This is a genomic window from Rhizobium sp. NZLR1 (assembly GCF_017357385.1).
Lineage (GTDB): Bacteria > Pseudomonadota > Alphaproteobacteria > Rhizobiales > Rhizobiaceae > Rhizobium.
The window spans coordinates 1-227376 of sequence record NZ_CP071633.1 but is presented as its reverse complement, the minus strand read 5'-3'; the positions used below and the strand labels follow the sequence as shown (position 1 = coordinate 227376).

Annotated in this window: 210 protein-coding genes and 11 pseudogenes (1 of these 221 only partly in view); 92 read left to right on the top strand and 129 right to left on the bottom strand. The window is 61.1% G+C overall.

Annotated features, from left to right (window positions below):
- On the top strand, window positions 1–872 hold the 3' portion of the coding sequence (locus J3O30_RS23465) for a GlxA family transcriptional regulator (RefSeq protein WP_207584971.1). The gene continues 121 nt to the left of window position 1, outside the view; the window shows 872 of its 993 coding nt (coding positions 122–993); the start codon falls outside the window, past its left edge; the stop codon is at window positions 870–872.
- Here the strand turns inward: J3O30_RS23465 and J3O30_RS23460 are convergent.
- Window positions 847–1722, bottom strand: coding sequence for a LysR substrate-binding domain-containing protein (locus tag J3O30_RS23460; protein ID WP_207584970.1), 876 nt, complete (start codon window positions 1720–1722; stop codon window positions 847–849). The genes J3O30_RS23465 and J3O30_RS23460 overlap by 26 nt on opposite strands.
- A gap of 111 nt (window positions 1723–1833) precedes the next feature.
- On the opposite strand from J3O30_RS23460, the gene J3O30_RS23455 reads away from it, so the two are divergent.
- The gene (locus J3O30_RS23455) at window positions 1834–2736 is read left to right on the top strand and encodes an EamA family transporter (RefSeq protein ID WP_207584969.1); all 903 of its coding nucleotides are present in this window, start codon (window positions 1834–1836) and stop codon (window positions 2734–2736) included.
- Between the two features lie 100 nt (window positions 2737–2836).
- On the opposite strand, the gene J3O30_RS23450 is transcribed toward J3O30_RS23455, so the two are convergent.
- Entirely contained in the window at window positions 2837–3271 is a 435-nt protein-coding gene (locus J3O30_RS23450; protein ID WP_207584968.1) for a hypothetical protein, read from the bottom strand.
- Window positions 3272–4034: 763 nt separating this feature from the next.
- On the opposite strand from J3O30_RS23450, the gene fdhA reads away from it, so the two are divergent.
- Window positions 4035–5225: a formaldehyde dehydrogenase, glutathione-independent gene (gene fdhA, locus J3O30_RS23445; protein ID WP_207584967.1), complete on the top strand. Its 1191-nt coding sequence runs from the start codon at window positions 4035–4037 to the stop codon at window positions 5223–5225.
- Between the two features lie 80 nt (window positions 5226–5305).
- On the opposite strand, the gene J3O30_RS23440 is transcribed toward fdhA, so the two are convergent.
- Window positions 5306–6112 (bottom strand): transporter substrate-binding domain-containing protein, encoded by an 807-nt coding sequence (locus tag J3O30_RS23440; RefSeq protein ID WP_207584966.1) that lies wholly within the window; start codon window positions 6110–6112, stop codon window positions 5306–5308.
- Between the two features lie 101 nt (window positions 6113–6213).
- Here J3O30_RS23440 and J3O30_RS23435 point away from each other — a divergent pair, with 101 nt between their 5' ends.
- Window positions 6214–8604, top strand: coding sequence for an EAL domain-containing protein (locus J3O30_RS23435; RefSeq protein WP_207584965.1), 2391 nt, complete (start codon window positions 6214–6216; stop codon window positions 8602–8604).
- 80 nt (window positions 8605–8684) lie between these two features.
- A complete protein-coding gene (locus tag J3O30_RS23430; protein ID WP_207584964.1) occupies window positions 8685–9269 on the top strand; it encodes a cysteine hydrolase in 585 nt (194 codons plus the stop codon).
- Window positions 9270–9384: 115 nt separating this feature from the next.
- On the opposite strand, the gene J3O30_RS23425 is transcribed toward J3O30_RS23430, so the two are convergent.
- The 7 genes from J3O30_RS23425 to J3O30_RS23395 all read right to left on the bottom strand — a co-directional run bounded on the left by J3O30_RS23425 (window position 9385) and on the right by J3O30_RS23395 (window position 15911).
- Entirely contained in the window at window positions 9385–9738 is a 354-nt protein-coding gene (locus J3O30_RS23425) for a cupin domain-containing protein (protein WP_207584963.1), read from the bottom strand.
- Window positions 9731–10399 (bottom strand): cysteine hydrolase, encoded by a 669-nt coding sequence (locus J3O30_RS23420; RefSeq protein WP_207584962.1) that lies wholly within the window; start codon window positions 10397–10399, stop codon window positions 9731–9733. The genes J3O30_RS23425 and J3O30_RS23420 overlap by 8 nt, the downstream gene beginning before the upstream one ends.
- Entirely contained in the window at window positions 10399–11949 is a 1551-nt protein-coding gene (locus tag J3O30_RS23415) for an ABC transporter ATP-binding protein (protein ID WP_207584961.1), read from the bottom strand. The genes J3O30_RS23420 and J3O30_RS23415 overlap by 1 nt, the downstream gene beginning before the upstream one ends.
- The gene (locus tag J3O30_RS23410) at window positions 11946–12647 is read right to left on the bottom strand and encodes an isochorismatase family cysteine hydrolase (protein WP_207585174.1); all 702 of its coding nucleotides are present in this window, start codon (window positions 12645–12647) and stop codon (window positions 11946–11948) included. Before J3O30_RS23410 ends, J3O30_RS23415 begins: the two co-directional genes overlap by 4 nt.
- Before the next feature lie 65 nt (window positions 12648–12712).
- A complete protein-coding gene (locus J3O30_RS23405) occupies window positions 12713–13639 on the bottom strand; it encodes an ABC transporter permease (RefSeq protein WP_207584960.1) in 927 nt (308 codons plus the stop codon).
- Window positions 13639–14763, bottom strand: a complete 1125-nt coding sequence (locus J3O30_RS23400; protein ID WP_207584959.1) for an ABC transporter permease — start codon at window positions 14761–14763, stop codon at window positions 13639–13641. The genes J3O30_RS23405 and J3O30_RS23400 overlap by 1 nt, the downstream gene beginning before the upstream one ends.
- Before the next feature lie 20 nt (window positions 14764–14783).
- Window positions 14784–15911, bottom strand: a complete 1128-nt coding sequence (locus J3O30_RS23395; protein ID WP_207584958.1) for a BMP family ABC transporter substrate-binding protein — start codon at window positions 15909–15911, stop codon at window positions 14784–14786.
- A 341-nt stretch (window positions 15912–16252) separates the two neighbouring features.
- Here J3O30_RS23395 and J3O30_RS23390 point away from each other — a divergent pair, with 341 nt between their 5' ends.
- A complete protein-coding gene (locus J3O30_RS23390) occupies window positions 16253–16927 on the top strand; it encodes a GntR family transcriptional regulator (protein WP_207584957.1) in 675 nt (224 codons plus the stop codon).
- A gap of 40 nt (window positions 16928–16967) precedes the next feature.
- Here the strand turns inward: J3O30_RS23390 and J3O30_RS23385 are convergent, their stop codons facing one another.
- From J3O30_RS23385 to J3O30_RS23365, 5 genes are all read right to left on the bottom strand, one after another.
- Window positions 16968–17765 (bottom strand): ABC transporter ATP-binding protein, encoded by a 798-nt coding sequence (locus J3O30_RS23385; protein ID WP_207584956.1) that lies wholly within the window; start codon window positions 17763–17765, stop codon window positions 16968–16970.
- A gap of 11 nt (window positions 17766–17776) precedes the next feature.
- On the bottom strand, window positions 17777–18670 hold the full coding sequence (gene ntrB, locus J3O30_RS23380; RefSeq protein ID WP_207584955.1) for a nitrate ABC transporter permease: 894 nt from the start codon (window positions 18668–18670) through the stop codon (window positions 17777–17779).
- 58 nt (window positions 18671–18728) lie between these two features.
- Window positions 18729–20042, bottom strand: a complete 1314-nt coding sequence (locus J3O30_RS23375) for a CmpA/NrtA family ABC transporter substrate-binding protein (RefSeq protein WP_207584954.1) — start codon at window positions 20040–20042, stop codon at window positions 18729–18731.
- A 470-nt stretch (window positions 20043–20512) separates the two neighbouring features.
- Window positions 20513–21517, bottom strand: a complete 1005-nt coding sequence (locus J3O30_RS23370) for an inorganic phosphate transporter (protein ID WP_207584953.1) — start codon at window positions 21515–21517, stop codon at window positions 20513–20515.
- Window positions 21517–22161, bottom strand: coding sequence for a DUF47 domain-containing protein (locus J3O30_RS23365; protein ID WP_207584952.1), 645 nt, complete (start codon window positions 22159–22161; stop codon window positions 21517–21519). The genes J3O30_RS23370 and J3O30_RS23365 overlap by 1 nt, the downstream gene beginning before the upstream one ends.
- Before the next feature lie 95 nt (window positions 22162–22256).
- On the opposite strand from J3O30_RS23365, the gene J3O30_RS23360 reads away from it, so the two are divergent.
- On the top strand, window positions 22257–22790 hold the full coding sequence (locus tag J3O30_RS23360) for an NUDIX hydrolase (protein ID WP_207584951.1): 534 nt from the start codon (window positions 22257–22259) through the stop codon (window positions 22788–22790).
- Between the two features lie 26 nt (window positions 22791–22816).
- Here the strand turns inward: J3O30_RS23360 and J3O30_RS23355 are convergent, their stop codons facing one another.
- The 11 genes from J3O30_RS23355 to J3O30_RS23305 all read right to left on the bottom strand — a co-directional run bounded on the left by J3O30_RS23355 (window position 22817) and on the right by J3O30_RS23305 (window position 34328).
- Window positions 22817–23728: an ABC transporter permease gene (locus J3O30_RS23355; RefSeq protein ID WP_207584950.1), complete on the bottom strand. Its 912-nt coding sequence runs from the start codon at window positions 23726–23728 to the stop codon at window positions 22817–22819.
- Window positions 23725–24825, bottom strand: a complete 1101-nt coding sequence (locus tag J3O30_RS23350; protein ID WP_207584949.1) for an ABC transporter permease — start codon at window positions 24823–24825, stop codon at window positions 23725–23727. The genes J3O30_RS23355 and J3O30_RS23350 overlap by 4 nt, the downstream gene beginning before the upstream one ends.
- Window positions 24825–26345: an ABC transporter ATP-binding protein gene (locus tag J3O30_RS23345; RefSeq protein WP_207584948.1), complete on the bottom strand. Its 1521-nt coding sequence runs from the start codon at window positions 26343–26345 to the stop codon at window positions 24825–24827. Before J3O30_RS23345 ends, J3O30_RS23350 begins: the two co-directional genes overlap by 1 nt.
- Window positions 26346–26348: 3 nt before the next feature.
- Window positions 26349–27446: a BMP family ABC transporter substrate-binding protein gene (locus J3O30_RS23340; RefSeq protein WP_207584947.1), complete on the bottom strand. Its 1098-nt coding sequence runs from the start codon at window positions 27444–27446 to the stop codon at window positions 26349–26351.
- Between the two features lie 25 nt (window positions 27447–27471).
- Window positions 27472–28851, bottom strand: a complete 1380-nt coding sequence (locus J3O30_RS23335) for an amidohydrolase (protein ID WP_207584946.1) — start codon at window positions 28849–28851, stop codon at window positions 27472–27474.
- Between the two features lies 1 nt (window position 28852).
- Window positions 28853–29515: a glutathione S-transferase family protein gene (locus J3O30_RS23330; protein ID WP_207584945.1), complete on the bottom strand. Its 663-nt coding sequence runs from the start codon at window positions 29513–29515 to the stop codon at window positions 28853–28855.
- Window positions 29512–30357 (bottom strand): aromatic ring-hydroxylating dioxygenase subunit alpha, encoded by an 846-nt coding sequence (locus J3O30_RS23325; RefSeq protein ID WP_207584944.1) that lies wholly within the window; start codon window positions 30355–30357, stop codon window positions 29512–29514. Before J3O30_RS23325 ends, J3O30_RS23330 begins: the two co-directional genes overlap by 4 nt.
- Window positions 30354–31007: a Rieske 2Fe-2S domain-containing protein gene (locus J3O30_RS23320; RefSeq protein WP_207584943.1), complete on the bottom strand. Its 654-nt coding sequence runs from the start codon at window positions 31005–31007 to the stop codon at window positions 30354–30356. Before J3O30_RS23320 ends, J3O30_RS23325 begins: the two co-directional genes overlap by 4 nt.
- A gap of 151 nt (window positions 31008–31158) precedes the next feature.
- Window positions 31159–31425, bottom strand: coding sequence for an acylphosphatase (locus J3O30_RS23315; RefSeq protein WP_207584942.1), 267 nt, complete (start codon window positions 31423–31425; stop codon window positions 31159–31161).
- A 251-nt stretch (window positions 31426–31676) separates the two neighbouring features.
- On the bottom strand, window positions 31677–33128 hold the full coding sequence (gene gabD, locus J3O30_RS23310; RefSeq protein WP_207584941.1) for an NADP-dependent succinate-semialdehyde dehydrogenase: 1452 nt from the start codon (window positions 33126–33128) through the stop codon (window positions 31677–31679).
- Between the two features lie 324 nt (window positions 33129–33452).
- Entirely contained in the window at window positions 33453–34328 is an 876-nt protein-coding gene (locus J3O30_RS23305) for a GNAT family N-acetyltransferase (protein ID WP_207584940.1), read from the bottom strand.
- A gap of 242 nt (window positions 34329–34570) precedes the next feature.
- Between J3O30_RS23305 and argE the strand changes: the two genes are divergently transcribed.
- The 3 genes from argE to J3O30_RS23290 are packed head-to-tail and all read left to right on the top strand — an operon-like array spanning window position 34571 to window position 37008.
- A complete protein-coding gene (gene argE, locus J3O30_RS23300) occupies window positions 34571–35698 on the top strand; it encodes an acetylornithine deacetylase (RefSeq protein ID WP_207584939.1) in 1128 nt (375 codons plus the stop codon).
- A 15-nt stretch (window positions 35699–35713) separates the two neighbouring features.
- Window positions 35714–36637: a glyoxylate/hydroxypyruvate reductase A gene (locus tag J3O30_RS23295; RefSeq protein WP_207584938.1), complete on the top strand. Its 924-nt coding sequence runs from the start codon at window positions 35714–35716 to the stop codon at window positions 36635–36637.
- A 14-nt stretch (window positions 36638–36651) separates the two neighbouring features.
- Window positions 36652–37008, top strand: coding sequence for a cupin domain-containing protein (locus J3O30_RS23290; RefSeq protein ID WP_207584937.1), 357 nt, complete (start codon window positions 36652–36654; stop codon window positions 37006–37008).
- A gap of 122 nt (window positions 37009–37130) precedes the next feature.
- Here the strand turns inward: J3O30_RS23290 and J3O30_RS23285 are convergent, their stop codons facing one another.
- Window positions 37131–37850 carry a cupin domain-containing protein gene (locus J3O30_RS23285; protein ID WP_207584936.1) on the bottom strand — a complete coding sequence of 240 codons (720 nt, stop codon included), beginning with the start codon at window positions 37848–37850 and terminating at the stop codon, window positions 37131–37133.
- A 378-nt stretch (window positions 37851–38228) separates the two neighbouring features.
- On the opposite strand from J3O30_RS23285, the gene J3O30_RS23280 reads away from it, so the two are divergent.
- From J3O30_RS23280 to J3O30_RS23270, 3 genes are all read left to right on the top strand, one after another.
- A complete protein-coding gene (locus tag J3O30_RS23280; protein ID WP_207584935.1) occupies window positions 38229–39506 on the top strand; it encodes an FAD-binding oxidoreductase in 1278 nt (425 codons plus the stop codon).
- A 126-nt stretch (window positions 39507–39632) separates the two neighbouring features.
- Window positions 39633–41087 carry an aldehyde dehydrogenase family protein gene (locus J3O30_RS23275; RefSeq protein ID WP_207584934.1) on the top strand — a complete coding sequence of 485 codons (1455 nt, stop codon included), beginning with the start codon at window positions 39633–39635 and terminating at the stop codon, window positions 41085–41087.
- A gap of 278 nt (window positions 41088–41365) precedes the next feature.
- Window positions 41366–42823, top strand: a complete 1458-nt coding sequence (locus J3O30_RS23270; RefSeq protein WP_207584933.1) for an NAD-dependent succinate-semialdehyde dehydrogenase — start codon at window positions 41366–41368, stop codon at window positions 42821–42823.
- A gap of 249 nt (window positions 42824–43072) precedes the next feature.
- Here the strand turns inward: J3O30_RS23270 and J3O30_RS23265 are convergent, their stop codons facing one another.
- Window positions 43073–43741, bottom strand: coding sequence for a haloacid dehalogenase type II (locus tag J3O30_RS23265; protein ID WP_207584932.1), 669 nt, complete (start codon window positions 43739–43741; stop codon window positions 43073–43075).
- A gap of 394 nt (window positions 43742–44135) precedes the next feature.
- Between J3O30_RS23265 and J3O30_RS23260 the strand changes: the two genes are divergently transcribed.
- Complete coding sequence (locus tag J3O30_RS23260; RefSeq protein ID WP_207584931.1) at window positions 44136–44972, top strand: GNAT family N-acetyltransferase; 837 nt, start codon at window positions 44136–44138, stop codon at window positions 44970–44972.
- A 13-nt stretch (window positions 44973–44985) separates the two neighbouring features.
- Window positions 44986–46362: an aspartate aminotransferase family protein gene (locus J3O30_RS23255; protein WP_207584930.1), complete on the top strand. Its 1377-nt coding sequence runs from the start codon at window positions 44986–44988 to the stop codon at window positions 46360–46362.
- A 398-nt stretch (window positions 46363–46760) separates the two neighbouring features.
- On the opposite strand, the gene J3O30_RS23250 is transcribed toward J3O30_RS23255, so the two are convergent.
- Both J3O30_RS23250 and J3O30_RS23245 read right to left on the bottom strand, forming a co-directional pair.
- Entirely contained in the window at window positions 46761–47237 is a 477-nt protein-coding gene (locus J3O30_RS23250; protein WP_007634620.1) for an Lrp/AsnC family transcriptional regulator, read from the bottom strand.
- A 201-nt stretch (window positions 47238–47438) separates the two neighbouring features.
- Window positions 47439–48512: a tartrate dehydrogenase gene (locus tag J3O30_RS23245; protein ID WP_207584929.1), complete on the bottom strand. Its 1074-nt coding sequence runs from the start codon at window positions 48510–48512 to the stop codon at window positions 47439–47441.
- Window positions 48513–48567: 55 nt separating this feature from the next.
- Here J3O30_RS23245 and J3O30_RS23240 point away from each other — a divergent pair, with 55 nt between their 5' ends.
- On the top strand, window positions 48568–48855 hold the full coding sequence (locus J3O30_RS23240; RefSeq protein WP_259673765.1) for a LysR substrate-binding domain-containing protein: 288 nt from the start codon (window positions 48568–48570) through the stop codon (window positions 48853–48855).
- Between the two features lie 66 nt (window positions 48856–48921).
- Here J3O30_RS23240 and J3O30_RS23235 read toward each other — a convergent pair whose 3' ends face one another.
- The gene (locus J3O30_RS23235; RefSeq protein WP_207585173.1) at window positions 48922–49917 is read right to left on the bottom strand and encodes a LacI family DNA-binding transcriptional regulator; all 996 of its coding nucleotides are present in this window, start codon (window positions 49915–49917) and stop codon (window positions 48922–48924) included.
- Between the two features lie 171 nt (window positions 49918–50088).
- Between J3O30_RS23235 and J3O30_RS23230 the strand changes: the two genes are divergently transcribed.
- From J3O30_RS23230 to J3O30_RS23200, 7 genes are all read left to right on the top strand, one after another.
- Window positions 50089–51036, top strand: a complete 948-nt coding sequence (locus tag J3O30_RS23230) for a sugar ABC transporter substrate-binding protein (protein ID WP_207584928.1) — start codon at window positions 50089–50091, stop codon at window positions 51034–51036.
- A gap of 124 nt (window positions 51037–51160) precedes the next feature.
- Entirely contained in the window at window positions 51161–52282 is a 1122-nt protein-coding gene (locus J3O30_RS23225; protein ID WP_207584927.1) for an ABC transporter permease, read from the top strand.
- 2 nt (window positions 52283–52284) lie between these two features.
- Window positions 52285–53079 carry an ATP-binding cassette domain-containing protein gene (locus J3O30_RS23220; protein WP_207584926.1) on the top strand — a complete coding sequence of 265 codons (795 nt, stop codon included), beginning with the start codon at window positions 52285–52287 and terminating at the stop codon, window positions 53077–53079.
- Window positions 53080–53160: 81 nt separating this feature from the next.
- A complete protein-coding gene (locus J3O30_RS23215) occupies window positions 53161–53964 on the top strand; it encodes a TIM barrel protein (protein ID WP_207584925.1) in 804 nt (267 codons plus the stop codon).
- Between the two features lie 42 nt (window positions 53965–54006).
- Window positions 54007–54999 carry an inositol 2-dehydrogenase gene (iolG, locus tag J3O30_RS23210; RefSeq protein WP_207584924.1) on the top strand — a complete coding sequence of 331 codons (993 nt, stop codon included), beginning with the start codon at window positions 54007–54009 and terminating at the stop codon, window positions 54997–54999.
- Window positions 55000–55138: 139 nt separating this feature from the next.
- Window positions 55139–55423 carry a MurR/RpiR family transcriptional regulator gene (locus J3O30_RS23205; protein WP_207584923.1) on the top strand — a complete coding sequence of 95 codons (285 nt, stop codon included), beginning with the start codon at window positions 55139–55141 and terminating at the stop codon, window positions 55421–55423.
- 512 nt (window positions 55424–55935) lie between these two features.
- Window positions 55936–56757, top strand: a complete 822-nt coding sequence (locus J3O30_RS23200; protein WP_207584922.1) for an Ig-like domain-containing protein — start codon at window positions 55936–55938, stop codon at window positions 56755–56757.
- 88 nt (window positions 56758–56845) lie between these two features.
- On the opposite strand, the pseudogene J3O30_RS23195 reads toward J3O30_RS23200, so the two are convergent.
- Together J3O30_RS23195 and J3O30_RS23190 are read right to left on the bottom strand one after the other, a co-directional pair.
- A pseudogene (locus tag J3O30_RS23195) lies at window positions 56846–57238 on the bottom strand (dihydrolipoyl dehydrogenase); the annotation flags it as partial.
- 50 nt (window positions 57239–57288) lie between these two features.
- On the bottom strand, window positions 57289–57825 hold the full coding sequence (locus tag J3O30_RS23190) for a prepilin peptidase (protein WP_207584921.1): 537 nt from the start codon (window positions 57823–57825) through the stop codon (window positions 57289–57291).
- 256 nt (window positions 57826–58081) lie between these two features.
- Between J3O30_RS23190 and J3O30_RS23185 the strand changes: the two genes are divergently transcribed.
- The 14 genes from J3O30_RS23185 to J3O30_RS23120 all read left to right on the top strand — a co-directional run bounded on the left by J3O30_RS23185 (window position 58082) and on the right by J3O30_RS23120 (window position 70979).
- Complete coding sequence (locus J3O30_RS23185) at window positions 58082–58279, top strand: hypothetical protein (protein WP_207584920.1); 198 nt, start codon at window positions 58082–58084, stop codon at window positions 58277–58279.
- Window positions 58280–58376: 97 nt separating this feature from the next.
- Window positions 58377–59294, top strand: a complete 918-nt coding sequence (gene cpaB, locus J3O30_RS23180) for a Flp pilus assembly protein CpaB (protein ID WP_207584919.1) — start codon at window positions 58377–58379, stop codon at window positions 59292–59294.
- 55 nt (window positions 59295–59349) lie between these two features.
- Complete coding sequence (locus J3O30_RS23175; protein ID WP_207584918.1) at window positions 59350–60837, top strand: type II and III secretion system protein family protein; 1488 nt, start codon at window positions 59350–59352, stop codon at window positions 60835–60837.
- The gene (locus J3O30_RS23170) at window positions 60818–61126 is read left to right on the top strand and encodes a hypothetical protein (RefSeq protein WP_207584917.1); all 309 of its coding nucleotides are present in this window, start codon (window positions 60818–60820) and stop codon (window positions 61124–61126) included. Before J3O30_RS23175 ends, J3O30_RS23170 begins: the two co-directional genes overlap by 20 nt.
- 92 nt (window positions 61127–61218) lie before the next feature.
- A complete protein-coding gene (locus J3O30_RS23165) occupies window positions 61219–62823 on the top strand; it encodes a TadE/TadG family type IV pilus assembly protein (protein WP_207584916.1) in 1605 nt (534 codons plus the stop codon).
- Window positions 62820–63299: a TadE/TadG family type IV pilus assembly protein gene (locus J3O30_RS23160; protein ID WP_207584915.1), complete on the top strand. Its 480-nt coding sequence runs from the start codon at window positions 62820–62822 to the stop codon at window positions 63297–63299. Before J3O30_RS23165 ends, J3O30_RS23160 begins: the two co-directional genes overlap by 4 nt.
- The gene (locus J3O30_RS23155; RefSeq protein ID WP_207584914.1) at window positions 63293–63916 is read left to right on the top strand and encodes a TadE/TadG family type IV pilus assembly protein; all 624 of its coding nucleotides are present in this window, start codon (window positions 63293–63295) and stop codon (window positions 63914–63916) included. Before J3O30_RS23160 ends, J3O30_RS23155 begins: the two co-directional genes overlap by 7 nt.
- Window positions 63917–63942: 26 nt before the next feature.
- On the top strand, window positions 63943–65085 hold the full coding sequence (locus J3O30_RS23150; protein ID WP_207584913.1) for a pilus assembly protein: 1143 nt from the start codon (window positions 63943–63945) through the stop codon (window positions 65083–65085).
- Window positions 65082–65654 (top strand): L,D-transpeptidase, encoded by a 573-nt coding sequence (locus tag J3O30_RS23145; RefSeq protein WP_207584912.1) that lies wholly within the window; start codon window positions 65082–65084, stop codon window positions 65652–65654. Before J3O30_RS23150 ends, J3O30_RS23145 begins: the two co-directional genes overlap by 4 nt.
- Before the next feature lie 16 nt (window positions 65655–65670).
- Window positions 65671–67119: a CpaF family protein gene (locus J3O30_RS23140; protein WP_207584911.1), complete on the top strand. Its 1449-nt coding sequence runs from the start codon at window positions 65671–65673 to the stop codon at window positions 67117–67119.
- Window positions 67116–68069, top strand: coding sequence for a type II secretion system F family protein (locus J3O30_RS23135; RefSeq protein WP_207584910.1), 954 nt, complete (start codon window positions 67116–67118; stop codon window positions 68067–68069). Before J3O30_RS23140 ends, J3O30_RS23135 begins: the two co-directional genes overlap by 4 nt.
- A gap of 7 nt (window positions 68070–68076) precedes the next feature.
- Window positions 68077–69021, top strand: a complete 945-nt coding sequence (locus J3O30_RS23130; RefSeq protein WP_207584909.1) for a type II secretion system F family protein — start codon at window positions 68077–68079, stop codon at window positions 69019–69021.
- Between the two features lie 15 nt (window positions 69022–69036).
- Complete coding sequence (locus tag J3O30_RS23125; protein ID WP_207584908.1) at window positions 69037–70341, top strand: AAA family ATPase; 1305 nt, start codon at window positions 69037–69039, stop codon at window positions 70339–70341.
- Between the two features lie 68 nt (window positions 70342–70409).
- Window positions 70410–70979, top strand: a complete 570-nt coding sequence (locus J3O30_RS23120; RefSeq protein ID WP_207584907.1) for a hypothetical protein — start codon at window positions 70410–70412, stop codon at window positions 70977–70979.
- Window positions 70980–71092: 113 nt separating this feature from the next.
- Here J3O30_RS23120 and J3O30_RS23115 read toward each other — a convergent pair whose 3' ends face one another.
- Window positions 71093–71617, bottom strand: coding sequence for a tetratricopeptide repeat protein (locus J3O30_RS23115; protein WP_207584906.1), 525 nt, complete (start codon window positions 71615–71617; stop codon window positions 71093–71095).
- A gap of 171 nt (window positions 71618–71788) precedes the next feature.
- On the opposite strand from J3O30_RS23115, the pseudogene J3O30_RS33300 reads away from it, so the two are divergent.
- The 3 genes and pseudogenes from J3O30_RS33300 to J3O30_RS23105 all read left to right on the top strand — a co-directional run.
- Window positions 71789–72026: pseudogene (locus J3O30_RS33300) on the top strand (nucleotidyltransferase); the annotation flags it as partial.
- Window positions 72027–72171: 145 nt separating this feature from the next.
- On the top strand, window positions 72172–73575 hold the full coding sequence (locus tag J3O30_RS23110) for a nodulation protein NfeD (RefSeq protein WP_207585172.1): 1404 nt from the start codon (window positions 72172–72174) through the stop codon (window positions 73573–73575).
- A 28-nt stretch (window positions 73576–73603) separates the two neighbouring features.
- On the top strand, window positions 73604–74365 hold the full coding sequence (locus J3O30_RS23105; protein WP_207584905.1) for a slipin family protein: 762 nt from the start codon (window positions 73604–73606) through the stop codon (window positions 74363–74365).
- On the opposite strand, the pseudogene J3O30_RS23100 reads toward J3O30_RS23105, so the two are convergent.
- The 8 genes and pseudogenes from J3O30_RS23100 to J3O30_RS23065 form a co-directional block, all read right to left on the bottom strand.
- Window positions 74312–74515, bottom strand: a pseudogene (locus J3O30_RS23100) (hypothetical protein); the annotation flags it as partial. The gene J3O30_RS23105 and the pseudogene J3O30_RS23100 sit on opposite strands and share 54 nt — an antisense overlap.
- 44 nt (window positions 74516–74559) lie before the next feature.
- Window positions 74560–75957 carry a dihydrolipoyl dehydrogenase gene (lpdA, locus tag J3O30_RS23095; RefSeq protein WP_207584904.1) on the bottom strand — a complete coding sequence of 466 codons (1398 nt, stop codon included), beginning with the start codon at window positions 75955–75957 and terminating at the stop codon, window positions 74560–74562.
- A 3-nt stretch (window positions 75958–75960) separates the two neighbouring features.
- Window positions 75961–77190 (bottom strand): dihydrolipoamide acetyltransferase family protein, encoded by a 1230-nt coding sequence (locus J3O30_RS23090; RefSeq protein ID WP_207584903.1) that lies wholly within the window; start codon window positions 77188–77190, stop codon window positions 75961–75963.
- A gap of 3 nt (window positions 77191–77193) precedes the next feature.
- Window positions 77194–78207: an alpha-ketoacid dehydrogenase subunit beta gene (locus J3O30_RS23085; RefSeq protein WP_207584902.1), complete on the bottom strand. Its 1014-nt coding sequence runs from the start codon at window positions 78205–78207 to the stop codon at window positions 77194–77196.
- Between the two features lies 1 nt (window position 78208).
- Window positions 78209–79441, bottom strand: coding sequence for a 3-methyl-2-oxobutanoate dehydrogenase (2-methylpropanoyl-transferring) subunit alpha (locus J3O30_RS23080; protein ID WP_207584901.1), 1233 nt, complete (start codon window positions 79439–79441; stop codon window positions 78209–78211).
- A 64-nt stretch (window positions 79442–79505) separates the two neighbouring features.
- On the bottom strand, window positions 79506–80633 hold the full coding sequence (locus J3O30_RS23075; protein ID WP_207584900.1) for an acyl-CoA dehydrogenase family protein: 1128 nt from the start codon (window positions 80631–80633) through the stop codon (window positions 79506–79508).
- A gap of 4 nt (window positions 80634–80637) precedes the next feature.
- A complete protein-coding gene (locus J3O30_RS23070; RefSeq protein WP_207584899.1) occupies window positions 80638–81837 on the bottom strand; it encodes an acetyl-CoA C-acyltransferase in 1200 nt (399 codons plus the stop codon).
- Between the two features lie 20 nt (window positions 81838–81857).
- Window positions 81858–82625, bottom strand: a complete 768-nt coding sequence (locus tag J3O30_RS23065; RefSeq protein WP_207584898.1) for an SDR family NAD(P)-dependent oxidoreductase — start codon at window positions 82623–82625, stop codon at window positions 81858–81860.
- 133 nt (window positions 82626–82758) lie between these two features.
- Here J3O30_RS23065 and J3O30_RS23060 point away from each other — a divergent pair, with 133 nt between their 5' ends.
- The gene (locus J3O30_RS23060) at window positions 82759–83766 is read left to right on the top strand and encodes an AraC family transcriptional regulator (RefSeq protein WP_207584897.1); all 1008 of its coding nucleotides are present in this window, start codon (window positions 82759–82761) and stop codon (window positions 83764–83766) included.
- Between the two features lies 1 nt (window position 83767).
- On the opposite strand, the gene J3O30_RS23055 is transcribed toward J3O30_RS23060, so the two are convergent.
- Together J3O30_RS23055 and J3O30_RS23050 are read right to left on the bottom strand one after the other, a co-directional pair.
- Complete coding sequence (locus J3O30_RS23055) at window positions 83768–84187, bottom strand: hypothetical protein (protein ID WP_207584896.1); 420 nt, start codon at window positions 84185–84187, stop codon at window positions 83768–83770.
- Window positions 84177–84437 carry a type II toxin-antitoxin system prevent-host-death family antitoxin gene (locus J3O30_RS23050; protein WP_207584895.1) on the bottom strand — a complete coding sequence of 87 codons (261 nt, stop codon included), beginning with the start codon at window positions 84435–84437 and terminating at the stop codon, window positions 84177–84179. Before J3O30_RS23050 ends, J3O30_RS23055 begins: the two co-directional genes overlap by 11 nt.
- A gap of 153 nt (window positions 84438–84590) precedes the next feature.
- On the opposite strand from J3O30_RS23050, the gene J3O30_RS23045 reads away from it, so the two are divergent.
- From J3O30_RS23045 to J3O30_RS23025, 5 genes are read left to right on the top strand one after another with little or no spacing between them, the layout of a single operon-like run.
- Window positions 84591–85736 carry an isovaleryl-CoA dehydrogenase gene (locus J3O30_RS23045; protein WP_207584894.1) on the top strand — a complete coding sequence of 382 codons (1146 nt, stop codon included), beginning with the start codon at window positions 84591–84593 and terminating at the stop codon, window positions 85734–85736.
- The gene (locus J3O30_RS23040; protein ID WP_207584893.1) at window positions 85733–87343 is read left to right on the top strand and encodes a carboxyl transferase domain-containing protein; all 1611 of its coding nucleotides are present in this window, start codon (window positions 85733–85735) and stop codon (window positions 87341–87343) included. Before J3O30_RS23045 ends, J3O30_RS23040 begins: the two co-directional genes overlap by 4 nt.
- Before the next feature lie 8 nt (window positions 87344–87351).
- A complete protein-coding gene (locus J3O30_RS23035; RefSeq protein WP_207584892.1) occupies window positions 87352–89217 on the top strand; it encodes an acetyl/propionyl/methylcrotonyl-CoA carboxylase subunit alpha in 1866 nt (621 codons plus the stop codon).
- A complete protein-coding gene (locus tag J3O30_RS23030) occupies window positions 89217–89669 on the top strand; it encodes a MaoC family dehydratase (RefSeq protein ID WP_207584891.1) in 453 nt (150 codons plus the stop codon). Before J3O30_RS23035 ends, J3O30_RS23030 begins: the two co-directional genes overlap by 1 nt.
- The gene (locus tag J3O30_RS23025; RefSeq protein WP_207584890.1) at window positions 89666–90502 is read left to right on the top strand and encodes a CoA ester lyase; all 837 of its coding nucleotides are present in this window, start codon (window positions 89666–89668) and stop codon (window positions 90500–90502) included. The genes J3O30_RS23030 and J3O30_RS23025 overlap by 4 nt, the downstream gene beginning before the upstream one ends.
- Before the next feature lie 36 nt (window positions 90503–90538).
- Here J3O30_RS23025 and J3O30_RS33295 read toward each other — a convergent pair.
- The 6 genes and pseudogenes from J3O30_RS33295 to J3O30_RS22995 all read right to left on the bottom strand — a co-directional run.
- A pseudogene (locus J3O30_RS33295) lies at window positions 90539–90634 on the bottom strand (BA14K family protein); the annotation flags it as partial.
- 283 nt (window positions 90635–90917) lie between these two features.
- Window positions 90918–91274, bottom strand: a complete 357-nt coding sequence (locus J3O30_RS23015; RefSeq protein WP_207584889.1) for a hypothetical protein — start codon at window positions 91272–91274, stop codon at window positions 90918–90920.
- A 75-nt stretch (window positions 91275–91349) separates the two neighbouring features.
- Window positions 91350–92192 carry a DUF3313 domain-containing protein gene (locus tag J3O30_RS23010; RefSeq protein WP_207584888.1) on the bottom strand — a complete coding sequence of 281 codons (843 nt, stop codon included), beginning with the start codon at window positions 92190–92192 and terminating at the stop codon, window positions 91350–91352.
- A 119-nt stretch (window positions 92193–92311) separates the two neighbouring features.
- Window positions 92312–93763, bottom strand: coding sequence for an efflux transporter outer membrane subunit (locus tag J3O30_RS23005; RefSeq protein WP_207584887.1), 1452 nt, complete (start codon window positions 93761–93763; stop codon window positions 92312–92314).
- Between the two features lie 101 nt (window positions 93764–93864).
- Window positions 93865–95163 (bottom strand): ATP-binding protein, encoded by a 1299-nt coding sequence (locus tag J3O30_RS23000; RefSeq protein WP_207584886.1) that lies wholly within the window; start codon window positions 95161–95163, stop codon window positions 93865–93867.
- A gap of 2 nt (window positions 95164–95165) precedes the next feature.
- The gene (locus J3O30_RS22995) at window positions 95166–95852 is read right to left on the bottom strand and encodes a response regulator (RefSeq protein WP_207584885.1); all 687 of its coding nucleotides are present in this window, start codon (window positions 95850–95852) and stop codon (window positions 95166–95168) included.
- A gap of 211 nt (window positions 95853–96063) precedes the next feature.
- Here J3O30_RS22995 and J3O30_RS22990 point away from each other — a divergent pair, with 211 nt between their 5' ends.
- The 3 genes from J3O30_RS22990 to J3O30_RS22980 all read left to right on the top strand — a co-directional run bounded on the left by J3O30_RS22990 (window position 96064) and on the right by J3O30_RS22980 (window position 101643).
- Window positions 96064–97161, top strand: coding sequence for an efflux RND transporter periplasmic adaptor subunit (locus tag J3O30_RS22990; RefSeq protein ID WP_207584884.1), 1098 nt, complete (start codon window positions 96064–96066; stop codon window positions 97159–97161).
- A complete protein-coding gene (locus J3O30_RS22985; protein ID WP_207584883.1) occupies window positions 97161–100310 on the top strand; it encodes an efflux RND transporter permease subunit in 3150 nt (1049 codons plus the stop codon). Before J3O30_RS22990 ends, J3O30_RS22985 begins: the two co-directional genes overlap by 1 nt.
- 133 nt (window positions 100311–100443) lie before the next feature.
- Complete coding sequence (locus J3O30_RS22980) at window positions 100444–101643, top strand: patatin-like phospholipase family protein (RefSeq protein WP_246762863.1); 1200 nt, start codon at window positions 100444–100446, stop codon at window positions 101641–101643.
- Between the two features lie 144 nt (window positions 101644–101787).
- Here the strand turns inward: J3O30_RS22980 and J3O30_RS22970 are convergent, their stop codons facing one another.
- From J3O30_RS22970 to J3O30_RS22925, 10 genes and pseudogenes are all read right to left on the bottom strand, one after another.
- Complete coding sequence (locus tag J3O30_RS22970; protein WP_207584882.1) at window positions 101788–103209, bottom strand: mandelate racemase; 1422 nt, start codon at window positions 103207–103209, stop codon at window positions 101788–101790.
- Window positions 103206–104222: a hydroxyacid dehydrogenase gene (locus J3O30_RS22965; protein WP_207584881.1), complete on the bottom strand. Its 1017-nt coding sequence runs from the start codon at window positions 104220–104222 to the stop codon at window positions 103206–103208. Before J3O30_RS22965 ends, J3O30_RS22970 begins: the two co-directional genes overlap by 4 nt.
- A 4-nt stretch (window positions 104223–104226) precedes the next feature.
- Window positions 104227–105046: pseudogene (locus J3O30_RS22960) on the bottom strand (TIM barrel protein).
- A gap of 8 nt (window positions 105047–105054) precedes the next feature.
- Window positions 105055–106914, bottom strand: coding sequence for a glycosyl hydrolase (locus J3O30_RS22955; protein WP_207584880.1), 1860 nt, complete (start codon window positions 106912–106914; stop codon window positions 105055–105057).
- Window positions 106915–106983: 69 nt separating this feature from the next.
- Window positions 106984–107817: a 5-deoxy-glucuronate isomerase gene (locus tag J3O30_RS22950; protein WP_207584879.1), complete on the bottom strand. Its 834-nt coding sequence runs from the start codon at window positions 107815–107817 to the stop codon at window positions 106984–106986.
- A complete protein-coding gene (locus J3O30_RS22945) occupies window positions 107817–108875 on the bottom strand; it encodes an oligopeptide/dipeptide ABC transporter ATP-binding protein (RefSeq protein ID WP_207584878.1) in 1059 nt (352 codons plus the stop codon). The genes J3O30_RS22950 and J3O30_RS22945 overlap by 1 nt, the downstream gene beginning before the upstream one ends.
- Window positions 108875–109924, bottom strand: coding sequence for an ABC transporter ATP-binding protein (locus J3O30_RS22940; protein ID WP_246762846.1), 1050 nt, complete (start codon window positions 109922–109924; stop codon window positions 108875–108877). Before J3O30_RS22940 ends, J3O30_RS22945 begins: the two co-directional genes overlap by 1 nt.
- Window positions 109914–111047 (bottom strand): ABC transporter permease, encoded by a 1134-nt coding sequence (locus tag J3O30_RS22935; protein ID WP_207584876.1) that lies wholly within the window; start codon window positions 111045–111047, stop codon window positions 109914–109916. The genes J3O30_RS22940 and J3O30_RS22935 overlap by 11 nt, the downstream gene beginning before the upstream one ends.
- A 12-nt stretch (window positions 111048–111059) precedes the next feature.
- The gene (locus J3O30_RS22930) at window positions 111060–112046 is read right to left on the bottom strand and encodes an ABC transporter permease (RefSeq protein ID WP_207584875.1); all 987 of its coding nucleotides are present in this window, start codon (window positions 112044–112046) and stop codon (window positions 111060–111062) included.
- 103 nt (window positions 112047–112149) lie between these two features.
- Window positions 112150–114075: an ABC transporter substrate-binding protein gene (locus tag J3O30_RS22925; RefSeq protein ID WP_207584874.1), complete on the bottom strand. Its 1926-nt coding sequence runs from the start codon at window positions 114073–114075 to the stop codon at window positions 112150–112152.
- A gap of 260 nt (window positions 114076–114335) precedes the next feature.
- Between J3O30_RS22925 and J3O30_RS22920 the strand changes: the two genes are divergently transcribed.
- Together J3O30_RS22920 and J3O30_RS22915 are read left to right on the top strand one after the other, a co-directional pair.
- The gene (locus J3O30_RS22920) at window positions 114336–115271 is read left to right on the top strand and encodes a LacI family DNA-binding transcriptional regulator (RefSeq protein ID WP_246762861.1); all 936 of its coding nucleotides are present in this window, start codon (window positions 114336–114338) and stop codon (window positions 115269–115271) included.
- Between the two features lie 29 nt (window positions 115272–115300).
- Complete coding sequence (locus tag J3O30_RS22915; RefSeq protein ID WP_207584872.1) at window positions 115301–116632, top strand: alpha-L-fucosidase; 1332 nt, start codon at window positions 115301–115303, stop codon at window positions 116630–116632.
- A 267-nt stretch (window positions 116633–116899) separates the two neighbouring features.
- Here J3O30_RS22915 and J3O30_RS22910 read toward each other — a convergent pair whose 3' ends face one another.
- The 3 genes and pseudogenes from J3O30_RS22910 to J3O30_RS22900 all read right to left on the bottom strand — a co-directional run bounded on the left by J3O30_RS22910 (window position 116900) and on the right by J3O30_RS22900 (window position 119063).
- Window positions 116900–117793, bottom strand: a complete 894-nt coding sequence (locus J3O30_RS22910) for a class I SAM-dependent methyltransferase (RefSeq protein WP_207584871.1) — start codon at window positions 117791–117793, stop codon at window positions 116900–116902.
- 133 nt (window positions 117794–117926) lie between these two features.
- Window positions 117927–118304 (bottom strand): annotated as a pseudogene (locus J3O30_RS22905) (aminopeptidase P family N-terminal domain-containing protein); the annotation flags it as partial.
- 54 nt (window positions 118305–118358) lie between these two features.
- Window positions 118359–119063: a GntR family transcriptional regulator gene (locus J3O30_RS22900; RefSeq protein ID WP_207584870.1), complete on the bottom strand. Its 705-nt coding sequence runs from the start codon at window positions 119061–119063 to the stop codon at window positions 118359–118361.
- A 149-nt stretch (window positions 119064–119212) separates the two neighbouring features.
- On the opposite strand from J3O30_RS22900, the gene J3O30_RS22895 reads away from it, so the two are divergent.
- On the top strand, window positions 119213–120124 hold the full coding sequence (locus tag J3O30_RS22895; RefSeq protein WP_207584869.1) for a dihydrodipicolinate synthase family protein: 912 nt from the start codon (window positions 119213–119215) through the stop codon (window positions 120122–120124).
- 46 nt (window positions 120125–120170) lie between these two features.
- On the opposite strand, the gene J3O30_RS22890 is transcribed toward J3O30_RS22895, so the two are convergent.
- Window positions 120171–121229 carry a LacI family DNA-binding transcriptional regulator gene (locus tag J3O30_RS22890; RefSeq protein WP_207584868.1) on the bottom strand — a complete coding sequence of 353 codons (1059 nt, stop codon included), beginning with the start codon at window positions 121227–121229 and terminating at the stop codon, window positions 120171–120173.
- Between the two features lie 141 nt (window positions 121230–121370).
- Here J3O30_RS22890 and J3O30_RS22885 point away from each other — a divergent pair, with 141 nt between their 5' ends.
- The 5 genes from J3O30_RS22885 (at window position 121371) to ugpC (J3O30_RS22865) (ending at window position 127760) form a co-directional block, all read left to right on the top strand.
- Window positions 121371–123692: an alpha-L-rhamnosidase gene (locus J3O30_RS22885; protein ID WP_207584867.1), complete on the top strand. Its 2322-nt coding sequence runs from the start codon at window positions 121371–121373 to the stop codon at window positions 123690–123692.
- Window positions 123693–123729: 37 nt separating this feature from the next.
- Complete coding sequence (locus tag J3O30_RS22880) at window positions 123730–125013, top strand: extracellular solute-binding protein (protein ID WP_207584866.1); 1284 nt, start codon at window positions 123730–123732, stop codon at window positions 125011–125013.
- A gap of 62 nt (window positions 125014–125075) precedes the next feature.
- Window positions 125076–125954, top strand: coding sequence for a sugar ABC transporter permease (locus J3O30_RS22875; protein ID WP_207584865.1), 879 nt, complete (start codon window positions 125076–125078; stop codon window positions 125952–125954).
- Window positions 125951–126778 (top strand): carbohydrate ABC transporter permease, encoded by an 828-nt coding sequence (locus J3O30_RS22870; protein ID WP_207584864.1) that lies wholly within the window; start codon window positions 125951–125953, stop codon window positions 126776–126778. The genes J3O30_RS22875 and J3O30_RS22870 overlap by 4 nt, the downstream gene beginning before the upstream one ends.
- A 4-nt stretch (window positions 126779–126782) precedes the next feature.
- Window positions 126783–127760 carry a sn-glycerol-3-phosphate ABC transporter ATP-binding protein UgpC gene (ugpC, locus tag J3O30_RS22865; RefSeq protein ID WP_207584863.1) on the top strand — a complete coding sequence of 326 codons (978 nt, stop codon included), beginning with the start codon at window positions 126783–126785 and terminating at the stop codon, window positions 127758–127760.
- A 23-nt stretch (window positions 127761–127783) separates the two neighbouring features.
- On the opposite strand, the gene J3O30_RS22860 is transcribed toward ugpC (J3O30_RS22865), so the two are convergent.
- The 4 genes from J3O30_RS22860 to J3O30_RS22845 form a co-directional block, all read right to left on the bottom strand.
- Complete coding sequence (locus tag J3O30_RS22860) at window positions 127784–128134, bottom strand: type II toxin-antitoxin system RelE/ParE family toxin (RefSeq protein WP_207584862.1); 351 nt, start codon at window positions 128132–128134, stop codon at window positions 127784–127786.
- 2 nt (window positions 128135–128136) lie between these two features.
- A complete protein-coding gene (locus tag J3O30_RS22855; RefSeq protein WP_097621406.1) occupies window positions 128137–128388 on the bottom strand; it encodes a transcriptional regulator in 252 nt (83 codons plus the stop codon).
- A gap of 96 nt (window positions 128389–128484) precedes the next feature.
- On the bottom strand, window positions 128485–129777 hold the full coding sequence (locus J3O30_RS22850; protein ID WP_207584861.1) for an FAD-binding oxidoreductase: 1293 nt from the start codon (window positions 129775–129777) through the stop codon (window positions 128485–128487).
- A 3-nt stretch (window positions 129778–129780) separates the two neighbouring features.
- On the bottom strand, window positions 129781–131178 hold the full coding sequence (locus J3O30_RS22845) for a PLP-dependent aminotransferase family protein (protein WP_207584860.1): 1398 nt from the start codon (window positions 131176–131178) through the stop codon (window positions 129781–129783).
- Between the two features lie 239 nt (window positions 131179–131417).
- Between J3O30_RS22845 and J3O30_RS22840 the strand changes: the two genes are divergently transcribed.
- From J3O30_RS22840 to J3O30_RS22790, 12 genes and pseudogenes are all read left to right on the top strand, one after another.
- Window positions 131418–132500, top strand: coding sequence for an ABC transporter ATP-binding protein (locus tag J3O30_RS22840; protein ID WP_207584859.1), 1083 nt, complete (start codon window positions 131418–131420; stop codon window positions 132498–132500).
- A 45-nt stretch (window positions 132501–132545) separates the two neighbouring features.
- Entirely contained in the window at window positions 132546–133595 is a 1050-nt protein-coding gene (locus J3O30_RS22835; RefSeq protein ID WP_207584858.1) for an ABC transporter substrate-binding protein, read from the top strand.
- Between the two features lie 69 nt (window positions 133596–133664).
- Window positions 133665–134921, top strand: coding sequence for an ABC transporter permease (locus J3O30_RS22830; protein ID WP_207584857.1), 1257 nt, complete (start codon window positions 133665–133667; stop codon window positions 134919–134921).
- Window positions 134921–135742: an ABC transporter permease gene (locus J3O30_RS22825; RefSeq protein ID WP_207584856.1), complete on the top strand. Its 822-nt coding sequence runs from the start codon at window positions 134921–134923 to the stop codon at window positions 135740–135742. The genes J3O30_RS22830 and J3O30_RS22825 overlap by 1 nt, the downstream gene beginning before the upstream one ends.
- A gap of 16 nt (window positions 135743–135758) precedes the next feature.
- A complete protein-coding gene (locus tag J3O30_RS22820) occupies window positions 135759–136115 on the top strand; it encodes a RidA family protein (protein ID WP_207584855.1) in 357 nt (118 codons plus the stop codon).
- Between the two features lie 276 nt (window positions 136116–136391).
- Window positions 136392–136646, top strand: a pseudogene (locus J3O30_RS22815) (phosphoheptose isomerase); the annotation flags it as partial.
- A gap of 706 nt (window positions 136647–137352) precedes the next feature.
- A complete protein-coding gene (gene ltrA / locus J3O30_RS22810; RefSeq protein ID WP_207584854.1) occupies window positions 137353–138741 on the top strand; it encodes a group II intron reverse transcriptase/maturase in 1389 nt (462 codons plus the stop codon).
- A gap of 86 nt (window positions 138742–138827) precedes the next feature.
- Window positions 138828–139199, top strand: a pseudogene (locus J3O30_RS22805) (SIS domain-containing protein); the annotation flags it as partial.
- A gap of 17 nt (window positions 139200–139216) precedes the next feature.
- The gene (locus tag J3O30_RS22800) at window positions 139217–140455 is read left to right on the top strand and encodes a glycosyltransferase family 2 protein (RefSeq protein WP_207584853.1); all 1239 of its coding nucleotides are present in this window, start codon (window positions 139217–139219) and stop codon (window positions 140453–140455) included.
- 20 nt (window positions 140456–140475) lie between these two features.
- Window positions 140476–140667, top strand: a pseudogene (locus J3O30_RS33775) (hypothetical protein); the annotation flags it as partial.
- A 43-nt stretch (window positions 140668–140710) separates the two neighbouring features.
- Window positions 140711–141091 carry a hypothetical protein gene (locus J3O30_RS22795; RefSeq protein ID WP_246762844.1) on the top strand — a complete coding sequence of 127 codons (381 nt, stop codon included), beginning with the start codon at window positions 140711–140713 and terminating at the stop codon, window positions 141089–141091.
- Window positions 141088–142617, top strand: a complete 1530-nt coding sequence (locus J3O30_RS22790; RefSeq protein WP_207584852.1) for an FAD-dependent oxidoreductase — start codon at window positions 141088–141090, stop codon at window positions 142615–142617. Before J3O30_RS22795 ends, J3O30_RS22790 begins: the two co-directional genes overlap by 4 nt.
- A gap of 14 nt (window positions 142618–142631) precedes the next feature.
- Here J3O30_RS22790 and J3O30_RS22785 read toward each other — a convergent pair whose 3' ends face one another.
- From J3O30_RS22785 to J3O30_RS22720, 14 genes and pseudogenes are all read right to left on the bottom strand, one after another.
- Entirely contained in the window at window positions 142632–143432 is an 801-nt protein-coding gene (locus tag J3O30_RS22785; protein ID WP_207584851.1) for a PhnD/SsuA/transferrin family substrate-binding protein, read from the bottom strand.
- 42 nt (window positions 143433–143474) lie between these two features.
- Window positions 143475–144928 (bottom strand): annotated as a pseudogene (locus J3O30_RS22780) (NAD-dependent succinate-semialdehyde dehydrogenase).
- A 10-nt stretch (window positions 144929–144938) separates the two neighbouring features.
- Window positions 144939–146015 (bottom strand): ABC transporter ATP-binding protein, encoded by a 1077-nt coding sequence (locus J3O30_RS22775; protein ID WP_207584850.1) that lies wholly within the window; start codon window positions 146013–146015, stop codon window positions 144939–144941.
- Complete coding sequence (locus J3O30_RS22770) at window positions 146012–146812, bottom strand: ABC transporter permease (protein WP_164006719.1); 801 nt, start codon at window positions 146810–146812, stop codon at window positions 146012–146014. Before J3O30_RS22770 ends, J3O30_RS22775 begins: the two co-directional genes overlap by 4 nt.
- Window position 146813: 1 nt before the next feature.
- Window positions 146814–147686: an ABC transporter permease gene (locus tag J3O30_RS22765; protein ID WP_207584849.1), complete on the bottom strand. Its 873-nt coding sequence runs from the start codon at window positions 147684–147686 to the stop codon at window positions 146814–146816.
- 114 nt (window positions 147687–147800) lie between these two features.
- Window positions 147801–148811: an ABC transporter substrate-binding protein gene (locus tag J3O30_RS22760; protein WP_207584848.1), complete on the bottom strand. Its 1011-nt coding sequence runs from the start codon at window positions 148809–148811 to the stop codon at window positions 147801–147803.
- Between the two features lie 48 nt (window positions 148812–148859).
- Window positions 148860–149183: an NIPSNAP family protein gene (locus J3O30_RS22755; protein WP_207584847.1), complete on the bottom strand. Its 324-nt coding sequence runs from the start codon at window positions 149181–149183 to the stop codon at window positions 148860–148862.
- A 5-nt stretch (window positions 149184–149188) separates the two neighbouring features.
- Window positions 149189–150652, bottom strand: a complete 1464-nt coding sequence (locus J3O30_RS22750) for an aldehyde dehydrogenase (protein WP_207584846.1) — start codon at window positions 150650–150652, stop codon at window positions 149189–149191.
- A 4-nt stretch (window positions 150653–150656) separates the two neighbouring features.
- Complete coding sequence (locus J3O30_RS22745) at window positions 150657–151697, bottom strand: LLM class flavin-dependent oxidoreductase (protein WP_207584845.1); 1041 nt, start codon at window positions 151695–151697, stop codon at window positions 150657–150659.
- Complete coding sequence (locus J3O30_RS22740) at window positions 151694–152629, bottom strand: flavin reductase family protein (RefSeq protein WP_207584844.1); 936 nt, start codon at window positions 152627–152629, stop codon at window positions 151694–151696. The genes J3O30_RS22745 and J3O30_RS22740 overlap by 4 nt, the downstream gene beginning before the upstream one ends.
- The gene (locus J3O30_RS22735; protein ID WP_207584843.1) at window positions 152626–153471 is read right to left on the bottom strand and encodes an alpha/beta fold hydrolase; all 846 of its coding nucleotides are present in this window, start codon (window positions 153469–153471) and stop codon (window positions 152626–152628) included. Before J3O30_RS22735 ends, J3O30_RS22740 begins: the two co-directional genes overlap by 4 nt.
- A gap of 16 nt (window positions 153472–153487) precedes the next feature.
- Window positions 153488–154090: an amino acid synthesis family protein gene (locus tag J3O30_RS22730; RefSeq protein WP_207584842.1), complete on the bottom strand. Its 603-nt coding sequence runs from the start codon at window positions 154088–154090 to the stop codon at window positions 153488–153490.
- A gap of 472 nt (window positions 154091–154562) precedes the next feature.
- Window positions 154563–155255, bottom strand: a complete 693-nt coding sequence (locus tag J3O30_RS22725) for a GntR family transcriptional regulator (protein WP_207584841.1) — start codon at window positions 155253–155255, stop codon at window positions 154563–154565.
- Between the two features lie 247 nt (window positions 155256–155502).
- Window positions 155503–156873, bottom strand: a complete 1371-nt coding sequence (locus J3O30_RS22720) for an FAD/NAD(P)-binding protein (protein ID WP_207584840.1) — start codon at window positions 156871–156873, stop codon at window positions 155503–155505.
- Between the two features lie 213 nt (window positions 156874–157086).
- Between J3O30_RS22720 and tauA the strand changes: the two genes are divergently transcribed.
- From tauA to J3O30_RS22705, 3 genes are read left to right on the top strand one after another with little or no spacing between them, the layout of a single operon-like run.
- Complete coding sequence (gene tauA / locus J3O30_RS22715; RefSeq protein WP_207584839.1) at window positions 157087–158100, top strand: taurine ABC transporter substrate-binding protein; 1014 nt, start codon at window positions 157087–157089, stop codon at window positions 158098–158100.
- 57 nt (window positions 158101–158157) lie between these two features.
- On the top strand, window positions 158158–158946 hold the full coding sequence (locus J3O30_RS22710; protein ID WP_207584838.1) for an ABC transporter ATP-binding protein: 789 nt from the start codon (window positions 158158–158160) through the stop codon (window positions 158944–158946).
- Entirely contained in the window at window positions 158943–159797 is an 855-nt protein-coding gene (locus J3O30_RS22705) for an ABC transporter permease subunit (protein WP_207584837.1), read from the top strand. Before J3O30_RS22710 ends, J3O30_RS22705 begins: the two co-directional genes overlap by 4 nt.
- A gap of 6 nt (window positions 159798–159803) precedes the next feature.
- Here J3O30_RS22705 and J3O30_RS22700 read toward each other — a convergent pair whose 3' ends face one another.
- From J3O30_RS22700 to J3O30_RS22620, 17 genes and pseudogenes are all read right to left on the bottom strand, one after another.
- On the bottom strand, window positions 159804–160112 hold the full coding sequence (locus tag J3O30_RS22700) for a hypothetical protein (RefSeq protein ID WP_207584836.1): 309 nt from the start codon (window positions 160110–160112) through the stop codon (window positions 159804–159806).
- 11 nt (window positions 160113–160123) lie between these two features.
- Window positions 160124–160687 (bottom strand): alpha/beta fold hydrolase, encoded by a 564-nt coding sequence (locus J3O30_RS22695; protein ID WP_207584835.1) that lies wholly within the window; start codon window positions 160685–160687, stop codon window positions 160124–160126.
- Window positions 160687–160836, bottom strand: a complete 150-nt coding sequence (locus J3O30_RS22690; protein ID WP_207584834.1) for a hypothetical protein — start codon at window positions 160834–160836, stop codon at window positions 160687–160689. The genes J3O30_RS22695 and J3O30_RS22690 overlap by 1 nt, the downstream gene beginning before the upstream one ends.
- 13 nt (window positions 160837–160849) lie before the next feature.
- Window positions 160850–161014 carry a hypothetical protein gene (locus J3O30_RS22685; protein WP_207584833.1) on the bottom strand — a complete coding sequence of 55 codons (165 nt, stop codon included), beginning with the start codon at window positions 161012–161014 and terminating at the stop codon, window positions 160850–160852.
- A 32-nt stretch (window positions 161015–161046) separates the two neighbouring features.
- A complete protein-coding gene (locus J3O30_RS22680) occupies window positions 161047–161244 on the bottom strand; it encodes a hypothetical protein (protein ID WP_207584832.1) in 198 nt (65 codons plus the stop codon).
- Between the two features lie 11 nt (window positions 161245–161255).
- On the bottom strand, window positions 161256–161816 hold the full coding sequence (msuE, locus tag J3O30_RS22675; protein WP_207584831.1) for an FMN reductase: 561 nt from the start codon (window positions 161814–161816) through the stop codon (window positions 161256–161258).
- Between the two features lie 114 nt (window positions 161817–161930).
- The gene (locus tag J3O30_RS22670; RefSeq protein WP_207584830.1) at window positions 161931–162527 is read right to left on the bottom strand and encodes a DsbA family protein; all 597 of its coding nucleotides are present in this window, start codon (window positions 162525–162527) and stop codon (window positions 161931–161933) included.
- A gap of 60 nt (window positions 162528–162587) precedes the next feature.
- Window positions 162588–163618: pseudogene (locus tag J3O30_RS22665) on the bottom strand (LLM class flavin-dependent oxidoreductase).
- A gap of 29 nt (window positions 163619–163647) precedes the next feature.
- Window positions 163648–164586: an ABC transporter substrate-binding protein gene (locus J3O30_RS22660; RefSeq protein WP_207584829.1), complete on the bottom strand. Its 939-nt coding sequence runs from the start codon at window positions 164584–164586 to the stop codon at window positions 163648–163650.
- Window positions 164587–164658: 72 nt separating this feature from the next.
- Window positions 164659–165603: an ABC transporter substrate-binding protein gene (locus J3O30_RS22655; protein ID WP_207584828.1), complete on the bottom strand. Its 945-nt coding sequence runs from the start codon at window positions 165601–165603 to the stop codon at window positions 164659–164661.
- A 93-nt stretch (window positions 165604–165696) separates the two neighbouring features.
- Window positions 165697–167475: an amino acid ABC transporter permease/ATP-binding protein gene (locus J3O30_RS33635; protein WP_207584827.1), complete on the bottom strand. Its 1779-nt coding sequence runs from the start codon at window positions 167473–167475 to the stop codon at window positions 165697–165699.
- Window positions 167476–167512: 37 nt separating this feature from the next.
- Window positions 167513–168064, bottom strand: a complete 552-nt coding sequence (locus tag J3O30_RS22645; protein WP_207584826.1) for a GNAT family N-acetyltransferase — start codon at window positions 168062–168064, stop codon at window positions 167513–167515.
- A gap of 8 nt (window positions 168065–168072) precedes the next feature.
- Window positions 168073–169272: a M20 aminoacylase family protein gene (locus J3O30_RS22640; protein WP_207584825.1), complete on the bottom strand. Its 1200-nt coding sequence runs from the start codon at window positions 169270–169272 to the stop codon at window positions 168073–168075.
- 17 nt (window positions 169273–169289) lie between these two features.
- A complete protein-coding gene (locus J3O30_RS22635) occupies window positions 169290–170639 on the bottom strand; it encodes an LLM class flavin-dependent oxidoreductase (protein WP_207584824.1) in 1350 nt (449 codons plus the stop codon).
- Window positions 170640–170662: 23 nt separating this feature from the next.
- Window positions 170663–171655, bottom strand: a complete 993-nt coding sequence (locus J3O30_RS22630; protein WP_207584823.1) for an LLM class flavin-dependent oxidoreductase — start codon at window positions 171653–171655, stop codon at window positions 170663–170665.
- A 474-nt stretch (window positions 171656–172129) separates the two neighbouring features.
- The gene (locus J3O30_RS22625) at window positions 172130–174313 is read right to left on the bottom strand and encodes a DUF1217 domain-containing protein (protein WP_207584822.1); all 2184 of its coding nucleotides are present in this window, start codon (window positions 174311–174313) and stop codon (window positions 172130–172132) included.
- 365 nt (window positions 174314–174678) lie between these two features.
- The gene (locus tag J3O30_RS22620; RefSeq protein ID WP_207584821.1) at window positions 174679–175326 is read right to left on the bottom strand and encodes a TetR/AcrR family transcriptional regulator; all 648 of its coding nucleotides are present in this window, start codon (window positions 175324–175326) and stop codon (window positions 174679–174681) included.
- Between the two features lie 163 nt (window positions 175327–175489).
- Between J3O30_RS22620 and J3O30_RS22615 the strand changes: the two genes are divergently transcribed.
- From J3O30_RS22615 to J3O30_RS22580, 8 genes are all read left to right on the top strand, one after another.
- The gene (locus J3O30_RS22615) at window positions 175490–176365 is read left to right on the top strand and encodes an EF-hand domain-containing protein (RefSeq protein WP_207584820.1); all 876 of its coding nucleotides are present in this window, start codon (window positions 175490–175492) and stop codon (window positions 176363–176365) included.
- Window positions 176366–176727: 362 nt separating this feature from the next.
- The gene (locus tag J3O30_RS22610) at window positions 176728–178020 is read left to right on the top strand and encodes a flagellar hook protein FlgE (RefSeq protein WP_207584819.1); all 1293 of its coding nucleotides are present in this window, start codon (window positions 176728–176730) and stop codon (window positions 178018–178020) included.
- Between the two features lie 13 nt (window positions 178021–178033).
- Window positions 178034–179494, top strand: coding sequence for a flagellar hook-associated protein FlgK (flgK, locus tag J3O30_RS22605; RefSeq protein ID WP_207584818.1), 1461 nt, complete (start codon window positions 178034–178036; stop codon window positions 179492–179494).
- A gap of 2 nt (window positions 179495–179496) precedes the next feature.
- Window positions 179497–180543: a flagellar hook-associated family protein gene (locus tag J3O30_RS22600; protein WP_207584817.1), complete on the top strand. Its 1047-nt coding sequence runs from the start codon at window positions 179497–179499 to the stop codon at window positions 180541–180543.
- 10 nt (window positions 180544–180553) lie between these two features.
- The gene (locus tag J3O30_RS22595) at window positions 180554–180928 is read left to right on the top strand and encodes a hypothetical protein (RefSeq protein WP_207584816.1); all 375 of its coding nucleotides are present in this window, start codon (window positions 180554–180556) and stop codon (window positions 180926–180928) included.
- Window positions 180929–181111: 183 nt separating this feature from the next.
- On the top strand, window positions 181112–181975 hold the full coding sequence (locus J3O30_RS22590) for a DUF6502 family protein (protein WP_207584815.1): 864 nt from the start codon (window positions 181112–181114) through the stop codon (window positions 181973–181975).
- The gene (locus J3O30_RS22585) at window positions 181972–183060 is read left to right on the top strand and encodes a DUF5666 domain-containing protein (RefSeq protein WP_207584814.1); all 1089 of its coding nucleotides are present in this window, start codon (window positions 181972–181974) and stop codon (window positions 183058–183060) included. The genes J3O30_RS22590 and J3O30_RS22585 overlap by 4 nt, the downstream gene beginning before the upstream one ends.
- A gap of 244 nt (window positions 183061–183304) precedes the next feature.
- Window positions 183305–183553 carry a hypothetical protein gene (locus J3O30_RS22580; protein WP_207584813.1) on the top strand — a complete coding sequence of 83 codons (249 nt, stop codon included), beginning with the start codon at window positions 183305–183307 and terminating at the stop codon, window positions 183551–183553.
- A 29-nt stretch (window positions 183554–183582) separates the two neighbouring features.
- Here the strand turns inward: J3O30_RS22580 and J3O30_RS22575 are convergent, their stop codons facing one another.
- On the bottom strand, window positions 183583–183831 hold the full coding sequence (locus tag J3O30_RS22575; RefSeq protein ID WP_207584812.1) for a plasmid stabilization protein: 249 nt from the start codon (window positions 183829–183831) through the stop codon (window positions 183583–183585).
- 248 nt (window positions 183832–184079) lie between these two features.
- On the opposite strand from J3O30_RS22575, the gene J3O30_RS22570 reads away from it, so the two are divergent.
- Entirely contained in the window at window positions 184080–185897 is a 1818-nt protein-coding gene (locus J3O30_RS22570) for a methyl-accepting chemotaxis protein (protein WP_207584811.1), read from the top strand.
- Window positions 185898–185928: 31 nt separating this feature from the next.
- Here J3O30_RS22570 and doeB read toward each other — a convergent pair whose 3' ends face one another.
- The 10 genes from doeB to J3O30_RS22520 form a co-directional block, all read right to left on the bottom strand.
- A complete protein-coding gene (gene doeB, locus J3O30_RS22565) occupies window positions 185929–186936 on the bottom strand; it encodes a N(2)-acetyl-L-2,4-diaminobutanoate deacetylase DoeB (protein WP_207584810.1) in 1008 nt (335 codons plus the stop codon).
- Window positions 186937–186943: 7 nt separating this feature from the next.
- Window positions 186944–188125 carry an ectoine hydrolase DoeA gene (gene doeA / locus J3O30_RS22560; protein WP_207584809.1) on the bottom strand — a complete coding sequence of 394 codons (1182 nt, stop codon included), beginning with the start codon at window positions 188123–188125 and terminating at the stop codon, window positions 186944–186946.
- A gap of 28 nt (window positions 188126–188153) precedes the next feature.
- A complete protein-coding gene (gene eutC, locus J3O30_RS22555; protein WP_207584808.1) occupies window positions 188154–189146 on the bottom strand; it encodes an ectoine utilization protein EutC in 993 nt (330 codons plus the stop codon).
- On the bottom strand, window positions 189143–190144 hold the full coding sequence (eutB, locus tag J3O30_RS22550; RefSeq protein ID WP_207584807.1) for a hydroxyectoine utilization dehydratase EutB: 1002 nt from the start codon (window positions 190142–190144) through the stop codon (window positions 189143–189145). Before eutB ends, eutC begins: the two co-directional genes overlap by 4 nt.
- A gap of 4 nt (window positions 190145–190148) precedes the next feature.
- Window positions 190149–190928: an ectoine utilization protein EutA gene (eutA, locus tag J3O30_RS22545; protein ID WP_207585169.1), complete on the bottom strand. Its 780-nt coding sequence runs from the start codon at window positions 190926–190928 to the stop codon at window positions 190149–190151.
- Window positions 190929–190930: 2 nt separating this feature from the next.
- Window positions 190931–191590: an ectoine/hydroxyectoine ABC transporter permease subunit EhuD gene (ehuD, locus tag J3O30_RS22540; RefSeq protein WP_207584806.1), complete on the bottom strand. Its 660-nt coding sequence runs from the start codon at window positions 191588–191590 to the stop codon at window positions 190931–190933.
- A gap of 4 nt (window positions 191591–191594) precedes the next feature.
- Window positions 191595–192254: an ectoine/hydroxyectoine ABC transporter permease subunit EhuC gene (ehuC, locus tag J3O30_RS22535; protein WP_207584805.1), complete on the bottom strand. Its 660-nt coding sequence runs from the start codon at window positions 192252–192254 to the stop codon at window positions 191595–191597.
- A 75-nt stretch (window positions 192255–192329) separates the two neighbouring features.
- The gene (gene ehuB / locus J3O30_RS22530) at window positions 192330–193178 is read right to left on the bottom strand and encodes an ectoine/hydroxyectoine ABC transporter substrate-binding protein EhuB (RefSeq protein ID WP_207584804.1); all 849 of its coding nucleotides are present in this window, start codon (window positions 193176–193178) and stop codon (window positions 192330–192332) included.
- 56 nt (window positions 193179–193234) lie between these two features.
- Entirely contained in the window at window positions 193235–194020 is a 786-nt protein-coding gene (ehuA, locus tag J3O30_RS22525; protein WP_207584803.1) for an ectoine/hydroxyectoine ABC transporter ATP-binding protein EhuA, read from the bottom strand.
- 121 nt (window positions 194021–194141) lie between these two features.
- Window positions 194142–195527 carry a PLP-dependent aminotransferase family protein gene (locus J3O30_RS22520; RefSeq protein WP_207584802.1) on the bottom strand — a complete coding sequence of 462 codons (1386 nt, stop codon included), beginning with the start codon at window positions 195525–195527 and terminating at the stop codon, window positions 194142–194144.
- A gap of 101 nt (window positions 195528–195628) precedes the next feature.
- Between J3O30_RS22520 and J3O30_RS22515 the strand changes: the two genes are divergently transcribed.
- The 5 genes from J3O30_RS22515 (at window position 195629) to J3O30_RS22495 (ending at window position 200925) form a co-directional block, all read left to right on the top strand.
- Complete coding sequence (locus tag J3O30_RS22515; protein ID WP_207584801.1) at window positions 195629–196126, top strand: Lrp/AsnC family transcriptional regulator; 498 nt, start codon at window positions 195629–195631, stop codon at window positions 196124–196126.
- Window positions 196127–196341: 215 nt separating this feature from the next.
- Complete coding sequence (locus tag J3O30_RS22510; protein WP_207584800.1) at window positions 196342–197838, top strand: NAD-dependent succinate-semialdehyde dehydrogenase; 1497 nt, start codon at window positions 196342–196344, stop codon at window positions 197836–197838.
- Window positions 197839–197933: 95 nt separating this feature from the next.
- Window positions 197934–199313 carry an aspartate aminotransferase family protein gene (locus J3O30_RS22505; RefSeq protein ID WP_207584799.1) on the top strand — a complete coding sequence of 460 codons (1380 nt, stop codon included), beginning with the start codon at window positions 197934–197936 and terminating at the stop codon, window positions 199311–199313.
- A gap of 14 nt (window positions 199314–199327) precedes the next feature.
- The gene (locus J3O30_RS22500) at window positions 199328–200401 is read left to right on the top strand and encodes an alcohol dehydrogenase family protein (RefSeq protein WP_207584798.1); all 1074 of its coding nucleotides are present in this window, start codon (window positions 199328–199330) and stop codon (window positions 200399–200401) included.
- A 131-nt stretch (window positions 200402–200532) separates the two neighbouring features.
- Entirely contained in the window at window positions 200533–200925 is a 393-nt protein-coding gene (locus J3O30_RS22495) for a DUF4112 domain-containing protein (protein WP_207584797.1), read from the top strand.
- Window positions 200926–200950: 25 nt separating this feature from the next.
- On the opposite strand, the gene J3O30_RS22490 is transcribed toward J3O30_RS22495, so the two are convergent.
- The 8 genes from J3O30_RS22490 to J3O30_RS22455 form a co-directional block, all read right to left on the bottom strand.
- Window positions 200951–201907, bottom strand: coding sequence for an ROK family protein (locus tag J3O30_RS22490; protein WP_207584796.1), 957 nt, complete (start codon window positions 201905–201907; stop codon window positions 200951–200953).
- 14 nt (window positions 201908–201921) lie between these two features.
- A complete protein-coding gene (locus J3O30_RS22485) occupies window positions 201922–202623 on the bottom strand; it encodes a ribulose-phosphate 3-epimerase (RefSeq protein WP_207584795.1) in 702 nt (233 codons plus the stop codon).
- Window positions 202624–202627: 4 nt separating this feature from the next.
- Window positions 202628–203437 carry an alpha/beta hydrolase gene (locus J3O30_RS22480; RefSeq protein WP_207584794.1) on the bottom strand — a complete coding sequence of 270 codons (810 nt, stop codon included), beginning with the start codon at window positions 203435–203437 and terminating at the stop codon, window positions 202628–202630.
- Window positions 203434–204279: a sugar phosphate isomerase/epimerase gene (locus J3O30_RS22475; RefSeq protein WP_207584793.1), complete on the bottom strand. Its 846-nt coding sequence runs from the start codon at window positions 204277–204279 to the stop codon at window positions 203434–203436. The genes J3O30_RS22480 and J3O30_RS22475 overlap by 4 nt, the downstream gene beginning before the upstream one ends.
- Window positions 204279–205355, bottom strand: a complete 1077-nt coding sequence (locus J3O30_RS22470) for a Gfo/Idh/MocA family oxidoreductase (RefSeq protein WP_207584792.1) — start codon at window positions 205353–205355, stop codon at window positions 204279–204281. Before J3O30_RS22470 ends, J3O30_RS22475 begins: the two co-directional genes overlap by 1 nt.
- A 133-nt stretch (window positions 205356–205488) precedes the next feature.
- Window positions 205489–206637: a sn-glycerol-3-phosphate ABC transporter ATP-binding protein UgpC gene (gene ugpC / locus J3O30_RS22465; protein WP_207584791.1), complete on the bottom strand. Its 1149-nt coding sequence runs from the start codon at window positions 206635–206637 to the stop codon at window positions 205489–205491.
- A 328-nt stretch (window positions 206638–206965) separates the two neighbouring features.
- A complete protein-coding gene (locus tag J3O30_RS22460; protein WP_207584790.1) occupies window positions 206966–207907 on the bottom strand; it encodes a PfkB family carbohydrate kinase in 942 nt (313 codons plus the stop codon).
- Window positions 207908–207910: 3 nt separating this feature from the next.
- Window positions 207911–208711 carry a class I fructose-bisphosphate aldolase gene (locus tag J3O30_RS22455; RefSeq protein WP_207584789.1) on the bottom strand — a complete coding sequence of 267 codons (801 nt, stop codon included), beginning with the start codon at window positions 208709–208711 and terminating at the stop codon, window positions 207911–207913.
- A 264-nt stretch (window positions 208712–208975) separates the two neighbouring features.
- On the opposite strand from J3O30_RS22455, the gene J3O30_RS22450 reads away from it, so the two are divergent.
- On the top strand, window positions 208976–209737 hold the full coding sequence (locus J3O30_RS22450; RefSeq protein ID WP_207585168.1) for a DeoR/GlpR family DNA-binding transcription regulator: 762 nt from the start codon (window positions 208976–208978) through the stop codon (window positions 209735–209737).
- A gap of 92 nt (window positions 209738–209829) precedes the next feature.
- Here J3O30_RS22450 and J3O30_RS22445 read toward each other — a convergent pair whose 3' ends face one another.
- Window positions 209830–210648, bottom strand: a complete 819-nt coding sequence (locus tag J3O30_RS22445) for a sugar phosphate isomerase/epimerase (protein WP_207584788.1) — start codon at window positions 210646–210648, stop codon at window positions 209830–209832.
- 271 nt (window positions 210649–210919) lie between these two features.
- Between J3O30_RS22445 and J3O30_RS22440 the strand changes: the two genes are divergently transcribed.
- Together J3O30_RS22440 and J3O30_RS22435 are read left to right on the top strand one after the other, a co-directional pair.
- Window positions 210920–212068 carry a Gfo/Idh/MocA family oxidoreductase gene (locus J3O30_RS22440; RefSeq protein ID WP_207584787.1) on the top strand — a complete coding sequence of 383 codons (1149 nt, stop codon included), beginning with the start codon at window positions 210920–210922 and terminating at the stop codon, window positions 212066–212068.
- The gene (locus J3O30_RS22435) at window positions 212065–213000 is read left to right on the top strand and encodes an alpha/beta hydrolase (RefSeq protein ID WP_207584786.1); all 936 of its coding nucleotides are present in this window, start codon (window positions 212065–212067) and stop codon (window positions 212998–213000) included. Before J3O30_RS22440 ends, J3O30_RS22435 begins: the two co-directional genes overlap by 4 nt.
- Before the next feature lie 7 nt (window positions 213001–213007).
- Here J3O30_RS22435 and J3O30_RS22430 read toward each other — a convergent pair whose 3' ends face one another.
- Complete coding sequence (locus J3O30_RS22430) at window positions 213008–214042, bottom strand: LacI family DNA-binding transcriptional regulator (RefSeq protein ID WP_207584785.1); 1035 nt, start codon at window positions 214040–214042, stop codon at window positions 213008–213010.
- A gap of 526 nt (window positions 214043–214568) precedes the next feature.
- Here J3O30_RS22430 and J3O30_RS22425 point away from each other — a divergent pair.
- From J3O30_RS22425 to J3O30_RS22415, 3 genes are all read left to right on the top strand, one after another.
- Window positions 214569–215816 carry a sugar ABC transporter substrate-binding protein gene (locus J3O30_RS22425; RefSeq protein WP_207584784.1) on the top strand — a complete coding sequence of 416 codons (1248 nt, stop codon included), beginning with the start codon at window positions 214569–214571 and terminating at the stop codon, window positions 215814–215816.
- A 153-nt stretch (window positions 215817–215969) separates the two neighbouring features.
- The gene (locus tag J3O30_RS22420) at window positions 215970–216908 is read left to right on the top strand and encodes a sugar ABC transporter permease (RefSeq protein WP_207584783.1); all 939 of its coding nucleotides are present in this window, start codon (window positions 215970–215972) and stop codon (window positions 216906–216908) included.
- A gap of 5 nt (window positions 216909–216913) precedes the next feature.
- A complete protein-coding gene (locus J3O30_RS22415) occupies window positions 216914–217759 on the top strand; it encodes a carbohydrate ABC transporter permease (protein ID WP_207584782.1) in 846 nt (281 codons plus the stop codon).
- Window positions 217760–217795: 36 nt separating this feature from the next.
- Here the strand turns inward: J3O30_RS22415 and J3O30_RS22410 are convergent, their stop codons facing one another.
- The 9 genes from J3O30_RS22410 to repA form a co-directional block, all read right to left on the bottom strand.
- A complete protein-coding gene (locus tag J3O30_RS22410) occupies window positions 217796–218782 on the bottom strand; it encodes a sugar kinase (protein WP_207585167.1) in 987 nt (328 codons plus the stop codon).
- A 120-nt stretch (window positions 218783–218902) separates the two neighbouring features.
- Window positions 218903–219718 carry a carbohydrate ABC transporter permease gene (locus tag J3O30_RS22405; protein ID WP_207584781.1) on the bottom strand — a complete coding sequence of 272 codons (816 nt, stop codon included), beginning with the start codon at window positions 219716–219718 and terminating at the stop codon, window positions 218903–218905.
- A complete protein-coding gene (locus tag J3O30_RS22400; RefSeq protein WP_207584780.1) occupies window positions 219718–220659 on the bottom strand; it encodes a sugar ABC transporter permease in 942 nt (313 codons plus the stop codon). The genes J3O30_RS22405 and J3O30_RS22400 overlap by 1 nt, the downstream gene beginning before the upstream one ends.
- Window positions 220659–221987 carry a sugar ABC transporter substrate-binding protein gene (locus J3O30_RS22395; protein ID WP_207584779.1) on the bottom strand — a complete coding sequence of 443 codons (1329 nt, stop codon included), beginning with the start codon at window positions 221985–221987 and terminating at the stop codon, window positions 220659–220661. The genes J3O30_RS22400 and J3O30_RS22395 overlap by 1 nt, the downstream gene beginning before the upstream one ends.
- Before the next feature lie 56 nt (window positions 221988–222043).
- On the bottom strand, window positions 222044–222721 hold the full coding sequence (locus tag J3O30_RS22390; protein WP_204330037.1) for a GntR family transcriptional regulator: 678 nt from the start codon (window positions 222719–222721) through the stop codon (window positions 222044–222046).
- A 7-nt stretch (window positions 222722–222728) separates the two neighbouring features.
- Window positions 222729–223613 carry a dihydrodipicolinate synthase family protein gene (locus J3O30_RS22385; protein WP_207584778.1) on the bottom strand — a complete coding sequence of 295 codons (885 nt, stop codon included), beginning with the start codon at window positions 223611–223613 and terminating at the stop codon, window positions 222729–222731.
- A gap of 105 nt (window positions 223614–223718) precedes the next feature.
- Window positions 223719–225023, bottom strand: a complete 1305-nt coding sequence (repC, locus tag J3O30_RS22380) for a plasmid replication protein RepC (RefSeq protein ID WP_207584777.1) — start codon at window positions 225021–225023, stop codon at window positions 223719–223721.
- 154 nt (window positions 225024–225177) lie between these two features.
- Window positions 225178–226179: a plasmid partitioning protein RepB gene (repB, locus tag J3O30_RS22375; protein WP_207584776.1), complete on the bottom strand. Its 1002-nt coding sequence runs from the start codon at window positions 226177–226179 to the stop codon at window positions 225178–225180.
- Window positions 226180–226182: 3 nt separating this feature from the next.
- On the bottom strand, window positions 226183–227376 hold the full coding sequence (gene repA, locus J3O30_RS22370) for a plasmid partitioning protein RepA (protein ID WP_207584775.1): 1194 nt from the start codon (window positions 227374–227376) through the stop codon (window positions 226183–226185).

The following is a 227376-nucleotide window of genomic DNA, read 5'->3' as shown; positions in this document are numbered from 1 at the left end:
AACTCTATCGCTGGCGGCTGCTGACGCCGGATGGAGCGCCGGTCCCGACCACCAGCGATATCGCCATCCCGGCCCAGGGGATATTCCAGGCGACGCGGGACGAGGCGCCGCTGTTCGTGCTTGCGAGTTATAATTGGCGCCGCAGCGCGACGCCGGCGCTGAAGATGCAGCTGTCGCAGGCCGCCCGCTACCGTACGACAATCGCCGGCATCGAGTCCGGTACCTGGCTGCTGGCCGAGGCAAGCCTGCTCGACGGCCTGTCGGCAACCGTTCACTGGGAAGACTATGAGGATTTTGCGCTGGCCTATCCTGAGGTGCGGGCCGTCAAGGATCGTTTCGTCATCGACGGCAAGCGGCTGACGACATCGGGATCGCTTCCGACCGTCGATCTGATGCTGGAGGTGATCAGGCAACGGCAAGGCTATTCGCTGGCGCTCGAAGTCAGCCGGCTGTTCCGCTACGAGCATCCGTCTTTCCATGCGGACGAGCCGCTTGCCGCGGCCTCGGCGGGACTGCGCATGCAGGATTCCCGCGTGACGCAGGCGGTGCGGCTGATGGAGGAGCATATCGAGCAGCCATTGGTGCTCGCGCGGCTTGCCCGCAGGGTGGGCATCAGCGCCCGGCATCTGCAGGATCTTTTCCAGCAGAGCATCGGCGCACCGCCGCATGTGCATTATTTGGCGCTACGCCTGAACACAGCGCGCCGCAAGGTGATCGAGACGACAGCCTCCTTCGCCGACATCGCCGCAGCGACCGGCTTCAATTCGGCTTCGGCCTTTGCGAGAAGCTACCGGGCGAGTTTCTCCGAGAGCCCCTCCGAGACGAGGCGCCGACTGCGCCGCCGCATCACACCATCGCCGGCGCCGCCATAGGCTGGAAGGCTTCGCGCACCATTTCGGCAAGCTCCCGTACGGCTTCGCTGGAACGGAAAGTGCTCCGGCGAAGCACGACCTTCGAGGAATCGACCGGCGGAAAACCGTCTTCGGCGGTCAGCTCCCGGCAGCCGAGCGGGATGCTGCTGCGGGAAAGCGTCGTGACGGCAAGGCCCGCGGTCACGGCATTCTTCAGCCCCGAGCCGGTATCGGCGATGAAGGCGATCCGGTAGTTGCGGCCGATCTGCTCCAGCGACCGGAGCGCAAAATCGCGTGACCACGTGGAGTTGCGATAGGTCGCAACGGGCAGCGGATCGATGTCGTGCAGCCGGTGAACCATCGATGTGACCCAGACTGTCGGATCGACGCAGAGGACTTCGCCTTTGTTCTGGTCGCTCCAGTCGAAAACGACGGCGAGATCGAGTTCGTCCCGTTCCAGGGCGGCAAGGTTGCGGACCGTGTAGTCGCAGGACACCGTGACCTCGACCGCAGGATGGCGCACGGCAAAAGCCGCAAGGGCGGCCGGCAGCACCGTCTGGCTGTATTCCTCGGGAATTCCGATGCGCACCGGCCCGTCGAGAGGCTTACTGCGGATCGTCGCGGCGGCCTCGTTCAGGAGATCGATCACCCTGCGGGCATAAGGCACCAGTTGCATGCCCTGGCGAGTGAGCAGCACGCCGCGGGCGCCGCGTTCGAAAAGACTTTCGCCGATCGCCTCCTCGAGCCTCTTGACCTGGGTGCTGACGGCCGATTGCGTCCGCCCGATGCGCTGGGCAGCAACGGAGAAGTTCGACGTCTCGGCGACGACCAGGAAGGTTCTCAACAGGTCGCTTTCGATCGGCTGGTGCATTGCTAGCCATAGAAAAAATCGATGATTGCCATCTCTACTATTCGTTTGTCGAATGTCAATTCTCGGCGCAGAACAGGATCGCGTTCGACTTCCTTCTTTGAGACCATCTGCGTGACCATTGAAAATCCGACCACACGCCTCGCAGGCAGCGAGCACGAGAAGGGTGTGCTTCTCATCGTTGCCGCGACGCTCGCCTGGAGTGCGAGCGGCGTTTACGCGCGGCTCCTGACCACCGACGTATGGACGGCGATCGCCTGGCGGTCGTTGTTCGGCGGCCTGTTTCTGCTGATCCCCTGCCTTTTCCTCGAAGGGGGCATCTCGCGGCGGCAATGGCGTTCCGTTTTCCATCCCTCGGGACTTGCGATGATCGCGTGCCAGACCTTCAGTCAGGGCTGCTTCATCGGGGCGCTCTATATGACCACCGTCGCCAATGTGACGATGATCTATGCTACGACGCCGTTCATCGCAGCCTTGTTCGGCTGGCTCATCCTCAAGGAGAGGGTCGCCAGGCGGACGCTGATTGCCGGCGGCGTCTCGCTCTTCGGCGTTGCGGTCATCGTCGCCTCGTCGATCGGCGGGGGCACCGGCTGGGGCGACCTGCTGGCGCTCGGCATGACCGCGTCGTTTGCGCTTGTTATCATCATTCCGCGTATCAATCCCGGCGTGCCGAGCCTGCCGCCGACTGTCGTCAGCGCTTTTCTGACCCTCGTCATCTTCGCGCCGTTCGGTTCGGTCGGCTCACTCGACCTGCACAACTGGATCGTCCTTGCCGCCTTCGGCGCGACTAACTTCTCCCTCGCGCTGGTGCTATTCCTTGCCGGCGCGAAGCGGATGCCGCCGGCCGAGGCAGCGCTGATCGGCACGATGGAAATCGTGCTGACGCCCTTCTGGGTCTGGCTGCTGTTTTCGGAGCAGCCGCCCGTCGCCACCTATTTCGGCGGGGCGATCATCCTCGGCGCCGTGTTCTGGCACACGGCGATCGACTTCAACCTGGGCCGGTGGTCACGTGACTAGATGTCAGGTGGCCGCAACACGAGACGCCACGCAACAAGGCGTGCCAAAACAATAGGTTGACCATTCACAACCAGCAGACAGCGCGTAGCGCTACTGGCCGCTAGCCAAAGAACGCACGGAGCTGAGCGAAAAAACCGCCTGGACTGCGATCTGCCATCTTTCGCACGCGACGAGCGACTGTCGCCGCGCTGACGCGTTCACCAAAATGGCAGAAGCAGACAACATCGTGCAACTGCTCGTCGCTGAGTTCGAAGAACCGTCTGGCCTCTCCATAGCTGTCATTTTCCATTCCTGCCGCCCGCAGGATGGGATCAGCGAATGCAACAGAGATCGGGGTGTCGTCATCCCGCAAGGCAAACCGATCTGCGATCGGCTGATATTCGGTTTCGTGAAGCGTTCTAAGATACGGTCTGGGGCTGCGTTCGAGACATTCAGCCCAGCGTTCAATGCGTTCGCGCCGCGTTAGTTCAAGGCGCTTACAGGTCGTGCTGACCTTTGCAACTGCTTTCAGTTGCTCCAGTGCATACTGTTCCATTCCGGCCTCCTATCTTCGCAAAAATAGATGGTCCGCTCCCAACAATAGCGTGGCTCAGGTCGAAGCCGATGTCCAATCACGATTGAAAACGTCATCTGCTGCGGGCCGAGGAGATGTGATCACAGCGCGACAGCCAATTAGCCAAATCAGGCTCCAGAGCACAAACTGAGGCTCGACAGTGGGCGACATCATGCTCAAACTATTTGATCAGAGGCCTACGATCAAATTTCTGAAGCGATCCGGAAAACCGCCCTATTCGAGGGGCCAACTTATCCGCTGGAGCGGCATGCCGCCGCGGCTTCGCCGACGTCGTCTTTGAATTGCACCCATGTCGTTTTTTTGGGCGCTGTTTTCCGCCGGGCGTGGTTTTCTTGTGGTATTCAAGGCGCCGCCTTGCAAGCTGGCGACATGAACCATTGAAAGGCCGGTCCGGCCGCTCGGCAGCTGTTATAAGAACTGAATCCGCAAGGAGATCGCCGGAGAGAGTTCCGGAAGGATATCGAGATGGATCGAAGGAGGTTCTGGAGCCCGAAACTGGCGCTTACGCAGCAGATCGGCGATGACGAGCGGAACGACAGGCAAGACCTATCGTGTTTACTCTCTCCCTCCATCCAATCTGTCCATTCGTGAAATTCGAATATCGCCCGATGCGGCGATATCCGGCGCGTTGTGAATACCGGGCTGCAGAGGAGGCAGGCCGAAGGAAAGGTTGCCATCGACTGCATCGGTTGCAGCTCGAGGCATCAACAAGTGGGAGGAATCCATGAGCAAGAATAGAGGCGTCGTTTATTTGCGGCCGGGCAAGGTCGAGGTTCGCGATCTCGACGATCCGAAACTGGAAGCGCCCGATGGCCGCCGCATCGAACACGGCGTCATTCTGAAGGTAATATCGACCAACATTTGCGGCTCCGACCAGCACATGGTCCGTGGCCGTACCACGGCAATGCCGGGTCTGGTCCTCGGCCACGAGATCACCGGCGAGATCATCGAGAAAGGCATCGACGTCGAGATGCTCGACATCGGCGATATCGTCTCGGTACCCTTCAATGTCGCCTGCGGCCGTTGCCGCTGCTGCAAGTCCCAGGATACCGGTGTCTGCCTCACCGTAAACCCGTCCCGCGCCGGTGGCGCTTATGGTTATGTCGACATGGGCGGCTGGATCGGCGGACAGGCGCGCTACGTCACCATCCCCTATGCGGATTTCAACCTGCTGAAAATCCCCGATCGGGACAAGGCGATGGCGAAGATCCGCGATCTCACCATGCTCTCCGATATTCTGCCCACCGGTTTCCATGGCGCAGTGCGCGCCGGTGTCGGGGTCGGCTCGACCGTCTACGTCGCTGGCGCCGGCCCTGTCGGCCTTGCGGCTGCGGCTTCGGCACGCATCCTCGGCGCCGCGGTCGTCATGATCGGTGACTTCAACAAGGATCGTCTGGCGCATGCGGCGAGGGTCGGTTTCGAACCGATCGATCTCTCCAAGAGCGACCGTCTTGGCGACATGATCGCCCAGGTCGTCGGCAGCAACGAGGTGGATAGCGCCATCGATGCGGTCGGCTTCGAGGCACGCGGCCATTCGGGCGGCGAACAGCCTGCGATCGTGCTCAACCAGATGATGGAGATTACCCGAGCCGCAGGCTCGATCGGTATTCCCGGCCTCTACGTCACCGAGGATCCGGGCGCCGTCGACAATGCCGCCAAACACGGCAATCTTGCGCTCCGCTTCGGTCTCGGCTGGGCCAAGGCGCAATCTTTCCACACCGGCCAGACGCCGGTGCTCAAATACAATCGTCAGCTCATGCAGGCGATCCTCCACGACCGGCTGCCCATTGCCGATATCGTCAATGCCAAGGTCATCCCGCTCGACGATGCCGCCGCTGGATATGAGAGCTTCGACCATGGAGCCGCGATGAAATATGTCCTCGATCCGCATGGAGACGTCGCGAAAGCCGCATAGCGGCACGATCGAAGATAGCCCTGATGGGATGGTCGGCCGCAAACCGGCCATCCTTCATTTATCAAGCATTTACTGCGAAACTACTGGATGCTGAACGGGAAATATTTTGCGTTGATCATGTCATAGGTCCCGTCCGCCTTGATGCTCTTCAACGCTTCGTTCAAGCGCGTAAGACGTTCCTTGTCATCCAGGCGCAACGCGATGCCGGCACCTTCACCGAAGTATGTGACGTCGACCAGATCCGGTCCTTTGAACTCGCAGCAGGTTCCAGCCTTCGTATTGGCGATCCAGTCGTAGATGGCGAGTTTGTCTTCCAGAATGATATCGACACTGCCGTCCGACAGCCCCTTGTACAATTCAGGCGAAGACCGAAAGACCTTCTTTTTCATCTCCGGATAGAGATGGTTGGCGTAGGATTCCTGCGCTGTCGACGACGTCACCCCGAGAATCTTGCCGCTGAGGGCGGCGGGGCTGACATCGCTGATCGGCGAATCTTTCCGAGCGATGAACACGGACGGGCTGTTGTAGTATTTTTCAGTGAAAGCAACCTTTTGACGCCGCTCGAGGCTCATCGACATGGATGAGATGATCGCGTCGTATTTATCGGCAACGAGATCGGGAATTATGTCGTCCCACTTCTCGATGATGAACTGGCATTCGAACTTGCCGACCTCGCAAAGGGCGTTGGCAACATCGATGTCGAAGCCTTGAAGCTTGTTGTTTGCATCGACGTAATTAAAGGGCGGAAATGCCCCTTCGACGGCAATCCTCATCGGCGTACGATCTTGCGCGGTCGCCTGGATTGGCGCGGCCGCGATCAATAACATACCCAAGCCCCCCGCAATCAGTGCTCCGCGCAACATAGTCTGAAGGGATATGCGCAGCATCGGGAGCTCCTTGGGGCGTATTCGATCTCGCCCATAATGCGCCGTAGCTTTTAATTCTACGTGAACGCTTCTTTGTTAGCGTCGGCGAATACGCCCGTGTCGTGGTGTCCAGGGGTCTAGGCTTGCAAATCGTTGTTCCTTCCAGCTCCAATACGTTTCAGCAATCCTGGATCGCCTCGGGAAGAATTCTCTTTCTGATCGCCGTCAGCGGCCTTGGAGCGATTGGACTTGTCGTGCTTTCGGCGCTGTGGGCAGGAACCGAGAGTGACGCTGCCGCCCTTGATCGCCAACGCCAGCTTGTAAATGCGCGCCTGCGCGAACAGGTCGATCAGGTCGCGCATGTTATCGGTCAGTTCGGCAATGGCTACCTCACACGTGTTTATCCTGCCGCCCGATCAACCGGAGGCTCCTCAAGCCTCGAGGCAGTACTGACGGCGGCGGCCGGAAGTGCGATCAGCCAGACCGCAATGTCCGCCTTCGGCTACGACCAGGCTTTCGTCGTCGACGAGAAGGCTCAACTGCTCATGCTGGCGGACGCCCAGACGGAAAAGCGTTATCGCTGGATGAAGCCTCTCTTTTTGCCTCTCCTTCAGGATGCCCGCCTTGGGGTGAGACAAGGGACGGTTTCCGAACGAACGCCGTCCTCGATGGAAAGCCGCCTTGCGAACGCAACCCGCTCCAACCGTGCCTTGGCCAATCTGATGCGGCTGGAAGGCCGGCCGACGATCGTCGGCGTCGTCGCCATCAACGAGGCCGACCAGGGACAGCAGCAGCCGACGCGGCAATTCCTGATCGTCGTTCGGTTTATCGATGGTGCGGCGCTGGACGAATTGAGCCGGCAACAAGGTCTCAACGGCGCGCGCTTCGCGCGCACCGCCGATGCGGACGAAAACGAGGTTGCGTTTCAGATCGACGCCACGGCAAACGGCGAACCGATCGGCTTCATCGTCTGGCGGCCCGATCTTCCGGGTTCAAGAGTGATCGGCCGCTTGATGCCGGCGCTTTCGATTGCCGCCCTGGTGATCGCCATCCTGTTCTCGGTCCTGCTGGTGCGCCTGCGAAGCAGTCTCGGCGAATTGAAGAAAAGCGAGCTGCATGCACGGCAGCTTGCCCTGCATGATGTGCTGACCGACCTTCCCAATCGCGCCTTGTTCGCCATCCGGTTCGACGAGTGCCTGGCCGAGACAAAAAATTCGGCCGAGCGCTCGGCAGTTGCGCTTCTCGACCTCGACCGCTTCAAAGCCGTGAACGACACGTTCGGCCATGCGGCCGGCGATGAACTCATCAGGATGGCTGCGGAGCGGATCCGCTCCATACTGCGTCCAGGCGACACGCTTGCCCGGCTCGGAGGGGACGAATTTGCCCTGCTTCTCCGGGACATCAAAGACCATGATCAAGTTTTGCCGGCAATCTGCGAAGCGATCGTTGCCGAACTTGGCAAGCCCTTCCCGCTTTTGCGAGGCGAGGCGGTCGCCCGCGTCGGCGGCTCGATCGGCGTAACCGTTGTTCCGGATGCCGGCCGGAATGCCGACGACATCATGCGCTACGCCGACGTCGCGCTTTACGAGGCCAAGATGGGCGGGAGAGGTCAATGGCGCGTCTATTCGCCGTCCATGGACGGCGGCAGGAATGCGCGCGACATTCTCAAAAACGAATTGCGCGAAGTTCTGGCTAAAAGCATGGCCTCATCCGGCGACGGTCCACGCTCAGATCCGGCTGCAAACAGGCCGGATTTCGGATCGCTCGAGGTCTATTACCAAACCGTGCATCGTGCCGAGGGCGGATACTCGGCGTCGGGCGCGGAAGCTCTGGTGCGCTGGCGTCACAGTCAGCGTGGACTGTTGACGCCTGCCAGCTTCATCCCTGTCGCCGAGGAGGGTGGTCTCATCGACGCTCTCGGTTTCTGGGTATTGCGCGAAGCCTGCCGAGCCGCCTGCAAATGGCCTGAAGATACGTTCGTTGCCGTCAATGTATCTCCCGCCCAGTTAAGAAGACCGAATTTTGCCGAGGAAGTCTTCGCCGTGCTTCAGGAGAGCGGGCTGCCGCCATCCCGGCTCGAACTCGAGCTCACCGAATCCTCGCTCATCGAGGATAACTCGGACGTCTATTCGGTGCTGAAGTCGCTGCGCAGTCGGGGTATTCAGATTTCGCTCGACGATTTCGGGACCGGATTTTCATGCCTCAGCCACCTGATGCGCTTCGATATCGACCGCATCAAGATCGATCGTTCCTTCGTCTCGCTGCTCGGCACAAAAGCCAACGGGGCAGCTATCATTGGCGCTATCGTCGCGCTCAGCCGCAACCTCGGGATCTCGACGACGGCGGAAGGGGTTGAAACCGAATATCAACGCGACTTTCTGGCCGCCCTCGGCTGCACCGACCTCCAAGGCTACTTCTTCTCCAAACCAGTTCCTCTTCGTGAACTCGATTGTTTCCGGGAACCTGAAAGCACCACTCGATTACTGACGATCGCTCCGGGCGCCGTTGCCTGAAAGGCTTCTGCTCTTCCGCTGGTTAGAGGAACTTTCGCCCAGCGCGGCGGTTGACGCCTGAAAACCGAATGGAGGATGTGATGGGCGAGGTCGGGGAGTGGCGGCATCTTTGTGTCGACATGCAGCGGATGTTTGCCGAGGACACGCCGTGGCACGTTCCCTGGATGGCACGGGTCTCTCCCCAGATCGAAGAGCTGGCCGGGCGGCACCCTTCCCGAACGATCTTTACCCGTTTCGTACCACCCGCACATGCCGACGACATGACGGGAAAATGGAGGGATTATTACCAGAAATGGTGGATGATGACGGGCGAACATCTTCCCCGCAGCTTCATCGATCTCGCCTCATCGCTGGCGTCGCTGGTTCCGCCGGCAAGGCACTTCGACAAACGCACCTATTCCCCTTGGATCGACGGGCGTCTTCATCCGATCCTTCAGTCGGAGCGGGTCGATACCCTCGTCATCACCGGCGGTGAAACGGACGTCTGCGTGCTTGCCACGACACTCGGCGCCATCGATCTCGCCTATCGAGTCATCGTGCTGAAGGATGCCGTCTGCAGTGGCGCCGACGATACGCATGACGCCTCACTGGAACTCCTGCACGATCGGTTTTCCGTGCAGCTTGAACTCATGGAGACCGAGGAGTTTTTGAGAGGCGTTGCTTAAAAGCGCGTCGCACCCAGCGTCACGCCGCTTGCCTGATGGAAATCGCCCCAGTGGGTGAGACCGCTTCAATTAGCTCGACGCTGCTGTCGTTGCCATGCAGCGGCGAAGAACGGAATCATGCGATTTCCTCTTCGAGTATCTTCACCGGCCGGTCCCACTGGATCAGCACGACACAGCCGGTATCGCTCCAGACCGAATGCTCGCTGCCGGGTGCATTGACGATATAACTGCCGCTGATGTAATCGCCCGTCTCGTCGGATTGAACACCATCGAGCACCAGGATGGTCTCGAGCCCCTCGTGGAGATGGCGGGGAACGGAGGCGCCGGGCTCATATTTCAACAGCGCCACGCCCGGCTGGTCGCCCTCGAAGGGGCGGATCCAGTGAATGGTGACATTCTCGCGGAAAGGGCCGAATTCCACTTCCTTCCAGCCGCCCGATGTCAGCAGTTCGCGGGTCGTTTCAGGCATTGGCAATGCTTTCCAGAATGTCGTCGACATGGGCGGTCCAGCCGACGATAGCGCCCTGGGCGCGGATCATGGCGATGGCTGCGGCTTTGAATTCGGGGAAATAGCTTTCCGTCGCCTCCTCGGCGAGCAGGCATTCATAGCCGCGGTCGTTTGCTTCGCGCATGGTCGTCTGCACGCAGACTTCGGTGGTGACGCCGGCAAAGACGAGCTGACTGATGCCCTTCTGCTGCAACATGGCGCCAAGCTCGGTAGCGTAGAAGGCGCCCTTGCCGGGTTTTTCGATGATGATTTCCCCCTTCACAGGAGCAAGTTCCGGAAGAATCGCCGTGCCGGGTTCGCCTGAGATCAGGATGCGGCCCATCAGGCCTTCGTCGCCGATCCTGAGCGAAGGATTGCCGCGGTCGCGTTTCGCCGGCGGCAGGTCGGACAGGTCCGGCCGGTGGCACTCCATCGTATGGATCACAGGCAGGCCGGCATTGCGGAAGCCCTGGATCAGGCGTTTGACATCAGGCACGATGCGGGTGATGCGGCTGACATCGTTACCAAGGCTTGCACCGAAGCCGCCGGCTTCGGCGAAATCGCGCTGCATGTCGATGACGATAAGGGCGAGTTCATCGTGCCTCACCGGAAAGGCGAAAGGTTCGGCTTTAATCCCCACCATCAGTGATGCCCCGCCATGTGGGCGCCGATCACGCCGATATCGGCCGAACGCGCCGGTGTCTCGTAAACCAGCCTGCCTTCCGAAATGACCATGATGCGATCGGACATTTCGAGCAGTTCGTCGAGGTCTTCGGAGAGCAGCAGCACGGCAGCACCCAAATTGCGCGCCTTCATGATGCGGGCGCGGATTTCGGCAACGGCCGAGAAATCGAGGCCGAAACACGGGTTGGAGACGATGAGCAGATCGACGTCGCCGGTCAGCTCGCGGGCGAGCACCGCCCGCTGCACGTTGCCGCCTGAAAGCGCTGCAATCGGCGAGGAGGAAGAGGCGGTCCTGACCTTGAAGTCGGAGATCAGCGCCGACGCACGCTTCTTCATGCTGGCCCTGTTCAACCAGATCGCGTCCTTGCCGTCCGGCTTCAAGTCGAAGGTGCGGAACGCAAGGTTCTCGCTCACCGTCATCTTCGGCGCGCAGGCATTCTGCAACGGCTCCTCGGGGATGAAACGCACCCTGTTCTTGCGGGTCTCGTCGCGGGTTGCGCCGTAAGCCTCGCCATTGACCATGACCTGGCCGCTATCGGTCGGGCGCTGGCCGGCGAGGATTTCCGTCAGTTCCTTCTGGCCATTGCCCGATATGCCGGCGATGCCGACGATCTCGCCGGAGCGCACCGTAAGCTCGTCGATTTCGATCGTTTTCAGGCCGGAACGATCCGGGGCTTTCACCCGGCTTACGGACAGCACCGGCCTTGCCGCTTCCGCCACCGGCAGGCGGCTGTCGAGTTCGGCGAGCTTGACGTCGCCGATCATCATCGCCGCCATATCTGATGTGGAGAGCTCACCGACCTTGCCGGCGCCGACCAGTTTGCCGCGCCGCAGGATCGAGACGGCATCGGCGAATTTCGTCACTTCGTGGAATTTGTGAGAAATCATCAGCACGGTGAGTTCGCCGCGCTCGGTCATCCCGCGCACGATGCCGAGCATCTCGTCTGCCTCCGCCGGCGTCAGCACCGAGGTCGGCTCGTCGAGAACGAGGAAGGAGCGGCCGAGATAAAGCTGCTTGACGATTTCGAGCTTCTGTTTTTCGCCGGCGGCAAGCTGGCTCACCGGCCTGTCCAGCGGAATCTTGAACGGCATGCGCTCCATGAAACCCGCCAGATCCTTGCGTTCCCCCGCCCAGTTGATCACGGCGGGTACTTCGGCACGGCTGATGACCAGGTTTTCCGCGCCGGTCAGAGAGGGAACCAGTGTGAAATGCTGGTAGACCATGCCGAGCCCGTAGGCCGCGGCATCCTTGGGTGAGCCGATCGCTACCTCGCGGCCGTCGACCGACAGCGAGCCTGACGTGGCGTGATAGAAGCCCATGATGCATTTGACAAGCGTCGACTTGCCGGCGCCGTTTTCGCCGAGAAGCGCGTGAAAAGAGCCGGCCGGAACGGCGATCGAGACGTTGTCGAGCGCGGTAAAGCTGCCGAAGCGCATGGTCATGCCGAGCGTATCGATACCGATCGCCTTGCCGGCCTTGGGAAGGGGCGTGTCGCGAACGGTGCTCATGACAGCTGGCTCACAAAGGTTTCGGAATTGGAGACCGAGCCGAAGACGCCGCCCTGCATCTTCACCATCTTGATGGCGGCGAGGTGGTTTCCATAGTCCGTCGCCCCACAGCAGTCCTCCAGCAGCAGGCATTCGTAGCCGCGGTCGTTCGCCTCGCGCATCGTCGTCGAGACGCAGACATCGGTGGTGATTCCCGTGAGGATGATGTTCTCGATGCGCTTCTGGTTGAGGATGAGCTCAAGATCGGTGGCGCAGAACGAACCCTTGCCGGGCTTGTCGATGATTGTCTCGCCTTCGGTCGGGTAGAGTTCGGGGATGATGTCCCAGCCGGGTTCGCCACGCGTCAGGATGCGGCCGCAGGGGCCGGGATCCCCTATGCCGGCGCCGATCCGCCGCGAGCGCCAGCGTTTGTTGGCCGGCAGATCGGCGAGGTCGGGGCGATGGCCCTCGCGCGTATGGATGATGTGGTAGCCCTTGGCCCGCATGGCGGCAAGCACGCGTTTGATGGGTTCGATCGGCGCCTGCACCAGCGACAGGTCGTAGCCCATGTGGTCGACATAGCCGCCTTTGCCACAGAAATCCGTCTGCATGTCGATGATGATGAGGGCGGTGTTATCAGGCCTGAGAGCGCCGTTATAGGGCCACGGATACGGATCGGCGTCGATAAAACGCCCTTTGGTTTCGACCATCGCGTCCATCATTCTCTCTCCTATTCCGCGGCAGATTTGTTGAGACCGCCAAGTCCGTTCATCACAAGGCTCCGTTATTTCGTCAGCGACAGCGCGCCCGGCGCACCGGCGAGCGAGCGGGTGGGCGAGGAGGTGGCAATCAGGATGATGAGGGTGAGGACATAAGGGGCAGCGTAGAAGAGGTAGTAGCCTTGTGTGACGCCGACCGATTGCAGCGCCGGGCCGAGCGCGCCGGCACCGCCGAAAAGCAGGGCGGCGAGGAAGCAGCCGATTGGGTTCCAGCGCGCGAAGATCACTAGGGCCACGGCCATCAGGCCCTGACCCGACGAGATGCCTTCGTTCCACGAGCCCGGATAATAGAGCGAAAGGTAGGCGCCGCCGATCGCCGCCAGCGAGCCGCCCGCGGCCGTCGCCAGCAGGCGAACCCGGTCAGGGTCGATGCCCATGGCCCGGGCCGCGTCGGTGCTATCGCCGACGACGCGCAGGATCAGACCGATGCGGGTGTTCTTGAAGGCCCAGAACAGGAAGAGAGCAAGTGCGGCGCCGATGAAGAACAGCACGTTGATATTGAGCGCCGCCTGTAGCTGCGGCATGCTCGACCAGCCTCCGAGCGCGATCGAGGGCAGTTTCGGCGCCACGGGTTGAATGAAGGATTTGCCGAGGAAGAACGCCATGCCGAGACCGAACTGCATCATCGCAATGCCGATGGCGATGTCATTGACCTTGGGGAATTTGCAGATCCAGCCGTGGATGACGCCGAAGATCGCGCCGGCCATCATCGCGGCCACCACGCCGAGGGTCGGTGAGCCAGTCATGACGGCCACCGCATAAGCCGTCATGGCGCCGAAGACCAGCGTGCCTTCCAGGCCGAGATTGATGCGGCCGGAGCGTTCGGTGATCGTCTCGCCGAGGCTAACGAAGATGAACGGGGTGGAAACGCGGATGGCGCCTGCAAAGATCGCCAGCGGCACGCCCCAGATGCCGATGCCTGTCTCTTCCATCAGAGGCTCCTTTTCCAGAGATCGGGATTGAAGATCTTAAAGCGGCCGTAGAATGTCTCGCAGAAAAGAATAACGATGAAGAGCGTTCCCTGCAGCACCAGAACGGTCGCATCCGGCAGGCCCATGCGCCGCTGGATGAGGCCGCCCGAGGCTTCGATGCCGCCGAGCAGGATCGCCACTGGAATGATCGCCAGCGGATTGTGCCTGGCGAGGAAGGCGACGAGGATGCCGGTATAACCGTAGCCCGCCGCAAGCGAAGCATTGGCACTTCCCTGCACCGCCGCCACTTCGATCATGCCCGCCAGACCGGCAAAGCTGCCGGCAAGTGCGGTAAATCCCGCGATCAGCTTGCCGACCGGCAGCCCCTGGATCTGGGCGGCTCGCACGTTGCCGCCGGCGATGCGGGCGGCAAAACCGTAGCTCGTCGCCTCGATCACGATCCACGAGACCATGCAGGCGAGGATGCCGATGACAAGACCCCAATGCACGTCCATGCCGGGTATATTGCCGAGCATGTATTCCGCCGGCAGCGGCCTGGTCGACGGCTTGTTGAGGCTTGCCGGATCGCGGAGCACCCCTTCGACGAACTGGTTCATCAGGGCAATGGCGATATAGGAGAGCAGCAGCGACGATATGGTTTCGTTGACGCCGCGGTAGTGGCGCAGGAACCCGGCGAGGCCGATCCAGATGCCGCCGACCACCATGGCCGCCATCGCCATCAGAACGAGGGTGAGGAAGACCGGCGCGGTGCCGGCGAGCGGCAGAGCCATGGCTGCGGCAGCAACGCCGCCCAACACAACCGCTCCTTCCCCGCCGATGATGACGAGGCCGAGACGGGCGGGCAGGGCGACGCAGAGTGCCGTCAGGAGAAGGGGTGCGGCACGGCTTAGGCTGTTTTGCACCGAAAACCAGCTGCCGAAGCCGCCGGTGTACATCAGTTGGAAGAGGGTGGCCGGCGACTTGCCGACCGCCAGGATGAAGAGGGAGAAAAGCGCAAGACCGATCAGGATGGCCGCGAGGCCGATGACGATCGGCTCGGCTCGCCGCGCGGTCCATTCGAGGACCGGGCGCAGTGAAGCCGGTTTTCCCGCGATCGATATTGCAGGATTGGCCTCGATGGTCATGGCGCTTCTCCCTTCGCGGTTTACGATGTGGACCCGACGACGCCCTCGACCAGATAATTCATGCTTTCGAGCTCGATCGCGTCTTCAGCGTAGCTCTTGTCTGCAGCCACGGCGGTGTCGCCCTTGTTGTCCTTCAACGGTCCCTTGAAAACCGAGAAGCCGCCCTTCATCATGTCCGCCTGCGTGGCTTCGAAGGCCTTGCGGCCCTCTGCGGACACGCCGGGGCCGAGCGCGCTCATCTTGACGAAGCCGTCCTTCAGGCCGCCGCGCACGAAATTGCCGAGCTTTTCGCCGGCCTGCGCCTTCTTGACGAAGTCGCCATAGACGTTGCCCCAGGCCCATTCGGCGCCCGTGAGGTACTTTTCGGGAGCGAGCGGGCTCTGGTTGGCGTGATAGCCGCAGACGAAGGCGCCGCGGCCCGCGGCCGTCTCGACAACCACTTTCGGGCTATCGACGTGGCAGGTGATGACGTCGGCGCCTTGGTCGACCAAGGCGTTGGTGGCTTCGGCCTCCTTGACGGCGAGCGACCACTCGCCGGTGAAGATTACCTGGCAGGTGATAGCAGGGTCGACTGCGCGCGCGCCGAGCAGGAAGGCGTTGATGTTCTGCAGAACCTGCGGGATCGGCTTGGCGGCGACAAAGCCGATCTTCTTGCTCTTCGTCGCATGGCCGGCGGCGATGCCGTTCAGATACTGGCCCTGGAAGATATAGCCGAAATAGGAGCCCGTATTGGCCGGGTGCTTGCCTTCCTGCCAGAGGCCGCCGCAATGGCGGAACTGAACGTCGGGATGTTTAGCGGCCATGGCCAGCATGTGTGGGTCGAAATAGCCGAAGGAGGTCGGAAACAGCAGGGTCGCACCGTCGAGATTGATCATCGACTCCATGGTCTTCTGAACATCGACGGTCTCCGGAACGTTCTCTTCTTCGACCAGCGTCACGCCCGGCAGCGCCTTGACCACGGCGGCGCCTTCCGCATGCGCCTGGTTGTAGCCGTAGTCGTCCTTGGGGCCGACATAGATGAAGCCGATGGTCAGCGCGGTTTGGGCCGCTGCGGAGGAGCCGATCAGGCCCGGTATGGCGCTGGCCAGCGCTCCGGCAGCGGAAGCCTGCAGGAAATTGCGGCGGTTCATGGAAAGGAGTTTGGTCATTGGAATGCTCCTTGCGGCGCTGGGCCGGTTTGCGAAACAGGACAGTAAAGTGCATGCAATGCTCATGCCAGAACCCAATTTATTGTTTTTTATATATTATTTTTGGAGTAGCAGCCTGTATTGTTTAAAGTGCATGCAGATTGACCGCAGTAACGCATAAAAAATAATCATGAACTGTTTTTTGCTCAATCTAGGTGCGCAGTCAGCGAGTCGACAAGCTGTTGCGGACTGTGCCTTGCATCGGAAAGTGAAAATCTAACAATATCTTCGCCACGTAGTTTGACTTATGGCGTGCTGAGCGGCATCTGTATGCAGAGTGTTGACGTGAGCAGATTCGTATCGTGAAGCAGGCCAAACGCAGAGAAATCATCCGCACCGGAACCACCGTCGAACAGATGGTGAGGGCGATCTCCGACATGATCGTCACAGGCGAAATCCTGCCGGGCGGAAAGCTGGACGAGGTGTCGCTCGCGGTTCGTTTCGACGTTTCGCGCACACCGGTCAGAGAAGCCTTGCGTGAGCTCAGCGCCATGGGATTGGTTGCGCGCGAACCAAACCGCAGTGCCGTCGTTACCAATGTCACCGAGGCTTATCTGCATTCGATGTTCGAGGCGATGGCGGAACTCGAAGCGATCTGTGCCAGGCTCTCGGCCGAGCGTATGACGGTCGATGAGCGGCGGGCGCTGGAACTGGATCATCGGGGATCGGTGAAGCTCGTGCATGCCGGCGCGGAAGAGGAATATTCGGCTCACAACACCGAATTTCACACCCGGCTTTATCGCGGCGCGCATAACGATCATGTCTTCGAGATGGTGACTCAGACGCGGGCGCGGCTCGCGGCTTTTCGGCGGGCGCAGTTCCGTCTGCCCGGACGTCTGGCGAAATCCTATGAAGAGCACGGCCGGATCGTGACCGCAATCATGCGCGCGGACGCAGCCGCCGCGGGGCAGGCGGCATATTCCCACGTGGAAATTGTCAGCGATGCCAGCGCGGTATTTGCAACGGCCGAGGAGTAAGCAGGCTGCGACCGGTCAATCACGCCGTTGTTTCCGGTCTCTACTCCGCGACTTCGATGAAGCGGTGGCGTTCGTAAAGGAACTTCAGCACGGCCTCCCGGCATTTGAGATATGTCCGGTCGGAGGCGAGTTCGATGCGATTGCGGGGACGAGACATGGTCACATCGAGCACTTCGCCGATGCGGGCCGCCGGGCCGTTGGTCATCATCACGATGCGGTCGGAGAGCAGCACCGCCTCATCGACGTCATGGGTGATCATCACCATCGTGTTGCCGAGCCGGGCGTGGATTTCCATCACTGCGTCCTGAAGATGGGCGCGGGTCAGCGCATCCAGCGCACCGAAAGGCTCGTCGAGCAGCAAGATCTTCGGCTCCATCGAAAGCGCGCGGGCAATGCCGACGCGCTGTTTCATGCCACCGGAAATTTCCGAAGGCCGCTTATCCCTCGCATGCGCCATTTGCACAAGGTCGAGGTTGGCCATGACCCAGTCATGCCGCTCGGCCTTGGTCTTCGTTCGGTTGAAGAGCTTGGAGACGGCCAGATTGACGTTCTCGTAAACCGTCAGCCAAGGCAGCAGGGAGTGGTTCTGGAAAACGACGGCGCGTTCGGGACCGGGTCCGTTGACCTCACGATTTTCGAGGAGCACGGCGCCGGCGGAAACCGGGGTCAGGCCGGCAATGAGGTTGAGCAGAGTGGATTTGCCACAGCCCGAATGGCCGATGATCGAGACGAATTCGCCCGCGGAGATCGTCAGGTTGATGTCTTTCAAAACCTCGGCGCGCACGCCGCTGCGATCGAAATGTTTGTCGATATGATCGAGCTTCAGATAGGCATTCATCGGGACGTTCCTTAGTTGGCGGTGGCGCCGCGCGTGATGAGTTTGCCGAGCGCAGCCACCAGCTTGTCGAGTGCGAAGCCGACGATACCGATATAGGCGAGCGCGACGATGATGTCCGGCAGGCGCGACGAATTCCATGCGTCCCAGATGAAGAAACCGATGCCGACGCCGCCGGTCAGCATTTCGGCCGCGACGATGGCGAGCCAGGAGAGGCCGACTCCGATCCTCAGGCCGGTGAAGATGTAGGGGGCCGCCGATGGCAGCATGATCTTCCAGAAAAACTCGAACTGATTGAGCCGCAGCACCTCGGCAACGTTGCGGTAGTCCTGCGGGATATTACGTACGCCGACGGCGGTGTTGATAATCACCGGCCAGATCGAGGTGATGAAGATGACGAAAATCGCGGAAGGGTTGGAATCCTGGAAGGCTGCGAGCGATAGCGGCAACCAGGCGAGCGGCGGAACCGTTCGCAACACCTGGAAGATCGGATCGAGACCGCGCATTGCCCAGACCGATTGGCCGATGATCGCTCCGACGATAACGCCGGTGACGGAGGCCAAGCCAAAACCATAGAGCACGCGTTGCAGCGAAACGAGCACGCGCCAGCCAAGCCCGATATCCTGGGAGCCGTTGTTGAAGAACGGATAGGCGATCAGGTCGTAGCTCTCCTGCCAGACCCGATGCGGCGAGGGCAAGGACGCATCCGGCGATGAACAGAGCGCCTGCCAGAAGAGCAGGATGAGTGCCAGCACCACGGCTGGCGGAACGACGTTGCGAAACGTGGCGGTTGCCGCATGACGAAAATCGATCCGTGATCTTTGCTTGCCGGATAATGGCAGAATTTTTGCCGCCGGCTTGGCAGAGACGGCAGTGGAGGGATTTGCTTTATTTGCCAGGGCGGACATCGACGCGCTCCTCACATGAACGAAAGGCCGGCGCGCCCGTGGCGCGCCGGAGGCGGGGTTAGGAGACAACCTTGATCGAAAGGCTGTCGAGATAGGCGGAAGGATTTTCAGGGTCGAAGATCTTGCCGTCGAAGAAGGTCTCCTTGCCACGGGAAGACGAGGCGGGAATATCGGCCGCCGCGACACCGAGATCCTTGGCGGCCTCGCGCCAGATATCTTCACGGTTCACCTGGTTGACCAGCGCCTTGATGTCGGTACTCGCCGGCAGATTTCCCCAGCGGATGTTTTCCGTCATGAACCAGGTATCGTGGCTCTTGAACGGATAGGAGGCGCCGTCTTTCCAGAACTTCATGTAGAGGTCGGTGGCCTTGACCTCGCGGCCGTTGCCATAATTGATGTCTCCCTTGAGGCGGCCGAGCACGTCCTTCGTCGGAACGTTGAACCATTGGCGCTTGCCGAGAATGTCCGCCATCTCCGCCTTGTTATCCATGCTCTCGCACCACTGCTGGGCCTCCATGACAGCCATCAGCAAGGCCTTGGCCGCATTGGGATTCTTTTCGATCCATTCGGCGCGGAGCCCCAGCGCCTTTTCGGGATGACCCTTCCAGAGCTCGCCGGTGGTAGCCGCGGTGAAGCCGATGCCTTGGTTGACGAGCTGCTCGTTCCACGGTTCGCCCACACAGAAGACGTCCATGTTGCCGACCTTCATATTGGCAACCATCTGCGGCGGCGGCACGACGATGGTCGAAACGTCCTTGTTTGGATCGATGCCGCCGGCGGCGAGCCAATAGCGTATCCAGAGGTCGTGTGTGCCGCCCGGGAAGGTCATGGCGGCCTTGATCTCCTTGCCTTCTGCCTTCTTTTTCTCGAACGCGGCCTTCAGCTTCGAGGCATCGAGCTGCACGCCGGTTTCGGCATATTCCTTGGCGACGGAAATGCCCTGGCTGTCGAGGTTGAGGCGGGCGAGGATCGCCATCGGCACCGGCTTATTGTTCTGCGTCACCTTGCCGGTATGCATGAGATAGGGCAGCGGCGAGAGGATATGGGCACCGTCGATACCGTTTGCTGCGCCGCCCAGCACGAGATTGTCGCGGGTCGCGCCCCAGGATGCCTGTTTGGCCACATCCGTTTCCGGAAGGCCATGCTTGTCGAAAAAGCCCTTCTCTCTAGCGATGATCAGCGGCGCGGAATCCGTGAGAGCGATAAAGCCGAGCTTGACGCCTTTCACTTCAGGGCCTGCTCCGGCTGCGAAGGCGCCGGACGGAAAGGCAGTTTTGACGGCGCCGATGAGGGCAGCCGCTGCGGTCGTCTTGAGCATGCTGCGGCGGGTTATGCCTATTGTCGAAATCCCAGTCTTCAAATTCGTTGTCATGCGCAGGTTCCCTCTGCTGGCTGAATTTGGACACAAAAAAACGCCGCTGGAAATTGCGTCCAGGGGATGGGAGCATCCCGGAGAGCAAAGACCTTGCGACGTCGGTGTCTGATGTAGGCGCTTATGCCGCGCCTATCCGCACCGGTCGCCGTTGACCGGTGCGTCTCAGGACTTGCAAGCAGCGTGCCAATTTCAAGAAGAGTTGGTAACGGCATGAAGCAAAAGGAGAAATGCGAAGAATTGATAAATGCCTATTTTTTGGGCTTTGTTATTTTCTGCTTCCGTTTTGTGCGATTACTGCTGTGGCCGCAGCCATGGGAGCGCTCTATTTGTGCAGTGCACGCAATATGGAAGTCGCGATGACGAGGACGGGGGAATGGATTCTGCCCGCCCTATTCGTCGGTATTGCCACTGGCAAAGCTCAAGAGGGGAGGGTCAATGCGAGGTGATTGCCTCGCCGTCACCTCATTTCATTGCAGCAAAGATACGAGGCCGTAGAACGCTGCGGATATTGCCGCAGCCGCCGGCATCGTTACGATCCAGGCTATCACGATGTTGCCGGCCAATCCCCAGCGCACGGCTGAAACACGACGAGCCGCGCCCACTCCAACGATTGCTCCAGTGATGGTATGCGTCGTCGAAACGGGAATACCGAGCCACGTCGCTCCGAAGAGTGTCAACGCTCCGCCCGTCTCTGCGCAGAAACCTTGCATGGGGTTGAGCCGAGTGATCTTCGACCCCATGGTATGAACGATCCGCCATCCGCCAAAGAGCGTACCGAGAGCCATTGCCGACTGGCAGGAAATGACCACCCAGAAAGGCACGTAGAATGTCGGGCCAAGATATCCTTGGCTGAACAAGAGTACCGCAATGATGCCCATCGTCTTCTGCGCATCGTTCCCGCCGTGGCCAAGCGAGTAGAGCGAAGCGGACACAAATTGCATGACGCGAAATGTCCGATCCACCGCAAACGGCGTTTGCCGGACGAATAACCAGGAGACGGCGAGCACCAGCACGAGGGCGAGCAGGAAGCCGATGGCTGGCGAAAGGAAAATGGCACCGACGGTCTTTAGGAGGCCGTTCCAGACGATCGAACTGAAACCCACCTTTGCCAGGCCGGCCCCCACCAGCCCACCGACAAGCGCATGCGACGAACTGGACGGAATCCCGAAAATCCAGGTGAGAATATTCCAAATGATAGCGCCCATCAGTGCGGCGAAGATCACTTGAGGCGAAACGATCGCAGGATCGATGATGCCGGTTCCCAGCGTTTCGGCCACATGCAGACCGAAGAACAGGAATGCGATGAAATTGAAGAACGCCGCCCAGGCGACCGCATATTGTGGCCGCAGGACGCGGGTCGAGACGATCGTGGCGATCGAATTGGCCGCATCATGCAGACCGTTGAGAAAGTCGAAGAACAGGGCGACAACGACCAGGCCGACGAACAGCGGCAAAGCGAGGGAGGCATCCATCAGACGTTCTCGATGAGAATGCCGCTGATCTCGTTGGCGACATCCTCGAAGCGGTCGACGACTTTCTCCAGCTCTCCGTAGATTTCGCTTCCGATCATGTAGGCCATCGCATTGCCGCTGGCGCCATAACGCACAAACAGCTCCTTCAAGCCCTGGTCGTGGAGCTCATCGGAACGTCCCTCCACTCGGGTGACCTCCTCCGCGATGGCTGCGAGACGTTGCGCATTGGCTCCCAATTTGTCGAGGAGGGGTATCGCTTCGGCGACAAGGTTTGCCGCCTTGACGATTTCACTGCCCATCTGCTGCATGAGCGGATCGAAGCAGGATTGCTCGAACAAGCGGATCGTCTTGACAGTTTTGTGCATCATGTCGATCGCATCATCCATCGACTGAATAAGGTCTTTGATGTCCCCCCGGTCGAAGGGCGTGATGAAGCTTCGCCGAACGGCAAGAAGAACCTCACGCGTGACGTCGTCGGCCTCGTTTTCCAATGTGACGATACGTTCACAGTTTTTCTGAACGTCATTGCCCTTCAGGAGTTGATCGAGGGCGTGCGCCGCGGCAACGACGGTCTTCGAATGCTTGGAAAACATTTCAAAGAATCTGTCTTCCCGTGGCATCAGCTTGCGAAAAATGCTCATCATGCCTGCGAACCTTCCTCGTGCGGCCGACTGTCATAAATGTGTCATAAACACGCTCAGGCAATTGAAGCAACAAGCAAATCGGCTACTCCATCGCTATGACGCCTAGCAAAAAAGGCAGGAAGCCTAGACTGGACAAAACCCAGCCACTACTGCGGCAGCTCGCTGCTGTTCCTGAAACGCTGTTCGCCGGCGCATTCCGCCAACAATATGGCGCTATTTGCTTCCGCCATTGCAATGCCGGATCCGAGGTCGAAATCCTGGTGATCACATCGCGCGAGAGCGCACGCTGGGTCATCCCGAAAGGGTGGCCGATGAAGGGGAAAAAGCCTTTCGAAGCAGCAGCAATCGAAGCATGGGAGGAGGCAGGCGTGCGCGGGCTGGTGAAGAAGAAGCCGGTCGGACGCTATACCTATCTCAAAGAATTCGACAATGGCGATGTGGCCCCCTGTATCGTCGACATGTTTCAGATTGAGGTCACGGAAATCAGCGGCGATTTCAAGGAGCGGGATCAGCGTATTCTCGAATGGGTCAGCCCGGATGAAGCGGCACGACGCGTTCGCGAGATCGAACTCAAGTCGCTGCTCGTCCAATTTGAAGTGCGCAGTCGCAAGAAACGCGATCGCGGCTGACCGCTGACACCTTTCCGCACGATGCTCTATCGCTCGAATGGTTCGCCCAGTGAAGCGACGCCGTTCAGTTTCAGCAGGCGGCGGTCGGCGGAGATGATGCCGAGCACGATGATCGTGACGAGATAAGGCAGGCTCGAGAGCAATTGCGAGGGAACGTCCAGCCCGCTTGCCTGGGCTGCAAGCCCCATCAGCGAGACCGCACCGAAGAGGCAGGCGCCGAGGAAGATGCGACCGGTGAGCCAGGTCCCGAAGACGACCAGAGCGACGGCGATCCAGCCGCGTCCGGCGATCATTCCGTCGGCCCAAAGTGGTGTGTAGACGACCGCCGCGTAGGCGCCGGCGAAGCCGGCCATCGCGCCGCCGAAGGCGATGGCGAGGATACGGACCGATATGACCGAATAGCCGATAGCGTGGGCGGCCTTCGGGTTCTCGCCAACGGCCCGGACGATGAGACCAAGCTTGGTGTAGGCAAGTATGGCCCAGAGAGCGAGGGTCGCGGCGAGCGAAATCCACACGACGATGTCCTGGACGAAAAGACCGCCGATGACCGGGAGTTCCGACAGCCCTGGAAGAGCAAGCTTTGAAAGACCTTTGACCGTCAGGCTTTCATAGGTCTTGCCGAAAAGCGCCGAGAGGCCCTGGCCAAGGATGCCGATGGCAAGGCCGGCGGCCACCTGGTTTGCCCGGAACCCGAGCGTGACGAAGGCAAAAAGCAGGGAAAGGGCAGCGCTGCCGAGCCCTGCGGCGATGAAGCCGAGAAAATGTCCGCCGCCATGATAAACGACGATGAAGGCGAGCACGGCGCCAAGCGCCATCAATCCCTCGACCCCGAGGTTGAGGACACCGGCGCGCTCGGCCACCAGTTCGCCGAGTGCTGCCAGAAGAAACGGTGTCGCGGCAGCAAGCATGCCGGCAAGAATGAACTCGATGGCGTTCATGGCAGGCTCCGCTGGGCGGTGCGGCGCCATTCAAGACGGTAGCGCACGAAGGCGACGGCGATCAGGTAGGCGAGCAGCAGACTGCCCTGGAAGACACGGACGGCGGCGATCGGCAGGCCGGCCGAGACCATGGCATTGTCGCCGCCGATATAGATGACCGCCATGACCAGCGCCGAGACCACGATGCCGATTGGATGCAGGCCGCCGAGATAGGCGACGATGATGGCCGCATAACCATAGCCGCTCGCGACCGAACGCTGCAGCTGGCCGAGCGGACCGGCAACTTCGGCGGCGCCGGCAAGGCCGGCAGCAAAACCGCCGATCAGCAGCGAAAGCCAGATCGCCCAACCTTCCCTGAAGCCGGCGTAGCCGGCAGCCCTCGGCGCCAGGCCGCCGACCTGCAGCTTATAGCCGATGAAGCTCTTCTGCATGAAGACCCAGGCCGCAACCGACAAAACGAGGGTGATGAGGAAGGAGACGTTGACACGAGTACCGGCAATCAGGGTCGGCACCATCGCATCGTACTGGAACATCACCGACTGCGGGAAATTGAAGCCGTTCGGATCCTTCCAGGGGCCGAGCAGCAGATAGTTCAACAGTTGCGCGGCAACGAGGCTCAGCATCAGCGAAACGAGGATCTCGTTGGCGTTGAGGCGTACGCGCCAGAAGGCGGTAAGAGAAGCCCAGAGTGCGCCGCCGATGGCGCCGAGCAGCAGCATCGCCGGCCAGATCCACTGGCCCGTCGCCTGGGGAAACCAGACCGGAATGGCGGAGGCGAAGATCGCCCCAAGGATAAACTGGCCTTCGGCGCCGATATTGAAAACCTTGGCGCGAAAGCCGATTGCCAGCCCCTGGGCGATGAGGAGGAGGGGCCCAGCCTTTAAGAGCACTTCCGAAAATGAAGCCCAGGAGAGGAAGGGCTCGAAAAGCATCGCATAGACGACCGCGACGGGGTCGCGGCCCATCAAGACATAAAGGCAAAGATTAAGTGCGATCGCCCCCCCGAGCGCGATGACGGGTGCGCAGAGGGCCGCAGCCAGCGAGGCACGCTCCCGGCGGACCAGGGTGGGAACGGAAGCGGGTAACCAAGCGCTCATCACTGGACTTTCTCGGGCGAGGTATGTGCCCCGATCATGTATCGGCCGATCTCCTCGGGCTTCGTGTCCCGCGTTGCGAGCGGCGGGCTGAGCCGGCCGTGATGCAGCACCTGGATGGAATCGCAGAGCTCGAACAGTTCTTCCAGTTCCTCGGAAATGACGAGGATCGCCATGCCCTGATTGCGCAATGCGACCAGGCGGCTGCGGATGGCGGATGCAGCGCCGACATCGACGCCCCAGGTCGGCTGCGCCACGAAAAGCAATTTCGGAGACAGCATGATTTCGCGGCCAACGATGAACTTCTGCAGGTTGCCGCCGGACAGGGTGCCGGCTTCCGCATCCGGACCGGGTGTGCGGACATCATACTGACGGATACAATCCTTGGTGAATGTCATCGCTCGTGCCCTTTCGATGAGACCACGCCGTAAAAGCTTGAGTGGATGGGCCGTCAGCAAGCTGTTGAGGACGAGCGACATTTCCGGCACGGCGCCGCGTCCGAGCCGGTCTTCCGGAACGAAGGCAAATCCGAGCTGCCGCCGCGCGGCGGCATCGAGCCTGCCGACATCCATTCCCATCATGTAGATCCGGTCGCGTTGTTCGCGCCCCAGCATGGTCTCGCCCGAAATCAGCGCGGCAAGCTCACTTTGGCCGTTGCCCGAAATACCGGCGATCCCAAGGATTTCGCCGGAACGCACTTCGAGACTGAGGCCGGAGAGCGGCACCGCAAAGGGATCGTCGGGCTGGTGGTCCAAACCGATGATCTCCAGCCGCTTTTCCCCGCCAGACAGCGGCAGCGCCGAGATGGGTGCCGGCATATCGCGGCCGATCATCATCCGGGCAAGGTCATGGGCGTCGTGATCGCGCGGGTCGATATCTCCGGTCACGCGTCCGCTCCGCAGAATCGTCGCGCGGTCACAGATCGCCCGAATTTCTTCGAGCTTGTGGGAAATCAGCAGGATGGAAACGCCGCCGTCGCGCAGCCGACGCAGGGTGTCGAAGAGTTTCTCCACCAGTTGCGGCGGCAGGACGGAGGTGGGCTCGTCAAGGATCAGCAGCTTCGGATTGGTCATCAGGCTTCGGATGATCTCCACCCGTTGCCGCTCGCCGACCGACAGCGCATGCACATGGGCAAGCGGATCGACTTCGAGGCCGAACTCCCGTCCAAGCGTCCGGATACGTTCCTTGAGATCAGCTTTGCGACCCGGCACCACCAGCTGAATATTCTCGATGACCGTCAATGTCTCGAACAGCGAAAAGTGCTGGAAGACCATGCCGATACCCTTGCGCCTCGCCTCCCCGGGGGAGGCGAGGCGCAAGGGTGTTCCTTCCCAGACGACATCTCCGTCGTCCGGCTGCTCGACACCGTAAATCAGCTTCATCAGCGTCGATTTTCCCGCCCCGTTTTCTCCGAGGATCGCATGGATCGATTGCGGAGCCACGTCCAGATCGATTGCCTGATTGGCATGGATCTGGCCGTAGCTTTTCGAAATGCCACGCAGCGACAGGAGCGGGGTGGTCATGAATTATTTCGGCAGCGGCGTCGAGACGCCCTTGACGTGCCAATTCATGGCTATGATCTCAGGGTCGGCCATGGTTGCGCCCGAGGCGGCACCTTCGCTGCCGTCGGCCTTGGTGATCGGCCCGGTGAAGGGCGAGAAGCTGCCGTCGGCGATCTTTGCCTCGACCTCTTTGATCTTGGTCATTACGTCGGCCGGAATATCTGGGTTCCAGTCGACCACTTCGACGACCTTGTCGGCGACGCCGAGGAACGTATTGGCCCCCTTGAACGTACCGGCGAGATGGGCATCGACCGAAGCCTTGAAGAAGGGCGACCAGTCCGTCGAGATGCAGCCGAGATAGGTTTTCGGCGCATACTTCTTCATCGACGAATTGAGGTTGAAGGCGTAGACGCCGGCGTCCTCACAGGCAGAGATGACGGATGGCGTGTCCTGTGCATTGGAGAAGATCACGTCGCACTTCTGCGCGATCAGCGCCTTGGCTGCCTCCTGCTCCTTGGCCGGGTCGAACCAGGAATTGACCCAGACGACGGAGACTTCGATATCCGGCTTCACCGCCTGGGCGCCGAGCGTAAAGGCGTTGATCGAGGTAATGAGCTCGGGAATGGCAAAGGCCGAGACGGAGCCGAGCTTGCCGGTCTTGGAAAGCGCCGCCGCGGCCATGCCGAGCAGATAGGTGCCCTGGAAATATTTGGCGGCGAACGGCGAGAAATTCGGAGCAACCTGGAAGCCGGAGGCATGCAGGACCGTCACGCTCGGATCACGGCGGGCGATCTGCAGGGCGCCGTTCTGATAGCCGAAGGAGCCGGCAATCAGGAACTTATTTCCGTCGGCGACGGTCTTGGTCATGATGCGGTCGGCGTCCGGGCCTTCGGCTATATTCTCAAGCACCGTGACCTTCACCTTGTCGCCGTAAGCGGCCTTGATCGGCTCGAGACCGGCGGCAAGGGCGTGCCCCCAGCCTACGTCGCCGATCGGCGAAGGGACGACGAGGGTGATGCCGAGCGGCTGGTCGGCGGCGAAGGCAAGACGGCGGCCGAGCGCGCCGGCAAGGCCGGTGGCGGCAGCGGCCGTCATCAGGTTTCTGCGGGTCAATTTGGTCATGTTCACGGGTTCCCTTTTTTGGTTTTTAGAATTTCACGGCTGCGAGTGCAGCCTCGGCGTCGGCAGAAAGCTTGGCCTCGTCGAGACCGGGGAATTCCCCCTTCTGCCAGACGATGCGGCCATTGATCATCGTCATGTCGGTCGCCATGCCGATGCCGACGCGGGCAATCAGGCTCAACGGATCGTGCCGCGTACCGACATAATCCATGCGGCGCGTGTCAATCGCAAACAGGTCGGCTGCCATGCCGGGCGCCAGCCGGCCGATGTCGCGCCTGCCGAGCAGGCTCGCACCGCCTGTCGTGCCGTAGCCGAGGAAATCGACGGGCGGCGGCACGGGATGGGCGCGGCTGGAGGAGACCAGGCACTGCAGCATATAGGCGGAGTGCAGGCAGTGCATCAGGTTGGAATTGTCGTTGGAGGCGGCCCCGTCGCAACCAAGGCCGATGCGCAGGCCGAAGGCGGCCATGGCGGGAATGTCGGTGACTTCAGCGCCGACCAGATAGACCGGCTCCGGGCAGTGCGCCACGCCGGTGCGGCTCGCCGCCATCTTCCTGAGTTCGTCGTGGCTCAACTCCCAGCAATGGGCATAGAAGGTGTCCGGCCCGGCAAAGCCGACTTCTTCCAGATAATCGACCGTGCGCATGCCATGGCGAGCATGAATGACCGGGCTTTCGCCCTCGCCGACATGGGTGTGCATCATGACGCCGCGATCACGCGCCAGCGCCACCGATTCCGCAAAGGTCTCGCGATAGCAATTCACCGGCTGGCAGGGCGCCACCACGACCTGGCGCATGCTGAAGGGGTTGGCATCGTGGTAAGTGTCGATCAGCCGGGCGCAGTCGGCGATGAATTCATCGGTCGTTTCCAGCATCTCGTCGGGAATGGTCGAGCCCTCCGACTTCGGCAGGGTATTGCCGCCGCGGCCGGCGTGGAAGCGCATGCCGAACAGTTCGGCTGCTTCGAACTGGCGGTCGATCAGCCGCTTCCCGGCGTGCCGCGGGAAATTGTATTGATGGTCAAAAGCCGTGGTACAGCCATGTTTGATCATCTCGGCCATCGCCGTGACGGAGGAGTGGTAAAAACACTCCTCGTTGAGCTGCGAAAAGATCGGGTAGATCCAGTCCAGCCACTCGATGACCGAAAGCTTCGTCCAGTCGAGATCGGCGCGATTGCGCACGAAGCATTGGAAAAAATGATGATGGGTGTTGACGAGGCCGGGATAGACGAACCAGCCGGCAGCATCCTGAACAGTCGTGCCGGCGAAAAGCGCGTCCGCCGCCAGATTTTCGCCGATCGCCACAATCGCCGAACCGTCGGTCAGGAGATCGACATGGCGACGGACGACCGGCCCCTTGCCCTCGTCGACGATCACGGCCGCGCAGTTCTTCAGGAGATAGCCGGTCATGTCACGCCTCGCCCGGTTCTTCGATATGAGGTTCGGGCTTCAATTCGTGCAGCCGGTGAATACCCGGCATTTCGATAAACTTGTCGAGGGCTCGCAGCGCCCGCGACCAGAGCCGGATGGCGGGATAAGCATCCAGCGTCACGCCCCCATCGGGCGCCAGCGCCACATAGGGAAAGCAGGCGATGTCGGCAATTGTCGGCCGGTCGGCGGCAAGAAAGCGCACGCCGCGAAGACCCTGCTCGACGAGCCCGGCCTCGAGCTCGCGAAGTGCGGCGATACCCTGGGCCTGCAGCGCGCCGATATCGCCCGGCCGCAGCAGCATCTCATGAAGTCGCGCGCCGCCGAGGCTTGCCGTCAGCCGGCCGGAGAACGACAGCCATTGCTGCACCTGGGCCGCTTCCCGCGCCGCGCCATTACCAAGCCATTCGGGTGCTGCCTTGGCGGCGAGATAGACGAGAATCGCCGACGACTCGGTCAGGATCAGATCACCATCCTCCAGGATCGGAATGGAGCCTGCCGGATTGAGGGTGAGAAGCTCGGGGCCGCGATGCTCGGCGCCGGGATGGAAATCCACCGGACGAAGTTCCAGCTTCACGCCGGTCAGCGCCGCCATCAGGCGCACCTTGTAGCAGCTGGGGGAAAGAATGTAGTCGTAGAGCCTCATTGCGCCACCAGCTGTGCGCCGTAAGTATAATTGTGACGCTTGAGCCAACGCCGGTAAGCGATCGATGTCAGATCGGCCCGCGTCGGGATTTCCATACCGGGATCAAGCGGCAGGAGCCGCGGGATCTGGTTTTCGAGGATCGAACGGTCTTGCAGGAAGATCGTCTGCTGGAAGTGGATGAGGTCGGTCATCGCAGTTTCGTCGTCGAAGAGCGCCATCCACGGCCAGACGTCGCACAGGTCCTCGGCCAGCGGCTGCACGAAGAGCGTGATGACATCCCATTCGCTCGGGCGCGGCGGGCAGGTCTTGTAGAGCACGGAACAGGTCGGTGCCGGCACGCGGTACATATACTCCGTGGTGATCCCGCCGCTTGCCGACTTGGAGGCCTGCGGCTGGTAAAACTTCACCTGCGTTGCCCAGACTTCGTCTTCCTCCTCGCGGATCTCGACCTTGTAGTTCTGAACCTCCGTGTGCGGCTCTGCACCGAGAATGTCGGTGTGGACGAAGGGGAAATGGGCAATGTCGAGGAAGTTCTCGACGGCGCGCAGGGGCGAGCAGCGTACCCGCACCACGCCGACGTCGACGAAACGGCGGCCGGGCTGGTCGGCCTCGGGGATCGGGAAAATATCCTTCTTCGGCTCGCCGAGGGAAGACCAAACATGGCCGTAACGTACGCGCACCGGCAGAACACGGCCGTCGCCGGCCGTTACCCGCGCATTGCCATCGGCGTCGCTCGCCACTTCGATCGGCTCGCCCATCAACGCCGTCCTGCGACCGGGGCTCTCAAGCTGACTGAAAAGCCCGACCGGATACCATTCGTCGATCATCGCCTGCATCCTCACCGCGCGATCTCCTTTTTCTGAAGACCTTCAGCCCGGCGGCGCAGGCCTTCGGCGGCCCGCGAAGCGCCGATGGCGACGGCGGGGCCGACGTCACCCTTCAGCAGCACATGGATCAGCGTCTGCCCATCTTCCTGAGCGGATAATAGCAGACAGAAGCTGCCCGTGGATGCGTCGATCTCGATAAGACCGTCAGGGTTCGCCTTCACGCCGGCTGCCGCCTCGATCGCGGCAGTGCCGGCAAACGCCGTCAGCGAGCGCAGGGGCATGAGGCCGTCAAGCCTCGGCGGCTTCGAAGTGGGCGTGCCGACCGCCACCCAGATCACGCTGCCCGCTTCCTCGACGTCATGGGTGGCGACACGGATGGTTTCCGGCGGCGCCAGCCCCGGATGGGCGGGAATGCGCAGACAGTTTCCGGCCTGACCATAGCTCCAGCCGTGATAGATGCAGGAAAGTGCCTCGCCGCGCACGAAGCCATGGGACAAACGCATGCCGCGGTGCGGACAGCGATCCGCCGATGCCGATATACGCCCCAAAGCGCTGCGCCAGAGGGCTATCGATCCAGATGCCGTCCGGGCCGGCATGACGGTTGCGGCCGGCAGATCTCGGGAAAGGGCGACTGGCGTCCAAAAGCCGGTCGTATCGGATGGCATGACTAGACTTCCTGAACCATACTATGTTTTGTAGAGCACGCTCCACCTTGGCCTCAAGGCAGTTGCGCTCAAGGCCTCACGTTTGCATAGTTATTTCGCATTGGCAATATTGATTAAATAATATGCACATCGCAAAAAACCGCATTTGGTGTCAGGCCGTTTCTCCGATGATCGCCGTGCGTTCTATGCTCTCGACCCATACGTCGATTGGCCCCAGCGAGCACCCCACCTCCATCATGTCGATCAAATCCTCCGGTCCTGAAAGCTCGAGTTCAATCCGCATCGAACTTGTATGAGATATGCTGTGCGAGAGCCCGAGCTTGGCGGCATGGCGCCGGATCCAGGGGACAAAGGACGCAGCCTCGAGATCACCGACAATCGTCATCCGCTCCTGAACGTGGCTTGTATCTTGTCCCATGCTCGCCCTTGCTTTTCCTGCACCATAGCGCCTGGATGAACTTGCCAAAGGGTCATCATCGAATCGAGGATACGCCGTCGGAGTTTGCTCTGCAAAAGGCCGGTGACCCTCCACGATGCTCAGCTTGCACCGTGGTGAGCCGACAGGTCGATGACGCCGCCTCGACGGCAAGCCCATAGCCATGACGGCCGTTTCTCGAAAAGAACAGAAATCGTGGATGGGCTATGCTTGTCTTGGGCCTTGTTTTGGCCTCAGGCGATGCCGCCGAGGCAGACATATTTGATTTCGGTGAATTCCTCGATGCCGTATTTCGAGCCTTCGCGGCCGAGGCCGGAGAGCTTGACGCCGCCGAAGGGGGCTTCGGCCGTCGAGATCAGCCCGGTATTGACGCCGACCATGCCGTATTCCAGCGCTTCGGCGACCCGGAAGACCCGGGCGAGATCCTTGGCGTAGAAATAGGAGGCGAGACCGAACTCGGTGTCGTTGGCCTGGGCGATCACATCGCCTTCGTCCTTGAAGCGGAAGAGTGGAGCCACCGGTCCGAACGTCTCTTCCTTCGCCACAGCCATGCCAGCGGCGACGTCGGCCAGCACCGTCGCCTCATAGAAGCGCCCGCCGAGCCGATGGCGATGCCCGCCGGCAATGACCCGGCCGCCCTTGGAAAGCGCATCGGCGACATGCTCTTCGACCTTGGCAAGTGCTGCCTCGTCGATCAGCGGGCCGAGATTGATGCCCTCGTCGAAGCCGTTGCCGGTCTTCAGCGCTCCGACGGCCTTCGACAACTTCTCGGCAAAGGCGTCATAGACACCCTCCTGCACATAGAGGCGGTTGGCGCAGACGCAGGTCTGGCCGTTGTTGCGGAACTTGGCGATCAAAGCACCTTCCACGGCCGCATCGAGATCGGCATCGTCGAAGACGATGAAGGGGGCGTTGCCGCCGAGTTCCAGCCCAAGCTTCTTGATGGTCGCGGCGCTCTGCCTGTAAAGCTCGGTGCCGACTTCGGTCGAGCCGGTGAAGGTCAGCTTGCGTACGACGGGGCTTGCGGTCATCTCGCCACCGATGGCGCGCGCCGAGCCGGTCAAGACGCTGAACAGGCCTTTGGGGAAGCCGGCGCGCTCGGCAAGGATGGCAATGGCAATTGCCGAAAAGGGCGTCTGCGAGGCCGGCTTCAACACCATGGCGCAGCCGGCGGCAAAGGCCGGCCCCGCCTTGCGGGTGATCATCGCATTCGGGAAATTCCACGGGGTGATGGCGGCAACGACGCCGATCGGCTGCTTCATCACCAGAATGCGCTTGTCCTTCTGATGGCCGGGAACGATGTCGCCGTAGACACGCCGCGCCTCCTCGGCAAACCATTCGATGAAACTCGCGCCATAGGCGATCTCGCCCTTGGCTTCAGCAAGCGGCTTGCCCTGTTCTGATGTCAGGATGCGGCCGAGATCGTCCTGATTGTCCATCATCAGCTGGAACCAGCGCCGCAGGATCACCGACCGTTCTTTGGCGGTGCGGGCTGCCCATTCCTTCTGCGCAATCTCGGCTGCGGCAATCGCCGCCTTGGTTTCCGCAGCCCCCAGATTGGGAACGCGGCCGATGATCTCGCCGGTCGCGGGATTATCCACGGCGATCGCATTGTCCCCGGCCTCGATCCAATCGCCGCCGACCAATGCGGCCTGCCGAAACAAAGTTGCGTCCTTCAATTCCATGACTGTCTCCTCAGATAGACCATTTCTGTTTCTTCGAGTCGCGGGGATGCTCTATCTCTTTTCGTGTTTGTGCAATCCACCACACAATTTTGCGGGAATGCGCTCGACACCTCAGGCACGCGATCGCCGACAACTGCCCATCCGGCTGCGGCGACCGACCGGGGTCGAGCCACGGGTCTCGACCCGTCCTTCGAACCCCCGTAAACGGGCGAATGCCGCGGCCTCTCCGTCACCAGGGTCTTGTAGGGCACGTCCCTTCTGCCCGTCAGTACGGGGGAGAAGGTAATCCATCAGCGTAAAATTAGATTTCGCCAGTCCATTACACTAGCTTAGCGCATGGCCGGCCAAACCATAAACCGCCGGTTCGCCGCTCTGCCTATTTAAGAAATTACGCCCCTTGGACATGGTCGTAACGGTATCGGAGACGGCGAGCCGGCTCTGTTGAAGGAACTCGGCGAACAGGCCTTTCTCTCGGGTATCAACACGTGCGAACCCGCCTGCCAAATCCTTGAGATGCACGGCGGCAAGATTGATCGCGTCCTGATCATTGCTTGCCACGATCGGACCAATCACATGGCCACGCCCGAACTCGCGGCACATGGAATAGCCGACGATTTCGTCGCCTCGCCGGAGTGTGCAAATGGACGCCCCCTCAGCAAGCAAAGCGATCAACTTGCCGCGATCGGTGCCGAAGGCTCGCGTATCGAGAGCGTTGATCTCCTCGATTTTGTCGCTGGACAGTTCGCTCAACTGCCCATTCAGCTCCGGCAGGGGAGGAAGCTTCGGCCCAACATCTCCCTGGTATTGATAGACAATCGCTTCCTTGGTGAAATCGAGCGAAACATAAAGTCTGTAAGCTGCATGGGTCGAATTCAAGCTCAGATTGCGGTCGCCGCACTGCTCGAACACTTGGTCCATGAGCCATCGCCCGGTCCCTTGCGCCTGCGTGCGAGGCGAGGTGATCACCAGACCGATCGTGGCGAAATCATCGCCATGCGGAAACCACATCGCACTTCCGAAGACGCGTCCTATGCCATCGACCGCAACGATGCCAAGCCCAGCGCGCCGCAGGAGATCCCAGTCTTTGGGCCGGTGCGGCCAGCCGACGCCGATCGACAGCGCGTGAAGCAGGCTGACATCGACACTGTTTATATCCTGCGCGATCAATTCGAATGATTTCAGGCGCACTGATTTTTGCATTTTCGGATATCCGCTCCGTTCGCCGGATCACCAAGCTCCACTGGAGGTAGACAGTGTCTTTGATCATGCGCCGATTGCAACCAAGTCACAATATTGCACACCAAGGCCGGCAGGATTGGCTTGTTCATCGCAACAATTCGAAATCTTCAGCTGAACCGAAGCCCTACTCAGCAGGTAAAACGCATCCCTGCGCTTAGGCTTAGTAACATCTAGACCACTCTGAAGGCAACTTGGTCACTCCCATGGACGTCAAAGAAATTCTCGCAAGGTTGATCGCATTTCCCTCCGTTGTCGGCACGCCGAATGGCGCGATTGCCGACTGGATACGTAACTATTGCCGGAAGGCGGGAGCCGATGTGACGGTCCATCTCGGCCCGGAAGGTGACCGGTACAACCTTTTCGCGACTGTCGGACCGCGCGAAGGCCAGGGTTACATTCTGTCCGGGCACATGGATGTCGTGCCGGCCGGCGAACGGGAATGGAGTTCGGATCCTTTCGTTCTGCGCGCCGAGGAAGGCAGACTTTACGGACGTGGCACCAGCGACATGAAAGGCTTTCTCGCCTGCGCCTTGGCCGCATTGCCGAAGCTTGCCGCCATGAACCTGCGACGGCCAATTCACCTTGCCTTCTCCTATGACGAGGAGGCAGGCAGCCGCGGCGTACCGCATCTCATCGCCGAGCTGCCAAACCTGTGCAATGCACCGTTGGGGGCGATCATCGGCGAGCCGAGCCGGATGCAGGCCGTTCGGGCGCACAAAGGCAAGGCGGCTGTCCGCCTCGAGGTGATCGGGCGCTCGGGTCATTCCTCACGCCCTAATCTGGGGCTTAACGCCATTCATGCCATGGCCAATCTGATCACCGAGATTGCGGAATACGGCAAGTCCCTGACGAACGGGCCCTTCCACCATGATTTCGCGCCTCCCTACTCGTCATTGCAGGTTGGCGTCATTACTGGCGGCCAGGCGGTCAATATCATTCCGGATCGCTGCACCGCCGATATCGAGGTCCGCGCTGTGCCGGGTATCTCCCCGTCATCTCTGCTGGAGCCGGTAAGGGCCAGGCTTGCGGCTCTCAAAGACCAGGGCTTCGAGGTGGGCTGGCACGAGCTGAGCGCTTACCCGGGACTTGCGCTCCCTGAAGGCAGCGACCTCGCAACGCTGCTGATGAAATTGACGGGGCAGGAGCCGCTTGCCGCCGTAAGCTATGGCACGGAGGCCGGGCTCTACCAGCAGGCTGGCATCGATTCCATCATCTGCGGTCCTGGGGATATTGGTCGCGCACACCGGCCTGACGAATACATCGAAGTTGGCGAGCTCGCGGCATGCCAGACGATGATCGAGGAACTCGGCACCCATCTTGCCGAAGGCTGAAAGAAGGCGATTTTCATGGCGTTTCTCTTCAACTCCGATGCCACACGCGGTGCGGTTTTCCAGGAGATTTTTGCGCGCGAACTGCCGGATCTGGAGTTCGTCGGGCAGGGCCAGCCGGTGGATCCGCAAAGGGTGCGGTATCTTCTGACATGGACGATCCCAGGCGATATCTCGCGTTACCGCAATTTGGAAGTTTTGTTTTGTATCGGCGCCGGCGTCGATCAGCTCAAACAGGGCAGCCTACCGGACCATGTAGCGGTCGTCCGCATGGTCGAGGACGGCATTATCCGGATGATGGAAGAATACGTCACTCTCGGCGTCCTGACGCTCCACCGGGAGATGCTCGCTTACCGGGAGCTGCAGCGACAGTCTGTCTGGCAGACGCTCGCCGCGCCGCAGGCCGCTCGGCGCCGAATAGGCTTTCTGGGCCTCGGCATTCTGGCGCAGGCGGCGATCGAACGCTTGAAGCCCTTCCAATTTCCGCTCGCAGGATGGAGCCGAAGCGAGAAGCAAATCGACGGCGTTACCTGCCACTATGGCACGGATGGACTGGCCGCCTTTTTGGCGAAGACCGACATCCTGGTCTGTCTGCTGCCGCTGACCGACGAGACGCGCGGCATCCTCAATGCCGAGCTCTTCGCACAGCTGCCGGCCGGCGCACGGCTGTTGCATGTGGGCCGCGGGCCGCACCTTGACCACGCGGCTTTGATCGAGGCTCTCGATAGCGGCCGTCTTGCCGCGGCGATGCTCGATGTCACCGATCCCGAGCCGCTGCCGGCAGAACATCCACTCTGGCAACATCCGAAAGTAGCGATTACGCCGCACACCGCCTCCGTCACGCAACCGGAAACGGCGGCGCAATCGGTCACTGAAAATATTCGGCGCCACCGCGCCGGCGAAAAGCTGATCGGCCTGGTCGATCGGACACGCGGTTATTAAACGAGGAAAATGACATGTCGTTTCTGTTGACCATCGATACCGATCCAAACTTCGCCCCAAAACAGGCCGTGCCGGACGCAGAACGGCTGATTTCAGGCAATCCCACCTACAAGACCTGGGCGCAAGATGCCTCAAAAGGCGAGAAGGTGCTGACCGGCATTTGGGAAGCGACGCCCGGCGAGCACCATTCCATCAAGGGCACGGTCTACGAGTTTTGCCACATCATTTCCGGTGTCGTTGAAATCGACGAAAAAGACGGCGAGACGAAGACTTATCGCGCCGGCGACAGCTTTGTGATGAAGCCCGGTTTTGTCGGCGTCTGGCGTACCATCGAGACCGTGCGCAAGATCTACGTCTGCGTTTACGACTGAGCGACTGCCAACGGCGCTCGCCCGAAAGATGGGCGCGCCTGCCGCATAGAAGCACCGAAGGCCGGCAGAAGGGTAAGCCTCAACATTCGGCGTTCTATCCGCAGACGAGGCCGCTGATCCGGTTAAATCTCCAGGCCTTCGACGATGGCGAAGATCTTCTTGAGGTTGCCGTGGATCGATAGGCGGTTGATCGTCCCGCGACCGACGAAGATCGCGTCTCCCGCCTCGACTGACGTTTTCGTACCGTCTCCATCGGTCACATCAGCCTGCCCCTCCAGGATATACATCAATTCATGGACGGGATGAGGGCGCGACAGCCGGACGTGCGGCGTCGTCGCCCAGACACCTGTTCGAAAGCCGACCGCCTCGTCGGAAAATGCCCTGAAGTGACTGCACTGAGGTGTGTCCCCCTCCACGAACTGCGCCGGAGGCGGCGGGGAGGGGGCAAGTGCAACCTGCCTATCGATCGCCACGACGCCTTGCGTGCTCAATGTTGGCGCGATCGTCGCACAGAAGATCCAGCGGGTGCCTTTTTCCGCTTCCGCTGTGACGTCCTTGCCCCGGCCGATGACCACGCTGTCGCCGGATGTGAGATCAAACGTTGAGCCGCCCGAATGCAGGACAAGTCGCCCTGCCACGACAACCAGGGATTCCGTATGGGGAAAACTGGCGATGGAGGCTTTTCCGTTCCAATGCACTGATCCAGCGGAAACCCCGCTGGAAGCGCTCCAGACGATATCGCGGCCGGCTCCGAATATGTCGTCTGGCCCTAAGGTGCGTCGCTGGCCCTCCGGAGCATATCCGCTTTTCGCCTCGAAGAGGAGGATGGTCTTACCGGTCATCGTCTGACTCCCAATTTGGTGCGACATTCATAGGTCTGGTGCTGGTGCCGATTGGGCCGCAAGCCGATTTACCGGGCCAGGCCAGGCTCGTTCCCAGTCCTTTGGAGTCGGCCCGATGCAGCACCACTTCGGCAACAGCTGAGCATCATTGGGCATGATCTACTCCTGGAAGCACCTCGGGACCGAATTCTGCGTAGATCCTAATCTGTGGCTTCAAGGGGTGGGCTGCGGAGTTGGCGCATAAACAGAATATCCTGTGGTTTGCTGCCCCCAACACAGGCAATTGTTGCGAAACAAGGCCGCCTGCGCCGCACCTCTCCAGCGCAAGCAGGCATATACTTCATACTTCGGATCAGACGAGCATAAGGGCATGCGCCAATGAAATTTGCTTCCTACTGGCATGACACCTCAATCCCATTCGCCGGATGCATCGTCGACCCCGTCTCGGGAGATTTCGAGGTTGCAGTGATCGGTGCTGGCTTCACGGGGCTCAACGCCGCGCGCACACTGGCGCAATCCGGTGTGAAGGTCGCTCTGTTGGAAGCCGAGCACGTCGGGTATGGTGCCTCCGGCCGCAATGGCGGGCACCTCAACAGCGGTCATTTCGCAAGCTTCAGCGCCGCCAAGCAGCATCTTGGAGAAGACCGGGCGCGCCGCTTGTGGCGAGCCTATGATGACTCGATCGACATGATCGAACGGATCATCGAGGAAGAAAAGATCGCCTGCGATTTCCGCAGGGGCGGCAAGCTCAAGCTTGCCTCCAAGCCCTCTCATGTCGGCAAGCTGCAGGCGATGTCAGACGAAATCCGTCGCGAGGTCGACCCGTCAGCCGAATGGCTCACGCGTGAGGACCTCCGTAAGGAGGTGCTATCGGATGCCTTCCATGGCGGGATTCTCTATCCGAAATCCGCCATGATGCACATGGGACGCTACGCCAACGGCGTGGCGCAGGCGGCCCGCCGCCATGGTGCCGCGATCTGGGAGCGAAACCCGGTCACCGGCCGCGAACGCGTGCCGAATGGATGGCGGCTAACCACACCGACCGGCTCGCTTACCGCGCGCCAGGTCATCCTGGCGACCGATGCCTATACGCCAAGCGTCTTTAACTATTTCCGCCGGAGGCTCATGCCGATCGCTTCCTTCATCATTGCGACGCGCCCGCTCACGCCGCAGGAGGTCGCCGCGACGGTTCCGGGCAACCGCAACTTCACCAACTCGCTCAACATCGCCAACTATTTCCGCCTGACGCCCGACAACCGCATGCTGTTCGGGGGGAGGGCAAGATTTTCGACTGTGTCGAACCAGAAAACCGACGTCAGCTCTGGCCAGCTTCTGCGCCAGCAGATGCTCGGCATGTTTCCGCAGCTTGCCGACGTCGAGATCGACTATTGCTGGGGCGGCCTCGTCGGTTGCACGCAAGACCGTTATCCCCGCGCGGGCAGCGCCGAGGGTGTGATTTACAGCATGGGCTATTCCGGCCACGGAGCCCAGTTGTCGACCTTCATGGGTAACGCCCTGGCGAATATGGCGATGGGGCGCAAAGACGCCAATCCACTCGACGGCTTCGCCTGGCCCGCCGTTCCGATGCATACCGGGAATCCGTGGTTCCTGCCGATCGTCGGCACCTATTACCGCATGAAGGACCTGCTGCCCTGACCGATCCTGGCGCCGCCCCGGTCGCGGCTAGACGGCCTCACCTGGGGACGGCCGACGACGTCATGGACGGCCACCCCTGGTCCCTGCCGATCCTCCGCGCAATTGCCGCATGAAGGACCTTGTAAGATGATCACGCCTCTCGAACACCTGTCCCGCAACGGTCGTCTGGACAAGTTCTTCATCGACGGTCGATGGCTCGAACCCAAGGGCACCGCCAAGGGCGTCGTGGTCAACCCTGCCACGGAAGAGGTGGTGACCCACTTTGCGCTCGGAAACGCCGAGGATGTCGATGCGGCTGTTTCCGCCGCCCGACGGGCCTTCGCCACCTGGAGCCGCACCAAACCGGAATACCGCGCGGGCCTGCTTGAGCGCCTGCAGGCGCTGCTCGAAGCCCGTAGCGAACTGTTTGCGCAGTGCCTGAGCCTCGAAATGGGCGCGGCGATCGGATATTCGCGCACCGCGCAGGTGCCGCTGGCGGTCGCCCATGTCAAGGTCGCTCGCGAGGTCCTGGAAGCCTTCCCCTTCGTCAAGCAGCGCGGCCACACCGCCATCACCCACGAACCGATCGGTGTCTGCGCACTGATCACGCCATGGAACTGGCCGCTCTACCAGATCACTGCCAAAGTTTCGCCGGCACTCGCCGCAGGCTGTACTGTCGTGCTGAAGCCCAGCGAGCTTTCTCCCCTCAACGCGCTGCTGTTTGCTGAGGCGATCGAGGACGCCGGCTTCCCCTCCGGCGTCTTCAACCTCATCAATGGTGACGGCCCGTCCGTCGGTTCGGTCCTCGCGTCGCATCCCGATGTCGACATGATTTCCATTACCGGCTCAACCCGCGCCGGTATCGCGGTGGCTCAGGCTGCCGCGCCGACTGTCAAGCGCGTCGCGCAGGAGCTTGGCGGCAAGTCACCGAACGTGGTCCTGCCGGACGCCGATCTCGATCGAGCCGTTTCCTTAGGCATAGCGGCTGCTTTCCGCAATCTCGGCCAATCATGCAGCGCGCCGACGCGGATGATCGTACCGTGCACGCGGCTCTCCGAGATCGAGTCGCTTGCCAAGAGGGCCGCAGATGAGATCGTCGTCGGTGATCCCCGTTCAAACGCCACCACGCACGGTGCGATCGCCAACCGCGCCCAGTTCGATCGGATCCAGACCATGATCGGCGTCGGAATTGCGGAAGGCGCTACGCTCGTTGCCGGCGGAGAGGGTCGCCCAGCCGGTCTGAATGCCGGGTTCTACGTTAAACCGACGGTTTTCTCGGACGTGCGCACAGACATGCGCATCGCCCAGGAGGAAATCTTCGGCCCGGTCCTCTGCCTTATTCCCTACGACACGGTGGACGAAGCCATCGCCATCGCCAACCATACCGTCTACGGCCTGGCTGCGCATGTGCAGGGCAAGAATATAGACATCGTCAAGGACGTCGCCTCACAGATCCGCTGCGGACAAGTGCATCTCAACTATCCGGCCTGGGATCCACACGCGCCTTTTGGCGGCTTCAAACAATCTGGAAATGGACGCGAATTCGGCATTGAGGGCATGCTCGAATACCTCGAAGTCAAATCCATCCTCGGATACTTCTAGGGCATCCGTCAACGCTGGCCGATGGCTCCTTCTGCACGTCCTCCCGACCTTTGAAGGCCATCAGCCGAAGCGTCAAGGCAACAACCGAATCTGACTGTCGCCTCGCGCAAAACGTTATTTTCCACCGCTCTGGCACCCGCAGTCGATGCATGCTGCTTGCCCTGTTTCGCTAAGCTCAGCCCGGGAACACGTCGAGGGCTGCGATGGCGGCACGGGACGAAATTCATCCATCACGGTGGCTCTTGCAGCCGACGACCAATGGTCCGAGAGGAAACGATATGCTTGAGTTGAAAGACAAAGACCTTTTTCAGCAGGCCGGCCTGATCGACGGGATCTGGTCGAGGGCAGCGTCGGGCAAAACGGTGAGCGTCGCCAATCCGGCCACCCAGGCAAGCCTTGGCACTGTCCCGGATATGGGAACCGCCGAGACCCGCGCGGCGATCGGCGCAGCCCAGGCCGCTTTCACCCTATGGAAGAAGAGGACGCATGCCGAGCGTGCGGTTCTGCTCGAGCGTTGGTATGCGCTGATGATCGAAAATCTCCAGGATCTTGCGCTGCTCATCACGCTCGAGCAGGGCAAGCCTCTCGATGAATCTCGCGCCGAGGTCCGTTACGGTGCCTCCTTCGTCAAATGGTTTGCCGAAGAAGCCCGCCGCATCGGCGGCCACACCATTCCCTCGCCAACACCGGATCGCCGCATCATCGTCCTCAAGGAAGCGGTCGGCGTCTGCGCGATCGTCACCCCGTGGAATTTTCCGATCGCGATGATCACCCGAAAGGTGGCGCCCGCCTTGGCGGCCGGCTGCACGGTTGTCATCAAGCCTTCGGAATTCACCCCCTATTCGGCGCTCGCCATGGGTATCCTTGCCGAGCGCGCCGGCATTCCGGCAGGGGTGATCAATATCGTCACCGGCATGCCGACTGAGATCGGCAACGAGTTCATGGCAAACGCGACGGTGCGGAAAATCTCCTTCACCGGCTCGACCCGGATCGGCTCGCTTCTGATGCGCGGCGCCGCCGACAGCGTCAAGCGGCTCTCCCTCGAACTCGGCGGCAATGCGCCGTTCATCGTCTTCGATGATGCCGATCTCGATCTCGCGGTCGAAGGCGCAATCCTGTCCAAGTTCCGCAACGGCGGCCAGACCTGCGTCTGCGCCAACCGCATCTTGGTACAGGCCGGCGTGTATGATGCCTTTGCCGAGAAACTCGGCGCCAGCGTCAACGCCATGAAGGTCGGCCCCGGTACGGAGCCGGGCAATGTCATCGGCCCGATGATCAACGCTGCGGCGATCGAGAAGATCAACCGCCATGTCGACGACGCTCTGGCCAAAGGCGCCAAGATCGCCGCACGGGGCAGCACGGTGGCGGAAGGCAGGCAATACGCCGCGCCGATGGTGCTGACGGAGGCGACAACCGACATGCTGCTTGCCAGCGAAGAGACCTTCGGCCCGGTTGCACCGCTCTTCCGCTTCGAGACGGAAGACGAAGCGATCACAATCGCCAACGGCACACCCTTCGGCCTTGCCGCCTACTTCTACACCGAAAACCTGAAGCGCTCCTGGCGCGTCGGCGAGGCGCTCGAATTCGGCATGATCGGGCTCAACACCGGCGCGATCTCGACCGAAGTCGCCCCTTTCGGCGGCGTCAAGCAGTCTGGCCTCGGCCGGGAGGGAGCCCAGGTTGGCATCGAGGAATATCTCGAAATGAAGAGCTTCCACATTGGTGGGCTGAGCTGAGCCCGAAACGATCATGAGGTGAGAACCAGCAGCAATGTGGCGCACGCGGGAGCGCCACATTTTTACTTCACGGCGGGCGAACGGATACGGATTAGGCACCGGCCGGGCGGTCGACAATCGACCTTGCCAGTACCGGCAACACGACTTCATGACGTTACCGCAACGAATTGCCTTGGCGGCCTGCGAGCCCGGCCGATACTTAAAAACAAGCGCGGGCGGAAAAGCCGCCCGCGCTTTCCTTCGTTGGCTTTAGAGACCGAAAACACCGGGGAGGCCGGAGATGTCGGCGATCTCGACGTAACCATAGAACGGGTTGGCGGGCTCGTGGCCGCGGTTCACCCACACCTTGTTCTTGATGCCGATATCGTTAGCCGACATATGATCGTAACGGAACGAGGAGGAGCAATGGACGACATCTTCGGGGTCGCAGCAGAGCATGTCGAACAGGTATTCAAAGGCCTGCAGGCGCGGCTTGTAGGCCTGCGCCTGTTCGGCCGTGTAGACCGCATGGAAGGGCGCACCGAGCTTTTCGACGTTCGACATGATCTGCGAATTCATCGCGTTCGACAGGATCACCAGCGGGATCTCCTTGGCAACCTTCGCAAGACCCGCCGGCACATCCGCATGCGGCCCCCAAGTCGGCACCCGCTCATAGACCGTGCGGGCATCTTCGTCGTTGAACTTGACGCCGTTGCGCTTGCAACTGCGCTCGATCGAATTGTGAACGACCTCGGCATAGGGTTTCCAGTCGCCCAGGACCTCGTCGAGGCGATAGGCGGCGAAATTCCGGATGAACTCGGCCATGCGGGGTTCATCGAGCTGGTCGCGGTAAAGGTCGTGTGCCGCTTCCGCCATCTGGAAGTTGGTCAGCGTACCGTAGCAGTCGAAGGTGATGTATTTCGGACGCGACAGGGTCATGGGCATATCCTTTGGAGAGTGGACCGGGGCATTTGAACCCATGATAGACGCGGCCCGCCCCTCGGCTCGCCTGAATGTGGCGGCTAACGAAGCAGATTATTTCGTATCGAAAGGTGGCTTTGGCAGATGGTTGCGGACCCCCGCCGGCTGGCGGGCGCGGCAGGGCGGCGGACGATTGACTACGTCACCCATGCTATATCCCACTGTTTCACCGGCTCGTTGCGGCGAGTGCAGCGAATTTTGCGCGAGATCCGCCCCGTGGAGCCTACATGCCAGCATAAGATGCGGCGGGCGACAAAGGGAAAACGATAAGATACCGCTCAGAGCGTAGCCTTCAGACGATTAGCCAACCCGCACTCCTTCACACTTCCACCCAGGAAATGAAGGAAGTGTCATGCAGACAAGCCAGATCGATTTCGCCGCTTTCGGCACCGAACACCTGGGTGCCGCTCTCAACCTGTCGCGGCAGGCAGGCTGGCCCCATCGCCCTGAGGATTGGCAGATGGCGCTTGCCTTGAGCGAAGGCGTTGTGGCGATCGAGAACGACCGGGTGGTCGGCACCGTGCTCATGACCCCCTACAAGCAAGAGTGCGCCACGATCAACATGGTCATCGTCGATGAAGCCATGCGCGGCCGCGGGCTTGGCCGCAGGCTGATGGATGCCGCAATAGAGCTTGCCGGCAAACGCCCGCTCCGGCTTGTTGCGACCGCCGACGGCCTTCCGCTCTATGAGAAGCTCGGCTTCCGCCAGACCGGCCGCATTCTGCAGCACCAAGGCATCGCAGCAGAACTCGCCGCGCCGATGGCGACGTCAGCCGCCGCCATTGCCGATTCTCCCGCGATCACCGAACTCGATCGACAGGCCTTCGGCGCCGATCGCGCCGATCTGATCGCATATCTCGCCAAGGTCGGGGAATTTGCCGTCGTCCGCCGTAGCGGAGGCGTCACCGGTTTTGCGGTCATCCGCACCTTCGGCCGGGGCGAGGTCATCGGCCCCGTCGTTGCCGGGAACCTGGAGGACGCCAAAGCGCTCGTCGCTCATTTCATCGCCCGGCGGCCCGGCGTGTTTCTCAGGGTCGATACCACCGACATGGGCGAAGCCCTGTCCGACTGGCTGGTCGAACAGGGCTTCGCCCATGTCGGTGGCGGCATCGCCATGATGAAGCCATCGATTCCAGACGCCGATTCCGTCGCCACCATCTTCGCCCTCGCCAACCAGGCGCTCGGCTGATCCGGAGAGTATGATGTACAGCAATTCCCTTGTCGAACTCGACCGCGCCCATCTCGTGCATCCGGTCGCCTCCTACCGCAATCATGAAAAGCTCGGCGTGCGTGTGCTCGCTTCCGCCAAAGGCGCGACGGTGACCGATGCTTCCGGCAAGCAGCTGGTCGACGGCTTTGCCGGCCTGTGGTGCGTCAATGCCGGTTACGGCCATGAATCGATCGTCGAGGCAGCAACGCGGCAGATGCGCGACCTGCCCTATGCGACAACCTATTTCGGTCTCGGCTCGGAACCGGCGATCCGGCTTGCCGCGGCATTGGCCGAACGGGCTCCAGGCGACCTCAACCATGTCTACTTCACCCTGGGCGGATCCGATGCCGTCGACAGCACGATCCGTTTCATCCGCTATTACTGGATCGCCCGCGGGCAGCCGCAGCGCGACCAGTTCATCTCCCTTGAGCAAGGTTATCACGGTTCTTCGACTGTCGGGGCAGGGCTGACGGCACTTCCACTGTTCCACGCCGGCTTCGGCATTCCCTTCGACTGGCAGCATAAAATTCCCTCCCACTACGCCTATCGCAACCCCGTCGGCCAGGACCCGCAGGCGATCATCAACTCCTCCCTCGCAGCCCTGCGTCGCAAGGTCGAAGAGATCGGTCCCGAACGCGTCGCCGCCTTTTATGCCGAACCCATCCAGGGTTCGGGCGGCGTGCTGGTGCCACCGAAGGGCTGGATCAAGGCGATGCGCGCGCTTTGCAGCGAGCTCGGCATCCTCTTTGTCGCCGACGAAGTGATCACCGCTTTCGGCCGCACCGGCCCACTCTTTGCATGCGAGGAGGACGAGATCGTTCCGGACTTCATCACCACGGCAAAGGGTCTGACCTCCGGCTATGTGCCGATGGGGGCGGTCTTCATGGCCGACCACGTCTACCAAACCATTGCGGATGGCGCTGGTGGCGCGGCCGTCGGTCACGGCTATACCTATTCGGCCCACCCCGTCAGCGCCGCCGTCGGCCTCGAAGTGCTGAACCTTTATGAAACCGGTCTCCTGGCGAACGGCCGGAAGGCCGGCGCAAGGCTGATGCAGGGGCTTGAAGGCCTCAAGGACCATCCGCTCGTCGGCGATGTGCGCGGCCGCGGCATGCTCGCCGCCATCGAACTGGTGATCGACAAGGAGAAGAAGACGCCGTTGCCGGCAGCCGCCGATCCGGCGCGCCGGATCTTCGACCGCGCCTGGGAAAACGGCCTGGTCATCCGTGCCTTTGGCAACGGCGTCCTCGGTTATGCGCCGCCGCTCTGTTGCACCGACGCCGACATCGACGCGATCATCGAGCGCACGCGCAAAACCTTGGACGACACCCTGGCTGACCCCGATGTACGCGCGGCCCTGAAGGGCTGAGCGGGCAGGCAGCCGTTTCCGTGATCCCTGCGATAAAACGAAACATATGGCAAAGGCCGATGCCATGTGAGCATCCGGCCCTTGTCACCCCCGCGGCCGCGCACCCTTGACGGGGTCGACCACCAAACTAGAGCCTTTCCTGGTCAGATTGAATCATTCTGTTGGCTCAAACGGAGTCGGATGCTCGACCGGCCGGCGCGCGTCGTAGCTCAGCTCTACGGCCAAGCCGGCCGGTCGAGCAGGCGGCCCGTTTCAGCCAACCCGAAGGGCCGGGCATCTTTCCGCCAGGATCAGAGGCGATCGGCTCGGACGTACCAAAGGGTATGCCCGTCGCCAATCGCCTCTGCCCTGTCGAAAACCTGCTCCGGCAGAATGCTTCAAGCTGACCAGGAAAGGCTCTAGAGCGGAAATAGGCTCGTCAATGGCATGTGCGCCTTGACGATCGGCGATTTCAGAACGACGAAGCTGAAATACTTGTCGATGCCGATCTCCATGTCGGAGAGCCGCTCCATGATCGTCTGGTACTCGCCGATCCCGGCCGTCACGAATTTCAACAGATAATCGTAGCCGCCGGAGACCAGATGACATTCGATCACCTGGTCGATCTTCTCGACCGTCGTCAAAAACCGGGCGAAATCGATCTGCCGGTGGTTCTTCAGGGTGATCTCGGTGAAAACGGTCAACGTCTGTCCGAGCTTGGCGACATTGATCTGTGCGGAGTAGCCCTCGATATATCCTTCCGACTGCAGCTTCTTCACCCGCATCAGGCAGGGGCTCGGCGACAGGTTGACGAGCTCGGCGAGCTCGACATTGGTGACGCGGCCATTCTTCTGCAATTCATGCAGAATTTTTATATCGATCCGGTCGAGTTTCATCGCTCCACTCCGCCTGTCGAACCTGCTAACGCCGCAGCATATTGTGCCGCCACTTTCCCAACACTAACACATTGGAGGTTCGAGTCGATCGCGTTTCGGGGGCTCGGGGAGGGACGAACGGGATGCGGCTTGGCCTAAGACAGCATTTTATGCTGCCCCTGACCGGAGACGCAACGATGTGTGACACCCCGCGGCCGTGTTCTAGATATTGGAGGAATGGATCGCGTCGCAGACGGCCTCCGTGACCTCTTTGGTCGTGGCGGTGCCGCCGAGGTCGGGGGTGAGGATGCCCGCGCCGGTGACCGCTTCGACGGCGCGCATGAGACGAGCCGCGGCCTCCTGCTCGCCGAGATGGTCGAGCATCTGCGCGGCGGTCCAGAAGCTCGCGATAGGATTGGCGATGCCCTTGCCGGTGATGTCGAAGGCCGAGCCATGGATCGGTTCGAACATCGAGGGAAAACGCCGCTGCGGATCGATATTCGCAGTGGGGGCGACACCGATGCTGCCGGCCAGCGCACCGGCGAGGTCGGAGAGGATGTCGGCATGCAGGTTGGTCGCGACGATCGTGTCGAGGCTCTGCGGCTTCAGCGTCATCCGCACCGTCATGGCGTCGACCAGCATCTTGTCCCAGCTGACGTCAGGAAACTCTGCAGCCACCTCAGCAGCGATCTCGTCCCACATGACCATGCCGTGGCGTTGGGCATTCGACTTGGTCACGACCGTCAGCAACTTGCGCGGCCGCGCCTGCGCCAGTTTGAAGGCGTAGCGCATGATGCGGGTGACGCCGACGCGCGTGAAGATGGCGACCTCGGTCCCGACTTCCTCGGGCAGGCCGCGATGGGCGCGGCCGCCATGGCCGGAGTATTCGCCTTCGGAATTCTCGCGGACAATCACCCAGTCAAGATCGCCCACACCGCAGTTGCGCAGCGGAGGGGTAATGCCCGGAAGGATCCTGGTCGGCCGGACATTGGCATATTGGTCGAAGCCTTGGCAGATCGGCAGTCTGAGCCCCCAGAGGGTGATGTGGTCGGGAACATCCGGCGCGCCGACGGCACCGAAATAGATCGCGTCGAATTTTTTCAGCCGCTCAAGTCCGTCGGACGGCATCATCACGCCGTGCTTCTTGTAGTAGTTGGAACCCCAGTCGAAATTTTCGATGGCGAACCTCACGTCGCCGAGACGTTTTTCCAGACTTGCAAGCACCGTGCACCCGGCAGCAATGACCTCAGGTCCGATCCCGTCGGCGGGGATGGCTGCGATTGAGTATTCACGCATCGATTTTCTCCCGTAACATCTTCCGCAGGTCTTATCCGCTGATGCCTGCGCGCTCCTGTTTGCGGCAGCCGGCCTGCACCGTGATATCACCCAGGTCGCCGATGAAAAGCAAACCATCGTCAGCATGGTTGCGGCCGGCCTCGGCCTCGCCGTCGTCCCACGATGGACATCCTCTCTTGCCTCTGCCGGGGTTCTCTTTCTGCCGGTGCAAGAGGAAGCCGGGCGACCGACGCCGAAACTGCCGCTGGCGGTGGCCTGGATGAAGGCAGCCCGTGATCCGCAGAGAGATGCGCTGCTCGATCTCCTGAGGCCCAACCGCGAAAGATATTCGGCATCGGCCTGAGCATGTTCATTCGCGATCGCGCCATCGCCGAATGCCGTTAAAAAGGCTCGCGGGCTAGCGGGCAATTCACGCCGATGATCTCGGCACAAGACGCCCAGGCAGAATAATCGTTTCGGCTTCGCGCTTGCCCGTGATCATTGCGACCATGGTGTCAATCATCTCATCGGCAGGCTGCTCGTAAGACGTCAGTTGATAAGCGGGAGCGGCGCTGAGCTCGATATTGTCGAAGCCGACGATCGCCAGGTCATGTGGAACGCGAAGCGCGAATTCGCTGCGGACCACATCCATTGCTCCGAGCGCCAGAATGTCGTTCTCGCACATCAGCACATCGATGCGCGAGGAGGGGGAGGTGGCGTTCAGATAGGCGCGCGCCACCTTAGCCCCGGCCTCGGCGCTGTAGCGCTCTGCAGTCAGCTCGACGACGCCTTCGACGCCCTTCCGCTGCCAGAATTTCAAATAGTGATGTCGTCGGCCGAGCGCGGTCGACAGGGTCTGTCCTCCCGTCATGAAGCCCGGACGGCGATACCCCCTCTCGAACAGGTAATTCACAATTTCGCCGAGAGCGAGTTCGGCATTGCAGGCGACGGCGGGAACGCCGGGGATTTGGCTATCGCGCGCAAGGACGAACATCGGCGGAAAACCGGGGCCAAGCCGTTGACTACCCAGCGTTTCCTCACGAAAGGCGGTTCCGAACAGAATGACGGCGTCGAACTGGCGCTGATCGGCGTTGATCAACGCATGAATGTGATCGAAATGGCGATTGATATTGATCAGGACGGTCAGCAGACCCTCCGCCTGCAAACGCTCGGTCAGCATCTCCAGAACGGGGAGCTTATGTGGGTTGGCGAAGTCGTCGACGAAGACGGCGACCTGATGCGTGATGTTCGTCGCAAGGCTGCGGGCAAGCAGGTTGGGTGAGTAATTCAGAGCCTCTGCCGCCCGAAGCACTTTCTGTCGGCTGGCATCTGTAATCGACGCACCGGAAGTGAAGGCGCGGATGACCGTCCATTTCGATACGCCAGCGGCTTCCGCCACCTCTTTTGCTGTCGCCCGCTTGCGCATTTGCCGCCTCCTTGATTGGAATGAATATTCCACAAAAAAATAAAAATGGAATGGATGCTTGATTTTTGTCGAGGATAAAGTAATTTTGCTCCGCTTGCTACCGGGTGCAAATGGAGTTGCAACCGGTAGCATTGGGAAGATCCACCCGGTGGATCGTTTTGGGAGGGTAAAATGAAATTTGGTCTGAAATCACTTTTCGCAGGCGCCGCCTTTGCGGCCGCGATCATCGGGTCTTCGGCACTTGCCACTGCCGCCGACATTCGCATCGTTGCCGTCACTCACGGTCAGGCCAACGACCCATTCTGGTCCGTCGTCAAGAACGGCGTGAGCGCGGGGGCCAAGGACATGGGTGCCAGTGTCGAATATCGTGCTCCGGAAACTTTCGACATGGTGTCGATGGCGCAGCTTATCGATGCTGCCGTCAATCAGAAACCCGATGGGCTGATCGTCTCCATTCCAGACGCCTCGGCGCTCGGTCCTTCCATTAAGAAAGCCGTCGCTGCCGGGATCCCGGTCATCTCAATCAATTCCGGCTCCGATGTTTCGAAAGAGTTGGGAGCGCTTCTGCATGTCGGTCAGGACGAATATACCGCCGGCAAAGCCGCCGGCGCAAAGCTCCACGATCTCGGCGGCAAGGAAGGCCTGTGCGTGAACCAGGAAGTCGGCAATGTTTCGCTCGATCTGCGTTGCAAGGGCTTTGCCGATGGTTTCGGCGGCAAAGTCACGGTGCTTCCTGTCAGCAACGATCCGGCCGATGTTCGGGCGAAGGTCAAGGCAGCGCTGAGTTCCAACTCGACCGTCGATACCGTTATGGCGCTCGGCGCCAGCACAGCTGGTGAGCCGGCCTTGGCAGCCGTCGAAGATGTCGGCATGACCGGCAAGATCAAGGTGGCAACCTTCGACCTTTCGGCTGATTTTCTGAAGGCGGTGGCAGACGGCAAGGCCGCTTTCGCGATCGATCAGCAGCAATTCCTTCAGGGTTATATGCCTGTCGTGTTTCTGGCCAATTACGCCAAATACGGGCTCATCCCAGGTGGCAACGTCCCCTCCGGTCCGAACCTGATCACCAAAGAAAAGGCCGCTCAGGTAGTCGATCTTTCCGCTAAGGGGATCCGCTGACCGAGATTGCCGAAAGGCATCCTCCCGAAGTTCCTCCCCGTTATCGGGGAGGGGCTTTGGTTTGATGGAACGCGCTGCGAGGCAGCGCAGATGAAGCGCTAAATTACATTCACAGGGAGGAATCATGGCTTCGCTTGAGCAGAAAGCGGCGGTCGCGCCGAAAGCCGATGAGCGTATCAAGCAGGTGGGCTTTCTGACGCAACTGATGCGTCGGCCCGAGCTTGGAGCCGTGGCCGGCCTGGTGCTCGTCATCGTATTTTTCTTTCTCACCGCAGACCCCACAATGTTTTCGCTTTCGGGCGTAATGACGATCATGGCGCCGGCTTCCCAATTGGGGATCCTCGCCATCGCGGCCGCACTTCTAATGATCGGCGGCGAGTTCGATCTCTCGATCGGTTCTATGGTCGCGTTCGCTGGACTGGTCTTTGGTGTCATCCTGACCAACTTCGGTCAGCCATTGTCGGTCGCCATCGTGATGACGATGCTTTTCGCCGCCTTCATGGGCGCGATCAACGGACAGATCGTGATCCATACGCGTCTGCCATCATTTATCGTGACGCTGGCGTTCCTCTTTATTCTCCGCGGTCTGACGCTCGTCGGCCTGAAATGGGCAACCGGTGGCTCGACACAGCTCCGCGGCATCAGCGACCATGTCAAAGACAGCCCGCTGCTTGGAATTTTCTCCGGCGAAGCCCTGAAGGGCGCCTTCCTATGGTTCGCGGATCATGATCTGATCGACAAGTTCCCCAATGGCGTGCCGAAGGTCACGGGCGTTCCGGTTTCCGTCTTGTGGTTCGCAGCCCTTGCCCTGCTGGCGACCTGGGTCTTATTGCGTACGCGCACCGGCAACTGGGTCTTTGCGGCCGGCGGCGATCCCAATGCGGCGAGGAACTCGGGTGTCCCGGTCCACAGGGTTAAAACCGGCCTCTTTGCGCTGACGGCATGTGCGGCGGCACTCGTTGCGATCATCACCGTACTCGATGCTGGTTCCACCGACGCCAGGCGCGGATTTCAGAAGGAATTCGAAGCCATCATCGCAGCCGTTATCGGCGGGTGTTTGCTCACCGGCGGCTACGGCTCGGCGATCGGCGCCTTCTTCGGTGCGATTATCTTCGGCTCGGTTTCGATCGGTCTGACCTATACCAAGTTCGACTCCGACTGGTTTCAGGTGTTCCTGGGCTCAATGCTGTTGCTGGCCGTGCTCTTCAACAATTTCATTCGCCGCAAGGTTACTGGGGAGCGCTGATCATGGTTGACGTCAACATCCGAACTCCGGTCATCGAAGTGGCCGATATCGTCAAGCACTACGGTTCGGTGATCGCATTGAACGGCGTGTCAATGCAGGTCTCAGCCGGGGAGGTGCTTTGTCTTCTGGGAGACAATGGCGCGGGCAAATCCACGCTGATCAAGACGCTATCCGGCGTTGTCCGCCCGAGTGGCGGCGAGTTCCGGGTGGAGGGAAAGCCGGTCGATTTCAGAAGCCCCAGGGATGCACTCGATGCCGGGATCGCGACCGTCTACCAGGATCTTGCGATGATCCCCCTGATGTCGATCACCCGCAATTTCTTCATGGGGCGGGAACCTCGTAGAGGCGTCTTCCCATTCCGCCACATCGACTTCGATCACTGCAATGATGTCACGCGCGAGGAAATGCGCAAGATCGGCATCGATATCCGCGATCCCAACCAGGCCGTCGGCACGCTTTCCGGCGGTGAACGCCAGTGCGTGGCCATCGCACGAGCCGTCTATTTCGGCGCCAAGATCCTCATCCTGGACGAACCGACCTCGGCGCTCGGTGTGGCTCAGACCTCAATGGTGTTGAAATACATCCATCAGGTCCGGCAGAAAGGATTGGGCGTTATCTTCATTACCCACAATGTCCGCCACGCCTATGCGGTGGCCGACCGTTTCACCATCCTCAACCGCGGTCAAACGCTTGGCACATACGCAAAGGCGGACATCGCCATGGACGAACTCCAGAACCTGATGGCCGGTGGCAAGGAGCTGCAGCAGTTGTCCGAGGAACTCGGCGGTACGATCTAGACCGCGGTCACACCACAAGCGGTTCGACCGTTGCAAAAAAGCAATCGCCTCTCATTCACGCAATAACGATGGAACACGATCATGAACGATCGATCACGAGATGACTTGCCAACGTTTACACTCGCCGCCTGCGCGGAAATGCTCTGGCGCGACAAGGCGATCGAGTGGCGGGCCTCCCGCCTTAAGGAAATGGGCTTTGGCGTTGGTCTATGGAATTGGCCGGATCACGATCTGAGCAAGTTGGAAGCAACCGGCGCGACTTTCACAATTATGAACGGCTATCTCTCCGGCCGTCTGACCGACGACGAAGGTGCCGCCGAACTTCTCAAGACGGCACGCGAAACGGCGCAGATCGGTAAGCGGCTCGGCGTGCAAAGGCTCAATCTGCACGGCACAGGCCTGGGAGATGGAGGCCTGCCGGTCCAGCCGGTCGAAGTCGTGACCGGCGCCATGTGGTTGAAGGCGCGCGACACCCTCTGCCGTGTCGTCGACATGGCCGAAGAAGAAGGCGTCACCTTCACGCTCGAGAACCTCAACCTGCCGGTCGATCATCCGGGCGTGCCATTCGGGCGCGCCGAAGACACGCTGGCGCTTGTCTCGAGCGTCAATCATCCGCGGCTCCGCCTTAATCTCGATCTCTACCATGCCCAGATTGGCGAGGGAAACCTGATCGAGCTTTGCCGCAAATGCCTGCCTTGGATCGGCGAAATCCAGGTGGCCGATGTGCCCGGCCGCTGCGAGCCAGGGACTGGCGAGGTCAATTATAAGATGATCGCACGCACGCTCAAGGACATGGGCTATCGCGGCGCCATCGGTATGGAGGCCTGGGCGTCCGGCGACGATGAGGCGGCGCTCGACCGCTTCCGCGATGCCTTCACGGTTTGAACGATCCGACAGTTAACGCTTACAGATAACGGAGAAATATCGATGATCAGGTTTGGAGTGATCGGCGCCGGCCGGATAGGCAAGGTACATGCCGCCACCATCGCGGCGAACCCGAAGGCAAAGCTCGTTTATGTGGCCGATGCTTTCAGGGCCACGGCAGAGGCGCTTGCTGCCCAGACGGGCGCCGAGGTCGCTGACGCGGAGGATATCATCAAGTCTCCAGCGATGGATGCGATCCTCATAGCAACGCCGACGCCCAGTCATGCCGATCTCATCGAGGCGGCCTCGAAGGCCGGCAAGGCGATCCTCTGCGAAAAGCCGGTATCCTTGTCGGTCGAACGCATCAATGCCTGCCTCGACGTTGTCGAGAAGAACAATTCCACGCTGATGATCGGCTTCAATCGCCGCTTCGATCCCAATTTTGCCAGTGTGGAGGCGCGGCTGCGTCGCGGCGATGTCGGCGACATCGAAATCGTCACCATCACCAGCCGTGATCCCGCCCCGCCGCCAGCCGAATACGTCAAATCCTCCGGCGGCTTGTTCCGCGACATGATGATCCACGACTTCGATATGGCCCGCTTCCTCATGGGCGAGGAATTCGTCGTGGTAAACGCGCTTGGATCGTCTCTCGTCGACAAGGCGATCGGGGCCGAAGGTGATGTGGATACTGCCGCCGTGCAGATGCAGACGGCGTCGGGTCGTATCGCTGTCATCACCAATTCGCGCCGGGCAACCTATGGCTACGATCAACGCATCGAAGTCCATGGCGCTGCCGGCATGCTTGCGGCGCGGAATATCCAGGCAACCAGTGTGGAGCTTTCCAACGCAAGCGGTGTCAGCGGCGATCCCGTCCAATATTTCTTCCTTGAGCGCTACGCGCAGGCCTACGCCAACGAGATCAATGCCTTCATCGACGCAATCGACAATGGCCATCGGTCGCCGCGGCCGAGCGGGTTTGACGGATTGCAAGCTCAGAAACTCGCGGAAGCCGCAACCAAAAGCTGGCAGACCGGCAAACCGGTGACGGTCGATTGATGGAAGGGAACGGGTGCGAACCAATAGTGCTTCACGCGTTATCGGTTCGCACCCGACGCACCGGCTAACCTTTGCAGATCGTCGGATGCTACGCATGACCGGCAGATCCTAGATAGCGACCTTCAGGAGGCAGAAGCCAATGAAGCAGGCTAACGTTGGTCCTCCTCAGACATTGGAGGAGTTGAAATCGCTGATCGCGAGGCGTCAGATTGTCTTTCCCGATCGACTTGAGCAGGTTGCCAGACAAATCATTGAACGACCGGAGATGGTCGCTTTCGAAAGCGCGGCAGCGATCGCGCGCAGTTGCAAGGTATCTCAGACAACCGTTTTGCGCTTGGCTCAGCACTGCGGACTGCAGACATTCGCCGAATTGCGGTCGATGATGAGAAATCATGTTCGGAAGGCTGCCATCACTCACAGGTGACTCGGAGATCGAAAACTTGCGCGACTATCCCGGGCTGGGTTGATCAATAGAAGCCGCCAATCGCCGTTCGTTGCGAAGTTGAGAGCGATCGGCATGCAGAACGGCAACTTTAAAAGAGTGGGACGTTGAGATGGATGACAATGGTATACCATTGTAATCAAACGGCATATTGTTGTTCCATAATACAGATTACGCCACTTTCTTTGTAGGAAGGTGGGTTCGAGTTTAAAGTGCGACAGTTGGGCCAGCTAGAGATGCGACAGTCTCGCCTCTCGACGTGCTGGTCAATTGGCGGTGTCGCGCCGCTAATCGGCTTTGACAAAGGTTCCCTCCCTCCGGTTGCGCGTCCCTTCTTAATCGCTGCAAGTTTGCAGTCGCAGCGACGGTCCGCGCACCAATTCCCTTGCAGCGTGTAGTTTGTTGCTTGACTCAAAGTGGAGTAGAAAGTTTATTTGGGGCGTTCGGGTCGCTGCCCGACATCCTTTCCACGCTCATCTTCAGGGAGGCGAGCCATGGCAAATCACAAACCAACCGTGCCCAGCATGTCCATCCACGACTACTCCCCAACGGAAGCCGTCGAAGGCAACCTGCTCGAAAGCGCTTCGGACGCAGATGGCGATCTGCTTCAAGTTCAGTTCGTCAACGGCATGAGAATCCCCAGCAAAGCCGGTGAGCCGGGATATCTTACGGTAGCGGGCGAGCACGGAACGCTGACGATTTGGAGCAACGGCAGCTACGCTTACAACGTCAACGACCCGGCAAGCCTCGAGCCTGGTGGCGTATTTTCGGAGAATTTTTCATTCAAGACCTCCGATGGAAAAGGCGGTACTGACGTCAGCAACCTCCACATCGCCGTCAACGTCCCGCCGCAGGGGATGTATTCTATCGATTTTGAAAACGCCCCCAGGGAATATCCCGGGCAGTCCGATATCGCCTCGGGCTATGCAGGCTTCAAGTTTGGCGACAAACTTGACGGCAATCTCTGGGCGGTCGCCGAAGCGAACGGCAACGAGTACGTCGTCAGCAATCCCTACAATCCCTTTTTCAATCACGCTGACGGCAAGCTCTTCACGATAGAGGGCGTCGACGTCGCGACCAATTTCGACCCTGGTTACGAAGGGGTCGACGCCCTTGTAACCTTTGAGGGCTATATCGGTGGCAACAAGGTGAGCGAGATGGCCGTTACGGTTTATGGAGACACGATTGCCGACGGCCAGCATATCTCATTGGAAGCCCTCGGAGCAGTCGACTTCGTCCGCTTTGATATTCATCCTGACGTAGAGCCTACAGGCTTTCCGCAGCTCGCGTTTGACAACTTCACAGTTCTGGTCTGACCATGAACAGAGAGGCGGCTTCGCGCGATCCGCACCAACAGGCGTTCGCTTGGCAATAACCACTCATCATCGCCTGCTCCTCGTCAAATATGCAAAGCGCTTCCAAAGCTTTCAGCGCCGCCTCCATGACTGCTTCACTGCGGGTCGGATGGGCGTGGATGGTGCCGGCAATATCTTCCAGGCGCGCACCCATTTCGATCGCCAGCGCAAAGGCCGCCGAGAGTTCGGAGACCCCTGCTCCCACCGCCTGCAGGCCGAGAACGAGATTGGTGTCGGCGCGGGCGACGACGCGCACGAAGCCCTCCTCCGACAGCATGGTCATCGCCCGTCCGTTGGCGCTGAACGGAAACTGGCCGGTGCGGATTTCATAGCCCTGCGCCTGCGCCTCCGCCGGCGAGAGGCCGGCGCTGACAATCTCCGGATCGGTAAAGCAGATGGCGGGAACGCATCGCTTGTCCCAGGCACGCTTCTTGCCGGCGATGTGATCCCGGCCACCATCTCCGCTTGCGAGGAAGCTATGTCGATGCCAGGTCACCGCAGCTGCAGTTGCTCTCGGATGGGCGGCAAAGCCAAGGTGAGGAGCATGGCGAAAACCATGACGACGCCGTAAGGCACCTTCCGACTTGCCCGGATTTCCTCGATGCGCATGAAAAAGGCGAGATGTGCGACGCGCAGCGGCACAGGCAGCCGCAGAATCAGGAGCGTCACGATGCCGAGGACGAGGAGCAAAAGCGAAAACGGCAGCATTCCGTGCCATCCGACAAAAAGGCCGATCGGCATGAAAAGCTTGGCGTCTCCTGCTCCAAACAGCCGGAACGCCCAGAGCACCACCCCAAGCATAAACATCAGCAGACCGGCCCCTACATCGCCGCCGATTCCGCTCGACGCAAACAGCGTAGCGCCGACATCCTCGGAGCCAAGCATCACGGCCACCGCGCGCAGCGCATAAAGTGTCACGAGTGCAAGCACGAGCGTGTTGGGGATCTTCCATGTGCGGAAATCGGTCCAGGCGGCGTAGAGAAAAATAAATACTGAGAGCGAACTAATAAAGTCGGATGCCTGCAGCATAGTACTTAACCTTTTGGGCTATGATAATCTACAACGTGAGTTTGTGTTTCACTGCATGCTGGAAAATTACTCTCGTTTTACGACCAGCTATTACTTTTTAGTCTTAACTATAAGTATAGTTCCAATTTCGTCAAAGTATAAAACGATTGACTAAATTAGAATTAACAGATTATTAATATTCCCAGTCGCAGGGGCGGTCTCGACGACAAGGCAGCCGGGGGATTACGGCGCACAACTTATCTGGAGGAAATTCTCGATGAAAGCATTTGTAAATAGCGTACGCGCTTTCGCGCGGGAAGAAGATGGCGTCGCACTCACTGAATACCTCATTCTGCTTGCCCTGCTGGTTGGCGGCGTGATCACGGCGGTGACGTTGGCCGGCACCAATCTGGCTGCCGTTTGGACGGGATGGGCCGGGTGGTTCACCACCAATCTGACCGTCCCGGCTGCCTGATTGGCGTTCGAAGAAGCGAGGGGTTTTTGTTAACCCCTCTCTCCTAAATTAGCATCAATGGATGGATGTATTCCGTCCAGTGTAGCGAGTAACCGCGATGCGTTCTTCAACCATTTTTAGTTTGGTTATTGCATTTGTGCTGGCGGCAGTCGCAGTTTTCGGCATGCGCGAGTATCTCTCTGATCAGAAGGCCCGGCTGCTGGCGATGAACGGCACGACGGCCGAGGAAAGGACACTTGTCGTCGCCGCCAAGGCAATGCGCTTCGGCGACCGAATCCGGTCCGAAAATCTCAAGGCCATTCCGTGGCCCTCAAACGAAACACCTACAGGCTCGTTCGTCAGCATCGAGGCGGTCGTTGGCAACGATGCCCAGCCGCATTATGCCATGGCGGCGATTGACCCTGGCGAGCCGGTGCTATCCTCGAAAATCACGGGTACCGGCGAACGCGCCACACTGTCGGCGGTGCTCGACCAGGGCATGAAAGCGGTTTCCATCCGCGTCAACGACGTGCTCGGCGTGGCCGGCTTCGTAAGGCCCTCCGATCGCGTCGACGTGCTTCTGACCCGGGTCGTGCGCGGGCCGGCAGGCAACGATCAGACCTTCGTTGACGTGCTGCTGCAAGGCGTCAAGGTGCTAGCGGTGGACCAGACGGCCGACGAGCGCAAGGACGAGCCATCCGTCGTCAAAACCGTCACCTTCGAGGTCACGACCGATGAGGCGCAGCGTCTTACCCTCGGCTCCAGTATCGGCACGCTCTCGCTGGCGCTTCGCAATGTTGCCTCTTCCTCTATCGAACAAACCCGGCCGATCACCGTTGCCGACCTCGGTGGCGGGCCGATGGCGACGGAGCTAGGTAAGGATTTGGAAAATATCAAGTTGCCAGAACCTGAAAAACAAGTGCAGATTGTGGAGCAAAAGGTCGAGCCGGTGTTGGCGGTCGAGCCGAAGTGGGTGACAGTGGGGGTCTGGAACACGACGAAGCGCGAGGAGCACAGAGTCGGCCTGGTCCAGTGATATTTAGGCGGCATGCCGCAGGTGCGGTTAGCCGAATGAGGGGGCTAAAGCAGGCATGGCGAACGGCAAGAGAAGAATCGCAAGGACGAAAAGCCTTGCGGCACTGGCGGCAGTGTTTTCGGCCTGTGTGTGTTTAGTGCCCGGATTTGTCCGCTGCGCCAGCGCACAGGAAAAGTTTGTCACGCTGGGCAAATCGGTCCAGCATGTGACGTTACCTCCGAATGAGACGCTGACGCTCAATACCGGCCAGCCCTTCGGCGATCTCGTCATCGGCAGCGCCGATATGATCGACGTGGTGCCGCTTTCCGACCGGTCGCTGTTCATCCGCGGCAAGAAGACCGGCGCCACCAATATCTCGGTCTATGGCGACGACAAGTCGCTTCTCGGCGTCATCGACATCCGCGTCGCCAGCGATTTCAGCGAAGTCGCCGCCGCCATTCGCTCTGCCGCGCCTTCGGCCCAGGTCAGGGTGGTCAACTCCAACGACCGCATTCGCCTGACAGGCATGGTCCGTGACGGCATCGAATTGCAGCGGGTGATGGAAATCGCCCAGTCCTATTCCGACCAGCCGGTGCTCAATCAGTTGCGCGTCAGTGACAGCCAGCAGGTGATGCTGGAGGTCCGTATCATTGAAGCCTCACGCCAGACGGGTCGTGACCTCGGGATCGGGTGGTCCGGGCGCGGCAACAACGGCATCGGCAAGGCAACGACCAGCCAGGGTATCGGCGTGAACGATGACGGTAGCCTGGCCCGTACCCTCGTTGACCCCAAGGGTGCGGCAACGGGTATGCTGCCCTTCGGCCAGTTGATCGCCAAAGTGCTGGAAATCTCGGGCGGCCGCATCGACGTGGTCATCAACGCGCTCGAGCAGAAGGGATTGGTGCGTCGCCTGGCTCAGCCGAACCTCATCGCAATGAGCGGCTCGACCGCCAGCTTCCATGCCGGCGGTGAAGTGCCGATCCTAAAGACGACGAACAACGGCACGACGGTGGCCACCGAGACGGACTATCGCCCCTTCGGTGTGCGGCTGACCTTCAAGCCGGTGGTTCTTGACGACGGCGTCATCAATTTGGAGATCGAGCCTGAGGTTTCCGAGCTTGATCCATCGATCAACGTCAACGGCAATCCGGGATTCATCTCGCGCGCTGCCAGCACCACGGTAGCGCTTCGCGACGGCCAGAGCTTTGCCATGGCGGGCCTGCTGCAGTCGATCAATGCCAAGGACATCCAGCAGTTGCCGGGCCTCGGGAAGATACCGATCCTCGGCGCACTGTTCCGTTCGACGAGTTTCCAGAAGAAGGAATCCGACCTCGTTATCGTCGTCACCCCGCACATTGTGCGACCGGCCCGCCCGGGTGAGGACCTCTACAGTCCGCTCGATCAGACGCGTTCGTCTAACGACGTCGAGCTTTTCGCACTCGGCGTCTTGGAAGTCGACAAGGACATGCTCCGACGCTTTCGCAATGGCGTAGGTGTGACCGGGCCTTACGGCCATCGTCTCGACCTGAACCAGGGAGGCCAAGTTGTTCTTACAAAACGCTAAGCGCGTCCTTCTCATCCTTGCCGCCACCGGCCTCGCTTCCGGCTGCGCCGACTACATGAACCATCGCGACACGATCACCTTCGGGGCGGGGAACGCCATGGAAGCAAACAAAGCCATCCACACCGAGGACCCCTTCCCGCCGGAAGCCCAGCGAACCCGGATCGCAAGCGACGGCAAGGTGATCCGCAGGGTGGTCACTCAGTACCAGAACGGCGGCGCGGGCGTTATTCAGCCGTCGCCGGCCATGGGGGCTGATGGGACGTCGAATGGGGCGACCGTCAGCCAGTAGATATTTGAAGGGCATGAACGGCGGCAGCGCCGGAAGGGAAAATGCACAAGACAGGGTGGTCACGGCGATAGCGCCGTGATGGGGGTGTGCCAATGCTGAGTAGGGTTGTCAGACGGTTCTGGAACGATCATCGCGGCTATGTCATCGCCTTGACGCTCATCGCCATGCCAATGCTTCTCGGTTTTTCGCTGCTGGTCATCGATGTCGGCCGCAGCGGTAACCTGCATACCGATCTCCAGAACGCGGTCGATGCGATGGCGTTGGCCGGAGCCCGCGAGCTCGATGGCCGCGATGATGCCATTTCGAGGGCGCAGACCGCGATCGAGAAAATCGCCAATGACGCGGCTTTTTCCGGGGGCGGGACCGGCATGTCGCTTGGCTCGCATATTACTGTGGCCTATGACGCCGGAAACGATGCCGGGAGCACGGTTGAAGTGCTTTTTCTGAAGAGCATCCCGGCCAACGACGATACGCCCATCCCGTCTTCGATGGAAACCACAGCGGCCAGCGAAGCTTCCTATGCCTGGGTCATCGCCAAGCCGCAGGCGATGCAGACGATCTTTCCGATCCCGGTTGGCTTCACCCGCAATACGATCAACATCGCTGCCGACGCCGTGGCGGTCTACCACGCCAGCGCCTGCGACGTCACGCCGATCTTTATCTGCAATCCGTTCGAGCCGGCGGGGAACACGAGCGAAAGCGCCAGCGACGTTGCAGCGGCGGCCTTGCACACCAATTTTGCGGCCGGCAATCTCTACGGGCGACAGATCGAGCTTCACAGCACCTCGGCGTCCAGTCCCGGTCCCGGCAATTTCGGGTTCCTCCGGACCCCCTTGGGCAACGGTGCGTCTGTGCTGGCGGAGGCTCTTGCCACCGGCAATCCCGGTACCTGCTATACACAGGACAGCCTCGATACGGAGACCGGCGCAAAGGCGGGGCCCGTCGAGGACGGCGTGAATACGCGCTTCGGCTATTACTCCTCATCGTTCAACAAGACGAACGGTGACTATCGTTACCGACCTGCCCCAAACATACGCTCGGCTCAGACAATCACCGGTAAGGCAAAGAAGGGTTGCGATACCTACAATCCAGTCATGGTCGGAGCCGTTGTCGGCGATGCGACCAAGGCTCTGCCGCTAGGCTACGGAGCGGCCATGACCTCGCTTTCCGGCGGCAAGATCAGCAGCGGCAACAATTGGAAATACACGACATACTGGAACGTCGCGCAGGGAACGACAGCGCCCTCGGTGGGCACGATCCTCAGCAACTACTCCAGTTATCCCGCGCAGGCGACCGGAACACCAGGCCAACCCTCCGCTTACGATGTTTATCGTTACGAGCTTGCAAGCCCGTCTCTCATCAACCATGCCTCGGCGAATGGTGAGACCGGAACACCGGCAACTGGCGGACAGTGCTATAGCGGCCCGGATCTTTCGAACTATACGGCGGCCGAGTATGGTGATCGCCGCGAGATCTTCTCGGCTATCGTCAATTGTGGCTATGAAGCCTCGGTCGGCCATTTAAACGGTCACAAGGCCACGCGCGCCGTGGCTTTCGCGCGCATGTTCCTGACCAAGCCGGCGATAAAGGATGCCGGCGAACGATACCTTTCCCTGGAGATGATCGATATCACCGGCAAAGGTGGTCGCGGTACGCTGGACGAATTCCTGCGGGAAGAAGCGGAGCTTGTCAGATGATGGCGCTCCGCAATTTTATCTGGCATCGGCTTTGTCTCGGCTTCTGGCGGCGGGAGGAAGGCGCGGTGCTGGCCGAAGCGCTGCTCGCAATCCCCTTTGTGACGCTCTTTGCGGCCGGGGTCCTGGAGTTTGGCAGCATCTTCTGGGAGCGTATGCAGATCGACGCTGGCTTGCGCGATGCGGGGCGCTACCTTTCGCGATGCCGACCGGTGTCGGGAACCTACGTTCCGACATGCAATCAGTCGACTGCGAAGACGATCGCCTTTTACGGAACGCAGACACCCACGGCAGACGCCAAGCCCCGTGTACCCGGCTGGAACGACCCTGCCGACATCACCATCACTGCACCCGATGCGGACGGGAACATCACCGTTTCCACTGCTCATCTCTACCAGACATCGCCCGTGTTCGGCTTTCTGGGAATCGGAGCCATCACTATCAATTCCTTCCATGAGGAAAGATACATCGGATGGTGACCTTTCGGGCAATCAAGTCGTTCTGGCAGGATAGCAGTGGTGTCAGCCTTGTCGAAGCATTGCTTACCTTTCCGATCGTCATGCTGGTATTCGCCGCCTTCATCGAGTTCGGCTATGCCATGTCGCAGTGGAATCAGACGGTCAAGGCACTGCAATATGGTGCCCGTTTGGCGGCGGTATCCGATCCGTTGACAACGAATTTCAATGCCACCTTCCCGATCGAAGCTGCCGATCCACTCAACAACGGCAAAGCGGCGCCGAACAATGCAACGATATCCTCGACCTGCGGACCGGCTCTTGCGAACTGCACGGCTGCATTGAACCGAATTGTCCTGGGAAGCGACGGCGTTTGCCAAGCGGGAACCGATCCTCACCCCGGCATTTGCGACCTCAACTGGCGCATCCAGCCGCAGAATCTGATGGTCACCTACCAGCGATCGGGGCTCGGCTATTGGGGCCGCCCGGACGGGCCCGTGCTGACGATGCGGCTGGAGGTGCGCAACATCACCTTCGATCTGCCGATCCTCGGCGGGTTGTTAGGACTTAACGACATCACCATCCCGGCCCATCCGGTGACGATCACGACGGAAGATCTAAAGACCTGTTCAACCTGCTGACTTCTTATCACGCGTAGGAAAGCGAAATGACAGCTCACATGAACATTGCTGCATCCACCAAGATCCTGGTCCTCTCCGACGACGCGGCTGCAGCGAGCTTCATGCTCGATACGTTCGGGTCGCTTTCGCGTTATGATGTCCGCCATCTGGCACTGAAGGCGCTCGGTGAAAAGGGCCGGTTCGATCCGACGCAATTTAACCTGATCGTTCTCGACGTCGACAACGGTGAATTGCTGCACCATCCGGAGCTCTCCGCGTTTCGCACCAGCTATCGGGACATCCCGCTCGTTGTCGTTTCCGAAGATTTGCCGGACGACATGCTGCGGCTGCTCTTCCGCCTGAACGGCAACGACTGGCTGAAGAAACCACTCGAGCGGCGCGCACTCATCGACATGATTTCGACCCATGCGCCAGGCACTGGGGCGAGCGACAGCCGGGTGCATGCCGTGGTCTCAGCCGTCGGTGGTGCCGGCGCCAGCATGATTGCTTCATCGCTCGCGCATGTGCTGGCCCAGCCGACCAAGAATTCCAATCCCCGGGTTGACTTGTTCGACACGGATTTTTGCGCCGGGACGCTTGGCTATTATCTTAACCTTGTCAACGACTACGACTTGAAACCGGTCATCGCCAATCCTTCCCGGGTCGATCTGGAATTCATCGATTTGGTCAGAAAGCGTCATTCGGGTGGCTTTTCACTGCTGTCCTTCAAGCAGCCATCAGTCCTTCTGGCGCCGAAGGGCGGTGAACTCGTGCTGCGTATGCTCGACGTGGCCGCCTTCGAGAGCGACCACACGATAATCGACATTCCCTATTATGACACGCCGTGGAAATATGATGTGCTCACATCGGTCAACAGCATCTGCATCGTCACCGAAATGACGGTCCCCGCGCTTTCTCAAGCCAAGGATTTGTTTGCCAATCTGGTACGGCTGCGAGGCAGTTCGGCGCAGATATTCATCGTCATCAACAAATACCGCGCCAAGCTTTTCGGCCTCGGCGTGCGCCGACAACAAACGGAGAAGATATTCAAGGATATCCCAACGCATGTCATTGCGGATGACTGGGATACCTTGAGCGAGGCGGCCAACCGCGGCGTGCTGCCATTTCAAGTGAATTCCCGGGCGCGCTTCTGCACCGCGGTCGGCAAACTCGGAGCACTGGTGCGATGAAGGCGATCGACAGTGGGCGCATGAGGTCCTGCGCCGCCCATGTCGGCCTTGTGGTTTTGGCAATTCTGGCCGTTGCCGGGGATGCCGCGGCAGCCGGGCTTGTGCCACGAAGCCTTGGGCCGACGACAAGCGCCGTGGTGGCGATCGAAAAGAACTATGCGGCTGGGACAATCGTCATCGTCACCGCGAACCGTACGCTGGATCTCGTCATCTCCGATGGACGCGCGATCCGTTACAAAATCGGAGTGGGACGAGACGGATTTCGTTGGAGCGGGACCGTCAAGGTTGGACGCAAGGCTGAGTGGCCTGACTGGCGCCCGCCTGCCGAGATGAAGGCGCGCGCAGCCGGACTTCCGGACATGGTGCCTGCCGGGCCGCTTAATCCATTGGGCGCTCGCGGGATCTATCTCTACAAGGACAGGACCGACACGCTCTACCGCATTCATGGAACGAATGAGCAGTCGACGGTCGGCGGTTTCGCATCATCGGGCTGTTTTCGCATGAGCAATGCCGACGTCATCGATCTCTATGAGAGGGTGAAAGTCGGTTCCACGGTCATTGTTAAATAGTTCAGGGGTGGGAAGCATGGCGAACGGCATCATGGGGCGTTTCTACAAGCAGCGGGAGCCGGAAAGCCGGGAACATCTGGAGGCGGCCGAACTGTCTTTAGCCGCCGCAGTTCAGAATACGCCTGCCCAACCGGCCTCTGGCAGCGCCACGGCGAGTGGCGAAGAGGCTTCGCTCGGGCCGGACATGGTTTCCGAGCGGGTCAATCTGCACCGCTACCTGCTCGATCGTATCAACCTCGGGATCCTCGACACGCTCGACAACGAGGAGATCGCCACCGAGATCCGGCCGTTGGTCAAGGACTATATCCGGAGTAACAACTTTCCGCTGAATGCCAAGGAAATCAATGATCTGATCCGCGATATCACCCACGAGATGCTCGGGCTAGGACCGATCGAGCCGTTGCTGGCCGACGACACAATCGCAGATATTCTCATCAACGGCTACAACAGCGTCTATGTCGAGCGGAGCGGCAAGCTCGAGAGCACCGCCGTGCGGTTCAAAGACGAGGACCATCTACTTCGGGTGATCAACAAGATCGTCTCGGCAGTCGGCCGTCGCGTCGACGAGTCAACGCCGATGGTTGACGCCCGCCTCAAGGATGGCTCGCGTGTCAACGTCGCCATCAGGCCGATCTCGGTCGATGGTCCGCTCGTTTCCATTCGCAAATTCACCCGCAAGCCGCTGACAATGGAGCGCCTCGTGCAATATGGTGCCATGGCCGATGCGATGCGCATCCTTCTTAGCGCCGCGGTCAAGGGCAAAGTGTCCATGGTCATTTCAGGCGGCACCGGTTCTGGCAAGACCACTTTGCTCAACGCTCTCTCGTCGCAGATTTCTCCAAAGGAGCGCCTGATCACCATCGAGGATGCGGCCGAGCTTCAACTGCAGCAGCCACATGTCGGGCGTTTGGAAACTCGACCGCCGACGCTCGACGGACGCAACGAGATCCGCCAGCGCGAACTCTTGAAAAATGCCCTACGCATGCGTCCCGACCGCATTATCGTCGGCGAAGTACGCGGCGACGAGGCGTTCGACATGCTGCAGGCGATGAATACCGGTCATGAGGGGTCGATGACGACCATTCACGCCAATACGCCCCGCGACGCTGTCGGTCGGCTTGAGCAGATGGTCGGCATGGCGGGGATGCCGATGTCGCAGTTGAGCATTCGCTCGCAGATCTCGTCCGCCATCACCATCATCGTGCAGGTCCAGCGCCTGAGCGACGGCAGTCGCAAGATTGTCTCGATTTCCGAGATCACCGGCATGGAGGGCGAAGTCCTGCAGATGCAGGAGATTATGAAATTCAAGAAACTCGGCACCGATGAAGGCGGGCGGATCCATGGAGAATTCCGCGCCACCGGCATTCGGCCGCGGTTCGTCGAGGAATTTGCCGAACTCGGGATCGAGATCCCCGGGACGATTTTTGATCCCGGTAAACCGCTGCAAACGGGACCTGTTCAATGAGCCTGACTCTGCTTTACGCGGCCGTTTTCACCGCGGCCCTTGTTGCTGTCGAAGCGATAATGCGCGGCTACTTCAAGACATCCGAACGCCACCGCGCTGTAAACCATCGGCTGAGCTTGCTCGAGGTCAGCGATGATCATCGTAAGACCTATAGCGACATGCTCAAGGAGCGCGGTGTCGGCGGCAGTTGGCGGCAAACCCCCATGATGCAGCGGCTGCTGCAGTTCTACGCCCAGTCGGGAATTAAGTTCGATGCAAGGCGATTTGCTCTCTTCACAATCGCGGGCGCACTCTTGACGTGGCTGGTCGTTCAGTTCCTCGTGCCGAGCACTCTGCTTAGAGTGCCGGTCTTTCTCCTGATTTGCCTCCTCATCCCCGCACTCGTCGTCTGGCGCGCTCGGGCGCGCCGCATGAAGAAATTCGAACTGAAGCTTCCTGAAGCGCTCGATGTCGCCAATCGCAGCTTGGCCGCCGGCCACCCGCTGCCGGCGGCGATTGCTTTGGTGGCACGCGAGATGCCTGATCCGATCGGCACCGAATTCGGCCTCCTCTCGGATGAACTCACCTACGGCGTTACACTGGACGACGCCCTTGTGAACTTGACGGACCGGGTCGGCGTCGAGGATCTGAACCTGCTTGCGATATCGTTGAGCGTACAGGCGGGAACCGGCGGCAATCTGGTGGAGATCTTGCAGAACCTTTCGAAGACGCTGCGAGACCGGACAATGCTCAGGGCAAAGGTCAGGGCGATTTCCTCGGAAGGACGCATCACGGCGATCTTCATGTCGGTCTATCCGTTTCTGCTCTACGCGATGATCAAGGCGTTGTCGCCGACCTACTTCGATCCTGTCTGGGATAGCGGCCACGGAACCACCGTGGTGAGCGTTTTGCTGGCCGTCATGGCCATCGGGAATGTCATTCTCTACAAGATGGTCAACTTCGAGTACTGAGGCGGTCATGTCGAGTGAGTATGGAATCTACCTCATCGTCTTCTTTGCAGTGCTGATCTTCTCTGCAGCAGCATCGGAGTTGTTTTTTCGGCAGCGCGAGGTCTCGGTTCGGGTGTCGAAGAGCTCGGCGGCGGCCGGCGAGGAGGTCCACCTTGGCGATACGACGATTGCCGATCTCGGCGAGGCGGAAAACCGCCTGATCCGTCGCTATTTCGAAATTACGCGACGTGACACCAATGTGAACTCCACCCAGAACCGGCTGATTCGAGCGGGGTATTTCGCTGCCGGCGCCGTAACCACCTTCCAGGTGGTTCGCGCGGTCGTCTGTATCAGCGTGCTCGTCGCGGCGGTCTGGGCCGCAAACCGGGTCGCGCCGGACATGTCGCATATCGCGACCCTGATCATTGCCATGTTTGCTGCGGGTGCGACCTTTATTCTCGTCAACATCTATATCGACCGGCGTGGCGCCGCCAAAGAGAGGGAGTACCGCCGCCTCTTTCCCGATTTTATGGATATGCTGATCGTCTGCCTCGATGCGGGGATGAGCATCGAGGCGGCGGCGAACCGTGTTGCCCGAGAATTCGTTAGCAAGCAGCAGGACTTCGGCCTGCATCTCTCGATCATGATGCTGGAAGTGCGGGGCGGCCGGCGATTGCGCGAGTCGCTCGCCAACCTTGCCACCCGCCTAAGGATTGACGAGGCCCGGTCCCTTTCCGTTCTGTTCCGCCAATCGGAGGAACTCGGGACGAGCGTAACGCAGACGCTCCGGGTCTACAGCAAGGAAATGCGCGACGTCCGCATTGTTCGCGCGGAGGAAAAGGCAAACGCCCTGCCGGTCAAGATGCTGCTGCCGCTCGGCGCGTTCCTTTTTCCGGTAAGCCTCGTCATCGTTCTCGTTCCCATTGTTATCCGTGTCGTCAGTCTTCTCGTCAGCATGAAACCCGGCGGTTGAGCCAAGCGAGGTCGTATGCAGTATTCGCTCGAACAGAATCGTAACGATGCCATCATTTCCCTCGACCCGCGAATGCCGATCGCACCGGCAAGCATAGAACAAGCCGGACTGGATTCGTCGTTCCTGCTTCGGCTGGCGTCAAAATGTGCGGCCGAGCAGGATACAATCACGGCATCTCATCTGGCTGCGCGCATGAAACTGCCGAAGGTGATCGTCAACATCCTTATCAAGGAACTCGTGAAACTTGCATACCTCGAGGCTCGCGGCCTGGCTGGTGAGGATGTGAGATCCGATATTCGATATGCGCTTTCAATGAAGGGGTTCGAATATGCCCACGCGGCCTCGCGTCAATGCCAGTATATCGGGCCCGCGCCGGTGTCGCTGGACGCGTTCTGCCGACAAGTGGGTTTGCAGTCCATCCATCACGAGCGCGTGACACCGGAGCGGCTGACCGAGAGCCTTGATGGGCTGGTGCTCGCAGACGCCTTGGTCGAAAAACTCGGGCCGGCCCTGAACTCCGGTCGCTCTATCCTGCTTTACGGACCCGCCGGAAACGGAAAGACAAGCATCGCCGAGCGGACGTCGCAGCTGTTTCGCCAAACAATATGGGTGCCTTATGCCATCGAGGTCGGCGGCCATGTCATCAGTTTCTATGACGAGGCAGTACATCACCCATTGTCGGAGTCTGACGCAGAATCCTATCCGAAAGGGGATCAACGATGGATCGAATGCCGCCGTCCGGTGATCAAGACGGGCGGGGAATTAACCCTCGATCAGCTCGATCTCACCTTCAACGACGGACCGAATGTCTATGAAGCGCCCATACACTTGAAGGCGTCCGGCGGCGTTTTCATCATCGACGACTTCGGGCGCCAGCAAGTGGCGCCGCAGGCGCTCATCAATCGCTGGATCGTGCCGCTCGAGCGCGGATATGACTTCCTGACGCTGCATACCGGCAAGAAGTTCAGGGTTCCCTTTGACGAGCTGGTCGTATTTTCGACGAATATCGCACCGAGGGACCTTTCCGACGAAGCGGGCTTGCGGCGCCTCAAGTATAAGATCTTTGTGAACACTCCGTCGCGCGACGAATATATCAGAATTTTCAGATCGTATGCCAGCGGCAGTGGATTGGTTGTCTGTGATCCGGACCTGAACCTGTTCTACGATCGCAAGTACAATGGCAATGTACTAGCGTCTTGCTATCATCCGAAATATCTTTTGGATTTCGTCGATTCCTACTGCGAATTCAACGGTGTAGAAAGAATCGCGTCGCTCGATATGCTCGAACGGGCGTGGGAAGGTGTATTCACGTCTGGATGATTGCGGACTTCGCGCTAAGCACGGAGTCCTGAATCTATCCAATTAACGACTTACGGGGAGTGAAACGAATGACCAGCATCCCGAATATCGACGGCGAAGTAGGCGGCGCGAGACCAAGCAATATGCGAGTAATTGAGCAGAGAGGCTCAAAAAGCCCGCTCCTCGTCGGTCTTGTCCTAATGCTCTTGCCTATGAGTGCTGGCGTTCTCATCTATACTGCCAAAAACTCAGCGGATGTTCGCGAGAGCCGCGAGACCATGGCCGCGCTTAAAAGGTCCATCGATGGCCTGAGAGGACAAATGGAAAAGCAGTCGGGCAATATCGCAAGCAATGCCAAGGCCGACGAACTCGCCGTTATCCGCCAGGAGATGGATAGCCTCCAAAAGGCGATTCTTTCGATGAATGAACGGATGGGTAACGTCACAAGCGGTACACGCATGGGTTCAGCTTTGGTCCTGAGCGCGCCCGGCAAGGAACCAGCACAATTTTTCGCACCATCGCGCGGTGCCCTGCCAGCGGAAACTCAAAATAGCAGTCTTGCGTCCATCGAAGCCGGGGGCATTGCTGTCAGTGACCTGCCGCGTTACGAACGAACACTCTCGCCGGAAGGCCAGCTCATACTTCGGAAGGCACGATAACAACGACCTCAGCGAAATCTCCAAGGCAATCGCTGGACGCGGCAAGGGGCGCGGCCCGATGCTCGCAATGCGGCAAGGGCGCTAATCTCGACCCAGACGATCGCTGAAGGAACCTATCCCCGCTGAGCGAAATTCGCGCTATTCTTCATCAATTCGAGATTACGGGCAGTGACTTCGTTTCCGGGATCAAGCTCATAGGCTTTCAGGAAATACCCTCTGGCAACGCGCAAGTCACCGCGTAAAAGGTGAGAATATCCGATATTGTTGTAGTAGACCGGGGTGTTGCCGATCATTCGCGAGAGTTGCTGGTAGGCGCGGTCGGACGTATCAAAGCGGGCAACCATGTCGGCCGAGGCTGCTAAGCCCAGCCAAGCGGCCGGATCTTCCGGAAAAACGTCAACCGCTCGCTTGTAGATGGCGTAAGATTTTCCGTAGTTCTTTTCCTGAAACTGCAGTTTTCCGGTGGTTATCAACTCGTCGTTCTTATAGAAGGCGACGGCTGAATCATCCTCGAGGGTCTTTGCACTATCGCCAAAAGCAGCGAGACCATCAACGCTGGATGACTGGCAACCGGCTAAAATTGCTCCGGTCGCTATCAAAAACGCAATGCATTTAGTCCCAGCTCTGATCTGCAACATTCAACTTGATCCCCCATCAGACATTCTTGCCTAAAATTCGGATGCGTTCACCGGAAATCATCGTAAAAAAAAGCTAACAACTCAAGAATTTGAGCAAATAGTCGCAAAAAAGCGACAAACGCGGTATCCGCCGGAATGCGCCAGAGTGATAAACGCCAACGATCCACACGGCGCGAGCTCGCCGAGGAACAGGACTGACATCTCGCCGATGCCTTTCCCCGCGACCAGCATCGAGAGCGCGTATGGTTCAACACGCTGAACGAGGCATATGTTAAGGCGCGGTATTCCAGGCATTTTGAGATCGGCGAGGAGGCTCTCGCCCGGCTTGGAGAGCAATGCCTCATTGCTTGGACTGGTCGACACGGTGTGCTCCGAGTATCTGGCGATCCTTGCGCGGAATAGCGGGTAGCAGCGTTGTGTGAATGCCTTTTGTACGTACCATTCAGTTAAACTAACCGTGCAAGCGAAGCCTTGAGGTTGGCGTTCTTCGCTTGTTCGGAAATCCTGAGACACCTCTTCTTTTTCTTTGTAATTTCCGACATATATTAAATATTATGTACGTTCCGCAGATTGTCACGCGCGGATTAAGGTGTTGGCGATGGCAACCGCCAATCTTCACTTTGTTGTTTTTGCTGTTCTCAGCCTTGGGCTTCGTCGCACCGTCGGCGTCCAGCCGCGTTGCTGTCGTCCTCAAGGTGAACGGCGCCATTGGGCCTGCGATAGCTGACTACGTGATACGAGGCATTCAGCGTGCTGGCGAACGTGGAGCGGTCTTGGTCATTCTGCAAATGGACACACCAGGTGGTCTTGACACCTCCATGCGGGAAATCATTCGCGCGATCCTTGCCTCACCAGTGCCTGTCGCGGGCTTCGTCGCACCGAGCGGGGCACGGGCTGCCAGCGCCGGCACCTATATTCTCTACGCAAGCCACATTGCGGCAATGGCGCCTGGGACCAATCTAGGTGCGGCGACACCAATCGCGCTCAGCGTAAAGCCTTTCGGCGGTGATGCGGAACCCGAAAAGAAGCCGGGCGAACCTAGTGACAAGCAGGCAGAAGCTCCGGGCAATGCCAGCGAAGCAAAAGCCGTTAACGACGCAGTCGCTTACATTCGCGGGCTTGCGGAATTGCGCAATCGCAACGCCGACTGGGCAGAGCGTGCCGTGCGCGAAGCTGCGAGCCTTTCATCCACTGCGGCAGTGCGCGAACATGCCATCGATTTCACGGCAGTTGATGTCAACGATCTCCTTGCAAAGGCACAAGGGCAGGTGGTGCGGGTCGGTCAAACGGACGCCCGGCTCGATACCTCCGGTTTAGTCGTGCAGGAATTCGAGCCCGACTGGCGCACGCGCCTGCTTTCCGTCATTACCGATCCGAACATCGCAATCATCCTGATGATGGTCGGGATCTATGGCCTGATCTTCGAATTTCTCGCACCTGGGACAATGCTTCCTGGCACGATCGGCGGCATCTGCCTCCTCCTTGGTCTCTATGCCCTGGCATTGCTGCCGGTGAGTTTTGCCGGCCTTGGGCTTATTTTCCTCGGCGTGGGATTGACTGTGGCTGAGGCGCATTCGCCAAGCTTCGGCGCTTTCGGCATTGGCGGCGGGTTGGCCGTGATCCTGGGAGCAACCATTTTGTTTGATACCGATATACCCGGCCTGGAAGTGTCGCGCGCCCTACTGGGCGCAATTGCATTTGCTGCTCTTGCTTTTAGCCTTGTCGTTGCTCGCCTGGCGTTCACCTCGCGCTTGCGCCGGGTTGCCACCGGTGCAGAGCAGATGATTGGCATTTCCGGTAAAGTTGAGAGCTGGATGGGGCTCACGGGGTATGTCATCGCACATGGCGAACGCTGGAAGGCGGTTTCCGCCGAACCACTTGTTGCCGGTGACCCTGTCAGCGTGACCGGCCGCAATGGGCTGGCGCTCGAGGTCGCCAGCCGTCCTAAGGACACTTAACGGCACTCAGCAAGCAGGAGGAGAAGTCATGGATATGTTTGCAGATCTTGCCTTCTATTTGGTGGCCATCGTCATTTTGGTCGCCATCCTCGCATCCGCGGTTAAAATCCTGAGGGAATACGAACGCGGCGTCGTGTTCACACTTGGCCGCTTTACCGGAGTCAAGGGACCCGGCTTGATTCTGCTCATCCCCTATGTCCAGCAGATGATGCGGGTCGACTTGCGCACGCGCGTACTCGATGTCCCTAGCCAGGACGTCATCTCACATGACAATGTCTCGGTTCGTGTCAGCGCGGTGATCTATTTCAGGGTTATTGACCCCGAGAAGTCGACCATCCAGGTCGAGGATTTCATGATGGCAACAAGCCAGCTTGCCCAGACGACGTTGCGCTCCGTGCTCGGCAAGCACGACCTCGATGAGATGCTGGCAGAACGTGACAGGCTCAACTCGGATATTCAGGAAATCCTTGACACTCAGACGGATGCTTGGGGAATTAAAGTAGCCACTGTCGAGATCAAACATGTGGATATCAACGAGTCGATGGTTCGTGCAATTGCTCGCCAAGCGGAAGCCGAACGCGAACGCCGCGCAAAGATCATTAATGCCGAGGGCGAACAGCAAGCTGCAGCGAAGCTACTAGAAGCGGCCGAAATTTTGGCCAGGCAGCCGGAGGCGATGCAACTTCGTTACTTGAGCACTTTGAACGTCATCGCCAGCGAGAAGACTTCGACGATTTTATTCCCCTTCCCGATGGAGTTCGGCAATCTGATGGCCATTAAGCCGAAGTGATCGAACGGCTCTGGCGGTGCTCCGTCGGGCGCGACTTTGCACGAGACGATAGCTGTCGCCATTCATCTCGAGGATGTTGACGTGGTGGGTGAGCGCACCGGTCTTGGAGAGCGGCACGAAGCCCAGCTCATCGATGATGAGAAGCTGGTAGGTCCGGCGGAACACCGCCACCCCGTGGTCTTGGTCAGCTCGGCTCAGATGTGCAAAGCGCTTTCCAAAGCTTTCAGCGCCGCCTCCATGACTGCTTCACTTCGGGTCGGATGGGCGTGGATGGTGCCGGCAATATCTTCCAGGCGCGCACCCATTTCGATCGCCAGCGCAAAGGCCGCCGAGAGTTCGGAGACCCCTGCTCCCACCGCCTGCAGGCCGAGAACGAGATTGGTGTCGGCGCGGGCGACGACGCGCACGAAGCCCTCCTCCGACAGCATGGTCATCGCCCGTCCGTTGGCGCTGAACGGAAACTGGCCGGTGCGGATTTGATAGCCCTGCGCCTGCGCCTCCGCCGGCGAGAGGCCGGCGCTGACAATCTCCGGATCGGTAAAGCAGATGGCGGGAATGCAGCGCTTGTCCCAGGCCCGCTTCTTGCCGGCGATGATCTCGGCTACCATCTCGCCTTGCGCCATCGCCCGATGGGCCAGCATCGGCTCGCCGGTGACGTCGCCGATCGCATAGATGCCGCGCATGGAGGTGCGGCAGCGATCGTCGATCCTGAGATAAGGGCCGGCGCGATCGAGATCGAGCTCTTCGAGACCGGAGCCTGCCGTCCTCGGGCGGCGGCCGACGGTAACGAGGATGCGGTCCGCCGGCAGGCTCTCTCGCCGGCCATCGGATGTTTCGACGATCAATGTCTCGCCATTATCGGCAAGGCCGATCGCCTTCGCACCTGTCAACACCCGGACGCCGCTTTCGGTCAGCTTGCGCATGACGGGCCGCACCAGCTCGGCATCATATAATGGCAGCACCTGTGGCGTTGCCTCGACCACCGTCACCTCCGATCCCATCTTGGAAAAGGCCGTGCCAAGCTCCAGCCCGATATAACCGCCGCCGACGACGACAAGTTTTTTCGGCAGCTCCGTCAGCGACAGCGCCTCCGTCGAGGAGATCACGCGGCCGTCGAACGGCAGGTTGGCAAGCTCCACCGGATCGGAACCGGTGGCAATCACCACGGTCTCGGCGCGGATGATCTGCTGGCCGGTCTCCGTCTCCACCTCCACCGTCTTGCCGTCGCGGAAGTGGGCCCGGCCATGGACGATCTTGACCCGCGCCTTCTGTAATAGCCCCGAGACGCCGCCTGTAAGCCGGCCGACGATGCCGTCCTTCCAGGCGATCGTCCTCAAAAGATCGATCGAGGCGCCTTCGACGCGGATGCCCATCGGGTTCTTGCCGACAAGCATCTTTTGCGTCGCGTCGAATTCCTCGGCCGCATGAATTAACGCCTTGGAGGGAATGCAGCCGACCGTCAGGCAGGTGCCGCCCGGCTTGCCGGCCTCGACGATGACCGTATCGACGCCGAGCTGGCCGGCGCGGATGGCGCAGACATAACCGCCAGGGCCGGCGCCGATGACGAGGAGCTTGCAGACGATTTCTTTCATGGCTCAGCCTTCGATGAAAATGAGCGCGGGCGATTCGAGCAGCGTACGGATGCGCTGCACGAAGGTTGCCGCATCCCAGCCGTCGATAATGCGATGATCGAAGCTGGAGGAGAGGTTCATCATCTTGCGCGGTACGAACTGCGCGCCGTCCCAGACCGGCCGTGTGGCGATCTTGTTGACGCCGATGATCGCCACTTCGGGATGATTGATCACCGGCGTCGAGACGATGCCGCCGAGAGCGCCCAGCGAGCTGATGGTGATGGTCGAGCCCAAAAGCTCATCGCGGGTCGCCGTCCCCGATCGCGCCGCTTCCGCCAGCCGGTTCATTTCCGCCGCGCAATCCCAGATGCCGCGCGCTTCCGCATGCCGCACCACCGGCACGGTCAGACCGGCCGGCGTCTGCGTGGCGATGCCGATATGCACGGCGCTGTAACGCGTGATGATGCCGGCATCGTCGTCGAAGGTGGCGTTGACGTCGGGCTGCCCGGAAATGGCCTTGACCAGCGCCCGCATCAGGAAGGGCAGAACCGTCAGCTTCGGATGATCCGGCCTGCGGTCGCCGTTCATGGTGGCCCGCAACTCCTCGAGCGCGGTCATATCCACTTCCTCCACATAGGTGATGTGGGGGATGCGCGAGGTGGACAGCACCATTTTTTCGGCGATGCGGCGGCGCAGGCCGGTCAGCTTGATCTCCTCGGTCGCCGTCTTCCTGGCAGAACCGTTCCTTGCCGTTGCCGGAGCGGCGCCCAGGGTCAGGAATTGCTCGATATCCTCGCGCAGGATGCGACCGGCCGGTCCGCTTCCCTGCACCTGTCTGAGATCCACCCCCTTTTCCCTGGCAAACAGCCGTACGGAGGGCGCGGCAAGCGGCTTTTCAACCGGCGTTGGCGCAGAGGCCGGCACCGCCGGAGCGGGTTTTGCAAGCTCGACCTTGGTCGCTTCGGCAGGCGGCGTCTGTGAGATCGACACGGGCTCGGCGTCGCCGACATCGCCCGCCGTCTCGATCCGCACCAGCGGCGCCTTGACCGCGATCCGGTCTCCGACCTCGCCGGCGAGCCAGATGACCGTGCCGTTGACGGGAGAAGGAATTTCGACGGTGGCCTTATCGGTCATGACGGCGGCGATCACCATGTCCTCGCGGACGGGATCTCCTGCCTTCACATGCCATTCGACAAGCTCGGCCTCGGCAACGCCTTCCCCAACATCGGGCATCTTGATGATGAATTCGCCCATGGCTCAGGCCTCCATGACTTCGGCAAGCGCCCGCCCGACACGGCCGGGACCGGGGAAATAATCCCATTCCTGCGCGTGCGGGTAGGGCGTATCCCAGCCGGCGACACGCACGACCGGCGCTTCGAGATGATAGAAGCAATGTTCCTGCACCAGCGCTGCGACCTCGGCGCCGAAGCCCGACGTCAGCGTCGCCTCATGCACGACGACGCAGCGTCCCGTCTTGGCGACCGATTTGACGATCGTATCGAGATCGAGCGGCAGCAGGCTTCTGAGATCGATCACCTCGGCATCGATGCCGGCATCCTCGGCGGCTGCAAGCGCCACATGCACCATGGTGCCATAGGCAACCACGGTTACCGCCGCGCCGGCGCGCCGCACTTCGGCCTTGCCGATCGGGATGGTGTAATGGCCCTCCGGCACCTCGCCGAGATCATGTTTCGACCAGGGCGTCACCGGCCGCTCGTGATGGCCGTCGAAGGGGCCGTTATAAAGCCGCTTCGGTTCCAGAAACATGACGGGATCGGGATCCTCGATCGCCGCGATCAACAGGCCTTTGGCGTCATAGGGGTTGGACGGCACGATCACCTTCAGCCCGCAGACATGGGTAAAGAGCGCTTCCGGGCTCTGGCTGTGCGTCTGGCCGCCGAAGATGCCGCCGCCGGTCGGCATGCGCACGACGATCGGGCAGGTGAAATCGCCGTTGGAGCGGTAGCGGATGCGCGCCGCCTCCTGCGTCAGTTGGTCATAGGCCGGATACATGTAGTCGGCGAACTGGATTTCGACACAGGGCTTCAGCCCATAGGCCGCCATGCCGATCGCCGTGCCGACGATGCCGGATTCGCTGATCGGCGTATCGAAGCAGCGTGTCCTGCCGTATTTCGCCTGCAGGCCCTGTGTCGAGCGAAAGACGCCGCCGAAATAGCCGACATCCTCGCCGAAAACCACGACATTGTCGTCGCGTGCCATCGAGACATCCATGGCGCTGCGCACCGCCTCGATCATCGTCATCCTGGCCATGTCAGTACCCCGCCTTCTGCCGCTGGCGGCGGATATGGGCCGGCATCTCGGCATAGACGCCCTCGAAAATATCGCGCACCGAAGGCCTGCCGCCGGCATGCAGCGTGCCATGCGCCTCTGCCTGGCGTTGCGCCTCTATCACCTCGTCCATGATTTCGGCTTCCGCCTGCACATGCCGCTCCTCCGACCATGCGCCCTTGACGATCAGATGTTTCTTCAGCCGCAGCACAGGATCGCCGAGCGGCCAGACCTCCGATTCCGTCTTGGGCCGATAGGCGCTCGGATCGTCGGAGGTCGAATGTGCGCCGACGCGGTAGGTCACATATTCGATCAGCGTCGGGCCGAGATTGCGCCGCGCCCGCTCAGCCGCCCAGCGGGCGACGGCATGGACGGCGAGATAGTCGTTTCCGTCGACCCGCAGCGCCGGAATGCCGAAGCCAAGGCCACGGGCGGCAAAGGTGCCGGAGCCGCCGCGGGCGATGCCCTGAAAAGTGGAAATCGCCCACTGATTGTTGACGATGTTGAGGATGACGGGCGCCTTGTAGGTCGAGGCGAAGACCAGCGCCGAATGGAAATCCGATTCCGCCGTCGAGCCGTCGCCGATCCAGGCCGCGGCAATGCGGCTGTCGTTCTTGATCGCCGAAGCCATCGCCCATCCCACAGCCTGCACATATTGGGTGGCGAGATTGCCGGAGATGGTGAAGAAGCCGTGCTCCTTGGAGGAATACATGATCGGCAGTTGCCGGCCGCGTAAGGGATCGCTCTCGTTCGAGTAGATCTGGTTCATCATCTCGACCATCGGGTAGTCGTCGGCAATCAAGAGGCCCGCCTGGCGATAGGTCGGGAAATTCATGTCTCCCTTCTCCAGCGCCTTGCGGAAGGCGCAGCCGACGGCCTCTTCGCCGAGATGCTGCATGTAGAAGGAGGTCTTGCCCTGGCGCTGCGCCATCAGCATGCGGGCGTCGAAGGCACGCAGCTTCATCATATTGCGAAGCCCGGTCAGCAGTTCCTCATCGGAGAGCGACCCGGCCCAGGGACCGACCGCCTCGCCATCGCGGTTCAGCACGCGGATGATCGAATAGGCAAGATCGCGGATATCCTCGGATGCGACATCCACCTCCGGCCGCGGCACCGAACCGGCCTTGGCAATCTTGACGTTGGAAAAATCGGGCTGGCCACCCGGGCGGACGGCGGGTTCGGGGACGTGCAGGCTCAAACGAGCGGAATCCACCATATTCTTTCTTTCCTCCCTTTGCCGGCCATGCGTCCCTCCCCGGAAGCAGTACCGTATATGGTTCTTATAAATTGCGGGCGATCACCATGCGCTGCACGTCGCTCGTTCCCTCATAGATCTGGCAGATGCGCACATCGCGGTAGATGCGCTCGACCGGATAATCGGCCATGTAGCCATAACCGCCATGGATCTGGATGGCGTCGGAGCAGACGCGCTCGGCCATCTCGGAGGCAAAGAGCTTCGCCATCGAGGCCTCCGACAGGCAGGGCAGTTCCGCCTCCCTGAGGGATGCGGCATGAAAGACGAGCTGGCGCGCCGCCTCGATGCGGACCGCCATATCGGCCAGGCGGAAGGCGACGGCCTGGTGCTCGAAAATCGGCTTACCGAAGGCCGTGCGTTCCTTGGCGTAATCGCGCGCCGCCTCGAAAGCCGCCCGGGCCATGCCGACCGCCTGCGCTGCGATACCGATCCGCCCGCCCTCGAGATTGGCGAGCGCGATGCGGTAGCCTTCGCCTTCCGCACCGAGCCTCAAGTCAACAGGAATGCGCATAGCGTTGAAGGCGATCTGACAGGTATCGGTGGAATGCAGGCCTAGCTTTTCCTCGACGCGGATCACCTCGTAACCCGGCGTGTCCGTCGGCACGATGAAGGCGCTAATGCCCTTCTTGCCGGCGTCGGGATCGGTGACGGCGAAGACGATGATGACATTGCCGTTCTTTCCCGAGGTGATGAATTGCTTGGCGCCGTCGATCACGTAATGGTCGCCGTCTCGCCGCGCCCGGGTCTTGAGATTCGAGGCATCGGAACCGGCTTGCGACTCGGTCAGCGCAAAGCCGCCGATCCATTCGCCGCTGGCAAGTTTCGGCAGGAAGCGCTGCCGCTGCGCCTCGGTGCCGAATTTCAGGATCGGCACGCAGCCGACGGAGCTATGCACGCTCATGATCGTCGAGCAGGGTCCGTCGCCCGCGGCAATCTCCTCCAGTGCTGCGGCATAGGCGACGACACCGGTATCCGAGCCGCCATAGGCCTCCGGCACCAGCATGCCGAGCAGCCCGAGCTCACCCATCTCCTTCAGTTCCTCGCGCGGGAAGAGATGCTCCCGGTCACGCTTGGCCGCCCCCGGCGCCAGCCGGTCGCGGGCAAAATCGCGGGCGAGATCTGAGATCTGCTGCTGAAGATCGGAAAGAATCATCTGTTCAACCTCTCGCCTCGTGCCGCTCGATGGCGACGGCCGTCGCCTCGCCGCCGCCGATGCAGAGCGCGGCCATGCCGCGCTTCAGGTCGTAGCGCTCCAATGCCGAAAGCAGCGTCACCAGAATCCGGGCTCCCGACGCGCCGATCGGATGACCGAGGGCGCAGGCGCCTCCATGCACATTCACTTTTTCATGCGGCAGGTCGAGATCGCGCATCGCCGCCATCGCGACGACGGCGAAAGCCTCGTTGATTTCGAAGAGATCGACGTCCGAGAGCGCCACGCCGGTGCGGTCGGACAGTTTCTGCAGCGCGCCGATCGGCGCAGTGGCGAATAGATTGGGCGCCTGCGAATGCGTGGCATGGCCGAGAATGGTGGCGAGCGGTTGGAGGCCGCGATGCTCCGCCTCGGAGCGGCGCATCAACACGAGGGCCGCGGCGCCATCGGAGATCGAGCTGGAATTGGCGGCGGTCACCGTGCCACCTTCGCGAAAGGCGGGCTTCAGCGTCGGGATCTTGTCGAGCCTGGCCTTGCCGGGCTGTTCGTCGCGGCTCGCCACCTGCTCGGCTTTGCCCGATTTCACCGTGACCGCCACGATCTCGCTTTCGAAACAGCGCTCCGCAATCGCCTTCTGCGCCCGCGTCAGAGAGGCGATGGCGTAGTTGTCCTGCGCCTCGCGCGTAAACTGATAGGCCTCGGCGCAATCCTCCGCGAAGCTGCCCATCAAGCGCCCCTTGTCATAAGCATCCTCCAGCCCGTCGAGGAACATGTGATCCACGACCCGCCCATGGCCAAGCCTGTAGCCGGCACGGGCCCTGTCAAGGAGATAGGGCGCATTCGTCATGCTTTCCATGCCGCCTGCGACCGCCACCGAAGCACTGCCGGCGGCGATCAGGTCATGCGCCATCATCACCGCCTTCATGCCCGAACCGCACATCTTGTTGACGGTGCTGGCCGCTGTCGCAAACGGCAGGCCGGCATGGACGGCCGCCTGGCGGGCGGGCGCCTGCCCCTGCCCGGCCGACAGCACGCAGCCGAAGATGACCTCCTCGATCGCCTCGGCCTCGACGCGGCTGCGCTCAAGCGCTGCGAGGATCGCCACTGCTCCGAGTTCGGGTGCTGTCGCCTCCTTCAGCTCTCCCTGAAAGCTGCCGATCGGGGTGCGCGCCGCCCCGACGATGACGATGGGGTCCTGCAATGCCATCTTTCCTCCTCGGGCGCCGCTCACCGCGCACCCATTCGCAATGCGCCGTCGAGGCGGATGACCTCGCCGTTCAGCATGTTGTTTTCAAAGACATGGCGCACCAGCCCGGCAAATTCCGCCGGCCGGCCGAGCCGCGGCGGAAAGGGCACGCTCTTGCCGAGTGCGGCCTGAACCTCGGCCGGCATATCAGCCATCATCGGCGTCTCGAAAATCCCGGGCGCGATCGAAACGACGCGAATGCCGTAACGGGCAAGCTCGCGGGCGACCGGCAAGGTCATCGCCGCCACGCCGCCCTTGGAGGCGGCATAGGCCGCCTGGCCGATCTGCCCGTCAAAGGCGGCAACCGAGGCCGTATTGACGATGACGCCGCGTTCGCTTTCCGCATCCGGCTCCGCATTCTGGATCGCAGCAGCGGCAAGCCGGATCATGTTGAAGGTGCCGATGAGATTGATGCCGATGGTGCGGGCAAAACTCTCCAGCCGGTGGGGCCCGTCGCGGCCGATCACCTTTTCGGCCGGTGCCACGCCGGCGCAATTCACCAGGCCGCGCAGGCCGCCGAAGGCCTCGACCGCCGCGGCAACCACTGCTTTTCCCGCCTCGCCATCGGTCACATCCGCCTCGACGAAGCGGACATCGCGCCCGAACTCGCGGGTAATTTCCTCGCCCGCCTGCGGATTGAGATCGGCAATCGTCACGCGCCCGCCCGCCTCGACCAGCGCGCGCACCGTTGCCGCGCCGAGCCCCGAGCCGCCGCCGGTCACGATGAAACCTGCACCTGCGATTAGCATGAACCTATTCCTCCCGCCGCCGCGCCGTCCTCCAGGCACAACCGGCAGCCGCGATTCTATTCGCTCCACCTATTGCAAGCGATGACAGAACTGCTCCATTATCTCGGCCAGTTTTGCCATAGTGGGGATTGATATGGCCGAGATCGAGCGACGCATGATCGCGCCGGGTTTCGTGGAGGAAGCGCTCGACAGCCTGCGGCGGTTGGGCAAGCCGACGGCGCCGATCCTTGCCCGCGTCAGCCTGCCGCCTGGCATCGACCAGCCGGTTTCGGCGGAGACCTATGGCGCGCTCTGGCTGGCGATCGCCGCCGAGCTCGACGACGAATTCTTCGGCATGGGCGCTCGCCCGATGCGCAGCGGCAGCTTCACCCTGCTTTGCCATTGCGTGCTGCATGCGCCGACACTCGGTCACGCGCTCCGCCGGGCGCTGCGCTTCCTCGATGTCGTGCTCGACGATCCCCGGGGACGGCTCGTCGTCCGCGACGGCATGGCTGAGGTCGAGCTCAGCGATGCCGGCGCGCCGCGTTCGGCCTTCGCCTACCGCACCTACTGGATCATCCTGCACGGCATCATTTGCTGGCTGGTCGGCCGGCGCATCCCGATCCGCCTTGTCGATTTCCGCTGCGCCGAGCCCCGCCAAGGCGCCGACTACCAGCTCTTCTTCGGAGCACCGGTGCGGTTTTCTCAAGCCATCAGCCGGCTCGGCTTCGACAGCGCCCTGCTCGACCTGCCGATTTCACGCAGCGAGCAGGCGCTGAAACAGTTCCTGCGCGGCGCGCCCGCCAATATTCTGGTGCGTTATCGTTACGATGCCGGCATCGCCGCCGCCGTCCGCCGGCGCTTGAACCTGGCAACGCCCAATGCCTGGTCGAGCTTCGCCAAGCTTGCCGCCGATATGCGCATGCCGCCCTCCACGCTTCGCCACCGCCTGCACGATGAGGGGCAAAGCTATGCCGCCATCAAGGACGACATCCGCCGCGACCTCGCCGTCGACCTTCTGCTGAGCACATCGAACACCATCGGTGAGATTGCCGTGCAGCTTGGTTATTCCGAACCCAGCGCCTTCTTCCGGGCTTTCCGGAAATGGATGGGCAAGAGCCCCGAGGCTTTCCGGCGGGAAGAAGCGGAAAATCGAAGCTAAGTCAGTCGAACCGCTTGACGCGACCCGACTGGGTTCGCGCTTTCGCGAACGTCGCGCCAATCTTCATCACGAAGGATTTGCTGAAGCGACCAAGAATCTCTTGATGCGGCTCGATGTACCAGGAGTGTTCGACGATATCATAGTTATATTCGTCTACGACGATCCAACTCTGTTTGAGATCACCAATGCCGGCACGCCGGCATTCGATATCGGGAATTTCCAGGGCGATCCGCTCCGCCTGCGGCGGCTGCGTTGTGATTGCCAGAAGCACAAGATGCGTATTTCCATCGCCTGCGCTGCGGATTGCGACAACGACACAAACTGGTCGTTGTTTACGCCCTTCGGTCTCGCCCCGCTGCTGCTGCCATGCCCAGAGATAGGGATAGTATATCACTTCCCCGGGGCGAAACTCATGGCTCATCGTCGTAACCGTCACCCTTCGCCAGCCGCTCGATCGCCTCGCCGAATAACTCGGCATGTTCGTCCGGCATCTCCGAGAGGTGATGAGCACGACGTGGGTCCTTGCCGCTGCGCATGCGCTCGTAATGTTCATAGCTCATCAGCACGAAACGCGGCTTGTTATGTCGAGTGAGAACGATCGGCTCCCGGCTTGCAGCATCGGTGACGTCGCCGACCTGCTTGTTGAGATCCCCTGTCGTGAACTGTCGCATGATAATCTCCGGCTTTGTTTCCATATATTCCATATTTCCCATATTTTCAAGAAAACGGCACAACTTCGATACGGAGGCCGTCACCCGCATCCAAATCAGAGACACTTTGAACCTTCCGCAACCCGCGCTACATATTTCAGCGGGAGGACTGCCATGTTTGATTTTTCGCTCGGCGACACCGCGGACGCGATCCGTGAAACGACGGCGCGGTTTGCCGCCGATCATATTGCTCCGATGGCCGCGGAGATCGACGAAAACAATACGTTTCCGCGCCAGCTCTGGCCTCGGATGGGGGCGCTCGGCCTGCATGGGATCACCGTCGAGGAAGAATTCGGCGGGGCCGGTCTCGGTTACCTCGAGCATGTCGTCGCCATGGAGGAGGTTTCCCGCGCCTCCGCTTCCATCGGCTTGAGTTACGGCGCCCATTCCAATCTCTGCGTCAATCAGATCCGCCGCTGGGCCTCGACGGAGCAGAAACGCCGCCATCTGCCGAAGCTGATCTCCGGCGAACATGTCGGCGCGCTTGCCATGTCCGAGGCCGGCGCCGGTTCCGATGTCGTCTCCATGCGGCTGCGGGCCGACCAAAAGGGCGACCGCTACATCCTGAGCGGCACCAAGTTCTGGATCACCAATGCGCCGCATGCCGACGTGCTTGTCGTCTATGCCAAGACCGATCCGGCCGCCGGCCCGAAAGGCATTTCCGCCTTCATCATCGAAAAAGGCCTGCCTGGCTTCAGCGTCTCGAAAAAGCTCTCCAAGCTCGGCATGCGCGGCAGCGACACGGCCGAGCTGGTCTTTCAGGATTGCGAGGTGCCGGCCGAGGCGCTGATGGGGCGGGAGGGGGAAGGCGTGAAGATCCTGATGTCCGGCCTCGATTACGAACGCGCCGTGCTTGCCGGCGGCCCGCTCGGCATCATGCAGGCCTGCCTTGATGTCGTGCTGCCCTATGTGCGCGATCGCAAGCAGTTCGGCAAACCGATCGGCGATTTCCAGCTGATGCAGGCAAAGATCGCCGATATGTATGTCGCGCTGAATTCGGCGCGCGCCTATGTCTACTCCGTCGCCCGCGCCTGCGACGCCGGCCGGGCGACACGCACCGATGCCGCCGCCGCGATCCTCTTTGCCAGCGAGAATGCCGTGAAGGTTTCGCTGGAGGCGATCCAGGCGCTCGGCGGCGCCGGATATACCAAGGAATGGCCGGTCGAACGTTTCCTGCGCGATGCAAAGCTCTACGATATCGGCGCCGGCACCAACGAGATTCGCCGCTACCTGATCGGCCGGGAGCTCATCGCATCATGACGGTGATTTCGACCGCGATCGACCGCGACAGCGAGAGCTTCAAAGCCAATGCCATCAAGAACAGAGCGTTGATCGACGATCTCCACGAGCGCTCGGCCAAAGCCCGCGAGGGCGGTTCGCAAACGGCGCGCGAGCGCCATACCGGCAAGGGTAAGCTATTGCCGCGCAATCGCATCCAGCTTTTGCTCGATGCCGGCAGCCCTTTCCTGGAGATCGGCACGCTGGCGGCCAACGGCATGTATGGCGACGAGGCGCCGGGCGCCGGCATCATAGCAGGCATCGGCCGCGTTTCCGGCCGCGAGGTGATGATCGTCGCCAACGATGCGACGGTGAAGGGCGGCGCCTATTACCCCGTGACGGTGAAGAAACATCTGCGGGCGCAGGAGATCGCCCTGCAGAACCGGCTGCCCTGTCTCTATCTGGTCGATAGCGGCGGCGCCAATCTTCCGCATCAAGCCGAGGTCTTTCCCGACCGCGATCATTTCGGCGCGATCTTCTACAATCAGGCCCAGATGTCGGCCGAAGGCATTCCGCAGATCGCCTGCGTCATGGGAAGCTGCACCGCCGGCGGCGCCTATGTGCCCGCCATGTCCGACGAAACGGTCATCGTGCGCAACCAAGGCACGATCTTCCTTGCCGGTCCGCCGCTGGTCAAAGCCGCGACCGGCGAGATCATCTCGGCCGAAGAGCTCGGCGGCGCCGAGACCCATGGCCGCCGCTCCGGCGTCGTTGATCATGTCGCCGAGAACGATGAACATGCGCTGCTGCTCGTCCGCGACATCGCCGGCACCCTCAACAGTGTGAAAGCGGTCGATATCGACCTCAAGCAGCCGCAGCCTCCAAAACTCGATCCCGAGGACCTCTGCGGTCTCATCCCGGATGACGTGCGCTCGCCCTATGACGTGCGCGAGGTCATCGGCCGGATTGTCGACGGCTCGGAACTGCACGAGTTCAAGCCGCTCTACGGCACGACGCTTATCTGCGGCTTCGCCCGCATCTGGGGCATGCCTGTGGCGATCATCGCCAATAACGGCGTGCTGTTTTCCGAAAGCGCGCTGAAGGGCGCGCATTTCATCGAGCTCGCCTGCCAGCGCCGGGTGCCGCTGCTCTTCCTGCAGAATATCTCCGGCTTCATGGTCGGCGGCCGCTATGAGGCCGGCGGCATTGCCAAGGATGGGGCAAAGCTGGTCACCGCGGTCGCAACCGCGACCGTGCCGAAAGTGACCGTCATCATCGGCGGCAGCTTCGGCGCCGGCAATTACGGCATGTGCGGCCGCGCCTATCGCCCGCGTTTCCTCTTTACCTGGCCGAACAGCCGCATCAGCGTCATGGGCGGCGAACAGGCGGCCTCTGTGCTCGCCACCATCCGCCGGGACTCCATGGAGGCGCGCGGTGCGACTTGGCATGTCGAAGAAGAGGAAGCCTTCAAGGCGCCGATCCGCGCCGGCTACGAGGCGGAGGGCAATCCCTATTATGCCACCGCCCGCCTCTGGGACGACGGCATCATCGATCCACGCCAAACGCGGGATGTGCTGGGCCTTGCCTTTTCCGCCTGCCTGAACGCGCCGATCCCGAAAGGGCCGCGTTTCGGCCTGTTCAGGATGTGAGGTGCGGAATGATGGAAAGCCTTCTCATTGCCAACAGGGGCGAAATCGCCCGCCGCATCATCCGCACGGCAAAGCCGCTCGGCATCCGCACGATCGCCGTCTATTCCGAAGCCGATGCCGGCCTGCCCTTCGTGAGCGAAGCGGACGAGGCGATCGCCATCGGCCCCTCGCCGGCCCGCGAAAGCTATCTCTCGCAGGAACGCATCCTGGATGCCGCGAAAAAAACCGGCGCCGCGGCGATCCACCCCGGCTACGGTTTCCTCTCGGAAAATGCCGACTTTGCCGAAGCGGTGGAGAAGGCCGGCATCCTCTGGGTCGGTGCGCCCCCTGATGCAATCCGTGCGATGGGGCTCAAGGACGCCGCGAAGGAATTGATGCAGGCGGCCGGCGTGCCCGTAACGCCCGGTTATATGGGAGCGGACCAGAGCGACGAAAGACTGGCGGCCGAAACGGAAACGATCGGTTATCCCGTGCTGATCAAGGCGGTGGCCGGCGGCGGCGGCAAGGGCATGCGCCGCGTCGACCGCCCGCAGGATTTCGCCGAACGTCTCGCCTCCTGCCGCCGCGAGGCAGCGGCCTCTTTCGGCGACGACCGCGTGCTGATCGAGCGCTATATCGCCAATCCGCGTCATATCGAGGTGCAGGTCTTTGCCGACAAGCTCGGCAATTGCGTGCATCTCTTCGAACGCGACTGCTCGCTGCAGCGCCGGCATCAGAAGGTCATCGAGGAGGCCCCTGCCCCCGGGCTCGATGCCGCCACCCGGGCGGCGATCTGCGATGCGGCGGTAAAGGCTGCAAGGGCAGTAAATTATGTCGGCGCCGGCACCATCGAATTCATCGCCGATGCCTCCGCCGGCCTGCATCCCGACCGTATCTGGTTCATGGAGATGAACACCCGCCTGCAGGTGGAACACCCCGTCACCGAGGCGATAACAGGCGAGGATCTGGTGCTCTGGCAGTTGAAGGTCGCAGGCGGCGAGCCATTGCCGAAAAGCCAGGATGAGATCGCCGTCAACGGCTGGGCCTTCGAAGCCCGGCTCTATGCCGAAAATCCCGCCGCCGGCTACCTGCCTTCCACCGGCCGGCTCGAACATCTGCGCCTGCCGAAGTCCGTTCGCGTCGACAGCGGCGTCGAACAGGGCGATGAGATCACCGCCTTCTACGATCCGATGATTGCCAAGATCATTGCGCATGGGCCGAACCGCGAGGCAGCGCTTTCGACGCTCGCAGCCGCCTGCGCGGAGATCGAGGTCTGGCCGGTCAGATCCAATGCCGGCCTGCTTGCCCGCATCACCACTGATCCGGATTTTCGCGCCGCACGGATCGATACCGGCTTCCTCGACCGTCACGGCGAAAGCCTTGCGGCGAGCGAGCCGGATGAAACTGTCGTCGACAGGGCAGCCACGGCACTTTCGAAGGGCATGGATGGCGATCCCTGGTCCGCGCTTACCGGCTTTCGTATCGCTGCGACGAGCGACAGCCGCGTGCGCGTGCGCATCGACGGTCACCTCCATTGGGGGCGTGCGCGCCCCGACCTCGAAGCAAATGCCGTCGAGATGGGCGAGGCGACGGTGCTTTTCGATGCGGGCAATGCCTGGTCGATCGGCTTGCCGCTGGCGAGCGAAATCGAGGCAAATCACGGCGTGGGCGACGGCGCCATCCTTTCGCCGATGCCCGGCCTCGTCATTTCGGTGGATGTCGCCGAGGGCGATCATGTCGCCAAGGGGGACCGTCTGCTGACGGTCGAAGCGATGAAGATGGAACATTCGCTGCGCGCGCCCTTCGATGGAATCGTCGGAAAATTGCAGGTTTCCACCGGCGCCCGGGTCTCGGAAAACCAGCTGGTCGTTACCGTTATCAAGGAGCAGGACTGATGGCCGGCCGCTATTTCGACGAATGGACGGTCGGCGACCGCATCGTCCACGAGATCCGCCGCACGGTCACCGAGACCGACAACCTGCTGTTTTCGACGCTCTCCCACAATCCGCAGCCGCTGCATCTCGATGCCGACTATGCCGCCGGCACCGAGTTCGGCCGGATCGTCGTCAACGGCACCTTCACCTTCGCACTCACCGTCGGCCTTTCGGTCGGCGACACCACGCTCGGCTCGCTCGTCGCCAATCTCGGCTATGACAAGGTGACGATGCCGAAGCCGGTCTTCATCGGCGATACGCTGCGGGTGGAAACCGAGGTGATGGAGCTGCGGCGCTCGAATTCCCGCCCCGATGCCGGCATCGTCACCTTCCGGCACATCACGCTTAACCAGCGCGATGAGATCGTCTGCCAGTGCCTGCGGACAGTGATGCTGAAGGTGAAGCCGTCATGAGGCTGCGCTCGCTGATCTTCGTGCCCGGCGACCGGCCGGAGCGTTTCGAGAAGGCGCTCGCCTCCGGTGCCGATGCCGTCATTCTCGATCTGGAGGATTCGGTCGCGCCTGCAAACAAGCCGAAAGCGCGCGACAGCGTGCACGCCTTCACCCTGCACCATGCCGGCGACACCAATCTGCTGGTCCGCATCAATCCCCTGACCTCGCCGGCGTTTGAGGACGACCTTGCCGCTTTGACCGGCCTTCATCCTTTCGCGATCATGCTGCCGAAGGCCGAGGGCGCCGCTTCCGTGCGGAAGCTCGCAAGCTCTCTCGCATCTGCCATCCCTATTCTGCCGATCGCGACCGAAACACCCGCCGCGATCTTCGAGATCGGCAGCTACCGGGAGGTCGCGACCAGCCTCTGCGGCCTGACCTGGGGCGCCGAGGATCTGTCGGCGGCGACGGGTGCCGCGACCGCGCGGCGAACGGATGGCCGTTATACGCCGCCTTACGAGCTTGCCCGGTCGCTGACGCTGTTCGCAGCCCATGCCGCCGCCGTTCCGGCGATCGACACCGTCTATCCCGATTTCCGCGATCTCAGCGGTCTCAGAGCCTATGTCGGCCGCGCCCGGCGCGACGGTTTTTCCGGCATGATGGCCATCCATCCCACCCAGGTGGAAACAATCAATCAGGCCTTCACACCGGATGCGTCAGAGATCGCCTGGGCCGAGAAAGTCACCGCCGCCTTTGCTGCCAGGCCCGGCGCCGGCGTGATTCAGCTTGACGGGCGCATGCTGGATTTGCCGCATCACAAGCTCGCGCTCCGCATTCTGGAGATATCAGGGCGATAGGGCTACCGCTGCAATGGAGCGAGAACCCGTACCAGCTCAATTGTAGGGGGAGTAGCATTGTCTGCGCGGCCCCCCATAGGGTTGAAAACTATTGTCATAGGCCGAATACGACCGATACCGGCGCGCGCACCAGTCATAATGTCTTCCGTCATATCGGATCGAATATTCCTGCGATGGCGGGGGAGCCGGCGGAGCGGGTGGCGGCATGATAAAAGGCGGCGGCCCAGGAGGACCCAAAATCAATGGAATGGGCGGCGGAACCTGTGCCAGGGCAGCCGATTGCACTGCCAGAAGCAGCAAGACCGTGGCGGACGTCCGTAAATATTTCATCAGTGTCCTCATACCCACGCCGTTCGAAGGCGTAATCCTTGTTTGCTGAGCTTCGTTACCGTGCCGTTGAAGGCACACCCTGCCGTCAACGGCTGAACTTCAAGTCCGGTTTGTCACCGTCCCACCCCTGAAGCCCGCCGGGAACCGAGCGGAACCGAAGGCATCGCGTGCCCATCTTGCCGGATATGCACATCGCGTCGTCCTTGACCGTCCAGGTGACGGAGAGCGTAAATGGCAACGGGCCGCGAATGCTTCCGGTGCCGTCTTTGTTCAGGGTGAATTTGAGAGTCTTGCCATCCGGCGCAAGCGCCGACCAGGGCGCTCCATCGGCGAGGATTTGGGCCGCCCTCTCAGACGGCAGGAACTGTTCCTGCGCGGAGAGTGCCGGGCTCGCCGCAAGAGCTGCGATCACTGCCCCTGCAAGCCGTAGATATGTCTTCATGTCGATGTCCTTCTGCTGGTTTCCGAAGTGTCGCAGCCGCCGCGCGCCGTGTGATTGACGACTGCCGGCTGGCTGCTATCGAGAGGCCGCCGCGCCCTTGTCGCTCCAGCCCGGCGGCAGACCGAGTTGGCCGGCGACCGCTCCCTTGATACCGGGCGCGGGTCCGAACGCCCTGCAGGCGGCGTCTTTCGGATCGCTGCCGAATGACGCCCTGATCTTTTGCATCAGCCGGACGGACGACGTTGTCTTGAACGGATCCTGACCCTTGACCAGCATGCGGCTGAAATCGGCGCCGAATGCGGATGACAGGGAATAGGCATCCCCGACCGAGGATATCCGTGCCTTCGTCGTCAGCATGTTCGCGCCGCGCGACCAGATCATCGCTGCCTGCTGCGAACCGTCCTGGCCGACCACTTCGGCTTCCGCCGACAAGCCGCCGAGACCGATCGGGATCCTCGGGAGCGGAACGAATGCCACCGAAGCGCCGAGCGTCGCGACGGTGGAGGTCGCGGCAACCGCGCGGTTCGTCGCGACGATGTCGGTGACGGTCGCATGGACGACGAGATCTGCCGGCTGGTTTTGACCCACGACATTGAAGCGATCGCTGAGGCCCATGCACAGCGCCCGGTCGACGGCGTTGGTCAGGAGTGCCAGGTCCTTGGCATCAAAGGAACCGCCGCCGGCATTCTCCACCGTCGTCGGAACGATGCGCACGGTTTGCGCGGCAAGCACCGCTGGCGAATTCACCCGCAATTTTGCCTTGGTCAGCGAGCCGCCCGACACTGCCATTCCCGCATAGGAACCAAGCGAGGTGCCTTGCTGCAGGGGCACGCTCGCGCAGGAGGGGAGCAAGGCGAAGACGACGGCACAGGCCGCCGCCTGCGCGGGCATTTCGGATAGTCGAAGGCGAAAAGTCATTGGCGAATCTTTTGAACCGGGATCGTGGGTTCACCTTGTAGAGACGTCAGCGTTAACGGCCGTAAAGGGAGTGTAAACTTGGGTAAAACTTACAGTCGGGGCTCCGCGGACCGCCGCTTTCAGCCCGACTTTGCCGTTCGCCCGGATGCGGTTTGCTCTTGTTTGAGGTAACCGGCGCCGACGGCGACGTAGAGATCGACATAATCCTTGGCGACCTGCTGCACGGTGGCCGCAAGACTTTCCTCGGCATCGGAGACCGACCGCTGCGCGTCGAGGACATCGAGCAGCGACGAGGCGCCGTCCTTGTAGCTCGCGGTCGAAAGCGCCAGCGATTCCTGCGCCGTCTGCACCTGCCTGCGCAACGGTTGCAGCGTCTGCGTGTCGCGGCGAACCGCCGACAGTGCGTTTTCGACCTCTTCGACCCCGTTCAGCACCGCCGCCTTCCAGGCGAGATATTGGGTCTTGGCATCGGATTTCTCGATATCGACATTGGCCCGCAATGTGCCGCCGTCGAAGATCGGCAGGTTGAGCGTCGGGCCGAAGGACCAGCTGGTCAGGCTTGCGCCGCTGGCGCCCGATGATTTGACCCAGCTCGGCGAGAGCGAACCGGAGAGCGAGATCGACGGGTAGAGCTGGGCTTCGGCAGCGCCGATATCGGCGACGGCCGCCGCCAGCTCGCGTTCGGCCTTGCGTATATCGGGACGGTTGCGGATGAGATCGACCGGAATGCCGGCGCGAATGTCGCCGCGGAAGACCGGCTGACCCACGCTCTTCTGCAGCTCGTCCGTCAGCGAGGAGGCCGGCATCCCCAGCAGCGTGGCAATGTGATGGGCCGACTCTGTGAAGCTCTGTTCGAGCCCGGGAATTTCCGATTTTGTCGACTGTACCAGGCCCTCAGCCTGAACGACGTCGAGGCGGGAGGCCGCACCTGCCTTGAGCTGCAGCTGCGTGAGTTCAAAGGTCTGCTGACGGGATTTCAAATTCGCCTGTGAAAGCGCGATACGCTGCTGATAGTAGCGCGCGTCGACATAGCTCTCGACCAGGTCTTTCAGGAAGGTGAGTTTTGCATTGTCGGCCGTCGCATAGGCTGCACCGAGCGAGGCGATGGCGCTCTCTTTAGAGCGACGGTACTGGCCGAAGAGGTCGAGCAGCCAGGAAAGGCTGACATCGCCTCCCGTCGTGTTCGCTGCGCCGATCGTCGTGCGCAGCCGGCCCTTCTCGCCGGATACGGTGTGCCATGCGTCGACACTCAAGCTCGGCAGAGCACCGGCTCCGGCGACCGTGACGTTGGCGGACGCCGAGTTGATGTTTTCGAGCGCCTGCAGCACGTCGAGGTTCTCGTCGAGGCCATGCGCCACCAAGCCGTCGAGCTGCCTGTCGCGATAGGCCGTCCACCACTGCGCCGTCACGACATCGCCGTTGCTTTTGGTGCCGCCCTCGTCGAATTTCGCCGGAAGCGGCATCTGTGGGGGCACATGATCCGGTCCACTGACGCAGCCTGAAAGCAGCAGCGTGACGGCGAATGCGGCGTAGCGGAGCGATGATAGTCTTGTGGAGAGCGACGGATACACTGGCGAGCTTTCTGAACCGGGATCGTGGGTTCAGGCTTAGCGAGGCCAGCGTTAACAGCGGTTAAGAAACTGTAAAGTTAGGTAAAATCGCGACAGCCGGATCAGGCTTGATGGTTAGCCGAGCCAGGGGACGTCGGCCGCCTTGGAAGCTCCAGGGTGATTGCCAGGCCTCCGCCGTCGGGCAATGACGCATGCACACGCCCGCCATGGCGCTCGATGGCCTGCCGGGTGATGGCAAGCCCCAAGCCGTATCCGCCGCGCGGCACAGCCTCTTTCCCGCGTGCGAACGGCTGGAAGATGCGCTCGAGTTCGTCGCGCCTGACACCCGGCCCCTGATCGGTGACACAGATTTTGAGGCGCTCGGCCGCCGTCTCGCAAGACACGGATATGCGCGTATTTTCGGCCGTATATTTGACGGCGTTGCGCACGACATTTTCGAGTGCCCGGTAGATCAGCTCGCCTTCGACCTCTGCGCGGAAGACGCCGTCGACACTCCTTGTGATCGAGACATCCCGCGCCTGGGCTTCGAATGCGGCGTCGCCGAGAATTTCATTGAGGAGTTCAATGACATCCACGGTCTGCGTTTTCAGCGGCAGGCCGGATCCGGCTGTCAGCCTGGCAAGCGTCAGAACTTCGCCGACCAGCGCGTCGAGCCGTTCGACCTCCCGGTCCATACGATCCAGCATGAGGCCGAGTTTGGCCGGGCTCTGCCGAAGCACGCCGACAGCGGCCTGCAGGCGGGACAACGGCGAGCGCAGTTCATGAGAGACGTCGTGAAAGAGCCTCTGCTGTGCATTCTGCAGCTCCTGCAGTCGCGCGGCGGTGGAATCGAAGTCATGCGCAAGCGCCGTGACTTCATCCTTTCGGCCGGCCATCTTGTCACCGATGCGGAAGTAGAAGCGACCATGGGCAAGCGCGCTTAACCCATCGCGCAGATGCACGACGGGACGAATGAGGTATCCGGCGAGCGCGGCCGCAGCGACCGTGCTCGAAACGAAGATCGAAAGCCAGGGCACCAGCAGCGCCAGGTTGTCCACAACGTTGAGAAGGAAGTTCGCTTCTGGCGCCACGGAAATCCGGTAGCAAATTCCGTCTTTCAGGATGGACCTCGTCTCTGCCGTGCCCTCGTCTCCGCAGGCAGGCGACTCCATGGTTTTCGAAAGCGTCAGGCCTAGCGGCACCGTATCTTCACTTGTGCGGATGAAGCGCGCCGCGGCGTCCTCTCCATCCCTTGCGAGCACGTTCGCCGTCAGCTTCAGAATGATCGCTCGCTCCTGGTATTCCCGATCACGGCCAGGGGGCGGGATCTGAAAGAGGTTGACGATCACGATGATGACCGTGAGAGTCGTCGCAAGCGTCAGCCAAATCATCGCGAAGAATTTCCAGAAGAGTCGGCGCATGGTCAGTCCACGAGAAGTTGATAGCCTTGACCGCGGACGGACTGGATCCAGGATTGACCGTCCTCCCTCAGTCCGAGCTTCTGGCGAACGCTGCTGATATGGACGTCGATACGGCGGTCGAACGGGGTCAGCGGCTTTCCGAAAGCCCGTTTGGAAATATCCTGTTTCGACACGAGCTGGCCGGCTGAGCGCGCAAGCACCTCGAGCAGGCTGAACTCGGTGCCGGTGAGCTCCAGGGTTTCGCCGCGCCATTCGGCGATCCTGCTGCCCGGATGGATCGCGAGCTGCCCAGCCCTGATCGTGTCGGTCGACGCGCCTGTTGCCGGCTGACCGGCCCGGCGAAGGATGGCGCGCAGCCTTGCCGCCAGCTCGCCCGGCGAGCAGGGCTTCGGCACATAATCGTCGGCGCCGAGATTGAGACCCGATATCCTGTCGACGTCATCGCCTCTTGCGGTCAGCATCAGCACTGGGACCTGGCTGAGCTTCCTGATCCTCTGCAGAACCTCGATCCCGTTCAGCCGGGGCATCATGATGTCGAGCACGATGATATCGACCGTATTGCCGGCCGCCGCCGCAATGGCAGCGCGACCGTCCGTATCCGTTACGACGTCATATCCTTCCTCGACCAGATATTCCTGCAGAAGCGTCGTCAGCTCGGCATCATCGTCGATGAGGAGAACCTTGTTCATTCACTTCGTCCGTCATTGATCCCGGCAAGCCATACAGCACAAACACCGTCGCGTGACCGGGTTTTACCTAACTTAACACGAACTTGACCGCACTTAACGTTCGCCCCGTTACTTATCCTGCCATGACATCGACACGAGCCGAGACCGGCGGGTTGCAGCGGCATGAACCGCGTTCCTTCGTCGCAGCGGCGCGGATCGGGAAAAGGCGCCTATGCCTTTCCCCATAAGGAGTGCATCGTTGAGAAAACCATCCGGATTGTTCGCCGCCGCTGTTGCCGCGGCAGCACTTCTGCTTCCCCTGCGCAGCGTTATGGCGGATCAATCCGCCGCACCCGCCCTGACCGTCTCGCTGGTGACGCCGGCTGAGCGGGACTGGCCGGAAACCGTTCCCGCCAGCGGCTGGCTGAAACCCTGGCAGGAAGCCATCATCGCTTCCGAGACGAGCGGTCTGCGCGTCACCGAAATCCTGGCCGACGTCGGCTCCGTGGTTAAGAAGGGGCAGGTCCTCGCGCTGATGTCGCAGGACAGCGTACAGGCCGACCTTCGCAAGCAGGAGGCAGCCGTCGTCACCGCTCAGGCAAACCTGACAAAGGCGAAGGCCAATGCCGACCGGGCTCGGCAGCTTCGTCCTTCGGGTGCGCTTTCGGACGAGAAGATCGTCGAATATCTCGCCGACGAACAGACGGCGACGGCAAGCCTTACGTCTGAGGAGGCAGCACTCGACAGCCAGAAGATCAAGCTCGGCCAGACGACCGTCACCGCCGTCGATGACGGGCTGATAACCTCGCGCTCGGCCGAGCTCGGCTCGGTCGTCTCCTCCGGCAGCGAATTGTTTCGGCTGGTCCGCCAGCAGCGGGTCGAATGGCAGGCCGAGGTGTCCGCCCGTTACCTCGCGCGCATCTCGGAAGGATTGAGCGTCGATATCGATGGGCCGGACGGACGCATTCAGGGCAAGGTGAGGCTCGTCGGACCTTCGGTCGACACCAATACCAGCCGGGCGATCGTCTATGTCGCGCTTCCCGAGGACATTCACCCGCGCACCGGCCTTTACGTCACCGGCACCATCGAATTGAGGACAACGCCGGCGCTGACGGTTCCGGAGACGGCGATCGTCTTCCGTGACGGGATCAACTACGTCTTCACGAGAAGCGAGGACAAGCGGGTCAGACGGGTGCGGGTGGAGACCGGCCGCCGCAACGGCGGCGAGGTCGAGATCGTCTCGGGGCTAGACACGTCGGCGCGCGTCGTGACCTCGGGCGGAGCCTTTCTGTCGGACAACGATCTCGTCAAGATTGCGGGAGAAGGCTGATGAACTTTTCCGCATTTTCGATCCGCAATCCCGTACCGGCGATACTGCTCTTTGTGATGCTGGCCGTCGGCGGCTTGCTGGCCTTCAAGCATCTGCCGGTGCAAAACTTCCCCGATATGGATCTCCCGACCATCAAGGTCACCGCGACGCTCGACGGCGCCGCGCCGGCGCAGCTCGAAACCGAGGTCGCCCGCACGATCGAGGACAGTCTTGCCTCGCTGAGCTATCTCGACCATGTCACCACGACGATCACCGACGGCACGGTGTCGATCAGCGTCTCCTTCAAACTGGAGAAGGACAGCGAAACCGCCCTGAACGAGGTCCGCAATGCCGTGGACAGCGCCAAGACGGATCTGCCGGCGCAGATGCAAACGCCAAGCGTGACCAAGGTTACCGTGCAGAATTCGGCGCTGGTCACCTATGCCATCCGGTCTGCCGCCCTCAACGAAACCGAGCTCTCCTGGTTCATCGACAACGATCTGACCAAAGCGCTCCTGTCGGTACCGGGCGTCGGGCAGGTCAATCGCATCGGCGGCGTCGACCGAGAGGTTCACGTCGACCTCGATCCCACGACGATGGCCGCCTTCGGCGTCACGGCGCAGACGGTGTCGGCCCAGTTGAAGTCGGTTCAGGCGGATACATCGGGTGGCCTCGGAGAAATCGGCGGCACCCGTCAGACATTACGCACGCTCGGCGCCGTCGCATCCGTCGATGCCCTGAAGGAACTGAGAATTCCCCTGGCAACCGGGCAGCAGGTTCGCCTCGACGACGTCGCGTCCGTCACGGACAGCTTCGCCGAACGCTCCTCGATGGCCTATCTCGACGGCAAACCCGTGGTCGCCGTCGAGATCAAGCGCTCGAACGGGTTTTCGGACAGCGGTGTCGCGGCCGATGTCGACAAGGCGATCAAACAGTTCGCAGCCAAGCATTCCAACGTCGAGATCGACGAAGCCTACAGCACACTCGGGCCGATCATCGACAACTACAACGGCTCGATGGAGATGCTGTACGAAGGGGCGTTTCTGGCGATCGTCGTCGTCTGGCTCTTCCTGCGAGACTGGCGTGCGACGCTCCTGTCGGCCGTGGCCCTGCCCCTGTCGGTCATCCCGACCTTCCTCGTCATGTACCTCGCCGGCTTCAGCCTGAATATCGTCACCTTGCTGGCGCTGTCGCTCGTGGTCGGCATCCTCGTCGACGACGCCATCGTCGAAGTCGAGAACATCGCCCGCCACCTGCAGATGGGCAAGCGGCCGATCGACGCCGCCTTGGAGGCAGCCGACGAGATCGGGCTCGCCGTCATCGCAACCACCTTCACGCTAGTCGCCGTCTTCCTGCCGACGGCCTTCATGAGCGGCATACCGGGACTGATATTCCGCCAGTTCGGCATCACCGCCGCGGTCGCGGTCCTCGCCTCGCTCGTCGTCGCCCGGCTGCTGACGCCGATGATGGCCGCCTATTTCATGAAGGCCCATCCGACGGAGGAGCGGGATGGCCGCATCATGCGCGCCTATCTGGCAATCGTAAAAGCCGCCATGAACCACAGGAAGATCACGGTGGCCGTGACCGCCGTCGTCGTCGCGCTTTCGCTTGCAACGATCCCACTCCTGAAATCCGGCTTCCTGCCTGCTTCCGACGACGCGCGCGCCCAGATCACGCTGACGATGCAACCCGGCGCCGCCATTGAGCAGACGGATGCTGCGACCAGGCAAGCCGCCGATATCGTCGGCAAGCTCCAGGACGTGACGCGTGTCTTTTCCGCGGTCGGTTCCGCATCCCAGGGCGGCGGCCCCGACTCCAGCACCACGAGCAGCGTCGGATCCGCGACGATCGTCGCCGTGCTGTCGCCCATCGGCGAGCGCGATCGTAAACAGTCGGAAATCGAAAACGACATCCGGCAGGCTCTTTCGGTTCTGTCAGGCGTGCGTGTCGCGGTCGGCGGCGGCGGCAACGGTACGAAGTTGGAGATCACCCTTGCCAGCGACGATGCCAACGCGCTGGACAGCGCAAGCACGGCGCTCGAAGAGCAGTTGCGCACCTTGCAGGGTATCGGCGCGGTGACGTCGACCGCAGCGAGGCAGGCGCCGGAGATCCAGATCACGCCCGATTTTGCGCGCGCCGCGGCACTTGGGGTGACCTCAAGTGCCATAGCCGAGGCCGTGCGCGTGGCGACGAATGGGGAATATTCCGCCGATCTGCCGAAGCTCAACCTGCCGCAGCGCCAGGTTCCCATCGTCGTCCGCTTCAGCCCTGAGACACGCACGAAGCTCGATGACATCAAGAACATGCGGGTGGCCGGAACGAACGGCAATGTCGACCTCGGATCGATTGCCGATATCCGGATCGGCGGCAGTCCCTCCGAGATCGATCGCATCGATCGGATGCGCAACGTCACCGTTTCCGTCGAACTCAACGGCCGCATCTTGGGCGACGTCAACCGCGAGGCGCAGGCGCTGCCGGCGCTCCGGCATCTGCCGTCGGGCGTCAATCTTGTCGAACAAGGCGAACTTCAGCGCAGTTCGGAGCTGTTCCAGAGCTTTGGCCTGGCGATGTCGATCGGGGTGTTCTGCATCTATGCGATCCTCGTCCTGCTCTTCCACGACTTCCTTCAGCCGTTCACGCTTCTGATGGCCCTGCCGCTCTCGCTCGGCGGTGCGCTCCTGCCGCTGGTGGCAACCGGAACCAGCTTCTCGATGTCGGCCGTCATCGGGCTGCTCATGCTCATGGGCGTGGTGACGAAGAATTCCATCCTTCTCATCGAATATGCGATCATGTCGCGCCGCCAGGGCATGCCGCGGTTCGAAGCGCTCGTGGATGCCTGCCACAAGCGCGCGCGGCCGATCATCATGACCACCATCGCCATGGCATCCGGCATGCTTCCGGTCGCGCTTAGCCTGACCGGCGGCGATTCCAGCTTCCGGCAGCCGATGGCGATCGTGGTGATCGGCGGCGTGATGATGTCGACGCTGCTCAGCCTCATCGTCATCCCCGTCATCTTCACCTTCGTCGACGATCTGCACGAGGCGCTCAAGCGCCTCGTGCACCGGGCCGGGTTCGGCCAGGAAAACGCCGGCGAAGAAGAGCCGCATGCATCCAACGATCATGCAGCGATCAGCTTCAAGCCCGAACTTTCGAAGCGAGGGCAAGCTTAGAGATGACTCCTCTCGGCGGGCGATGCCCGGTGACCCTCATGGCAACCTCTTCGGTCGAAGTCCCTACGGAACGAGACCGCGGGACGTGTTCCCCCGCAGGCGGCCTCGTGCCGCCTGCGCGTCCTGCCATCTGATGGAGACGGGCGTGGTGGTTACGGACCTCCCCGCAGTCAAGCCTCTTGGGAAGAGCTTGACGCGGGCACTGATCGCCTTCCTCTCTTTCGCCCTTATCCTGTCCGGATGCACCGAGACCATGGACAGGGCGCTCGATGCGAAGGAGGCGGAGACGGCTTCGATTGCCGGTTATGGCGAGATCCGGACATATCTGGATGCCCGGCTCGACGAAGCGCCGAAAGACCTCCTCGATTGGGACCCCGCCACCAGGCGGGATTGCGTCGACGCACTGATGATTTCAGGTGGCGGCGCCGGCGGCGCCTTCAGCGTCGGCGTGCTTTCCGCATGGAGCGTGATGAAAACCCGTCCTGAGTTCGATGTCGTGACCGGCGTCAGCACCGGCGCTCTGATCGCGCCTTTTGCATTCCTCGGACCCTCCTATGACGATACTCTGGTGCACCTCTACACCAGCGGCGTCGCCGAAGAGCTTGCCCGCAGCAAGCGAGCCGGCGGATTGTTTGGCCCGAGTTTGCTCAGGGCCGATCCATTGCGGCGAATGGTCGAGCAATTCATCACGCCGGCGATACTGCGGCAGGTTGCTGCCGAGCATCGCAAAGGCCGCCGTCTCCTCGTTCTGACGACCAATCTCGACACGCAGAGAGCCGTCGTGTGGAACATGGGCGCCATCGCGATCAGCGGCCGACCGGATGCGCTGAGGCTGTTTCAGGACATCATGGTGGCTTCGGCAAGCATACCGGGCGTTTATCCGGCAGTGATGATCAAGGCCCGGTCCGGAGGACGCCACTTCGAGGAAATGCACTCGGATGGAGGTTCCGCCTCTCAGGTCCTCATGCTGCCGCAAGCTCTGCTCACGAGTTCCCATCGCCTCGGGCCGACGAAACGGGCCACCGTCAATTTCTACGTGATCGTCAACAATGCGCTCATGCCGGAATTTGCCAAGACGCCCGACAAGACGCTATCCGTGGTCGCAAGAGCCTTCTCGATTTTCGTCAAATCCCAGACGCAAAGCGCGCTGACGGCCCTCTATAACTATTCGAAACTGACAGGCGCGCGTTTCCATCTCGCGTCGATCGACGTGCAGGTTCCCTATTCCATGCTCGACCCGTTCAACACAAACTACATGCGGGCCGTCTATAATCTCGGATATGCCGAGCTGATGGCTGGAACCCTGTGGAGAGACAGCCCGGTTTTTCGCTGATCGAACGTCACTCGATCCGGCCTGGAATCATCTGCATTTAGCGGCCGTGCGTGGCGCGCCAGGCGGCGAAATCCTCGATGTTGCAGGGCTGGGTCGCCGGATAGAGACCGATGATCGATCGGCCGGTGTGAACATCGGTTGATGTCATGTGAGCGGCTTCATCGCTTCGAAATCGGGCAAGGCGCCGCTGGCATAGCCGATCGTCCCGAGCGAAGCGATGGCGATCCGGCCGTCGCGGATCGACAGGAGCGGCCCCGTGGCTCCCTGCTCGTAAAGATCGGGATGGGCCGCGGCAAAGCGCGCCTTCTCCGCCTGCGGCGCACCCTGCATGCCGGCCACATAGTGATGACCGTTGCGTTCGACATGGGAGAGGCCAAGCAGCGAGACCAGCGCCAGATCCTGCTGCACGGCAAGCCCGGCCTGGCAGGTCAGATCCTCGCCGGAGAGGAACAGTCCCGGCCCGGTTCCGGTTCTGATGCGGATCGCCTTCATCAGCGAGCGATAGATGCCCTTGCAGGTTTTGGAGGAGACGCCGGTATAACCGAGCCCCCGGGCGCGGGCGAAGGCGCCGTCGCCGTCGTCGCTCTCATCGATCAGGAAGGGCAATCGCGCCGCGAGATCGCCGAGCGGCGTTTCCATGGTGATCGCACGCGAGAACGGCTGTTCGACAAAGGTTATGGCCGCACGCAGCCGCGCCAGTCGGGGCGTCGCCTCGATCCGCGCCAATAAGGCGGCGAGCTGTTCGGCGGCGCCGAACTGTTCGTTGCCGTCGAACGTCACCCGATAGTCGGGCATACGGTCCAACACGGCGGCGATCCGCGTCAGGCGGTCGAGATCGGCATCGATCCCGCCCGAAAGTTTGATCTTGAACCAGCGGTTGCCATAGTGCGCAACCACCGCCTCCAGGCTCTGCGGCAAGCTGTCACCGACGGGATCGGCGATATCGCCCTCGGTGATCGGGTCGACAAGCCCGATCGTATGCCGTGCCGAAATCGAGCCGGCAGGGCGAAGATCGGCCAGCGTCGCCGACACGGTACCCGCATCGATATCACCGGGCAGCGTATGACCGCCAATGCCGATGAGGTTGCGGCGCACCGCATCGAAGAAAGAAATGCCGGCAAGACGGCAATAGGCATCGAGTGCGGCGCGGGCGATGAGCGAAGGACCGAAACCGGCAGCCAGGGGATTTCCAGGCAGACGGCGTATGGTCTCGATCTCGTTGACGCGGGCGGCGGTAAACAACGTCGTCGCCACGGACGCTTCGAGCGACGCGGCGGCAGCGGCGCGGATCGAGGCGCGCAATTGATCGACATTCTCAGCCGGCGTCAGCACCGGGTTTTTGTCGAACCATTTCGGCACCATCATTTCGGCGGCGCCGCCGATGGCGGTTCGTCCCTTTTCATCCTCGACACGGACCCTGATGAAGGCCTGCGGCGCCTTTTCGAGGGTGGCCGCGCCGAAGCGGAACGGCAGGCGCAGCCTGATATCGCGCTCGAAGGCGTCGATCTCGATGATCCTGATGCGTGGCGCCGTCACGGAACCTCCAATGCCTTTGTCCACGATCATGCCATCCGGTCGAGCATGACGCGGGTGACCTCGTGGCGGAGAGGCTCCCGGCGAAGCAGCCGGCCGATCTCATCCACCATGGCCTGTCCCTGGGCGAGATGCGCCTCTTCGGTGTGGCCGGCGGCATGCGGTGAAATGGTGACATTGGCGAGCCCGGGGTCGCGGAACGGGCTATCCCAAGGCAGCGGCTCGTCGTCGAAGACGTCCAATGCCGCCTCGATGCGGCCGGACCGGATCTCGGCAAGCAGCGCCGCCTCGTCGACCAGCTGCGAGCGCGCCGTATTGATGAACAGCACTCCGGGGCGCAGCAGCGCCAGTTCGCGGGCGCCGATCATGCGGCGCGTTTCGGGCAGGACAGGCGCATGCAGGGAAATCACATCACTTCGAGCCAGCATATCGTCCAGCCCGACGCTGAAAACACCGAGTGCAGCAGCCTCGCTGTCGTCGAGGAAGGGATCGACGACCAGCACGCGGCAGCCGAATGGAATGAGCAGGCGCATGACCGCCCGGCCGACATATCCGGCGCCGACGATGCCGACCGTTCTGGCGCCCAGCAATCTCTGCGGCACGGCTGCGCGAACGTCGAGCCATTCGCCGCCGTTGCGCAACTGATGATGCAGCCGATGAATGCCGCGCATGGCCAGAAGCGCTTCGGCGACCACGAACTCGGCAACCGAAGCGGCAATTTTCGAGGCGGCATGGGTGACGCGAAGGCCATCGTCGAACAGACGGGCGGGAACGAGGGTACGGACGCTGCCTGCCGAATGGGCGACAAGGGCAAGTTGCGGATGCCGCTGGCGCGCCGCGGGATCGAAGGGCGGCGTGCCCCATCCGGTGAGGCAGGCGACAGCGCCGTGCAACAGGTGGTCGACATCGCCGGGGTCGATTGCGGCGCCGGTCGGCCAGCGCACCTCGCCAAGGGCGTTCAACTGGGCAATCGCCGCATCGTTCAGCATCATCCGGCGGGTCTTTTCGGTCAGCAAGACGGCGATAACGGGAGCCTGTTTACTCATGGTTCTACTCTTTCGCTGCGGCGACCAGGCGCCTGAGATGGGCAAGATCGGCGCGGGCCTTGTCGAGCGCCTGTTCCCCGGGGAACCCGGTATTGGGAATGCATCGACAGCACGCCGGCAAAGCCGGTGGCCACCAGATGCGGGACGATGTCGTTCCAGGGCACCATGCCTTCGTCGAGACCATACCAGTCCGAATGCCAGGCACGCTGGCCGTGCGCTCCGTAAGCGCCGGGAAACCAGCCGCAATTCTTGACGCCCATGTAGCAGAACCAGGACGCGAGAAGGTCCAGGGTCAGACGCCAATCCTCGCTTCCCTCGCGAATGATCTGATTGGCCGGATCGGGATAGGCGCCGATCCTGAGGGGATCGCGCCCGGCCAGCAAGTGCACCGCCAGCGCGCCCGAGCTGTGCAGGGTCCCGCCGTGAAGCTGGATGGTCAGCGTGATGCCGAAGCGTTCGGCCAGGCGCTCGAAACCGTCGAGGTCGCGCCGCGCCTCATCGACCTGGACCTGCCAGTGTCGCGACGGGTCGTAACGCCAGAAGCCGAGCCGGACCTGCCTGATGCCGGCCTCACCGCAGCAACCGAGAAGCCGGGCTGCTGCATCGTCCGGCCGCGTGGAGTCGATGGTCGCCATCGGGATGCGCAGGCCGGCCGCGGCAAACAGCCTTGCGGCCCTGGCAATCTCTTCCGGCCTGTCAGGGGAAACGGCGTGGCCGTCGCGAATGAGAAGATCGGCACAGTCGAAGCCCAGACCGGCTGTGGTCTCCGCCGCCCTTTCAAGCGGCAGGCCCTCCAGCGTCTTGGTGAAATAGGCGATATCCATGGCGCGGTTCATGAGACGCAAAGTTCGCTGCGGCGGCCGAATGCATCGCGGGCCTGCACCGCATAACGCACGCCCTCCGGCGGCGACATGTGCAGGAAGGCCGTCGAGATCAGCGGGACGGCACTGACCTTTTCAAAGCTCTTGCCATCGGTGCTGGCCAGCACATCGTAAAAGATGGCGGGGCTGGCATCGCCGGCAGCCCAAAACAGCGTGCGTTCCTCCCGATCGCCAAGACCGAGGTAACGCTCGACGGCAAGGGCGGTGGGTGTCGCGGGGTTTACGCCGATGTCGGGCACGACAAGCACCTGCGTCAGCGACGGCAACGGCACATCCAGGTCGACGCTGATCCGGCCCTCGTCGCATGCGACGACGCTGATCGGATGCAGCAGAGCGGGCTCCTGGGCGCGGCGCATTTCGGCAAACTGCGCTTCAGTCGGCTGCGGCGGCGCGCCGACCGGCTCGAAGGGTCCGCGTGGATTGCTTTCGTCGCGCTGGGCTTCCCAGACCTCCATCGGATTGGTGAATTCCTCGTCGATGCGCAACAGGCAAAGCGCATGGCGGCCGGGAACCAGACCGTTCACCTCGAGGCGGACGGCGGTCCGGCCCGAACGGTTGATGGCATCGACGCTGTGGATGAGGCTGATGGAAACACCGCCGCCCGGCAGCCGTGTCGGCAGGATCGCCAGGCCATCCTGGTCGGGAGAAAGCGGCGGATCGGCCGTCACCTTGCAAATGGTGTCGCCAAGTGTTGCCAGCAGTTCCATCGATGTGAGGCCGGGCTTCTTGATGATGTCGAAGGGCGGCGCCCTGTCGACATCCGTGACCAGCCTATCCAGGTCGGTCTTGTGCTCCCACTGCGCCTTGGTGAAATTGCGCGGCCCGAAATAGGCAAAGATCGTGCGCTGGCTCCAGCCGCCGATAAAGGCGTGGTCATTGCTGAGGAAGGTGAAATTCGCCGCTTTCGGGGCGATGATGCGCCGGTCGTGCTGTTCGATGATGCGGGCAATGATACCGGCGTAATAGGCCTTGCCGTGCCAGCTGTGATGATCGCTCCAGCCGAGCTGCGGATCGCATTCGTCGTTGACGATCGGCAGGCCGGCAAGCCGCGGGTGATGCTCCTTGAGATAGTCGACGACGAGCAGCGTGCGGTCGACGATGGCGTTGGTTTTCGGGGTCAGGTCTTCCTTGCTGCCGTTGACGCCCTTTTCGTGGATCGAGATGTAGTCGATGCGCGGCGGGCCGTCGCCGGTGAGGCAGCTCGTGCCGCTGTCGCAATGCGCCATGAGGGCGCGAAAGATCGGCGAGAGTGTGCGGGCGGTGCCAGGCCCGCCCATCGGCAGGCTGGGATCGACGGCATCGAGCCCGGCGACGCAGGCGTCGTAATAATTGGTGTAACCCTTGATCCCGTAGGTCCACCAGCCGGAGTCGGCCTCGTTCGTCGTTTCGAAATACCATGTGCGCAATTCTTCGATGCCGTAACGCGCGCCATAGCGATCCGCAGTCACTGTGACGAGATCCCGCCAGCGCTTGACCTGATCCATATCCTCATAATCGGTGAACAGACCCGACGGGTTGCCCATCAGCTCAAAGAACGGCTTCAGGCGGTGTTCGATCATCACGTCGAGCGCGCGATCGAGCAGCGACCAGTCGTAGTCCGCCCCGCCCTTTGCGCTCAGCAGATTGTAGAGATAATGCACCCGCAGGAACCGGATACCCTCGTTCGGCAGGCCGCCGATATAGGCAAGCATCTGGCGCATCTCGGGCTCGAGCAGCAGTTCGGCCGGCGAAAAGCCGGTGCCGCGCCAGAACCGGTTGAACGGGCGCACCGTTTGGCTGGCATCGACGTTTATTCGCGTACGGTCACGCATGGGTCATCTCTCCTTGGGCGGAAGTCTGGCGGTGCACCGCAATGCCGGCACACGCAGCCAGGAGCCGGATTATTTGAACTTGTCGCGCATCGCATCGATGCCGGGGATGGTTTTGGTCAGATGCTGATGGGCGGGATCGAAGCGCTGGATCAGCCCGCGGCGATGCTTGCCGACAAGAATGGTGAAGATATAGCCGCGATGGCCGGGCGACGTGACGGTCGGGTGGTAGCCACGATCGACCAGGACAGTATCGCCGTTGCGGGTCATGAGGATCTTGACCGGACCGTCGTCGTCATAAGTAATCTGGCTGCCGAAGCCGGTTTCGGGCTGGAAGCGGTAGTGATAGAGCTCCTCGTGCAGGGTCTCGGCATCGCCGTCTTCCGTATCGTGCTTGTGGGGAGGATAGCCTGACCAGCAGCCCTCGCCGGCATAGAGCTCGCTCACCAGGAGGTTGCCGCAGCGGCCGTTCTGCCGTTGCCCAAGCAGGTGGACGATCCGCCGCTGGCTATGCGTGTCGGGCGAGCCGACATTGACCGCGTCGACCTCCTCGGGCGTGACCCGGAACGGGGCGTAGCGCGTCTCGCAGAGGCCGCCGGCGATCGCAATTTCCGCCGGGCCGCCACGGGCCGATATCCGGACATTGACGTCGACGGGCGCGTAAACCGAGTCCGCATCGCCTCCCCAGATATCGGCTCGCCGGCCCACAGCTTCGAACGTGATCTCATCCACCTCGATATCCACCTGCCCCGACAGCACGACGTAGAGGCTTTCGTGCAAGGGCAGCCGCCGCGTGTCCCGACCATCGGCCGGAAGCGCGAGGAGGTCGAAGTAGATGAGATCGAGCGTCCTGGAGGAGGTATCCACAATGGGACGCTGCTCGGAGCGTGGAATGAATTCGGGCATCAATTGAACTCCGGAACGGTACGATCGGTGAAAGGATTGAGGGTCAGGGATTCGGTGTGGTGACAGGCCACTTCGTGTCCATCGACGGTGACGGTACGCAACGCCGGCAGCTCCTGCCTGCAAAGCTCGGTGGCGTAGCGGCAGCGCGGATGAAAAGCACAGCCGGGAGGCGCATGCGCGGGGTCGGCAACCTCGCCCGCCAGCCGGATGCGCCGGCCGTGGCGGCGCATCCTCGGATCGGCGATTGGCACCGCCGAGAGCAGCGCTTCGGTATAGGGATGGAGCGGACGCGAAAAGATCTGCTCCGTCGGCGCCTTTTCGACGACTCGGCCCACATACATGACGGCGATATTGTCGGAGATGTGCCGGACGACCGAGAGGTCGTGGGCGACGAAGAGATAGGTCAGGCCGAACTGTTCCTGAAGGTCCTGCAGCAGGTTGATGGTTTGCGCCTGCACTCTGACATCGAGCGCCGAGACGGCCTCATCGGCGATCACCAGCCGCGGATTGGACGCCAGCGCCCGGGCAATGCCGATGCGCTGGCGTTCGCCGCCGGAGAAGGCATGCGGATAGCGGCGCATATATTCAGGCCGCAGACCGACGCTCTGCATCAGCTCGGCGACCCGGTGCTCGAGTTCCCGTCCCTTGGCGATGCCGTTGACACTCAGTACTTCGCCGATGATGTCGATCACGGGAAGGCGCGGATTGAGCGAGGATTGCGGATCCTGAAACACGATGCGCAGGTCCCGATGGATTTCCTTGAGGGCGGGGCCTGAGAGTGCCGCGAGATCCACCGTGCCGCCGCTGCGGTCGCGATAGCGGATTTCTCCGCTGGTCGGCCGATAGATGCGCAGGACGGTGCGGGCCAGCGTGGACTTGCCGCAGCCGGATTCCCCGACAATGCCGAGTGTCTCGCCATCTTCGACGCGAAGCGAAACGCCGTCGACCGCCTTGACATGCCCGACCACCTGCCGGAATGCACCCTTGCGGATCGGGAAATGCATCCTGAGATCGTTCAATTCGAGCAGCGGGCTTCGTTGCATCTTGGGATCGGCCATCATTGTCTTGCCTCGTAAAGCAGGCAGCTGGCGACATGCCCGTCGCCGATGGCGACGGGTTGCGGATTGCTTCGATCGCACAGGCCCGCCCTCGCCTCTCTGCATCGCGGATGAAAGCTGCAGCCCTCGGGCCGGTCGAAACGCGAGGGCACCATGCCCTCGATGATCGCGAGCCGTTCGGTCGGCTGGCCATGCATGCGCGGCACCGATTGCAGCAGGGCCTTGGTGTAGGGGTGGGCGGGTGCATGGAAGATCGTGTCGACATCGCCCGCCTCCACCACCCGGCCGACATACATGACGACGACTTCGTCGGCGATTTCGGCCACGACGCCGAGATCATGGGTGACGAACAGCACCGAGAGCCCGAATTCGGCCTGCAGCGAGGCCAACAGGTCGAGGATATTGGCCTGGGTGGTTACATCGAGCGCGGTGGTCGGTTCGTCGGCGATCAAGAGCTTGGGACGGCAGGCGAGCGCCAGCGCAATGCAGACGCGCTGGCGCATGCCGCCGGAGAACTGGAAGGCATAATTTTCCATGCGCTCGGCCGGCCTGGGAATGCCGACCAGCGCCAGCGTCTCGATCGCATGTTCGCGCGCCTCCTTCTTTCCCATCTTGAGATGCAGGCGGATCACTTCCATCATCTGGTTGCCGATCGTATGAACGGGTGAAAGTGCGGCCATCGGCTCCTGGCTGATCAAGCCGATCTGGGCGCCGCGGATTGCCCGCATGTCGCGGCCGCGCGGATCGAGCGAGGCGAGATCAATGGCGGGTGCGGCCGGATCGGGCCGATAGCGGATCGCACCTGAGACGATCCGCCCGCCCCGCGGAACCTGGTTGAGGATCGAGCGGCCGGTGATGCTCTTTCCCGAACCGGATTCGCCGACGACACAGACCGTCTTGCCGCGGGGGATGGAAAAGGAAACACCGTCGACCGCCCGCACCGTGCCCGCACCGCCGAAGAAGTGGGTCCTGAGGTCATCGACCTCAATCAGGGCGTCGCGATCGGCATGCCCACCGCCGGCCGCGGCGAAATTGGAATTAGTATTCATAGGGATCTGCAGCATCGCGTAATCCATCACCAAGAAAATTGAGGGCGAGCACGGTGACGATCACCGCAAGACCAGGAAGAAACAGCCATGGCGCGCTCGAGACCGCGAGAATGTTCTGCGCCTCCTGAAGCAGCACGCCCCAGCTCACCACCGGCGGACGCAGGCCGATGCCGAGGAAGGAGAGCGCGGTTTCGGCAAGGATCATCGTCGGGATGGCGAGCGTCACCGAGGCGATGATATGGCTCATGAAGGAAGGAACCATGTGCCGCCAGATGATGCGCATTCGCGAACAGCCATCGAGATGGGCGGCGATGACAAAATCCTCAGTCTTCAACGACAGGAACCGTCCGCGCACAACCCGCGCGAGGTCGGTCCAGCCGATCAGCGACAGGATGACCGTGATCCAGAGATAGACCAGGATCGGATCGGCGCTGATCGGAACGGCAGCCGCAAGCCCCATCCACAGCGGGATGGTCGGGATCGAGTTGATGAGTTCGATGCAGCGCTGGATGACATCGTCCACCCAGCCGCCATAGAGCCCGGAGATGCCGCCGAGGATAATGCCGAGTATGAGGCTGATCGTGACCCCGATCAGCCCGACGGACATAGACACGCGGGTGCCGTGCACCGTCCGGCTGAAGACGTCGCGACCCAGACGGTCGGCGCCGAACAGGTAGAATGGCTTGCCGGCCTCGATCGGGCCGATCAGGTGCCGGTTGAGATCGAACAATCCCCAGAGCCGATAGGGTTCGCCTTTGACGAAGAAACCGACGGGAATGACGACAGCCGGATCAGGCACGTAATTGCGGCTGAGCGCGATCGGGTCGATCGTCATCGAATAGCCGTTGACATAAAGCGGGTGGAATCCGCCCGCCGGGTCGTAGCCGGCGAACCTCAGCTGCTGGGGCGGCGCATAGGTGTAGCGGGAATCGTAGGTCTGCGATGAAACCGGGGCGAGAATCTCGGCAAAGATGGCGACAAGGTAGATCAGAAAGATGACGACGCCGGCGGCCAGCGCCAGCCGGTGGCGACGGAAGCGCCGCCAGATGAGTTTCCACTGGCCGGCAACGGCGTCGGAATTGCGGACGGGTTCAGGCGATAGCGCGATGGCTTGATCGGTCATATCTATCGTCCTTCAGCCATTGCGGATACGGGGATCGAGCCAGGCGAGCAGCAGGTCTGAGATCAGCGTGCCGATCAGCGTCAGCATGCTCATCAGCAGGATGAAGGTGCCGGCCAGATACATGTCCTGGGCAAACAGGGCATTGAGCAGAAGCGGCCCGGTGATCGGCAGGCTGAGAACGATGGAGACCACCACCGAACCCGAGACGAGGTGCGGCAGCACCCAGCCGACGGTGGAGACGAAAGGGTTGAGCGCCACCCGCACCGGATATTTCAACAGCAGCCGGATTTCGCTGAGGCCCCGAGCCCGGGCCATATCGACATAAGGCTTGTTGAGCTCGTCCAGCAGGTTGGCACGCATGATGCGGATCAGCGCAGCCGTAGCGCCGGTGCCGAGCACGACGACCGGGATCCACATATGTGACACGAGATCGCCGAGTTTGGCCCAGCTCCAGGCGGCATTTATATAGCTCGGCGAATACAGCCCGCCGACGCTTTGGCCGAAATACTGCGCCGAGACGAACATCAGCACCAGCGCCAGCAGGAAGTTCGGAATGGCGAGGCCGAGAAAGCCGAAGAAGGTGGCGAAATAATCGCCCACCGAATATTGCCGCACCGCCGAATAGATGCCGATTGGAAAGGCCACCGCCCAGACGAAGAGCAGCGTGGTCACCGAGACCACCATCGTCAGGCTCATGCGTGCCCAGATCAGTTCGCTGACCGGCTTGTTCCAGTCGAAAGACTGGCCGAAATCGCCATGCAGCAGAATGCCGCTGATCCATTTCCAGTATTGCACCGCCCAGGGCTGATCGAGGCCATAGCGTTCGCGCAGGCCGGCGATAACGCCGGGGTCGATGGTTTCGCTCTGCGAGGCGAGGCGCGCGGTCATCGCGGTCAGGAAGTCACCCGGCGGCAGCTGGATGATGATGAAGGTCACGACGGAGATCGCAAACATCATCGGGATCATGTAAAGCAGACGTCTGATGATGAAGCCGGCCATGTTCAAGCTCCTTCAACCGGCGATCGCCGATCGGTCTGGGTGATTGGGGCGGGGCTGGTGTCGGAAGGGCGCCCGCGGACGCCATTCCGGCCGATCATGTGTCTTATTGCTGGTAGTAGAAGGTCTCGGGCTTCGCCGGTCCCGGCGTCATGTAGAACGACGTGCTGGGGATGACCTTGGGGACGTTGCGCATAGCGGTCTTGACGATGCCGACGCGGTCCGGCTCCAGGTTGGTGCCGATGACGTAGAATTCGTCACGCGTGATCGCCAGCAGTTCTTTCATCGCTTCAAGCTGCTTTTCGAGCGTCGGGGCTTCCTGCACCTGCCGATAGAGATCCATCTGCTTCTTGGCGGCTGGGCTCGGCTCCTCAGCGTTCGGATCCTTGGGGTTCTGGTAGTAGAGGCCCCAGGCTGTCGCGAAGCTTGATTCATACTCATGCGGGAAATACCATTTGGGATCGAGCAGGCCGAGGAAATCGTAGCCCCCGCCGCCGACCCAGGCGAGACCGTCATTCTCGTTGTTCTGCAGGCGGGAGAAGATCAGCGAACGCTCGGCCGGCCGGGGCTGCATGTCGATGCCGACCGCCCGCCAGTAGCGCTGGATCATTTCGAGCGCGTCGACCTGGATCGGGCTTCCGGTCAGCGCATCGATCGCAAAGGTGATCCGCTTGCCGTCCTGACCGAGGCGATAGCCGTCGCCGTCTTTTTTGCTCAGGCCGGCCTTGTCGAGATACTGGTTGGCGAGGTCGACGTTATATTCCAGATATTGCGTCGCCATTTTCTCGTCGTAGAGCGCGGTGCCTTCGCGGGGTGCCGCCTGATAGGGCTTGGCTTGTCCGGCATAGATCAGCTGGTTGAGCTCCTCGCGGTTGATGGCATAGCTGAGGCCGATGCGAAAATCCTTGTTGGAGAAGACGGCGCGCAAGGCCGGATTCTTGTGGGTCTCGTTCAGGGTGATCAAAAGGGCGTTCGACCATGCCGGCCGGGCGATGAACAGGCCGTAACCGGCCTTCTGCTGGTTCTGCACGATGACAGTGCGGGCGTCCGTCGTCTCGATGAAGCGGTTCTGCATGTCGATTTCGCCGCTGATCGCCTTCAGGATGATCGCCTGGGTATCCTGCATCACGTCGATGGTGATGCGATCGAAGTAAGGCAGCTGATTTCCTGAAGTATCCACCTTGGCATAATAGGGATTGCGTTCGGCGACGACCTGGGTGGTGCCGTTATAGGGCGCGGTCAGCACCCAGGCGTCGAGCGTCGGGCGGCCGAGATCACGCCAGCGGCCGGGGAAGCCGATCTTGTTGTTGAAGAGCTGGACCCAGTCGGTCGCGCCGGCCGCCTTTACCAGGGCGTCGACGCCGTCGGGATTGAAATCCTTGTGGAACTGCTTGAGGTAATGGGCCGGTGCGGCAGCGAGGATATCGGAACCGCGCACGGTCGCCATGTTCATCAGGAACAGGCCGTTCGGGGCAGCGAACTTGAAGACCACCTTGTCGTCGGCGAGCTTTTCGACCTTGACGGTCTGACCACCCGCGGTCAGCCAATCCGGCGCTGCAGGCGTGATCTTGGTGTTGCGCAGCACGTTCTCGTTCCACCACACCAGATCGTCGGCGGTGAAGGGCTCGCCGTCCGACCAACGCGTGCCTTCCCGCAGGGTGAACGTGTATTCGGTGGCATTCTCGTTGACCTCGACGCTCTTGGCGATGTCGGGGATCACCTCGGTCCATTCCGGATTCCAGCGGACCAATCTCGTATAGCCGATCGAACGTTCGATCTCGCTGTCGCCGCCGCCAAAGGTGGCCGTGCGCCAGGTGCCGCCATAGGTACCGACCGATTCAAGCGGCGTCAGCACCAGTGGCTCCTTGGGCAGCCGCTTTTCAACCGGCGGCAGCTTGCCGGCGTCGACCAGCGCCTTCAATTCCGGCGACTCCTGAAAGCCGAAAGCGGCGCCGGCCCAACCGACACCCATGAGGATCGCCGCGACAACGGTCGAAACAACCTGCCGTCTTAGAATTCTGACGTGCTGCATTCTGTCCTCCCAACATTCTGCATAGGTTATCGTTAACGTATTCTCCTCTTTTGCGAACGTTATCGTTATCGTAATCTCTTGTCAAAAAGATTCGTTCCGCCCGATACTCGACCCACAAGGCTTGGCTTTCTCGAAAATCCTGTTAGTTATCGTTATCGTAAATTCCCCGCCCTTCTCAGAGACAGCCGTTGAGCCGCCCCAAAGAACCAGACTCCAAAATAACCATCGCCGATGTCGCCCGCGCCGCAGACGTGTCGCCGATGACGGTATCGCGCGTACTCAACGGCCAGGGCGGCGCCAGCGCGGAAACCAGTCAACGCATCATTTCAGCAGCAAGCGAACTCAATTACCGGCCCAATCCCTTTGCGCGCGGATTGCGGTCCGACCGGTCGAAAACCATCGGCCTTCTGGTTCCAGACATCACCAATCCGTTTTTTCCCGAGGTCATCCGGGGGGCCGAGGATGCCGCGAGCGCCGCCGGCTACAATCTGCTTCTGGCCAATGTCGTCGAGAACAGCAAACGTGAGGAAGAACTCATCGAAACGCTGCTGCGGCATCGAGTCGACGGGATCATCGTCTGCAGCGCCCGACTGCCCGATGCGGCGCTTCATAAGGCGCTGGCGCCCCACCGCGCCGTGGTCCTCATCAACCGCGAGGCGCCCAACGAGATCGCCGGGACGATCGTCACCGACTACGAGACCGGGGCATCGCGTGCCGTCGATCATCTGGTCGAGCGCGGCCGCCGCAAAATCGCGATCGTCGCCGGGCCGCGCAGCTCGTTCGGCGGCAAGAGCCGTCTCGTCGGTTTCCGCAAGACGCTGGCGGCCCATGGGCTGAAGGCGCATGGCATCGTCTATTGCGATCCGACCGCGGCCGGCGGGCAGACGGCGGCCGCGCAGTTGCTGGCGGAAACGCCGGGCATCGATGCCCTTATCTGCTACAACGACCTCAATGCGATCGGCGCCATGAAGGCCTGCCGGGCAGCCCACATCTTGATCCCCGAGCAGATCGCCCTCATCGGCTTCGACGACATCCCGACGGCCGAACTGCTGTCTCCGGCGCTCACCACGCTGCGGGTGCAGAAACGGGAAATGGGAGAGGAAGCCGTGCGCCTGCTGCTCAGCCGCATCGCCACCAAGAACCGTCAGCACGGCATCGTCATCGTGCCCGAGCTCATCGTCCGCGAAACGACCTGATTCGACTATCAACAGGAGGAATATATCCCATGGATGGCGACAATCTGCATTCACTGGCCTTGCCCGAGGAGAAGAAGGCCTGGTTCGTCCACGAGCGGTTCGGCATGTTCGTGCATTGGGGGCTTTATGCCCTGCCGGCGCGCCATGAATGGGTTAAGAGCCGCGAAGAACTGAACGACGCCGACTACCAGAAATATTTCGATCATTTCGATCCCGATCTCTATGACCCGCGTGAATGGGCGAGACGCGCCAAGGCTGCGGGCATGAAATACGTGGTGCTGACGACCAAGCATCATGAAGGCTTCTGCCTCTGGGATACCAAGGCGACCGACTTCAAGGTGACCAACACGCCTTATGGCAAGGATCTGCTGCGCCCCTTCGTCGACGCCTTCCGCGCCGAGGGCCTGAGGATCGGCTTCTACTATTCGCTGATCGACTGGCATCATCCCGACTTCACGGTCGATCCGCGCCATCCGCAGCGCAATCATCCCGATGCGTTAGAGATCAACGAAGGCCGGGATATGCTCCGTTATGCCGCCTTCATGCGCGAACAGGTGCGCGAGTTGCTGACCGAGTTCGGGCAGATCGACATCATGTGGTTCGATTTCAGCTATCCGCAGTGGAAGCTCGGAGATTTGGTCGGAAAGGGCCATCGAGACTGGGAAAGCGAGAAGCTCGTGCGCATGGTGCGCGAGCTTGCCCCCGACATCATCATCAACAACCGGCTCGATCTCGCCGGTCTGCAGCCCGACATCGTCACGCCGGAACAATATATGCCGCGCGCCTGGCCGAAACGCGACGGCAGGCGCGTCGTCTGGGAAGCCTGCCAGACGCTCAGCGGCTCCTGGGGTTATCACCGCGACGAGGACACCTGGAAAAGCACGGAGCAACTGGTGCAGATGCTGGTCGGCACCGTTGCCATAGGCGGCAATCTGCTGATGAATGTCGGGCCGACGGCGCGCGGCACGCTCGACCACCGCGCAATATCAGCCCTTGCCGCCTATGAGGAGTGGATGGCGCTGCACGAGCGCAGCATCGTCGGCTGCACCCAATCCGACTTCACCGCCCCGCCCGATTGCCGCCTGACCCAGAACGGCGATCGCCTCTATATCCACCTCTTCAACTGGCCCTATAAGCATTTGCATTTCGATGCTTTGGCCGGGAAAGTCGAATATGCGCAATTCTTGCATGATGCCAGCGAAGTGACCTGGCTGCGCCCCTCCGCCAATACCTTATGGACGAACACCCAGTTCGCCGTCGCCGACGACGAACTGACATTCGTCCTGCCGGTGCGCCGACCCAAGGTCGTGGTCCCCGTCATCGAGGTCAAGCTCAAGGCCGCGAGCACGCCTGGTGTTTAAGGCACTTTAGGCCGCGTCCCTGAGCGATTATAGCGGCCCTTGATCCGATAGAATGACGTCTGAAACTCGCGCCGGGTCGCGCCAGTTTCGCAAGGCAACCGCCCCCCTCTCACAATCAGATTCGGCGGCAATGAGCCAATGTGGATTGTACCGGCGCAGGATCATTTCAAAACAATCGAACTCAATGAGGTTTTTAACCGCTGTGACGTCGATCGTCGACTCCAAAAATCCCCCGCTTAATGCTCCTGCCGTGCTTGGATTGATAACTCAGGGCCCCTCGTAGAGTCTTCCGTAAATTTCCTCGCCGTAGTGAGCACCTGTTTCGCCGGGACTACGAGTGCGTAAATAGATGGCGCGGTATTCCTTGTCCCAGTCGGTCCGCGATATTATCGCATCTTCAATGCCCCGCGCCGTCATCGACGGTACCGCACCCTGAAGAACAAACGATAAATAATAATTTAAATAATTTTTTCTGCACAAGTAAGCCTTCACATCCGTCACCATAAATACAGCCAAATCCGGATTTGCCGTGTAAATATATTTATACATTGCCGGAAGCACCTGCGAGTAATTCAAGTTCGTGTAATCGTCAAAAACCGCGACACCTCCGGCGGACAGGAGTTCGTTGCATAGTTTCATTTCTTGAAATGTAGTTCTATAGGCATGGCTGGAATCGACGTGAATAAATCGACAATTCTTTCGGAGTTGCTTGTAGTCCGGGTAATGTGAACGAAATTCCTCCGATTTGCAGAGAATAAATTCCATACCGGCATTGATAGCCCGTATTTTATCCACCTCCAGGTAGTCGGCAACATCAACGAGAACAAACTTTTCCGATGGCCTGACCCGTGGTGCTATGATCGCGGCGGAGCGGCCTTTATAGGTCCCAAATTCAACAACGTTCCCTGAGATTTCGGGATTTGATGCCTGAAGTGATAGCAAACTATCCATTGCAGCCATTGAAAATGGGGAGAGCATGCCATCAATTTGGTCTGCAACAATGCGCGAGGACAGGAACCGCTCCGCATCGGACTGAACTGCCGTTCCGTCCCACGCAGACAGGTTCTTACTGCTGGGGCCTCTGCGGCTCCTGATTGCCTCAATTAGGGGCTTTGGCAGCACCGTTTTGGCCGCGAATATAATGCGTTGCTTCGTAGACACCCGGGCGCTCCAAATCTTCAACAGTAACTTGTAGGAAAATTCGACTTAACTCAGATTAGCGAGAGAGGCAAAAGGGTTTACGAACGAGGCGGCGCTTTTCGCCATGAGCTTTCAAAAGTGCGCCGCAGGTCTCTGCCAGAGCGTGATAGAAGAACAGCGGCAAACCATCGTCGAGCGCGAGCCTGCCGCGTTGGCCGACCAGGCGGGCGATAAGCGCCGCACTACTCTCCTCCTCTTCCCAGACCAGAATTTCCCCCCGCAGATGCGGCAGCGTTTCGACACGGCTGCGCTCGAAACCGGGAACGATATAAAAAACGGCGGTGGGCGTGGCGAGCACGCCGAGGAACCTTTCTCTCGGATGCCAGATGAGGCCGGTGAAATAACGCAGGCTTTCAGTCGGGCCGAGAAGCATGGCCTCCAGACCTTCGGCTTCGATTGCTTGCCGAAGCCTGGTGAGGCGGGCCAGCCGTTCGTCCTCGGTGATGCGGGGTACGGGGTGCTGCCACGACATGTTGTTTTCCTGCTCTTCGTGTTCGGCTGCCCTCGCCTCCGACCCAGCCGCTTCTCAAGATATGCTGATCGCCACCGGCCGGTCGAGGTCGCGGGCGATATAGTCCTGGATCTGGCGGACGATCTGGCTCGCGTGAGCGATCGCCAGCCGGTCGGCCTGCTCGGCGTCGCCAGCCTCGATCGCGGCGATGATTTCCTCATGTTCGTCGACATATTGGCGCGGCAGGCGGTCGTCGAAGGTCGAATAATAAAGGCGAAGGATGGGCCGGCCTTCATCGAGCAGCCTGGCGAAGAAGGCCGTGTAATAGGAATTGCCGGCAAGCTCGGCGATCGCCACGTGAAATTCGCGGTTAGCCTCGATCATCGCATAGGCATCGCGCGCGGCGACGGCATCGGCGAAGTCCTTCTGATGCAGGCGGATGGCCTTCATGATTTCGGCATTTCGCCTTCCGGCGGCGCCGCGCGTCGTGACCCGATACATCAGCGTCAGCGCTTCGAAATAGGTGGGCAGGCTTGCGAAATCGATGGTCGCGACGATCGTGTTGCGGTTCGGCAGGGTCGTGACCAGCCCGTCGGCGGCGAGCCGCAACAGCGCCTCGCGAATGGGAGTCCTCGACATGCCGAAGCGCTCCGACAGCCGCACCTCATCGAGCGGACTGCCGGGTTCCAGTGCCATCGACAGGATTTCCCGGCGCAGCGTGACATAGACGCTCTGCGTACCGGAGCCGCGCACCCGCACATTTTCCGCGTCGTTCTGCATCCGCCCGTCCTCGTTCATGAAAGCCTTGTATGTCGTTTCGGCCGATACCTGCAACGGTGGTGACCTGCCCTGAAATTCTTCAGATCAAGATCATTGAATCTTGTCGACAGTTTGTATATAACGCAACCGATTTCAACGGAGCTCGATCGATGACGACAGGATGGAAGGGCGTATTTCCCGCCGTAACGACGCAATTCAACGAAGATCTGTCCGTGGATCTCACCGCGACCCAGCGCGTCCAGGACGCGCTCGTCAACGATGGTGTCAACGGGCTGATCGTCATGGGCACATGCGGCGAGAACAATTCGCTCGATCCCGATGAGAAGCGCACGATCCTGAAAGCCGCCGTCGAGGTCGTCAACGGCCGCGTTCCCGTCGTCACCGGCGTCTCCGAATTCGACACCCGCCGTGCCGTCGCCTATGCCCGTGACGCTGAAAAGCTTGGCGCCGATGGCCTGATGCTGCTGCCGGCCATGGTCTATGTGCCGAAGCCGGAAGAGCTGATCGCCCATTTCCGCACCGTCGCCGAAGCGACCTCGCTGCCGATCATGCTCTACAACAACCCGCCGGCCTACCGCGTCAACATCGGCGCCGATGTGCTGAAGGTCCTTGCCGACGTGCCGAATATCAAGGCCGTCAAGGAAAGCGCGCCGGATCCGCGCCGCTTCACCGATCTCATCAATGAATTCGGCGATCGCTTCGATATCTTCGCCGGTCTCGACGATGTTGCGCTCGAGGGCCTGATGCTCGGCGCCAAGGGCTGGGTCTCGGGCCTGACCAGCGCCTTCCCGCAGGAATCCGTGCAGCTCGGCGCCGCCGCCGAACGCGGCGACTGGGAAGAGGCCCGCAAGATCTATCGCTGGTTCATGCCGCTCCTGCATCTCGACGCCGAGCACGACCTCGTGCAGTCGATCAAACTCGCCGAGCAGATCATGGGCCGCGGCTCCGAACGCGTCCGCATGCCGCGCCTGCCGCTTTCAGGCGCCCGCCGTGCAGAAGTCACCGCCATGGTCGAAAAGGCCGCCGCCACGCGTCCCTCGAAGATCCGGCAGGCTGCCTGAGACAACGAGGCCGGCACGCGGCGACTGCCGCTGCCGGGCCTTACCTTCAACGCTGTTTTTTGTCCTCGGACCCGATCAGACTGTTGCGGCTGACCAGCGACGGTATCTGGAGAATATGCTCGGCCGCGGTGCGGCCTTCTATTCTGGAAATGAGCGCCCGGGTAGCGACCTGGCCGAGCTCCCGGCCCGACTGGTCGATACTTGCGAGATTGACGAGGCCGAGGGCAGCGGTCGTCGAGTTGTCATATCCGATGACGGCGAGGTCTTCGGGCACGCGCACGCCCATCTCCATCGCCAGGCTCAGAAGTGTGATCGCGTCGAGATCGCTCCAGCAGAACACGGCGCGCGGCCTGTCCTTCCTCGACAGAAACTTTCGCATCACGTCTTCCCGCTTTGGCGAGGCCATGGGAATTTTGACGATCGGCGCCGGCGAGCCGAGCCCGCCGCGCTGCATCGCCCGGCGGAACCCGATCTCACGCTGGCGGACGACGGAAACCGCGTGCCCCTCGCGCTCGCCGAGGCTCAGCATGCCGATATCGCGGTAGCCGCAGGCAAACAGCGCTTCGACGGCGATCTCCGCCCCCCGCTGGTCGTCGGCATTGATGGTATCGAAGGCCGTGGCGCTGGCATCGTGGTAACCGACCGTGACGATCGGTACCTGAACCGCAAATTTTGCGAGGATCTCCGAGGGCAGCCGCGGCGCAACCAGGATAAGGCCGTCCATCTTGTAGTCGATCATCGACTCGATCAACGAGGTCTCCAGTTGCACGCGCGCATCGCTGACGCCGATCATCGCCTGATAGTGCGACGGCGCCAGCACCCCGTTCACGCCGGCGATCACGTCGGGCAGGAAGGGGTTGCGGATGTCGATCAGCAGCACGCCGATGGTGAAACTCTGGCCGCGCAATCCGCGCGCCGCCCGCGAGGGGCGATATCCGAGCTCCCCGATGGCCTCGGTAACCTTTGCGCGTAGCGCTTCGCTGACGCCGTAGGCGTTCCGCATCACCTTGGAAACCGCCGCGACCGATACGCCTGCATGCGCGGCCACCGTCCGGATCGTCGCGCGATCGTTTCGTTGCGGCTTGTGTTTGTCTTCGACTGACATGAAATCCCGGGCTTGCGGCTACGGGTCGTCAATCGCCCGCAAAACCACCATGGCAGACCGGCAACGAAATTTCTATTGCGCTTTCGAAAAAAATGTAGAACGTTATACGGAGACCGTTCTACAAATCATTGGGAGGTTTTGATGAACTTTCAGCCGGCAGCCATCAGCGGCAACCGCGTTTCGCGCACCTGGTCGGGAGAGATGATCGCGCCGCTGTCGGATGGCGGCCAGGGAACGGCCGCAAGCTTCGTCGCCCAAACCTTCGAACATGACGGCTCCAAGCTTCCGGTCGAGCTGTTCATCTCGGCCCTCGGCCTTTACCGCTGCTTCATCAACGGCGCCCGCGTCGGCGACGACCTGCTGACACCCGGCTGGACGAATTACGACGATCGCCTTGCCTATCAGCGATATGACGTGTCGAACCTGCTCAAGCCAGGCCAGAACCGGATCGAGATCTGGCTTGCCGACGGATGGTACCGCTCGCCCTTGATGTGGGGCGCCAAGGCGATCGCGAACTGCTGGGGCGACAGAATCGGCGCCATCGCGGATCTCATCGGACCGGACGGCACCCTTCTTTCCACCGACACCACATGGCGGAGCGGTCTGTTGCCGATCCTGAAGTCGGGCATCTATTTCGGCGAAATCTACGATGCGCGCGCAGAAAATCTTGTCGGGACCCATGGCACCGAGAGATTGCCGTTCGACAGAGCGTTGCTCGTCGCCCATGAAACCGCGGCGGTGCGGGAATTGCCGCCGCTTGCCCCGATCGAAAGCTGGACCGACGAAGACGGCAGGACGGTTTACGATTTCGGTCAGAATGCCGGCGGTTATATCAGATATACGGTTCGGGGAGCTAGCGGTGCCGAAGTGCAGGTGGAGCATTCGGAAGTGCTCGGCCCCGACCGTCACTTCGACAATCGCAATTATCGCGCGGCCGTGGCGCAGACCGTCTATACACTGCGCGGAGACGGCGACGAGACCTACGCGCCGCATTTCACCTTCCAAGGTTTCCGCTATGCCAGGGTGACCATATCAGGCGATGCTGAGATCCTTGCAATCGCATCCATCCCGATCTCGTCGGTGCCCGAGCCTGCCGGCGGCTTCACCTGCGGCAATCCCCTCGTCAATCGCCTCGTCGAGAACACCATCTGGTCGCAGCGCGCCAATTTCGTCGAAGTGCCCACAGATTGCCCGCAGCGCGACGAACGCCTGGGCTGGACGGGCGACGCCCAGGTATTTGCCGCAACCGCCTGCTGGCTGAGCGACAGCCAGTCTTTCCTGAGGAAGTATCTGCGCGATGTGATGGCCGACCAGCGCGAGGACGGCGCCGTCTCGCATTTTTCGCCGGATCCGACACGTCTGCATCCCGCCGATTTCCCGGGCTATGCCGGCTCGACCGGCTGGGGCGACGCGATCGTCGTCATCCCCTGGGTTCTCTACACCCATTACGGCGATCGGGCCGTGTTGTCCGAGTGCCTGGATTCCATGGTCCGCTGGGTCGATTTCGTCTGGTCGATCTCGGATGGTCCGCTGGTGCGCCCGCCGTCCCGCTGGGGCGATCGCGGCTTCACCTTCGGAGACTGGCTGCAGCCGGTCGGCGACAACAGAAAACCCCGGCCGACGATCGCCGACGACTGCGCGGCGACACTCTATCACTTCATCTCAACCGACCTTCTGGCGAAGATCGCAGCCGTTCTCGGCGAGCATAAGCTTGAAGATGAGATGAAGCGGCGGGCCGGCGAGATCCGGCGGGCCTTCGCCAACGAGTTCATCACGCCGGCGGGACGGCTGGCGCATAACGACCAGACGTCCTATGCACTGGCCTTCCTGCACGATCTGATACCGGCAGAACATCGGCCAGCCGCCGAGCAGCATTTCCGCCAGGTGATCATCGATGCCGACTACAGGATCGGCACCGGCTTCATCGGCACACCTGCCCTGCTGCCGGCCCTGACGAAGCTCGGGATGGACGACCTGGCGGCAAAGGTCTTCCTGCAGGAAGACGTGCCGGGCTGGCTCTACCAGGTCTCGAAGGGGGCGACGACGATCTGGGAGCGCTGGGATTCGATGGCGCCGGACGGCACGATCTACGAACCCGACATGAACAGCTACAACCACTACGCCTATGGCGCCGTCTGCCAATGGCTGTTCGAATCCGTTGCCGGAATTTCGCCGAGCCCTGATGCACCCGGATTTGCCGAGGTGATCGTCGATCCCGCGCCGATTGCCGATCTCTCGCCGGTTGCGGCCCATCATGACATCGACCAGGGCCGCATCGAGGCCGGCTGGCATTGCACCGGCAACAAGGTCACCTATGTGCTGACCCTTCCGGAAGGATGCATCGGCCGCTTCCGGCCCGGGCGGCGGCACCGGAACCCGTCGCTCAACGGCGAGCCTGTCGTCGAGGAAGCCGTCCTTCCCCCGGGCACGCACCAGTTGGTTTTTTGGATACCGGATTCTTGAGGAGCATACACGTCACATCGTTCAGAGGAGGAACGTCATGACACATCGGATAAAGCTTATTCTCGCCGGCGCATCCGCGCTTTTGGCGTTGGTCGCGGCCGGCCCGTCGCATGCGGAAACGACGCTGTCGTTCCTGATCGACAACAACCCCGACACGGTCGCAGCGGCCGAAGCGCTGGTTGCCGCCTACCAGGCCAAGGCGCCTGACGTGACGATCGAAATCGAGCCGCGGGCGGGCGGTGGCGAGGGTGACAACATCATCAAGACGCGCCTGGCAACGGGCGAGATGTCCGATGTGTTCCTCTATAATTCCGGTTCGCTGCTGCAGGCGCTGAAGCCGGCGCAGACTCTCGTCGATCTGAGCGGGCTCGCGTCGCAGGCGAAGGTGGACGACGGCTTCAAGTCGGTGGTCAGCGCCGAAGGCAAGCTCTACGGCGTTCCCTTCGGCACGGCGATGGCCGGCGGCATCCTCTACAACAGGAAAATCTACCAGGACCTCGGCCTCACCGTTCCGAAGACATGGGCTGATTTCATGGCCAACAACGCCAAGGTCAAAGCCTCAGGCAAGGTCGCCGTGGCGCAGACCTATCGCGATACCTGGACCTCGCAGCTATTCGTTCTGGCCGACTATTACAACCTGCACGCGGCGGTGCCGAACTTCGCCGCCGACTATACCGCCAACAAGGCGAAATACGCGGAAACGCCGGCGGCCATGAAAGGCTTCGAACGGCTGAAGGACATTCACGACGCCGGCCTGATGAACGAGGACTTCGGCGCGGCAAGCTATGACGACGGCCTGAGAATGGTGGCGACCGGCGAGGCCGCGCATTATCCGATGCTGAGCTTCGCAGTCGGCGCGCTCAAGCAGAATTATCCCGAGAACCTCGCAGATGTCGGGTTCTTTGCGCAGCCGAGCGACGATGCGGCGACGAACGGCCTGACGGTCTGGATGCCGCCGGCCCTTTATATTCCGCTGACCAGCCAGCACGCCGAGGAAGCGAAGAAATTCGTGGATTTCGCCGGAAGCGTCGAAGGCTGCAAGATCATGGTTGAAACCAACACCGTGCAGGGGCCTCCCTTGATCGACGGCTGCGATCTGCCTGCTGACGTACCGCCTGCGGTAAAGGACATGCTCCCCTATTTCGACGCCAAGGACAAGACGACCCCGGCGCTGGAATTCGTTTCGCCGGTCAAGGGGCCGGCCCTCGAGCAGATCACCGTCGAAGTCGGCTCCGGCATTCGCCAGCCGGCCGAAGCGGCGAAACTCTATGACGACGATGTGCGCAAACAGGCCAAGCAGCTCGGCCTGCCGAACTGGTAGCGGTCTTTCGAGACAACCTCGCTCCCGAGGGGGCGAGGTTCCACCCGATCGAAGAGATAGATATGATCGAGACACGCCCCCGCTCGCGCAAATCGCCCTACCCGCTGTGGTTTTTCATTCCCGCTGCCATCATCTACGGCGTGCTGTTTCTGGTTCCGACGGTATCGTCTCTCTGGTTCAGCCTGACGCGCTGGGATCTTTCGACGGCCGAATTCATCGGGCTCGAAAACTTTCAGCAGTTCTTTTCCGAACCGTTCCTGGTCAGGGGGCTGGTCAACACGCTGATCTATGCCGTGACGACATCCGGCCTGAAGACGGTCTGCGGGCTGCTGCTGGCGGTGCTCTTGACCAGCAATATCTTCGCCCGCGGCTTCCTGCGCACGCTGGTCTTCTTTCCCGTCCTGGTCTCGACGATCGGCATCGGCATCACCTTCACCGTGATGATGCATCCGACCAAAGGCATCATCAATGTCACGCTCGAAACGCTCGGCATTCCGGGACCCGGATGGCTCACCAATCCGGCGCTCGCGCTTTTTTCGGTGGCCCTCGTCGATCTGTGGAAGGGTGTCGGCCTCGCCACCCTGATCTTCATCGCCGGCCTTGCTGCGATCAGCCCCGACTATTATGAGGCGGCGAGAATTGACGGAGCCACGCGTCTTCAGCAATTTTTCCGGGTTACCCTGCCGCTTGTGCGTCCCGCCACCGTCACCGTCGTGACATTATCGCTGATCGGCGGGCTTCGCTCGTTCGATCTGATATGGGCAATGACCCGCGGCGGGCCGGGTTTTTCCTCCGATGTGATCGCCTCGGTCATCTACAAGCAGTACCAGGCAGGCTTCTACGGTCTGTCGACCGCCGGAAACGTCATCCTGTTTGCGCTGATTGCCGCAATCATCCTGCCACTCACCCTATGGCTCAACCGGCGCGGGGTCGAAGAATGAGAAGCATCCGCCCTTATGTGACCGGCGCGATAGCCCTTGCCGTCGCTGCCGTCATCTTCGTCATGCCCTTCGTTTTCGTCGCTCTCCAGGCGGTCAAGTCGAAGTCCGAAGCGTCCCGCCTCGATTTCGAACTGCCTGCGCAGTGGCTGTTCTGGGACAATCTTGTCGCCGTCTTCAAGGCGCGCGATTATCAGCTGGTGCTTGCCTATTTCAATTCGACCCTGATCACCGTCGTCTCCGTCACCATCCTCATCCTGCTGTCGGCGATGGTCGGATATGTCATGCAGCGCCGCAAGACCGCCTGGAACAGGGTGGCATCCATTGCCCTTTTCATGGGGCTGATGATGCCGCCCGCCGTCGTTCCGACGATCGGCCTGCTGCAGGATATCGGCCTCTTCAAGACCATGACCGGGATGATCCTGATCCAGGTCGCCTATAATCTCTCGTTCTCGACCTTGCTCTACCGGTCGTTCATTTCGACCATACCGCGCGACCTCGACGAGGCGGCGCTGATCGATGGCGCCAAGCCCCGGCAGATTTTCTTCAGGGTGATCCTGCCGCTGCTGAAGCCGGTGACCGTCACCAACATCGTCGTGCAGTCGATTGCGATCTTCAACGATTTCACCAACCCGCTCTACTACCTGCCCGGCAAGGAGAACGTGACGGTGCAGCTGACACTCTATAATTTCCAGAGCATGTATACGAGCCAGTACAATCTTCTCTTCATGAACATCCTCCTCGTTACGATCCCGCCGCTGATCGTCTTCATCTTCTTCAACCGCCAGATCGTCGCGGGCATGACATCAGGCGCAGTCAAAGGGTAGTGGAATGGCTGAGCTCACTCTCAAACAGGTTCGCAAGAGCTTCGGCGCCCTCGAAGTCATCAAGGGGGTCGATCTGGAGGTTGCCTCCGGCGAGTTCGTCGTTTTCGTCGGCCCGTCTGGATGCGGGAAGTCGACGCTGCTGCGCATCATCGCCGGCCTGGAGGAGACAACGTCGGGCGCGCTGACCATCGGCGGCAAGGACGTGACCTATGCCGAACCCTCCGAGCGCGGCATTGCCATGGTGTTCCAGAGCTATGCGCTCTACCCGCATATGACCGTTGCCGAGAATATCGGCTTCGGACTTTCGCTTGCCCGCCGCCCGAAGGCAGAGATCGCCGAAAAGGTTGCTGCCACGGCCGAAACGCTGCAGCTCACCCATCTCTTGCAGAGAAAACCGAAAGCGCTCTCCGGCGGCCAGAGGCAGCGCGTCGCCATCGGCCGCGCGATCGTTCGCGATCCCCAGGTCTTCCTGTTCGACGAACCGCTCTCCAATCTGGACGCGTCGCTTAGAGCTCAGATGCGTCTTGAGATCGCCGATCTTCACGCCCGCCTGAAGTCGACGATGATCTATGTCACCCACGACCAGGTCGAGGCGATGACGATGGCGGACAAGATCGTCGTCCTCAACGGCGGAGCAGTCGAGCAGATCGGCAGCCCGATGGAACTCTACCGCAATCCCGCGACACCCTTCGTCGCCGGCTTCATCGGCAGCCCGAAGATGAACCTCTATGGCGGCGAAACCGCACGGCGATTGAACTGCACAACCTACGGCATCCGTCCGGAACACATCAGGCTTTCGGAAGATGCCGGACAATGGCAAGGCAAGATCCGGCATGTCGAACGGCTCGGTGCCGATGCGATCCTCTATCTCGATGTCCCGGAACTCGGCGAGATGGTCGTGCGCGCTGAAGGCGAGACGCCGTTTGCGCCTGACATGACGGTCTGGGCAGACCCGGTCGAGGGAGCCGAACATCGGTTCTGAGGCCGGACCGATGATAGCCCGCATCACGATTGTTTGCGTGAGAGTACCGCCAAATCCTCTTTCAGCCGAACCGGCAGATTCATCCGCTCGTGAAGGATGCTCATGACACCGAGATCACCGTTCTGAAGCTCCCGAAAGAACACACGGTGATGCTCGTAGCAGCCGAAATAGGCCGAACGCTTGATGTCTTCGGGCACGGCCAGACGTTGCGGAAGCTGCCGCCAGATCAGCCGGTCCTCGCATAGGCGCTGCAAATAAGCATGCAGCCCGAGAATATACGCGTCTGCCTGATTTTCTCCCCACGCCTCAACCGTATCGCGCCAAATCTTGTCCTGCGCTGCATCGGCGCGTGAATAAAATCGAAAAGCCGGCATGGCTATCGGCGCTTGTTACGGCGGATGACGTCTTCGGCCGAAACGGCGACAAATTCGCTGTCTTCGGCCCGCATCGCGGGCGCAAGCTCCTTTTGCAGCATATCCCAGGCCTCATCACGGGTCTGCAGGTCGCGTCGAATGAGAGCACGAATATATTCGCTGGCGTTTTCATAGAGGCCGTCGTCGCCGACCTGCTGCTGGATATGATCCTGCAACTGCCCGCTGACCTTCACATGAATGCTACCCGATGCCATCGCCATACCCTTTCGTTCTTATTTATCATGGGTAGCGTAGCATATATTGTCAATATTCATCACACCCGCCTTCGCTCATCCGAGCACATCCGTGGCTCAGAACCGGTCGGGACGCAGCGGCGCCAGATCGATGGCCGGAGTCCGTCCGGCGACAAGCTCAGAAACGAGATAGCCGGTCAAGGCGGACAATGTCAGGCCGAGATGGCCATGACCGAAGGCATAGGTGACGCGGGGCAAGCTGCGGGAGTTGCCGATGACGGGAAGCGAATCCGGCATGGATGGGCGAAAACCCAGCCACTCGTCGCTGCCTTCTCCGGCCGCCGGCAGGAGCCTTTTCACGCCCGCCCGGATCATTGCGGTCCGCCTGGGATTCAAGGGAGCGGCAAGCCCGCCGAGTTCCACCGTCCCGGCCGCACGCAGCCCGTCCGCCATCGGCACCATGTAGAAGCCGTGCTCGGGATAGCAGACCGGGCGCGACAGCAGATTGCCCGCCTGCGGGAACAAGACGTGATAACCGCGTTCGGTATCGAGCAGCACACGATCGCCGATCGACACCGTAAGCTTGCGCGAATGGGCGCCGGCGGCCACGACGGCGCGGTCCGCAAGGACTGCCTTGCCCGCGATCCTGAGGCAGACGCCGTCGTCGCGCGGCTCGATCGCCGAGACGTCGCCGCGGACAATGTCTCCGCCGCCGTTTACGAGCGCTTGCGCCAGCGCGAAGGCGAGTTGTTTGGGGCTGGAAAACATATAGGCGTCGGGGAATAGCACGCCCTTGTGGTAGAGCGGCGCAAGATTGGGCTCGATGCTGCGGATATCGACCTGTTCCAGCCGCTCCATGGCGACGCCATGGCGTTCACGCAGCGCGTTTTCGGCGTCGGCTGCCCGGAATTGCGCTTCGGTCTTGTAGAGATAGAGGCAGCCGTCATGCCGCTTCAGATGCTCGGCGCCGGCCTCCCTCACCAGCGGTTGCCAGGCGGCATCGGCGTGAGACAGCAGCATCGCCAAGGTTCCGGCAATCCGTTCGACCTCGGCCTTCGTGCTCGATGCCAGAAAGGCGCGCAGCCATGGGACCAGGTGCGGCAGGTATCTCCAGACAATCGCCAGCGGACCGAGCGGATTGAGCAGCATTCCCGGTACGCGCCAGATGACGCCGGGGGTGGCGACAGGAACGACGCCGTGCGGCGCAAAGGTGCAGGCATTCCCGTAGGAACAGGCCTGCCGGTAGGATGCATCGCCCAATGGCGGCGCCGGATCGATAATCGTGACCCGGTGCCCCATTCGCTGCAGCCACAGCGCCGAGCAGAGGCCAACCAGTCCCGCGCCGACAACAGCCACATGCCGGCGCTCGGCCTCAGGCAAGGGGGAAAGCTCGGCAAGCGGCCTGTTCATTGTCTAGACCAGGCCGGCCAGGGCGCGGGGACGATCGTTCAGCGTCGCGGCGATGATGCGCAGCGCGGTTGCCAGTTCGTCCCGCGACGATGCGCAGCCGACATTGACGCGAACGGCATGTTCGACCGGCTGGCGGTCGCAGGCAAAGGCGGTGGCCGGCATGACGGCAACGCCGTGGGCGCGCAGATTGGCGGCGAAATCCTCGCATCGCCACGGTGCCGGCAGCCTCAGCCATAAAAACATGCAGCGCGGATCGGCGGAGAAGGAATGACCGGCAAGCATCGTCGTGACGAGCGCGTGACGAGCGCGCAGCTCGGCAAGCTGGGCCTTAAGGATCGCTTCGGCCGTGCCGTCCTCCAGCCAGCGGGTGGCAAGCAGCAGCGGCAGCGGAGAGGGCATCCAGGCCGTCGTGCGGACCGCCTCGGCCGACAGGACCGCGCGGCCGGGCGGGCAGGTGAGATAACCGACGCGCAGGCCTGGCGCCAAGGCCTTGGAGAGCGCCGAGATATGGTAGGTCCTGGTCGGAGCAAGCGTGATCAGGGCGCTCGCACGGGTCCCGAGCATCGGTCCGTAGACATCGTCCTCGATAATGACGAGATCATGTTTTTCCGCGACCTCGGCCAGTTCCCGCCGGCGCGCCTCGCTCATGGTGACGACCGACGGATTGTGCATCGAGGGAACAGTGAAGACGGCGCGCACGGACTCGCGGCTGCAGATATCGTCGAGTTCCGCCGCCGACATGCCCTGCTCGTCGCTTCCGATGCCGATGATGCGGAAGCGGAACATCTGGGCCAGCGCGATCAGGCCGTAATAGGTCAGCCGATCGCAGACGATGGTGTCTCCCGGCTCGATCAGGCTGCTGATCACTGCCAGCAAAGCGTGCTGGGCGCCGCTGGTGACGACGATATCGTCTTCGGACGGATCGAAGCCGTTGAGCGAAATCCATTTTCGCGCCGCATGGCGTGCCCAGGCCGGGCCTTCCGGCGGCTGGTATTCCTGCATCTGGCGGAAGCGCCGGTCCGATGACAGGTCCGGCAGGGATTGGGCGAGGCGCTGCTGGAAATCATCGACAGCCGGCCGGTTGACCGTCAGGTCTATGATGCCGGCCGGGCTCGCCGCCCGGTCGACCCGTGGCATGGCGCCGTCGCCGGTGACGATCGTGCCGCGCCGGGTGCTGCCCATCACCAGATTGAGGTTCTGCAATTCGCGGTAGGCGCGCGTGACCGTGGAAACGTTGAGCGAGCGCTCGCGTGCGAGGTCGCGTTGCGGCGGCAGCTGGCTGCCGGGCGGCAGGGCGCCCGAGCGAATCCTCGCCTCGAGCTCGCTTGCCAGTTCGAGATAGGCCGGTATGCGCGTTTCCCGCTTCTGGTTTGTCTGGCTCACTTCCGATCTTTCAGACATACAATTCCTGCAATCAGTGTACAATTCCCTCAGCCGGACGCAGGATATTCGATCGCCGCCCCCACAATTCAGCTTAGTTTCTTGCGACATAGCACGCTTTCTCGCCGTTTTCGAGAGCTGCGGTCTGTTGCCATACAAAATTATTTGTGTGGCTTGACAAATAGAAGTCGACCGAGACAATATAGTCTTGCATCGAGACAAAGAGGCAGGGACCCGGCCGATGCGAACAGGAGGAATTCATGAGCGAGCGCTTCATCGCCTTCGAAGGTGTGCGTAAATCCTATGACGGCATCAGCTACGTCGTGCGCGGCTTAGACCTCGAGGTCGCAAAGGGCGAGTTTCTGACCCTTCTCGGTCCCTCCGGATCCGGCAAGACCACGACGCTGATGATGCTGGCCGGTTTCGAGGCTCCGAGCGGTGGCACGATCACCCTTGCCGACAACCGGATCGACAGCGTTCCGCCGCATCGCCGCAATATCGGCGTCGTCTTCCAGAATTATGCGCTCTTCCCGCATATGACCGTCGGCGAGAATGTCGCCTTCCCGCTGAAGATGCGCCGCCTCGGCAAGGCCGAGATCACCGAGCGGGTTCGCCGCGCCCTCGACATGGTGCGCATGGCGAGTTTCGAAACGCGGCGGCCCAACCAGCTTTCCGGCGGACAGCAGCAGCGCATCGCGCTTGCCCGCGCGCTGGTCTTCGAGCCGCAACTCGTGTTGATGGACGAGCCGCTCGGCGCGCTCGACAAGCAGCTTCGCGAACATATGCAGCTCGAGATCAAGCACCTGCATGCCCGTCTCGGCATCAATGTCGTCTACGTCACCCATGACCAGAGCGAGGCGCTGACCATGTCGGATCGGGTCGGCGTGTTCAATGACGGCATCCTGCAGCAGATCGCGCCGCCGCATGCGCTCTACGAGACGCCGGCAAATCCCTTCGTCGCAACCTTCATCGGCGAGAACAATGCGATAGCAGGCAAAGTCCTCACGATCGACCATTCGGTCTGCCGAATTCGTGCGCCGGACGGTTCGATCATCATTGGCTACGCCGGCGAAGGTTTGAAGGAAGGCGCGCGAGCAACCCTGGTCTTGCGGCCAGAGCGGATTCAGCTGGCGCCGGCCGCCGAGGTTGCGAACCGGTTCACCGCCACGCTCAAGGAAATCATCTACCACGGCGACCATGTCAGATTGCGCGTTTCCGCCTGCGGCTGCGACGACGTCTTCATCAAGGTCGCCGCAGCCCAGGGCATTCCGGTTCAGTCGCTCGGCTCGAGCACCGTCATCGGCTGGGCGCCGGAGGATTGCCGCGCGCTCGCGCTCTCCTGAGCCATTTTTTCTTTCGTAAACGCAGCAACAAAAAGGGGAACCACCATGATGCGTTTGAATTGCATGCTTCTCAGCTCCGTCATGACGCTGGCAATCGCGGGCACCGCGCTTGCCGAGGACACGCTGACCGTCACATCCTGGGGCGGCGCCTATACGAAGAGCCAGGAGGAGGCCTTCTTCAAGCCCTTCGCCAAGGAAACCGGCACCAAGATCCTCCAGGATGAATGGGACGGCTCGACCGCCAAACTGAAGGGCATGGTCGAGACCGGCCAGGTGACCTGGGACGTCGTCGACGTCGAACCCAGCCATGCGCTGCAGGGCTGCGACGAAGGCTGGCTCGAGACGATCGACTATTCGAAGCTCGGCGGCAAGGACGCATTCATCGACGGCGCCGCGATGGATTGCGCGGTCGCGACCATCGTCTTCGGCACCATCTATGCCTATGATGCCGCCAAATTCCCGAACGGCGGGCCGACGACGATGGCCGATCTGTTCGATACGACCAAGTTCCCCGGGCCGCGCGCCCTGCGCAAGTCACCGAAGACCACGTTGGAATTCGCGCTGATTGCCGATGGCGTCAAACCCGCCGAGGTCTACAAGGTGCTCGGCACACCGGAAGGCGTCGATCGCGCCTTCAAGAAGCTCGACACGATCAAGAAGGATGTGAAGGTCTGGTGGACGGCCGGTGCGCAGCCGCCGCAGCTTCTCGCCGATGGCGAGGTCGTGATGACCACGGCCTGGAACGGCCGCATCTATGACGCGGTCAAGAACAGCGGCAAGAACTTCAAGATCGTCTGGGACGGCCAGGGAATGGACTTCAATCTCTGGGCCGAACCGAAAGGCTCGAAGAACAAGGAACTGGCGGACAAATTCGTCGCCTTCACCGTCAATCCCGATGTGATGGCGCAACAGTCCAAATACATCTCCTATGGCCCGACCCTGAAAGCGGCCATAGCCAAGGTCCCGCCGGATATTCTCGTCGATCTGCCGACCGCGCCCGACAACACGAAAAACGCCTTTGTCGTCTCCTCCGAGTTCTGGGCCGATCATGATGAGGAGTTGACCGAACGCTTCAACAAGTGGCTCGCACAGTAACCTCGTCGGGCGGGCGAGTGTCCCCCTGGCGTCGTCCGCCCCTTTCTCTACCGCAGGAAGGCATCAGCGATGGTGATCGCGACAATGAATGAAGGCGACGGCGCGATGATTGCCGCCCGCACGCGGGTGAAAAGCCTGGGCAGTGCGAAAAGCAAGGCGCAGTTCCGAGCGCTGTTGCTGATCGCACCTCTGTTGATCTTCCTGCTGCTCGTCTTCGTCTTGCCCATCGCCCTGTTGTTGACGCGCGCTGTCGACAACAGGGCGGCCTCCGCCGCCCTGCCCTATACGATGTCGGCGCTCTCTTCCTGGAATGAGAAATCCGCGCCTGACGAAGCGCTGTTTGCCGCCTTTGCCGCCGATCTGAAACAATCGCCGCGCGACCAGATCGCCGAGGTGGCCAAGCGTCTCAACTATTACGAGACGGGCATGCGCTCGATGCTTTTGAAAACAGCCCGGACGATCCGCGAAGCGCAGCCGCCCTACAAACCCGCTTTTGTTGCGATCGACCCCAAATGGGAGACCCCGCACTACTGGACGATCATCAAGAACGCCTCGCCTGCTTTCACCGACTATTACCTGCTCGCCTCGCTCGACCTGGAGCGCGACGCCTCGGGTTCCATCGTCAGGGTCTCGCCAGAAAATGCGGTGCACGTCGATGTCCTGATCCGAACGTTCGTCGTCAGCGCTTCGGTCACCGTGATCTGCCTGTTCCTCGGCTATCCCCTCGCCGCCCTGATCGCCCGGTCGAAAGGCGCGGTTGCCAACACGCTGATGATCCTGGTGCTTCTGCCGTTCTGGACCTCGCTTCTGGTCCGCACCAGCGCCTGGGTCGTGCTGCTGCAGGGGCGTGGCGTGATCAACTCGGCGCTCATCTGGCTAGGCCTGGTCGACCCCGCCCATCCACTCGACCTGATTTACAATCGCATCGGCGTGCTGATCGCCATGACCCATATTCTGCTGCCCTTCATGATACTGCCGATCTACAGCGTCATGAAGAGCATCCCCCCGGTCTATCTCCGGGCCGCCTCGTCGCTCGGCGCGCCGCCGGTCTCGGCCTTCTTGCGCATATACCTGCCGATGAGCATGCCCGGCGTCAGCGCCGGCGGGCTGCTCGTCTTCATCCTGGCGCTTGGCTATTACATCACGCCGGCTCTGGTCGGCGGGCCGGGAGACCAGATGGTCAGCTATTTCATCGCCTATTATTCCAACCAGGTCACCAACTGGGGCATGGCGGCGGCTTTGAGCACGATCCTGCTGGTGGCGGTGCTGATCCTCTACGCCGTTTACAATCGCATCGTCGGCATCGACAGGCTGAGGATAGGCTGATGACCAACTTCCTTTCATTCCCGCGGCTGTTTTCGATCCTCCTGTGGCTGGCTGGCGGCCTGGTGATCCTGTTCCTGATCGCGCCGATCGTGGCGATCGTGCCGCTGTCCTTCAATGCCGAGCCGTTCTTCACCTATCCGATGCCCGGGCTGTCGCTGCGGTGGTATCGCGAATTCTTCGATTCCGACGTCTGGCAGCTGGCACTGAAGAACAGCATCATCGTCGCCGTCTTCGCTACCCTTCTGTCGACCTTTCTCGGCACGCTTGCTGCGATCGGGTTGAGCCGGCCCTCCTGCCCGGCGCGGGCGACGCTGACCGCCATTTTGATTTCGCCGATGATCGTCCCGGTCATCGTCTCGGCAGTCGGCATCTACTATGCCTTTGCCGCCGTCGGGCTGCTCAACAGCCTGACCGGACTGGTGCTGGCGCATACGGCGATCGGCGCGCCCTTCGTGGTGATTACCGTCACCGCCACGCTCGCAAGCTTCGATCACAACCTGATGCGGGCGGCATCCAGTCTCGGTGCTTCCCCTGTCGAAGCGACATTGCGCATCATGCTGCCGGTCATCGCACCGGGCGTGGCGTCCGGCGCGCTCTTCGCCTTCGTGACGTCGTTCGACGAAGTGGTGATTGCGCTCTTCATTTCCGGGTCCGAGGAGCGCACGCTGCCGCGCCAGATGTGGAGCGGCGTGCGCGAAACGCTGAGCCCGACAATCGCCGCCGTCGCCACGCTTCTCATCCTGTTTTCGACGCTGTTCCTCGCTACGATCCAATGGCTGCAGCGACGCGCCGAACGCCAGAAGATTGCCCATAGGGATTGAATAGAGGAGTTTGAGCATGCAGATCGAACGCTACGAAACCGGAAAACGGATGAGTCAGGCCGTGACCTATGGCGGCTTCGTCTTCCTCGCAGGCCAGGTCGCGATCGACGCGCCGGGCTCCTCCGTCCGCGAACAGACGACCAACATCCTGGCACGGATCACCAAGCTGCTGGAAAGTGTCGGGAGCAATCCGACACGCATCGTCAGCGCAACCATCTGGATTGCGGATATATCCGAGTTCGAAGAGATGAATATCGTCTGGGACGCCTGGGTGCCATCGGGCCATGCGCCCGCGCGCGCCACCGTCGAGGCAAAGCTCGCCGCGCCGGAGTTCGACGTAGAGATCGGCATCATTGCGGCAATCGGAAACTGACGGGGCGAGGCTTTGCTGAAAGGGACTGCCAACCCCTCGCCCACCTGCATGGCATAACCAGCGCGAGCGCTGAAAAGCGCTTGTCGTCGCGGCTCAACTCGATCGGCCGCCCTGAGCCCCGGGCGCAGTCGGTGAATTCAATGCCTGGCGTGACACCCCTAGTTGCAAAGCCGTGACAGTCGCCGACAACCCTTAAAAGAGCGGGTGAGCAACTTGCCTTTATACCATTTAGTCTTTAAGGACGCCCCAATTTCCAAGGCGCAGGACTGAACGAGCATGTCACATCACGAGAACACGTATTCGGGGCTCGGTGTCACAGCCGGCGATCTGGATCGCTACTTCACATTTCTCCGCCACGCTCTTGTGAATTCGACCGCCACGAGGGCAGCCGGAAAGCCGCTGGATTATGCGGCGGCAGTGACGGAATCCATGCAATTGGCCCGTGCCACGCACGATGCCGGCCGAAAGATCATGTTCATCGGCAACGGCGGCAGCGCGGCAATTGCCAGCCATATGGCGACGGACTACTCGTTCGACCGGATCTGTCGATAAGTTATTGAGTTTTATCGATAATTTCAGACGGAAAAAGCCTCTTTTTCTAGTGCTCCACGGCGTCTGTCGTCGGAGACTCTGCAGTGCTCAGATGTCCCTATCCGGGGGTGCGACGGAGTAATCCAACGTACTGAGACCCGGTGACACCGGACGGTTGGCTGGTAGCCTAGACTGGCCACAGTCCCAGGGAAGACGGGTATGGTGAACATATAGTGAACTACCGCAAGGTCCGTCATGTCGAAACGGCCAAATAAGGCTGATAGGCCGTGACCAAAAGGTATGTGGGGCAAGGGCAGTAGGTGAGTAGCTCCTGCCCAGCACTTGTAGCCCCCACCGGATTACGGGGTGGCACCTAACCTCGTCGTGTTCTGGAGAGAGAGGAACCGGGTAAGCCCCACGGACCCCGCGCAAGCGGTATCCCGACCGCAAGGAAGGGGGATGGTCTAGGGGGTAAAAGATGTCAGAGAAAGCGAAGGCCTCCTATTAATAGGGAGGATAGGTCCCCTTGCGGGAAATGGCCGGTCCCAAAGGACGCAGACTTCTGACTGGTGTCAACGGAAGCAAAACTAACGCGATGGCAGAACGGACTAAGACGTTAGACGGCAATGCCGAACGGATAGCCCGACGACCTATTAACACTTGGAACCAGGTCAATTGGGCCAGTGTTGATATGGAAGTACGCCGGATGCAAGAGCGTATCTTCCGGGCTGCAAAGAACAGTGAGCACGCGAAGGTCAAGAACCTCCAAAAGCTCATGATGCGATCCTTCCATGTGAAAGCTGCGGCGGTCCGTCAGGTCACGCAACTCAACTCGGGTAAACACACCGCAGGTGTGGATGGCTACGTCTGTTCCACAGATGCCGAGCGCATGGACCTCTTGAAGAACGGTCTGAGTTTCGACGGGTACCGAGCCTCACCAGTGCGACGGGTCTACATACCCAAAAGCAATGGCAAGCTACGGCCGCTCGGAATACCAACTGTGAAGGACCGGGTGATGCAGGCGATTGTCAAGTTCGCCCTGGAGCCAGAATGGGAGAGCCGTTTCGAGGCGAACTCATATGGTTTCAGGCGGGGACGGTCGGCCCATGATGCGGTCAAAGCCATCTGGCTGGCCGCAAATAAAACTGGCGCAAGCCAGTGGGTGTTGGATGCCGACATCAGTGCGTGCTTCGACATGATCGACCACGATGCACTGATAGCGCTCCTCCCTGAACACTTCCATGACATCGTTCTCCGGTGGCTCAAAGCCGGGGTGGTGGAACTCGGGACGAGAAAGGACAGCGAAGCGGGAACGCCGCAAGGAGGGATCATCTCTCCCTTGTTGGCGAACATCGCGCTCAACGGGATGGAACGGCTCTTCGGGGCTGAATACCCTAGCGGTAAACCAAAACCTCCCAGAAAGCGAAGTGGTCCCAATCACGGTGTTAATCTCATCCGATACGCCGACGACTTTGTCGTGTTTTGCCCTTCGCAGGAAGTAGCGGAACAGTACGTCCTCCCAAAGCTGGGGGAATTTCTAGCCGAAAGAGGACTGGAACTGAGCGAAGCGAAGACCAAGCTGGTCCATATCAGCGAGGGTTTTAATTTCCTCGGCTTCAACCTCAGAACGATGTCCGGGAAGGTGCTGGTGAAACCTCAGAAGGAAAAGGTCTTGGATCATCTGAGACAGATTTCCACCTACCTGAGAAGCAATCGGCAGCTCCGGACAGTATCGATGGTCACGAACCTCAACCTCGTTATACGGGGTTGGTCTCTTTACTATCGCTACGTCGTCGCCAAACGCACGTTTGCGACAGTCGACAACGCTCTATGGCCCATGATCTATAAATGGGCCAAGCGCCGACACCCTCAGAAGCCGCACAAGTGGGTGGCACGGCACTATTTCAAAAATGGTGTTGGTTCCCGCCAATGGCAGCTTAATGACGGAAAACGCGGGCTGCTCAAACACGACTTCTTCAAGATTCTTCGCTGGGTAAAAGTGAAAGGTCGAGCCTCCCCCTTCGACCCAGACCTCAGGATATACTGGGAGCTGCGTCGCAAGGAGAAGCACCTCCGAAGTCGCATTACTGCGTAGCCAGATGCTTGAGCCGTGTGTGGGGAAACTCGCTTGCACGGTTCTTAGAGGGGGGTGCCACCGTGAGGTGGTGCCCCCACTCGATGAAAAACGGTGGGCTGCGCGCGATGGCGATGAACGATGGCGCAACGCTGACATGCCTGTCCAACGATCTCGGATATGATAATGTGTTCGCGACGCAGATCGACATGCACGCGAGCGAAGGTGATCTGCTGGTGGCAATCAGCAGCTCTGGGAGATCGGAAAGCATTACCCGGGCCGTCCGTACGGCACGCGCCAAAGGCTGCGCCATTATGACTTTGAGCGGGTTCGCGCCAGGCAATCCGCTGCGCGACCTGGGTGACCTGAACTTTTATGTCGCTTCCGATCAATATGGTTATGTGGAGATCGCGCATCTGGCGATCTGCCATGCCGTATTGGATTTTTCCTGCGGACTTGTGCCGCCTACCCTTTCTTAAAGAGCCGTTTCACGCGCATGAATTTCCCCCGCATCCACGATCCGGAATTGACGCTTCTGACGCCCGACGATGATGTCGCCAATCCTGAAGTGACGATTCTTGTTCCTTCTCTCAACGAGGAATTGACGATTGGAACCTTCGTCGACTGGTGCCGCGAGGGTATTGCGGCAAGCGGTGCGGCTGTCGAGATCCTCATCGTCGACAGTTCGACCGATCGCACACCCGAAATCGCCCGCGACAGGGGCGCCCGCGTGTTGCGGACACCAAAGCGCGGTTTGGGCAGAGCTTACATCGATGCCATTCCATTCGTGCGCGGCAAGTTCATCATCATGGGCGATGCGGACTGCACCTACGACTTTCGGCAGATAGCGCCGTTTATCGAGGCCTTTCGGAAGGGCTACGACTTCGTGATGGGCTCTCGGTTCAAGGGCTCGATCGAAGACAACGCGATGCCGCCGCTGCATCGCTATTTCGGAACGCCACTGACCACGTGGATCCTCAATCGGATGTTCAGCAGCCGCTTTTCCGACATCCATTGCGGCATGCGGGGCATCAGCGTCGATGCCTTGCTGCGCATGGATCTTCGGTCGCAAGGATGGGAATATGCGTCGGAGATGGTGCTGAAGTCCGTGCATATGGAGCTGCCGACCACCGAAGTGCCGATCCACTTCCTGAAAGATCCGGACGGTCGGCTGAGCCATATGAAGCGGCGGGGTTGGATGGAGCCGTGGCGCGCAGGCTGGCGCAATCTCCAGGCAATGTTCGTCTACGGGTTTGATTTCTTTCTCATCTGGCCGGGCTTCCTGCTTCTGGCCCTCGGCTTGATAATTATGCTGCCCCTGCTCGCCGGGCCTATGTCCATTGCCGGTGTGCGGTTCTCGTCCAATGCCATGCTGTTTTCCATGGCCCTGGCCGTACTTGGTCAATCCATGCTGGTTTCGGCGGCAATCGGACGAGTGATTTTCGACTATTCGGGACGCGCGCAGGCCCGTTTCGAGCGGATTCTGCCTTACAATGCAACGATCTGGGGATCGGTTATCGCCGTTCTGGCAGGTGTTTTGTTGGCGGTTCCGCTCTTCGATTCCTATGTCGGAAACGGATACGTGCTGCCTGAGATCGGCGTCGAGACCAACTGGGCCGTCTTCGGGCTCTGGCTCATCATTACGGCGTTTCAGATCTTTATATCAGGGCTCATGATAAGAGCACTTGGGGTCATGCTGCCCCTCAAGAAGCCTGTGCCTCCTCTCGCGGGATAGGAGCCACGAAAGGGGCGATAATGATCGTAGGCTGGTGCACGGTTCTCTCCACAATTTTATGGGGCCTCGTGGTCGACAGAGGCATCGTTGCTTGGCTCAACCGGCGTTGCGATCAGCCCTTGCGGGACGGTACTGACTTTCTATTAAGCGGTATTCTGCCGTCCCTGGCGATCGCCGGCGGCGCGGCTACCATCCTTGGCGCATTTCACGGGCGGGGAGAGCCTCAGGCTTCTGAACTTGAACTTGAATGACCCGATGACTGCGCTTGCTGGCGAATTCGGCCAAACAGGCGAGGAGCGATCGCGGAGTGAAGCGCGGGCTCTGCTGCAATATCTCGACGCAACAGCCACGGAAATGCAACTCCAGCGGCTTTGCGAAGGGCTTCGGCGCGAAGGGCTGTCGCCGCTCGGTCTTTCCACGACGGTGATCAGGCATCCGCGCCTGCTGGCGCTCTTCGAGCCGTCGGCCAATCGGACGCAGCATCGCCTCGCGCGAGCCCTCTACCTGGCTGACCTCGCGAGCGAACCGGAGAGGCATGCAGGCCACAAGGCCGGGTTTTTCGGCGCAGCATTGACCATCGCCAGCGATGTCCTGCTCTTTCCGCTCCGCGCGCTTTTGGCCGGGAAATATCGATGAATACGCCCGACGCCGACTTCATCATCATCGGCAGCGGTCCTGCGGGCGTCTCCGCTGCGTTTCCGCTGATAGCGGCCGGCCGTCGAGTTCTGATGCTGGATGCCGGCGATGACGCCGGATCGCAGGAGGAAAACCGCAGCGTCCGCGTCCTGGGAAGCGATCTGGAATCGCTGCGTGCCGACGATGGCAGCTCGCCGAAACTGCAAACCCCTGCGTCACGCGGGATTCTCGAACGGTTCAAACGCGTGTCCGGAATCTCAGGCGTTGGCTTCAACCCGATTGGCAGCCTCGCGCGCGGCGGGCTCTCCAATATCTGGGGTGCGCAAGTCAGCTATCTCGACGCTAGGGATATCGCGGATTGGCCGATCGACCTCGCTTCCCTGCAGAACTCTTACGAGCGGGTATCCCAACGCATCGGGATAAGCAGCAATGCCGATGTTACGATCCACGCCAACGGCCGGGCCAGCCTACCGCTTGGTGCGACAGCCGTCCATGTTCTTCGTCGACACGAGGCCGCACAGCCGGCGGATCGGTCGTTTCGGCTATTTCCCGCCGTCAATGCCATACTCTCCAAAGCGCAGCCTGGACGTGCGGCATGCGATCTGCGCGGCGACTGTCTCTACGGTTGCCCGAGCGGTGCGATCTATAACAGCAGGCAGGACCTGCTTGCGTTGCGCAGATCACCGCATTTTCGTTTGCTCGACAACATGCGGGCCGTCTCGTTGACACGCGGCTCGGGCTGGACGGTCGAAACGGCGGATGGATCGTCATTTTCCGCACCGCGGATCATTCTTGCCGCAGGGGTGCTGGGAACGGCCGCCCTGCTCACCGATCTCCTGCCGATTGGCGAGGAGGGATTGCGTCTCCTGAACAGTCCCACGCTGGCTATTCCTCTGCTCTCTCCCGCGAGATTGCTGCGTTCGGCGACGCCGACGCACAGCCTTGCGCAGCTCGGATTGTCTCTGCGCTATGGCGATAGCCCATCCGATTACGTGACGGGAGCGGTCTATGAAGTCGGCTCCCTGCCGGCGCAGAGTTTCGTCAACAGGATGCGGCTCGCCCGAAAGGCCGGGCGAGCCGCGTTCGAACTTATTGCCGGAAGCCTCCTCGTCGCGACGATCTACTATCCCGGCGATCAAAGCCGGAGCTACATTCATCGCGAGGTAACGGCGAAAAAAGGACTGACGGTCCGCGGCGGTTTCGCGGAAGGTTTCGACATCCGCGCCGAGGCTTTGAAAAACGCGCTTCGCCGTGAATGGAAACGGTTGGGGCTCATTCAGCTCCCGGGCGCATCGCTGGCGGAGCCGGGTATCGACGCCCATTTCGCCGGCACTCTGCCTATGGGCGAAGCCGGGCCATTTGGCACCTCCTCGGACGGCGAACTGAATCTCCATCCGGGTCTCTACGTCGTCGACGGCTCCATTCTTCCCGATCTGTCTTCGAAATACGTCACGATGACGATCATGGCCAATGCCGATCGCATCGCCCACCGTCTCGCCGAAATGGAAGCAGCCTCGGCGCTCTGAAATCCGCTGCCTCTTCAAGCTCTCAATTGCGGCAATGCCTCACCGGCCAATGATAGAAGCGGCTCGTAGTCGGCTTCGGAAAGCACGGCAAAATCGGTGAGGCCGAGTATTGCGCGCGTCGCTGTCAGCGATGGCTCGCTGATGGCGGCGTCGAGCGCATTTCGCAGCAGAAGGACCCTGTCGTCCGAGGCATCGCCCGAGGTGATGAATGGCAGGCCTGGACCTTTGGGCGTTTCGGCGATGATGCGGACCCCTTCAATCTGGCCGGGATCGAAGCGGCGAATATTGGCGTAGGTGATGCAATCGATCGCCGCGCTGTCCGCCCTGCCCTCGAGGACGGCGGCGATGCTGCCGCCGTGGCTGCCGGTTTCGATGATCCGGTCGAAGAAGCGACCGTCGCGGGCAAGCGGAGCCACGGCGGCGCGAAAGAGATTGCTGCCGGAATTGCTGTCAGGACTGTTGATCGCAGCCGTGGTGCCGCGCAAATCCTCAAGCGAGCGAAGCGAAGAATCTTTGCGGACGACGATGAAGCTGCGCATCAACGGGCCGTCGCAGCCGGGATGGTCATACACCGGCGTCGCCACCAGGCGAACCCTGCCGCGCAGGCGCCTGGCAAAGGGATAGCCGCATGTCTGCGAGAGGAGAAGGTCGGGCCTCAACCAGGCTTCGTCATAGGGCACCGTCTGGTCGAGCACCTCGGGCAGATCCGTCAGCCCGGCTTGTAAGAGATAATGTCGGAGGAATGACCAGAGTTCGGCCGTCGCATCCGCAAGCGGCGGGGATGTGAGATACATGGCAATGCTGACGAGGTGCATGCTGGGTCTTTCTTTGCGGCAAGGCGCAAATGACGACCAAGGTCAGGCAATGCCGCCCAGGCATACATACTTAAGTTCGGTATATTCGTCCAACCCGTGCCTGGAGCCTTCGCGACCGAGACCCGACATCTTGACGCCGCCGAACGGCGCCTCGGCGGTGGAGACGAGACCGGTATTGACGCCGACCATCCCATATTCGAGCGCTTCGGCGACGCGGAATACCCGCGACAGATCGCGCGCGTAGAAATACGAAGCAAGCCCGTATTCGGTGTCGTTTGCCTGTTCGATGACGTCTTGCTCGTCGCGAAACCGAAAGAGCGGCGCAAGAGGCCCGAAGGTTTCCTCGCGGGCGACCTGCATGCCGGCAGCGACATCGCGCAGAATGGTCGGTTCGAAGAAAAGGCCGCCGAGTGGGTGACGTTTGCCGCCTGAAACGAGTGCTGCACCCTTTGCGACGGCATCGCTGATATGCGTCTCGATCTTGGCGACAGCATTTTCGTCGATGAGCGGGCCGAGCACGACGTCACGCTCCAGGCCGTTTCCGACCTTCAGCGCCGAAACGGCCGTTGCGAGCTTGGCGGCAAAGGCCTCGTAGACGCCGTCCTGGACATAGAGCCGGTTGGCGCAGACGCAGGTCTGGCCATTGTTGCGGAACTTGGCGATGATCGCACCTCGACCGCAGCGTCGAGATCGGCATCGTCGAAGACGATGAAGGGTGCATTGCCGCCAAGCTCGAGGCCGAGCTTTTTGATCGTCGGCGCGCATTGCCGGTAAAGCAGCTCGCCCGTCCGCGTGGAGCCGGTGAACGTCAGGACCCTGATGTCACGGCTTGCCGTCAGGACCCCACCAATTGCGGCTGCGTCACCCGTGACGATGTTGAGCAGGCCAGCCGGCAGGCCGGCGCGCTCGGCGAGAATGGCGATGGCGATCGCCGAGAACGGCGTCTGCGGCGCCGGCTTGAGAACGACGGCGCAGCCGGCGGCGAGTGCCGGGCCGACCTTGCGGGTGATCATTGCGTTCGGAAAGTTCCAGGGCGTGATGGCGGCCACCACTCCAGCCGGCTGACGCAGGACGAGAATGCGCTTGTCCGGTTGGTGCCCCGGTATGGTCTCGCCGTTGATGCGTCTTGCCTCTTCGGCGAACCATTCGATAAAGCTCGCGCCATAGGTGATTTCCCCCTTGGCCTCAGCGAGCGGTTTTCCCTGCTCCAGCGTCAGGATCATCGCCAGATCGTCGCGGTTTTCGATCATCAGACGATGCCAAGCCTTGAGAACGGCGGCGCGTTCGCCGGCGGTCTTCTTCGCCCAAAGCTTCTGGGCAATGACGGCAGCTCGAATGGCCTCCTCCGTTTCCGCGGCCCCGAGGTCGGGGACCGCGCCCAGCTTCTCGCCTGTCGCCGGATTGCGGACGGTCGTCGCCGGACGGCCTTCCGCTTCGATCCAGCGGTCGGCGACCGGGCATGCTTGACGGAAAAGCGAGGGATCACTGAGTTTCATAGGACGACTTTCAACAGAAGACGTGAGCGGCACCCGGATCGAATTCCAGATGCACCGTGTCTCCACGGCTGAGCCCGGTGATCGCTTCGTGACCGAACGGCAGGCGAACCGCCAGCGCCTCGCCCCTCGCCGTTTCTGTGGAGACGTGGATATTGTTGCCGAGGAAGGTAATGTCGCTGACGGTGGCGGCGAGACCCGCTCCCGCTTGGGCGCGCGACAGCCGAATGCGCTCCGGCCTCAGCATCAAGGCTGCTTTTGTGCCGGCAGTCCCCTTTCCATGCACCGGAATGCTGTTGAAGACGGTGCCGCCGCCAAGGGAAATTGTGGCCTGCCCGTCGGAGGACGTCAGCAGGTCGCAGGAAATGAAGTCGCTGTCGCCGATGAATTCGGCGACGAAGCGGGTCTTAGGATTGGCGTAGAGTTCAGGGCCTGTGCCGATCTGGTCGATGACGCCCTTGGAAAAGACGGCGATGCGGTCGGAGAGCCGCAGGGCCTCCTCCTGGTCGTGGGTGACGTAGAGGATCGTCACTTCAGTCTGCTGGTGGATGCGGCGGATCTCGTGCTGGATTTCCTCGCGCAGCTTCTTGTCGAGCGCCGACAGCGGCTCGTCCATCAAAAGCACCGGCGGATCATAGGCAAGGGCTCTGGCAAGCGCGACGCGCTGCTGCTGGCCGCCGGACATCTGCGCCGGCTTGCGGTCCTCGAAGCCTTCGAGCCGGACAAGACGCAGCATCTCCTTCACCTTGCTGTCGACCTCGGCCTTGGACTTGCGCCTGACCTTCAGCGGAAACGCGATGTTTTCGCCCACCGTCAGATGCGGAAACAGGGTGTAGCGCTGGAAAACCATGCCGATATTGCGCTTGTGCGACGGCGTAGCGAGCAGGGTCTTGCCCTCGAGCGTAATGTCGCCTTTCGTCGGATTGTCAAATCCCGCCAGAATGTAAAGCGTCGTGCTCTTGCCGGATCCGGACGGTCCGAGAAAGGTGAGGAACTCCCCGCGCCGAACGTCGAGCGTGACGTCGTGCACGGCGACCACGGGGCCGTATTCCTTGCGTATTCCGCGGATCTGAAGGAATGGTTCGTTCATTGTTTCAGTACCTTACGCACGACGGCAACCAGGGCCATCAAGATGATCGTCAAAAGAATGAGAAGGGTCGACGCGGCTGCGACAACAGGCGTCAGGTCTTGCCGCAACGTCGCCCATACCTTCACGGGCAGCGTCTGCAGGGTCGGGCTGGACATGAAGATCGCCACCACCACCTCGTCCCAGGATGTCAGGAAGGAGAAGACGGCCGCCGAAAACAGCCCATGGCTGATCGCGGGAAGGGTGACCCTGATCTTTGCTTCCAGGGGCGAGGCGCCACAGAGCACCGCCGCATCCTCGATCGACTTGTCGAAACCTTCAAGCGCACTCGATATCGACAGGATCGAGAAGGGCAGCGCGAGCACGAGGTGCGAAATGACAAAGCCCGTCAAGGTGCCGCCAAGGCCGATCCTGAGAAAGAAGGCGTAGAGGGCGACCGCGAGAACCACGACCGGCAGGATCATCGGCGTGAGGAACAGCGCTTTCAGCGCATCGCGGAACATGAACGAACCGCGCACCAGTCCGAAGGACGTCACAAGCCCGAGCAGCACCGACAGAACGGTGACGATGACCGCGATCTTCAAGCTCGTCAAAGCCGATTCCAGCCAGCGCGGATCGGCGAAGAGTTCGCCGTACCATTGAAGCGTCCAGCCCGGCGGCGGAAAGATCAGCCACTGCGACGAGCCGAAGGACAGTGCTGCGATAAAGACGATCGGCATCAGCAGAAAGGCTGCGGTCAGAAGTGTAATGCCGAGAAGGGCGTATTTCCACCAGCCGAGACGGTCGAAATTGAGCAACATATCAACGTCCCCCCGGATTCTGGTTGCCGAAGAATCGCAGCTGTACGGTATAAAGCGACAGGGTCACCACCAGCAGGACCAGCGCCGCAGCACCCCCCATTCCCCAGTTGACCAGCGACTGCACGAATTGCGCGATCAATTCGGCGAGCATCATGTTGGCGGTGCCGCCGAGAAGCGACGGCGTGACGAAATAGCCAAGCGACATGACGAAGACCATCAGTGCGCCGGCCGCCATGCCGGGCGTCGCCAACGGCAGGAGAACACGGGTCAGGCACTGCCACCGATTGGCGCCGCAAAGTGCCGCCGCCTGCAGCGTCGACGGGTCGATCTTCTTGATCACGCCATAGAGCGGCAGGATGATGAAAGGCAGCATGATATAGGTCATGCCGATCGTCACGCCCGTCAGATTGTTGACCAGCGCCAGCGGCTGGTCGATCAGGCCCATTCCCATCAGCATCTTGTTGATCAGCCCGGTCCGCTGCAGGAGCACCATCCAGGCATAGGTGCGGGCCAAAAGGTTGGTCCACATCGACAGGAGCAGGATCGCAAAAATCACCGACGTCAGCCGTCCCGGCATGATCGCCAGCGCCCAGGCGACGGGAAAACCGATCGCGAGCGAAATCACCGTGACGAGACCCGAGACGATGAAAGTATTGGCGAAAATCTTGAGATAGGTCGCAGACCCGATCAGCTGCGCATAGTTTCCCAGACCCGGCACGGGTTCCAGCACGCTTCGCAACAGGAGTATCGCCACCGGCACGATGAAAAAGATGCTCACAAAGGCGAAAGCCGGAACGACCCCGCTAAAACCTGTTGGCCTGCGGACCTTTGGCAAGGGCGTAATTACGCCGGAGAGATCGCTATACGTCGACATGACAGTCCTTCCCACCCGTCAATTTCCGCAGGCGCCGAGGTGCAATCGATTTCGCACCGGCGCTGCGCGGGACACGGCGAACCTTCGCCGTGCCCGTTGATCTCAAGTTTCAGCTTATTTCGCCTGCCAAGCGTACCACTTCTCGCCGATGGCATCGCGATTATCGGCCCAGTAGCTCATATCGGCGTTGACCTGGCTTGCCGTCTGCTGGTCCGGCAGGGTCTTTGCCGTTTCCGGATCCATCAGCTTGGCCGAGTCAAGGTTGATCGGCGCATACCCGGTGGCTTTTGCTAGGGCGGCCTGCGGGTCGGCCGAGGTGGCCAGTGCAATGAACTTCATCGAAGCTTCGACATTCGGCGAACCCTTCGGCACGACGAGTGCATCGGCGGCGGTGATGTTCTGTTCCCAGGAGGTTTCCACCTTGATGCCCGTCGCCGCAAGCGCCGTCATGCGGCCGTTCCAGACGCTGCCGAAGGGCGCTTCGGCCGATGCCAGCAGTTGCTGCGACTGTGCGCCGCCCGACCACCAGATGATGTCCGATTTGATCGTATCGAGCTTCTTGAAGGCGCGGTCGAGATCGAGCGGATAAAGCTTGTCGGCAGGCACGCCGTCGGCAAGTAGCGCGGCTTCGATCACGCCGGGAGCCGACCACTTGTAGAATGTGCGCTTGCCGGGAAACTTGGCCGTGTCGAACAGGTCGGCCCATGTCTTCGGGCAGGCTTTGACGGCATCGACATTGCAGCCGATGACGAAGGAATAATAGAAGCTGCCGACCGAATAGTCGGTGACGAAACGCGGATCGAGCTTGGATTTGTCGATGACGGAGAAGTCGAGCTTCTCGAGCTGGCCGGTCTTGCCGGCCTGGGCGGCATAATCGCCTTCGACGTCGACGACGTCCCAGGTGACTTCGCCGGCCTCGACCATGGCCTTGAGCTTGCCGTAGTCGGTCGGGCCGTCCTGCACGACGGTGATGCCGGTCTTTTCGGTGAAGGGGCTTGCCCATGCCGCCTTCTGGGCATCCTGGGTCGTTCCGCCCCAGCTCGAGAAGACCATGTTGTCGGCGTGTGCCGGCGCGGAGACGGCCACGAATGCGGCAACCGCCGCGAATGCAAATGTCGTTTTCATGTTCCCTTATCCCTGTTTTGGTTTGTCCTACGGGTATGCGTTATGTCGTCAGTGCGCGTTGCTCCTGGGAGAAAAGCTTGCTGGCTTCATAATCTTGTTTTCCGCCACCTCGATGAGGTCGCGAATCTTGGGCAGAAAGGCCTGCCACCGGGGATCGGCCAGAAGCCGCTGGCGTCTCGCCTCTCTGTCATCCAGGCTTGTAAACGCCCAGATGTGGACGATCTCGTTGATCGTGCCGATCTCCGAGAAGAAGTAACCGACCAGCGTGCCAAGATGGCTCTTCTGGATCTCGATCCCCTCTTCCTCGACGACCTTGAGATATTGCGGGATCGTTCCGTTCTTCAGCCGATAGGTGCGGATTTCGTAAAACATCGGCGTCACCTCATCACGAAGGGATCGGGGATCGGATCGTCCGAGGTCCTCAGCCAGATCGTCTTGGTCCGGGTATAATCGAGAGCCGCGGCCATGCCGCCTTCCCTGCCGTGGCCCGACAGGCCGAAGCCGCCGAACGGCGCGATCGGCGATACGGCTCGGTAGGTGTTGACCCAGACGATGCCGGCGCGGAGCCCCTTCATCAGCCGGTGCGCCCGGGTGAGGTTCTGGGTGAAGACGCCGGAGGCCAGGCCGTAGCGGGTGTCGTTGGCAAGCCTCAGCGCCTCCGCCTCGGTCTCGAAGGAGACGACGGAGAGAACCGGCCCGAAGAATTCCTCGATCAGCGAGGGCGAGGCGACATCGTCGCAGTCGAGGATCGTCGGTTGGAAGTAATAACCTTCGCCATCGATCTTGCGTCCGCCCGTGACGAGATGGGCGCCGCTTTCGATCGATCTCTCAACGAGGGCGCCGATATTGTCCTGCTGGCGCTTGGTGGCAAGCGGGCCGACTTCGGTCGCCATATCGAGCGGCGCGCCGATCCGGATCGCCTCTGCCTTCTCCCGCAGCAGGGCGACGAACTTGTCCTTGACGCTGCGTTCGACGATCAGTCGCGATCCGGCCACGCAGCTCTGCCCGGTCGCAGCGAAAATGCCCGCAACCTGGGCGTTGGCCGCACTTTCGAGGTCGGCGTCGGCAAAGACGATGAAGGGGGACTTGCCGCCGAGTTCAAGCGAAGTGGAGGCGAGGTTTTCGGCCGAGTTGCGAACGACGTGCCGGGCGGTTTCAGGACCACCGGTGAAGGCGACATGTGCGACCTTCGGGTGACGGCCGAGGGCGGCCCCACAGGAGGAGCCGAAACCGGTGATGATGTTGACGACACCGGCGGGAAAGCCCGCCTCATGCACCAGGCGTGCAAATTCGAGAAGCGGCGCCGGCCCGTCTTCCGAGGCCTTGACCACCATCGTGCAACCGGCGGCGAGCGCCGGGCCGATCTTGACCGCGGACAGGAAGAGCTGGCTGTTCCAGGGCACCACCATCGCAACGACACCGATCGGCTCGCGGCGAAGCCAGACGTCCATATCCGGCTTGTCGATCGGCAGGTAGGCGCCTTCGATCTTGTCTGCGATGCCGGCATAATAACGATAATATTCGGCGACATAAGTGATCTGCGCGGATGTCTCGCGGATGATCTTGCCGGTGTCCCGCGTCTCCAGTTCCGCCAGGATCTGGGCGTTGGCGGCAACCAGGTCTGCCAGCTTGTAGAGCAGCTTGCCGCGTTGGGTGGCCGTCAGTTTCGCCCACGGGCCGTCATAAAGCGCCTTGTCGGCAGCATTCACAGCCCGATCGACATCCCCTTCGCGGGCTTCGGGCATATCGGCCCAGACCGCGCCGGTCGCCGGATCGATGCTCGGATAGGAAGCCTCGCCGTCCGAGAATTCGCCATCGATATAGTGCTGAAAACGCCGCATGGTCTTACTCCTGAAATGCCGGCATGACCTCGGTAATGAAGCGCTCGAGCGACGCTTTCTTGCGCTCGAAACTCATACCGGTGTCGATCCAGAAGGAATATTCGTCGTAACCGAGCGCCTCATAGGCCTTCAGCCGGTCGATGACGGTCCGGGCGTTACCAACGACATTGTTGGTGCGCATGACCTGATCCGAAAGCATGGCGTTCGCTCGGATTTGCTCGTCCGGAATCCGTTCGATCAGGCCTTGGGTAACCGGCTTCTCATTCTTGAACCAGGCAAAGAAATAATTGTAATAAACGCTCAGTTCATGGGCGGCCTGGGCGACGTCTTCTTCTGACGAGCCGACATAGGTGTGGCGCAGCAGCATGATCTTCGGCCGCTCGATATCCGGGTTCTTGGCGCAGGCATCGTTGAAGCGTTCCATCAGCGACTGAACCTCGTCGTCACCCTGCCAGAGCGGTGTGACCTGAACGTTGCAGCCGTTGGCGACGGCAAATTCGTGCGAGTTCGGATCGCGCGCCGCGACCCAGATCGGCGGGTTCGGCTGCTGCAGCGGCTTCGGCGCCGAGGTGGTTGCGGGGAATTTGAAGAATTCCCCGTCATGGGCATAGTCGCCGTTCCAGATGCCCTTGACCGCCGGGATGAGTTCGCGCATGCGCTGGCCAGCCCCCCAGGCATCGAGGCCGGGCAGCAGGCGTTCGTATTCGAAAGAATAGGCGCCGCGCGCAATCCCGATGTCGAGCCTTCCGTCGCAGATGATGTCGGCCATAGCAGCCTCGCCGGCGAGCTTGATCGGATGCCAGAAGGGGGCGATCACCGTGCCCGTCCCGAGCCTTGCCCGCGATGTGCGGCGGGCGAGATCGGCAATGGTCACGAACGGGTTGGGTGCGATGGTGAAGTCCATGCCATGGTGCTCGCCGGTCCAGATCGCATGCATGCCACCCTCGTCGGCGATCTCGCAGAGCGCGACGAATTCCTCATAGAGGCTCTTATGGCTCTGGCTGGCGTCGAGCCGTTCCATATGGACGAAGAGGGAGAACTTCATGCTTTTGCGCCCTTGGCTGGAATGGGATGAACGGTGCCGCCGGTCTCGTCACCGAAATAGACGCCGAAATTGCCGATCGAGCTTTCCATCGCAAAACGATTGACGATATCGGCGGTCGAACTGGTCTTGAATTTTGCCGCAGCCAGTGCGTCGGGTTTCACGAACCTGCCGCCGGTAGGCTCGCCGTCGCCGGCAACGGCGTGATAGACAATGTGCTGCTTGCCGTCGCTCTTGCCCTGATAAACCGAATAGAGGAAGCCGATGCTGACCTTCAGCCCGGTGAGCGCCTCCAGATACTTTTCCAGCGTCTCGGTCGGGTTGCCGTCATGGGCGTCGACGCTTGGCAGGGAGAGCACATCCTCGCCGAGCAGCAGAACCTCTCCACGGCGCTCAACGACGGCCGCGAGTTCGATATTGCCTTCGCTTGCCGCGGAAACCGCCTTGCTGGCGAGCGTTGGGGTGAAATAACCGCCACGCGCATAGCCGAGACCATTGCGGCCGCTATTGTCGAACGCTTCGATGCGCCCCATCAGAATGACATGGTCGCCAGCCTCGACGACCTGATCCATGGCGCATTCGAACCAGGCCGCCACATTTGAGAAGATCGGGCAGCCCGCCGCCCCCTTGTTCCATTCGACCGCTGCAAACCTGTCTTCGACCGGCCGCGCAAAAGTGTTCGACACGTCTTTCTGGGTTTCCGAAAGCACGTTGATCGCAAAATGCTGTGCTCCGGTCATCGTCGCGAAATTGCGCGACGTCTTGGCAAGACAAACGAGAAGCAAAGGCGGATTGAGCGACACTGATGTGAAGGAGTTCGCCGTGAAGCCGATCGGATTTCCATCCGCGTCGCAGGCAGTGACGACCGTCACGCCGGTCGGAAAAGCTCCGAATGCATCACGCAATGCTCTTGGGTCGACAGTCTGGATTGTCATCGCTCATCCTCCCCGAACGACAGCCACTCAGCGAGCAGCGAATTGACGATATCAGGCGCGGTCAGGTTCACCATATGACGATGACCCTCCACGATGCGGGCCCAGCCCCGGGGCGCGAGCGCCGCCATTTGCGTCGCCATCAAGGGCGTCGAATTCGGATCATCGGACCCCGTCAGAAACAGGGCCGGACCAGCCACGTCTTTCCAACGATCGGCATAGGTCTCGTCTCCTCCGGCGAAGGCGGCGTAAGCGACAGCATACCCTTCCGGATCGACGAGGTTGAGCCATTTCCGCGTCCGTTCCCGCGCAACGACGCTGTCCGGATCATCGCCGAACCAGCGAACCAGCGGGCCTTCCTTGTCCACGCCCGTCACCGGAATGGCGGCTGCCCGTGCGAGCACGGCAGCCTTTGCTTGCCGGTCACGCCTGTAGACGCCGTTGAGGTAAGCGACACGGCTGATACGTTCGCCGAACGTCGCCGCCGCCCCTCCCGATACCAGCGCTCCCATCGAGTGGCCGGCAACGTTCGCTGTGTCGATCGCCATCTCGTCGAGAAAGCGCCCGAACCAGGCGACGAACTCCTCGAGGCGGCTGCCCGCCGGCAATTTTACGCTCTCGCCATGTCCCGGCATGTCGACGGCGATGACGCGATGGCCGGCCGACAGAAATGCGATCTGCGGCGCCCAGGCCTCAAGCCGCATGCCGACGCCATGAATAAGAACCAGCGGCTCGCCGCTGCCGGCCTCGTGATAGGCCGTTCCACTTGCCGTCTTCTTTCGGGGCAGGTCACCGGCGGCGCTCTTTGCTGCAGCGGCGCCTGAGATCGATCCGGCCGTCAGCATCTCAGCGCCCACCCTTTCAAACGCCCGCAGGATTGGCGACGTCCTGCCCAAGATCTTTTAGATCCTGATAGCGATCGCCAATGCGGTGATGAGGACGTCCACCCACCGAAGCGCCAAGCGCCACGACGATCTCGTCGGCGGCAGGCGCGTCGGGGATCGAGGTCTGGATGGTCAGATAATGCGAGCGGCGGCCTTCGTCGTTCTTGTCCATCAGCGGGATCATGATCGGCGCATTGGCGGGGCCACGGGTGTTGCAGAAGGCGAGATAGGACTTGGCGCCGACGGCATGACGATAAAAATTGCCGAAGCGCAGCGTGTGGATCAGCGCGGAGGCATGTTCGATCTCGCCGTCCAGGCCGACGACGGCGGCCTTGCCATAGGCTTCGACAGCCTCGCCGGAACCGACCGCATCGATGATCATCTTGGTCAGCAATTCGCCGAGAACCGGAGCGCCCGCATGGATTTCGGGCTTGAGGTCTTCGACGAAGCCGCGGCCCGCCCAGGGGTTCTTCACGACCGCGAAGGCGGAAAACAGCTTTAGCGGCACCGCCGCGGTCTTGCCGCCTTCGATCAGCGTCGTTTCGATCTGCAGTCCGGTCTTGCGAATTTGAATGGCCATGGAGCACCTCATCTCTCTATTCAGTATTATGGTATACCATAATATATGAGTGTCAACTTGGTTTCGGCGAAGACGCAGCAAAGTCCGACGAATCACGAATTTGGCGCGTATGCGCTCCAACGCCCGAAAGCGCTTTGTTCATTCAGCGTGTTGTCGAGAGCCGGACGGCACGGCGGCGGCGTGCAGCGGCGCGACACGTCAGAACGTCAAAATTATCCCAGACCATATGATACCGCCTTATATATTATTGATTATGGCATACCATCACATCGAGCAAAGTTGGGTGTCAAGCTTGGAGTTTGAATTCTCTTCATTCCGCGGAACGTGATTGCGAAATGCGGCAGAGGCATCGACAAATGTCGATGCGACAACTCCATGCTGGCCGTCTTCCAGCGAGACAGGTGCGCGCGAAGAGATGCAACAATAGAGTAGTAGGACGGCGACCGTCTTGAAAACCGCGCGGCGCTACGCCCTATTCGGCAGTCTTCTGGGCGGACAGCACCGCTTCGGCAATTACGCTGGCGGCCGCGACATGATCCATCGCCGCCCGCTGGGCGCCCTCGCCGTCGCCGCGGCGGATGGCGTCGATGATCTTAGACATCTGCAGCGGCCCTTCAATGTCGCGCCTTTCCGTCTTGATGGTCATCGAGCGCAGGTGGTTTATGCGCACGGTGAGGAGGTTGACGACGCCCCAGGCGACATGCCTGTCAACCCTGGTGAACAGCGTTTGATAGAAGGAAGAGGTATTGGCTAGCACAGCCGTCATATCGCCGTCGCGATAACTGTTGCGGATTGCGGTCAGCGATTCTTCGAGCGCGGCGACGATTTCCGGGCTGCCACGCTCCGCACACAGCCGCGCCGCCATGCCTTCGAGCGCACCACGGATCTCATAGATCTGTTTGGCTTCCTCGATATCCAGCAGGGCGACGATCGGTCCCTTGTTCGGCAGATTGGCGACGAGCCCTTCCGATTCCAGATGTCTCAGCACCTCGCGCACGACCGTCCGGCTGACGCCGAGCTGGGCGCAGAGGTCGCGCTCGACAAGGCGGTCTCCGGGACGAAAGTATCCGTTGACGATGGCTTCGCGGACCTTGTCGAGCGCCAATTCCCGCAATGTCTTTGCAGGACGCTCGACTCTGATTGCGTCCTTAAGAGCACCGCTCATGCTGTACCTCAGTGTTGGATTGACTTTCGCATGCTCAAGTTCCGCTGCGGCAGCCGAATTCAGGAATCGTATTATGGCCTACCAAATACTGTAGCCGTCGGCGACCAGCAATTCAACAGCACCGTGCCGAGGATATTGTCAGCCTAAAGCGCGTCGCGATCTTTCAGATTCGCTTGCCACGCTTTAGGTCTTTGGTTTTGCGCAGGTCGTCATCGCAAAACCGCTGCACACTTTTGCGCGACATGTTCTAAGCGTCGGAATTGGGCCTCGCCCTGACGATCCCTTCGACCACGGCTTTTGCCTGGACCCGAATGTCGGGAACGGCGGTGATCTCCCAGAATTGCCCTGCCGTCAAGGCGCCGACAGCAAACAGCCGAGGAGGCGAGATCCGGGACGGAGCCATCACCTCGGAAGCCGCATCCACCCGGATGCCGAGGCCAAGAGGATCAGGAACGATCAGCTGAAGCCGGTTCATCTCCTTCAAAAGCGGCGAATGGCTGATCCCGGCACGCTCCATTCCCGTGCAGTTGACCAGCCAGTCCGCCCTGATCTCAGCGATCTCACGTTGGGCTCTGACCCTGTAGCCGGCGACGAGCCCGTCTTCCCAAGGGCCGAGCGATTTCAGGAAACCTGCATGGAAGCGAACGGTTCCTTCCGAGATCAGTTTCTCGAACCCGGCGAACACCTCCGGCGCGACCCGGTGACGGTGGATGTTCCACCAGGGAAGCGCATGCCGCAAGAAACGCACCCGCTCCTCGCTCGAAAGCCGCTGCCAGAGAGCCTGTGTGACCGGCCTCAGGCCGTCCATCACGGCGCGCCAGTCGGCGACCTCTCTGCTCCTCGCCCGCAAAGTCTTCAATAGGCCGCTGATCGTACCGGGAAGCGTCTCAACGTCGATCGGCACCGGCGCCGGCGGCGTCCTCGCATGTCCGAGCGGTGCCAACCCGCGCCGCGAAAGCACGTCGATCCTGCCTCTATGGCCATGGGCGCGAAGGGCGAGAACCTGATCGATCATCGTCAGGCCGGAGCCGAGGATGCAGACTGCATCAGACGGTGCGACGCGCCTCAGCCACGAGAGCCGCCACGGGTTCTCGATGATCCGCGATCGCAGAGATGATGGGACGCCGGCCGGATCGACCGGAAGGTTCGCATTTCCGACGCCAAGGCACAGCACGACATTCTTCCCGGCAATCTCGTCGCCGTTGCCGAGTTGGAAGGCGAGCGTAGTCTTGTAGCGTTCCACGCATCCCGCCGCTTTGGCCTTGATGAAATCGACCCGGCAACGGCCGTCCCGCTTTCGAAGCAGCCGCGCAAGCGTGTCCCTGACATAAAGACCGTAATCGCCGCGCGAGGCGAAATCGCCTGCCTGCGTCAGGCGTCCACGGTTTTTCAGCCAGTCGACAAAATCGTCGGGATGATGGGGCAGCAGGCTCATGCGGCCTGCGGGAACGTTGAGGCGATGGAGATAGAGTTCCGTCCGGTATGCCGTTCCGCGCCCGAAACCGGGATCGTCACCCACGACGGCAACCTTCGCCGAAGCGGGAAGCTGCTCGATGAGATTGCAGGTCACAGCTATCGCTGAAAAACCGGAACCGACGACGATCACATCGTATATCAACGCATTCTCCCTGAAGCCTGGTAATCTTTCGTCATTCGGGCCCTGCCGCCACTCGCCGGTCCAGCAGATTGCACAAGCGGCCGAATCGCGAAAACAATTATCTGTATAGTCTATAAATATAGTTTGTTATTTCTCCCGCCAGCCCATTCTCAACCTTAGGCTTTTGAGGGTGAAATCAAGGGGCCGATCGGCTCTCAAACAACGGGGCTCAAGATGAATTTCAGAAATTTGGTTGCCGCAATCGCCGTCGGCGTCGGCACTCTGGCAACGGCGGCCGTCACTGAGGCGGCGGACAAAAAGGTCGTCGTCGGCTATCAAACCGATGCCTTGCCGTCTTCGGTGGCGATCGCAAACGGCGAATTCGCTAGGGATACCGGATACGACATCGATTTCCGCAGGTTCAATTCGGGCGCCGAAATCTTTGCGGCTATTGCCTCAGGCGACGTCCAGGTCGGCTATGTCGGCTCCAGTCCGTTTGCGGCTGCGGTATCGCGCGGGCTCGAGGTCAAGGCCTTCTACCTGGCGTCCATCTCCGGCATCGACGAGGCGCTCGTCGTCCGCAACGGGTCCGGCATCGAAAGCCTGAACGATCTGAAGGGCAAGAAGCTTGCCGCCGCACCTGTTTCCACGGACCACTATCAGCTGCTGGCGCTCGTCAAATCGCTTGGTCTAACCGAGAAAGACGTTCAGGTCTTCGCGATCCCTCAGCCCGAAATCGTCGCGAGCTATAATCGCGGCGATATCGACGGCGGTTTCGTTTGGGATCCGGCTCTGACCGAACTCAAGAAGACCGGAAAGGTTCTCGTGACCTCCAAAGACGTGGCGGACAAGGGTGCGCCGACGTTCTCGGCCTGGGTTGCGACCTCGGCGTTTGCTGCCGACAACCCGGAATTCCTGAAGGGCTTCGCCTCGGTCATCAACAAATACTACGCGTCCTTCGCCTCGGACAAAGCCGCCTGGGGTCCCGACAGCGACAATGCCAAGTCGCTCTCCAAACTTCTCGGCGGAACGCCGGAGCAGCAGGCCTCGGCTCTGAAGAACCTGACGCTGCTGACACCCGAGGCCCAGGCATCAGACGCCTGGCTCGGCGGCGGGGAGAAAGCGGGTGCCGGAAAGATCCTCAAGGACACGGCATCGTTCCTGAAGGAACAGGGCAAAGTCTCCGACGTGCTGGAAAATTACGGCACGTTCGTCACCGCAGACGCGCTTGCCGGCGTCAGCAACTGATCCTCCATGACGCCGGCGCGAAGGTCGCGCGCCGGCGTCGAAACTGCGAGTGGCACCATGCTTAAAGTCGATCACGCCAGCGTTTTCTTCGCAGCCCGCGATGGGCGGACCGTTCACGCGCTCGACCGCGTTTCCTTCGATATTCCCGAACGTGGTTTCGTCGTCGCGCTCGGCGCCTCGGGATGCGGCAAATCAACTCTTCTCAACGCGATTGCCGGCTTCCTTCCGCTTTCCGATGGCCGGATCACGCTCGACGGCCGCGCGGTCGAACGGCCAGGTGCCGATCGCGGCGTCGTCTTTCAGAAAGATGCGCTGCTGCCCTGGAAATCGGTGGCCGACAACGTCGCCCTCGGCCTAAAATTCGCCGGCATAAATCGGAAGGAGCGCCGAACGCGCGCCCTCGAGCTGCTCCGGCTCGTCGGCCTCGACGAATTCGCCGGCGCCTTTCCCTACGAGCTGTCGGGCGGCATGCGCCAGCGGGTCGGCATCGCCCGAGCTCTCGCGACAAATCCCGACATCCTGCTGATGGACGAACCGTTCGGCGCGCTTGACAGCCTGACACGCGAGCAGATGCAGGAACTGCTGGTTTCCATTTGGGATAAAACGGCAAAGAAGGTTTTCTTCATCACCCACTCGATCGAAGAGGCCTTGTTCCTGGGCACGCAGGTCCTGGTCATGTCGCCTCGGCCAGGGCGCGTCGTGGCGCGCTTCGATCTCGATTTCATCCGCCGCTTCGCCGAAACCGGCGATGCAAGATCGATCAAGGCGTCGCCGCAATTTGCCGAGCTGCGCGAGGAAATCCGCGCCATTCTGCACAGCACCGAAGACCTCAGGAGCGCCGCATGAGCGATATCGTCCAGGCTCCGCCGATTGCGGCTGATGTAGAAGACCGCCAGGTCAAGCTGGTGAAAATGGCAAGCTTCGGCGCCGGTGAGAAATCGACTGTGGCCGTCAGCATTGCCGCCGCCCTGGCGATACTGCTGCTGTGGTGGCTTGTGTCCACGCTCGGTGTCGTACCACACCTGTTCCTGCCGCGTCCGGATGAGGTGCTGACGCAGATCGGCGTCATCTATCGCGACGGTTATGCCGGCGCGTCGCTGTCCGAACATGTCTTTGCAAGCCTGTTCCGCATCGTGGCCGCAGCCCTCGTCGCCATCTCCGTCGGCATTCCGCTCGGATTGCTCATGGGCCTGAACCGCTGGGCGAAAGGTGTGCTCGACGCGCCGATCGAGTTCTACTGGCCGCTTCCGCCCCTCTCCTACCTGCCGCTGATGATCATCTGGCTCGGCATTGGCGAAACGTCGAAGATCACGCTGCTCGTGCTTGCGATGTTCGCACCGATCTGCCTCTCGGCCCAGGCGGGCGTTCGGTCACTGCCGATCGAGCGGGTCAATGCCGCCCGTTCGCTGGGCGCGAGCCGGCTGCAGCTTTTCATCGATATCGTCTTTCCCTCCGCCCTGCCCGAGATCCTTACGGGCATCCGCATTGCGCTTGGCGTCGGCTGGGGCACGCTGGTCGCCGCCGAACTGATCGCGTCTACGCGCGGGATCGGTTTCATGATCATGTCGGCGTCGCAGTTCCTGGCGACCGACGTCGTCTTCGTCGGCATCGGCATCATCGCGATCTGCGCCTTCACCTTCTCGGCCGCCCTCCGCTTTCTGGAGGCATTCCTCCTGCCCTGGAAAGGCAAGCTCTGAGGAGGATCAATGCACCGTAAATCTGGCCGCATCGGCCTGACGCCGCTGCAGGCTGCGGATCAGCACCGCCGCCTCCCTGACGATCGCCGCAAATGTCGGATCGTCGGCCTCCGCGATCGTGCCCGTCATGTCGCCGATAATCGTCGTTAAATGGATGATCGAATGGCGATGTTGCGCCTCTTCCGGCCCAATTTCGGCATCGGCCATGGTGAGCAGCGTCTGCACCAAACGCTCCATGGTTTGCCGGCGCCTACTTTTAGGGTCGCTATTCGGATCTTCGCTGAGGCGCAGGAGATCATCGACAATGTCCGACATTCCGCCTCCATTCACATCGCAAAAGCCGGCCGCGCGGAAACGATGCGCGCCGTCAAGGCATCCAGCAGCCGATAGCCGTTACGCCAGCGGCCAAAACCACTGGCGATATTGATGTGCCCGGCAAGGCCGATATTCCTGGTTTCGGCCTTCCACAGCCGGCCGAAAAGGGTCAGCCGATCGACCGTCATGTAGGCGTCGTTCATGCTGCCGACGACGATGCTCGGAAACGGCAGCGGCGCCGTCGGCATGCCGTCGAAGGCGATATGCCCCGGATGCAGAATTTCCGTGACCGGCAGATCGCATGGCGCAACGAGCAATGCCCCTTTCACGCGCCGGGCAGCGCTTCGCCCGGCCAGCCTTGCGGCGAGCAGGCATCCAAGACTATGGGCAACCAGATATGCCTCACCGGCCTCTTCAAGCGCGCCTTCCAGCCGCGGCAGCCAGTTGTCGAGGTCCGGATGATCCCAGTCATCCTGGACGACGCAACAACTGCCCGGCTGATCCTGTAGCCAGTGCTGTTGCCAATGCCCCTCTCCCGAGCCGAAAAGTCCTGGAAGAATAAGAACGTCGCTCATCAGATCAACCCGATCACCAGGGCGAACAGGAAGGTGAAGGAACTGACGACCGTGCGGATCCCTGCCGCATGCCTGAACTGCGAGATGACGCTGCCCGTTGCTCTTCCCTTATCGGGCCGACGGAAGCCGGTCTCAATGACGATTGCCATTACACCACCCTCCTCAATACCAAAGTCCGGGCATCGCGCCCCAATAGTGAAGCTCGTATTCGTGCGCCGACCGGTCCCGCTCTTCGTCCCGGGAGAATGCGTTTACGGGCTCCCGCGCCTTAGGCTCGGGGAGGCGGCCGATCGTGCGCCTCAGCCAGAAATGGAAATCAAGTTTCATGCGAACCTCCTGTCTGGAACCATCTTCCGCGGTTAGGAAATCAGCGAATGACGTCGCGCATTGGCGAGCAGATCGCGAAGCGATGCTGTTGGTCCGTAGAGCATCAGCAGGCGATTCTCTTCACGTTTGGCGAGGCGATATCGCCGAGCAAATTCGAATACGCTCCAGATTTGCTCGCTTGCCCCCGGTCTTTCCGTATCGTTCATCGTGGCCTCCCGAGATCGAACCATGGGAACGATCCCTATTGGGCGGCCGCTATTACCGGTCTTGCTTCAGGAAAGAAGGCTGCCAATTCGCCGATGACTTCGCCGATGCGGCTCGAAAGCGCTTCTGATGAGACCGCGTAATCCGCGAAATCGCGATCGGACGCATAAACAGCCGTCGGCAGCGTATGGGACATGAAAAAACCGAACAGCGGCCGAAGTTGATGCTCGACCATCAATGCATGTCGGTCGCCGCCACCCGTCGCCGTGATGATGATCGGCTTGCCCCGAAGTTCCTGCGGGTCGATCAGATCGATCAGGTGTTTGAACAGACCGGGATAGGAACCCTTGTAGGTCGGCGAGCCGATAATCAAAGCATCGGCCTTGACGATCTCGTCGACGACACGCCTGGCTTGCTCGTCGAGGTCCTTGCGCCACAAGGCGCGGCCGAGCGACGGACCAAGATCGTGCAGATCATAGGTCTTGCTCGCAAAGCCGTATCGGAGGCTCGCGCGGTCGGCGACATGCCGAACAAGTGCCAGTGTCTTCGACGGACGGTTGAAGCTGCCGGCGATGCCGACGAGTTTGAAACCTGACATGGTTTTTCCTCTCTATGGTTGCTTCAAATATTGTCTATAAAATTACTGGATTAAAGGAATGGGCGTCTCTCGTTCGGCGTTCGGTTGAAAAAACATTCGTCTTGATGATCCAACCTAAGGCCTGTCGCCGCGAAGATGACGTTCGAGGAAAGGCAAATTGTCCTGCCCCCAGTAAATCTCGCGATGATAGACATAGGTGGGAAAGCCGAAGACGCCGCTGTCGCGCGCATGCACGCGGTCTGCCGACCATTTATTCTGGACATCGTCGTCGGCTTGCCGCCGGAGAAGCGCTGCGCCATCGAAACCCGCTGCGGCAACGATCGCCTCGCGCACATCGGGCTTGCCGATATCTCTCGCCTCGCTCCAGAAGGCATGCTGCAAGGCCCTGGTAACGCCGATCCAATCTTGCCCGTCGAGATAGGCGGCAATCACGAAGAGGGAGGCCGGCGTCGGATCGCTGAGCTCCGGGCGATGTTCGAGCCGCAAATCCTTGCCGCGCACGCGCGCCCAGCGTTTGAGGTCCCGCGTCCAGTAGGCGCGCCGGATCTCCGGACGGTTGCGTGAGAAGATGCCACCATTTTCCTCGACCACCGTCGTCAGATAGGGCGTGATGACGACGTCGTTCTCTGCGGCAAGTTCGGTGAAGGCGTCGAAGCCGATGTAGGACCAGGGGGACCCAATCGAAAAGAAGTATTCTATCGTTCTGGCCACTGATGGCGTTCCTCGTAGATGATCGTTCTGGCGTCGAATAGGGCATCGGCTCGATGGCCTTCAGGAAGCGGCCTGAATTTCCGGCTGCGCTTTCCATCCGAGTTCCGATGCGATTGTTGTCACGAAGTCGTGGAGGATCTGGCGATATTCCTCGTGCTCGAACTCGTAAGGAAGCTCCAGCCGCAACTCGCCGACGTCAGGCAGGATCGGATCGGCGAAAAGCTGCTCCAATATCTCGTCCGACGTGCCGATGACATCGCGGGCGAACAAGGTCCGCCGTTCGCCCTGGGGCGAAAGCGTCCGTTCATGGCGGCCCTCGGCATAATCCCGGTAGCGGCGGCGCGTGACCGCGTCGGCATTGTCGAAAGGCACGATGACGCGGCGAGCGCGACGCGCCGCGCGGTTCCGGCGGCGCGATGGGTTTGATCAATCTGGATTGAGCGACGAAGAAATCATCCGTCCCCTCACCCGTTATCACGTTGCCGGTCAACAGGTTGAAGCCGTTGCGGCCGGCCCACTCGGCCGAGCGTTGCGACCCGCCGCCATACCAGCCGGTCAATCAGGCCCTTGGCATAGGGCTGCAGGCGCGGCCGCTGCTGCCCGAAAGGCGTTTTGATGAAAGTCTGCTCGTCGCCGAGATAAGTGCCGCGCAGATTGTCGGCAAAGCGCAGCACGCGATCATGCGAGAAATCGTAGCCCGTCCAGTCACCGTCGAACACGAGCGGGGCAATCAGGTCGGCATGCAGCGGCCGGCCGGCGCTGACGCCGATATTCAGCCGGCCGCGCGACAGAATATCGACGGTGGCGAGATCTTCGGCCAGCCGGTAGGGGCTTTCATAGCCGATCGGAATGACCGCGGTTCCGAGTTCGATCCGGCTGGTTCGCTGGGTCGCCGCCGCCAGGAAGGCGCTGGCGGAAGAGATGCCCGGCTCAAGATGCCGCTGGCGGACCCAGGCACTGTCGAAGCCCAACTCCTCGCCATATTGCAGTTGCTGGAGCGTCTGCTCCAATCCCGACAACGGATCGTCGGCGATATAGTTGCCGGGAGTGAGGAAGCCTATATGGCTGATGGATATATTGCCGGGGCTCATGTCGTCCCTTCCACAGGTGCTATCCGATATCAATATTTTGGAAGGCCGGGCGGGTTGGTCTCGGATGCCGGCAGGGCTTCCTCGGAGAGATGCCAGTGGTCGAGGATTTTGGCGTAGGTGCCGTTGTTGATCAGGCCATTGGTGGCAACGGTCAGCGCATCGGCGAGCCCGCTTCCCTTGCGGGTGGTGATCGCGACGTCGGAACGATCAGGCCATCCGGCGCTCAGCGTGCCGACGCGCTTGATGTTCTTGTCGCGCGCGGCGATGAAGACGAGCTGGGCGTGCGGCTGGACGATGACATCGGCCCGGCCGGAACGCAGTGCGAGAAGGCTTGCCGCCTCGTCGTCGTAATATTGCAGTTCGATCGGCTTCAGCCCCGCGGTGACATCCTCGTCGCTCCATTTCAGTAGAATGCGCTCCTGGTTGGTGCCGGCACCGACGATGATCCTGAGGCCCGCCGCATCCCTGGGTTCCTTGATTGAGATGACCGGGTTGTCGGATTTCACGAAAAAACCGTGCAGTCCCTGGCGGTAGGTGGAGAAATCGAACTTCTCCTTGCGCTGCTCGGTGACCCCGACATTGGAGATGACGGCATCATACTTGCCCGAGGTGAGGCCGAGCGGCCAGTCGATCCAGGCGACGGGCACGATTTCCAGCGTCAGGCCAAGGCTGTCGGCGATGGCATAGGCATAGTCGGGATCTGCCCCAACTACGGTTTTGGCGTCGGTGGCATAGGTGCCAAGCGGAGCACCGCCGGGGCTGACGGCGATGGTGAACTTGCCTGGCGTGACGAACTTGAAGTGCTTCGGGATCGCGGTGATCGCCGCCTCGTTCCTGGCGGCATGCAGCCTGCCCGGCTGTTGCGGCCGGAGGTCGAAATCGTCGGCTGAATGGGCCGCCCCGAAGCCGGCCAAGGCAGACGTCAGCGCCGCAAGCAGCAAGGCGCGGATTGTCGAAAAAATCGTCACGTTCGATATCTCTCCGTTTGCATTGAGAAGCAGCGGCGGACCGGCGTTTGAACGCCAGCCCGTCGGGCAATGTCAGGAGCCGCTCTTCGGCAGGCCGGGAGGATTGGTCTTTGCTTGGTCGATCGCCTCGGGGCCAAGATTCCAGGTATCGAGGATCTTCTTGTAGGCTCCGCTGGCGATCAGGTCGTTGACAACATCGGTCAAGGGAGCCGCCAGACCGCTGCCTTTGCGCGTCGTGACCGCAATCTCGGCAGTGATCGGCCAACCGCCGCTGACGGTGCCGACGAGCTTGGTCTTGCCATTGATGCCCGCCGAGTAGGCCTGCGTCGCGTTGACGCTGAAGACCGCGTCGGCTCTGCCGGACTGGACGGCGAGATCCTTGACCGCGTCGTCGTCATAATATTGCACCTCGATCGGCTTTAGGCCGGCCGCGACGTTCTCGCGGTCCCATTCCAGCAGGATCTTCTCCTGGTTGGTTCCGGCATCGGTGATGACCTTCAGGCCGGCAATATCCTTCGGCTGCTTGAGCGCCGTAATCGGGCTGTCGGCCTTGACGTAGAAGCCAAGCTCGTCCTTGCGGTAGGTCGAAAAGTCGAATTTCTGCTTGCGCTCTTCCGTGACGGTCACGTTCGAGATCACCGCGTCGAACTTGCCCGACGTCAGTCCCAGCGGCCACTCGGCCCAGGCAACGGAAACCAGTTCCAGCTTCAGGCCGAGGCTGTCGGCGATGGCCTGCGCTAGATCGACGTCATAGCCGATGACCGTCTTGGAATCGGAGGCATAATCATGCAGCGGCAGATTGCCGCTCGAGCTGATGCCGACGGTAAAGGCGCCGTTTTCGACGAACTTGAAGCCCTTGACTTCGTCAACGCGCTTCTCGTTCTTCTCGACCCGCAGCCGGTTCGGCTGCTCGGGGCTGAGATCGAACTTCTGCTGCGCCTGAGCCGAACCGAAACCGAGTGCGGCGATGGTGACGGCCCCTGCTATGAGAAGCCTTGTTCTATCTGCAAATGCCATGTCCCGTCTCCATTTTCATTTTTAAGTTGTGGTTGTTGTCAGTCGGCCGGTGCAGCCCGTCGCGGCCCGGCATTTCGCCAGCGCTGTCGGGCGCTAGAGAACCTTGGCGAGGAATTCGCGCGTGCGGGGATGTTCCGCTTTGTTGAAGATGCGCGCCGGCGGGCCGGCCTCCAGAATGTGGCCACTGTCCATGAAGACGACGGTGTCGGCGACTTCGCGGGCAAAGCCAACCTCATGGGTGACGATGATGAGCGTCGTGCCGGTACGGGCAAGCTCCTTGATGACATCGAGCACTTCGCCGACGAGCTCGGGATCGAGCGCCGAGGTCGGCTCGTCGAAGAGCAGCACCTTAGGGCGGAGCGCCAGTGCGCGGGCGATCGCCACACGCTGCTGCTGGCCGCCGGAGAGCTGGCGTGGATAGGCGTCGATCTTGTTGCTGAGCCCGATGCGCGCGAGCAGCTCCTGCGCCAGCTGCACCGCTTCCTCGCGGCCGATGCCGCGAACCTGGATCGGTGCCTCGATGAGGTTTTCGAGCACGGTCAGATGTGGGAAGAGATTGAAGTTCTGGAAGACCATGCCGATATCGGCGCGGCGTTTGAGAATTTCGTTTTCCTTGAGTTCGTAGAGCGTATCGCCCTTTCTGCTGTAGCCGACGAAATCGCCATCGACGGAGATGAAGCCCTCATCGACACGCTCCAGATGATTGATGGCACGCAAAAGCGTCGACTTGCCGGAGCCGGACGGGCCAAGGATGGCGGTCACGCTGCCGGCAGGCAGGCTGAGCTCGATGTCATCGAGCACCTTCAGCGAACCGAAGCTCTTCGAGATACCGTGGATGCGCACCGCGCCGCCCGCGGCCCGCAGGGCCGCCGCATCCTGAAAGCCGATCTTGCGCACGGTGTCGATCGCCGTATCGAGGACAGGCAGCGGACGCCGGAAGCGCGCGAAAAATGCCTGAAAGGGAAGCGGCGTCGGATTGCGCACGGCGCCTTTGGAAAAATAGCGTTCGATATAGTGCTGGGCAACCGACAGCACCGTCATGATGATCAGATACCAGACGGTCGCGACCATCAGCAGCGGAATGACTTCGAGATTGCGGCGGTAGATCACCTGGACCGTGTAGAAGAGTTCCGGCAGCGCCAGCACGTAGACCATGGATGTGCTCTTCGCCAATCCGATGAGCTCGTTGAAGCCTGTCGGCAGGATGGAGCGCATGGCCTGCGGCAGTACGATGCGGAAGGCCTGGCGGCGGTGCGGTAGGCCGAGTGCGGCTGCAGCCTCCAATTGCCCATGATCCACCGAAAGAATGCCGCCGCGCACGATCTCGGCGAAGAAGGCCGACTGGTTGAGCGTGAGGCCGAGGAAGGCAGCGGCAAAGGGCGTCAGCAGTTGCACCGTCGGATAGTCGATGAAGACCGTATCGGTGAAAGGGATGCCGATCTTGATCGTCTCGTAGAGGTAGCCAAGATTGTTCAGTATCAGCAGCAGCACGATGACGGGGATCGAGCGCAGTAGCCAGATATAGCCCCATGAGAGACCGGAAAGCAGCGGCGACCTGGAAACGCGGGCAAGCGCCAGAGCCGTTCCGAGAATGGAACCGGATATGGCGGCAAGCGCGGTCAAAAGCAGTGTCCTGCCGAGGCCGACGAGCACCGGTTCGGCAAAGAACCATTCGGCAAAGACGCCCCAACCCCAGCGTGGATTGGTGAAGGTGGAATAAAGCACGGCGATGATGACGAAGGCGGCGAAGATCGTGCCCACGAGCTGGCCGGGATGGCGCGCCGGTACGATGCGGTAACGGGAGTGATCCTGCTTCGGTTCTGCCGTCCTGCTGCCGGGGTCGATGCCCACGAAATCCGTCGTCAGTGCCATTGTGCTTCCCTTTTATGATTGTCGGTCTTTGCCGCTTTCAGTGATTTGCGCTGGCGACGCGCAGGCGTGGCTCGGCCGCTTCGTTTTCGGGAGCCGGCTGAGCGAGATGGGTGATGTCCTTCTCGAAGGGCAGGCTCTTGTAGATCTCGGGATCGACAGCAGTGTCGAAGAGAGCGGTGTAGCCATAGGTCAGATAGAGGCCGACTGCCTCGGGCTGGCGAAAGCCGGTCGTAAGATAGATGCGGGCATAGCCCTGGCGGGCGGCCTGGGCCTCCAGTTCCACCAGCACCTTGCGGGCAAGGCCCTGGCGGCGCAGATCGGAGCGCGTCCAGATGCGTTTGAACTCGGCCGTGCGCTCGTCATACTGCTTGAAGGCGCCGCCGCCGATGGTTTGACCATTCCGCATCAACAGGAGGAAGTTGCCGTGCGGCGGCGCAAAGGCTTCGGAGGGATAGCGATTGAGCTCGGCCGCTGCACCTTCGGCATTGAAATAGGTGCCGTAGCGGCTGTCATATTCGTGGATCAACTCATCGATCAGCGGCTTGGCGCGGGGGTCGAGAGGGCTCGTATAGAGAAACGTATCGCTCATATCGTTCATCACCCGTTGTCATCAGTGAGGAAGGCCTCAACGAGCCGCACCCAGTAGCGGGCGGCAGGCGCAATGACCGAGTCGTTGAAATCATAGTGGGCGCTGTGGAGGGGAGCGCTGTCGCCATTGCCGACGAACAGGTAGCTGCCGGGATTGGCCTTCAGCATGAAGGCGAAATCCTCACTCGCGGTTCTCGGCCGGAAATCCTTCTCGATCGCCGCCAGACCGAGTGCGTCCTGTGCGACATCACGGGCAAATGCCGTTTCCTTGGCGTGATTGACCAACGCCGGAAAGCCGAGGCGATAATTCACGTCCGCTTCGGCGCCGAAGCTTTCGGCCTGGGCGCGGGCAAGGGCTGGAATACGCTCCTGCAGCAATTGGCGAACCGTCTCGCTGAAGGCCCGCATGGTGAGCTTCATCTCCACGCTCTCAGGGATGACGTTCGAGGCGGAGCCGGCATGGATCGAGCCGACGGTGGCAACCGCCATGTCCTGCGGATCGACATTGCGCGAGACCACGCTTTGCAGGGCGGTGATGAAGGAGGCGGACGCCAGCACCGGATCGACGGCGCGGTGCGGTTCCGCGCCATGGCCGCCCTTGCCGACAATCTTGATCACCGCCTGATCGACCGAAGCCATGGCAGGACCGGTGACGAAGCCGAATTGCCCCGTCGGCACACCCGGCCAGTTATGCAGCCCGAAGACCGCATCGACAGGAAACCGTTCGAACAGGCCTTCCGAGATCATCTTGCGTGCGCCGGCGCCGATTTCCTCGGCGGGCTGGAAGATCAGCCTGAGCGTGCCGCTGAGATTACCGCTCTCTGAGAGATAACGGGCGGCCGCCAGCAGGATCGAGGTATGCCCGTCATGGCCGCAGGCATGCATGACGCCGGGATTGCTGCTGGCATAGGCAAGACCGGTTGCCTCCTCGATCGGCAGCGCGTCCATGTCGGCGCGAATGCCGATCCGCTTCCTGCCGTCGCCGCGCCTGAGGGTGGCGACGATGCCGGTGCCGGCAATGCCCGTCGCCACCTCGTAGCCCCAGGAGGAAAGGCGGGATGCCACGAGCTTGCTGGTCCTGAGTTCCTGGAACGCAAGCTCCGGATACTGGTGCAGATCGTGGCGAAGCGCGATGATCTCGTCGAGATAGGCGGCGATGCCCTTTTCGACCGGATCGTTGCTGCGCGGGTTCCGAGCGATGATGTCCATGACGGTTCGTCAGCGCCTCAGGCGCCGACGGCCTTTCCGCGCTCGAGGCGGTCCGCACCGGCCGCATACCGGCTTTCGCGGAAGGGCAGACCCAAATGGTCGCGCAGCGTCTCGCCTTTCAGGATCGGATCGAAATAACCGCGCTCCGTGAGGATCGGCAGGACGTATTCGGCAAAGTCGGCGAAACCCTCGGCGATGACGGGAAAACCGAGAATAAAGCCGTCGGCAGCGCCATGGTCCACCCAGCGGATGATCTCGTCGGCGATATGCTCCGCGGTACCGATGAAGGCGGTGCGCGGCGTCGCGGAATCAAGCGCGACCTGGCGGAGCGTCAGGCCCTTATCGCGCGCCGTCCTCTTGATGCGGTCGGTGGTAGCGCGGAAATTGTTTCTGCCGATATCGCCAAGTTCGGGGAACGGCTCGTCCAGCGGATAGACGGCGAAATCATGATGATCAAAGAAGCGGCCGAGATAGAGCAGCGCCTCCTCGATAGTGACGAGGTTACGGATCGCTTGGTACTTGGCTTCCGCTTCCTCGGCCGTCTTCCCGACGATCGGGCCGATGCCGGGATAGATGCCGACCTCCGCCGCCGGGCGGCCATGCGCAATCACGCTGTCCTTGAGCTGGCGGTAGAAGGCCTGCGCCTCCTCGATAGGCCCGCCATTGGTGAAAACGGCATCGGCATGTTTGCCGGCGAGCCTGATGCCGGAATCCGAAGCGCCCGCCTGGAAGACGACCGGTTGACCCTGCTTCGAACGGCCGATGTTGAGCGGCCCCTCGACGCGGAAGAAGCGGCCCTTATGGTCGAGGCGATGCATCTTGGTCTTGTCGACAAAGACGCCGGTCTCGCGGTTGCGGACGAAGGCGTCGTCGTCCCAGGAATCCCACAGACCCTTGATCGCATCGATATAGTCCTCGGCGATCTCGTAGCGCAGTTCATGTTCGGGATGTTCGCGGCTGTAGTTGCGCCCCGAGCCCTCGAGCGGCGAGGTCACCGCGTTCCACCCTGCCCGGCCGCCACTGATGAGGTCGATCGAAGCGAACTGCCGGGCGATGGTGAAGGGATCGCTGTAGGAGGTCGAGACCGTGCCGACGAGACCGATTTTCGAGGTCGATGCCGCCAGCGCCGAGAGAATGGCGATCGGCTCGAAGCGGTTGAGGAAATGCGGAATCGACTGCTCGTTGATATAGAGCCCGTCGGCGACGAAGGCGAAAGCGATGCCGGCCGCCTCCGCGCTACGCGCCGTCGTGACGAAGAAGTCGAAATTGACACTGGCATCCGCCGGCCCGCTTGGATGCTTCCAGGCATTCATGTGACCGCCGGGACCCTGCAGCATGATGCCGAACGTGACGTGTTTCTGAGCCATGGGATCGATCTCCTTGAAAACGGTCAGGCGACGAGGGAAAGCCGCTCCTCGGCGAGCAGCTCGATGGAGGCCAGGCGCTCGGCGGTTGAAAGCGCCGGCGTGTCGAGCACGAATTCGTTGACGCCGTAGCGGCGGTGAAACTCGTCCAATTCCTTGCGGATCTGCGTTGCGGTGCCGTGCAGCACACTCGGCACCTTCTCCTCGATGCGGTAATCGGTGACGCCGGCCTGGCGGGCAAATTCAGCCGCCTGCTCCTCGCTGCCGACATTGACGGTCTGGCCGTTCGGCAGAAACACCTTGACGATGCGCAGATTGCCGACGCGCTCGCGGGCATAATCCTCGCTTTCGGCGGCAAAGGCTGCGAGCGCCAGGATCGGCCGCTTGCCGCCGGATGCCTGCTCATAGGCCTCAAAGGTCCTGCGCAGATTGTCGGGATCGCCGTTCAGGTGACCGGCAAAAACCAGTTCCCAGCCCTTCTCGGCAGCAAGTTTGGCGCTGTCGACGCTGGCGCCGAGCAGGAAACGTTCGGGAGCGGTGGGCGGGAAAGGGGTCGCCTGCGCACCCTCGTAATTCGGGTCGGCTGCGAGATAGGTGTTAAGATCGGAAAGCTGGCTGGCAAAATCCGGTTTGCTTGCCGGATCGACGCCAAGCTGCAGCGCGCGTGTCGAAAGCGGAAAGCCGCCCGGCGCCTTGCCGACACCGAGATCGACGCGGCCGGGTGCAAGCGATGCCAGAAGATTGAAGGTCTCGGCAACCTTGTAGGCGCTGTAATGCTGCAGCATGACGCCGCCCGAGCCGATACGGATTTTCGAGGTCCTGGCGAGAAGGTAGGCGATCAGCGCTTCCGGCGCCGAGCTCGCCAGATTGGACATGTTATGATGCTCGGCCACCCAGAAACGGTGATAACCGAGTTCCTCGGCTCGGGCAGCAATCTTGACCGTCGTCCGCAACGCATCCGCAGCGGTGAAACCCTGTTCGATCGGACTTTTGTCGAGAAGACTGAGGAGATAGGTCATGACATCACGAGCCGATCGCTGGTTGCAAAGTATAATCTATAAAATCAGTAGACAAACTTCGTTATAAGAAATGACATTCTCTTTCGCAGAGGTTTCGTGAAAAAAGCGGCCGCGCCTGAGATGGAAATCGGAGCCTCTCCAGGCCAGGCCTGGGGCGTTCGATATTCTGGGCCAAAGGGCGTTACCGCAGGACGCTGTCGGCGCATGTCAAGCCGATCAGCTACCTCAAAGCGCATGCGCCCGGGAATATCCGGTCACTCAAGGACAAGCTGCAGCTGATCGCCATCACGCTTCAGTCGGTCAATACGAAAACCCACGAGGCACCGGCGCCCCTGAAGGTGCCGGCGCCTATCAACCGGCAAGTCGAGGCAGGCAATTCATCCCGCTGCCAAGTCCTTCGCGACGCCGCGAACGTCTGGCAGACAGCCAATCTTGATGTGGGCGGGTCCTCACGAACCGGGGAGTAAAGATCACTCAGCCGCTTTTCAACTGCGCCATTGCAAGGAGCGTGTCAGAGCTTATCGTCGCTGAGCCGGTGAGGATCGAAAGTGCTGTCGACGTGGTGCCGGTGCCGTTGGCGACATCATACATGGCGGTGAAGCGTTTGATCAGATCGTCGACTTTGTCAGGATCCGCCAGATCCTTGATGTCGATGAAATTGTTGACCATCTCGGCTTGCTTGTCGACGTCCATGTTGGAGACATAACTGGACAGGTTGAAGGTCGTGGTAAAAAACTCGAAGAGCGCGCTGTCACCCAGAATGTCATAGGCGCTCGAAATCTCCGGCGCCTTGCGCTGGAAATAGAGCGCGAGGCGCACGCCGGTGTTGCTATCGCCCTGATCGTCCTCAAGCGTCAGCCTGACATAGGAGTCGATGGTGTCGAGCACATCGCCGCGCTGCTGCACCGTCCCGGTGGGATCGGTGGAAATATTACCGTCCTGGTCGAAATTGAACGAGCCGACGAGTTCGGCGAAACGATTGTCGTCCAGCTTGTTGACATAACTATCTTCGTCGTCGAGATCGGAAGAAAACATCTTCTCCAATTCGTCCGACGTGACATCGTCAGGGTCGAGCCCCTTGGCCTCGAGCGCCAGGGAAACCAGGCGATCGTCGGCCAGAAATTCGCTCGCAGTGGTGATCGTCGCCATCTGCTCGCGAAAATAGCTGATCTCGTCATCCGCCGCATCGGTCGCCTCGGTCAGTTCGTTCCCTTCGAGGTAGCGGATCTTGTTCTGCTTGTAATAGGCGGCATAGTCGTCGACGACGGATTCCGACATGGCCTGCAAGGGAACGGTGACGTCGCCGTCGCTGTCGAAGTTGAAAGCTTTGCGAAAGGCGACGAACCGGTCATCGTTCAGGCTGTTGACATAGCTTTTGGCGTCCGTTGGATCGCTTTCGAGTATCTTCCGGACCTCGCTTCTCGAAACCTCGGTGGAATCGATGCCATAGGCGCGCAACGCCATTTCCCACATTTCCGGGAGATCGTCGTTGTCGTCATCGTCGTCATCGGCATTCGATACGAGGAAATCATCGATCGAGGTAACGCTGGCGATGCGCGTCGTATAGTTGTCGGTGGCGTCTTCCGTGCTGGTATTGGCGACCAGCACCTGGTAATTTTCATCGAAGGCTGCCGTGGTCGTGGCGGTCTGTTCCGACGTCTGGGCGGTGTCGCCATCGGCAAGCGCGCCGTCTTCATCGAAATTGAAGGCGTCGTGCAAATCGGACAGGCCGATCGCGTCGGCGATGTCGGCGCTTTTCAGCGCCGCGGAAATGAAAGTGTCGGATTCGTCGTCGGTCAGCCCGTAGGCGATCCTGAGATAGCCGACCAGCTTATCGTCGCTCATCAACTGATCGACGGAGGTGACGTTTCCAATTTCTGCAGCGAAATAGGTGTCATAGGCCTCTCCGGTGTCCGAAGACGCAGTGGTCGACGAGGCCACCGCATACCCACTCGTCATCAGCGAGATCTGATCTTCCGACATCACGTCGCCGTCGGTCGAGCCGTCCTCGTTGAAGTTGAAGGCTTTTGCCAGGCTGACATAGACGTCGTCGCCGAGCTGGTTGACGAAACTGTCGGGATCGTCGAGATCGCTCGTCAAAACCTCCTTCAAGAAGCTGCTTGAGGTATAGTCGGTGCTGAGACCGAAGGCCGTCAGCGCATAGTTCTTCAGCCTCGAACTCGACAGGAAATCATCGACGGAGGTGATCGACGAGATATTCTCTTCGAAATAATCCGTCTCATCCGCGATGTCGTCCGCCTCGGTGTCGAAGGACGTCTCATAAGCATCGAGCAGATTGTCCCGCTGCACGTCCGATTGCGCCGTCTTCGTCTCGCCGGAAAATTTGAAGGCGGCTGCAAACTCGGCATAGCGGCTGTCACTCAAGCTGTTGGCGAAGCTCGATGAATCGCTGAGGTCGCTTTCCAGCACCTTCTTCATGAAGGCCTTGGCATAGGTCATGTCGTCGAGCCCGTAGGCCTTCATGGCATAGGAATAGAGCTTGTAATCACCCATGAAGTCATCGACCGTCGTGACCTTGCCGATGTTTTCCTTGTAATAGGCGCTGTCGCGGGCAACCGTGGCCTGGGATGCGACGTTCGAAAGACTGGCGCCGAGATTTCGAGCGACCGAGAGGTAGCTTACATAAGTGGAAACCAACGTTTGTCCCTCTAACCTCTGGTTTTTACGCGTTTCCGAACGCAAAATCGCTCTGCGGCTTTTGCTGGATTTGCGCTAAAGCGCGTCGCATCAAACTTGATTCATGCGACGCGCTTTAGTCCTCTGTTTTTATGCATGTCGTTATCCCGGAACCGCTGCACACTTCCGGGCGACATGCTTTAAGCACGGCGGCGCCGCGCGAAAGCCTGCCGGCAATCACGGGGGAACTTTTCATCTCTGCGGGAATGTCGGCGCCGATCATGGCGAAGCACAGCCACGTCCATGTGGCCGAATCAATTTAATAGAACTCCATAGTTCTATAATTCATCTGATGCGGAATTGGAAGTTGAAAAATGCGATGCGCTTCAGGCGGCGCCGACGCCAGCGGCAAAGATGGCGATGCAACGGCGAAGATGGGCAAGCAGCCTCGCCCGATCGGGCCACGCCTGGGCCCGCCCTTCCGGCGGGCCCATACCGCCGAAGATCATGTCCATCAGCATGCGGGCGCCGCTTGCCGGGTCGTCGAGCGCCAACCTGCCTTCGGCCCGGCGATCGTTCAACCAGTCGGCAAGGTGTTGGCGGCTGGCAAGCATGCCTTCATGCTGCAGAATGTCGACAAGCTCAGGAAACTGAGCCGCCTCGCGAAAGACGAGCTGCAGGAAACCGGCACGATCCGCGTCCTTCTCCTCATCCATGTCGATCATGAAGATACGTTCGAGGCTCTCGGCGATCGAGAGATCTTCCGCGGGCCTGGGCAGATCGAGCATCATGCGCCGATGCGCGCCGACGACGGCGGCAAACAGCTCTTCCTTGCTCTGGAACAGTTTGTAGAGCGTCTGTTTCGAAACGCCTGCCTCCGTGGCGACGACCGCGGTCGTGCTTCCGGCATAGCCGCATTTTACAAAAACACGGCGAGCGATTTCGACGATATGTGCCCGCTTGTCCTCATCGCTGGAGACTTTCGGCCGGCCTCGCTTGCGCGGCTCATCTGCGGGCTCGTCGACACCATCCATGACGATCTAGACCGCCTTACCGAAGCGCATGCCGACGAGCCTGAAAAGCGGACTGCGATTTCTGAGGGATGATTTTTTCGGTTGTGGCATTAGCAATTTCGATTTAGAGAACTCATAAGTTCTGTAATGCGTTGCATCCCCACCCTCTAGCGATGGAGCGCTTATGACGACCATTTCGGCCGCAACATCAATTTCTTCCTATTCCTATAGCAAGAGCTCGACATCCGCATCCCAGGACATCCTATCCTGTAATACGGTTTCGGCAAAAAAATCAACCACAAGCCAGCAGTCCGACGAAGACACGACCAACAGTGCCGAGAAACTCATGGCCCAGTTGATGTCGCTGGCGATGAACGGCCTCACCGGTCAGTCCGGCTCCAGCCAAGAGCAGGGCGGCGGCGCCGGCATGGACGTTGGGCAGTTGGACAGCGATGGCGACGGCTATGTGAGCAAGGCCGAGTTCGTCGCAGCCCGGCCGTCCGACGTGACAGAGGATCAGGCCGGTACGCTGTTCGACAGCTTCGACAGCGAAGATTCCGGCTCGCTATCGGTCGATGCGCTCACTGAGGACATGTCCGCCCTGCAATCGCAACGTCCCGACGGACCGCCACCGCCGCCGCCGGCCGACGACGATCAGTCTGCATCCCTGATCTCCGATCTCGATACCGATGGTGACGGGCTGGTGAGCAAGGCGGAGTTCGTCGCAGGCCGGCCGTCCGATGTGACGGAAGATCAGGCCGGCACGCTTTTCGATAGCTTCGACAGCGAAAGCGCCGGGTCCCTATCGGTCGATGCGCTGACCGAGGCCATGTCCTCTCAGTCATCGCAACGTCCCGACGGACCGCCGCCACCGCCGCCCGCCGACAATGACCAGTCTGCATCCCTGCTCTCAGATCTCGATACGAATGGAGACGGACTCGTGACATTGGACGAATTCATGGCCGGTAGGCCGGACGACGTCACCGAAAGCCAGGCGAGCCAGCTCTTTGATCTGCTCGACACATCCGGCACCGGTTCATTGTACACTGCCACGGGCTGACGACCGCCTAGTTGTTTAGACCAGGATGATTTTAGGCCCGGTCGGCCTAAATTCTGAATCCTGTTCTAAATTAGAGAGTTAGCGCATGATGTCATAAGAAAACCGCTCACACTTTTCGGCATCATGCTCTAGCAGGAACGCCGCCATAGCCGTCAGCCGAACAAATGGTGCGCCGCAATAGGCGCACGACACCAGCGCACGGATGAGCCGAAGCGCCTATCGCCATCACGGGGTCAGTCCAGACAATCAGATCATCGACCGGTGTGGGCTTTGCCCGGCGCCAGCGATGTCGTGCGCCCGCAATCCGGGATCTGGAAGCCTGTCGCCACATGGCATGTTCCCCAACCTTTAAGGATTGAGCCATGAGCATTTTTGGAAGTATGAAAACCGCCGTCTCAGGCATGAGCGCCCAGGCAAACCGGCTGAGCACGGTTTCCGACAATATCGCCAACGCAAACACGGTCGGCTACAAAGCCGTTTCCACCTCCTTCTCGTCGCTGGTCCTGCCGTCGTCCTCAGGCAATTACAATTCCGGCGGCGTCCAGACATCCGTGCGCCAGGCGATTTCCGAACAGGGCGACATCTCCTATACGACCTCGGATTACGACCTGGCGATATCAGGAGACGGGTTCTTCATCGTGCAAAGCCCCGACGGCACGCCGGTTCTTACCCGGGCCGGCGACTTCTCGGTCGATAGCGACGGCAATCTGGTCAACAGCGCCGGTTTCACCCTTATGGGGTATTCTTATGATTCCGGCGTGCCGGCGGTTGTCGTCAACGGTTTCGACGGCCTGGTGCCGGTTAACGTCGCCCAATCGGGCTTGAGCGCGATCGCTTCGACCAGCGCCTATTTCAGCGGCAACCTGAATTCCGAGGCAATTGTCGTCACGGATGCGACGACGCTGCCGAGCGCCAATTCCTCTGGTGTCACCGACGATACGCAGAAGATGTCGCTGGTTGCCTATGACAGCCTCGGCGGCACCGTCCAGTACGACTACTATTTCACCAAGACGGGTGTCACGACGGATTCAGCCGGCGCGGTCACTGGAAGCACCTGGGAAGTCTCGGTTTACCGCAATGCCGATGCAGCGACCGGCGGCACGACGTCCTTCCCCTACTCCTCCAGTGCGGTGAGCGTCGCGACGCTCTCCTTCGACGCCGACGGCCAGCTGACGTCTGCGACCGACACGGATATCGTCGATCCGGTCACGGCAAAGACGATCACCATGGATTATTCGGACTTCACCCAGCTTGCCTCCGACTTCTCGGCGACGGGCTCTGCCGATGGTCAGGCAGCCAGTGCCGTCAGCTCGGTGTCCATAGGGACGGACGGCGTGGTATCGGTCTCCTATGCGAATGGCGCGACGAAGGCGCTCTATCAGATCCCGCTTGCGACGGTCGCCAGCCCCGACAATCTGACGCTGCTCAGCGGCAACGTCTACAGCGCCAACGGATTGTCCGGCGTCACGGTCACCGGCTTTCCGCAGACGAACGGGCTCGGCTCCATCCAGTCCGGCGCCCTCGAGAGTTCGAACGTCGATCTCGCCGGCGAACTGACGGAAATGATCGAGGCGCAGCGCAGCTATACCGCCAATTCGAAGGTGTTTCAGACCGGCTCCGACATCATGGATGTCCTCGTCAACCTGAAACGATAAAGGGAGCGCCTAGATGTCGCTTACCTCCGCCTTGAACAGCGTCCAAAGTATTTTCAACAATACCGGCCAGCAAAGCAGCGTCGTCTCGACCAACATCGCCAATGTCGGAAATTCCGACTATGTCAGACGCGAGGCGTCGATAACGACGTCTCTGTCCGGCGCTCAGGTCGTCAGCATCAGCCGGGCGCAGGAAACCGCGCTGCTGGCCCAGTATCTGCAATCGAACGCCAAGGACAGCGCCCAGCAGACGCTTGTGACCGGCCTCGAAAGCCTGAAGTCGCTGACGGGCGGCAATGACTACGAGACCTCGCCGAGCACTTATCTCTCGGCATTTCAGCAGGCGCTGCAGACATTCGCTACATCGCCGAGCAGCACGACCGCCGCGCAATCGGCTGTCACCGCCGCGCAGGATCTGGCCAATTCGCTGAATACCGCAAGCGACGGCGTCCAGTCGATCAGAGCCGATGCCGATGCGGAGATCGCCACGCAGGTCTCATCGCTGAATACGCTATTGTCGCAGTTCGAAACCGCCAACAATGCGGTCAAGGGGGCGACAGCGACGGGCGCCGATACGTCCTCGGCTCTCGACGAGCGTGAAAAGCTTCTGAAGCAGATCTCCTCGATCGTCGGTGTGACCACCGCCGTCCGCGACAATAACGACATGGCGCTCTACACCTCTGACGGCACCGTGCTGTTCGAGACCATACCGCGCACCGTCACATACGTGCCCACGACAACCTACGTCGCCGGAACGGAGGGCAATTCCGTCTATATAGACGGCGTTGCGCTCGACGCCGGCGAGGGATCGACGACAAGTGCCTCGGGCAGCCTGCAGGCGCTGCTGCAGCTTCGCGACGAAATCGCCCCGACATTCCAGGCTCAGCTCGACGAGCTCGCCAAGTCCCTCGTCCAGGCCTTCTCGGAAACCGACGGCAGCACCAGCGCACCCGCACTTTTCGTCTGGACGACGGCGGCCGGAGCAACTGGAGGAACACCCTCGGATTCCGACGATATCACCGGCATCGCGTCCTCGATCTCGGTCAATCTTGCCGTCGTTACCAGCGAGGGCGGGGATGCAACGAAGCTGCGCGACGGAACGATCAGCGGCATCACCGATCTCAACAGCTCGGGCGACAGCGGCTTCTCGGACAATCTCGACGCCCTGTATACGGCGTTGACGGAACAGCGCTCGTTCTCCTCCGACGCCGGTCTTTCCACATCGCAAAGCCTGATGGACTATGCCAGTTCCTCGATCGGCTGGCTCGAACAATACCGCAGCGATGCGACGGCGGCCTCCGAAAACACATCTGCGGCGCTATCGCGCTCCGACGAGGCCTATTCCAACGAGGCCGGCGTCAACCTCGACGAGGAGCTGACGCTCCTCCTCGATATCGAACAATCCTACAAAGCGGCGACAAAGATCCTGAACGTCATCGACGAGATGTTCCAGTCGCTCCTCGATATAGCGAGCTAGTCATGAAAGCCTCTTTTGTCTCGTCATCGGCGATGCAGAACGTCCTGCGTCTGACCATCAGCCAGTCCCAAACCAAGCTGCAGCAGGCCTCGACGGAGGCGACGACCGGAACCTACGCCGATATCGGCGTCTCCCTTGGCGCCGGCGCCGCGAAAACGATCAATCTGACCAGCGCCATCGACCAGGCCGCCTCGTTCCAGTCAAGTAATGCCGTCGTCGGATTGCGCATGGAAGCATCGCAGACCGCCCTTTCGAGCCTCAAGGATGCCGGCGATAGCCTGGTCTCGAACCTGACAGCGCTCCAGGCGAGCCAGGATACGACCAGCATCGCCGTTGCCCTGCAGACGGCGGGCGCCACGATTTCTCAGCTGATCTCGACGGCGAACACCGAGGTGAATGGCGAGTTCCTGTTTGGCGGAACGAACCTCGACAGCCAGCCTCTGACCGATCAGTCCTCTACGGTCTCGGATGCGATCGTGACCGCGCTGGGCGATTATGCAACCGGCCTTGGAAAAGACGTCAACGATCTGACCGGCGAGGAAATCGGCACTTTCATCACCGATACCGTCGAGCCGATGTTTTCCGAAAGCGCCTGGACGGACGCTTCGGGAGGCTGGTCGACCGCTTCCAGCACCGACATGACAAGCCGGATCAGCGGCTCGGAAACCATCACCTCGTCCACCAACGCCAATTCCGAAGGCATGCGTTATCTGGCGCTTGCCTCCGTCGTCGTCTCCGCGCTCTTCGGCCAGGATCTCAGCGCCGACGCACAGAGCACGGTGGCATCGAAGGCGATCGGTTATGCCGCGCAGGCGACTTCAGGCATCGTGACGCAGCAAAGCCAGCTCGGCCTCTCGCAAGAACGGGTCGAAAAGGCAAATGACGCGCTCGATGCCCAGTCGAGCCTGCTTCAGGGAAACCTCGTCGATCTCCAGGGCGTGGATGCCTATGAGGCTTCGACGCTCGTCAACCAGCTGCAGACGCAACTGGAAACGGCCTACACGCTCGTCTCAAAACTCCAGGGCCTGAGCCTGGTCAACTATCTCTGACGGATTGAAAATGCGGGAATTCAAGCGGCTGCAAATACCGGCCTTAACGAGAGAGCCCAACACGAGCTGCTCCGAAATCGTGGCTGAGGCCGCCTTTGCGCTTGCCTCAGGCATCATCAATACGATCCCTTTCGTCGGCAGCAAGCTCGACGAGCAACAGGCCCAGGCGTGGCCGCGATCGGGGATTTTCACCGACGACGGTGTAGAGATGACGGGAACGCCCCCCGAAATCTTCGAGCTTTGCGAGCTCCTGGCCTCCTACATCGAGAAAGGCTCGTCATTCGACGTCTTCGAGGTTTTCCACAAGATTGCTCGAATCGACCGGTTGATCGACTGGCGCCAGGGCGCCTTGCTGTCCCCCGAGTCGGAGAACACAAGACATTGATAGAATAAGAAAAATACCTTCAGGAAGGCGTCGCGATCGTGCGCGCGCCGCCAGGGAGCATGGCAAGGACCGGGCTTGCTTGTCGCCTGTGCGTTGCGGCAGTGTGGACTTTGCCATAGGGAAGACCAAGGACGATTGTCGAAGTCTGCCGGCAATGGTCTTTCACAGGCCGAGTGTTTCTTGATGTCAAAGCCGCGCGCGAAGCTTCCGTTCTCCGAAGAGACCTTGCAGGCCATGCTGGTCCGCGTGCTCCGCCCGCTAGTCAAACTCGCTCTCGCCTCCGGCTTCAACTTCACCGCTTTTTCGGTCGTCCTTCGCCGGCTTTATATCGAGGTGGCGGAGAAGGAATTCGCGCTGCCGAACAAGCAGCAGACGGATAGCCGCATCTCGCTGCTGACAGGCATCCACCGCAAGGACGTCAACCGGCTGCGCGGACTGGCGCTTGATCCATCGTTCCTGACCGTGGGCGTTTCGCAGACGAGCCGCATCCTTGCGCGGTGGCTTGCCGATCCGCTTTATTGCGATGCCGAGGACAGGCCGAGCACTTTGCCCCGGACGTCCAGCGATGGTGTTCCCTCATTCGAGAGCCTGGTCAGCGACATCACCAAAGACGTCCATCCCCGCTCCATCCTCGACGACTGGCTGGACAAGGGCATCGTCGTTGTCGACGACAACGGCTGGGTCCGGCTCAACCTTTCATCGATCGTGCCCAATGCCGGCGACGAAGCCCGCCGGCATTATTTTACCCGCAACCTTCGTGACCATGTGCAGGCGTCGGTCATGAACCTGATGAACGACCCTCCTCCCTATTTCGAACGTGCCGTTCATTATGATGGGATGTCGCCAGCGCTCGCCGCCCGGCTCGACGAAATCGCGCGCGAGGAAGGGATGGCGATGCTTCTCAAGCTCAACAAGATCGCCCATCAGGCCATCAAGGACGATCCGGGCGGCAGCAGCCGCTGGATCTCGGGCCTCTACGTCATGACCGAGGAGCGTGAGCCGGATCCTCAGGCAGACGCCGCTTCCGAGACGGAGGCGGACGAATGAGCCCGTCAACGATCTCGAGACGACAGTTTCTGCTGGGCGGAATTGCGCTTCAGGTCCTGATACCTGCGATGACAGCCGCGCAGCCGACCGGCACCAGCGATCATGGAATCGGCGGGTCCGGTCTTTCCATTCAGGGAGGCGGCGAGAACGAAGATCACGGCATCGGCGGAACCGGCATCGTCGGGACCATCCAGGGTTTCGGCAGCATTATCGTCAACGATATCCACATACCGTTCAGCGCCACGACGCCGATCGAGATCGATGGACGACGCGTTCCCGCCAGCGCGATGAAGGTCGGTCATGTCGCCCGGGTGCTGCTCACAGGCAAGCGCGCCGCCCGCATTACGATCGTCAGCGAGGTCCAGGGCCGCATCGACCGGATTGATAAGACCGGGATAAGAATACTTTCGCAAACCGTCGACGCATCAGGTTTGGCGACGAAGGGCCTGCGGAAAGGCAAGCGGGTTGCCGTGTTCGGTATCCGCAAACCTGACGGCACGATCATTGCCCGGCGCATCGAGCCCCGCTCCGTTTCCGATGGCGTCCATGTCCGTGGTGTCCTCGTCAAGAGCGGCAATCACGTCCTGATCGGCGGCCTTTCGCTTGGAAGCACGCATGGGTATCTGGCCGGCAAACAAACACTCGTGCGTCTGAAGGCGGTTGCCGATCGATTGATCGTCACTCGTATTCAGGCCGAACCTGTCGTGCCGGGCCTGAAACGCGGTACCGTCAACATCGAGACCTTCCGGCCGGGGGACAGAGGCATGGCGGGTTCTGGACCTGGAGGTTCGGCGCCTTCCGGGTCGATGCAACTCTCCCCCGATGGTCATGGCTTCGTCGATATCGGCGTGCGGGATTCGAGCAGAATGACTGGCTTTCCCGGACCTGGTCCCAATGGCGTTGGTCCGCGCCCGCCGAATGGTCCCGGGAACGGACCGGGGCCCGATCACTCGCCTTTCGGCAGAGGCGGGCCGGGCGGCGATTTTCCCGATCCGGGCAGGCGAGGTCCGCCACCCGGCCCTGGCGGCCCGCCTCCCGGCTCGGGGCCTCCCGGGTCGCCGCCCCCCGATCCGGTTCCGCACTGAAAACGCTGTCACCCACATTGACAAATGGGAAATATTCCCATTTTATTGCTCCTGCGAATCCTGCTTTGAGTGATTCCGGGAAGGGTTTGCCGATTGGCTAACGGGTCCGCCCCATACCCGCTAGCCAATCGTTTCAAACGCTTTTTAAGTCGAACCGTATTCCCGCGTAGTTGCAGAGATGGCCCACCGCCGACCCGATGGCGCCATCCGAACCAAGTCATCTTCGCCCAAGAGGAATCAGAAATTGCTTTTGCTGGAACGCGAACCGGATATTTCGATCGAGATGGACGAACCAACCGTCGTTGCAACCTGGGAAAACCGCGCGCAAATCATCGGCATAATGAACAGCGCGCTCCAGATGAGCCAAGAATTCCAACAGCTTTGGAACAGCAGCGGCGAAACCGGCCGGCTCAGCCAGGACGATACAGATAGATTGGTCGAGCTGCTGCGCAAGATCGGCGACCTCAACGAAATGCTGATGCGATTGGCCTAAATTCTCACCGGAACGACCCAATCCAGAATTTAGACCTCTATGCCCTTGTGAATCTCGCGGCTTCCATCGACGACTGCTTCGAGATCGAGATCCGCCCCGCTTTGCGGTGAAAGGCGGGCATAGACGGACATGGCTGGCTCTGGCCCGACTTGACAGATCTCATAGTGTTCGAGAGCCCGCTCGACAATCTCGGCGACTGAACGATTTTCGCGGCGGGCAAGCCGTCGCGCAAGATCACGCGCCTTTGCACTCCGTACGGCAAGCTGAGGTTCGGTCATACTGATCTCCTTTCTGATAAATATGACGCTCAGCATCCCGGCCAGTGAGTTGACGGATAATGGCTTACTACCAAAGTGGCCGTTGTTTGCCATCACCCCAATTTTGGACGGTTGCACCGGCCTTTCACAGGTGAGCCAACCCCCTGCCAACGAAAGAATTAACCATATCTCAGCGTTCTTGCGAAATAATGCTGCACGTAGATCAGGCGTCTCGAAGAAGAGAGGCCATAAGTTATTTGGAGACGGTCTTGGCCTTTACTATTGCGCGCAGTTTGGTGGCGTTTGGCGTCGCCGTTTCGGCCGGCCTCTTCATGTCGATCGGATTGCAGCAATCGGCGCTCGAACGGCTGAAGGTCAATGGCCCGGTTTACGAACAGGTCGTTTACGGAAAGGATCTGATCGCCGATATTCTGCCGCCGCCGCTGTTTGTCGTCGAGTCCTACATGCTCTCCTTCGAGGCGAGCAAATTTCCCGAACTGACCGATACCAATCTGGCCAAGATCGCGAATCTCAAGGCTGCTTACGACGATCGCCGCGCCTATTGGAAAACCACCCGCCTGCCGCAGGCTTTGAAGGACGAGCTTGAAAACGATGTCATCGCCAAGGGCGATGTATTCTGGGACGTGATGAACCGCGAGATCATTCCCGCCCTGACCGCCAAGGATGAAGACAAGGCGCATGGTGCGATCGAGCAATTGCGCGTCGCCTTTCATTCGCATCAGGATGCGGTCGAGAAACTTGTCGCAAATTCCGATGCCTTCCTGAAGGGCGAGGAGCGCAATGCCGCCTCGGAAATCGTCACCTGGACGATCTATGCGGGTGCCGCGGGCTTCGGCTCATTCGGCCTGTTGCTGGTGGGTCTCTATCTCTTGCGTCGCCGGGCAATCGTGCCGCTCGACGGTATGAAAGCCTATATGGGCAACCTCGCAGACGGCGATTATTCGACAGACGTTCCCTATGCCAGCCGCTCCGACGAAATCGGCGCCATGTCCAAGGCCGTGGCCGTCTTCCGCCGCAACGCGCTGGAACGCGAGGGCGCGCAGAAGCGCGAGACGGCGCTTCGCGATGCGGAATTTGAACGCGAACGCAGCCAGATGGCCGAAAAAGCCGCCGACGAGCAGATCCGCGAAATGGTGATCGATCAGCTGACGTACGGCTTGGACCAGCTATCACACGGCAATCTCGATTGCCGGATCGCCACACCCTTCGCCGCCGCCTACGAGACTTTGCGCGCCAAGTTCAACGACAGCATGGACGCACTTTGCGCCTCGATGGCCGAGATCGCCCTGACCTCCAGGCAAGTGGGCAGTTCCTCGGACGGCATTACGGGCGCAACCGAGAGTCTCGCGTCGCGCACGGAACAGCAGGCCGCGATGCTCGAACAGGCCACGGCTGCGCTCGATGAGATGAACGTCAAGGCGAAAGACGCCGCCGAGCATGCCGGCAAGGCAACCGGCATGATGGCCGAGACCCGCACCAGCGCCGAACATTCGGCCGCCGTCGTTCGCGAAGCGATCGCCGCCATGGAAAGGATCGAAGGTTCGTCGTCGCAGATCGGCGACATCGTCAACGTTATCGATGAAATCGCCTTCCAGACCAATCTTCTGGCGCTCAATGCCGGGGTCGAAGCCGCCCGTGCTGGCGAAGCGGGCAAGGGTTTTGCCGTCGTGGCGCAGGAAGTGCGCGAACTCGCCATGCGCTCGGCCAACGCCGCCAAGGAGATCAGGGCTCTGATTTCCACATCCTCGGCTCAGGTTTCCAGCGGGGTGCAGCTTGTCAACCGCACTGGCAAGGCGCTTCTGGAAATTGAAGGACAGGTCGAGCAGGTCGCCGGCCTGATTGCCCGCATCGTTTCGGTGTCCTCCGAACAAGCAGTGGCGATCGGCGAGATCAACGCCTCCGTCAATGCCCTGGATGAAGTGACGCAACGCAACGCGGCCATGGCCGTCGAAACCGCCTCGGCCTGTCGAGCGCTCGGCACCCAGACGCAGACGCTGGAAGGGGTCGTCAACCGCTTCCAGGTCGATGCGAGAGCCAGCGCGTCAAGACCGCAGAAAGCGGCTTGACGTATGAGCAGCCGCCGGAACTCCGTTCACCTCAGCCTGTAACGATCGCCACGACGGCAACGCAATCGCCTGGTTTGACCAGCCCCGGGAAATGCCGGGCACAGAGAATGCCGCTCATTCCGGCGCGGATCTCGCGGGGCGCCACCCCGGTCCGCCCGGTCGGATGGATGCGCGCAATGACGGCATCGTCAGTGACTGCGTCACCGAGATCGATGACAGGTTCGATCAGTCCCCCTTCCTCCGCGAAGGAGAAGCAGCGGCCGTCCGGCATGTCGAGCCAGGTCGTCGGACCGGCATCGACAGCGCCCGCGACGAACCCCGCGTGGCGCAAAACGTTCATCGTGCCGCGCTTGGCAATCGCCGCACTTTTGGCCGTGGCCGTGCCGCCGCCGCCGAGTTCCGTGGTGATAAAGACCTTGCCCATCTCCTCGGCCGCGGTGTCGTACATGCCGACCGCATCGATCTCCAGCATCTTCATCGAATAGGGCGCGGCAAAGGCCGTCACGAGGTCGAAAGCCTGCGCCTCCTGCTGCTTGTTCGGCAGGATATGGGCTGCGCAGAACGGCAGAAAATCGAGCGTCTTGCCGCCGGAATGGAAGTCGAGAACGATATCCGCCATCGGCAGAAGCACACGCTGGAAATAATCGGCGATCTTCTCCGTCACCGTGCCGTCCGGCCGGCCCGGAAAGCTGCGGTTCATGTTGCCTTTGTCGATCGGCGAGGTCCTGGTTCCCGTCTGAAACGCCGGATAATTCATGGCCGGCACGATGATAACCGTGCCCTTCACCGCCTCGGCCTTCAGCGTGCGGGCAAGATCAAAGAGCGCGATCGGTCCTTCATACTCGTCGCCGTGATTGCCGCCGGTCAGAAGGGCCGTTGGCCCCTTGCCGTTCCGGATGACGGTTATCGGGATCATCACCGACCCCCAGGCGGAATCGTCACGGCTGTAAGGCAGCCGCAGGAAGCCGTGCTGGACACCCTCGGCGGCGAAATCCACCGTCGCGCTGATCGGCGACGGTCGCAAGCCAATCTCGTTCATGACAGCCTCAATCCTTGACCATCAGTCTGCGCGGCACGTTGGCGAAGCATTCGACGCCGCTCTCGGTGATGAGGATGCTCTCGGTCGTCTCGAAACCCATGTCGTCGAGCCAGAGGCCGGTCATGAAGTGGAAGGTCATGCCGGGCTTCAGCTCCGTCCGGTCGCCCGGCCGCAGGCTCATGGTGCGTTCGCCCCAGTCCGGCGGATAGGATAGGCCGATCGGGTAACCGGTGCGGTTGTCCTTGACGATGCCGTATTTTTTCAGGACCGCGAAGAATGCATTGGCGATGTCCTCGCAGGTGTTTCCGGGTTTCGCGACCGCAAGACCAGCCTCCATGCCTTCCAGCGTCGCTTTTTCGGCATCGAGAAAGGCCTGCGTCGGCTTGCCGAGGAAGACGGTGCGTGACAGCGGCAGATGATAGCGATTGTAGCAGCCGGCAATCTCGAAGAAGGTGCCCTCGCCCTTTTTCAACGGCCGGTCGTCCCAGGTCAGATGCGGAGCAGATGCTTCGACGCCGGACGGCAGCAGCGGTACGATCGCCGGATAATCGCCGCCGATGCCGTCGACGCCGCGGGTGCCGGCGTCATAGATTTCCGCGACCAGATCGCATTTGCGCATGCCGACTTCGATCTTGTCGAAGATGCGCGCGTGCATGGCTTCGACGATCCGGGCGGCATTGCGCATGTATTTGATCTCGGTCTCGCTCTTGATCGCCCGCTGCCAGTTGACCAGCGCGGTCGCGTCGACGAAGCGGGCGTTCGGCAGGTGCTTCTGCAGGGCCGCAAAGGCTGCCGCCGAGAACCAGTAATTGTCCATCTCGACGCCGATCGTCAGCTTGCCGAAGCCGCGTTCGGTCAGGATCCCGCAGAGGACGTCCATCGGATGACGTTCGGTCGACTGCACATAGTGATCGGGATAGCCGACGATGTTGTCATGCTTCAGATAGGCGGTGAACTTGGCGCCGTTGGCATCCTGGCCGCGGCCGAACCAGATTGGTTCGCCCTGCGGTGGCACGATCACCGCCTGGTGCACATAAAAGGACCAGCCGTCATAGCCGGTCAGCCAGGCCATGTTCGACGGGTCACTGACGATCAGGAGGTCTACGCCCTTCGCCTCCATGGCGCGCCGTGTCTTTTCCAGCCGCGCGGCATATTCGCCGAGCGAAAACTTCAAATTGGGCTGGGTCATGTTTCTTCCCTTCTCCGGCGAATGCCGGTCAGCTTTCGAATGGGGTCCCGGCATTCGCCGCGCCGGCGCGGGCAAAAGCGAGCGTGGCGATGGCGGTATCCTGGATGCCGGTTCCCGTGAGGTCGGCGATGGTGATCTGGTGGTCGCTCGTCCGTCCTTGCGCCTGGCCGGCAACGATCTGGCCGAGTTCGGCGAAGACTTCTTCCATCGCGACCAGGCCGGCATCGATTGCGTGGTGCAGCTCGCCCAGACACCGCGTCTGTTTCAGGCTGTCGGCGACATAGAGGCCGGCGCCGGCGATGGCGGCCGGATCGATCTCGTTCTTGTGTTCCGCATCCGAGCCCATGGCCGTCAGATGCTGTCCGGGTTCCAGCCACCCGGCCTCAATGATCGGGCTTTCCGCGGGTGTGGTGGTGACGATGAGGTCGGCGCCGCCGATTGCACCCCTGGGGTCCAATGTCACGGTGACGGGAAAACCGAGCTTTCCCGCGAGTTCGGCTGCCGCGGCTTGCGCTTTGGTGGCATCCCGCGCCCAAATCCTGGCTTCGCGGATCGGCCGCACCAGCGTCAGCGCTTCGAGCTGCAGCCGCGCCTGAACGCCTGCTCCGAAGATGGCGGCTACGGAGGCATTTTCCCGCGACAGATGTTTTGCCGCGACGGCGCCGGCTGCGGCGGTGCGCACATCGGTCAGATAGCCATTGTCCAGCAGCAGCGCCTGCACCAGGCCCGTTCGGCTCGACAGCAGCACCATCATACCGTTGGTGCTCGGCAGGCCGATCTTCGGATTGTCGAAGAAGCCGGGGCTGATCTTGATTGCGAAACCTTCGATGCCGGGCACATAGGCGGTCTTCACATCGACTTCGCCGCGATATTCCGGAATGTCGAGCCGCAGGATCGGCGGCATGGCGACGGTCTTGGTGGCAAGCGCTGCGAAAGCTTGCTCGATGCAGGCGACCGCATCGCGATCGAGCGCGATGATCTTCCGCAATTCTGCTTCCGTCAGAATGATCATCCGGCTCATGGCCCACCCTCCCCGAAGATTGCCGTCTCGCCGTTGATCACCCGGCGGTGCTGTTCCATGTCGACATTCCGCCCGGACAGGATCGCGACGACGGGACCGCGGGAGCTGATCTTTCCCGCAAGCAGCGCTGCGATGCCGACGGCGCCCGCGCCTTCGATGATCTCGCGTTCGCTGAAATAGGCGTGGCGCATGCCGGCAGCGATTTCCGTTTCCGTCAGCAGGATGACGCCGTCGAGAAGTTCGCGGCACATCGCGAAGGTCACGCGATTGTCGAGGCCAATGCCGCCGCCGAGCGAGTCGGCAAGGCTCGGCACCTCCTCGACCTGCACCGGCCACCCGGCATCGAGGCTCGCCTTCATCGCCGCACCCCGCTCCATCGTCAGGCCGATCACCTTGGTCTTCGGACTGACGCCTTTGATGGCGGCGGCAACGCCCGCCGCCAAGCCGCCGCCCGAGAGCGGTACCAGCACAGTCGCGGCGTCCGGCAAGGCATCGATGATTTCGAGCCCCAGCGTCCCCTGGCCTGCGACAACAACCGGATGATCGAAGGGCGGAACCATCACCAGCCCCTCCTCGCGGACCAGCCGGTCGACCTCCTGCTGCGCCTCGTCCTGTGATCGTCCGACGATGCGCACATCGGCACCGAGGCGGCGGATTTCTAAAATCTTGTTCTCCGGCACCAACCGCGACATGCAGATGGTTGCGACAGCACCTTGCGCCTTCGCCGCATGGGCAAGCGCCCGGCCATGATTTCCGGTCGAGGCTGCAACGACGCCGCGCAAGCGTTGCTCCGGCGACAGGGACAGCACCGCATTGGTCGCACCGCGCAACTTGAAACTGCCGGTCGTCTGATAATGTTCGAGCTTCAGCCAGATGGGAGTGCCGGCGATCTCGCCGAGCGATGCCGACTGCACGATCGGTGTGGCAAGCACCCGGCCCGTAATGTGCCGCGCCGCCGCACGAATGTCCTCCAGCGTAACAGACAAAGCGCTCACCATGATCTCAGCCTTCGCGATAAGGCTTGGTCATCAGCTGACCGAGTTCGGGCCGCGGCCGATCATCGCCGCAAAGCCTGAGGCAAGCCCAGGCCGTCGCGAGATTGCTGGTGACCACGGGTTTGCCGGTCTCGACTTCGATCCGGGCGGCGACCTGAGCGGCGCGCAGGGCCGTGCAGGAGATGAACAGCGCATCGGATTGCGGCGCCAGCACCTGGCGCGCGAAAGCGGCAATTTCATCCGGCGCGATCCGCGCCATTTCGCGATCATCCGTCAGGCCGAGACAGGTGAAGCGGTCGATCGTAAAACCGAGATCCGCGAAATAATCCGCCATCGGCCGGCTGGTCTCGATCGTATAGGGCGTCAGCATCGAAATCCGCCTGGCGCCGAGCGCCTTCAGACCCTTCACCGCCGCAGCCGTCGGCGTCACCACGGGAACGCCGGGTTTGGACGCGTGGATCGCCGCTTCGATGTTGCGGTCGCCGATGACGACAGAGGCGGAGGTGCAGGAATACATGACGGCATCGAGCGCCTCATCCGGCAGGATCAGGGCTGCGCCTTGCGTCAGCGACGGCTGCATCTTCAGGAGGTTTTCCGGTGTGACCGGATTGGCGTAGTGGATGCGGCTGACATAGACGCCGATGCGATCGCTGGCGACCATGCGCTGAAAGTCCACCTCCGTCGTGTGGTCCGTCGCCAGAATGACCAGGCCGATGCGCTTTTCGAGCGGCCGATCGTCCAGTCGCGGCAGCCGGCCGGCCGGGATGATTTCGATCTTTGCGGGCATGGTCAATCATCCATCCTGGCGTAACGTTCCTCGAGCCAGCGCAAGCCCACGACCGAAATCAGGCTGATGACGAGGAAGAATACGCCGACCAGCGTCATCGGCTCGATGTAGCGGTAGTTGCTGTTGGCGATGCTCTTTGCCTGGTTCATCAGTTCGAGCACGGTGATCGCCGAAAGCAGCGGCGTCTCCTTGAACATGGCGATGAAATAATTGGCGAGTGCCGGGATCATCGGCGGGATCGCCTGCGGCAGGACCACGTGGATCCAGGCCTGGCGCGTCGTCAGATTGGTGGCCTTGGCCGCTTCCCATTGTCCGCGCGGCACATTCTCGATGCCGGCGCGATAGACCTCGGCAGTATAGGTTGCATAATGAATGCCCATACCGATGACGCCGGCGACCAACGGCGCCAGCCGGATGCCGATATCCGGCAGCACGTAGAAGATGAAGTAGAGCTGCACCAGCAGCGGCGTGCCGCGGATAAATTCCGAGATGAAGCCGACCGTGCGCGACACGGCGGCGACCGGTGACCGCCGCGCAATGGCAAGACCCAGGCCGACAACCATGGCAACGGCAGCGCCGAGGATGGTCGCAAGAAGAGTGATCTTGAACCCTTCGAGAAGGGTCGGCATGATTTGCCAGACGAAGTCCCAATCCCATTCCATCCGATCAGGTCCTTATGCCGTCGAGGCTGCGCGCCATCCGCCGTTCCAGCCAGCGCATCGCCGCCGAAATCGCCAAGGCCATGAGGAAATAGAGAATGAGGATCGTCGCGAAGGGCACCAGCGTATTGCCGGTCTGCGCCCGCACCACCTGCGCCTGAAAGGTCATATCCGTCAGCGAGATCAGCGATACGACTGCCGTGCCCTTCAGAAGCTCGATTGCGTTGTTGCAGAAGGTCGGCAGCATCAGCGGCAGCGCCTGCGGCAGGATGACGTGGCGCATGCGCTGGTATCGTGACAGGTTGAGCGCAACGCAGGCTTCCGACTGTTCGCGCCCGACGGCCTTGACGGCACCGCGTACCACTTCCGCCGCATAGGCGCCGACGTTCAAGCCGAGCGCCAGGACACCCGCCTGCAGCGGCGTGAGTGTCAGGCCGGCAAAAGGCAGCACAAAATAGACCCAGAAGAGCTGGACGAAGATCGAGGTGCCACGGAAGAACTCGATGTAGGCGGTTGCCAGAGCCCGCACGGCTAAGAAGCGCGACAGACGGCCGAGGCCCGCCAGGAAGGCCATGACAAGCGCCAGCGCAGATCCCATGATCGTCAGCTGGAGCGTCACCAGGGCGCCATCAAGGATCAGTGTCAGATAGCCGGACCATACCGACATCGGCAACTCACTTCTCTGGAGATCGTTCGGGGATAAGCTGGCCGTGCCCAAGGCACGGCCAGCTGCTCGCCTCGATTACTTCGCCGCGGCGCAGAGCTTGTCGCGGCTTGTCGACATCGCCGCCTTGGCCGAGAAGCCGTAGGGCTCGATGATCTTGGCGAATTCGCCCGATTCCTTCAGCTTCTTAAGCTCGACGTCAAAGGCGTCGCGCAGTGCGACGTCCTGCTTGCGGAAGGCGGCGCCATCGCAATAGACCGGCGCATTGACAACGGGAGCGACGGTTTCGAGATTGGGATCATTCGCCTTGGCCATCAGGTCGTGGATCGACAGAACCGGCAGCGAATAGACGTCGATGCGGCCATCCTGCAGCATCTTGATGCCGCTCTGGCCATCCGGAACGACGATGACACGGTCGCGCGGCACGCCGGCCTCAAGCGCCAGCTTCTCCTCGGTGCCGCCGCCCGGCGCGCCGATCTTGGCGTCCGGATTGTCGGCGATGTCCTTGTAGCTCGTCAGCTTCAGCGGGTTGCCCTTCTTCAGAGCGAAGGCCTCGGCGTCGCAGAGGATCGGCTCGGAATAAGCAACGGCATTGCAACGCTCCGGCTTCATGAACAGCCCCGCCGTAATCGCGTCATGACGACCGGCCTGCAGGCCGGGGATCATCGCGCCATATTCCGAGATCGAAGCCACCACTTCCTTGACGCCGAGTTTTTCGAAGATCGCGCGCGCCACATCGGGCGCGGCGCCCGACACTTTGCCATCGGCGCCGACGGCCGTAAACGGCGGCTCGTTGGCGATGGCGATACGGGCAAAGCCCTGCTCCTTCAGCTGCTCGAGCTTGTCATCGGCGGCGGATGCCGGGCCGGCCGCCGCCATCAGCAGCACCGACAGGCTGGCGGCGGTCAAAAGATATCCTGCTTTCATCGTTCCCAACTCCTCTGGCTTTCCTTGAGTTTGTTCTTTGCGGGCAATGTCTGTGGTCAGACGCGGTGCCCCGCCGCAATGATCTTGCGCAGGAAGGTCTGCGTCCTCTCCTGCGTCGGATTGCGAAAGATATCGCCCGGCTTGCCTTCCTCGACGATCTTGCCGCGATCGAAGAACAGCACACGGTCGGCGAAATCATGGGCGAAGCCCATTTCATGGGTGACGAGAAGCATGGTCATGTCGGTTTCGGACGCCAGCCGGCGCATGACGTTCAGCACCTCCTCGACCAGTTCCGGGTCAAGCGCCGAGGTCACCTCGTCAAACAGCATGATCTTCGGCGACAGCGCCAGCGCCCGGGCAATGGCGACGCGCTGCTTCTGCCCGCCGGAAAGCTGCGCCGGGACGCTTCTCGCCTTGTCGGCCAGGCCGACCATGTCGAGAAGCTCCATTGCCCGCTTTTCGGCCTGCGGCCGTTTGATGCCCTTCGTCAGCATCGGCGCCAAGGTCACATTGTCGAGCACGCATTTGTGCGGAAAGAGATTGAAGTGCTGGAAAACCATGCCGATCTTTTCGCGCATGCGATGCAGGTGCCGCTCATTGGCTGCCACCAACCCGTTGCTATCAGGCATGTGATAGAGCTGTTCGCCATCGACCTCGATATGGCCGCCGCTGATCGTCTCCAGCGTCATCAGGATGCGCAGGATCGTCGTCTTGCCGGAGCCGGACGGCCCGATCAGCGCCAGCTTTTCGCCCGGCATGACATTCATCGACAGGCCGTCGAGCACGGTCAGCGGGCCGTATCTCTTCACGATGTTGTCGATGCGGATGATGGGCTGAGGCATTCATGTCTCTCCCTGTTGAGACAAGCAATGCCCTAACGATGACGGCCGATCAAAATCATGTCAATTCGTAAAATAATATCATGACAATTATTCTGCGTGTGCTCAAAGGCACGGCAACGGCTTAAATCGCAAGCAGCAGCTCTTCCGGATTTCCCTGCGCCAGTGAGGCGACGATACCAAGCCCGGTGCGCAATTCGTCTTCCGTCGTCGAACCCAGCGAAATGCGCACGGCCGGCGTCCAGCCCTGATCGGCGGTGCGGAACGATTTGCCAGGCGCGATCGCTACGCCGCGCAGCCTTGCTTGCGAGACGAACCCGTCTTCCTCATGGTTGCCGGAGAGCGGCAGCCAAACGTGCAGGCTTTGCGGATGCGCCCGGTAGGACAAACCGGCCAGCATCTCCGCCGCAATCGCATGCCGGCTGGCAAGGGCGCGGCGCTGCCAGTTGACGAGTTCCATCGCCGTGCCGTCGCTGACCCAGCGGGTAGCAATCTCGGCCATGGCAGGTGTCGCCATCCAGCTGGAAACGAGATGCCGATTGGCGACGGCGGCGACATAGCGGTCGGGTGCGACGAGGTAGCCGATCCGCAGCCCCGGAACGGTGATCTTGGTGAAGCTCGTGACGTAGAGCGTCCGCTCCGGCGCAAAGGCGGCCATCGGCGGCGCGCGGTTTTCGACCATCGGACCGAGAACATCGTTTTCGATGATCGCGATGTCATGCTTTGCGGCGACGGCGGCGAGCGCCTGCCGGCGCTCCGCACTCATCAGCGCCGCCATCGGATTGATCACCGAGGGCTGCAGGAAAATTGCCCGGATCGGCCCCGTGCGACAGGCTTCATCAAGCGCCTCGGGGATCATGCCCTGCTCATCGATCGCCAGCCCTTCGAGGTGCAGGCCGAGATAGCCGCAGAGCGGCACGAGCGTATGGTGACTGACCGCCTCTGTCGCGATGGTCGAGCCGGGCGGCGCGACGCTCATCAGCGCCACCGTCATGCCCGAGGTCGCGCCGTTCGTCACGCTGATATTCAGCGGCGACACCTCCAGTCCGCAGCGCGCCAGCCATTCGGTGGCAACGGCGCGGTGGCGCGGAAAGACCATGTTCGGCCGGAACGACAGGGCCGAGCTGGAGGGCAGGTTTTCCGAAAGCCAGCCGAAGGCCTGGCGCAGCCTTTCCAGATGGATCTGCTCGCAGACCGGCTTCAGGATCGACAGATCAATCACCTCGCCCAGCCGTTCCGGCAGATAAGGCGGCTCCGGCTCGCGCGGCCTGGTCTGGACGAAGCTGCCGCGTCCGATCTCGCCGGAGATCAGCCCCCGGCGGCTGAGCTCGTCATAGGCGCGGCTGACCGTCTGCACCGAAAGCTGCAGGTCATCCGCCAGTTTGCGGTGCGGCGGCAATTGCGTGCCGTCGGAGAGCTTGCCGTCGGTAATCGCGTTGGCGATCTGCTCGGCAAGCGAGAGATAGGCCGGCCTGCGGAGTTGCGAGGGATCGGGGCGCCACTTTGTCATGATTTCAACACTGCTGAAAATCAGTTCAATTGACAATGCCAAAATGCGCTTCCATTGTCTTTTCGCTGCGTTTGAAATGATTTCTTTCTAAAGAAAGCACCATGAAGCTCGACGCCATCGACCTGCGCATTCTCGACGCCGTCCAGCGCGACGGCCGCATCACCAAGCTGGCGCTGGCCGAAAAGGCCGGACTGTCGCCGACGCCGTGCTGGATGCGGCTGCGCAAGCTCGAAAAGGCAGGCATCATCACCGGCTACCACGCCCGCGTCGCGCCGCGGCGCATCGCCCCGGTCGCCAGCGTGATGATGGAGGTGACGCTCGCCAACCATCGTCAGGCGGATTTCGAACGCTTCGAGCGCGCCGTCGCCGCAATCGCGGAGATCGTCGCCTGCTGGTCGGTCGGCGGTGGCGTCGATTATATCCTAAAGATCATCGCCCCCGATATCGACGCCTATCAGCGGCTGGTCGACGGGCTTCTCGACCGCGAACTCGGCATCGACCGCTATTTCACCTACATCGTCACCAAAACGGTGAAGGAGGAAACAGTGCTTCCGGTGTCTTCCTTCGCCGCCATCGGCGATGAACAAAGCGCGCGCTAGAGCGCCGCGCGTCCAAAAGGACGCGCTAAGGACGCTCTAACACCTTTAACTGGCGCATAATCCTTTCCGAAAATCGATTTTCGGGGTTATGCGCTAGCCAATCTCTCTGTTAAGGCGCCATCCTTTAGACCATCTCTCTCTTCTCGCCTCCGCCAACAGACAATCTCTCGTCCGCTCCCATGGAAGACTTCATGTCACCGCAAAGGAGATTGGACATGACCGCCGTTTTTGCCCGCCCCGCCTATCATGACGCGCTGTCGCGGCTTTCCGACCGTCATCTCCTGCGCGATCTTGCCTATGTCGGCGGCCGATGGATCGCCGGCACGACGGGCAAAAGTTTCGAAGTTACCGATCCGGCTTCCTCGGGGACGCTGGCCTGGGTTGCGAACCTCGGCGCGGAGGAGACGGTAGCGGCGATCGATGCAGCATCGGAGGCCTTTGCCGCCTGGCGCGCGATGCTGCCGCAGAACCGCGCGGCGATCCTGCGCAACTGGCACGCGCTGATGCTCACGGCCAAGGAGGATCTGGCGCTGATCATGACGCTCGAACAGGGCAAACCGCTGGCGGAATCGCGCGGCGAGATCGATTACGCCGCCTCCTTCGTCGAATGGTATGCCGAGGAAGGCAAGCGGCTGAACGCCGAGAGCGTCACCAGCCACCTGCCCGGCGCCGAAATGATCGTCCGGCGCGAGGCGCTCGGCGTCGTCGGCATCGTCACGCCGTGGAATTTCCCCGCTGCGATGATCACCCGAAAGGCAGCTGCCGCGCTTGCCGCCGGCTGCACGGTCGTCGCCCATCCCTCCTCCGAGACACCGCTTTCGGCGCTTGCCCTTGCCGAGCTCGGCGAACGGGCCGGCATTCCGGCCGGCGTCTTCAACGTCGTCACCGGCAATGCCGCGACGATCGTCGGACGCATGTGTGCCGACACCCGCCTGCGTGCCATCAGCTTCACCGGTTCCACCGGGATCGGACGGCTGATCGCTGCCCAATGTGCGCCGACCCTGAAGCGGCTGGTGATGGAGCTCGGCGGTCACGCCCCGCTGATCGTCTTTGACGACGCTGATATCGCCAAGGCGGTCGAGATCGCCGTCGACGCCAAGTTTGCCACATCGGGCCAGGATTGCCTTGCCGCCAACCGGATCTTCGTCCAGCGGCGGATCGCCGATGCATTCGCCAAGGCTTTTGCCGCCCGAATTGCCAAATTGAGGGTCGGCGCCGGGCTCGAGGATGGCGCCGAGATCGGGCCGCTGATGCATGAACGCGCCGTCGCCAAGGTCGAGGAGCAGGTCTCCGACGCGCTGGCGCGCGGCGCCCGGCTCATCGCCGGCGGCAGGCGCCACAAGGCCGGCCAGCTTTTCTATGAGCCGACGCTGCTGACCGAAGTGCCGGCGGATGCACTGATCATGCGCGAGGAAACCTTCGGGCCTGTGGCGGCCGTGACCACCTTCGACACGGAAGAAGAGGTCATTGCCCGCGCCAACGATACCGAATACGGCCTCGTCGCCTATATCGTCACGGAGAACGGCGCCCGCCAGATGCGCCTCGGGCGCGCACTGGAATATGGCATGGTGGCAGTCAACCGCGTGACGATCACCGGCGGCCCCATACCCTTCGGCGGCTGGAAGCAGTCCGGCCTCGGCCGCGAGGGTTCCCGCCATGGGCTCGAAGCCTTCACCGAGCTCAAATATCTCTGCATCGACACGGCGGCCTAAAGCTCTTTGTTTTTATGCATGTCGTTGTCCCGGAACCGCTGCACACTTCCGAGCGACATGCATTAAGCCGCTCCATTTCAAGAAGAGGATAGAACATGCTCGAGAAAAGCAACGAACTCGCCGCCTGGGACCGCGATCACTTCTTCCATCCCTCGACGCATATGGGTATGCATGCGCGCGGCGAGACGCCGACCCGCGTCGTCGCCGGCGGTGAAGGCGTTTACATCACCGACACGACGGGACGCAAAAGTCTCGACGCCTTTGCCGGCCTCTATTGCGTCAATGTCGGCTATGGCCGCCAGAAGATCGCCGACGCGATCGCCGAACAGGCAAAGAACCTTGCCTATTACCACGCCTATGTCGGCCACGGCACCGAGGCCTCGATTACGCTTTCGAAGATGATCATCGACCGCGCGCCTGATGGCATGAGCCGCGTCTATTTCGGTCTCTCGGGTTCCGATGCCAACGAAACCAACATCAAGCTCATCTGGTATTACAACAACATCCTCGGCCGGCCCGACAAGAAGAAGATCATCTCGCGCTGGCGCGGTTATCACGGCTCCGGTGTCATGACCGGCAGCCTCACCGGCCTGGCACTCTTCCATAATGCCTTTGACCTGCCGCGCGCACCGGTGCTGCACACCGAAGCACCTTATTACTTCCGCCGCCCCGACCGGTCGATGGACGAGGAGCAGTTCTCGCAATATTGCGCTGACAAACTCGAGGAGATGATCCTCGCCGAAGGCCCGGACACCGTCGCCGCCTTCATCGGCGAACCCATTCTCGGTACCGGCGGCATTGTGCCACCGCCGAAGGGCTACTGGCAGAAGATCCAGGCCGTGCTCGACAAATATGACATCCTGCTCGTCGCCGACGAAGTCGTCACCGGCTTCGGCCGTCTTGGCACGATGTTCGGCTCGGATCATTACGGCATGAAGCCGGACCTGATCACCATCGCCAAGGGCCTGACCTCGGCCTACGCTCCTCTTTCCGGCACGATCGTTTCGGAGAAGATGTGGCAGGTGTTGGTGCAGGGTTCCGACCAGATGGGGGCGATCGGCCACGGCTGGACCTATTCCGCCCATCCGATCTGCGCCGCCGCCGGCATTGCCAATCTCGAACTGATCGACGAACTCGGCATCGTCGAGAATGCCGGCACGACGGGCGCCTATTTCCGCTCGGAACTGCAGAAAGCGGTGGGCAGCCACCGCAACGTCGGCGAAGTCCGCGGCGACGGTCTGATGGCGGCGGTCGAATTCGTCGAGGACAGGGATGATCGCAAATTCTTCGATGCCAGCCGCAAGATCGGCCCGCAGGTCGCCACTGCTCTTCTCGAACGCGGCGTCATCGGCCGCGCCATGCCGCAGGGCGATATCCTCGGCTTCGCCCCGCCGCTCTGCCTGACGCGCGAAGAGGCCGACATCGTGGTCAAGGCGGCGGCGGACGCGATCGACACCGTCTTTAAGAACATCTGAGGGAGACGATCAACATGACGATCCCCGAAAAGATGGCGGCCGTATTGCTGACCGGTCATGGCGGCCTGGAGAAGCTCGCCTATCAGAGGAACGTGCCCGTCCCGAGGCCGGCGGACGGCGAGGTTCTGATCCGCGTCACGGCTTGCGGCATGAACAATACCGACGTCTGGGTTCGGCAAGGCGCCTACGGCACCGAGGACGATCCGTCCGCCGTCTCCACATGGCGAAGGCAGGGCAACACGCTGACATTTCCGCGTATTCAGGGCACCGATACGGTCGGCCATATCGTCGGCGTCGGCGCCGGCGTCGATCCGGCCCGCATCGGCCAACGCGTCATGGTCGATTTCTCGATCTACAACCGCGACGACGACAGCCTCGCCGATATCGATTACATGGGCCATGGCCGCGACGGCGGATATGCCGAATATATGGCACTGCCGGCCGAGAACGCTCATGTCGTCGCAACCGATCTGACCGACATCGAACTCGCCACCTTCTGCTGCGCCTATCTGACCGGCGAGCGCATGCTGGAACGTGCAAGGCTTGCCGCCGGCGAACGAGTCCTCGTGACCGGTGCCTCGGGCGGCGTCGGCTCGGCAATCATTCAGCTCGCACGTGCCCGCGGCGCCATCCCGATCGCAGTCGCTGGTCCCGGCAAGGAGGCGGCGATGCTCGATATCGGCGCCGAGGCAGTCGTGACCCGCGGCAAGGGCGATCTGGTCGAAGCCGTCCATTCGGCCAGCCGTGGCCAGCCGATCGATGTCGTCGCCGATCTTGTCGGCGGGCCGCTGTTCAACGACCTCTTGAAGATCCTGCGTCCCGAAGGCCGCTATACGACGGCCGGCGCCATCGCCGGCCCGGTGGTCCAGCTCGATCTGCGGACGATGTATCTGAAGCAGCTGGAACTGCATGGATCAAGCCAGGGAAGCCGCGCCGACTTCCGCCGGATCGTCGGCTATATCGAAAGCCGGAAAATCCGGCCCCTCGTCGGCGGTGTCTATGCGCTGTCGGAATTCCACCGCGCCCAGACCGATTTCATGGCAAAGAACTTCGTCGGCAAATTGGTCGTGGTTCCCGACGGAAGATAAGATCGAGATCTCCGATCACGCCGCAGACGAACCTTATTGAGTTTGCGGCGTTTCACGGTCATGGAAAATCTTTGCGGTCGCATCGGAACTTCGCTGCTTCGGAAAATCCACTTCGCGCCGGGCGGTCGCTGATGCCGACGGGCAGCACGACATACCTCACCTCTGCCGAACTCGGACGGATTCGGCGCGCCGTCGGCATAGCCCGTCTGATGGATACCGCAGTCAGATTGCCGGTCATCGGCGTGCGGATTGGTGCGGACTCGGTCCTCGGCCTCCTCCCGGCCATCGGCGACGTTGCCGGATCGCTGATCGGTCTGTTCATCATCGACGAGGCAAGGCGGCTTGGTCTTCCCGCCCACAAACTCGCCCGCATGGGCGTCAATCTCGGCGTCGACGCCGCCTGCGGCACGGTCCCGCTGATCGGCGATATCTTCGATATCTATTTCAAGTCTCACCGTCGCAACGTCGGCATCATCCTCGACCACTTTGGCGTAAGCGAAGACGAGCTGAACCGGCGAACCTGACGAAACCAATCGTCCCGGGATTGTATCACGTCCGAGCAACCTTCCCCGCCAGGAACGCCAGAGCCGCAGCACCGATTAGGCCCGAGTTCTGATCCAGTGCTGCCAGCATCACCTTGACATCCTTGAATGCCGGCATTGCCCACTGGCTGATATAGGCTTGAATGCCCGGTTGCAGCCGGTCGAATTCGTGGGAAAGCCCTCCCCCCATGACGATGATATCGGGACTGAAGATATGGATCAGGCTGGTGAAGCCGCGGCCGAGAATTTCCGCTTCCTCATCGATCAGCTGATTGGCGAGACGATCGCCATTTCTGGCTGCCGCGAAAACGCTGCGGCTGTCGATGGCGCCGCCGTTGGTGCCTAACGTCGTCTCGTGGCTTTCCATCGCCCGCATTTGCGCGCGCCGCGCAAAAGCCGGTCCGGATCCATAGGCCTCGAAACAGCCCCTGTTGCCGCAAGGGCAAAGCTCTCCGTTCGGCACGACCGACATGTGGCCGACATGCGCCGCCATGCCCTTGCGGCCGCGCACGACGCGGCCGTCCGAGATAACGCCACCGCCGATCCCGGTGCTCACCGTGACATAGACGAGGTTATCAAGCCCCTTGCCGATACCGAATTGCCACTCGCCGATCGCCGCGGCAATAGCATCGTTTTCGAGGTCGACCGGGAACGGAAACCGCTTCTGCAACTCCGCCTTCAGCGGAAAATCGACGAAGCCCGAGAGGGTCGGAATGTCAGTCGCGACACCGGCGACCGTATCGAGCGGGCCCGGAGCGGATACGCCGACGCCGACCACCGAAGCGGGGTTCGATGCTGCAAGCAGTCTATCGGCCAGGCCGCAAATCTGGACGAGCACCCGGTCGGGGCCGGCCAGCGCATCCGTTGGTTCGGCTAAGCGCGCCAGGATCCTGCCCTGCTCATCGACAAGGGCGGCCCGCACCTGCGTTCCGCCGAGGTCTATACCAATGGCAACCTGCTGCATGTGAAGACCAAAAGTTAGAGTGCGCGGACCCATGCCATCCGCTCTTCGAGCGATGGCGCATTGAAAGCCAGGGAACCGAGAACCACCGTTTCCGCACCCGACTGGCGCAGGAGAGGCACAGTGTGCTCGCGAATACCGCCATCGGCCGCAAGCACGATTCGATCGGCCGCGCCGCAGCCGGCGATGATCTGCTTTGCCTGTTGAAGCCGGGCGCCGGCCTTTTCGTCGAGGCCCTGGCCCTTGACGCCGATCGCCGTGCCAAGCAGCGTCACAAAACGCAGCCTGGAAGCGTATTTTTCGATCCGCTCGACGGGGGTATCGACCTTGAGGACCATTCCGGCTGCAATACCGCGGCGATCGAGAAGATCTAGAGCCTCGTCGGCGACGCTTTCGTTTTCGACATGAAGGCTGATCAGATCGCTGCCGGCATCGGCGAACTGCTCGACCTGCGACAGGATGATACTGTCCGCAACCATCAGATGAACGTGGATCGGGTGCGTGGAAACTTTGCGCAAACCGGCGACGAGATCGGGGAAAAACAACATTGCCGGCGCGAAATGCCCATCGGCGACATCGATGTGGAGGATGTCGACGTGAGGATCGACACGCGCGAGATCATCGGCGAGACGCATCAGATCGGCCGACCAGACGGAGAATTCGGCAATCAATCGATCCTTCGGAAGATCGGCGATCCAGGTTTTTTCGGGGGTAGGCATTGTTTCAGAGCTCCTTCAGAAAATTACCGACGGCAAGCCGAAAGTCGGCGACGTATTGCGGACGGCTCTCAGTTTTCGGCGTGATCTGTACGAAACGCGCGTCGGCAATCCGCGCGGCAAGAGCACGCGCGTAGGAGAGAGGATGAATGCTATCGTGATCATGGCCGATGACGAGCGTCGGCAAGGCGAGATTGCGAACGTCCGCGTCAGTCACATCAGGGCCGCCATTTGAGATCCTGGTCAGCAGTTCGGCGGTCACGTCCAGAGGCGTGCGGGAGAAAAAACCGGCAAGCGAGGCGAGATTGTCCGGGGCCTCGGCGGCGAGCCGCACTCCGACAGGACCGGCAAGAAATGCCTGCTTTGCTTCATCCGGCGGCAGGGTTTTTAGAAGCCGCCCGACTTCGGCATTGGGCGCCATATTGTCCGGCGCCGAAGCCGTCAGCCAGGCCGGCCTTGCAATGATCAGAGCGTTGACAAGATCGGGCCGCTTGACCGCGAGACGCAAGGCGATCGCAGCACCCATCGAGATGCCGCCAATCACGACCGGCACCGCAAGGTTTTTCTCGATATAAGCGGCGATATCATCGCAGAAGGTCGAAATCGACAACTGCTCCAGATTGCCGGCTCGAGAACGGCCGTGACCGCGGGCTTCGACCGTAACCCGGCGATATCCGGTTTCGCGCGGAAAGACCTCATCCGTCTGCGCCGCGTCGCCGCATAGGCCGTGCTGGAATATTGCTGACACGCCCTCGCCCGCCATGTCGACGTTGAGAATGGTCCCATCGTTGGTTTCGAACGATTGAGCCCGTCTCACCGTCCTCTCCCCGCGCCTTCGCAGTCGAGCGCACTCTTCAGGAAGGTCGCCGCACCCGCCGCCTCCGAGGCTGAGAGACCATGCGTGACAAGACTGCCGGAAAAGCCAATCGCCTTGAGGCAGCGAAGATAATGCGCATAGTCGAGGATGCCCTTGCCGGCGGTCGCGAAACTGCCGTCGGGATGGCGGTCTTTCGCATGCGCCATGACGATCCGATCGGCCAGAAGATCGATCGCGGAAGACACGATGCGCCGCTGATCGTCCAGCGTCGCAACCTCGAAAAGATTGGCCGGATCGAGCACGATCTTGATGCGAGGGCTCTTCAGCGCCGAGATCAGCCGATGGGCTTTCTCAGCCGAGTTGACCACATTGGCAAGCTCGGGCTCGATACCGAGATCCACATCGTAGCGCTCGGCGATTGTGACGGCCGCTTCCATGGCTTCGAGGAGATCGCGCCAAGCTGCCGGCGTGTTGTTGTCGGCATGCGCCTTCCATTGGTCGATGGAGTCGCGTGTGCCGGTGCAGAGCGTGATCAAGCCCGTTGACATGCCGACGCAACGCTCGGCCAACGTCGCCAATTTTCGAAGCCCGACCTCGCGCATGGAAGGATCGGGATGGATCATGTTGTAGGTGCCGGATACGGCGACGATCTCGACGCCGCTGCTACGCGCCGCCTCAGTGACCGAGCGGGCCTGGGCCTCGCTAATCGTCTCCGGCATTGGTGGCAGGCCCGAGCAGGCCATATTGTATTGCGCCGAGGTGAACCCGGCCTCCGCGACCGAATTGAGGACGATCGAGGGTTTCGTACCGTCGAAGGTCTTTGCGAAAATGCCGAGCTTCATCACACGCCACCCGTGACGTCAGCCAGCGCAACCGCCTTGCCGCTTTCGACGGAACGCGCGACGGCGACCATCGCCCGTACGGAGGCCAGGCCATCATCGATGTCGGCGCCTTCCATCACTGCGCCATCCAGAATGGTGCGGGCGAAGCCTTCGACCTGACGGCGGTAGAAATGACCGTCGGCACCGAGAACGCGATGGGTCGCGCCGTCCGCTTCCCGGAAAATGTCGACCTCGCTGGTCTTGTAGTACCACGGGTTATAGGTCTTGCCCAAAATGCTGCCGTTCCTGCCGTAGATCTGGAAACCTTCGTGCCAGTCCATGCGCACCTGCACGGTGAGATCGAGGTGGCCGAGCGTGCCGGTGGCAAATTCCACCTCGACGAACCAGCACCAGATACCGGCTCGCTCGGACAGACGAGCCGCGACGGAAACGATATCGCCGGCGAAATACCGTGCCGTGTCGATCAGGTGGCAACCATGCGCAAGCATGTAGTAGCGGCGCAGGTCGGCTTTCGGATTGGCGGAGGGTTTTCGCGCATTGGCGCTGCTGACGATCAGGGGCTGGACTGCATCGGTCATCGGATAGCGATGGGTGCTGTCGCAATACCATGCTTTCAGAGCGACCATCTCACCCATCTCATCGCGGATGAAGGATTTCGCCGCCTGGAGCCCTGCGTCGAAACGCTTCATATGCCCGACTTGAAACACTTTTCCCGACCGATCGACCGCCGCCTTCAATTCAAGGCATTCCTCGACGGTGACACCGACGGGTTTCTCGCACAAGACATGCTTGCCGGCCTGAAGGGCGCGGATGGAGGCCGGGACGTGAAAAGCATCGGCGGTCGCGATGATCACGGCATCGAGGTCGGGATCGGCCAGCATCTTGTCGTAGTCGTCATAGGTTTTGCCGGCCCCATGAGTGATTGCCATACGCTGGCGAAGATCCTCGGCTACGTCGCAGATCGCATAGAGATCGGCATTGGCAGCCTTCGTGCAGCTCTCGAAGTGGGCCGCCTGGGCAATCTGGCCGGCTCCCAGTACGCCGATGCGGAGGCGTCGTTCCTGTTTTGCTGGCATCGATAAGCCCTTTGTCGGATGTTGAAGATGAACGCCGGTTTCGGCGCCGAATGGGGTGGCTTTCAAGACGTCAAACGCCGAAGACGTCTTCTGCCGGCCGAACCGCCATCGGCGCCTCTCGGCTTTTCCCAGGTCAGTTCAAAGCCATGTGCGTTTGAGGATGGAAGAAATGAAGTTTCGCCGGGTCGATTGCCAGATTGATCGATTGGCCCGTCTCGACCGCGCTGACAGCTTCGAAGCGAGCGACGGCGTTGGCGGCGCCGCTCAAGTCTTCGACGGCGTCGGGGTCGCCCGAGTCGATCCGGACCGCGTCGATCTTCAAATGCACGATCAACTCCGAGCCAAGCTCCTCGATCGACTTCACGACAACCGGGATCGTCGGATAGGACGCCCCGGACGGCAACTGGCTGTCGTAGAGATCCTCGGGCCGGACGCCAAAGATCAGGGCTTTTCCCTCGAAAGCGGAAAGGCCGGGAGCCCGCTCAAACGTGCCGTCGGACAGGGGGATGGAGAAGCCCGGCAGCTGGATCCGCATGCCCTCCAGACGCCCTTCGAATAGGTTCATCGAGGGCGACCCGATGAAGCCTGCGACAAACGCATTGACCGGGCGGTGATACAAAGCCTTGGGCGTGTCCACCTGCTGTAGCACGCCGCCCTTCAGCACCGCGACGCGATCGCCCATGGTCAAGGCTTCGGTCTGGTCGTGCGTCACGTAAATCGTCGTGACGCCCAGCTGTTTCTGCAGGCTTGCGATCTCCGCGCGCATTTGAACACGCAGCTTGGCATCGAGGTTGGAAAGCGGTTCGTCCATGAGGAATGCCGCGGGCTCGCGGACCATGGCGCGGCCCATCGCAACACGCTGGCGCTGGCCGCCGGAAAGCTGTGCGGGCTTGTTGCCCAGCAAGCTTTCCAGCTGCAAGGTCTTGGCAATCTCATGCACGCGCTTGGTTCGCTCGACCTTGGTCTTTCCGGCCAGCTTCATCGAAAAGGCGATGTTGTCGAACACCGTCATGTGCGGATAAAGCGCATAACTCTGGAAGACCATGGCAATGTCCCGGTCCTTGGGGGCGAGATCGACGACGTCCTGACCGCCGATGCTCAAGGTTCCACTGCTGATTTCCTCAAGCCCGGCAATCATGCGGAGCGCGGTCGATTTTCCGCATCCGGATGGACCGACCAGGATCAGAAACTCGCCATCATGGATCGTCAGGCTCAGATCCTTGATCGCATGGTAGCTGTTTCCATAGGTCTTGCAGATTTTGTCCAGTACAACCACAGCCACGTCTCATCCTCCCATATCAGTCCGGATCACGTCTTCAAACGGCGCTCCCACCGTCTCCGATGCTTTCGACAAGAAGGCTCAGGCCTGACCTTAAAAGTCAACAAAAGAATCGATGTCAAAGCGCCATGCGTTATCGACTATTTACTATATCTATTTGAATTTGTTCATGTTTAATCCGATAACAATGGGCTTTTTTGCGAAACAATATTTTTTAACGCGCGTAATTTTTAAGGTCGGCACGGCAGCTATTGGAGGATCTTTCAACCCCTTACAATCAGCCGTGCGACTCCCCCGGGCAGTGGACGACGTCGGCACGCACTACCTCGCGCTAATCGTGATATCGCGGAATCGGGCGCGGCACGGGTGCATTTTCCGCCGCCATCCATGTCAGGCATGTTCGATTGTCTGGCAGGCCTCTGCGCCCTCCCCGTGCGGTCACGGAAATGGCGGCAGCCGTCGTGGCATAGGCAACGCAATCAAGCGGGCTCTTACCCTCAGCAAGCGCAAGAGCGTAGGCACCGTGAAAGCAATCGCCGGCGCCGGTCGTGTCGACCGCCTGAACCTGATAGGCCGGCAAATGCCAGCGGGTGGCGTCGCCTTTCTGGCGCAGGTTGCTCCCTCGTTCGCCATCGGTCAGGACAACAGCGGACCGATCCGTTGACCAAAGCTTCTCCAGGATGATCGCTGGATCATTTTCACCGGTGTAATCTCTAGCGAAAGCGAGCGGCAGCACCAGATGGTCGGCGAAGGCGAGGATTCGGTCCGTCGCGGCACCGACCGTCCATTCGATATCGGCTATCACGGCTAGGCCAAGCGCGCGCGCCCGCGCCACAACACTTTCCGAGTGCGTCGCGTAACCATCGATCAGCAGGACCGGGGCCTGCATCAAAACATTGTCGGGCAGCGCGTCCGACGTGCCGTGCAGCACATCGTCGTCATAGGCTATGAACCGGTCGCCGTCAGGACCGACCGTGATCACCGAGCGGATCGGCGCGGCAGCGGCATGGCGTGGCGCCAGAGATATGTCGACACCCTCGCGCTCGAGCTCGGCACCGGCCAGATCGGCCGCAGGCTCATCGCCGAGCCATCCGATGAAGCCGGCGCGCCCGCCAAGCCGGGCGACGGCGACAAGAGCCGTCGCCACGTTGCCGCCATGGTCCGTAGTCCGCTTCGTCACCTTCCCCTTGCCGGCCGAAAGCCCTCGATCAACATAGATGATGTCATCGATTGCCAGGGCGCCGAAGCCCAGAACCTGGAGCGAGCGCGACATGTCTCAAGCCCCGGCAGCCGCCAGTGCCTCCTCTGGCGCCATCCCCTTATGAATGACGAGCTTGAAGGCGCGCGCCGCCATGGTCGTATCGCCGTGCCCCCAGAGGTTGCGGCCGACGACCGCCCCCTTGGCGCCAGCGCGCAAGGCTTCCGAGGTCTGGACGAGCGCTCCAAGCAGCGTATCGGTCTTCGGGCCGCCGGCAATCACAACCGGGATCGGGCAGGTCGCGACAGTTTCCCGGAAGGACTCGAAATCTCCGGTGTAACCGACCTTGATCACGTCGACGCCGGCTTCGAAACCGATACGAACCGCATAAGCAATTTCATCCGGAGTAAACACGATCTTGCCGCCATCGGAAAAATCCCGGGGATAGACGTGGGCGACGACCGGCATCTCGTAGCGGGCGGCGGCGTTGACCGTGTCGGTGAGCCAGCGGATGTACTCTCCTTCGGTGGCGCCGCGCACTGGAATGGCGACCGCCAGGGCGTCGGCGCCATAGCGCACAGCGTCTTCCGGGGTCGCAATGAGCTGGCGAATCCGGTCGTCGGCGGTGAAGCAGCCACCCTGAATGACGAGGGCTGCCTTCCCGGCGTATTCCGACCAAAGGTGCCGCGCCGCGCCAGGCTGGATGCTGATGTAGTCGGGGCCTCCCGCCATGACGCGTTTGAGCGCGCCCGGCAGATCGGCAAGCCCGCCCTCACGAACATTGCCATAACCGACAAAATGATCGACCGCGCCTCCAAACAAATGACCCGATGGGTTCGAGAACAGGCGTGCGAGGCGGATTTTGGTTCCGAGACCCATGGCGATACTTCCTTTAAGATTGCTGGCTTTACGATTGCTGGCTTTGCGATTGACGGCTTCGTTGCTGGAAAAACCCTAACTCGAAAACAAACAAATGTTCAATATTTCGAATTCTTTCGTTTCCACGCGGCAAGAAAATTTTTAACGTGCTTTTTTCACTCCAAGGAGCTATTTCTGCAGCAGAAGCCGTACAAACACGCGGCTGGCTTTCGTTTTTCAAAAGTCGCTTTATCGCAACGGCGCGCGCGGCAGTCGGGATCGCATATGCTTGCAGAACAGAGGCGGCAGCAGATCATGCTGGAACTTCAACGGGTCGGCCAGGCTCGCACCCGCCAGCTCGCGGAATTCTTCGAGGTCTCGGAAGTCACGATCCGCTCCGACCTCGAGATCATGGATGCAAAGAAGCAGTTGATCAAAACCCATGGTGGGGCAATCGCTTTGCCGTCCGACTCGCCGGCCGCAGCCTTCGAGGAACGCATGCAGCGTAATTTCGATGCGAAGCGGCGCATCGCCCAGATGGCCGCGCGGCAGATCATCGACAACCAGTCGATCGTCTTCGACAGCGGTTCGACGTTGCTGCAGGTGGCCATGCAGATGCCCCAGGTCAACAACGTCGTGGTCGCGACGACGGCGATGAACATCGCGCAGCACCTGATGTACCGGCCGGGACTTGACGTGCACATGATCGGCGGCCGGGTGTTTCCCAGCACCGTCAGCACGATCGTATCGGACTCCGATAAGGCGGTCGGCGGTCTCGTCGCCCACCAGGCCTTTGTCAGCGCTCACGCGATCGATCAGGCCTTCGACGTCGTCGATGTCTCAGAAGATATTGCGCGGACCAAGCGCAACCTGGTTCGCATGGCCCGGCGTGTCGTACTTGTGGCGGATTCGAGCAAATTTGACATCGGCGCCTCCTCCAAAGCCTTCTCGCTGTCGCGCGTCGATCTGATCATCACGGACAGCAACATGCCGCACAGCATTCGCCACCGATTGGACAAGCTCGGCGTGGAGGTGCGCTACGCGTGACCGGCAGCCAGCCTCGCCAATTCAGCCGCGAGCCGGGAGAGGCATTGTCGCGCGCGGAAGATTTTCGTCGACCCCAAGGGAAACGAGGCGCGTTAGAACCCCAGCTGTCGAAGCGTCTCGCGGTTCACGCGAACGGCCGCCGCCGGATCGGTTCCGGCATGGTCCGATTCTTCCTCCACCACGATCCAGCCGGTGAACTCCGGCGCATCCCGAACGGCCGAGATCACGGCGGGCACGTCGCAGACGCCTTCGCCGAGCATCGCCCAGATCCCGCCGGCGTCGACATCCTTCAGATGCACGTAGCGGATACGGTCCCGGTAGGCCGAAAGCGTTTCGTCGATCTGCTGGCCGCCCCGCAGAATATGGCCGGTGTCCGGCACCCAACCCACCCGTGGATCGAGGAGAACAAACAGGCGGTCATAATCGTTCCGGGTGAAGAGAAGCGTATTGTGGTGCGAGGAAGGGTGGACAGCAACGGCGACACCGGCCGACCGTCCGATCTCGGTCGCGCGATTGTAGCACTCCGCTGCGATGGCGAATTTCTCATCGCGCGGGCCATCCGAAACGACGGTGGCCGATCCCATCGACACCATCGCACCGGGAAAGTTCGCCACGAAATCCACCCAGCGCCGCGCCGTCTCCAGATCGGAAGCGATTTTTTCCGCCACCGTGAAGCCGCTGGCGGAGCCGAAGGCAAAGGAAACCAGCGTCAAACCGGCGTTTGTCAAAGTACGGGCAAAGTCGGCAGGCTTAAGCACGTAGTGACCGATCATCGTGTCGGTGATTTCGAGACCGGCATATCCGCCATCGGCGATGGCGCGCACCAGATCATCCGGCCCCCCGCCCCAACCCTTGCCCAGCATCTCCCAGGTGAATGTCTGGCAGCCGATTTTCAGCGCAGCATTGTTCATAATTTGGTCCTGACCTATTCGTTGGTGACAGCCGATATCGAAGCCGGCGCCTTCGCGGAGGCGATCATCGAGGCACTTGGTGTCCGCATTGCCGAAACGCATTCTTCAACAAGAGGGCCGAGACCCTCTTCATCGGGGAGTTGCGACGCCTCCCAACGTCTTGTCATTTCGTAGGGGAAAATGTTAGCGTGCGTCAACATAATTTATATCTCGCGCGTCAAACATAGCATTCCTCAACTCTGTGAGCACGCAACGGCAAGGTCAGGTCTAGATGGAAGGGACCAATGAAATGAAACTCAAGATCGGCGTTGTGGGATGCGGCAACATTTCGCTCGCCTATATGCGCAATGCGCCGCTGTTTCGCGGCGTCGAGATCACCGCCTGTGCCGATCTCAATGCAGACGCCGCCAAGCGCCGCGCCGCTGAGTTCAACCTGCGGGCGGCCGACGTCGATGCCCTCATTGACGATAAGAACATCGACCTGATCCTCAACTTGACGATCCCGGCTGCCCATTTCGACGTCTCGATGCGGGCGTTGTCGGCGGGCAAACATGTCTTTACCGAGAAGCCACTCGGCGTCACGGCCGCAGAAGGACGCCGATTGGTGGATGCGGCCGCCGAAAAGGGCCTCATGCTCGGTTCGGCGCCGGACACCTTCCTCGGGGCAGCCGGACGTCATGCCCGGCGGCAGATGGAAGCCGGCGCCATCGGCAAGCTGGTGACGGGGACAGCCTTCATGATGGGCCGCGGCATGGAGCACTGGCATCCGGACCCCAGCTTTTACTATCAGGCCGGCGCCGGCCCGGTCATGGATATGGGCCCCTACTATCTCACGATGATGGTCAATCTGATGGGGCCGATCCGACGTGTGCAGGCCGTTGCCACAAGCGGGCAGGAAGAGCGGCTCATCACCGCCGAAGGGCCGAAGCAGGGCACCAGGTTCAAAGTGGGAACACCGACCAGCGTGCTTTCGCTGCTGGAATTTGATTGCGGCGCCACAGTCACCTTCGGCACCTCCTGGGACGTCTTCCGCCACTCCAACCACCCCATTGAGCTGCACGGCACCGAAGGATCGCTACGCCTGCCCGACCCTGATAATTTCAGCGGCCGTGTCGCGCTCTCCAGTCGTGGCGCGCCCTGGCAGGAAACCGATACATCAGGCGAACTCTTCGGTGCGGCCAATTGGCCGATCGCAGCACCGGACCGCGCCAACTATCGCATGCTTGGTCTTGCCGATCTTGCCCGCGCCATCATCGAAGGCCGTACGCCGCGCGCTTCAGGCGATCTCGCGCTGCATGTGCTAGATGTCATGGAAGCAACCCTCCGGGCAGGTGAAACCGGTGTCGCGCAGACCATTCCAGGTACTGTTGCCCAGCCAAGGGAATTGCGGGAAGACGAAGCACGGAGCCTGCTTGCATGACACAACTGGATGAATCCGCAAAACGCGCACTTGCGTGGCCGGGCGATCCGCAGGAGCCTGTGGAAAGCTGCACGCCGGCGCTGGCGCGGCAACAATATCTGGACGGTTTCGCAGACATCCAGTGGCCGCTCGAGGATGTGGCCGAGATACTGGAAAGGCATGCCGGCGCCATCCGGCTGAAGATATGGCGCGGCCGCACAACGCCGCGCGAGCGGGCTCCCGCCTTGCTTTATATCCATGGTGGCGGCTTTGTGATCGGCGCGCCGGAAACCCATGAGGACATTTGCCGGACGCTTGCCAATATCGCTGGCGCCGTCGTGGTTTCGCCCGACTACCGCCTCGCCCCGGAACATCCCTTTCCGGCGGCGATCGAAGACTGCGCAGCCGCGCTCGTCTGGATGACGGATCAGGCTGCTGCACTCGGCATCGATCCGGCGCGAATTGTCGTTGGCGGCGACAGCGCCGGCGGAAATCTCGCCGCCGTCATCGCTCTGCTGGCACGCGACGGACAGGTGCCGGCTGTCATCGGTCAGGTGCTGATCTATCCGGTGACCGACCAGTTGCAGGCAACCGACAGCTACTTGCGTTACGATGAGGGTTTCGGCCTGACGTCAGCGGCGATGCGATGGTTCCGGGACCACTATCTGCCGGACCCTGCTAGCCGGTCCGACTGGCGGGCCTCGCCGCTTCGCGCCGCGTCACTGGCGGGCGTGGCGCCCGCCGTCGTGATCCTTGCCGGCCACGATGTGCTGTTTGACGAAGGGGCCCTCTATACCGAGCGGCTGAGCTCCGAAGCCCAGGCCACAAGCCACACCTGGCCTGGACAGATCCATGGCTTCGTCTCGAAGCGCCGGGCCATTCCGGAGGCGCAAGAGGCTCTTGAAGCCATTGCAACGGCATGGCGCACCATGGACCCGGCGCTCACGCGTTGAGCCCGCCTCAAGCCGAGTCGCGCATCACCAGTGTTGCTTCCAGGATGACCCTCTTTATCGAAGGGGTCGTCCCCTCGTCCTCGCTTTCGATATGAGACAGCAAAAGCTCCACGGATTTCGCTGCGATCTCCGGCGCGTTCTGGGCCATCGTCGTCAGCGACGGACAGGTATATCGGCTCAGCGGATGATCGTCGTGCCCGGCGATGCGCACGTCGCAACCGTCGTTGCGCCCGATTTTCAGGCCGGAAGCGAATGCGGCCGCCATGGCGCCGAAAGCGAAGCGGTCGTTGGCGCAGAGCAGTGTTTTGCCGGGCAGGCCGCCACGCGCAAGAATTCTCTGCATCTGCTCGTATCCGAGACGCTCGAACTCCCAGGACGGTGGTGCGTCACAATCGATGACCAGCGGTGAATGCCCTTCCCTTGCCATGGTCGCGCGGTAGCTCGCCTGCCGCTCGCCGGCGTTTTCCGTCAGATGCGGAATTTCCAGGAATATCGGCGGCTCACCGGACCGGCAGAGATATTGCACGATGGCTGCCATGCTTTGTGCGTTGTCGTTGCCGACATAAGGAAGGTCGCCGCTGGCCGGATTGTCGAAGCAGACGACGGGGATTGCGTCCTTCAGTCTTTCCAGCGCGGAGCGGCGCAAGCCGGCTCCGAGCGGCGCCACGATCGCACCTGCAACCTTCAGCGAGAGCAATGTCCGCACCGCCTCGGCCTCCAGCTCCGGCCGCGTGTGCGAAGAGATCTGGACCGGCCAGAAGCCTTTTTCGCGCAACTCCAGCTCGATCAGCGACACGACCTGCACATAAAAGGGATCCGACATGGTCGGGACCAGGATCCCGATATTTCTGGTCCGCTTGCGATTGAGGTGCCGCGCGAAAAGGTTCGGCTCGAAATTCGACTTCTTGAGGGCCGCCTCGATACGCTTGCGGGTCACCTCCTTGATCTGCGAGGGATCATCGAAATATTTCGACAGCGTCGGACGCGATACGCCGGAGGCGGTCGCGAAATCGTCCATCGATTTATAACTTTTCTTGGCCATTCAGTTCCTTATCGGCGGGACGAGGCGCCGGATCAAAATGATTTCGCATCAACGGCAAATCCACTGACGCGCCAAATCACGCATGGGGCAATTTGTACAGAGCGTTTTTGGCGCCCGGAATTGCAGACTCGGCTCCCTTTCGAAAACCGAAATATTCCCTCCACCTGCGATTTGCGGCGGCTGCGCCTCGTGGCTGCAAAAACGCTTGTTTCAGGCCGCAAATCGGAAAATTTCGCAGTGAAGATGACGCACTTCCCATGTTTCGTCTTGTTGAGCAAACTTTCATTTGTTTACGAAAGTAAAGAAAAAATGAGTCACAAGCAACACAAATGCTTGAAAAAAGAATTGATTCCAACGGTAGATTTTATCCTGTCTTGTCAGTTACTTATCCTGTTATTCGCCGCCAACGCAGGTCTCTCATCCTTTCTCGATCGCAGTTCTTCGTTGACAGATAGGTGCCTCAGGGAACCTACTTTGTCTACGGTCTTGAGGAGGATCGATTAACTGAAATCTATGGGAGGCACAGATGAATATTAGAAAATTCAGCATGACGATGCGGGCTGCCGTGGCTGTATGGGCGCTTTGCGCCACATCGGCATTTGCCGACACCACCATCGAATTTATTCAATGGTGGGAACCGGAAATGCCGTCCGGGGCCCTGCGCGGCATCATGAACGATTTTGAGGCGGCAAACCCCGGCATCAAGGTGACGCTGGTTAGCGGCCCCTATGCCACGACGCGTGACCAGATCGTCGTCGGCGCCGCCTCCGGAACCCTCAGCGACGTCGTCGGCCTGGATGGCGCCTGGGTCAACGGGCTCGCCAAGCAGGGCGCGATCGCCTCCATGGACGAACTGATGGAGAAGGCGAAATACGACAAGAGCCAGATCACCGATATCGTCAAGGTCGATGGCAAGAGCGTGATGTTCCCGCTGGCTTCCTTCGTCTACCCGGTCTTCGTCAACCTGGATATCGCCAAGGCGTCTGGCGTCGACAAATTGCCGACCACGCGCACGGAATTCGCCGAAGCCGCCAAGAAGATGACCGACGGCTCGAAGAACCAGTATGGTTGGGTTCTGCCGCTATCGCTGCAGTCCCCGAGCGGAATCCAGAATGACGTGATGTCCTGGGTCTGGGCCTCCGGCGCCTCGATGATGAAGGACGGCAAGCCCGATCTTGAAAATGACGCCGTCGTCGGCACGCTCGACTATCTTGCTTCCCTCAACAAGGAAGGCGTTATTTCTCCCGGCATTTTCGCCAAGAAGGAACAGGACAAGGTCGAGGAATTCGTCAATGGCCGCGTCGGCATGATGGTCGATTCCCTCGCACATGTGAACCTTATCCGCGAGCGCAATCCGAAGCTCAAGTTCGGCATCTCGGCCCTGCCCGCAACCGACGGCTACACCGGCAAACGCGGCATGCCCTATGCGTCCTGGGGCATCGGCATCAGCGACGGCAGCAAGCACAAGGAAGAAGCCTGGAAGCTTGTGGAATATCTGATGAGCCCCGACGTCAATGGCCGTCTGGTCTCGATTGCCAACGCCTTCCCCGGCAACGTCCATGCCAAACCGGACTTCGTGGCATCGGACCCGATCTTCGCGGAAGCTTTTAAAATCTTCCAGAGCGGCTATCCTGCCAACGAATTCGTCGGCCTTCCGGTAGCCGAAGAGCTGATGCGGGACATGAACGTCGAAGTTCAAAAGATGTTCGACGGCGGCCAGTCGGCCAAGGATGCGGCTGCCAATACCGAGAAGGTCTGGCTCGCGAAGTTCTAATGCATGTCGCCCGGAAGTGCGCGGCGGTTCCGGGATAACGACATGCATAAAACAAAGGACTAAAGCACGTCGCTTTCACGAGATCACCGGCAGAGCGACCTGGCGCTGCCGGTGAAAGTCGTCAAATCTTCGCATAATGGGAAGTCACAGCTCATGAATCATTCCGCTCCGGCTCTGGTCGCTGCGCAAGTCAAAGCGCGAAGGAAAGGAAGACTTCGTTACAGCACCTTGAGGAAGCTGGTGCCGTATTTCTACGTGTCGCCGGCCACCCTGCTGCTGGTTCTGCTGATGCTGTTCCCCATGGTGATGGTCTTCAAATATTCATTGATGGACGGCGCCATCATGAAAAAGGACGCTGCGTTCGCAGGGGTCCAGAATTACCTGACCATCTTCGAAAATCCGGTGTTCTGGCAGTCGGTCGCCCAGACGATGTATTTCACGATCATGAGCGTCGTCTTCCACTTCATCATCGGCTTGGCTTTCGCGCTGCTGTTGAACACCAACCGCGTCGATCCGCTTATTCGGAGCGTCCTGCGTGTGCTCTTCATCCTGCCCTGGCTGTTCACCGCCGTGATCATCGCCATCATCTGGCGTTTGCTGCTCGATCCGAACGGCGTCGTCAACAGCGTGCTGATGGCGCTCCACATCATCAATTTCAAGGTCGAGTGGTTTTCCTCGACCCGCACCGCCATTCACGCCTTGACCTTTGCAAACATCTGGGCGGGTTATCCGCTTTATATGGTCAGCCTGCTTGCCGGTCTCCAAGGCATTTCGAAGGAGCTTTACGAGGCAGCCGGGATCGATGGTGCCAACGAACTGGAAAAATTCTGGTACATCACCATCCCGCAACTGATGCCGATCATTATCAGCATCGCGCTTCTCGATTTTATCTGGACGATGCAGGTTTTTCCGCTCGTCTGGATGACGACGGGCGGCGGTCCGATCTATTCGACGGAAGTGCTATCCACCTTCACCTACAAGCTCGCCTTCTCCCAATATGAATTTTCGCTGGCTTCGGCGAGTGCAATGATCATCCTCATCATTTCGATGAGCGTCACCTACTTCTACATCAAACACCAGCAGCGAAGGTGACCGTCATGGCAAAGCGTTCCTTCAAGAACTCGGCACTGCCGACCATCCTGACCTATCTCGGACTGGCGATCGGCCTGGTCTTTTCGACCTTCCCGATCGTCTGGATGTTTTTCAGTTCACTGAAATCGAATACCGAAATCTTCGCTCTTCCGCCGCGGCTTTTGCCGAAGGATTTTACCCTGGCCGCCTATCTGACGATCTTCAACGATCCGGTGAAGGTGCGGTTCTTCATCAACAGCTACTTCGTCGCCGGCGTCGTCACCTGCCTCACCCTCGTCATCGCTATCCTGACTGCTTACGGCTTCAGCCGCTATTCCTTCCGCTTCAAGAACACCTTGAACATCTTCATCATCAGCACGCAGACCGTTCCGCCCATCACCCTTCTGATCCCCTATTTCGGAATGGTAGTCGCCTTCAGGATCTTCGACACATATCTGGCACTGATCCTCACCTATATGGTCTTTACACTGCCTTACGCAGTCCTGCTGATGACGGGCTATCTCAACACCTTACCGAAAGAGCTGGACGAGGCCGTTCTCGTCGATGGCGGTTCGAGCTGGACGGCACTTTGGCGCGTCATCGTGCCCGTCTCCATCCCCGGGATTGTTGCTACGGCGGTCTACACTTTTCTGCTGGCGTGGAATGAATTCCTCTTCGCACTGACGCTGACAAAATCGATGAATCTCAGAACCGTTCCGATCGGCATCCAGCTGCTGATGGGCCAGCATGCTTTCGAATGGAATGAAATGATGGCAATGAGCGTGCTCGGCTCCCTTCCCCTCCTGGTGCTTTACCTGGTTGCTCAACGCTACTTCCTGGCGGGCATGACCGCCGGTTCGGTCAAAAGCTGAGGGAGCGCAAACTCATACCGCGGGCGGATCGCTTTTTTAATCTACCTGCCCGCACGATTGCCGCTCGACGCCCCAACCGCGGAGGGCATCGCAGACCTCGGCTCTGGTTGGTGCACCGATGCGTCCGCCGAACACCTGGCATTTCAGCGCCGCCGCCATCGACGACAAGCGCATCGTCTCGGCGATCGGCACGCCTTCTGCGATCGCCAGAGCGAAAGCGCCATGGAAGATATCGCCTGCTGCGAGCGTATCGACGGCCCTCACCTTCGGAGCCGCCAGATGGAAAATCTCGCCGGTTTGGTCATCGAACCAGAAGGAGCCGTTTTCCCCTGATGTGACGCTGATGAAGGCCTGCTCGAACTTTCGCTTCAGGAGGCCAACGGCCTTCGCCGTCTCCGCAGTTCCGGTAAGGCGCTCGGCGGCCGGCTGTGAAAACACGATGTGACTGGCCGCCGGTGCAAGCATCTCGATTACGCCATCGCCCGCAACGTCGCCATCGAGAATGGCTGGCCTGCCGGCCTCTCTGGCTGCGAACAGCGTCCGCAGCGCAAGCTTCGGCCAGCGGACGTCGACGAGCACAGCATCGAAAGCAGACACGTCGTGTTTTGTCACCGGTTTGACCGTCTCGTGCAGCCCGGCATCGTAGAAGGGCACAATCAGCCGCTCGCCCTGATCATCGACAAGGATCGTCGAGACCGCCGAGCGGGCGCCTACCACACGAACCATACCGCTCGTATCTACTCCGCTATCGCTGAGCTCCGCAATGATGCGTTCGCCGGTGGCATCATCGCCAACCGCACCCCAGAGGTTGGCATTGCCACCCAGCCGGGCGACCGCAAAGGCCGCGCTCGACGCCATACCCTCGGCGATCTGCAGCATATCGTAGGGGAGAATTTTGCCCTGGCCGATCGGCAACGAGCGCACACGAAACAGCGTGTCGAGCACCGCAGCGCCGACACATAAAACGCTGCGCGCCGGACTCGAGTATGATGCCGAAAAGTGCGAGCGGTTTTCGGACGACATCATGCTCTAACTCTTTAATTTAGAATAGGATTCAGATTCTAGGCCGACCGGCCTAAAATCATCCTGGTCAAGCAGGCAGGCGAAAGCAGAAGAAGTCGCCAAAACCGTCGTCTCACCGGCTCACTTGACGGCTCCGGCCGTCAGCCCAGCCACGATCTGTCGTTGCGCAAACACCGTCAATATCAGCACGGGCAAAGTGACGATCAGCGCCGCCGCCGCAAGCGGCCCCCAACTGACCTGTTCGAACGAAAGCATGTTGTAGACCGCGACCGGCAGCGTGCGGGTCTCGCGACTGGCGAGCACGATACCGAAGACGAAGTTGTTCCAGGAGAAGATGACCGACAGGATGAAGGCGACGACAATGCCGGGTTTGGCGATCGGCAAAGCGACCAAGCGGAAAATCTGCCAGGGTGTGGCGCCATCGATGCTGGCGGCCTCTTCCAGTTCCATCGGCGTCGTCTCGAAATAACCGATCATGATCCATACGACGATCGGCACTGTGACGACGAGATGGATGATGATCTGCGGCAGGAGCGTGCCGAGCAGGTTCAGCCATTGGAAGAGCAGGAAGAGCGGAATCAGGAAGGAAAGGCCGGGCGTCATACGCGCGATCATGATGACCATCGCCGACTTCTCGGCCTTCAGGCGCGCGATGCCATATCCGGCCGGCACGCCGATCAGCAGTGCCAGAAGCGTGGCGGCACCTGTCACCACCACCGAATTCCACAGATACAGGAAGAAGTTGTTCTCCTCGAAGACCTTCAGATAGTTCGACCAAGCGAAACGCTGAGGAATGAAGATCGGCGGATAGGCACCGCTGTCGATTTCATATTTCAGCGACAGCGAGATCATCCAGAGGAAGAACAGGACGACCGGCGATATCATCACAAGGGCAACAAACAGCAGTCCGATACGATCGAGCGTTCTGCGCTTCATCAGCGTGCCTCCCCGTCAGACCAGTTCGCACGCTGCCGGAGCATCAAAAGGACGAAGGACAGCAGGACGATGAGGATGAAGAAGACAACTGCCATGGCCGAGCCATAGCCGATGTCGTAATAGGCGAAAGCTGTGTTGTAGAGATAGATATTGATCGTTTCCGACGCCGTGCCCGGCCCGCCCTGGGTCATGGCATAGATGATATCGAAACTTTTCACCGCATCGATGCTGCGGATGATCACCGCAATCATCAGGAAAGGCGCGATCATCGGCAGGGTTAGATAGCGGAATTTCTGCCAGACATTGGCTCCGTCGATTTCGGCGCTTTCATAGGGCTCGCGCGGAACCGCCGCCAGACCGCCGAGCACGATCAGCATGATAAGCGGCGTCCATTGCCATGTCTCGACCAGCACCAACGAAGGGATGACGCTGGTCTGATTATAGATCCACTCCTGAGGGCCGATGCCGATCAAGGATAGAAGATAATTGAGGACGCCGAGCTGCGGGTGGAACATCATGGTCCAGACGAGAGCGATGGCGACGGGCGTCGCCATCATCGGCATCACGAATATACCGCGCAGAAGACCGCGGAGCGGAAATTGCGTATCGAAAATCAACGCGGCGAGCGTCCCTAGAAAGAGCGGCGCCACCACCGAGAGCGTCGTGTAGAGCACCGTATGCCAGAGCGACTCCCAGAAGCGCATGTCCACGGCCAGGCGGGCGTAATTGTCCAGTCCTGCAAAGACCTGGGACTGGCCAAGCGTCCAGCTGTTGACGCTCATCCAAAGGGTAAACACCCATGGAAAAACGATGACGGCCGCAATGACGATCAGCGCCGGAATGACGAAGGGCCAGTAGTTGGGAGCAACGCGACCAGCGTTGCTCCTTCCCTTCGAGGCGGCCTTGGCCGCTGCGGCCGTTTCGATGCTTGCCGAGGCCATTATCCCTCGCTCTTCGCCAGGACGGGTTCGAACTGTGCCGTCGCGGCCTTGAGTTCGGTCTCTGGATCGCCGCCGCCGATCATGTTGGTAAGACCGACGCCATAGATGTCGCGGAACTCGGTGACCGGAATGATCACCGGCAGCGCGAGCTGCGAGATCTTGCCGGAACCCGCAACCGCATCAAGCCATGCCGCCGGCATCTTGACACCTTCGCGAACCTTGGCATCCGCAAGGATCGACTGGCGGAAAGGAACGCCGGCACCGGCCTGCAGCAGGCGTGCGCCCATGTCGTGGGAAATCGCCCATTGGCAGAAGAGGTAGGCTGCTTCCTTGTTCTTGCTTGCCGCAACGACACCAAGGCCGTCGCCGAATGTGCCTGCGGCCTGTGCTTTCGGGCCTTTCGGCATCACACCGTAACCGACCTGGCCGACGACACGCGACTTTTCCGGATTCTCGATCGGCGGAGCAAAACCGACGCCGTCCAGCCACATGCCGATCTTGCCCTGCAGGAAGGCCGACTGCGCCTCGGCCCAGTTGAAGCCGGAGACGCCGGGAGGGGCGGTCTTGGTCATCAGTTTCTGGTAAAGCTTGGCTGCGTCGATCGCTTCTGGCGATGTCGTACGCAGCTTGCCATCGGGGCCGAGCGGGCTCGAACCATAGCCGAGCAGCAGCGACGTCCAGACCGGCGTATTGGCGTTCTTCAGGCCGCGAGCAACGAAGCCATAGGTATTGGTCGACGGATCGGTGAGTGCTTCGGCCGCAGTTACCAGTTCTTCGAACGTCGTCGGATAGGACAGCCCCTTCTTCTCGAACAGTGCCTTGTTCCAGTAGATGATCCAGTAATCGACCGAGAACGGAAGCGAGCGCAGAACGCCGCCAGAGTCCTTGGCGAAGGTCAGGCCGGCTTCGGCGAAATCGCTTTCCGTGAGCGACGGATCGGTCAGGGACGAATCTTTGAGAAAGCCGCTGATATCGGCAAGCCAGCCGCCCTTTTCAAATTGCCGCTTCTGCACGTGGTAGCTCATGTGGACGACGTCGAAGCTCGGCTTGCCCGAGCTGAGCTCGATGGTCGTCTTCTGGCGCTGCTGTTGTTCGGGCGTCGCTTCGGCATTGACCTTGATGCCGGTGAGTTCTTCGAACTCGGACAGGTATTTGACGAGCGTCTCGCTGCGCGGGCTCTTGACCAGGTTGACTTCGAGTGTCGTCCCGGCAAAGCGCTTCCAATCAACGGCAGCGGATGCCGACCGCATGCCGAGCATGCTGCTGGCTCCAAAAGTGGCGGTCCCCGCCAGAAAGCCGCGCCTCGTCGGATTCAAAAACGATGACATTTGATTGCTCCTCCTCTTGCCGGCGATCTCCTCACCCCCGGCTGCCTATTTTCCGATTATATCCTGAGCGCACGATCTCTTGCATGATTGATATGTGCGACAAGGCTGTTGACGGCGTCCTCCGCCGATCGTCGTTCGATCGCCTCGAGCACCTTCAGGTGCTCACCCATGACAGGTCCGACGTGACCGTCGATGCGAAAACGATCCTGACTGATCAGGCGCATCTTGATCGAGTTTACCCGGTAGGCGTTCGAAATGATGGTATTTCCCAAGGCATCGATAAAAGCGTCGTGCATGCCCCAATCGACGGCCTGCGCGTGTAGTTCCAATTCGTGCGATCCATCGCCGCCGCGAATGGCATCGGCGATATCGCGATGCTGCTTCAAAAGTCTGGCGACCGTCTCGTCAGATGCAGAGCGGGTGAAAAGCGCGACAGCTTCCTTCTCCAGGAAAACGCGCAGCTGGAACGCCTCGCGAATGAGATTAAGGTCGATATGGGCGATCTGTAAGCCGCGCTGAGGCACAGTCTTGATCAGCCCTTCGGCTTCCAGCCTCGGAATGAGCTCTCGGATGGCGCCAAGTGTCAGTCCTGTCAACTCGACGAGGCGGCGCTGCGAAACGAACTGACCGGGGCGCACATCACGCGCAAGAAGGTGGCGCGTGAAGCTCTCATACGCCTTTTCCCGGAGTGTCGGCTGCTCGTCTGTGCCGTCCATCGCCTCTCCCAGAAACATCTTTGCCCTATGCCGCCTTCGAGCGGAAAAGACCATCGAAAGCGAGAGCGAGTTCCGCCTGCCCTTCCGCGGATATTGAAACGAGCGGCGGACGAACAGCAAGCCATATATCATCCGACGTCAGTTGCGCGACCATGACCTTTACGGCAGCCGTCACCGGAAATTTCAGCAGTTCGGCGACGAAGTCCTCGATGCGGGAATCATCCTTGCCTTCCTCCGCCATCAGCTTGACTTCGCGCGGTACGAAATTCGCCATGCCCGAGATTGCACCCTGGCCGCCAAGCCGCACGCCCTTCGCCAAATGACGTTCGTCCCCCACCAGGATGACGAGATCGCCATGCGCTTTCAACAGTGTTTCCGTAAAAGGCCAGTCGCCGGAGGAGTCCTTGACGCCTATGACGATATTGGGAAAGGCTGCCCGCAGCCGGCCGATCAGCGATACGGTCAGCGGAACCATGGTGACCGAGGGGATGTTGTAGACGATAATGTCTCGCGCCTTGTCGCCGAGGGTGGCGAACACAGCCGAAAACCACTGGAACAGGCCGTCGTCACTGACGTTCTTGAAATAGGAAGGGGGAGCAAGCAGAATGTTGCGAACCCCCTTGGAAAGCGCATGACCTGCCTGCGACGCCGCATCCTCGGCGGCGTCGACCAGCACGCCGACGAGGATTTTGCTCGCTTCTATCCCACTCTCGATCATGGAAGCCAGAACACGTTCACGTTCCTGCGTTCCGATGGACGAACCTTCACCCGTCGTTCCGAACAGCGTTACGCTCGAGCATCCGGCAGCGAGGCTTCGCTTTGCCTGCTCGATCATAACATCGATGGCGATATCGCCATTGTTGCCGAACGGCGTGGCGAGAGCGACTGACAGCCCAAATTTCTGGGTCAAATATGCTTCCTCCCGATGATTGAGGCTAGACGTAGCAGAGTGACATGTTAGTTGTAAAGAGGTGATTGCATCCTCAATCGTTATGCGATCGCCGCGCCCGTTCCCTTATCCAACATGCCTTGCTGTTGGTCCGCTTGCCCGCACGAGCGCCATCAGCATCGGGCCGATTGCAAACTCGCCCCGCTCTGTCCTCCGGGTCAGATCCCTGAGATAACCCCCCGGAGAATTGATATGCCCTCCCTTCTCCAGGATGCAGGCAATCACCGTCGCGGCATTTTCCGGCCCCATGCCTAAGCAGGCTTCCTCATAGGCCGAGGGACTGACGCCGAGCATCGAGCGCACGATCACCGCCGCCGACATCAGATCTCGCCAGTTGCCGATGGCTCCGCCGGGACCATAGTCAAGGATTTGAGGGCAGGCTTGCAGAACGAGGCCGAGCGGGAAGGATTTCAGGCTAGGCGCGGCCACCGGATCGGCCGCGCCTCCCGCTCCGTTGCTCATCCTGCCGGAAAGCTTCGGCTGCTCCAGTCTTCGCTCGTCAGGCGGTCCGGCGTTCGGCTCATTATCGGCCACAGCGCTTTCGCCCTGCTTCGTTTCGAAGCTTGGTTCAAGTTCATAGTTGGAGTTGGGGTTTGAATTCTGTTTGTGACGCTCAATATGAGACTCATTGGCGTTTATTTTTTTTCTTTTAACATGTCTTTCCAGCAGGTTGACGGCTTCGTCGCGCAGCAGGCCCATCTCATCGAGCACCGAAGCCAGGCTTTCGACTGTCGCCACGCGCGGAATTCTCGCGACCAGTGCGCGAAACATCAGCGTCATCGTCTCCCAGTCGCCCGGAATCGCTTCGTCGAGCGCCACCGAAATCAGTTTGGAGATATCACGTCGGCAAACCGTCAGGCGCTCTCGGGTCGCTCTCAGCAGTTCCCGGTCGGCGACCGTCTGGGCGGCCAGGCTTTCGATCTCGGCCGCGCGTGCGAGCAGCGGCGCGATACTGAAGCCGAAGGCTTCGCCGATGGCCCCTGCCCCGTCCCGGCGGGCATAGCGCTTTCCATTCGGGCTGTCCTTGCGCAGGATCAGGCCGGACTCGACCAGAACCGCCAGATGCCGCCGCAGCGTCGCCGGCGTCATTCCGCGAGCGCGGAGCGAAAGCTGCGCATTCGACGGGAAGACGATCAGGCCCTTCTCCTCAGAGATTTCATCATCGGGGTAAAAGGTCAAAAGCGCGTCGAGCACCGTCAGCGCCCGATCGGTCACGCCGAGCGACGGCCGCGCCTCGCAGATTGCCCGAAACAGCTTCCACTTGCTGCGTTTCATTCCCGGCTCGATGGTCTCGGCCAGTTGCTGGCTTGCCAGCATGCCAAGTGACATCGGCCGCCGCCCAAAGGGCGTCGTCACATATCCACTCTCCATTTGCCTTCACCTTCGTTCAGGCAAAAGAAAACCATCCACCAATTTGGTGCCTAAGACGCTTGACTGTGATTCGGGGAAATGCGATTCTCGATGTGCTTAAGATCTGAGAAGGGCTTCCACGACGGCGTCGTTGGGGGCCTTTTTCTTTTGCGCGCTACGCTCCTCTGTCCTTGTTGAACTCCTGGAACAGGCCCTTCAGCCTTTCCTGGACGAACTGATCGAAACCGGGTGCGGTCTTGCCGTCAAAGACGAAGGTCGCACCGGACGCTGTCGTTTTGATCATCACCGGCACGCCGCTAAGCTGGGTTTGGGCAATCGTCGGTTTCGCCGACGCCGTCCGTCTGGTAGCCAGCACGAGCGCCCGGTGAAACCGCTCGTCGCTCGAGATTTTTCGAGCGTCGTCCGCGGACAACTCGGCGATGATTTTCTCGATGTCGGCACCTTCAAGCCGCTCGCCCAGCTCCAACCACCGCCGACGACCGATATCGGGCGCCGCGCCGATGGCATTGACGAGATCAAGGGGAACCTGCCGTATGACGATCAGCATTCTCGACAGCGCCGCCTTATCGACGGCGAGAGCCGCCATGATCACATCGCGGCCGAAGCTCCGTTCTTCGAGCCTCGATGCGAAGAGCGCGCGCTCGATGTAGGAAAGATTGGTTCGAGCGCTGTTTTCCTGCCCCTGGCTGACGACCAGTTGACCGTCCGTGAGCTCGCGGATGACAGCGCGCACCCTGATGCCGATTACTCGAGTGGCGGCCAGACGACGATGGCCGTAGGCAACCTGATACCGTCCCTTGGTTTCGGGATGCGGACGGACGAGGATCGGAACCTGCTGACCGTGCTCGCGGATCTGCTCGACAAGCTGCGCGAGTTCGGTCGCGTCGATCGCCAATCGATCGCTGACGAAGGAGGCGTCGATCAGGGCGGGATCGAGCTCGACGATGGTCTGGCCGGCGGCAAGCTGCCGTTCCAGTTCACTCGCCCGCTCCATTTTCTCCGTAATATTGCCCAGCGTCTTGGTAATGCCGCCGACTGGCGCCGCGCTGCGCTCCTGCGGCACGAACCCGGCGATCGGGCGATTGTCGCGCGGTAGGACCATTTCCACCCTAGCCGGGCTCGGAGCAGAGATTTCGATGAGGTTCTTGCGCGCCATCGACTATTTCCTTCCCCAGGTGGAGCGAAGATGCGCCTCGATCTCGCTATTCACCAAGTTGAGGGACTCCAGCGCCCGATCATAGGTTCCGCGGGTGAACTGCGACCGCTCGACCTCGTAAAGGGTCTGCTTTGTGACGCCAGCGTCGGCGACTGCTGTCGACTTCACCATGGCGTTGTGGAGCATTCGGTTACCGAAGATCGCCCGCATGAAGCCAGTCATCTGGCTCTGCGGCCCGTCGTTCGGCTCGAAGCGCGTCACGAGATAGCGCATCCAGTCATAGCTGGTGCGCCCGCCGGCCTTCTCCACGACCGACATCAGCTCGCTCGTCATCGTCAGAAACTGCGACATCGACATGACGTCGAGCATCTGCGGATGGACCGTGATCAACACCGAGGTCGCTGCGCAGAGCGCCGACATCGTCAAGAACCCCAGCTGCGGCGGGCAGTCGATGACGACGATGTCGTAAAGACTTTCGATCTCGGTCAGGACCTCGCCAATGCGGGCGAAGAACATCGTCTCCGCTCTACCCGACGACATCGCCTTCGGCGTCTCGTGCTCGAACTCCATCAGCTCGAGATTTCCCGGAATGAGATGCAGATTGGGCGTATAGGTGGCGCGCACGATGTCGGCGATTGGGCGCGGATCCTCATAGCGGATGGCGCCGTATATGGTTTCGCCCTCACCGACGTCGAATTCCGGCTGATGGCCGAAAAGAGCCGACAACGAGGCCTGCGGGTCGAGGTCGACGGCGAGCACGCGGTAACCCCTGAGCGCCATGAACTGCGCCAAATGGGCTGCGGTCGTAGTCTTGCCCGAGCCGCCTTTGAAATTCATGACGGAGACGATCTGGAGCTTCTCTCCCGGCCTGCGGGCCGGCACATATTTCGGCGTTCCGTTTCGCTCGTCAAGAACCCGGCGAATCCGATCCATATCCGTTGCGCTATAGAGCCGCCGTCCGTTGGCCAGCGGATCGGGCCCATGGCCATCGGCCGCCACCTGCCGGAGATAACCTTCGCCGATGCCGATGAAGGACGCAGCTTCCGCCGGCGAAAATGTTCTGATGGTCTTTTGGGAAAGCGGCGGGAAGATTTTTGCCTGATGCTGCTGAAGTTGATAGGACAACTCCTTCGCATCTGTTGCCAGAAGCGAAGGGAGATGCTCTTGATCGTCCTGAAGAGCAAGACTCGGCTGCAT

What these genes read in the sequence shown, in the direction of transcription:
- J3O30_RS22965 (WP_207584881.1), bottom strand. Translation starts at nt 104,222, where the DNA reads ATGAGTAAACAGGCTCCCGTTATCGCCGTCTTGCTGACCGAAAAGACC.
- J3O30_RS23255 (WP_207584930.1), top strand. Translation starts at nt 44,986, where the DNA reads ATGTACAGCAATTCCCTTGTCGAACTCGACCGCGCCCATCTCGTGCAT.
- J3O30_RS23030 (WP_207584891.1), top strand. Translation starts at nt 89,217, where the DNA reads ATGGCCGGCCGCTATTTCGACGAATGGACGGTCGGCGACCGCATCGTC.
- J3O30_RS23040 (WP_207584893.1), top strand. Translation starts at nt 85,733, where the DNA reads ATGACGGTGATTTCGACCGCGATCGACCGCGACAGCGAGAGCTTCAAA.
- J3O30_RS22770 (WP_164006719.1), bottom strand. Translation starts at nt 146,812, where the DNA reads ATGTTGCTCAATTTCGACCGTCTCGGCTGGTGGAAATACGCCCTTCTC.
- repA (WP_207584775.1), bottom strand. Translation starts at nt 227,376, where the DNA reads ATGCAGCCGAGTCTTGCTCTTCAGGACGATCAAGAGCATCTCCCTTCG.
- J3O30_RS23045 (WP_207584894.1), top strand. Translation starts at nt 84,591, where the DNA reads ATGTTTGATTTTTCGCTCGGCGACACCGCGGACGCGATCCGTGAAACG.
- J3O30_RS23150 (WP_207584913.1), top strand. Translation starts at nt 63,943, where the DNA reads ATGACAGCTCACATGAACATTGCTGCATCCACCAAGATCCTGGTCCTC.
- J3O30_RS22590 (WP_207584815.1), top strand. Translation starts at nt 181,112, where the DNA reads ATGTCAAAGCCGCGCGCGAAGCTTCCGTTCTCCGAAGAGACCTTGCAG.
- J3O30_RS23330 (WP_207584945.1), bottom strand. Translation starts at nt 29,515, where the DNA reads ATGAGGCTCTACGACTACATTCTTTCCCCCAGCTGCTACAAGGTGCGC.
- J3O30_RS23000 (WP_207584886.1), bottom strand. Translation starts at nt 95,163, where the DNA reads ATGCGCCGACTCTTCTGGAAATTCTTCGCGATGATTTGGCTGACGCTT.
- ugpC (WP_207584863.1), top strand. Translation starts at nt 126,783, where the DNA reads ATGGCTGAGCTCACTCTCAAACAGGTTCGCAAGAGCTTCGGCGCCCTC.
- J3O30_RS22850 (WP_207584861.1), bottom strand. Translation starts at nt 129,777, where the DNA reads ATGAACAGGCCGCTTGCCGAGCTTTCCCCCTTGCCTGAGGCCGAGCGC.
- J3O30_RS23405 (WP_207584960.1), bottom strand. Translation starts at nt 13,639, where the DNA reads ATGGAAGAGACAGGCATCGGCATCTGGGGCGTGCCGCTGGCGATCTTT.
- J3O30_RS23035 (WP_207584892.1), top strand. Translation starts at nt 87,352, where the DNA reads ATGATGGAAAGCCTTCTCATTGCCAACAGGGGCGAAATCGCCCGCCGC.
- J3O30_RS22775 (WP_207584850.1), bottom strand. Translation starts at nt 146,015, where the DNA reads ATGAACGAACCATTCCTTCAGATCCGCGGAATACGCAAGGAATACGGC.
- J3O30_RS22940 (WP_246762846.1), bottom strand. Translation starts at nt 109,924, where the DNA reads ATGAATACTAATTCCAATTTCGCCGCGGCCGGCGGTGGGCATGCCGAT.
- J3O30_RS23260 (WP_207584931.1), top strand. Translation starts at nt 44,136, where the DNA reads ATGCAGACAAGCCAGATCGATTTCGCCGCTTTCGGCACCGAACACCTG.
- J3O30_RS23015 (WP_207584889.1), bottom strand. Translation starts at nt 91,274, where the DNA reads ATGAAGACATATCTACGGCTTGCAGGGGCAGTGATCGCAGCTCTTGCG.
- J3O30_RS22410 (WP_207585167.1), bottom strand. Translation starts at nt 218,782, where the DNA reads ATGTCGTCCGAAAACCGCTCGCACTTTTCGGCATCATACTCGAGTCCG.
- J3O30_RS22955 (WP_207584880.1), bottom strand. Translation starts at nt 106,914, where the DNA reads ATGCGTGACCGTACGCGAATAAACGTCGATGCCAGCCAAACGGTGCGC.
- J3O30_RS23155 (WP_207584914.1), top strand. Translation starts at nt 63,293, where the DNA reads ATGGTGACCTTTCGGGCAATCAAGTCGTTCTGGCAGGATAGCAGTGGT.
- J3O30_RS22870 (WP_207584864.1), top strand. Translation starts at nt 125,951, where the DNA reads ATGAGAAGCATCCGCCCTTATGTGACCGGCGCGATAGCCCTTGCCGTC.
- J3O30_RS23135 (WP_207584910.1), top strand. Translation starts at nt 67,116, where the DNA reads ATGAGCCTGACTCTGCTTTACGCGGCCGTTTTCACCGCGGCCCTTGTT.
- J3O30_RS22390 (WP_204330037.1), bottom strand. Translation starts at nt 222,721, where the DNA reads ATGTTTCTGGGAGAGGCGATGGACGGCACAGACGAGCAGCCGACACTC.
- J3O30_RS23265 (WP_207584932.1), bottom strand. Translation starts at nt 43,741, where the DNA reads ATGACCCTGTCGCGTCCGAAATACATCACCTTCGACTGCTACGGTACG.
- J3O30_RS23250 (WP_007634620.1), bottom strand. Translation starts at nt 47,237, where the DNA reads ATGAAACTCGACCGGATCGATATAAAAATTCTGCATGAATTGCAGAAG.
- J3O30_RS23370 (WP_207584953.1), bottom strand. Translation starts at nt 21,517, where the DNA reads ATGGATGCCTCCCTCGCTTTGCCGCTGTTCGTCGGCCTGGTCGTTGTC.
- J3O30_RS23175 (WP_207584918.1), top strand. Translation starts at nt 59,350, where the DNA reads ATGGCGAACGGCAAGAGAAGAATCGCAAGGACGAAAAGCCTTGCGGCA.
- J3O30_RS22395 (WP_207584779.1), bottom strand. Translation starts at nt 221,987, where the DNA reads ATGTCATCGTTTTTGAATCCGACGAGGCGCGGCTTTCTGGCGGGGACC.
- J3O30_RS23060 (WP_207584897.1), top strand. Translation starts at nt 82,759, where the DNA reads ATGGCCGAGATCGAGCGACGCATGATCGCGCCGGGTTTCGTGGAGGAA.
- J3O30_RS22920 (WP_246762861.1), top strand. Translation starts at nt 114,336, where the DNA reads ATGACGGTATCGCGCGTACTCAACGGCCAGGGCGGCGCCAGCGCGGAA.
- J3O30_RS22630 (WP_207584823.1), bottom strand. Translation starts at nt 171,655, where the DNA reads ATGACCTATCTCCTCAGTCTTCTCGACAAAAGTCCGATCGAACAGGGT.
- J3O30_RS23055 (WP_207584896.1), bottom strand. Translation starts at nt 84,187, where the DNA reads ATGAGCCATGAGTTTCGCCCCGGGGAAGTGATATACTATCCCTATCTC.
- J3O30_RS22575 (WP_207584812.1), bottom strand. Translation starts at nt 183,831, where the DNA reads ATGACCGAACCTCAGCTTGCCGTACGGAGTGCAAAGGCGCGTGATCTT.
- J3O30_RS33635 (WP_207584827.1), bottom strand. Translation starts at nt 167,475, where the DNA reads ATGGCACTGACGACGGATTTCGTGGGCATCGACCCCGGCAGCAGGACG.
- J3O30_RS22690 (WP_207584834.1), bottom strand. Translation starts at nt 160,836, where the DNA reads ATGGCAATCGTCATTGAGACCGGCTTCCGTCGGCCCGATAAGGGAAGA.
- J3O30_RS22640 (WP_207584825.1), bottom strand. Translation starts at nt 169,272, where the DNA reads ATGGACATCATCGCTCGGAACCCGCGCAGCAACGATCCGGTCGAAAAG.
- eutC (WP_207584808.1), bottom strand. Translation starts at nt 189,146, where the DNA reads ATGAGCCGGATGATCATTCTGACGGAAGCAGAATTGCGGAAGATCATC.
- J3O30_RS23280 (WP_207584935.1), top strand. Translation starts at nt 38,229, where the DNA reads ATGAAATTTGCTTCCTACTGGCATGACACCTCAATCCCATTCGCCGGA.
- J3O30_RS23335 (WP_207584946.1), bottom strand. Translation starts at nt 28,851, where the DNA reads ATGACCGGCTATCTCCTGAAGAACTGCGCGGCCGTGATCGTCGACGAG.
- J3O30_RS23420 (WP_207584962.1), bottom strand. Translation starts at nt 10,399, where the DNA reads ATGGTGGGGATTAAAGCCGAACCTTTCGCCTTTCCGGTGAGGCACGAT.
- J3O30_RS23075 (WP_207584900.1), bottom strand. Translation starts at nt 80,633, where the DNA reads ATGATTCTTTCCGATCTTCAGCAGCAGATCTCAGATCTCGCCCGCGAT.
- J3O30_RS22610 (WP_207584819.1), top strand. Translation starts at nt 176,728, where the DNA reads ATGAGCATTTTTGGAAGTATGAAAACCGCCGTCTCAGGCATGAGCGCC.
- J3O30_RS22725 (WP_207584841.1), bottom strand. Translation starts at nt 155,255, where the DNA reads ATGAGCGGTGCTCTTAAGGACGCAATCAGAGTCGAGCGTCCTGCAAAG.
- J3O30_RS23400 (WP_207584959.1), bottom strand. Translation starts at nt 14,763, where the DNA reads ATGACCATCGAGGCCAATCCTGCAATATCGATCGCGGGAAAACCGGCT.
- J3O30_RS22520 (WP_207584802.1), bottom strand. Translation starts at nt 195,527, where the DNA reads ATGACAAAGTGGCGCCCCGATCCCTCGCAACTCCGCAGGCCGGCCTAT.
- J3O30_RS23115 (WP_207584906.1), bottom strand. Translation starts at nt 71,617, where the DNA reads ATGTTGCAGATCAGAGCTGGGACTAAATGCATTGCGTTTTTGATAGCG.
- J3O30_RS22620 (WP_207584821.1), bottom strand. Translation starts at nt 175,326, where the DNA reads ATGGATGGTGTCGACGAGCCCGCAGATGAGCCGCGCAAGCGAGGCCGG.
- J3O30_RS22900 (WP_207584870.1), bottom strand. Translation starts at nt 119,063, where the DNA reads ATGCAGAACGACGCGGAAAATGTGCGGGTGCGCGGCTCCGGTACGCAG.
- J3O30_RS22740 (WP_207584844.1), bottom strand. Translation starts at nt 152,629, where the DNA reads ATGACAATCCAGACTGTCGACCCAAGAGCATTGCGTGATGCATTCGGA.
- J3O30_RS22695 (WP_207584835.1), bottom strand. Translation starts at nt 160,687, where the DNA reads ATGAGCGACGTTCTTATTCTTCCAGGACTTTTCGGCTCGGGAGAGGGG.
- J3O30_RS22635 (WP_207584824.1), bottom strand. Translation starts at nt 170,639, where the DNA reads ATGGCTCAGAAACACGTCACGTTCGGCATCATGCTGCAGGGTCCCGGC.
- J3O30_RS22895 (WP_207584869.1), top strand. Translation starts at nt 119,213, where the DNA reads ATGACGACAGGATGGAAGGGCGTATTTCCCGCCGTAACGACGCAATTC.
- J3O30_RS23080 (WP_207584901.1), bottom strand. Translation starts at nt 79,441, where the DNA reads ATGGTGGATTCCGCTCGTTTGAGCCTGCACGTCCCCGAACCCGCCGTC.
- J3O30_RS22500 (WP_207584798.1), top strand. Translation starts at nt 199,328, where the DNA reads ATGACGATCCCCGAAAAGATGGCGGCCGTATTGCTGACCGGTCATGGC.
- J3O30_RS23360 (WP_207584951.1), top strand. Translation starts at nt 22,257, where the DNA reads ATGACGCCTAGCAAAAAAGGCAGGAAGCCTAGACTGGACAAAACCCAG.
- J3O30_RS22795 (WP_246762844.1), top strand. Translation starts at nt 140,711, where the DNA reads ATGACTGCGCTTGCTGGCGAATTCGGCCAAACAGGCGAGGAGCGATCG.
- iolG (WP_207584924.1), top strand. Translation starts at nt 54,007, where the DNA reads ATGATCAGGTTTGGAGTGATCGGCGCCGGCCGGATAGGCAAGGTACAT.
- J3O30_RS22915 (WP_207584872.1), top strand. Translation starts at nt 115,301, where the DNA reads ATGGATGGCGACAATCTGCATTCACTGGCCTTGCCCGAGGAGAAGAAG.
- J3O30_RS22830 (WP_207584857.1), top strand. Translation starts at nt 133,665, where the DNA reads ATGGTGATCGCGACAATGAATGAAGGCGACGGCGCGATGATTGCCGCC.
- J3O30_RS22990 (WP_207584884.1), top strand. Translation starts at nt 96,064, where the DNA reads ATGCCTTTCCCCATAAGGAGTGCATCGTTGAGAAAACCATCCGGATTG.
- J3O30_RS23440 (WP_207584966.1), bottom strand. Translation starts at nt 6,112, where the DNA reads ATGCTGCGCATATCCCTTCAGACTATGTTGCGCGGAGCACTGATTGCG.
- J3O30_RS23125 (WP_207584908.1), top strand. Translation starts at nt 69,037, where the DNA reads ATGCAGTATTCGCTCGAACAGAATCGTAACGATGCCATCATTTCCCTC.
- J3O30_RS23215 (WP_207584925.1), top strand. Translation starts at nt 53,161, where the DNA reads ATGAACGATCGATCACGAGATGACTTGCCAACGTTTACACTCGCCGCC.
- J3O30_RS23285 (WP_207584936.1), bottom strand. Translation starts at nt 37,850, where the DNA reads ATGACCGGTAAGACCATCCTCCTCTTCGAGGCGAAAAGCGGATATGCT.
- J3O30_RS23190 (WP_207584921.1), bottom strand. Translation starts at nt 57,825, where the DNA reads ATGCTGCAGGCATCCGACTTTATTAGTTCGCTCTCAGTATTTATTTTT.
- J3O30_RS22760 (WP_207584848.1), bottom strand. Translation starts at nt 148,811, where the DNA reads ATGAAAACGACATTTGCATTCGCGGCGGTTGCCGCATTCGTGGCCGTC.
- J3O30_RS22825 (WP_207584856.1), top strand. Translation starts at nt 134,921, where the DNA reads ATGACCAACTTCCTTTCATTCCCGCGGCTGTTTTCGATCCTCCTGTGG.
- J3O30_RS23425 (WP_207584963.1), bottom strand. Translation starts at nt 9,738, where the DNA reads ATGCCTGAAACGACCCGCGAACTGCTGACATCGGGCGGCTGGAAGGAA.
- J3O30_RS22880 (WP_207584866.1), top strand. Translation starts at nt 123,730, where the DNA reads ATGACACATCGGATAAAGCTTATTCTCGCCGGCGCATCCGCGCTTTTG.
- J3O30_RS22885 (WP_207584867.1), top strand. Translation starts at nt 121,371, where the DNA reads ATGAACTTTCAGCCGGCAGCCATCAGCGGCAACCGCGTTTCGCGCACC.
- J3O30_RS22820 (WP_207584855.1), top strand. Translation starts at nt 135,759, where the DNA reads ATGCAGATCGAACGCTACGAAACCGGAAAACGGATGAGTCAGGCCGTG.
- J3O30_RS23305 (WP_207584940.1), bottom strand. Translation starts at nt 34,328, where the DNA reads ATGCAAAAATCAGTGCGCCTGAAATCATTCGAATTGATCGCGCAGGAT.
- J3O30_RS23140 (WP_207584911.1), top strand. Translation starts at nt 65,671, where the DNA reads ATGGCGAACGGCATCATGGGGCGTTTCTACAAGCAGCGGGAGCCGGAA.
- J3O30_RS22860 (WP_207584862.1), bottom strand. Translation starts at nt 128,134, where the DNA reads ATGCCGGCTTTTCGATTTTATTCACGCGCCGATGCAGCGCAGGACAAG.
- J3O30_RS23245 (WP_207584929.1), bottom strand. Translation starts at nt 48,512, where the DNA reads ATGCGTGAATACTCAATCGCAGCCATCCCCGCCGACGGGATCGGACCT.
- J3O30_RS22875 (WP_207584865.1), top strand. Translation starts at nt 125,076, where the DNA reads ATGATCGAGACACGCCCCCGCTCGCGCAAATCGCCCTACCCGCTGTGG.
- J3O30_RS22515 (WP_207584801.1), top strand. Translation starts at nt 195,629, where the DNA reads ATGAAGCTCGACGCCATCGACCTGCGCATTCTCGACGCCGTCCAGCGC.
- J3O30_RS22930 (WP_207584875.1), bottom strand. Translation starts at nt 112,046, where the DNA reads ATGGCCGGCTTCATCATCAGACGTCTGCTTTACATGATCCCGATGATG.
- J3O30_RS23345 (WP_207584948.1), bottom strand. Translation starts at nt 26,345, where the DNA reads ATGACCACCCCGCTCCTGTCGCTGCGTGGCATTTCGAAAAGCTACGGC.
- J3O30_RS22925 (WP_207584874.1), bottom strand. Translation starts at nt 114,075, where the DNA reads ATGCAGCACGTCAGAATTCTAAGACGGCAGGTTGTTTCGACCGTTGTC.
- msuE (WP_207584831.1), bottom strand. Translation starts at nt 161,816, where the DNA reads ATGTCAGGTTTCAAACTCGTCGGCATCGCCGGCAGCTTCAACCGTCCG.
- J3O30_RS22790 (WP_207584852.1), top strand. Translation starts at nt 141,088, where the DNA reads ATGAATACGCCCGACGCCGACTTCATCATCATCGGCAGCGGTCCTGCG.
- J3O30_RS23105 (WP_207584905.1), top strand. Translation starts at nt 73,604, where the DNA reads ATGGATATGTTTGCAGATCTTGCCTTCTATTTGGTGGCCATCGTCATT.
- lpdA (WP_207584904.1), bottom strand. Translation starts at nt 75,957, where the DNA reads ATGAAAGAAATCGTCTGCAAGCTCCTCGTCATCGGCGCCGGCCCTGGC.
- J3O30_RS22785 (WP_207584851.1), bottom strand. Translation starts at nt 143,432, where the DNA reads ATGCACCTCGTCAGCATTGCCATGTATCTCACATCCCCGCCGCTTGCG.
- J3O30_RS23315 (WP_207584942.1), bottom strand. Translation starts at nt 31,425, where the DNA reads ATGGGACAAGATACAAGCCACGTTCAGGAGCGGATGACGATTGTCGGT.
- J3O30_RS23065 (WP_207584898.1), bottom strand. Translation starts at nt 82,625, where the DNA reads ATGCTAATCGCAGGTGCAGGTTTCATCGTGACCGGCGGCGGCTCGGGG.
- J3O30_RS22435 (WP_207584786.1), top strand. Translation starts at nt 212,065, where the DNA reads ATGACACAACTGGATGAATCCGCAAAACGCGCACTTGCGTGGCCGGGC.
- J3O30_RS23205 (WP_207584923.1), top strand. Translation starts at nt 55,139, where the DNA reads ATGAAGCAGGCTAACGTTGGTCCTCCTCAGACATTGGAGGAGTTGAAA.
- J3O30_RS22450 (WP_207585168.1), top strand. Translation starts at nt 208,976, where the DNA reads ATGCTTGCAGAACAGAGGCGGCAGCAGATCATGCTGGAACTTCAACGG.
- J3O30_RS23270 (WP_207584933.1), top strand. Translation starts at nt 41,366, where the DNA reads ATGCTTGAGTTGAAAGACAAAGACCTTTTTCAGCAGGCCGGCCTGATC.
- J3O30_RS23410 (WP_207585174.1), bottom strand. Translation starts at nt 12,647, where the DNA reads ATGGACGCGATGGTCGAAACCAAAGGGCGTTTTATCGACGCCGATCCG.
- J3O30_RS22845 (WP_207584860.1), bottom strand. Translation starts at nt 131,178, where the DNA reads ATGTCTGAAAGATCGGAAGTGAGCCAGACAAACCAGAAGCGGGAAACG.
- J3O30_RS22840 (WP_207584859.1), top strand. Translation starts at nt 131,418, where the DNA reads ATGAGCGAGCGCTTCATCGCCTTCGAAGGTGTGCGTAAATCCTATGAC.
- J3O30_RS22645 (WP_207584826.1), bottom strand. Translation starts at nt 168,064, where the DNA reads ATGAGCGATACGTTTCTCTATACGAGCCCTCTCGACCCCCGCGCCAAG.
- J3O30_RS22595 (WP_207584816.1), top strand. Translation starts at nt 180,554, where the DNA reads ATGCGGGAATTCAAGCGGCTGCAAATACCGGCCTTAACGAGAGAGCCC.
- J3O30_RS23025 (WP_207584890.1), top strand. Translation starts at nt 89,666, where the DNA reads ATGAGGCTGCGCTCGCTGATCTTCGTGCCCGGCGACCGGCCGGAGCGT.
- J3O30_RS22510 (WP_207584800.1), top strand. Translation starts at nt 196,342, where the DNA reads ATGACCGCCGTTTTTGCCCGCCCCGCCTATCATGACGCGCTGTCGCGG.
- J3O30_RS22745 (WP_207584845.1), bottom strand. Translation starts at nt 151,697, where the DNA reads ATGAAGTTCTCCCTCTTCGTCCATATGGAACGGCTCGACGCCAGCCAG.
- ehuD (WP_207584806.1), bottom strand. Translation starts at nt 191,590, where the DNA reads ATGGAATGGGATTGGGACTTCGTCTGGCAAATCATGCCGACCCTTCTC.
- J3O30_RS22455 (WP_207584789.1), bottom strand. Translation starts at nt 208,711, where the DNA reads ATGGGTCTCGGAACCAAAATCCGCCTCGCACGCCTGTTCTCGAACCCA.
- J3O30_RS22495 (WP_207584797.1), top strand. Translation starts at nt 200,533, where the DNA reads ATGCCGACGGGCAGCACGACATACCTCACCTCTGCCGAACTCGGACGG.
- flgK (WP_207584818.1), top strand. Translation starts at nt 178,034, where the DNA reads ATGTCGCTTACCTCCGCCTTGAACAGCGTCCAAAGTATTTTCAACAAT.
- J3O30_RS23090 (WP_207584903.1), bottom strand. Translation starts at nt 77,190, where the DNA reads ATGGGCGAATTCATCATCAAGATGCCCGATGTTGGGGAAGGCGTTGCC.
- J3O30_RS23070 (WP_207584899.1), bottom strand. Translation starts at nt 81,837, where the DNA reads ATGGCATTGCAGGACCCCATCGTCATCGTCGGGGCGGCGCGCACCCCG.
- J3O30_RS22420 (WP_207584783.1), top strand. Translation starts at nt 215,970, where the DNA reads ATGAATCATTCCGCTCCGGCTCTGGTCGCTGCGCAAGTCAAAGCGCGA.
- J3O30_RS22445 (WP_207584788.1), bottom strand. Translation starts at nt 210,648, where the DNA reads ATGAACAATGCTGCGCTGAAAATCGGCTGCCAGACATTCACCTGGGAG.
- cpaB (WP_207584919.1), top strand. Translation starts at nt 58,377, where the DNA reads ATGCGTTCTTCAACCATTTTTAGTTTGGTTATTGCATTTGTGCTGGCG.
- J3O30_RS23230 (WP_207584928.1), top strand. Translation starts at nt 50,089, where the DNA reads ATGAAATTTGGTCTGAAATCACTTTTCGCAGGCGCCGCCTTTGCGGCC.
- eutB (WP_207584807.1), bottom strand. Translation starts at nt 190,144, where the DNA reads ATGGTGAGCGCTTTGTCTGTTACGCTGGAGGACATTCGTGCGGCGGCG.
- J3O30_RS22765 (WP_207584849.1), bottom strand. Translation starts at nt 147,686, where the DNA reads ATGTCGACGTATAGCGATCTCTCCGGCGTAATTACGCCCTTGCCAAAG.
- J3O30_RS23220 (WP_207584926.1), top strand. Translation starts at nt 52,285, where the DNA reads ATGGTTGACGTCAACATCCGAACTCCGGTCATCGAAGTGGCCGATATC.
- repC (WP_207584777.1), bottom strand. Translation starts at nt 225,023, where the DNA reads ATGGAGAGTGGATATGTGACGACGCCCTTTGGGCGGCGGCCGATGTCA.
- J3O30_RS22935 (WP_207584876.1), bottom strand. Translation starts at nt 111,047, where the DNA reads ATGACCGATCAAGCCATCGCGCTATCGCCTGAACCCGTCCGCAATTCC.
- J3O30_RS23010 (WP_207584888.1), bottom strand. Translation starts at nt 92,192, where the DNA reads ATGACTTTTCGCCTTCGACTATCCGAAATGCCCGCGCAGGCGGCGGCC.
- J3O30_RS22855 (WP_097621406.1), bottom strand. Translation starts at nt 128,388, where the DNA reads ATGGCATCGGGTAGCATTCATGTGAAGGTCAGCGGGCAGTTGCAGGAT.
- J3O30_RS23130 (WP_207584909.1), top strand. Translation starts at nt 68,077, where the DNA reads ATGTCGAGTGAGTATGGAATCTACCTCATCGTCTTCTTTGCAGTGCTG.
- repB (WP_207584776.1), bottom strand. Translation starts at nt 226,179, where the DNA reads ATGGCGCGCAAGAACCTCATCGAAATCTCTGCTCCGAGCCCGGCTAGG.
- J3O30_RS23385 (WP_207584956.1), bottom strand. Translation starts at nt 17,765, where the DNA reads ATGAATGCCTATCTGAAGCTCGATCATATCGACAAACATTTCGATCGC.
- J3O30_RS23160 (WP_207584915.1), top strand. Translation starts at nt 62,820, where the DNA reads ATGATGGCGCTCCGCAATTTTATCTGGCATCGGCTTTGTCTCGGCTTC.
- J3O30_RS22735 (WP_207584843.1), bottom strand. Translation starts at nt 153,471, where the DNA reads ATGCTGACGGCCGGATCGATCTCAGGCGCCGCTGCAGCAAAGAGCGCC.
- J3O30_RS23295 (WP_207584938.1), top strand. Translation starts at nt 35,714, where the DNA reads ATGGCGTTTCTCTTCAACTCCGATGCCACACGCGGTGCGGTTTTCCAG.
- J3O30_RS22425 (WP_207584784.1), top strand. Translation starts at nt 214,569, where the DNA reads ATGAATATTAGAAAATTCAGCATGACGATGCGGGCTGCCGTGGCTGTA.
- ehuA (WP_207584803.1), bottom strand. Translation starts at nt 194,020, where the DNA reads ATGCCTCAGCCCATCATCCGCATCGACAACATCGTGAAGAGATACGGC.
- gabD (WP_207584941.1), bottom strand. Translation starts at nt 33,128, where the DNA reads ATGGAATTGAAGGACGCAACTTTGTTTCGGCAGGCCGCATTGGTCGGC.
- J3O30_RS23165 (WP_207584916.1), top strand. Translation starts at nt 61,219, where the DNA reads ATGCTGAGTAGGGTTGTCAGACGGTTCTGGAACGATCATCGCGGCTAT.
- J3O30_RS23320 (WP_207584943.1), bottom strand. Translation starts at nt 31,007, where the DNA reads ATGCCATCCGATACGACCGGCTTTTGGACGCCAGTCGCCCTTTCCCGA.
- J3O30_RS22430 (WP_207584785.1), bottom strand. Translation starts at nt 214,042, where the DNA reads ATGGCCAAGAAAAGTTATAAATCGATGGACGATTTCGCGACCGCCTCC.
- ltrA (WP_207584854.1), top strand. Translation starts at nt 137,353, where the DNA reads ATGCAAGAGCGTATCTTCCGGGCTGCAAAGAACAGTGAGCACGCGAAG.
- J3O30_RS22710 (WP_207584838.1), top strand. Translation starts at nt 158,158, where the DNA reads ATGCTTAAAGTCGATCACGCCAGCGTTTTCTTCGCAGCCCGCGATGGG.
- J3O30_RS22600 (WP_207584817.1), top strand. Translation starts at nt 179,497, where the DNA reads ATGAAAGCCTCTTTTGTCTCGTCATCGGCGATGCAGAACGTCCTGCGT.
- J3O30_RS22985 (WP_207584883.1), top strand. Translation starts at nt 97,161, where the DNA reads ATGAACTTTTCCGCATTTTCGATCCGCAATCCCGTACCGGCGATACTG.
- J3O30_RS23395 (WP_207584958.1), bottom strand. Translation starts at nt 15,911, where the DNA reads ATGACCAAACTCCTTTCCATGAACCGCCGCAATTTCCTGCAGGCTTCC.
- J3O30_RS22585 (WP_207584814.1), top strand. Translation starts at nt 181,972, where the DNA reads ATGAGCCCGTCAACGATCTCGAGACGACAGTTTCTGCTGGGCGGAATT.
- J3O30_RS22490 (WP_207584796.1), bottom strand. Translation starts at nt 201,907, where the DNA reads ATGCAGCAGGTTGCCATTGGTATAGACCTCGGCGGAACGCAGGTGCGG.
- ehuC (WP_207584805.1), bottom strand. Translation starts at nt 192,254, where the DNA reads ATGTCGGTATGGTCCGGCTATCTGACACTGATCCTTGATGGCGCCCTG.
- J3O30_RS23085 (WP_207584902.1), bottom strand. Translation starts at nt 78,207, where the DNA reads ATGGCCAGGATGACGATGATCGAGGCGGTGCGCAGCGCCATGGATGTC.
- J3O30_RS22800 (WP_207584853.1), top strand. Translation starts at nt 139,217, where the DNA reads ATGAATTTCCCCCGCATCCACGATCCGGAATTGACGCTTCTGACGCCC.
- ntrB (WP_207584955.1), bottom strand. Translation starts at nt 18,670, where the DNA reads ATGTCCGCCCTGGCAAATAAAGCAAATCCCTCCACTGCCGTCTCTGCC.
- J3O30_RS23185 (WP_207584920.1), top strand. Translation starts at nt 58,082, where the DNA reads ATGAAAGCATTTGTAAATAGCGTACGCGCTTTCGCGCGGGAAGAAGAT.
- eutA (WP_207585169.1), bottom strand. Translation starts at nt 190,928, where the DNA reads ATGCCCGCAAAGATCGAAATCATCCCGGCCGGCCGGCTGCCGCGACTG.
- J3O30_RS22460 (WP_207584790.1), bottom strand. Translation starts at nt 207,907, where the DNA reads ATGTCGCGCTCGCTCCAGGTTCTGGGCTTCGGCGCCCTGGCAATCGAT.
- J3O30_RS22950 (WP_207584879.1), bottom strand. Translation starts at nt 107,817, where the DNA reads ATGCCCGAATTCATTCCACGCTCCGAGCAGCGTCCCATTGTGGATACC.
- J3O30_RS22730 (WP_207584842.1), bottom strand. Translation starts at nt 154,090, where the DNA reads ATGGCCATTCAAATTCGCAAGACCGGACTGCAGATCGAAACGACGCTG.
- J3O30_RS23050 (WP_207584895.1), bottom strand. Translation starts at nt 84,437, where the DNA reads ATGCGACAGTTCACGACAGGGGATCTCAACAAGCAGGTCGGCGACGTC.
- J3O30_RS23375 (WP_207584954.1), bottom strand. Translation starts at nt 20,042, where the DNA reads ATGACAACGAATTTGAAGACTGGGATTTCGACAATAGGCATAACCCGC.
- J3O30_RS22440 (WP_207584787.1), top strand. Translation starts at nt 210,920, where the DNA reads ATGGAAGGGACCAATGAAATGAAACTCAAGATCGGCGTTGTGGGATGC.
- doeB (WP_207584810.1), bottom strand. Translation starts at nt 186,936, where the DNA reads ATGAACGAGATTGGCTTGCGACCGTCGCCGATCAGCGCGACGGTGGAT.
- argE (WP_207584939.1), top strand. Translation starts at nt 34,571, where the DNA reads ATGGACGTCAAAGAAATTCTCGCAAGGTTGATCGCATTTCCCTCCGTT.
- J3O30_RS22890 (WP_207584868.1), bottom strand. Translation starts at nt 121,229, where the DNA reads ATGTCAGTCGAAGACAAACACAAGCCGCAACGAAACGATCGCGCGACG.
- J3O30_RS23145 (WP_207584912.1), top strand. Translation starts at nt 65,082, where the DNA reads ATGAAGGCGATCGACAGTGGGCGCATGAGGTCCTGCGCCGCCCATGTC.
- doeA (WP_207584809.1), bottom strand. Translation starts at nt 188,125, where the DNA reads ATGACCCAGCCCAATTTGAAGTTTTCGCTCGGCGAATATGCCGCGCGG.
- J3O30_RS23290 (WP_207584937.1), top strand. Translation starts at nt 36,652, where the DNA reads ATGTCGTTTCTGTTGACCATCGATACCGATCCAAACTTCGCCCCAAAA.
- J3O30_RS23450 (WP_207584968.1), bottom strand. Translation starts at nt 3,271, where the DNA reads ATGGAACAGTATGCACTGGAGCAACTGAAAGCAGTTGCAAAGGTCAGC.
- J3O30_RS23460 (WP_207584970.1), bottom strand. Translation starts at nt 1,722, where the DNA reads ATGCACCAGCCGATCGAAAGCGACCTGTTGAGAACCTTCCTGGTCGTC.
- J3O30_RS22700 (WP_207584836.1), bottom strand. Translation starts at nt 160,112, where the DNA reads ATGTCGGACATTGTCGATGATCTCCTGCGCCTCAGCGAAGATCCGAAT.
- J3O30_RS23365 (WP_207584952.1), bottom strand. Translation starts at nt 22,161, where the DNA reads ATGATGAGCATTTTTCGCAAGCTGATGCCACGGGAAGACAGATTCTTT.
- J3O30_RS23415 (WP_207584961.1), bottom strand. Translation starts at nt 11,949, where the DNA reads ATGAGCACCGTTCGCGACACGCCCCTTCCCAAGGCCGGCAAGGCGATC.
- J3O30_RS22750 (WP_207584846.1), bottom strand. Translation starts at nt 150,652, where the DNA reads ATGCGGCGTTTTCAGCACTATATCGATGGCGAATTCTCGGACGGCGAG.
- J3O30_RS23355 (WP_207584950.1), bottom strand. Translation starts at nt 23,728, where the DNA reads ATGAACGCCATCGAGTTCATTCTTGCCGGCATGCTTGCTGCCGCGACA.
- tauA (WP_207584839.1), top strand. Translation starts at nt 157,087, where the DNA reads ATGAATTTCAGAAATTTGGTTGCCGCAATCGCCGTCGGCGTCGGCACT.
- J3O30_RS22485 (WP_207584795.1), bottom strand. Translation starts at nt 202,623, where the DNA reads ATGCCTACCCCCGAAAAAACCTGGATCGCCGATCTTCCGAAGGATCGA.
- J3O30_RS23200 (WP_207584922.1), top strand. Translation starts at nt 55,936, where the DNA reads ATGGCAAATCACAAACCAACCGTGCCCAGCATGTCCATCCACGACTAC.
- J3O30_RS22405 (WP_207584781.1), bottom strand. Translation starts at nt 219,718, where the DNA reads ATGAAGCGCAGAACGCTCGATCGTATCGGACTGCTGTTTGTTGCCCTT.
- J3O30_RS22980 (WP_246762863.1), top strand. Translation starts at nt 100,444, where the DNA reads ATGGAGACGGGCGTGGTGGTTACGGACCTCCCCGCAGTCAAGCCTCTT.
- J3O30_RS23430 (WP_207584964.1), top strand. Translation starts at nt 8,685, where the DNA reads ATGGGCGAGGTCGGGGAGTGGCGGCATCTTTGTGTCGACATGCAGCGG.
- J3O30_RS23235 (WP_207585173.1), bottom strand. Translation starts at nt 49,917, where the DNA reads ATGCGCAAGCGGGCGACAGCAAAAGAGGTGGCGGAAGCCGCTGGCGTA.
- J3O30_RS22755 (WP_207584847.1), bottom strand. Translation starts at nt 149,183, where the DNA reads ATGTTTTACGAAATCCGCACCTATCGGCTGAAGAACGGAACGATCCCG.
- J3O30_RS22995 (WP_207584885.1), bottom strand. Translation starts at nt 95,852, where the DNA reads ATGAACAAGGTTCTCCTCATCGACGATGATGCCGAGCTGACGACGCTT.
- J3O30_RS22615 (WP_207584820.1), top strand. Translation starts at nt 175,490, where the DNA reads ATGACGACCATTTCGGCCGCAACATCAATTTCTTCCTATTCCTATAGC.
- J3O30_RS22685 (WP_207584833.1), bottom strand. Translation starts at nt 161,014, where the DNA reads ATGAAACTTGATTTCCATTTCTGGCTGAGGCGCACGATCGGCCGCCTC.
- J3O30_RS22705 (WP_207584837.1), top strand. Translation starts at nt 158,943, where the DNA reads ATGAGCGATATCGTCCAGGCTCCGCCGATTGCGGCTGATGTAGAAGAC.
- J3O30_RS23275 (WP_207584934.1), top strand. Translation starts at nt 39,633, where the DNA reads ATGATCACGCCTCTCGAACACCTGTCCCGCAACGGTCGTCTGGACAAG.
- J3O30_RS23350 (WP_207584949.1), bottom strand. Translation starts at nt 24,825, where the DNA reads ATGAGCGCTTGGTTACCCGCTTCCGTTCCCACCCTGGTCCGCCGGGAG.
- J3O30_RS22475 (WP_207584793.1), bottom strand. Translation starts at nt 204,279, where the DNA reads ATGAAGCTCGGCATTTTCGCAAAGACCTTCGACGGTACGAAACCCTCG.
- J3O30_RS22415 (WP_207584782.1), top strand. Translation starts at nt 216,914, where the DNA reads ATGGCAAAGCGTTCCTTCAAGAACTCGGCACTGCCGACCATCCTGACC.
- J3O30_RS22470 (WP_207584792.1), bottom strand. Translation starts at nt 205,355, where the DNA reads ATGCCAGCAAAACAGGAACGACGCCTCCGCATCGGCGTACTGGGAGCC.
- J3O30_RS22970 (WP_207584882.1), bottom strand. Translation starts at nt 103,209, where the DNA reads ATGATCGTGGACAAAGGCATTGGAGGTTCCGTGACGGCGCCACGCATC.
- J3O30_RS23110 (WP_207585172.1), top strand. Translation starts at nt 72,172, where the DNA reads ATGTACGTTCCGCAGATTGTCACGCGCGGATTAAGGTGTTGGCGATGG.
- J3O30_RS22835 (WP_207584858.1), top strand. Translation starts at nt 132,546, where the DNA reads ATGATGCGTTTGAATTGCATGCTTCTCAGCTCCGTCATGACGCTGGCA.
- J3O30_RS22400 (WP_207584780.1), bottom strand. Translation starts at nt 220,659, where the DNA reads ATGGCCTCGGCAAGCATCGAAACGGCCGCAGCGGCCAAGGCCGCCTCG.
- J3O30_RS23340 (WP_207584947.1), bottom strand. Translation starts at nt 27,446, where the DNA reads ATGACCAAATTGACCCGCAGAAACCTGATGACGGCCGCTGCCGCCACC.
- J3O30_RS23225 (WP_207584927.1), top strand. Translation starts at nt 51,161, where the DNA reads ATGGCTTCGCTTGAGCAGAAAGCGGCGGTCGCGCCGAAAGCCGATGAG.
- J3O30_RS22680 (WP_207584832.1), bottom strand. Translation starts at nt 161,244, where the DNA reads ATGGTTCGATCTCGGGAGGCCACGATGAACGATACGGAAAGACCGGGG.
- J3O30_RS22945 (WP_207584878.1), bottom strand. Translation starts at nt 108,875, where the DNA reads ATGGCCGATCCCAAGATGCAACGAAGCCCGCTGCTCGAATTGAACGAT.
- J3O30_RS23120 (WP_207584907.1), top strand. Translation starts at nt 70,410, where the DNA reads ATGACCAGCATCCCGAATATCGACGGCGAAGTAGGCGGCGCGAGACCA.
- J3O30_RS22505 (WP_207584799.1), top strand. Translation starts at nt 197,934, where the DNA reads ATGCTCGAGAAAAGCAACGAACTCGCCGCCTGGGACCGCGATCACTTC.
- J3O30_RS22655 (WP_207584828.1), bottom strand. Translation starts at nt 165,603, where the DNA reads ATGGCATTTGCAGATAGAACAAGGCTTCTCATAGCAGGGGCCGTCACC.
- ehuB (WP_207584804.1), bottom strand. Translation starts at nt 193,178, where the DNA reads ATGAAAGCAGGATATCTTTTGACCGCCGCCAGCCTGTCGGTGCTGCTG.
- fdhA (WP_207584967.1), top strand. Translation starts at nt 4,035, where the DNA reads ATGAGCAAGAATAGAGGCGTCGTTTATTTGCGGCCGGGCAAGGTCGAG.